This window comes from Thalassospira xiamenensis M-5 = DSM 17429 (assembly GCF_000300235.2).
GTDB lineage: Bacteria > Pseudomonadota > Alphaproteobacteria > Rhodospirillales > Thalassospiraceae > Thalassospira > Thalassospira xiamenensis.
Genome location: NZ_CP004388.1, coordinates 2683187 through 2872500 on the forward strand (window position 1 = coordinate 2683187; position 189314 = coordinate 2872500).

At 54.9% G+C, this 189314-nt stretch carries 160 protein-coding genes, 3 tRNA genes, 2 rRNA genes and 1 pseudogene (2 of these 166 running past the window's edge); 98 read left to right on the plus strand and 68 right to left on the minus strand.

What is annotated here, in order from left to right:
- The 5 genes from rfbA to glmU all read right to left on the minus strand — a co-directional run.
- A protein-coding gene (gene rfbA / locus TH3_RS12630) for a glucose-1-phosphate thymidylyltransferase RfbA (protein ID WP_007090386.1) crosses the window boundary here: on the minus strand, positions 1–437 show its 5' portion. The gene continues 445 nt to the left of window position 1, outside the view; 437 of the gene's 882 nt are visible here — the first part of the coding sequence; it begins with the start codon at positions 435–437; its stop codon lies off the left edge, out of view.
- Between the two features lie 3 nt (positions 438–440).
- On the minus strand, positions 441–1343 hold the full coding sequence (gene rfbD / locus TH3_RS12635) for a dTDP-4-dehydrorhamnose reductase (protein ID WP_007090387.1): 903 nt from the start codon (positions 1341–1343) through the stop codon (positions 441–443).
- A 2-nt stretch (positions 1344–1345) separates the two neighbouring features.
- Positions 1346–2401, minus strand: a complete 1056-nt coding sequence (gene rfbB / locus TH3_RS12640) for a dTDP-glucose 4,6-dehydratase (RefSeq protein WP_007090388.1) — start codon at positions 2399–2401, stop codon at positions 1346–1348.
- A 44-nt stretch (positions 2402–2445) separates the two neighbouring features.
- Positions 2446–4269, minus strand: a complete 1824-nt coding sequence (gene glmS / locus TH3_RS12645; RefSeq protein ID WP_007090389.1) for a glutamine--fructose-6-phosphate transaminase (isomerizing) — start codon at positions 4267–4269, stop codon at positions 2446–2448.
- Positions 4270–4333: 64 nt separating this feature from the next.
- Entirely contained in the window at positions 4334–5677 is a 1344-nt protein-coding gene (gene glmU, locus TH3_RS12650; RefSeq protein WP_007090390.1) for a bifunctional UDP-N-acetylglucosamine diphosphorylase/glucosamine-1-phosphate N-acetyltransferase GlmU, read from the minus strand.
- Positions 5678–5922: 245 nt separating this feature from the next.
- Here glmU and TH3_RS12655 point away from each other — a divergent pair, with 245 nt between their 5' ends.
- Entirely contained in the window at positions 5923–6606 is a 684-nt protein-coding gene (locus TH3_RS12655) for an HAD-IA family hydrolase (RefSeq protein WP_007090391.1), read from the plus strand.
- A 79-nt stretch (positions 6607–6685) separates the two neighbouring features.
- Positions 6686–6762, plus strand: a tRNA-Val gene (locus tag TH3_RS12660).
- A gap of 154 nt (positions 6763–6916) precedes the next feature.
- Here the strand turns inward: TH3_RS12660 and araD are convergent.
- The 4 genes from araD to chvE all read right to left on the minus strand — a co-directional run bounded on the left by araD (position 6917) and on the right by chvE (position 12769).
- The gene (gene araD, locus TH3_RS12665) at positions 6917–8665 is read right to left on the minus strand and encodes an L-arabinonate dehydratase (RefSeq protein ID WP_007090392.1); all 1749 of its coding nucleotides are present in this window, start codon (positions 8663–8665) and stop codon (positions 6917–6919) included.
- 153 nt (positions 8666–8818) lie between these two features.
- Positions 8819–10006: a multiple monosaccharide ABC transporter permease gene (gene mmsB, locus TH3_RS12670; RefSeq protein ID WP_007090393.1), complete on the minus strand. Its 1188-nt coding sequence runs from the start codon at positions 10004–10006 to the stop codon at positions 8819–8821.
- 11 nt (positions 10007–10017) lie between these two features.
- Positions 10018–11541 carry a multiple monosaccharide ABC transporter ATP-binding protein gene (gene mmsA / locus TH3_RS12675; protein ID WP_007090394.1) on the minus strand — a complete coding sequence of 508 codons (1524 nt, stop codon included), beginning with the start codon at positions 11539–11541 and terminating at the stop codon, positions 10018–10020.
- Between the two features lie 148 nt (positions 11542–11689).
- Positions 11690–12769, minus strand: a complete 1080-nt coding sequence (gene chvE, locus TH3_RS12680; RefSeq protein WP_007090395.1) for a multiple monosaccharide ABC transporter substrate-binding protein — start codon at positions 12767–12769, stop codon at positions 11690–11692.
- Between the two features lie 223 nt (positions 12770–12992).
- Here chvE and TH3_RS12685 point away from each other — a divergent pair, with 223 nt between their 5' ends.
- The 5 genes from TH3_RS12685 (at position 12993) to msrB (ending at position 16881) form a co-directional block, all read left to right on the plus strand.
- Positions 12993–13979, plus strand: coding sequence for a LysR family transcriptional regulator (locus tag TH3_RS12685; RefSeq protein ID WP_007090396.1), 987 nt, complete (start codon positions 12993–12995; stop codon positions 13977–13979).
- Between the two features lie 122 nt (positions 13980–14101).
- Entirely contained in the window at positions 14102–15139 is a 1038-nt protein-coding gene (locus TH3_RS12690) for an amidohydrolase family protein (protein ID WP_007090397.1), read from the plus strand.
- 148 nt (positions 15140–15287) lie between these two features.
- Positions 15288–15842 carry an AAA family ATPase gene (locus TH3_RS12695; protein ID WP_007090398.1) on the plus strand — a complete coding sequence of 185 codons (555 nt, stop codon included), beginning with the start codon at positions 15288–15290 and terminating at the stop codon, positions 15840–15842.
- Between the two features lie 31 nt (positions 15843–15873).
- The gene (locus TH3_RS12700; protein WP_007090399.1) at positions 15874–16338 is read left to right on the plus strand and encodes a thermonuclease family protein; all 465 of its coding nucleotides are present in this window, start codon (positions 15874–15876) and stop codon (positions 16336–16338) included.
- Between the two features lie 102 nt (positions 16339–16440).
- On the plus strand, positions 16441–16881 hold the full coding sequence (gene msrB / locus TH3_RS12705) for a peptide-methionine (R)-S-oxide reductase MsrB (protein WP_007090400.1): 441 nt from the start codon (positions 16441–16443) through the stop codon (positions 16879–16881).
- Between the two features lie 45 nt (positions 16882–16926).
- On the opposite strand, the gene TH3_RS12710 is transcribed toward msrB, so the two are convergent.
- Genes TH3_RS12710 through TH3_RS12735 form a run of 6 tightly spaced genes read right to left on the minus strand, consistent with a single transcriptional unit; the run spans position 16927 to position 22894 of the window.
- Positions 16927–17418 carry a phosphatase domain-containing protein gene (locus tag TH3_RS12710; RefSeq protein ID WP_007090401.1) on the minus strand — a complete coding sequence of 164 codons (492 nt, stop codon included), beginning with the start codon at positions 17416–17418 and terminating at the stop codon, positions 16927–16929.
- Positions 17415–18005, minus strand: a complete 591-nt coding sequence (locus TH3_RS12715; RefSeq protein WP_007090402.1) for a histidine phosphatase family protein — start codon at positions 18003–18005, stop codon at positions 17415–17417. Before TH3_RS12715 ends, TH3_RS12710 begins: the two co-directional genes overlap by 4 nt.
- Positions 18006–18022: 17 nt before the next feature.
- Positions 18023–19111 carry an MBL fold metallo-hydrolase gene (locus TH3_RS12720; protein WP_007090403.1) on the minus strand — a complete coding sequence of 363 codons (1089 nt, stop codon included), beginning with the start codon at positions 19109–19111 and terminating at the stop codon, positions 18023–18025.
- Positions 19111–20187 carry an ABC transporter ATP-binding protein gene (locus TH3_RS12725; RefSeq protein ID WP_007090404.1) on the minus strand — a complete coding sequence of 359 codons (1077 nt, stop codon included), beginning with the start codon at positions 20185–20187 and terminating at the stop codon, positions 19111–19113. The genes TH3_RS12720 and TH3_RS12725 overlap by 1 nt, the downstream gene beginning before the upstream one ends.
- A complete protein-coding gene (locus TH3_RS12730) occupies positions 20175–21911 on the minus strand; it encodes an ABC transporter permease (protein WP_007090405.1) in 1737 nt (578 codons plus the stop codon). The genes TH3_RS12725 and TH3_RS12730 overlap by 13 nt, the downstream gene beginning before the upstream one ends.
- Positions 21911–22894, minus strand: a complete 984-nt coding sequence (locus tag TH3_RS12735) for an ABC transporter substrate-binding protein (RefSeq protein ID WP_040060939.1) — start codon at positions 22892–22894, stop codon at positions 21911–21913. The genes TH3_RS12730 and TH3_RS12735 overlap by 1 nt, the downstream gene beginning before the upstream one ends.
- 228 nt (positions 22895–23122) lie before the next feature.
- On the opposite strand from TH3_RS12735, the gene TH3_RS12740 reads away from it, so the two are divergent.
- Positions 23123–23896 (plus strand): DeoR/GlpR family DNA-binding transcription regulator, encoded by a 774-nt coding sequence (locus TH3_RS12740; RefSeq protein WP_007090407.1) that lies wholly within the window; start codon positions 23123–23125, stop codon positions 23894–23896.
- A gap of 2 nt (positions 23897–23898) precedes the next feature.
- Here TH3_RS12740 and TH3_RS12745 read toward each other — a convergent pair whose 3' ends face one another.
- Positions 23899–24693, minus strand: a complete 795-nt coding sequence (locus tag TH3_RS12745) for a class II glutamine amidotransferase (protein ID WP_007090408.1) — start codon at positions 24691–24693, stop codon at positions 23899–23901.
- A gap of 220 nt (positions 24694–24913) precedes the next feature.
- Here TH3_RS12745 and TH3_RS12750 point away from each other — a divergent pair.
- From TH3_RS12750 to TH3_RS12810, 12 genes are all read left to right on the plus strand, one after another.
- Positions 24914–24989: transfer RNA gene (locus TH3_RS12750), tRNA-Thr, on the plus strand.
- 197 nt (positions 24990–25186) lie between these two features.
- Entirely contained in the window at positions 25187–26953 is a 1767-nt protein-coding gene (locus tag TH3_RS12755; RefSeq protein WP_007090409.1) for a hypothetical protein, read from the plus strand.
- The gene (locus tag TH3_RS12760; RefSeq protein ID WP_007090410.1) at positions 26953–27594 is read left to right on the plus strand and encodes a RodZ family helix-turn-helix domain-containing protein; all 642 of its coding nucleotides are present in this window, start codon (positions 26953–26955) and stop codon (positions 27592–27594) included. Before TH3_RS12755 ends, TH3_RS12760 begins: the two co-directional genes overlap by 1 nt.
- 259 nt (positions 27595–27853) lie before the next feature.
- Positions 27854–29068: an RNA polymerase sigma factor gene (locus tag TH3_RS22425; protein WP_007090411.1), complete on the plus strand. Its 1215-nt coding sequence runs from the start codon at positions 27854–27856 to the stop codon at positions 29066–29068.
- A 231-nt stretch (positions 29069–29299) separates the two neighbouring features.
- On the plus strand, positions 29300–29623 hold the full coding sequence (locus TH3_RS12770) for a RebB family R body protein (protein WP_007090412.1): 324 nt from the start codon (positions 29300–29302) through the stop codon (positions 29621–29623).
- Between the two features lie 202 nt (positions 29624–29825).
- Positions 29826–30161, plus strand: a complete 336-nt coding sequence (locus tag TH3_RS12775; RefSeq protein WP_007090413.1) for a RebB family R body protein — start codon at positions 29826–29828, stop codon at positions 30159–30161.
- A 126-nt stretch (positions 30162–30287) separates the two neighbouring features.
- Positions 30288–30587 carry a RebB family R body protein gene (locus TH3_RS12780; RefSeq protein ID WP_007090414.1) on the plus strand — a complete coding sequence of 100 codons (300 nt, stop codon included), beginning with the start codon at positions 30288–30290 and terminating at the stop codon, positions 30585–30587.
- A gap of 11 nt (positions 30588–30598) precedes the next feature.
- Positions 30599–30844 (plus strand): RebB family R body protein, encoded by a 246-nt coding sequence (locus TH3_RS12785; RefSeq protein ID WP_007090415.1) that lies wholly within the window; start codon positions 30599–30601, stop codon positions 30842–30844.
- Between the two features lie 235 nt (positions 30845–31079).
- Positions 31080–31304 (plus strand): RebB family R body protein, encoded by a 225-nt coding sequence (locus tag TH3_RS12795; RefSeq protein ID WP_007090416.1) that lies wholly within the window; start codon positions 31080–31082, stop codon positions 31302–31304.
- A 93-nt stretch (positions 31305–31397) separates the two neighbouring features.
- Entirely contained in the window at positions 31398–31721 is a 324-nt protein-coding gene (locus tag TH3_RS12800; protein WP_037990938.1) for a RebB family R body protein, read from the plus strand.
- 59 nt (positions 31722–31780) lie between these two features.
- On the plus strand, positions 31781–32038 hold the full coding sequence (locus tag TH3_RS12805; RefSeq protein ID WP_007090418.1) for a RebB family R body protein: 258 nt from the start codon (positions 31781–31783) through the stop codon (positions 32036–32038).
- A gap of 89 nt (positions 32039–32127) precedes the next feature.
- Positions 32128–32694 carry a hypothetical protein gene (locus TH3_RS12810; RefSeq protein WP_007090419.1) on the plus strand — a complete coding sequence of 189 codons (567 nt, stop codon included), beginning with the start codon at positions 32128–32130 and terminating at the stop codon, positions 32692–32694.
- Between the two features lie 24 nt (positions 32695–32718).
- On the opposite strand, the gene TH3_RS12815 is transcribed toward TH3_RS12810, so the two are convergent.
- The 3 genes from TH3_RS12815 to TH3_RS12825 all read right to left on the minus strand — a co-directional run bounded on the left by TH3_RS12815 (position 32719) and on the right by TH3_RS12825 (position 36456).
- Positions 32719–34023: an adenylate/guanylate cyclase domain-containing protein gene (locus TH3_RS12815; protein WP_007090420.1), complete on the minus strand. Its 1305-nt coding sequence runs from the start codon at positions 34021–34023 to the stop codon at positions 32719–32721.
- A gap of 166 nt (positions 34024–34189) precedes the next feature.
- Positions 34190–35734 carry an ATP-binding protein gene (locus TH3_RS12820; RefSeq protein WP_007090421.1) on the minus strand — a complete coding sequence of 515 codons (1545 nt, stop codon included), beginning with the start codon at positions 35732–35734 and terminating at the stop codon, positions 34190–34192.
- Positions 35731–36456: a response regulator gene (locus TH3_RS12825; RefSeq protein WP_007090422.1), complete on the minus strand. Its 726-nt coding sequence runs from the start codon at positions 36454–36456 to the stop codon at positions 35731–35733. The genes TH3_RS12820 and TH3_RS12825 overlap by 4 nt, the downstream gene beginning before the upstream one ends.
- A gap of 210 nt (positions 36457–36666) precedes the next feature.
- Between TH3_RS12825 and TH3_RS12830 the strand changes: the two genes are divergently transcribed.
- Together TH3_RS12830 and TH3_RS12835 are read left to right on the plus strand one after the other, a co-directional pair.
- Positions 36667–37317, plus strand: coding sequence for a hypothetical protein (locus TH3_RS12830; protein WP_007090423.1), 651 nt, complete (start codon positions 36667–36669; stop codon positions 37315–37317).
- A 197-nt stretch (positions 37318–37514) separates the two neighbouring features.
- The gene (locus TH3_RS12835) at positions 37515–37967 is read left to right on the plus strand and encodes a GNAT family acetyltransferase (protein WP_007090424.1); all 453 of its coding nucleotides are present in this window, start codon (positions 37515–37517) and stop codon (positions 37965–37967) included.
- Between the two features lie 14 nt (positions 37968–37981).
- Here the strand turns inward: TH3_RS12835 and TH3_RS12840 are convergent, their stop codons facing one another.
- Complete coding sequence (locus TH3_RS12840; protein WP_233421769.1) at positions 37982–39793, minus strand: Na/Pi cotransporter family protein; 1812 nt, start codon at positions 39791–39793, stop codon at positions 37982–37984.
- Positions 39794–39878: 85 nt separating this feature from the next.
- On the opposite strand from TH3_RS12840, the gene TH3_RS12845 reads away from it, so the two are divergent.
- Positions 39879–40169: a TfoX/Sxy family DNA transformation protein gene (locus TH3_RS12845; RefSeq protein WP_007090426.1), complete on the plus strand. Its 291-nt coding sequence runs from the start codon at positions 39879–39881 to the stop codon at positions 40167–40169.
- A gap of 10 nt (positions 40170–40179) precedes the next feature.
- Here TH3_RS12845 and glpD read toward each other — a convergent pair whose 3' ends face one another.
- The 3 genes from glpD to asnB form a co-directional block, all read right to left on the minus strand.
- Positions 40180–41718, minus strand: coding sequence for a glycerol-3-phosphate dehydrogenase (gene glpD, locus TH3_RS12850; protein WP_007090427.1), 1539 nt, complete (start codon positions 41716–41718; stop codon positions 40180–40182).
- Between the two features lie 306 nt (positions 41719–42024).
- Positions 42025–43392 carry an IS1182 family transposase gene (locus tag TH3_RS12855; protein ID WP_040059871.1) on the minus strand — a complete coding sequence of 456 codons (1368 nt, stop codon included), beginning with the start codon at positions 43390–43392 and terminating at the stop codon, positions 42025–42027.
- Positions 43393–43499: 107 nt separating this feature from the next.
- The gene (asnB, locus tag TH3_RS12860; protein ID WP_007091415.1) at positions 43500–45443 is read right to left on the minus strand and encodes an asparagine synthase (glutamine-hydrolyzing); all 1944 of its coding nucleotides are present in this window, start codon (positions 45441–45443) and stop codon (positions 43500–43502) included.
- A gap of 169 nt (positions 45444–45612) precedes the next feature.
- On the opposite strand from asnB, the gene TH3_RS12865 reads away from it, so the two are divergent.
- Complete coding sequence (locus TH3_RS12865) at positions 45613–46119, plus strand: Lrp/AsnC family transcriptional regulator (protein ID WP_007091414.1); 507 nt, start codon at positions 45613–45615, stop codon at positions 46117–46119.
- Here TH3_RS12865 and TH3_RS12870 read toward each other — a convergent pair.
- Positions 46116–48038 carry a sigma-54-dependent Fis family transcriptional regulator gene (locus TH3_RS12870; RefSeq protein ID WP_007091413.1) on the minus strand — a complete coding sequence of 641 codons (1923 nt, stop codon included), beginning with the start codon at positions 48036–48038 and terminating at the stop codon, positions 46116–46118. The genes TH3_RS12865 and TH3_RS12870 overlap by 4 nt on opposite strands.
- Before the next feature lie 385 nt (positions 48039–48423).
- On the opposite strand from TH3_RS12870, the gene adh reads away from it, so the two are divergent.
- On the plus strand, positions 48424–49944 hold the full coding sequence (gene adh / locus TH3_RS12875) for an aldehyde dehydrogenase (RefSeq protein WP_007091412.1): 1521 nt from the start codon (positions 48424–48426) through the stop codon (positions 49942–49944).
- Positions 49945–50004: 60 nt separating this feature from the next.
- Entirely contained in the window at positions 50005–50418 is a 414-nt protein-coding gene (locus TH3_RS12880) for a DUF779 domain-containing protein (protein WP_007091411.1), read from the plus strand.
- A gap of 150 nt (positions 50419–50568) precedes the next feature.
- On the opposite strand, the gene TH3_RS12885 is transcribed toward TH3_RS12880, so the two are convergent.
- Entirely contained in the window at positions 50569–51573 is a 1005-nt protein-coding gene (locus TH3_RS12885) for a YeiH family protein (RefSeq protein WP_007091410.1), read from the minus strand.
- A 112-nt stretch (positions 51574–51685) separates the two neighbouring features.
- Here TH3_RS12885 and TH3_RS12890 point away from each other — a divergent pair, with 112 nt between their 5' ends.
- Positions 51686–52576, plus strand: a complete 891-nt coding sequence (locus TH3_RS12890; RefSeq protein WP_007091409.1) for a LysR family transcriptional regulator — start codon at positions 51686–51688, stop codon at positions 52574–52576.
- Between the two features lie 30 nt (positions 52577–52606).
- Here TH3_RS12890 and TH3_RS12895 read toward each other — a convergent pair whose 3' ends face one another.
- Positions 52607–53503, minus strand: coding sequence for a hypothetical protein (locus TH3_RS12895; protein ID WP_007091408.1), 897 nt, complete (start codon positions 53501–53503; stop codon positions 52607–52609).
- Positions 53504–53800: 297 nt separating this feature from the next.
- On the opposite strand from TH3_RS12895, the gene TH3_RS12900 reads away from it, so the two are divergent.
- The 3 genes from TH3_RS12900 to TH3_RS22670 are packed head-to-tail and all read left to right on the plus strand — an operon-like array spanning position 53801 to position 56309.
- The gene (locus TH3_RS12900; protein WP_007091407.1) at positions 53801–55186 is read left to right on the plus strand and encodes a cytochrome ubiquinol oxidase subunit I; all 1386 of its coding nucleotides are present in this window, start codon (positions 53801–53803) and stop codon (positions 55184–55186) included.
- A 2-nt stretch (positions 55187–55188) separates the two neighbouring features.
- Complete coding sequence (cydB, locus tag TH3_RS12905; protein ID WP_476718195.1) at positions 55189–56181, plus strand: cytochrome d ubiquinol oxidase subunit II; 993 nt, start codon at positions 55189–55191, stop codon at positions 56179–56181.
- Complete coding sequence (locus TH3_RS22670; RefSeq protein WP_040059893.1) at positions 56181–56309, plus strand: DUF2474 family protein; 129 nt, start codon at positions 56181–56183, stop codon at positions 56307–56309. The genes cydB and TH3_RS22670 overlap by 1 nt, the downstream gene beginning before the upstream one ends.
- A gap of 113 nt (positions 56310–56422) precedes the next feature.
- Here TH3_RS22670 and TH3_RS12915 read toward each other — a convergent pair whose 3' ends face one another.
- From TH3_RS12915 to TH3_RS12925, 3 genes are all read right to left on the minus strand, one after another.
- On the minus strand, positions 56423–56821 hold the full coding sequence (locus tag TH3_RS12915) for a (R)-mandelonitrile lyase (protein WP_007091405.1): 399 nt from the start codon (positions 56819–56821) through the stop codon (positions 56423–56425).
- A gap of 64 nt (positions 56822–56885) precedes the next feature.
- The gene (locus tag TH3_RS12920; RefSeq protein ID WP_007091404.1) at positions 56886–57680 is read right to left on the minus strand and encodes a hypothetical protein; all 795 of its coding nucleotides are present in this window, start codon (positions 57678–57680) and stop codon (positions 56886–56888) included.
- Positions 57681–57829: 149 nt separating this feature from the next.
- Entirely contained in the window at positions 57830–59047 is a 1218-nt protein-coding gene (locus TH3_RS12925; protein WP_007091403.1) for an aminotransferase-like domain-containing protein, read from the minus strand.
- A 231-nt stretch (positions 59048–59278) separates the two neighbouring features.
- Between TH3_RS12925 and TH3_RS12930 the strand changes: the two genes are divergently transcribed.
- The 8 genes from TH3_RS12930 (at position 59279) to cysN (ending at position 69531) form a co-directional block, all read left to right on the plus strand.
- Entirely contained in the window at positions 59279–60520 is a 1242-nt protein-coding gene (locus TH3_RS12930; RefSeq protein ID WP_007091402.1) for a hydrolase, read from the plus strand.
- Positions 60521–60524: 4 nt separating this feature from the next.
- Complete coding sequence (locus tag TH3_RS12935; RefSeq protein WP_007091401.1) at positions 60525–61544, plus strand: arginine N-succinyltransferase; 1020 nt, start codon at positions 60525–60527, stop codon at positions 61542–61544.
- Positions 61545–61562: 18 nt separating this feature from the next.
- Positions 61563–63044 carry a succinylglutamate-semialdehyde dehydrogenase gene (gene astD / locus TH3_RS12940; RefSeq protein WP_007091400.1) on the plus strand — a complete coding sequence of 494 codons (1482 nt, stop codon included), beginning with the start codon at positions 61563–61565 and terminating at the stop codon, positions 63042–63044.
- Positions 63041–64402 (plus strand): N-succinylarginine dihydrolase, encoded by a 1362-nt coding sequence (gene astB / locus TH3_RS12945; protein WP_007091399.1) that lies wholly within the window; start codon positions 63041–63043, stop codon positions 64400–64402. The genes astD and astB overlap by 4 nt, the downstream gene beginning before the upstream one ends.
- A 119-nt stretch (positions 64403–64521) precedes the next feature.
- Positions 64522–65934 carry an aminotransferase gene (locus TH3_RS12950; protein ID WP_007091398.1) on the plus strand — a complete coding sequence of 471 codons (1413 nt, stop codon included), beginning with the start codon at positions 64522–64524 and terminating at the stop codon, positions 65932–65934.
- A gap of 100 nt (positions 65935–66034) precedes the next feature.
- On the plus strand, positions 66035–66496 hold the full coding sequence (locus TH3_RS12955) for an Lrp/AsnC family transcriptional regulator (RefSeq protein ID WP_007091397.1): 462 nt from the start codon (positions 66035–66037) through the stop codon (positions 66494–66496).
- A gap of 222 nt (positions 66497–66718) precedes the next feature.
- Entirely contained in the window at positions 66719–67612 is an 894-nt protein-coding gene (cysD, locus tag TH3_RS12960) for a sulfate adenylyltransferase subunit CysD (RefSeq protein WP_254843760.1), read from the plus strand.
- Complete coding sequence (gene cysN / locus TH3_RS12965) at positions 67612–69531, plus strand: sulfate adenylyltransferase subunit CysN (RefSeq protein WP_007091395.1); 1920 nt, start codon at positions 67612–67614, stop codon at positions 69529–69531. Before cysD ends, cysN begins: the two co-directional genes overlap by 1 nt.
- 111 nt (positions 69532–69642) lie before the next feature.
- On the opposite strand, the gene TH3_RS12970 is transcribed toward cysN, so the two are convergent.
- Complete coding sequence (locus tag TH3_RS12970; RefSeq protein ID WP_202965939.1) at positions 69643–70563, minus strand: GIY-YIG nuclease family protein; 921 nt, start codon at positions 70561–70563, stop codon at positions 69643–69645.
- Positions 70564–70795: 232 nt separating this feature from the next.
- On the opposite strand from TH3_RS12970, the gene TH3_RS12975 reads away from it, so the two are divergent.
- The 3 genes from TH3_RS12975 to TH3_RS12985 are packed head-to-tail and all read left to right on the plus strand — an operon-like array spanning position 70796 to position 76422.
- Positions 70796–71539, plus strand: coding sequence for an ImuA family protein (locus tag TH3_RS12975; RefSeq protein WP_007091393.1), 744 nt, complete (start codon positions 70796–70798; stop codon positions 71537–71539).
- Complete coding sequence (locus TH3_RS12980; protein ID WP_233421770.1) at positions 71469–73079, plus strand: Y-family DNA polymerase; 1611 nt, start codon at positions 71469–71471, stop codon at positions 73077–73079. The genes TH3_RS12975 and TH3_RS12980 overlap by 71 nt, the downstream gene beginning before the upstream one ends.
- Position 73080: 1 nt before the next feature.
- Complete coding sequence (locus tag TH3_RS12985; RefSeq protein ID WP_040059901.1) at positions 73081–76422, plus strand: error-prone DNA polymerase; 3342 nt, start codon at positions 73081–73083, stop codon at positions 76420–76422.
- Between the two features lie 63 nt (positions 76423–76485).
- Here the strand turns inward: TH3_RS12985 and TH3_RS12990 are convergent, their stop codons facing one another.
- From TH3_RS12990 to TH3_RS13010, 5 genes are all read right to left on the minus strand, one after another.
- A complete protein-coding gene (locus TH3_RS12990; RefSeq protein WP_007091390.1) occupies positions 76486–78237 on the minus strand; it encodes a M14 family metallopeptidase in 1752 nt (583 codons plus the stop codon).
- Positions 78234–79088 carry an ABC transporter permease gene (locus tag TH3_RS12995; RefSeq protein ID WP_007091389.1) on the minus strand — a complete coding sequence of 285 codons (855 nt, stop codon included), beginning with the start codon at positions 79086–79088 and terminating at the stop codon, positions 78234–78236. Before TH3_RS12995 ends, TH3_RS12990 begins: the two co-directional genes overlap by 4 nt.
- A gap of 4 nt (positions 79089–79092) precedes the next feature.
- Entirely contained in the window at positions 79093–80016 is a 924-nt protein-coding gene (locus TH3_RS13000) for an ABC transporter permease (RefSeq protein WP_007091388.1), read from the minus strand.
- Positions 80017–80085: 69 nt separating this feature from the next.
- Positions 80086–81618 carry an ABC transporter substrate-binding protein gene (locus tag TH3_RS13005; protein WP_007091387.1) on the minus strand — a complete coding sequence of 511 codons (1533 nt, stop codon included), beginning with the start codon at positions 81616–81618 and terminating at the stop codon, positions 80086–80088.
- A 66-nt stretch (positions 81619–81684) separates the two neighbouring features.
- Positions 81685–83517: an ABC transporter ATP-binding protein gene (locus TH3_RS13010; protein WP_007091386.1), complete on the minus strand. Its 1833-nt coding sequence runs from the start codon at positions 83515–83517 to the stop codon at positions 81685–81687.
- 627 nt (positions 83518–84144) lie between these two features.
- On the opposite strand from TH3_RS13010, the gene TH3_RS13015 reads away from it, so the two are divergent.
- Positions 84145–84858 carry a GNAT family N-acetyltransferase gene (locus tag TH3_RS13015; RefSeq protein WP_007091385.1) on the plus strand — a complete coding sequence of 238 codons (714 nt, stop codon included), beginning with the start codon at positions 84145–84147 and terminating at the stop codon, positions 84856–84858.
- 51 nt (positions 84859–84909) lie between these two features.
- On the opposite strand, the gene TH3_RS13020 is transcribed toward TH3_RS13015, so the two are convergent.
- From TH3_RS13020 to TH3_RS13030, 3 genes are all read right to left on the minus strand, one after another.
- Entirely contained in the window at positions 84910–86106 is a 1197-nt protein-coding gene (locus tag TH3_RS13020) for a CmpA/NrtA family ABC transporter substrate-binding protein (RefSeq protein WP_007091384.1), read from the minus strand.
- 3 nt (positions 86107–86109) lie between these two features.
- Entirely contained in the window at positions 86110–86697 is a 588-nt protein-coding gene (locus tag TH3_RS13025) for an ANTAR domain-containing response regulator (RefSeq protein WP_007091383.1), read from the minus strand.
- Between the two features lie 119 nt (positions 86698–86816).
- Positions 86817–88124 carry an MFS transporter gene (locus TH3_RS13030; RefSeq protein ID WP_233421771.1) on the minus strand — a complete coding sequence of 436 codons (1308 nt, stop codon included), beginning with the start codon at positions 88122–88124 and terminating at the stop codon, positions 86817–86819.
- A 776-nt stretch (positions 88125–88900) separates the two neighbouring features.
- Between TH3_RS13030 and nirB the strand changes: the two genes are divergently transcribed.
- The 4 genes from nirB to TH3_RS13055 are packed head-to-tail and all read left to right on the plus strand — an operon-like array spanning position 88901 to position 95426.
- Positions 88901–91369 (plus strand): nitrite reductase large subunit NirB, encoded by a 2469-nt coding sequence (nirB, locus tag TH3_RS13040; RefSeq protein WP_007091380.1) that lies wholly within the window; start codon positions 88901–88903, stop codon positions 91367–91369.
- Positions 91370–91374: 5 nt separating this feature from the next.
- Complete coding sequence (gene nirD, locus TH3_RS13045; RefSeq protein WP_007091379.1) at positions 91375–91725, plus strand: nitrite reductase small subunit NirD; 351 nt, start codon at positions 91375–91377, stop codon at positions 91723–91725.
- On the plus strand, positions 91715–94450 hold the full coding sequence (locus tag TH3_RS13050; RefSeq protein WP_007091378.1) for a nitrate reductase: 2736 nt from the start codon (positions 91715–91717) through the stop codon (positions 94448–94450). Before nirD ends, TH3_RS13050 begins: the two co-directional genes overlap by 11 nt.
- Complete coding sequence (locus TH3_RS13055; protein ID WP_007091377.1) at positions 94422–95426, plus strand: precorrin-2 dehydrogenase/sirohydrochlorin ferrochelatase family protein; 1005 nt, start codon at positions 94422–94424, stop codon at positions 95424–95426. Before TH3_RS13050 ends, TH3_RS13055 begins: the two co-directional genes overlap by 29 nt.
- Here TH3_RS13055 and TH3_RS13060 read toward each other — a convergent pair.
- Entirely contained in the window at positions 95423–96370 is a 948-nt protein-coding gene (locus TH3_RS13060; RefSeq protein ID WP_007091376.1) for a LysR substrate-binding domain-containing protein, read from the minus strand. The two genes, TH3_RS13055 and TH3_RS13060, sit on opposite strands and share 4 nt — an antisense overlap.
- Before the next feature lie 117 nt (positions 96371–96487).
- Here TH3_RS13060 and TH3_RS13065 point away from each other — a divergent pair, with 117 nt between their 5' ends.
- The 3 genes from TH3_RS13065 to TH3_RS13075 are packed head-to-tail and all read left to right on the plus strand — an operon-like array spanning position 96488 to position 97930.
- Entirely contained in the window at positions 96488–96880 is a 393-nt protein-coding gene (locus TH3_RS13065) for a tautomerase family protein (protein ID WP_007091375.1), read from the plus strand.
- A 40-nt stretch (positions 96881–96920) separates the two neighbouring features.
- Positions 96921–97364, plus strand: a complete 444-nt coding sequence (locus tag TH3_RS13070) for a cupin domain-containing protein (protein ID WP_007091374.1) — start codon at positions 96921–96923, stop codon at positions 97362–97364.
- Entirely contained in the window at positions 97361–97930 is a 570-nt protein-coding gene (locus TH3_RS13075) for a DUF4865 family protein (RefSeq protein WP_007091373.1), read from the plus strand. The genes TH3_RS13070 and TH3_RS13075 overlap by 4 nt, the downstream gene beginning before the upstream one ends.
- On the opposite strand, the gene TH3_RS13080 is transcribed toward TH3_RS13075, so the two are convergent.
- A complete protein-coding gene (locus TH3_RS13080; protein WP_007091372.1) occupies positions 97921–99123 on the minus strand; it encodes a pyridoxal phosphate-dependent aminotransferase in 1203 nt (400 codons plus the stop codon). The two genes, TH3_RS13075 and TH3_RS13080, sit on opposite strands and share 10 nt — an antisense overlap.
- A 167-nt stretch (positions 99124–99290) precedes the next feature.
- Here TH3_RS13080 and TH3_RS13085 point away from each other — a divergent pair, with 167 nt between their 5' ends.
- Together TH3_RS13085 and TH3_RS13090 are read left to right on the plus strand one after the other, a co-directional pair.
- Positions 99291–99926, plus strand: coding sequence for a CDP-alcohol phosphatidyltransferase family protein (locus tag TH3_RS13085; RefSeq protein WP_007091371.1), 636 nt, complete (start codon positions 99291–99293; stop codon positions 99924–99926).
- 106 nt (positions 99927–100032) lie between these two features.
- On the plus strand, positions 100033–101187 hold the full coding sequence (locus TH3_RS13090; RefSeq protein ID WP_007091370.1) for an ABC transporter substrate-binding protein: 1155 nt from the start codon (positions 100033–100035) through the stop codon (positions 101185–101187).
- A gap of 46 nt (positions 101188–101233) precedes the next feature.
- Here the strand turns inward: TH3_RS13090 and TH3_RS13095 are convergent, their stop codons facing one another.
- From TH3_RS13095 to TH3_RS13105, 3 genes are all read right to left on the minus strand, one after another.
- Positions 101234–101581 (minus strand): hypothetical protein, encoded by a 348-nt coding sequence (locus TH3_RS13095; protein ID WP_007091369.1) that lies wholly within the window; start codon positions 101579–101581, stop codon positions 101234–101236.
- A gap of 78 nt (positions 101582–101659) precedes the next feature.
- Complete coding sequence (locus TH3_RS13100; RefSeq protein ID WP_007091368.1) at positions 101660–101914, minus strand: GIY-YIG nuclease family protein; 255 nt, start codon at positions 101912–101914, stop codon at positions 101660–101662.
- Between the two features lie 80 nt (positions 101915–101994).
- Positions 101995–102777: an SDR family oxidoreductase gene (locus tag TH3_RS13105; RefSeq protein ID WP_007091367.1), complete on the minus strand. Its 783-nt coding sequence runs from the start codon at positions 102775–102777 to the stop codon at positions 101995–101997.
- Between the two features lie 356 nt (positions 102778–103133).
- Between TH3_RS13105 and TH3_RS22430 the strand changes: the two genes are divergently transcribed.
- Entirely contained in the window at positions 103134–104069 is a 936-nt protein-coding gene (locus tag TH3_RS22430) for an AraC family transcriptional regulator (protein WP_167710571.1), read from the plus strand.
- Positions 103990–105876 carry an inverse autotransporter beta domain-containing protein gene (locus tag TH3_RS13115; RefSeq protein ID WP_149029989.1) on the plus strand — a complete coding sequence of 629 codons (1887 nt, stop codon included), beginning with the start codon at positions 103990–103992 and terminating at the stop codon, positions 105874–105876. Before TH3_RS22430 ends, TH3_RS13115 begins: the two co-directional genes overlap by 80 nt.
- Positions 105877–105904: 28 nt before the next feature.
- On the opposite strand, the gene TH3_RS13120 is transcribed toward TH3_RS13115, so the two are convergent.
- The 3 genes from TH3_RS13120 to TH3_RS13130 all read right to left on the minus strand — a co-directional run bounded on the left by TH3_RS13120 (position 105905) and on the right by TH3_RS13130 (position 108659).
- Positions 105905–106564: a 2-dehydro-3-deoxy-6-phosphogalactonate aldolase gene (locus TH3_RS13120; protein ID WP_007091364.1), complete on the minus strand. Its 660-nt coding sequence runs from the start codon at positions 106562–106564 to the stop codon at positions 105905–105907.
- Between the two features lie 35 nt (positions 106565–106599).
- A complete protein-coding gene (locus TH3_RS13125; RefSeq protein ID WP_007091363.1) occupies positions 106600–107547 on the minus strand; it encodes a 2-dehydro-3-deoxygalactonokinase in 948 nt (315 codons plus the stop codon).
- A gap of 143 nt (positions 107548–107690) precedes the next feature.
- Positions 107691–108659: a cation diffusion facilitator family transporter gene (locus TH3_RS13130; protein WP_007091362.1), complete on the minus strand. Its 969-nt coding sequence runs from the start codon at positions 108657–108659 to the stop codon at positions 107691–107693.
- A gap of 823 nt (positions 108660–109482) precedes the next feature.
- Here TH3_RS13130 and TH3_RS13135 point away from each other — a divergent pair.
- From TH3_RS13135 to TH3_RS13145, 3 genes are all read left to right on the plus strand, one after another.
- Positions 109483–110757: an aromatic ring-hydroxylating oxygenase subunit alpha gene (locus TH3_RS13135; protein WP_007091361.1), complete on the plus strand. Its 1275-nt coding sequence runs from the start codon at positions 109483–109485 to the stop codon at positions 110755–110757.
- Positions 110754–111887, plus strand: a complete 1134-nt coding sequence (locus TH3_RS13140) for an FAD-binding oxidoreductase (protein WP_007091360.1) — start codon at positions 110754–110756, stop codon at positions 111885–111887. Before TH3_RS13135 ends, TH3_RS13140 begins: the two co-directional genes overlap by 4 nt.
- 160 nt (positions 111888–112047) lie before the next feature.
- Entirely contained in the window at positions 112048–113676 is a 1629-nt protein-coding gene (locus tag TH3_RS13145) for a BCCT family transporter (protein ID WP_007091359.1), read from the plus strand.
- Between the two features lie 88 nt (positions 113677–113764).
- On the opposite strand, the gene TH3_RS13150 is transcribed toward TH3_RS13145, so the two are convergent.
- Positions 113765–114838 (minus strand): GlxA family transcriptional regulator, encoded by a 1074-nt coding sequence (locus TH3_RS13150; protein WP_007091358.1) that lies wholly within the window; start codon positions 114836–114838, stop codon positions 113765–113767.
- Positions 114839–115022: 184 nt separating this feature from the next.
- Between TH3_RS13150 and TH3_RS13155 the strand changes: the two genes are divergently transcribed.
- From TH3_RS13155 to TH3_RS13170, 4 genes are all read left to right on the plus strand, one after another.
- Positions 115023–115772 carry an electron transfer flavoprotein subunit beta/FixA family protein gene (locus TH3_RS13155; protein ID WP_007091357.1) on the plus strand — a complete coding sequence of 250 codons (750 nt, stop codon included), beginning with the start codon at positions 115023–115025 and terminating at the stop codon, positions 115770–115772.
- A 17-nt stretch (positions 115773–115789) separates the two neighbouring features.
- Positions 115790–116725 carry an electron transfer flavoprotein subunit alpha/FixB family protein gene (locus TH3_RS13160; RefSeq protein WP_007091356.1) on the plus strand — a complete coding sequence of 312 codons (936 nt, stop codon included), beginning with the start codon at positions 115790–115792 and terminating at the stop codon, positions 116723–116725.
- Between the two features lie 36 nt (positions 116726–116761).
- Positions 116762–117619: a formyltetrahydrofolate deformylase gene (purU, locus tag TH3_RS13165; RefSeq protein ID WP_007091355.1), complete on the plus strand. Its 858-nt coding sequence runs from the start codon at positions 116762–116764 to the stop codon at positions 117617–117619.
- A gap of 81 nt (positions 117620–117700) precedes the next feature.
- A complete protein-coding gene (locus TH3_RS13170; RefSeq protein WP_007091354.1) occupies positions 117701–120262 on the plus strand; it encodes a GcvT family protein in 2562 nt (853 codons plus the stop codon).
- An 83-nt stretch (positions 120263–120345) separates the two neighbouring features.
- On the opposite strand, the gene fdhA is transcribed toward TH3_RS13170, so the two are convergent.
- Positions 120346–121536: a formaldehyde dehydrogenase, glutathione-independent gene (fdhA, locus tag TH3_RS13175; RefSeq protein ID WP_007091353.1), complete on the minus strand. Its 1191-nt coding sequence runs from the start codon at positions 121534–121536 to the stop codon at positions 120346–120348.
- 295 nt (positions 121537–121831) lie between these two features.
- On the minus strand, positions 121832–122488 hold the full coding sequence (locus TH3_RS13180) for a TetR/AcrR family transcriptional regulator (RefSeq protein WP_007091352.1): 657 nt from the start codon (positions 122486–122488) through the stop codon (positions 121832–121834).
- Positions 122489–122784: 296 nt separating this feature from the next.
- Between TH3_RS13180 and TH3_RS13185 the strand changes: the two genes are divergently transcribed.
- From TH3_RS13185 to TH3_RS13240, 11 genes are all read left to right on the plus strand, one after another.
- Positions 122785–124947: a TonB-dependent siderophore receptor gene (locus TH3_RS13185; RefSeq protein ID WP_007091351.1), complete on the plus strand. Its 2163-nt coding sequence runs from the start codon at positions 122785–122787 to the stop codon at positions 124945–124947.
- A 16-nt stretch (positions 124948–124963) separates the two neighbouring features.
- On the plus strand, positions 124964–126115 hold the full coding sequence (locus tag TH3_RS13190) for an ABC transporter substrate-binding protein (RefSeq protein WP_007091350.1): 1152 nt from the start codon (positions 124964–124966) through the stop codon (positions 126113–126115).
- A gap of 46 nt (positions 126116–126161) precedes the next feature.
- A complete protein-coding gene (locus TH3_RS13195) occupies positions 126162–127265 on the plus strand; it encodes a siderophore-interacting protein (RefSeq protein ID WP_007091349.1) in 1104 nt (367 codons plus the stop codon).
- 1360 nt (positions 127266–128625) lie between these two features.
- Positions 128626–129141: an RNA polymerase sigma factor gene (locus TH3_RS13205; protein ID WP_007092393.1), complete on the plus strand. Its 516-nt coding sequence runs from the start codon at positions 128626–128628 to the stop codon at positions 129139–129141.
- 94 nt (positions 129142–129235) lie between these two features.
- The gene (locus TH3_RS13210) at positions 129236–130279 is read left to right on the plus strand and encodes a FecR family protein (protein ID WP_007092392.1); all 1044 of its coding nucleotides are present in this window, start codon (positions 129236–129238) and stop codon (positions 130277–130279) included.
- 182 nt (positions 130280–130461) lie between these two features.
- The gene (locus tag TH3_RS13215) at positions 130462–132921 is read left to right on the plus strand and encodes a TonB-dependent siderophore receptor (protein WP_007092391.1); all 2460 of its coding nucleotides are present in this window, start codon (positions 130462–130464) and stop codon (positions 132919–132921) included.
- 98 nt (positions 132922–133019) lie between these two features.
- The gene (locus TH3_RS13220; protein WP_007092390.1) at positions 133020–133817 is read left to right on the plus strand and encodes an ABC transporter ATP-binding protein; all 798 of its coding nucleotides are present in this window, start codon (positions 133020–133022) and stop codon (positions 133815–133817) included.
- A gap of 14 nt (positions 133818–133831) precedes the next feature.
- Positions 133832–134773, plus strand: coding sequence for an ABC transporter substrate-binding protein (locus TH3_RS13225; RefSeq protein ID WP_007092389.1), 942 nt, complete (start codon positions 133832–133834; stop codon positions 134771–134773).
- Positions 134770–136779 carry a Fe(3+)-hydroxamate ABC transporter permease FhuB gene (gene fhuB / locus TH3_RS13230; RefSeq protein ID WP_007092388.1) on the plus strand — a complete coding sequence of 670 codons (2010 nt, stop codon included), beginning with the start codon at positions 134770–134772 and terminating at the stop codon, positions 136777–136779. Before TH3_RS13225 ends, fhuB begins: the two co-directional genes overlap by 4 nt.
- A complete protein-coding gene (fhuF, locus tag TH3_RS13235) occupies positions 136743–137561 on the plus strand; it encodes a siderophore-iron reductase FhuF (RefSeq protein ID WP_149029990.1) in 819 nt (272 codons plus the stop codon). Before fhuB ends, fhuF begins: the two co-directional genes overlap by 37 nt.
- A gap of 158 nt (positions 137562–137719) precedes the next feature.
- The gene (locus TH3_RS13240) at positions 137720–138358 is read left to right on the plus strand and encodes a sigma-70 family RNA polymerase sigma factor (protein ID WP_139328294.1); all 639 of its coding nucleotides are present in this window, start codon (positions 137720–137722) and stop codon (positions 138356–138358) included.
- A gap of 73 nt (positions 138359–138431) precedes the next feature.
- Here the strand turns inward: TH3_RS13240 and TH3_RS13245 are convergent, their stop codons facing one another.
- From TH3_RS13245 to TH3_RS23580, 3 genes and pseudogenes are all read right to left on the minus strand, one after another.
- Positions 138432–139742 carry a lysine N(6)-hydroxylase/L-ornithine N(5)-oxygenase family protein gene (locus TH3_RS13245; protein ID WP_007092385.1) on the minus strand — a complete coding sequence of 437 codons (1311 nt, stop codon included), beginning with the start codon at positions 139740–139742 and terminating at the stop codon, positions 138432–138434.
- 13 nt (positions 139743–139755) lie between these two features.
- Positions 139756–141150 carry a phosphopantetheine-binding protein gene (locus TH3_RS23575; RefSeq protein ID WP_420855227.1) on the minus strand — a complete coding sequence of 465 codons (1395 nt, stop codon included), beginning with the start codon at positions 141148–141150 and terminating at the stop codon, positions 139756–139758.
- Positions 141133–142494 (minus strand): annotated as a pseudogene (locus TH3_RS23580) (amino acid adenylation domain-containing protein); the annotation flags it as partial. The pseudogene TH3_RS23580 and the gene TH3_RS23575, both read right to left, overlap by 18 nt.
- A 177-nt stretch (positions 142495–142671) precedes the next feature.
- On the opposite strand from TH3_RS23580, the gene TH3_RS13255 reads away from it, so the two are divergent.
- From TH3_RS13255 to TH3_RS13265, 3 genes are read left to right on the plus strand one after another with little or no spacing between them, the layout of a single operon-like run.
- Complete coding sequence (locus TH3_RS13255) at positions 142672–143754, plus strand: GNAT family N-acetyltransferase (protein ID WP_007092383.1); 1083 nt, start codon at positions 142672–142674, stop codon at positions 143752–143754.
- A complete protein-coding gene (locus TH3_RS13260) occupies positions 143754–145112 on the plus strand; it encodes an MATE family efflux transporter (RefSeq protein WP_007092382.1) in 1359 nt (452 codons plus the stop codon). Before TH3_RS13255 ends, TH3_RS13260 begins: the two co-directional genes overlap by 1 nt.
- On the plus strand, positions 145109–146305 hold the full coding sequence (locus tag TH3_RS13265) for an aminotransferase class I/II-fold pyridoxal phosphate-dependent enzyme (protein ID WP_007092381.1): 1197 nt from the start codon (positions 145109–145111) through the stop codon (positions 146303–146305). The genes TH3_RS13260 and TH3_RS13265 overlap by 4 nt, the downstream gene beginning before the upstream one ends.
- A gap of 136 nt (positions 146306–146441) precedes the next feature.
- Here the strand turns inward: TH3_RS13265 and TH3_RS13270 are convergent, their stop codons facing one another.
- Both TH3_RS13270 and TH3_RS13275 read right to left on the minus strand, forming a co-directional pair.
- The gene (locus tag TH3_RS13270; RefSeq protein ID WP_040059915.1) at positions 146442–147809 is read right to left on the minus strand and encodes an IS1182 family transposase; all 1368 of its coding nucleotides are present in this window, start codon (positions 147807–147809) and stop codon (positions 146442–146444) included.
- Positions 147810–147910: 101 nt separating this feature from the next.
- Complete coding sequence (locus tag TH3_RS13275) at positions 147911–149077, minus strand: DUF418 domain-containing protein (protein WP_007092559.1); 1167 nt, start codon at positions 149075–149077, stop codon at positions 147911–147913.
- A 445-nt stretch (positions 149078–149522) separates the two neighbouring features.
- On the opposite strand from TH3_RS13275, the gene TH3_RS13280 reads away from it, so the two are divergent.
- Genes TH3_RS13280 through TH3_RS13320 form a run of 9 tightly spaced genes read left to right on the plus strand, consistent with a single transcriptional unit; the run spans position 149523 to position 155331 of the window.
- Positions 149523–149900, plus strand: a complete 378-nt coding sequence (locus tag TH3_RS13280) for a hypothetical protein (RefSeq protein ID WP_007092560.1) — start codon at positions 149523–149525, stop codon at positions 149898–149900.
- Entirely contained in the window at positions 149897–150133 is a 237-nt protein-coding gene (locus TH3_RS13285; protein WP_007092561.1) for a helix-turn-helix transcriptional regulator, read from the plus strand. Before TH3_RS13280 ends, TH3_RS13285 begins: the two co-directional genes overlap by 4 nt.
- The gene (locus TH3_RS13290; RefSeq protein WP_040059919.1) at positions 150120–150863 is read left to right on the plus strand and encodes a P-loop NTPase family protein; all 744 of its coding nucleotides are present in this window, start codon (positions 150120–150122) and stop codon (positions 150861–150863) included. Before TH3_RS13285 ends, TH3_RS13290 begins: the two co-directional genes overlap by 14 nt.
- The gene (locus TH3_RS13295; RefSeq protein WP_040059921.1) at positions 150863–151303 is read left to right on the plus strand and encodes a hypothetical protein; all 441 of its coding nucleotides are present in this window, start codon (positions 150863–150865) and stop codon (positions 151301–151303) included. The genes TH3_RS13290 and TH3_RS13295 overlap by 1 nt, the downstream gene beginning before the upstream one ends.
- 18 nt (positions 151304–151321) lie before the next feature.
- Positions 151322–151636 (plus strand): TrbC/VirB2 family protein, encoded by a 315-nt coding sequence (locus TH3_RS13300; protein WP_007092580.1) that lies wholly within the window; start codon positions 151322–151324, stop codon positions 151634–151636.
- Positions 151633–151932: a hypothetical protein gene (locus tag TH3_RS13305; RefSeq protein WP_040059924.1), complete on the plus strand. Its 300-nt coding sequence runs from the start codon at positions 151633–151635 to the stop codon at positions 151930–151932. The genes TH3_RS13300 and TH3_RS13305 overlap by 4 nt, the downstream gene beginning before the upstream one ends.
- On the plus strand, positions 151929–154319 hold the full coding sequence (locus tag TH3_RS13310) for a VirB4 family type IV secretion system protein (protein WP_040059931.1): 2391 nt from the start codon (positions 151929–151931) through the stop codon (positions 154317–154319). The genes TH3_RS13305 and TH3_RS13310 overlap by 4 nt, the downstream gene beginning before the upstream one ends.
- Entirely contained in the window at positions 154301–154483 is a 183-nt protein-coding gene (locus tag TH3_RS13315; RefSeq protein ID WP_007092546.1) for a hypothetical protein, read from the plus strand. The genes TH3_RS13310 and TH3_RS13315 overlap by 19 nt, the downstream gene beginning before the upstream one ends.
- Positions 154480–155331, plus strand: coding sequence for a hypothetical protein (locus TH3_RS13320; protein WP_007092547.1), 852 nt, complete (start codon positions 154480–154482; stop codon positions 155329–155331). The genes TH3_RS13315 and TH3_RS13320 overlap by 4 nt, the downstream gene beginning before the upstream one ends.
- Before the next feature lie 5 nt (positions 155332–155336).
- On the opposite strand, the gene TH3_RS13325 is transcribed toward TH3_RS13320, so the two are convergent.
- Positions 155337–155795, minus strand: coding sequence for a hypothetical protein (locus TH3_RS13325; protein ID WP_040059932.1), 459 nt, complete (start codon positions 155793–155795; stop codon positions 155337–155339).
- A 16-nt stretch (positions 155796–155811) separates the two neighbouring features.
- On the opposite strand from TH3_RS13325, the gene TH3_RS13330 reads away from it, so the two are divergent.
- The 13 genes from TH3_RS13330 to traI all read left to right on the plus strand — a co-directional run bounded on the left by TH3_RS13330 (position 155812) and on the right by traI (position 169174).
- Entirely contained in the window at positions 155812–156948 is a 1137-nt protein-coding gene (locus tag TH3_RS13330) for a hypothetical protein (protein WP_233421772.1), read from the plus strand.
- Positions 156945–157238: a hypothetical protein gene (locus TH3_RS13335; protein ID WP_007092543.1), complete on the plus strand. Its 294-nt coding sequence runs from the start codon at positions 156945–156947 to the stop codon at positions 157236–157238. The genes TH3_RS13330 and TH3_RS13335 overlap by 4 nt, the downstream gene beginning before the upstream one ends.
- On the plus strand, positions 157229–157414 hold the full coding sequence (locus TH3_RS13340) for a hypothetical protein (RefSeq protein ID WP_007092542.1): 186 nt from the start codon (positions 157229–157231) through the stop codon (positions 157412–157414). The genes TH3_RS13335 and TH3_RS13340 overlap by 10 nt, the downstream gene beginning before the upstream one ends.
- Positions 157415–157449: 35 nt before the next feature.
- The gene (locus TH3_RS13345) at positions 157450–158130 is read left to right on the plus strand and encodes a VirB8 family type IV secretion system protein (protein WP_233421773.1); all 681 of its coding nucleotides are present in this window, start codon (positions 157450–157452) and stop codon (positions 158128–158130) included.
- A complete protein-coding gene (locus TH3_RS13350) occupies positions 158127–159197 on the plus strand; it encodes a TrbG/VirB9 family P-type conjugative transfer protein (RefSeq protein ID WP_007092540.1) in 1071 nt (356 codons plus the stop codon). Before TH3_RS13345 ends, TH3_RS13350 begins: the two co-directional genes overlap by 4 nt.
- A complete protein-coding gene (locus tag TH3_RS13355; RefSeq protein ID WP_040059934.1) occupies positions 159194–160285 on the plus strand; it encodes a TraB/TrbI/VirB10 family type IV secretion system protein in 1092 nt (363 codons plus the stop codon). Before TH3_RS13350 ends, TH3_RS13355 begins: the two co-directional genes overlap by 4 nt.
- A gap of 4 nt (positions 160286–160289) precedes the next feature.
- Entirely contained in the window at positions 160290–162497 is a 2208-nt protein-coding gene (locus TH3_RS13360) for a hypothetical protein (RefSeq protein WP_068518349.1), read from the plus strand.
- Positions 162494–163447: an ATPase, T2SS/T4P/T4SS family gene (locus tag TH3_RS13365; RefSeq protein ID WP_007092379.1), complete on the plus strand. Its 954-nt coding sequence runs from the start codon at positions 162494–162496 to the stop codon at positions 163445–163447. The genes TH3_RS13360 and TH3_RS13365 overlap by 4 nt, the downstream gene beginning before the upstream one ends.
- Positions 163447–165240 carry a type IV secretory system conjugative DNA transfer family protein gene (locus TH3_RS13370; RefSeq protein WP_007092378.1) on the plus strand — a complete coding sequence of 598 codons (1794 nt, stop codon included), beginning with the start codon at positions 163447–163449 and terminating at the stop codon, positions 165238–165240. The genes TH3_RS13365 and TH3_RS13370 overlap by 1 nt, the downstream gene beginning before the upstream one ends.
- The gene (locus tag TH3_RS22675; RefSeq protein WP_007092377.1) at positions 165237–165488 is read left to right on the plus strand and encodes a hypothetical protein; all 252 of its coding nucleotides are present in this window, start codon (positions 165237–165239) and stop codon (positions 165486–165488) included. Before TH3_RS13370 ends, TH3_RS22675 begins: the two co-directional genes overlap by 4 nt.
- Positions 165481–167637, plus strand: coding sequence for a zincin-like metallopeptidase domain-containing protein (locus TH3_RS13375; RefSeq protein ID WP_007092376.1), 2157 nt, complete (start codon positions 165481–165483; stop codon positions 167635–167637). The genes TH3_RS22675 and TH3_RS13375 overlap by 8 nt, the downstream gene beginning before the upstream one ends.
- Positions 167638–167699: 62 nt before the next feature.
- Positions 167700–168080: a plasmid mobilization protein gene (locus TH3_RS22435; protein ID WP_052268371.1), complete on the plus strand. Its 381-nt coding sequence runs from the start codon at positions 167700–167702 to the stop codon at positions 168078–168080.
- The gene (gene traI / locus TH3_RS13385) at positions 168077–169174 is read left to right on the plus strand and encodes a TraI/MobA(P) family conjugative relaxase (protein ID WP_007092374.1); all 1098 of its coding nucleotides are present in this window, start codon (positions 168077–168079) and stop codon (positions 169172–169174) included. Before TH3_RS22435 ends, traI begins: the two co-directional genes overlap by 4 nt.
- A 249-nt stretch (positions 169175–169423) precedes the next feature.
- Here the strand turns inward: traI and TH3_RS13390 are convergent, their stop codons facing one another.
- The 6 genes from TH3_RS13390 to TH3_RS13415 are packed head-to-tail and all read right to left on the minus strand — an operon-like array spanning position 169424 to position 178161.
- Positions 169424–169861: a hypothetical protein gene (locus TH3_RS13390; RefSeq protein ID WP_007092373.1), complete on the minus strand. Its 438-nt coding sequence runs from the start codon at positions 169859–169861 to the stop codon at positions 169424–169426.
- A 39-nt stretch (positions 169862–169900) separates the two neighbouring features.
- A complete protein-coding gene (locus tag TH3_RS13395) occupies positions 169901–170617 on the minus strand; it encodes a M48 family metallopeptidase (protein ID WP_007092372.1) in 717 nt (238 codons plus the stop codon).
- Positions 170617–173670: a type I restriction endonuclease subunit R gene (locus tag TH3_RS13400; RefSeq protein ID WP_007092371.1), complete on the minus strand. Its 3054-nt coding sequence runs from the start codon at positions 173668–173670 to the stop codon at positions 170617–170619. Before TH3_RS13400 ends, TH3_RS13395 begins: the two co-directional genes overlap by 1 nt.
- Positions 173670–174608 carry an endonuclease NucS domain-containing protein gene (locus TH3_RS13405; protein ID WP_007092370.1) on the minus strand — a complete coding sequence of 313 codons (939 nt, stop codon included), beginning with the start codon at positions 174606–174608 and terminating at the stop codon, positions 173670–173672. The genes TH3_RS13400 and TH3_RS13405 overlap by 1 nt, the downstream gene beginning before the upstream one ends.
- Positions 174605–175756 carry a restriction endonuclease subunit S gene (locus TH3_RS13410; protein WP_007092369.1) on the minus strand — a complete coding sequence of 384 codons (1152 nt, stop codon included), beginning with the start codon at positions 175754–175756 and terminating at the stop codon, positions 174605–174607. The genes TH3_RS13405 and TH3_RS13410 overlap by 4 nt, the downstream gene beginning before the upstream one ends.
- Positions 175756–178161 carry a type I restriction-modification system subunit M gene (locus tag TH3_RS13415; protein ID WP_040059938.1) on the minus strand — a complete coding sequence of 802 codons (2406 nt, stop codon included), beginning with the start codon at positions 178159–178161 and terminating at the stop codon, positions 175756–175758. Before TH3_RS13415 ends, TH3_RS13410 begins: the two co-directional genes overlap by 1 nt.
- Before the next feature lie 424 nt (positions 178162–178585).
- On the opposite strand from TH3_RS13415, the gene TH3_RS22440 reads away from it, so the two are divergent.
- Together TH3_RS22440 and TH3_RS22445 are read left to right on the plus strand one after the other, a co-directional pair.
- On the plus strand, positions 178586–179215 hold the full coding sequence (locus TH3_RS22440) for a BRO-N domain-containing protein (protein WP_052268372.1): 630 nt from the start codon (positions 178586–178588) through the stop codon (positions 179213–179215).
- 76 nt (positions 179216–179291) lie between these two features.
- Positions 179292–180917, plus strand: coding sequence for a recombinase family protein (locus TH3_RS22445; protein WP_082242498.1), 1626 nt, complete (start codon positions 179292–179294; stop codon positions 180915–180917).
- Between the two features lie 170 nt (positions 180918–181087).
- Here TH3_RS22445 and TH3_RS13430 read toward each other — a convergent pair whose 3' ends face one another.
- The 7 genes from TH3_RS13430 to TH3_RS13460 form a co-directional block, all read right to left on the minus strand.
- Positions 181088–184237 (minus strand): DEAD/DEAH box helicase, encoded by a 3150-nt coding sequence (locus tag TH3_RS13430; RefSeq protein WP_174441860.1) that lies wholly within the window; start codon positions 184235–184237, stop codon positions 181088–181090.
- On the minus strand, positions 184212–185027 hold the full coding sequence (locus tag TH3_RS13435; RefSeq protein WP_202965940.1) for a Hachiman antiphage defense system protein HamA: 816 nt from the start codon (positions 185025–185027) through the stop codon (positions 184212–184214). The genes TH3_RS13430 and TH3_RS13435 overlap by 26 nt, the downstream gene beginning before the upstream one ends.
- A gap of 94 nt (positions 185028–185121) precedes the next feature.
- Positions 185122–185418 (minus strand): hypothetical protein, encoded by a 297-nt coding sequence (locus TH3_RS13440; protein WP_007092530.1) that lies wholly within the window; start codon positions 185416–185418, stop codon positions 185122–185124.
- The gene (locus tag TH3_RS13445; protein WP_007092531.1) at positions 185406–186416 is read right to left on the minus strand and encodes a helix-turn-helix domain-containing protein; all 1011 of its coding nucleotides are present in this window, start codon (positions 186414–186416) and stop codon (positions 185406–185408) included. The genes TH3_RS13440 and TH3_RS13445 overlap by 13 nt, the downstream gene beginning before the upstream one ends.
- 279 nt (positions 186417–186695) lie before the next feature.
- Positions 186696–186772: transfer RNA gene (locus TH3_RS13450), tRNA-Met, on the minus strand.
- 105 nt (positions 186773–186877) lie between these two features.
- Positions 186878–186992: ribosomal RNA gene (gene rrf / locus TH3_RS13455) — 5S ribosomal RNA — on the minus strand.
- Between the two features lie 113 nt (positions 186993–187105).
- A 23S ribosomal RNA gene (locus TH3_RS13460) occupies positions 187106–189314 on the minus strand; it runs 542 nt beyond the window's last position.

Genomic DNA, 189314 nt, shown 5'->3' on the forward strand with positions numbered 1-189314 from the left:
ACACCGTAACGTTTAGGGTCCTGCACATAATAGGCAAAAACCGTTGCGCCGGTGGTCTGCTTCATCGCGTTGACCAGAAGCTCGGTCAGGCCATGCCCGAAAAATATGTTATCCCCCAGAACCAGACAGCACGGGTCATCGCCGATAAACGCAGCCCCGACCCGAAACGCATCGGCAAGACCGCGGGGCTCTTCCTGAACTGCATATTCGATCTGAAGCCCCCACCTCTGACCATCACCCAACAGCTCACGAAATAACGGTAAATCGCGCGGCGTACTGATCAAAAGGATTTCCCTGATCCCGGCCAACATCAATGTCGTCAGCGGGTAATAGACCATTGGCTTGTCGTAAACCGGCAACAACTGCTTTGACACAACCATTGTTGACGGATGCAACCGCGATCCGGTTCCGCCCGCAAGAATGATGCCTTTACGCATTTTCTATCTGCCCGCTTCAAGGTTGTTCAAACATGTCGGAAGGCTTTCCGAAATATCGGGCAGCCCATAATCGAAAGTATCGGTAAATTTCTGTGTCGACATTATGGAATAGGCTGGACGCTTGGCAATCGTTGGAAAGGCATCCGAATTTACCGGATCAATCCAGCAATTTTTCCCAGTCCAATTTGCCCCAAACTTCGCAATCGCAGCATCCTGAATACGTTTGGCGAAATCAAACCACGTCATCTGATTATCGGAAACAAGATGGTATGTCCCAAACCCGTTAAAGTTCAGATCAAGTATCACCGGTAATAATCGCAAGGTCGCATTCGCCAGATCAATTGCCGATGTCGGACATCCATGCTGATCATTCACAATCGTCAGAACATCACGTTGGGTCATCAATCCCAGCATCGTTTTGACGAAATTCTTGCCAAACGGGCTGTAAACCCAGGCAGTACGGAAAATAAGGTGGCGTTTAGTCGCAGCCCTGACCGCGCCTTCGCCTGCCAGCTTGCTGGCACCGTAAACGCCAAGTGGCGCGACCGAATCATCTTCGCAGTATGGTCGCTGTGACGCGCCATCAAAAACATAATCGGTTGAAAAATGGATCAGCGGAATATCAAGATCGTCGGCAGCCCGGGCCATCATATCAACAGCATCGCAGTTGATATGATAGGCGTTCTCACGATCATTTTCGGCAAGATCAACAGCCGTATAAGCAGCAGCATTGATGATCACATGCGGTTGATTGTCCCGAATGGCCGAAGCAATTGTCGACAGATCAGATAAATCACACTTGCTTCGATCCAAGAGTGTCAAACGGACTTTCGGAAAAGCCGCGCCACATAGCGCCAGACTTCTTCCCAATTGGCCGTTTGCGCCAAAGACAAGTGCATTAATCATCACTATTTCACCGTTCCGAGCCGCTCACCTGCATATTTATCTTTCAGGATGGGCTCCCACCACGCCCGATTTGCCAGATACCATTTCACTGTCTGCTCCAGACCGCTTTCAAAGCTGTGTTTTGGTTCCCAGCCAAGCTCGTCGCGTATCTTCGATGGATCAATCGCATACCGCCAGTCATGCCCCGGGCGGTCGGTCACGAACCGAATCTGCGCCTCAAAGTCACCTGTCACAGCATCGGGCTGAAACCGCGACACAACATCAAAGATGCTGCGCACGACATCAATATTTGCAACTTCGTTGCAACCACCGACATTGTATTTCTCGCCAATTCGTCCCTCGGTCAAAATGGTAAAAAGCGCGTCTGCATGGTCTTGAACATGAAGCCAGTCCCGCGTGTTTTTGCCATCGCCATAAACCGGCAACGCCTTGCCATGCAAGACATTCAGGATCATCAGGGGGATCAGCTTCTCGGGGAATTGATAGGGCCCGTAATTGTTCGAACAATTGCTGATAATCACCGGCAACCCATACGTATGATGCCAGGCGCGCACCAGGTAATCCGATCCCGCCTTGCTTGCAGAATATGGCGAATTGGGCGCATAGGGGGTTTCTTCTGTAAAAAGCCCCTCGTCCCCAAGCGAACCATACACCTCGTCAGTCGAAATATGATGAAACCGGAAAGTCGACCGTCGTTCAGCAGATAAGCTGTTGAAATAATCCCGTGCTGCTTCCAGCAGGGTGAATGTACCAACAAGATTCGTCTGAATAAATTCAGCCGGCCCGTCAATCGAACGGTCTACATGGCTTTCTGCCGCCAGATGCATCACAGCATCGGGTTGAAAACCTTCAAAGACCCGGTCAAGTTCCGCCCGGTTGCAGATATCCTGTTTTACGAAACAGTAGTTGGGTAGCGAAGAAACACTTTCAACAGTGCGCAAATCGGCCGCATATGTCAGCTTATCAAGGTTGAGAACCTCGATCTTTTTCTGCCCGGCCAAAAGCCGGCAGACCGCCGCCCCGATAAACCCTGCACCACCTGTCACAATGACTTTCATAGGCCCCGCCCGTTTATCCAACTTTGTCGCCAGAAATATCGACTTTATTCCACCGTAACCGACTTGGCGAGGTTACGGGGCTGATCGACATCCGTGCCCTTGTGAACCGCCACATGATAGGCCAGCATCTGAACCGGAATCGTATAAAGGATCGGTGCGACGAAGTCCGCAACCTTTGGCAGCTCGACCGTGGCGGATGCCATATCGCCAAGCTTCGCAAGTCCCTCTGCATCAGACAGGAAAATTACCCGTCCGCCGCGTGCGGCCGCTTCCTGCATGTTCGATGCAGTTTTTTCAAAAAGTTCGTCGGAAGGTGCAATCACGATGATCGGAACCGACTGATCAATCAGGGCAATCGGGCCGTGCTTCATCTCGCCCGCCGCATAGCCTTCGGCGTGGATATAGGAAATTTCCTTGAGCTTCAGCGCCCCTTCCATCGCAATCGGATAGCCAAGGCCGCGGCCGATATAAAGCACATCGCGCGCATCAGCGATATTGATCGCAAGTTCACGGATTTCATCGTCATGATGAAGGACTTCGGCCGCATGTTTTGGCACTTCGGTCAGCGCGTTGACGATGGCGGCTTCCTCGTCCTTGTCCAGCGTCCCGTTATCGCGCCCGATCGTCACGGCAAGGCAGGCCAGAACAGTCAATTGCGTGGTAAAGGCCTTGGTCGATGCGACACCGATTTCCGGCCCGGCATAGGTCAGCAAGACCACATCGCTTTCGCGTGCAATCGTGCTTTCGGCCACATTGACGATGGAAACAATTTTCTGCCCCTTGGACTTCGCATAACGAAGGGCAGCCAAGGTATCAAGCGTCTCGCCGGATTGCGAAAGAAACAGCGCAACGCCCCCTTTTGGAAGCGGCGGGCACCGATAGCGGAATTCAGACGCGATATCGACATCAACGCCAAGCCCGGCATAGCGTTCGATCCAGTGCTTTGCCACCATTCCGGCATAGAAGGACGTGCCGCACGCCACAATCGTCAACCGGCTGACATCGTTAAACGAAAACGGCATATCGGGCAGCTTGATCGTCCGCGTCGCCGGATTGATGAAGGCATGCAACGTGTCGCCAATCACGGCTGGCTGTTCGAAAATTTCCTTCTGCATGAAATGGTTATAGTTACCCTTGCCCATCATGGCACCGGAAACAGCCGAAAGCTTTGTTTCACGGGTAACGTCATTGTCATGCTCGTCACGGACCTGAACACCATCGCGGGTCACTTCGACCCAATCACCTTCCTCAAGGTAAATCAGCCTGTTGGTCAGATGCGACAGTGCCATCGCGTCCGAGCCAAGATACATCTCGCCCTCACCCAAACCAACCGCAAGCGGCGTGCCACGGCGCGCGCCAAAAATCACGTCATGCTGCCCGGCAATCATGATTACCAGCGCAAAGGCCCCCTCAATCCGATGTAATGTGGCGGCGACTGCGTCACGCGGGGTTTTGCCCTGATCAAGGAAGTCGGAAACCAGATGCACAATCACTTCAGTGTCGGTATCAGTGGCAAAAACCCGGCCCTTGCCGGAGAGCTCAGCCTTGATTTCCTGATAATTTTCGATGATGCCGTTATGCACCACGGCAACCTTGCCATCGGTGTGCGGATGGGCGTTGTTTTCGGTCGGAACCCCATGCGTCGCCCAGCGGGTGTGACCAATGCCGACATCCCCCGCCAGCGGCATTTCCGCAAGACGGTTGGCAAGATTTATCAGCTTGCCTTCGGCCCGGCGGCGATCAATATGACCGTTAACAAGGGTCGCAATCCCGGCACTGTCATAGCCCCGATATTCAAGCCGTTTAAGCCCCTCAAGAATACGGTCGCTGACGCTGTCCTTGCCAATAATGCCGATAATCCCGCACATAGTTATTATCTTCCCCGTCGAAATTTTGCCCGTCGCGCACGCAAATGCCGCGCGTTAATTGCCGTTACTTACCCAAAAGGGCCTTCATCTTCTCGCGAAATACCCGCGCCCAGCCCGGTTTATCAAGCCGTTGCGCACGCTCTATCACCAAGGCATCGGCTTCGACCGTTCCGGTAATCGTGCTGCCCGCACCAATAATGGCACCGTCGCCGATGGATACGGGGGCGACCAGTGCCGAATTGGAACCGATAAATGCACCGGCCCCGATATCGGTATGTTGTTTGCGGTATCCGTCGTAATTGCATGTGATGGTTCCGGCCCCGATATTGGCCTTTGCCCCGACACGGGCATCACCGATATAGCTGAGGTGATTGACCTTCGCCCCGTCTTCAACAACAGCCTTTTTGATCTCGACAAAATTTCCAACCCTGGCACCGGCACCAATTTCCGCGCCCGGTCGCAAACGGGCATAGGGCCCGATATCGGCTTTGTCCCCCACCACACAGCTTTCAAGATGGCTGAAGGCCTTGATCGTTACCTCATCGCCAACCGTAACACCGGGACCGAAAAACACATTCGGCTCGATAACAACATCCCGGCCCAATCTGGTGTCGCTGGCCAGATAGACCGAACCCGGATCAATCAAGGTCGCGCCATTCACCATTGCCACCTCGCGCAGGCGTGACTGCATAATCGCTTCGGCCACGGCAAGCTGGCTTCTGGAATTCACACCAAGCGTTTCTTCCTCAGCGACCTCAACAGCAACGCAACTATTGCCGTTGGCACGCGCCACCTCGACCGCATCGGTCAGGTAATATTCGCCCTTTGCATTGGCATTTCCAATCGCTTCAAGGGTTTCAATCATGCTTTCAGCACGGAAGCACATCACACCGGAATTGCAAAAATTGATCGCACGTTGCGTTTCGTCACATTCCTTGTCTTCAACAATCGCCAGCAACTCACCATTTGCCGGATCGGTCACAAGGCGGCCATAGCCGGTCGGGTCTTCGGGGCGGAACCCCAGAACCGCAACCGCGTGATCGCCATGCTCGCGTGCCGCGACAAGGCGTGAGAGGGTTTCGGTAGTAAAAAGCGGACTGTCGGCATAAAGCACAAGCACATTGCCCGTAAGGCCACGAAGGGCCTCTTTGGCGGCAAGAACCGCATGTGCGGTTCCAAGTCGATCCGTTTGTTCGAATGTCGAATGCGGGGAGACGGCCTCAATCAGCTTGGGCATATCCGGCCCGACAACAACCATGGTTTTGGTTGCGTTCAGATGGGCCGCCGTATCAATCACATGATTGACCATCGGTTTGCCTGCTATCTTGTGCATGACCTTGGGGATCGCGCTTTTCATTCGCGTTCCCATACCCGCAGCCAGAACCACCACACTTAATTCACGCGACATGCTTTAACCCTGTTGTGCCATGCGTTACACGGCGTCCCCTTTGTTTTCGATCCGGTCACGATATGCCGGTCCGAACCTTTCACAGCCGATTTGAAGCAACTCCTAACCTATAATCCCCAAAGGCAAAAGCCCCGAAAGAATCACGTTTTGTTACTTCGTGTTAGCAGATGTTACCGTTTGTTAATGACACCATTTCGGTTAAGGTCCGATAAATCGATATTCGTTTTCAAAGGCAGCATCGCAAAATGGCAAAATTCATCCTGTTCGATCTTGACGGCACCCTGATTGACGGGGTGGATGATCTGCTGTTTGCGATGAACGAAACCCTCGCCGCTCACGACCTTACGCCACTTGCTCGTCCCGAACTGGAAGCCATGCTGGGCGATGGCACCAAAATGCTGACCAAACGGGCGTTTGATGCACGCGGTGTCACGATTGATGGTCAACAGCTCGATGACTGCGAAGGCGATTTCACCACACGTTATATCGACACCGACTATGGCAATACCCGCCTGTTTGAAAATGCCGAAGCAACCCTTCGAGATCTGGCATCAGATGGCTGGATCATTGGTCTGGCATCAAACAAACCGACCGCACCCTGCAAACGCATCCTTGAACGGCTGGGTGTCTCCGACCTGTTTGCCGTGATTGCCGGCGGCGATGCAACGCACGTTAAAAAGCCCGACGGCGCTCATTTGGCATTCGCCCTTGATCAAGCCGGATATGACCGGGCACGCGGCGATATCGCGATCATGGTTGGCGATCATGCCAATGATGTGAATGCCGCACGCGATTTCGGCATTCCGGCCATTGCGGTGGCCTTTGAAGTCGACGATACACGTGCAAAAAATCTCGCCGCAGATGGGGTTGTCACTGCATTTGAAAACCTGCCCGACGAGATCGGAAAAATCGTCAAACAGGCTGCTTGACACCCCCTGATCACCCCCTTATAACCCCGCGCTACCGATGGAAAGCAAGCTGCCCAACCGGGCCGCGATTTCCGTTTTCGGGCGTATAGCTCAGTTGGTTAGAGCGTTCCCTTCACACGGGAGAGGTCACAAGTTCGAATCTTGTTACGCCCACCATTTTTTCCATAAAACTTAAATCGTCATACCGTTCCCTGAACAGGGAAGCAGGCTGCATTTTCCTCTCTGGAGAATAAAAAAACCGGTCAGCAATTTCCTGCCGACCGGTCGGGAGTGCGCAATCAACGCTATCGCGTCTTGCGGGAGCTTTGGCCTAATGGCTGTCTTTCGGGATCGCCTTGCCGCGATGACCGACGAGGAAGTCGAAATCGGCCCCCTTGTCCGCGCCAATGACGCTTTTGTAATACAGCGATGCATAACCGCTTTCCGGTACCGGCACCGTCGATTTCCAATTATCAAGGCGCTTCTTAAGCTCCTCGTCACTGATATCGAGATGCAGTTTGCGGTTTGGCACATCCAGTTCAATCATGTCGCCATTCTGCACCACCGCCAACGGGCCGCCAGCAGCCGCTTCGGGGGAGGTATGCAGAACCACCGTGCCATATGCCGTGCCGCTCATACGGGCATCGGAAATACGCACCATGTCGGTAATGCCCTTGCGTAACACCTTGGGCGGCAAGCCCATATTGCCGACTTCGGCCATGCCCGGATAGCCTTTCGGCCCGCAGTTTTTCAGAACCATGATGCAGTTTTCATCGATATCAAGGCTTTCGTCATAGATCTTGGCCTTGTAATCATCAATGTCCTCAAACACCACGGCACGACCACGATGGGTGAGCAAGGAAGCTGTTGCCGCCGACGGCTTCAACACCGCACCATTGGGCGCAAGGTTGCCTTTGACAACCGCGATGCCACCGCTTTGGGTCAGGGCCTTTTCGAACGGGCGAATGACATCGTCATTCCAGTTCTGAACATCCTTGACCTGATCCCACATGGTGTCGCCTGAAACGGTCAAAGCATCATTATGCAGCTTGCCCGCCTCGCCCAGTGCCTTGATGACCACCGGTAAACCACCGGCATAGAAGAATTCCTCCATCAGGTATTTGCCCGATGGCTGCAGATTCACAATCGTCGGAATATCACGACCCAGACGGTCCCAATCATCAAGTGTCAGGTCGATGCCAACACGACCGGCAATGGCGAGCAAATGGATCACAGCATTGGTCGAACCACCAATCGCCCCATTGACCCGGATCGCATTTTCAAACGCTTCCTTGGTCATAACATCGGATGGTTTCAGGTCGTCCTTGACCATCTGCACGATCCGGCGGCCGGTCACATGCGCCATCACGCGGCGACGGCTATCCACGGCCGGAATCGCGGCATTGCCCGAAAGCGCCATGCCCAGTGCTTCGGCCATGCTGGCCATGGTGGATGCGGTGCCCATCGTATTGCATGAACCGGGCGAACGCGACATGGCGATTTCGGCTTCAAGGAAATCCTCGGTGCTGATCTTGCCGGCCTTGCGGTCTTCGGAAAGCTGCCAAAGCGACGTGCCCGAACCGATATCCTGACCGCGCCATTTACCGTTCAGCATCGGCCCGCCGGTGACCACAATCGCCGGGATATCAACACTTGCAGCCCCCATCAAAAGGGCTGGGGTGGTTTTATCGCAGCCCACCATCAGAACCACACCGTCAAGCGGCGTTCCGCGCAGCGCTTCCTCGACATCCATCGCGCACAAATTACGGAACATCATGGCGGTCGGGCGCAATGTGCTCTCGCCCGGCGAGAAAACCGGGAATTCAAGCGGTAAACCACCAGCTTCGTAAATACCGTGTTTGACGCGTTCCGCCAGATCGCGCAAATGCGCGTTGCAGGGCGTCAACTGCGACCAGGTATTGCAAATCCCGATCACCGGACGACCGTCAAACAGGTCCGATGGCAGGCCCTGGTTCTTCATCCAGCTGCGGTGATAGATATTGTCCTTGCTGGTTCCGCCGAACCAGCCTTCCTGCGAACGCAGGACGCGGGGCCATGCTGCCGGTTTGAACTTCGTCATGCCCGTTCTCCTTTATGAGTTTTTATCGAGACGGGTCCGATTCCATATGGATGTGGCATTCCATATGGGGGACTTTGAACGGCATGGCTTTGCAATTGCTTTATCCAAGCAACTGATCCTGTCAGAACCGTGCCGTTCCTCGTCTGCATGTTGTTACGCTTTGTTCTTGTTATAGACGTCAAAGATCACAGCCGCGAGCAGCACCAGACCCTTGATGACCTGCTGCCAGTCGATACCGACGCCAATGATCGACATGCCGTTATTCATGACACCCATGATCAACGCGCCAACCACCGCACCGATCACCTTGCCAACCCCGCCCGACATCGATGCGCCACCGATAAACACGGCTGCAATCACATCAAGCTCGAACGCAAGACCGGCTTTCGGGGTTGCCGTATTCAAACGCGCGGCAAACACAAGACCGGCGAGCGCGGCCAGCATGCCCATATTGGCAAAGGTCAGGAAGGTCAGGCGTTTCGTATTGATGCCCGAAAGCTTGGCGGCTTTTTCATTCCCGCCCAGCGCATAGATACGGCGACCAAGCGTTGTGCTGTTGGTGATGAAGGTGAATATCGCAATCAGAAGCGCCATCACGATCAAAACGTTCGGCAACCCGCGATAGGTTGACAAAAGATAGGTGACATAAAGTATCGCGATACCGGCAATCGCATGTTTGGCGGCAAAGAACGCGATCGGCTCTTCGACTTCGGCGAACTTCGCCTGCTTGGCGCGTGCCCGCAGACCAAGAACCGGCAGGATCACCGCAATTGCAACGCCCAGAACCATCGAAAAGATGTTAAACCGGCCTTCGATCAAACCGGCAAAGAAATCGGGAAGAAAACCCGAAGACATCGCCTGGAAGCTGTCAGGGAACGGACCAACCGATGCCCCGCCCAGAAGCGCCAGCGTCAAACCTTTAAACACCAGCATACCGGCCAGCGTCACGATAAAGGACGGAATGCGCCAATAGGCAACCCAGTATCCTTGGGCGGCACCGATAATCGCACCGACGATCAGACAGGCCGGGATCACAATAATCGTCGGCAAATCCCAATGGACAATCATCACCGCAGCAAGCGCACCGATAAAGCCGACGACCGATCCAACCGAAAGATCGATATGGCCGCCGACAATCACCAGCAGCATGCCCACTGCCATGATGATAATATAGCTGTTCTGAAGGAACAGGTTGGTCAGGTTGACCGGTTTAAGCATCACGCCATCGGTCATCACCTGGAAGAAGGCCAGAATCGCGATCAGCGCGACCACCATGCCATATTCGCGCATATGCGTGCGCAGGTAATAACCCATCGATTTGCTGCTAGAAGTATCCGTCATTGTCTGCTTCCTTACGCTTTCAGGATCATGCGCATGATTTTTTCCTGATCGGCATCATTTGCCGCCAGTTGCCCTTTGATCTCACCCTCGTTCATCACATAGATGCGATCGCACATGCCCAGAAGCTCCGGCATCTCCGACGAGATCATGATGACCCCCTTACCATCGGCTGCCAGCTGGTTGATAATCGTATAAATCTCGTATTTCGCACCAACATCAATTCCGCGCGTCGGTTCGTCCAGAATAAGGACCTCCGGCCCGGCAAACAGCCATTTCGCCAAAACGACTTTCTGCTGGTTACCCCCCGAAAGATTGACAGCCTTCTGTCCGACATTCGGGGTGCGGATATTGATTTTGTTGCGATATTCTTCGGCCACCTGACGTTCGGCCCCTTCATTGATGACGCCGTGTTCGGCAACACCGTCAAGATTGGCCAATGTGATATTGGTCGTGATGCTTTCTTCAAGCACCAGCCCCATTTCCTTGCGATCCTCTGTCACATAGGCAAGACCCGATGCAATCGCCTTTTCAACGGTCGACACATCGGCAGGTTTGCCATTGATCAGGAGCTCGCCGCTGATATCCGCGCCATAGGCACGGCCAAAGATGCTCATGGCAAGTTCAGTACGCCCGGCCCCCATCAGACCGGCAATCCCGACAACCTCGCCTGCCGCCACATCGATACTGACATTTTTGACGACCTTGCGTTCGGGATGGAGCGGATGGGTCACATTCCAGTTGCGCACTTCCATCAGCTTGGTCGTGCCGATATTGGGTGTGCGATCCGGATAACGATGCGCCATATCGCGCCCCACCATATCCTTGACGATATCGTCTTCGGTAATTTTGCCGCCACGCGCATCAAGTGTCGAAATCGCCTTGCCATCGCGAATAACCGTGATGCGGTCAGCCACGCGATTGATTTCGTTCAGCTTGTGCGAAATCAGGATCGATGTGATCCCCTGCGCCTTGAATTCAAGCAACAGGTCCAGAAGTTTCTGGCTGTCATTTTCCTGCAAACTTGCCGTCGGCTCGTCAAGGATCAGAAGCTTGACCTTTTTCGAAAGCGCCTTGGCAATTTCAACAAGCTGCTGCTTGCCGACACCGATATTGGTGATCAGTTCGCTGGGTGTTTCGCGAAGCCCGACTTTTTTCAAAAGCTCGCTCGTGCGTGCAAAGGTCGCGGGCCAGTTAATCACACCGTTTTCGCAAATCTCGTTGCCCAGAAAGATGTTCTCGGCAATCGACAGCAACGGCACAAGAGCCAGTTCCTGATGAATGATGATAATGCCGCGTTCTTCGCTGTCGCGGATATCCTTGAATTCCTGCACATCCCCGTCATAAAGGATGTCACCTTCATAGGTGCCAATCGGGTAAACGCCGCTCAATACTTTCATCAGGGTCGATTTACCGGCCCCGTTTTCGCCGCAAAGGGCGTGGATTTCACCACGTTCCACTTTCAGGCTGACATCGTCCAGCGCCTTCACCCCCGGAAAGGTTTTGGTGATATTGCGCATTTCCAGGATGGTATCCATCCGGTCCTCCCACTGCCGATGTTTTCACAACGGCGCTATTCTCGCTCGCAGTCTTGTTTGACTGTTACCGTCAGTTTCAGACAGCACAGAAAAAGGCGGGCCAGCATTTCAGAGCGAGCCCGCCCTCTGTCACATTCAGATCAACGGATTACTGGACTTCGTCCTTGGTGTAGTAACCCGAACCCACCAGGATTTCTTCCCAGTTGGATTTATCAACCATAACCGGCTCCAGCAGGTAGGAAGGAACAACCTTCACACCGTTGTCATAGGTTTTGGTATCGTTGATGGTCGGCTTTTTACCGGCAAGAACACTGTCGACCATCGAAACGGTGACGCGTGCAAGTTCACGGGTATCCTTGAAGATCGTGGAATACTGTTCACCAGCAAGGATCGATTTGACCGACGGCAGTTCGGCGTCCTGACCGCTAACAACCGGCATTTTCATGTCGCCGGAACCATAGCCAACGCCTTTAAGCGACGACAGTATGCCGATCGAAAGACCATCATAGGGTGACAGAACGCCATCAACCTGATCGTCGGTGTAATAAGCCGACAGCAGGTTATCCATACGTGCCTGTGCAACCGCGCCATCCCAGCGAAGGGTACCGACCTTGTCCATGCCCATCTGGCCAGATTTGACAACAACCGTGCCTTCATCAATCAGCGGCTGCAGAACGGACATCGCACCGTTATAGAAGAAATAGGCGTTGTTATCATCCGGCGAACCACCGAACAGTTCAACATTATAGGGCGGCTCACCAGCCGCGGTCAGACCTTCAACCAGCGAGGTTGCCTGCTGAACGCCGACTTTGAAGTTATCGAAGGTCGAATAGTAATCAACATTGGCGGTGTCACGGATCAGGCGGTCATAGGCGAACACCTGAATACCGGCTGCCTTGGCATTTTCCAGCGCGTTCGAAAGCGTGGTGCCGTCGATTGCCGCGATCACAAGAACATCAACGCCTTTGACGATCATGTTTTCAATCTGGGAAAGCTGATTGGGAATATCGTCTTCTGCATATTGCAGATCGGTTTTGTAACCGGCGTCTTCGAACTGCTTGACCATGGACTCGCCGTCCGAAATCCAGCGTGCCGAGGATTTGGTGGGCATCGCGATCCCGACATATCCTTTTTCATCGGCATGTGCATAGCTGCCGGAAATCATCGGGCTCATCATTGCGGCCGCGCCAAAGGCGACCCCTGCCATTACGGCACTGAGACGTTTCATATCTTTCCTCCCTAAAAGACACGGCCTTTACAGCCTTTTGCCCGACTTTCCAGGCAAAGCTGCCTGTATGTGCCGCGTCTTTGTTTTCGCTTGATAATGCATCCCGTTTTCCCGCGAGATGCGGCGCCATTATTCCGGGGCCAGACATAACAATCAAATAAGTATTTTCGAAACTTGCATATCAAAAATGATATATTAAACTTGCCCGGCAAGGAGAATTATCATGACCGAACCCGCCAAGACGCTGCCGCTCAGTTCCGCGAAATCCCTGCTGTTTCGATCCGGCAATCTGTTTCAGCGCGGCCTGAAGCTTAGCCATCTGCGCATGATTGTCGCGATGGAAGAAACCGGGCAGATCAGCCAGGCCGCCGCCATGCTGCAAACATCGCAGCCCGCAGCATCACGTCTGTTATCAGAAATGGAAACCATTCTTGAAGCCCGGCTTTGTGTGCGCGGATCGCGCGGCATTGAAATGACCAATGCTGGACGCGCACTGGCAAGGCGCGCGCGCAGCATGCTGATTGAAATCCGCGAAGCCGAACGCGAGATCGAGGATATCAAGCATGGCGGCGGCACGGTTTTCATCGGCGCTGTGACCGCAGCAGCAGTTGATCTTGTCGTGCCGGCCATCCGCACGGTGCAGTCGATCAACGCCCTGCTTGAAGCACATGTGTCGGTCGGACCATCGCATCTGCTGATCAAGGATCTGCTGGCGGGGGATCATGATTTTGTCATCGGCCGCGTCCCCGAAGATATGGACCCTCGCCAATTCAACATCCGCGAAATCCGAAGCGAGAAAATCCGCCTGATGGTTCGCGCCGGGCATCCTTTGCTTGCGGAAAACAAGCCTGTTTCACTGGCCCGTCTTGCCAAATTCGAATGGCTATTGCCGCCACCAGGCAACCTGATGCGCCGCACCATCGAAGACGTGTTTATCTCGCGCCATCTGCCGCTGCCGCATTCCAGCCTGAATTCCGCGTCACTGCTGGTTACCCTTGCCACCCTGTCGGGCACGGATGCCATCGCACCGATGGCGGAGGAGGTCACATCGCTTTTAAGCATCGGGGGCATGATTGCCGAACTGCCGTTTGACGGAACGATTGAAATCAAACCCTACAGCCTGATTACCGCGCGCGGACACCGCCTGTCACCATCCGCGCAACTGGTTTCTGACCATATTCTTGCCCGTATCGAAAAGCCCGATGCCTGATTTCATGCCGGGGCCTGTCCTCTACCAAAAGCGAGTGGCGCGATGGCATGTCTTTCGCATAAAGTTCCGCACAAGATTTCAACACAAAGACCAAACATTCCGCCGGACAGATAATGCAATTAATGCAATCAGCAACACTTGCCGTTTTGACACTGGGCTTGACCCATTTTGCCTTTGCCAGCACGGCACAGGAAAATCCTGTCGCGATACCGGAAACCGATCCCTATGTTCTGTTTGATCTGCGCGATAATTTCGTCTGGAACCTGACGCATTATCAGATCCTTGATCCCGACGAGACAATGGTGGAAACCCTGATCACAGAAGCAGATCAGGGTCAGATGGTTTTTGACATGGTCCTGCGCGATACGGTCCCGCCCTATTGCGAATTGCGGTTTGATCCGACGATTTGCGATGATCGTGGCTCCCCGGTCAACTGGTTCAGCGACCTGCCCCAGACCATCTGTATGGATATCCCGGCCAACGTTTCATTCAATCATGCAAAACAGCTCAAGGGCGCAAAGTTCCTGTGCCTTGAACCACGCGAAAAGCTGTTGCTGCCCGAAAGCTGGCAAAGCCAGCAGACCGGTGCTCAGACCTATTTATCGCAACGCATCGAACCTGGTGCGGTCACTGTACGCGATGATATCGCCACCATTGATATCCTTGTACTTGATGCCATAAACACCCCGCTTGCGACCCTGTCGCCCGAAGGATATGGCGATGCCAAAATCGGCATGACCGAGGATCAGGTCCGTACAGCCATGATCGAGCCCATGACATCAACCCGCGAGGGAACCGATGACGCCGAATGCTATCACTTGCAATCAGCAGGCGGCCCGACCGGGCTTGGCTTTATGATGGTCGATGGCAAACTTGCCCGCGTTTCGGTCTATGCCGATGAATATGACATCGCTACCAGCCTGATCCGGACCGGCCGCGCCATTCAGGTCGGCGATACCATCGATGATGTACGCGCCGCCTATGGTGATGGCGTGATTGAGGAAGAACACGAACATAACGGTCCGGAAGGCCGTTATCTGACATGGTGGGCGAACGATGCCCAAACATCGGGCATCCGCTTTGAAACCGGGCGGGACGGCACGGTAACCGCCATCCATGCCGGGACCGGCTCTATCGCCCGGTCCGAAAGCTGCTACTAGGCGTCCATCTCTGTATTGACAGCCTGTGGCCAGCGGATTAATGCCATGCCTTTCGGGCGTCCTGCCCCAAAGGCCCAAACAATCATTTTTACGCCATCAGCTTGCCGCAAAGCGCTTTCATATCGTGCGCCTTGTGCAGGGAATACGAATGCAATCGCCTTATCCATCCAATCTTGTTGTTATCACCGGCGGGCCCGGTGCCGGCAAAACCACATTGATCAATTATCTTCATGAACGCGGCTATGAAATAAGCCGCGAAGTCGCGCGCGCCGTGATCGAAGAACAGCAGGAACGCGGCGGCAATGCCCTGCCCTGGGGCGATAATGAAGCCTATGCCGGGTTGATGACGCGCGGCTCGATCCGCGCATGGCAACACGGCATGGGGCAGGACCCGCAAACCGTGTTCTTTGATCGTGGCCTTCCCGATACGCTGGCCCATCGGGAACTTTCCGGTCTACCCGATGACCCCGGCCTTAAACGCGCCATTGAAACCTATCGCTATCGCAAAACGGTTTTCATCCTGCCGCCATGGTCGGAAATCTACAAAACCGACAGCGCGCGAACACAAAGTTTCGCGGACGCCGTCAGAACATATGTCGTTCTGTATCGCACCTATCTGCAATGCGGTTATGAACCGATTGAAATCCGCAAAGGCCCGGTCGAACAGCGCGCCGCCCAGATCCTTGCCCGCCTGAAACTTTAATCCGCCTTAGACAAGTCAAAAGAACACGCCCATGCCCCGCCGGTCCGTCCATCACACGATCATGACTTCGCTCCTCGTTACTCTCCTCTCGCCAGTCGCCCCTATCGCTGCCAACGCCGCCTGCTATGACTGGCCGCTTCGTGAACGTCAGGGCGAATATGCCTATGATGGCGACACCATCTATGTGAATATCCCCGGCCTTCCCGGCGAAATTGCCGAAATGTCGGTGCGTGTGCGTGGGGTGGATACGCCCGAAATCCGAGGCAAATGCGAAACCGAAAAATCCCTTGCCGGCAAGGCCCGCGATTTCGCGCGTCAAAGCCTGAAATCGGCCAAACGCGTTGAATTCTGCGAACCTGAATGGGGGCGTTATGGTGGGCGTGTCGTTGCATCGGTGCGCATTGACGGCAAGGCACTTGATCAGGAACTGATCAATCAGGGTTTCGCCCGCCCTTATGACGGCAAAACAAAGCGCCAGCCGTGGTGCCAAGGGTGAACAAGCCACCAAAATCCATAACTTTGCCGTGAAGGCACTGGACATTGCGCCCAATCCGACCATCTTCGGAAGCATGACCAAATCACGCCTCCCGGAGAAACCATGACGAAATACACCAAGAACCCGGACGCCATCAAAGCCCTTGACGCCAACCAGTATCACGTAACGCAAAACAGCGGCACCGAACCACCGTTTCGCAATGAATTCTGGGATCACAAGGAAGACGGGCTTTATGTCGATATCGTCTCGGGTGAGCCGTTATTCACATCCCGCGACAAGTTTGATTCCGGCTGTGGCTGGCCAAGCTTCACCCGCCCTGTCGAAACAGATCATGTCGTCGCACGCGAAGACAATACCCACGGCATGCGCCGGATCGAAGTCCGCTCCAAACATGGTGACAGTCATCTGGGCCATGTCTTCCCCGATGGCCCCAAAGAAGCCGGTGGCCTGCGCTATTGCATCAATTCCGCATCGCTGCGTTTTATCCCCGTCCGCGATCTAGAGGCCGAAGGATACGGCGAATACAAACCGCTTTTTGATTAAAACAGCAAAGACCGGCACACGCGCCGGTCTTTCTCTATCAAGGCCTTAAAAATCCCCCGGCGCACATTGCAGGCAGGTCAACCCCATATCGCGCCATTTGTCCACCACGCGCTTGCGGTCATCGACTACCAGCCACGGGTTGAAGCCGTCGGCACGGATTTGTGCCAGAAGGTCTTCTTTGACTTCCTCGTCCGTGCGGTGATCGGCATCTTCCGGGCGCAGATACATGCCATCAAACGGAATGCCATGTGCCCGAAGCCATGCTTCGGACCGGTGCTGCCACCCGGCCGGGCGGCCCGAACAAATCACAATCGCCTGCCCGGATTGGTGCAAAACGCGCAAAAGCCGTTCGATATCGGCAATCGGGGCGGCTTTATCCATTGCATCGAAAAACGCATCCCAATGCTTTTCCACCCCATGCACCAGATGCCCCAATTCGTCGGCATCGAAATAGGCCAGCGTGCCATCCATATCGAACACCACCGCATCACGCGGGTTACTGATCGAACCGGATATTATGGTTTCTGGATGGCTCACGCGGAAATCTCCCTGATCAGATCTTCGGTCAAATTTTTATATTCCCATCCCGTTCCGACCGGGCGGAACAGAATCGGCGTTGCATTGGCAATACGCGGACCTTCGGCATCAAAACCGGTCATATAAAGAATGCAACGCCCGACACCGGAATGGGCAACCACCACGGTCAAACGGTCGCTTACCTCGGCCAGGGCGGTTTGCATGGCAAACGATACCCGCTGACACATCGCATCGAACCCTTCGCCATTGGGCGGGGTATCGAACCGTGATCCAGCCTCGGCAATCGGGCGGCCTTCAAGGTCACCCCAATGGCGTTCGCGCAACCCGTCAAGAATATGCAAATCATAATCGGGCAAAACCAGCTCGGCTGTTTTGCGGGCCCTGTCCTGCGGGCTGACATAAACCGCCTGCCATTTGCCCATCGCCATCAATGGCGCAATCGCACGCGCCTGTTCGCGACCGGCATTGTTCAATGGCGGCTCGCTTGACCCGGCGATGATTTCGGCCTTGTTGGCATCGGTTTCCCCGTGCCGGATAAACACAAACGGCACTTTCGGAAAATCGAACGTCTTTGCAGGATAAATCATGTCTGGTCATTGCCCATTTACAGATAAAACCGATCCGAAAGCTGTAACCGCCCGTCAAAGCCATCGACAAGGCTAAAGTCCTCGGGACGGCCATTAAACAGCGGCACGATCTGCATCGCGTGGCAATCATTGGCCATCGCGACCACATCATCAAACAACGGATGCACGTTCCAGCGCCGGAAATGCGCATGCCCCTTTTCGACCATGCGGCGCGCCTCGGCTGGCATGAAACCGGTAAAGATTACATGCGCATCGCGGCCCAGCCGTCCGTTCTGCCCCCATTTTTCAATCAGTTCGCCCGCCATGCCATATGTGCCGCACGGCGCGTGACACAAAAGCAATCTGGCATCCGGATTGAAATCACGCGCCTTGTCCTTAAGCCCGCGCAGCTTTTTTATCGCATCAAACGATACATAATCCGATCCGCCATCCCCCAGGACCTGTTTGACCCGGCCATAGCACCGCGCATCCATCGACCAATCGGTCATGCCGTGCTTTTCAAACAGCAATGCCATTTCAGCTGCCCGTCCGCTCGGCGGTACGGGGAACAGGATTTGGCCGTCAAGTTTGGACATCTTGGTCAAAAGCCCGTCGATCCGCACCTGTTGTGTCAGGCGTTCCATACCATAGGACGCATCCATCAAAACCGTCGCAGCATCCGGTGGTGTGTCATAAAGGAAGTAATGAGACTCCTTGCAGAAATCACCGGTGTAAAGAACCCCGCCGCCCAGTTCGAAATGCAGCCACACCCCACCAAAGGCATGCCCGGTCCGCCCGGTGGTGACGGTCACACCGTCAACCTGGATTTCCCCATAGGGCGGCAGGATGATCACATTCGCCCCTGCAGGCAGGGATCGCGCCGTGACCTCGGTACAGTAAATCGGTAAACCGGCTGCTATCACCTCCGCCGCGGCACCGATATGATCGACATGGTCGTGGGTAATGAAAACGGCGTTAACTTTGTTCAACCATGCCGGATCAAAACCGCTGTCATTTTCCGGGCCGACCCCGCAATCCAGCAACCAGCGCCGATTAAAGAATTCCAACCGCAAACAGGCCGGGCCTTTTTCACCAAGGCCTGATAAAACACGCATCCGGGCAGACATCAGGCGGCCTCACCTTCTGATCGGTTAAACACCCAGCCATCGGAAATCACCAATCCGACGGTTTCGCCGATCCGTGCGCGTTTCGTCGCATAAACCGGTAAAACCTGGTCGGCACCGACCCGCACCTGAAGACGGAACCGACCGCCCAGATAAACGCAATCCTCAACCGAACCGCGCAATGTTCCGGCCTCGTCGACCCAGACATCCTCTGGCCGCAAACACAAACCAAGTTCGTTCATATTGCTGGCCGCCTTCTGGCAAATCCGCGCATGGATCGCCGCATCGCCCAACCGAACAGAACACCGCCCGGCACCCCGCATGGATACGTCACCAATCGGCAACACCGCCCCGGCCCCGACAAAGCCCGCGACCATATGATCGGCCGGTTCACGGTAAAGGGTTTCCGGGGCCGCCATCTGACGAATGTGGCCCTTGTCCATCACCGCAATCCGGTCGGCCATGGCCATGGCTTCGGCCTGATCGTGGGTGACGTAAATCATTGTCGCCCCGGTCCGGCGATGGAAATCCAGAAACGCCTGCTGCATGGTTTCGCGCAGATGCACATCAAGGTTTGCAAGCGGTTCGTCCAGCAACACCGCCCGCGGCTCCATCACCAGACATCGCGCCAGTGCCACCCGCTGGCGCTGCCCACCCGAAAGTTCCGTCGGGCTGCGGTCGGCATAAGGTTCAAGGGCGACAATCGACAATGCCTCGGCAATTTTCGCCTCACATTCCGCCCGGCCAAGCCCGCGCACCTTCAACGGATAACCGACATTGCGCGCCACCGACATATGCGGCCAAAGCGCATAGGACTGAAACACGATGCCAAGGTTGCGTGCCTCTGGATTGATCATCACCCCGTTGACCGGATCGGCAACTGCCTGCCCGCCCAAGGCTATGACGCCCTGATCGGGTTCCTCGAAACCGGCCAGAAGACGCAGCAACGTCGTCTTGCCACAACCCGACGGCCCCAAAAGGGCAACAAATTCGCCATCATGGATATCAAGCGATACCTGATTGACCGCGCGGTAATCGCCAAAAGATTTGGTAATCCGCGAAAGATTTATGTCTGCCATGGTACAACTCCCTTGGGCAAACGACGTGATGCCAGTTGGAAACCGGTCATCAACGCAATAACAACCAGCACAACCAATACCGCCACGGCCGAGGCCAGAACGGTATCGCCACTGTCATCCAGATTGAAAATCAAAACGCCCAGCGTCTCGTTTCCGGCCGACCACAGAAGGGCCGAAACCGTCAATTCGTTAAACGCCGTCAAAAACACCAGCAACGCCCCAGCCGCTGCCGACGGTGCCGCCAATGGCAGCAGAATATCGCGTAACCGGCGACCAAGTCCTGCACCGCACGCCTGTGCCGCCTCTTCCAATGCCGGATCAAGCTGGGAAAAACTGTTCATCACCGGGCGCAGCGCAATCACCAGAAACCGTGCCAGATAGGCAACAAAAATGATCGCAAGCGTGCCATACAAACTGACATCGATTACCGGAATGCGGATGAACAGAAGAATGCAGGCAATCGCCAGAACCACACCGGGCAAGGCATAGGGCACCTCGACCAGAAGATTGACCATATGGGTCAACCGGGTCGGCCGCCTTACAATCACATAGGCCAGCGGCAAACAGATCGCGACCAGCGTCACCGCCGCCCCGACCGACAACATGAAACTGTTATGGAACGCCCGGATGGTCGATGGCTGAACAAACAGGACTTCGTAAAACGCATCAAAACTGTAATTGGCAAGGCTCAGCTTAACACCAAATGCCGGGACCAGTGCGGTCGCAACCAACGCCATCAACGGGATCACCAGAATGGCCATCAAAACCGCCCAAAGCACCGCTTCAACCAATGTCCTGCGTGCGCCCAACCGGATATCAAGTGGCCGCCCCACCATCCCCATAAGACGATAGTCACGCTTGCCCAGTAACCGGTGATGCACCGCCACACCCAAAATCGCAATCATCCCGATCAGCATCGCCAGCACCGAAACCTCGCCCAGAACCGACGGGCCAAATCCGGCCAGCTTCTGATAAATCAGGGTCGGTAATGTCGAATAATTGGCCGGTATCCCCAGCATTGCCGGTATCCCGAAATTGCCAAGGGCCGTGACAAACGCCATCGCCGTCCCGGCGATCAGACCGGGACTGGTCAGTGGCAAAATGATCTGCCACCACAAACGACCGCCACGCGCACCCGCCAAACGGGCGGCTTCGATCTGTTCGCGCGGCAGCATGCGCAAATTGGCCCGAAGGGTCAAAAACACGATTGATGCATGCTGAATACCCAGCAAAAGTGCAATCCCCTCGGCCGAATAAAACGGCTGGGGCGATCCCATCGGGGGTGCCATACCCAGCGCATTCAAAAGCGCACTGCTCGGCCCGGTCAGTTGTACCCACGCCAACGCCGTGATCTGCGGCGGGATCATCATCGGGATCATGAAACAGAAAACCAGAACCGCCTTGGCGCGGATATCGGTCAGGGCGACCAGAAAGGCAAACGCCCCCCCGATCAAAAGCGAGATAATCGTGCCAAGCCCTGCGGTATAAAGACTGTTGGCGGCCGCCCGCCACGTCGTCGAACTGCCCAGAACATCGCGGATATAATCCGTACTGGGCACACCACCGACAAACACGCCCTCAATCGCAAGGCGCGCAATCGGTAAAATCGAAATCACGAACACCGGCACCAAAAGCCACGGCAGCAACCGGTCCGAAGACCGGTTGCCAACCGTCGGGCTTGCAAAGCCGGGCATGAAGCCGCGAAGGCGACTTGCAGCCTGCATTATTCAGCCCCGAAAATGTCCGCGAACTTTTTCTTGTTCGCTTCTGCCTGTTCCAGTGCCACTGCCGGATTGAAATCCATCAGTTTGATGTCACTGCGTGCCGGGAAACCTTCCGGAAGTGCCATGTCGCCGCGTGCCGGGACATACCCCATATCCAGAACCAGTTCCTGGCCCTTGTTCGACAGAACGAAATCAACAAACTTGTGCGCCGCATCGACGTTTTTGGCGTCTTTCATGATCGCAACCGGCTCGGTCACATAGGTGACACCTTCGGTCGGGAAGACGAAATCAACCGGCGAACCTTCGGCCTTGCCACGGATCGCAAGGAAGTCAACAACCACGCCATACGGCTTTTCGCCCGATGCAACGGCCTTGAACACGCCGCCATTACCACCCTGTGCGCGCGCTTCGTTCGCGGCCAGTGCCTGATAGTAATCCCAGCCCAGTTCCTTGTTCTCGGTCAGGGTCGACAGGTGAATAAGGGCCGCACCGGAATAAAGCGGGCTTGGCATCACGACCTGATTTTTCATCGCCGGATCAGAAAGGTCTTTCCAGCTTTTCGGGGCTTTCTCAACACCGGTATTGTAAACAATGCCGGTCGTGATCAGCTTGGTCGAGTAGTAATAGCCGTCTGCATCATAAAGGGCGGCTTCATAGGCCGATGCTTCGGGCGATTTATACGCCTGCAACAGGCCTTCGCCTTTCATGCCTTCCAGTGTCACGGTATCGGCAATCAGCAAAACATCCGGGCGCGGATCGCCAGCGGCGATCTCGGCACGCAGCTTTGCCATCAGCTTGGTGGTGCCATCACGCACCCATTCGACTTCGATATCGGGGTATGCCGCCTTAAAGGCATCAACGGTGGTCTGGGCATCCTGATTTGGCTGGCTGGTATAAAGAACCAGTTTTTCGGCGGCCTGACCAACAACCGGCAGCATCATCGCAGCAGAAGCCACGGCAGCAAGAAGAACGTTACGCATCATCCACATCCCTTGATTGCGTGGGGCGTACCTTTGCGGCCACCCCGAAGGTTTCGTTCGAAAACAATCCGACGGGGACGCTATATGGATTTCGATTTCAGTTGTGTGACAAAGCAAAGAATTAAATGTTTCAACAAGCGTACCGGGCTTTTCAGACACAACCAAGCCTGTCTATACTCCGTGACATCGCGAAACACATGCTTTCGAACGAAAGAATATCAAAGGAAACCAATGTCCGATCCCGTGCCACTTGACCGCCGCCGCGACCGGATTGTCGCCCTTGTCAAATCCTGCGGCTTCATGGCGGTCGAAGAACTGGCACGCCGCTTTAACGTCTCGGTCCAGACAATCCGGACCGATCTGCGCGATTTACAGGAACAGGGGCGCATCTTCCGCCGCCATGGCCTTGCCGGTCCGGCGCCCGATCCGGATAACTCGGCCTATGAAAAACGCGAAGTCTGGAACCGCAGCGGCAAACGCGCCCTTGCCGCCAAACTCGCCGATATCATCCCCGAAGGCTGCACCATCGCGATTGGCACCGGCACCACCGCCGAACTGGCCGCCCAAAGCCTGGCCTCACACCGCAATCTGACGGTGCTGACCAACAATATCCATGTGGTACTGACATTACAAAACGCGCCCAGTGTCACGTTACGCCTTGCGGGCGGGACCATCCGCACCCGCGATCTTGATATCATCGGGGCTGACAGTGCGGAATTCTTTGGCTCTTACCGCGCCGATTTCGGGATTGTCAGTGTCGGGGGGATGTCGGAAACCGGGGACCTGATGGATTTCAACATGGACGAAGTCCGCGCACGTCGCGCCCTTGTCGCCTGCTGCGATCACGCGATCCTATTGGTCGATGAAAAAAAGGTCGGTCGCAAGGCCCTGTGCCGCGATGGTCATGCATCGGATTTCAAAACCGTAATGCTTAACACCGCACCGGGCGATATTTTGCAACAGCAACTGGTTCGGGGCCGATCACAGGTGATCGTCGCGAACTAGGATTACGCTGCGCCCTTGCACCCGGTCGCCGAAAGTGTCGGTTCTTCGCAGATATTCAAATCACGGCAAACATGCAGGGTATGGTTGGGTGCCACCGCGATCCAGCTATCGCTTTCGGCATCCAGCGGTTCGGACACGACAATCACATGATCCCCACGCTTGCGCCAGTAAAGTGATGGCGGCTTGTCATCGCTGGCATGGCGGATGGCACAAACGCTTTCGCCATTTGACAGGCAGGCGGTGAAACGGAAGGGCGCAGTTGCGCCGCGTTCGTTCATTTCACGTTCGACAACTTCGATGGTTTTGCGGATCGCGCGATGCGGATCGGTGCGCAAACCAAATGTCAGCATCAGACAGAAAATAAGCTCACTATCGGTCGTACCATGGCGGGTGGCGTAAAATTCATCATCGATCATCGCTTCCAGCACGCGCCGCACCAACGGATAATCCCCGATCTGGCCGTTATGCATGAACAGGTAATTGTCATGGGCAAACGGATGGCAGTTGGTGCGGCTGGTTTCGGTCCCCGTCGATGCCCGAACATGGGCGAAAAACATGCCTGATCGGATATGATGGGCAAGCGACCGCAGGTTTGGATCATTCCAAGCCGGAAGGATTTCACGATAAAGACCGGGCGTCTTGCGCTCGTCATACCAGCCGATGCCAAACCCGTCGCCATTGGTCGGCGTTTTGGCCTGTTCGGCATGCAGGCTTTGTTCAACAAGGGAATGGCGCGGCTCGAACACCAGTTTTTCAAGATAAACCGGATCTCCGATATAGCTCAGCCAGCGGCACATATGACTTCCCTTGATTGACGTTACGGCATGAAGCGGCGCGACGCGTTATCTATGCCGGGGAACTACATAACGGTCAATGTGATATTTATGGTTTTGGTCGATCTTCCGGCGGCCTTGCGCAATCTGTCCGATACAGTTGGGGATGGATAATAAAAAGAAGAATAAAGCACTTGCCAACCGGGGGGATTATCCGTATTTTCCGCGCCACAAAATGAATCGTGCTGATGTAGCTCAGCTGGTAGAGCGGCGCATTCGTAATGCGTAGGTCGTAGGTTCAAATCCTATCATCAGCACCACTATAACCCCGTCGGGCGAACAGCCCTGCGGGGTTTTTTGTTGCCTTTCCACGGACGCGATTTGACGTTTTTTGTCACAACCTCCGGTGCTCCCCGTCCTTTTGACATGTGAACCGTCGCAATCCTTGTGAAATCCGGTTCGGCGCAGGCGTGCACCCTCCGCAGCGTTTCGCAAGTGCAACCAGGGGATTGTCAGCATGACCGACAAAGACCAACAGCCCAACAGCACCGAAAATGGCGGAAGCAATCCCGCCGCCACCAACGGCCCCAAAAGCCCGACCATCGATAACTGGCCGTGGGCCCATGTGCTGGGTTTCGACACGGCAAAGGAATGGGGTCTTGACGCCGTCATTCCCCGCCCGTCATCGGCCTCCCCGATCCCCGATCCGTCCAGTGGCGCGACCGGCGGCAACAATCCGGGGCCGCTCGATGGGCTATCGGGCCATACACCACTGCAAGGCCAGAATCTGATCGAATATGCCATGCAGAAAATCGAACAAGCCCTTGGCCAGCCGATACAGGCGGTCCCGCCACTGTCATCTTACAGCTACGACGAATACGGCAACCTGACCACAACGGCGGGCGCGACCGTACCGGCTCCGGCTCAGGCTCAGGCCCCGCAAAACGCGGCACCGGAAACATCATCTACCGGCTCCCCCCCTACCGCTGCCGACACCCCCGACAGCGGAGACGACCGGGACGACGATCTCACCGACGAAGAAGTCCCCCCCCGCTTTCAGGATCACGACGATACCGTAACCACGCCAAGCCGCCCGACATCCGGCATGTCCGGTCCCACAGGCCCGCAATCCTATCGCGTTGACCTGATCCGTGATGACGGCCGTGTGACACGGCTCGAAGGCAGCGTGACGTATGGCGATCTTTATCGCCCGCTTCTGCCCGAGCTATCCGGCAATGCCCAAAATGCCCAGACGCCGGACTGGTCGATCACACTTGATCAATTGCCCAACCCCGGCCCTACCGGCAGCGACACGGATGCCATTGTCACCGCACGGCTTGATGCCGCCGAAACCCCGGCTGATATCCAGCAATGGGCGCTATCGGTAGGACCACAAGATATCAACACCGCCCGGCTGGCACTTGATATCCCGGCAACCCTGCCGTCTCTGACACGGGCCAGCATCATCGGTGGATTACCGTCCAGCGAATGGCACATGGCCGCGGCAACACTGGCAGCGGGCGGCGTCAGTACGGACAACTCCGGCACTTCGATCCCGGACGCTGCCGAACCCGTTGCTCCGGCAAGCCTTGGCATGGATCAGCAACTCGGTACGATTGACAGCACGCAGGATCCGTTCATCGCCACCCTGCGCATCACATCGGCCATCACCAGCATCCCGACCTCGATCCCGGTTCAACTGCAATATACAGGTGCTTTGCCCAGCCCGATCTTGCAGGGTGACGTCCCCCTCACGACCGAAACCAGCCTATCGCTTCGCATGCAGGTCATCGCCCCCAACGACGGTAAATCGGGCGCAACCCTTGTCGCGCTGATCCTGCGCGGGGCTGCGTCGGGCTTTTCGGTCACCGCACAACTGCGCGGCGATCACAAAATCTCGACCCCGACCGCGATGCTCGGCTGCATCGATCCGGGCCAGGATACCGAATGCCGCGCCGAAAGCATGATCGCCAATGCAACATCCAGCCTGCAAACCAGCCTGATCAGCATCACCGATACCCCGGACGATGACGAGCTTGCCGCCTATGGGTTTGTGCTGCCCGCACCGTCCGGTAACGACAGCACCACCGACGCAACCCAGACCGACAAACCGGACAAAGGCACAAATATCGCCAAATCAGCCCCGGCGAAGCCAGCATCGGTAAAAGGCAAAGCCGCCATCACTGACAACACCAACAGCCCCCCCGATGCTGACAGCAATAACGGCGATACCGGCACTACCGCCGCCAACAGTCCCGGAAAACCGGACAAGGGAGCCTCCTGATGACAAGCGGCCCGAACTTTCCCGGCGTCGAAACGGCAAGCAGTAAAAAGGATGCGGTAAAAAAGGCCTTCAATCAGGAATATCAGGCCACCATGAAAGCCATGGCGAATGCCGCGGACCGTGCGCGTGCGCAAGTTTTGAACCAGAAACTCGCCGCGGGAAGCCACGCACAATCAAGCCAAAGCACAAAAGCCGTCGCAACCGCCCCGAATGCACCGGGCACCAACAACGCGCCATCAACCCCGATCGAGCCGGGCGCAATGGTCATGATCGAAATCGCCAATGAATTGCGCCGCATCATCGTCGCGGAAATTGACATGCGCATGAACCATCTGGCGGGACAGGTCGAACAGGCAATCGCACAGTCAATTCCGCCTGTGGCATCAAATGCACCTTCCGATGCAAAACCCGCGGCCGCCCAGCCTGCCGGAAGCGAAACCGGCATTGCCCCACAAACGTCTCAACCAAATATTCCCGCCACGCCGCAAAGCAACGCGCAAAACCCAAACGCCGCAGCACCTCCCCAACCTACACCTTCTCCGGAAACCGCCCCTTCGGAAAACACCCGGCCCACAGCACCACAAACTGCCAATGCCGGTTCCGAAAATCCACCAAACGCCGCCCCACCGGCGGATGGATGATTCGGCTTTTGCCAAAGGTTGCAAGTCCAACCTGCAACTCGATCCCGCAGGACGTGGGCCACGACCTAGGCGAGAAATCTGGAAAATATCTTTTAAAACAGAAGGTTAAAGGGTGTCATCTGCGACTTTCCCAGCCAAGAATTGCGCAACCTTAAATGGTATTTTTCTTTTTCTTCACAATTAAGACTGCGCGCCGTCATAATAGTCGCGAGAGACCTAAACAGCCTTTGGTTGTAATCTTTCTGAGGAGGGGTCCGAAGTGCAGTACGAAAAGAATACCGAACAGGGACAGACAGAACTATCGGAAAACGAAATCACGTTTGCCCAATCCCTAGACGATGCCTTGGAAAAGGCATTGGGGACAGGCGACAATGTCACATCAATCTGGTCGCACCTCAAAGATGAACAGCGCGCCAGACTGGCTGCGGACTACCTTGCCGCATTGAATACTGATTCTCGTAAAAGTAGTAACTTTGAAAACAATTCGTCAGCCTCACCCACCACGCCAGAGGCACCGCCAGAAGCACAGCAAGGAACAGCAGCAGCCCACACAGCCCCCCCGCAAACCGGGCCAGAAACCTCTGCCGTGCCGCGTGGTTATCCGGCGAATTTCAATCCATTGGCCGGATTTCCGGGACTGGAACCATCGTCAAACGGCCCAAGCCCAACCGATATCATCGCCGGTAGTCTTGGCAATCCTGGCAGTCTTGCCGGGCTGGCCGGGTTGCAGGGAATGCCGGGAATGCCCGGCTCGCGAGGATCGGGCAACACCGGCAATCAGATCGACCAGATGCAACGATCCCTGCAGGATGCGATGTCGCTGCTGGGCAATCTCGGTTTCGAACAACCGGCTCCTTGCCAGCCCCTTGGCACCCCGCCAACACACGCCCCCCATCCACGAGCATGGCAATCCGATCCCCTCGATGATTCCGACCTTCCCGGTATGGAACCGGCCGCGCCAAATTTCTGGCCGCTCTGGATGGATCAACAGGACAGCCTTCTCAAGCAATGCCTGAAACTGATGTCTGGCAATATGGATGACGCGCAGGATGCACTGTCCGAAGCCATGCTAAAGGCATCGGTAAAGTTCGAGGATTCAATGGACGAAATCCGTAATCACCGCGCCTGGCTGTCACGGATCGTGCACAATGCCTGCATTGATCTGCATCGGCAAAACCGCCGAAAGGCGGAATACAAGGAAGAAAACCACGGCACCGCGGATGCCGCCCTGCCGCCGATTTCCGGTCGCAACGAACCCAGCCCCGAGGAATCCTTCCTTGCGACCGAAATGTTCGACCATCTTGAACGCGCCTTACGCGCCCTTCCTGAAAAACTGCGCAAGCCGCTTCTGATGCGATGCGTAGAAGACCGCAGCTACGACGATATCGCTGTCAATCTCGGACTAAGCAATTGTGCCGTGCGTAAACGCGTTCAGCTTGCCCGCGATCATCTGCGTGGCGCAGGCATCCAGTAACCGCACGTGAAACCTGTTTAACGGGCAGAATGACAAATGCCATTCTGCCCGTCTCAACGCCGGGCTTGAAAAAGATCCGGCCCGCAAAAGACTTACAGAAATCCCCTTGCTGGCAAAAAAAAATCATCCGTCCTGTCACAACCCCGAATTGCCAGCGTCGATAGGGTGAATTCGGGACGGAGAAACCCCGTCAGGATTTCCACCGCAAGCAGCATACGAAGGAGTTTTGAAATGGCGATTCCGACCCCGGTAAACGGTCAAATCACCGATGCCGTCACCCAGGCAAACGTCAAGGTGCTCGGTGATGCCCCGGCCATGGCTATGGGCTCGATCTTCCAGTCACTGGCCCATTCCACGGGCATTCTCTATGAAAATGCCGTCAGCGCCCAGCAGCAGCTTGGCATTTCTTCTCAGGCGGCAACCAACCAGGGTGTCATCCAGATCTATTCGATCGACACCATGGCCGATGCCGTCGCGACCTCGAAAATTGCCCAGAGCGACGTCCCCGACAACATGCTTTCGCTTCTGACCACCCTTCAGGCCGTCAAAAGCTAAGCCCCGTCCTCCAAGACCTCCCCGATTGGGCGGCCCGTTTTCCGACCGGCCGCCCAATATCGTTTCCCGGCAATTCCGCCCGCAGTTTTTGACGGTTTGACGTCACAAAGGCATATCCTCACCGTCAAATGACTGATCGCCGCGCACCACGCGGAACGGGCCGGTTTCCGGCATATTTATCCAGGCAACCAGGAGACAGATTATGGCTGATAATACCCCGGTCAATGGCATGATTACCGATGCAGTGACCCAGGCCAATGTCAAAGTACTGGGCGATGCACCGGCCATGGCCATGGGCTCGCTGTTTCAGTCGCTGGCACATTCCCACGGCATTCTTTACGAAAACGCCGTCAGCAACCAGCAGCAGGTCGGCATCTCGTCGCAGGCTGCAACCAACCAGGGCGTCATTCAGGTCTATTCCGTCGACACCATGGCAGGCGCCGTGGCAACGCAGAAAATCGCAACCAGCGACGTTCCGGACAACATGCTTGCATTGCTGTCCGCCCTGAAGGCAACCACCGGCACCGCAGTGTCGTAAACCTTCATTGGTTTCGCCGCCCGAACCGGCCCGGCATGCAAAAGCTTGCCGGGCTTTTTTTGTGTCACAAATTCCGATCCTCACCGTCATTGCGATGTAGTTCACGCGCCAGCCAAGGAGACCTCGATGGCACCGGCAAATACCGACCCGTCCGACAACAATTCCGACGCAACCTCCGTCGCAGACGCGGTGGAAAATTTGCAGGATCAGGTATCCCATCAGATCAGTGACGCTGTCAGTCTGGTAAATGTTGGCACCCTTGGTGTCGGCCCGGCCTATGCCACCCTGCAATCCATACTGGCTCAATCACAGGCACAGGGTGTTTTGATGGCCAACATGGTTTCCGGTCAGCGGCAACTATCCATGACCGGCATGGCCACCCTGACCAAAAGCATCGAACAGATGATGTCGCGTCCTAACCGATAAGGATCAAAACGATGAGCAACCCGCGCGAAGTCGACGAACAGATCACCGATGGCGTGACACAGACCAATACCACCGTCATCGGCTCCGCACCCGCCATGGGAACCATGCAGACTTACCTGTCGCAGGCCCAGGCACAGGGTGTGCTGTTTGCAAACATGGTCAATGAACAGCAACAGCTTGCCGTCGCCAGTCTGGCGACCACCATGGAATGCGCCCGCAATACGCTGGCGATCGGGGACAAAGGCCCAAAGTCCTAAGGGGGGATAATAATGGGACAGCAAAGCGCCCCCCCGACATCAAGAGCGCACCGCCTCCCGCCCCCAAAATACCGGAAGACCCGAACAGCAATATCGAACTGACCGACGACGAACTTAAACGCCAGCAGGACGAATACGAAAGACAGAGACAGGCCGGACAATAACGGCACTTTAACCGGCTCCGTCGGTTCTGACCCGACCTGCAGACAAACCTTCAAGACAAAGGCATGACGTCATGAGCGATATCGTCAATCCGCAAATCACCGATGCCGTGACTCAGACCAACGTCAAGGTGCTGGGCGAAAGCCCGGCACAGGCGGTATCGATCGCCCTGCAATCGCATTCCCATTCAACAGGCCTGGCCATGGAAAACGCCACCCTGACGCAGGGAAACATGCAACAGGTCGCCAATACCGCAACCTCAAAACTGGTGGCCATGATCACAGCCCAGGCGGGTTGATAAAAAGGTCATCATTCAGGATTTTTGTCACAAAGATCAATCATCTGCGTCAAAACGGGTACGGTCATCGTGACCGCCAAATCGGAGGAAGAAATGGCTATTCCAACCCCAGTGAACGGTCAGATCACAGATGCGGTGACCCAGACATCGGTCAGCGTTCTCGGCTCGGCCCCGGCGAATGCCATGGGCATGATCTATCAAAGTGCCGCGCATTCGACATCCATCCTGTTCCAGAACGCTATCCAGGCCCAGCAACAGGCCTCGATGTGCTCGCAGGCCGCGACCAATATGGGTGTGATGCAGCTTTACTCGGTCAATACAATGGCCGGCGCGCAGGCAACAACCAAGCTGTCGCGATCCGACAACAGCAACACACTTCTGACCCTTTTGGTCATTTTGGCAGCAACTCGCCGGTAGGCAGCATTCGGATGTCACGCGCCGTGCGTGTTATCCGGAAATTTCAGTGAGGGCGTGACATGGCAGACAACACCCCGGTAAATTCCCAGATTACGGACGCGGTCACGCAGACCAACGTCAAGGTTCTGGGCGAGGCTCCGGCACAGGCAATGGGGCTCGTGTATCAGACGATGGCACATTCCATCAGTCTATCGATGCAGAACGCCATGCAAACCCAGGGCGGACTGCAACAGATCGGCAATGCCGTAACCTCCAGTGCGTGCAAAATGATTCTCGACAGCTCCGGTGGCGGCATGGGTGGCGGCGGCAAATCCTGACGCCGCCAACATGATTTCCCACGCCTTAAACGTCCGGCAACTTTGCGCCAAGCTCCTGAAACCGACCTGTTAACGCGATGAGGCCCGTCATGGCTGACGAAAACGAAAATCCCCCAAAGGACACCCCGCCCGCTGGTGGAAATCCCGCCGATGAACAGGGTGCCGCCGATCCCGAAAAAGCCGGAGACAAAACCTCCCCTGCGGCCGATGCCCAGGGTGGCGCTGGTGGCGGCAAAGCTGCCAGCGGCGACACTCCGCCCGCGAATGGTGGCGCTGCTGGCGGAGGAGGAGGAGGCGCAAACAACACACCGCTCAGCACCGCCCTTAACCCGCAAATCGTTCAGGCCGTCGGCACCACCAATCACGCCGTACTGAACGGGGCCGGTCCGGGCGCCAACGGGATCGCCTATCAGAAGGTCGCGCAGGCCGCCGCCTACGCCGTACAGGACAGCACCGATTACATGCGCAACATCATGTCGATGGCGTCTGCCACAACCGGTGTCGCGCTGCAAAAGATGCTGGTGGAAAAAACAACCGATCCCTATGCCGATATCATCAAGGCGGCAACACAGGCCGTCACCGATGCCCAGCAAACATTTACCAATGTCGGCACGGCATCAAGCGGTGTGGTCAAGGATTTCGACAGTATGGCCTAATGGCCTGATGATCGCCAGGCGGGATCACCCCGCCTGCATCAACTGGATACGCTCGCACGCTTCGGTAAAGTCCGGCGCAAACAGTTTCAGGCTCAGACCCGTGCCATGAAGCTCGAAGGCACCCATTTCTTCCGTCGGACAGGAAATGAACTTCGCCACCTGATGACTGACCAGAACCCGTTTGCCAAGCTGCTTGGTCAACTGTTCGATCCGGGCGGCTTCGTTGGCCGCCTGCCCGATCACGGTAAAATCGACCCGGTCAGGCACGCCGACATTGCCGTAAATCACATCACCAACATGCATGCCAAGCCCGTAATCAAAGGCCGGCAATCCGGTTTCTTCGCGCTGGCGGTTAAGCTGATCGATATTAAGCTGCGCCTCGGCTGCTGCGTAAACCGCAGCCGTACAGGCCTGTTCCAGATCCTGCTCATCCTCGCGGATCGGGAAAATCGCCAATGTCGCATCCCCGATATAGCGCAAGACCTGCCCGCCATGCTTCAGGACCGCACCGGCCGTCGCGGCAAAGAAATCATTCATTTCACCTAGAAAAGCATCATCCCCGACACTGGCGGCAACCGATGTCGAATTGCGCATATCGGAAAACCAGATCACTGCCCGCGTCTTGGTACTGTCGCCCAGCTTGATCTGCCCGTCGCGCACCCGATGCCCGGCATCCGAACCCAGATAGGTTTCAAGGATCGTCTTGGTTTCTTCGTGCATGATGCGCATTTTGCACGACACGGCAAAACGGCGCTGGATCGATGACAGGATTGCCAGATCCTCGTCGGTAAAACCGCTGGGCCGACGCGTCATATAGGTCATGAAGATACGGTTCGTACCCAGCGTGCTGTCGCGGTCCGTGGTAAAGGGCGTCATCAGCGCCAGATAATCCGTGCCGCCGGATTTGCGGAAAGTCTGCAAAACATTGAAATCAAGGATCGCCCCCGGCCCGATCAGATGGCGACGCATGAAGGTGACATCGTTATCGGACATCCACTTCATCGGGCTATCAAGCCAGTCGGGGTTCTTTTCGCGTACATCAAGATGCAGCGACCGTTCAACCCGGCCCTCATCCTTGGACCAGATATAGGAAACGCCTTCATAAAGCGGATGCAGGGTCTTGAAACCAACCATGACACGTTCGATCGGAATGCCCGCGGCAACAAGCCGCGACACCATGCCTTCGACAATCGCATCAATATCGGTATCGTCGAGTGCGCGCTCCATCAGCCAGTCATTGACCGCCCGCACAAAGCCACCGCCAGACAGGGCACTGTTCGTACCCGGCAGCGACGTGACATTGTTGTTGGACTTCGTGTTTTCCGGCATGATGGGCTCCGTCCGATTCTTAAGCGACTATGACATGAATATGACATCGCATAAATGGGACAGGCTTGTGATTTCGCAATCGCAAAATCACAAAAACTGCACTTACCGATATTATTCCTGACAAATTTCGGTCAATCTAGCGAAACCTTTTGCCCAAGACCCCGGATCACTGCGCAATCGGCGGAAGGTAAATCCGCGCCAGAAGCCCGCCAGACGGCGCATCTTCCAGATAAATCTCGCCGCCATGCGCCCGGATCGCGGTGCGGGCAATCGCCAGACCAAGGCCAATTCCACCCGTTTCACGATTGCGCGAGGATTCAAGCCGGAAGAACGGCTCGAACACCTGATCGCGCTGATCGGGTGGAATTCCCGGCCCGTCATCACTGACTTCGATCCACATGCCACCATCATCGGCGGGCTTCAACGATACGTCGACATGATCGCCGAATGTCAGGGCATTTGACATCAGATTGCCCATCGCCCGCTTGATCGAAAGCGGACGGCATGGATAAACCCGTGGTTCGCCATCACCCACGAACCGGATCGGTCGCCCGGTTTCGGCAAGGTCTTCGACCGCGGCCTCGATCAGGGCGGCAATATCGATCTTGCGGGTCGCCTCGTTCGCGGTTTCTTCGCGCGCAAAGGTCATGGCCGCTTCGACCATCTGTTCCATTTCATTCAATGTCTCGATGATCCGAGACCGGTTTTCCGCATCCTCGACAAATTCCGCCCGCAGCCGAAGAGACGTGATCGGAGTGCGCAAATCGTGCGAAATCGCGGCCAGCATCCGGGTGCGATCCTCGACAAAACGTTTCAGCCTTGCGGTCATGCGGTTGAACGCCTTGGCTGCACGGCGGATTTCAAGCGGGCCATCTTCGGGCACCGGTTCGGGATAATCACCACGCCCCACCCGGTCGGCGGCCTGTGCCAGAACCGCCCAGGACCGTGTCATGCGACGCGCCAGGAAAAACGCGATGATCCCGATCAGGACCGCCGAAATAACAATACGCAGGATATTTTGCAAAACCGCACGCGGCGGCGGTGCAACACCATTGATCCGCGCTTCCAGCCAGACAACAGGCTGTAGACTTTCAGCCCCCGCCGATCCGGCAGCGTTTACCGTCGCCCCCACCGGGAAGATCGGCACACTGATCTGCATTAATGGTGCGGCAACACAGTCAAGGTGATCAAAGAAACGCGGCCCGTGATGTCCGTCGCGAACAAAGTCATCCTTGCGCCATTTCTTGTCGCGATCATCATCATCGTCATCGTCACCATGCTTTTCGTGTTTCTTTTTCTCGCGCTCCTCAACCGCCTCACAATCATCCTCCGACAGGATATGCACTCGCGCGGGCACCGCGGGACCGTCAAGCGCCTGATTAAGCCGCTCGCTCAGCGTGTAACTGATATCAGACATCGGCAGGCTGTTATCGGGCTTGTCCGCCAGACGCATGATGCTTTGCGGCGACTGGCCGACCTTCAGGACATCACGCCAGTTTTCCGATGGGGTTGCCGCCAGAATGCGCGAAATGGCCGCAACGCGCGCCAATGCACCGCCACGCCGCTCGCTTAACAACGCATCGCGCCGTTCTTCGGCCAAAAGCAATCCTAACACCACATGGGTCAGAACCACGGCACCAAGGATCAGCAACACCAACTGCCCGACAAGGGTTTCTGGCCATAAACGGGAAATGAAACCGCGCAGTTTCATTTTTTCACCACGTCGCAGGTAAACATATATCCCCCGCCCCAAACGGTTTTGATCAGGGTCGGGTTCTTCGGGTCGGGCTCGATCTTTTTGCGCAGGCGGCTAACCTGATTATCAATACTGCGATCAAACGGAATGGCTTCGCGCCCCTTGGTCAGGTCAAGCAACTGGTCGCGGTTCAGCACCATATTGTGGTGATCGACAAAGGCGCATAACAGGGCAAATTCACCAGCACTCAGCGACACGACAACATCGTTTTCGTCACGCAATTCATGACGCGTGCGATCCAGTATCCAGCGATCAAAGGCAATTTCACCCCCGGTCTTCTGGCCGCGCCGCCCGCTTGGCAAACTTTGCGCCCGACGAAGCACCGCCTTGATACGGGCCAGCAACTCACGCGGATTGAAAGGCTTTGCCAGATAATCATCTGCCCCCATTTCAAGGCCGATGATCCGGTCGGTTTCCTCGCCAAGCGCGGTCAGCATCACAACCGGCACATCATAATTCTCGCGCAGCCACCGGCAAAGACTCAACCCGTCTTCGCCAGGCATCATCAGATCGAGCACGATCAGATCGGGCAGAACATTCTCAGCCATCAGCTTGCGCAATTCGCGCCCGTCAGACGCCAGCGTCACGCGGTATTCATGCTGGCGCAGATACCGCCCCAGCAGATCACGAATATCGCGGTGGTCATCAACGACGAGAATATGGGCCGGATCACTCATCAAGCTGTGCCTGTCTTTCCAAAGATTATCTGATCCCAGCTTATCGCGCCCGGTGGCCCATCAAAAACAGCAATTTGTATCAGATTGTCGCAAAAGCCGGTTTTGGTAGACATTGCGACCATTTCCCCGGTTTACCGGGATCATTTCGCGACAAATCAGCTTCATAAAGGCCTCAGCCAAACAAAAGTCCCCCAACGAAAAGAGGCCCACATGACCCGTAACAGCAAACTTAAAATCGCATCCCTCCTGATCGCGACCAGCATTGTCGCCCCCCCCATCGCCACCGCGCTTGCATCGGGCGGCGATCATCGACCCTGGCAGATGAGCGATGATGACCGTGGCGATGGCCCGAAATTCCGCGATCATGACCGCGACCACCACAAAGGCATGTATGGCAAACATGGCATGCGCCGCAGCACTCCGCTAACGGTCGAGGAAGCCAAAATTCTGGTCGATGCAATGCTTCTGCGTCGCGGCACGACGGAGCTTAAAACCGGCGATGTCAAATCGGTCGATGACGGCGAGGAAATCGAAGTCACCCTGCTGAATGCCAACGGCGATGTTGTCGATACCGTGAGTTTCGATGCCAAATCGGGCCGCCCGGATCGCGACGAAATGCGTGATATGCACCGCATGATGCCCAAACCGGACGCGGAGGACCGCTTTGACCGTCGCTTTACCACTGAACAGATGACCCTTCTGGCCAATGCCATGGTGATCCGGTTTGGTGGCGGTGAACTGACGCTGGGCGAAATCAAGGAAACACCACGCGGCACCTATATCGCGACCATCACCAACAAGGCCGGCGACATCGTTCGCGAAATGGAGCTTAGCCGCGTGACCGGTCGCCCGGTCAGCTAACCGGCTTTGTCAGAACACGCACTTCCCTTCTACCCAACTCCCATTGTCCGGGTCCTTCCCCCACCCAACCGATAGCCCGGACAACACTGGCGCCCCCTCTCCCCGGGGGCGCCACTTTTTATATTTGCATGACTTTTGGTTTGACGCGCCTTCGATCCCTGATCATTCTGCGTTTTTAGGAACCAAAAAGCTGCATCATGACTGCAACCCACCTTTCCCCCGCCCCACGTACCGCCCTTGAAACCGACATTCCCGCAATCACCAAACTCTGGCAGGAAACCGGGCTTTACCGCCCGTACAATCCGCCGGAATGGGATGTGCGATTTGCGCTCTCGGATCGCAATTCGACGCTGATGGTATGGGAAGATATCAACGGTGTTATCATTGCCACCGTGATGGTCGGCCATGACGGGCATCGCGGCTGGATTTATTATCTGTCGGTTGCACCAAGCCATCAGAAAACCGGGCTTGGCAAAAAGCTGGTTGCCATCGGCGAAGACTGGCTGCGTGAACACGGCGTCTGGCGTATGCAATTAATGGTGCGGTCGGAAAACAGCGCGATGCAGGATTTCTATCGCCATCTTGGCTATCGGGCCCTTGATGTCACGGTCATGCAAAAAGATATAGATACCCCTCCCGCTGACCGCTGAGAAAAAAACAGCTGTTAAGGTGCAACCGGATGCCCGTGCGGCGTTCGTTCCGGGCTGTTGCTGTTGTCATCCCGATCATCGCGCGTAATCGCCAGTGACGCCCGCGCAATGCGGCGTGCGCGTTCATATAAGCGGTTGATACGCTCGACCAGCGCAACTTCTGTGCGGTAACGGCGGATATCCGCATCTCTTGGCCCGATCTCGTCGCTGATCCGGCGCAGGGTGACGTCCATTTTTTCGATGAACTCTGCCTTACGAGCCAATACACGATTGGCGGCCTCAACATCGTCACTGGCAAAGGCCGTTAGTGCCTGCTTGAGGCATTCTTCAGAAAAAGTGAACAATTCGGACATTTTTTCACGGCTATCTAATAATGGCAGATTGCGTTCGGCTAACAATCTGCCAACCAGCTCGGTCATTTCCTCGCTGATAATATCGCCGATGGCCTCCAGATGATTGCTGATCGCAAGCTTGTTCAAAAGCCGGTTCTGATCCGATGGCAGCAACTCCGAATGGCGCAGTTTTCCAGCAAACCGCGCAATCGCATCCTGAAGGCTGTCAACCCCGTCATCAAGCTCGGCAATCTTTTCAAGTTTCTCAAGTGTCGGGTTTTGCATGGTTTCGCGCCCACGCCTTACAACATCGCACACGATATCGCCCATATGCATGACTTCTTTGCGCAAAAGCATCAGAGCGGCAGATGGGGTATTGGCAATTTCATTGACCAGAAATTTTGGTGCCGGGTCAAGCGGCGGTTCGAACACATCACGCACCGGCACACATTTTTCGATCAGACGCGCAATCCACGGCACGAAACCGATCATGATCGCGACATTGGCGATGTTGAAAATGCTGTGCGCATTGGCGATTTCACGCGCGATGTCGACCTGACCACCCTCCTCGCCCAGCGACACGGCATGGACGAAACCGGCCAGTTGCGGGATAAAAGGCAGCCAGATCAGCACCCCGACAACGTTAAAGAACACATGACCAAGGGCGGTGCGCATCGCATCGCGATTCTTGCCAATCGTCACCAGAAGGGCCGTGATACAGGTGCCGATATTCGCCCCGAAGATCAGGGCAATCCCCCCTTCGAGCGGCACAAGCCCCTGCCCGGCAAGGGCAATCACAATGCCGGTCGTTGCCGAACTTGATTGCACAAGGGCGGTAAAGGCCGCGGCAATCGCAATCGACAAAAACGGGTTTGTCATCTGCGCCATCAGATTGATGAAGGGGTCATAGGTGCGAAGCGGTTCCATCGCCTCGCTCATCATGCCCATACCGAAAAACAACAGCCCAAGCCCCAGCAGGGCACGCCCGCCAAGTGACCAGCTTCGATCACGCCAAAACGCCATGACGCCAAAGCCGACCGCAATCATCAACGGCGCGACGGCATCAATCCGGAAGGCGATAATCTGCGCCGTCAGGGTCGTTCCGATATTGGCCCCCATGATCACAGCAATGGATTGGGCGAAGCTCATCAATCCGGCAGAAACAAAGCCGACCACAAGAACAGTTGTCACACTCGACGATTGCACCAGCCCGGTGATCGCCACCCCGGAAAGGACGGCCATAAAACGGTTGCGGGTCATTTTGGCAAGGATCACACGCAACCTTGCCCCGGCCAGCGTTTTAAGCGCCGTTGCAAGATGATCCATGCCATACAGGAAAAGGGCAAGGCCGCCCAAAAGGCCAATCGCCATCCAGCCCAACTGCAAATCCGGCACCGAAGGATCATTGGTTGCCGCAAGGATGCCGCGCATCGGCAGGACAGTCAAAACAGCCGTCAGGGCAGATAAAGAGGCGGATAAGCGAAGGGATGACATCGGCATGGAACCTGCCATAAACTATTGATATGCCATCATAGCACACAGAAATCCCGCGTATAGATCAGACTGGATTCCCGCCATAATGCCTGCCCCGAACCCGCACGGAAAAATGCGCAATATCGGCCCGACATCGTCGCGCGAACTGGCCGAGATCGGCATTGAAAACCGATCCGACCTGATCAAGGAAGGGTTGGAGGAAACGGCAAGACGGCTATTGTTCCGGTTTGGCGGGGAAAAACAGATCAGCGTGAATTATCTTTATGCACTTGAAGGTGCCATTCACGACCATGACTGGCGCGATATTACCCCATCGCGCAAACAGGAACTCCGCGATTTGCTGGTGCGGTTACGCAGCGAAATCGCGGCGCATTAAGGCCAGCCGATTACTGGGCCGCGATCTGGTCCGATGACACGGATGCCAGACGTTTGCGAAGTCCCGCAATCTGATCTTCTGACAGGCGCAAACCAAGTTTGGAGCGACGCCAGACAAGGTCTTCGACGCCACGCACCCATTCCTGATCAATCAGATAACGCACTTCGGCTTCATACAGGTCATAACCATAACAAACACCAAGGTCGGCCACGCTGTTGCAGCCATCAAGCAGTTTTTCGATCCTGCTGCCATAGGCACGCAGAAGACGTTTCAGGGTTGCTTCCGGTAACCAGTCATATCGGGCACCATAGGATTGCAGAGCCTTTTCAAAGGATGCATCGGGCAGATCACCACCGGGCAGTACTTCGCCCGCCGTCCAGGGACGATTAGTCACCCCAAGCTGTTTTGAAATCAGTTGCAAGGCATGCTCGGCCAGTTTGCGATAGGTGGTGATTTTGCCACCAAACACATGCAGCGCCGGGGCTTTGCCCTGCCCGGCTTCGAGTTTGAGCGTGTAATCACGCGAGACTTTGGATGCGTTGGCAACTTCGCCCTCGCCCGCATATAGCGGACGCACCCCGGAATAGGACCAGACGACATCCATCACCGAAATCGGTGTTTCGAAATAATCACCAGCCAGCTTGCACAGATAATCGACTTCGTCAGCGCCGATTTCAACCTTGGCCGGATCGCCGTTAAAATCGACATCGGTGGTGCCGATCAAGGTGAAATCATCCTGATAGGGAATGGCAAAAACGATGCGGCCATCCGGGTTCTGGAAAATATAGCAATGATCATGATCGAAAAGTTTCGGAACCACGATATGGCTACCCTTGACCAGACGGATATTTGCCTTGGTTTCGGCATCGACCACACCATTCTCAGGATCAATCAGCGAGGCACACCACGGACCGGCGGCATTGATCAGCATCTTGCCACTAACGATGCGTTCGGCATCGCTGTCGCGATCACTCAGGGTGACCTGCCATTTGCCATCCTGTTGGGTTGCACCGACACAGCGGGTACGCGTCAGGATTTCGGCACCGCATTCGCGGGCATCCATGGCATTCAGAACCACAAGCCGTGCATCATCGACCCAGCAATCGGAATAGACGAATGCCTTGTCCATTCCGGTATTGAGCGGCTGCCCCGCAACGTGCTTGCGCAGTGAAATTCCCTCGCTGCCCGGCAGTTTTTTGCGTCCGCCAAGATGATCGTAAAGGAACAGGCCAAGGCGGATCATCCATGCCGGTCGCAGGCCAGGAACATGGGGCAGAACAAACCGCAGCGGCCAGATGATATGCGGCGCGTTGCCCAGAAGGACTTCTCGTTCGTTCAATGCCTCACGGACCAGACGGAATTCATAATGTTCAAGATAACGCAGACCACCATGGATCAGTTTGGTGCTGGCCGAAGATGTGGCACTTGCCAGATCGTTCATTTCGCACAGCAGGACCCTGAGCCCGCGCCCGGCTGCATCACGGGCGATCCCCGCCCCGTTGATCCCGCCGCCGACAATGATCAGGTCATATTCCGAATGGTTCTGCATGGCATGACTTCCGCGCTTTAGTTTCGATATTGACCATAAAATATTTCATTTTCGAAAATTTTCAAGCGATGAATTGTGACAATTTATAGCCAATAGCAATCAATACCCTTATTTACCGAAGCCAAAACCTCAACACTCGATAAAAATTTCGATTTTGAAAATTGACAACTCTGGGATCAAATCCCATGAGCCGAAACGAAAAACCCCGCCAAACGGCGGGGCCAGACCGCTGACAAACCCCGTCATATTTTGGCGGGGTTTTGCTTTTAGAGGTTTTTGAAAGCCGGCTTGAGTGTGCCGAGGGGATTATCCCTCGGCGATTTGCCCCTTGGGGCCCAAAGCCAGGGCTATTTTCTTGATATTTTGGGCGGCGGCGGCCAGCAGACATTGGCATTTGACATTGATCAGTCCCCGGAACCTTGCATATCGATGACCGTGAAGCTGTTTGGCATCTGCAAAGGAGCGTTCGACCGTCTCTTTTCGGCGCTTGTAAACCCGCTTGCCCCACTCTGTCAGACGATAGGCGTCAGCCCGGTCTCTGGCGTCTTGCCAGACATGGCGCGTGACAGTTTTTCGGTGGTGGGCATTGGCGGTACAGGAAGCCAGCACAGGACAGGTGCGGCATTTTTCCGGGTCGCTGTGATAATGGCGGTATCCATTTCGGTCGGTTGTCGCATAAGACAGAAGCTGACCTTCGGGGCAGCGATAAGCATCACGTTCAGGGTCATAAACGTATTTGCGTTTGGGGATGTAGCCTTCCCGAAGGTTCGGGCGGCGATAGCCCGTCACGCCAAGGATGTCACGATCTTCAAGGCCTTTGGCAATCGCGGCGGTCGCATAGCCCGCATCCAGTCCGACGGCGATAACATCAAGGTCAAAACGCTGCCTTTGTCGGTCAAGACGGTCGAGATAGGGAATGCTGTCATGCAGATTGGCCGGGGTGGCGTAACTGTCGGTAATGATCCCAAGCTTGCCATCGACCGTGCGGTGATCGAGATAGAAAAAGCCCTTGGGCTTGCCGTCGCGCACCATATATCCGCTGTCGGGATCGGTTCGGCTGATCTTGGTTTCTTTCTCAACCGGCTGGCGTTCCTTGGCTTTGAGCGGCTTTTTCGCATGAGCCGCCCGGTCTTCCTCAATCGCCAGATCCAGATCATCCCAATAGGCCGCGCGCGATTTGGCAACCACTTCGCGGTCCCATTTGTTCTTGTTGGCATCGGCCTTCAAATGCGTGCTGTCGGTATAGAGAACCTTACCATCCACCAGCCCGTGCCTGATCGCCTGCTCGACGATCTCGTCAAAAATATCCTGCGCAACACTGGCATCATGATATCGACGCCGCCGGTTCTGCGACAGGGTCGAGGCATCAAAGACCTTGTCGGTCAGCTTGAGTTGCAAAAACCAGCGATAGGCGACATTGACCTCAATCTCGCGCACAAGCTGGCGCTCCGAGCGCACGCCAAACAGATAGCCAATGAACAGCGCCTTAAACATCATCACCGGATCAAGGGCGGGACGGCCATTGTTCGCGCAGTACAAATCGGCCACGCGCGCATGGATAAAACTGAAATCGATCACGGCATCGATCTTACGAAGCAAATGATCGCTGGGGACCAAACTGTCGAGTGTCACCATCTCAAGTTCGGTTTGATGTGGGCTGGGTTTCTTAAGCATTCCCCATTGAATCAAAAATCCCCGCCAATGGCGAGGACTTTGTCAGCAGTCTGCCCCCGCCAAACGGCGGGGCTTTCAAAGTTAGATTTTTTTGCAATCAGCTTAGCTTAACCAAGCCAGCGACGCTGCCAATCCGACAGCATGGCAATCGTCCAAAGCTGGTGCGGCCAGTTGCGGTGACCTGAAAGATGCTCGGTAAACCGCTTATTAACTTCCTCTCGGTTAAGCCCGAAATCAGAATAAAGCGCATCGCGTGCCAGCAAGTCGCCTACCCATTCCTTAAGCGGTCCACGCAGCCATTCTGCCAACGGCACACCAAAACCGGTTTTGGGACGATCAATCAGCTCACGAGGGACATACTTATAAAGAATACGCCGAAGGGCAACCTTTCCCACCGAACCATCCAATTTAAGATGCGCGGGCATCCGCCAGCCAAATTCAATGACGCGATGATCAATCAACGGCACACGCACTTCAAGCGAACTAGCCATTGACGCCCGATCAACCTTGGTCAGGATATCATCGACCATATACATCATCGTATCCATGACCTGCATCGCGGACACATGATCAAGATTTCGATTCCGGCAGAATTTTTCGCCCGGAATGCGGAATTTCTTGCGCTGTTTATCCGGCTCATCCGCCATCAGGACATCCGGATTCCAAAGCGAAAGCAACGCCTGATAGCGATCCAGATCATCACGTATTTCCAAAAGCGGCGCGACCTTGTGAATCTTGTCACCCAATGCCGCTGTCCCGCGCTTGCCGGGCAAAAGACCGATCAGGGCATCCCATTGCGCAGGCGAAAGCGCCGTCAGCCCCTTGGACACCAACGACGCCCCAAAAAACGGAATGTTTTTGGCAATATTGCTGATCTGGCGCGCCCAAAGGTAACGATTGTAGCCGCCAAAGGTTTCATCCCCGCCGTCGCCCGAAAGAGCAACCGTCACCTCCTTGCGGGTCAGGGTCGAAATCAGGCTGGTCGGGATGGATGAACTATCAAAGAACGGCTCATCATAGATTTCAGAAAGGCGCGGCACCAGATCAAGCGCATCCTGTGCGGTGACATAAAGCTCAGTATGGTCGGTGCCAAGATGTTTAGCGACTTTACCGGCAAAGGCCGCCTCGTTATAGGCATCATGGTCAAAGCCGATGGAATAGGTTTTCACCGGCCGGTCGGAAATCGATTGCATCAGGGCAACCACGGTCGAGGAATCAATACCACCCGAAAGAAACGCGCCGAGTGGCACATCGGCAATCATCCGCCGTTCGACGGCATCGCGCAGCAAATCTTCAAGCGCATCAATCGCACTTTGATCATCACCACTCCAATGATGGTTCTGACCACTTAGAACGGCATCTTCGACCGACCAGTATGCAAATTCGGATACATGGCCTTCCCCCGTGATTTCAAGAATATGGCCCGGCTGCAACATTTTGGCATGGGCATAGATCGAATGCCCTGATGGCACATAGCCAAACCGCAAATAGGCATCAAGCGCGGTACGATTGACTTCGCGCGAAATGACATTGCCACCAATCAAGGCCTTTAGCTCGGACGCAAAGGCAATATTTCCGTCAAAACGTGACCAGTAAAGCGGCTTGACACCCAAACGGTCACGCACCAGGGTCAGCCTGCCGGTCTTTTTATCCCAAAGGGCGATGGCGAACATGCCGATCAGGCGTTTAACCGTATCACGCACGCCCCAGCGCGCCATGCACTCAAGGATAACCTCACTGTCGGAATGGCCGCGCCACGCGACATTTTCACCGGCCAGTTTGGCACGCAGGTCTTCGGCGTTATAGACCTCGCCATTATAAACCATGACGTATCTGCCATCGGCCGAATGCATCGGTTGTTTACCGGCATCGGAAAGATCGATGATGGCAAGGCGACGCTGCCCCAGCGCCAGTCCGGCATCGCTATCGCACCAGACATCGCCGCCATCCGGCCCGCGATGCAGCAACGCATCGGTCATGCGCGTGATGGTGTTGCGCAATTTATCGCCGTCGCTATTGCGACCAAGCCACAGACCAGTGATGCCGCACATGAAAAATATCCCTTTATCATTTGCCCTACTTAAAAACGATCCGGGCGCGTTCGACAATCAAAATCATGGGCTTGCCGACAAGGATTTGCAGTTTGTTTCGGGGATTTTGGTCGCGTGTAATGACAAGCGGTGATAAACAGGCAGCATTGCCCATCAAGCTGGAAAGACCATGCTGAAACTGGATCGACTGTTCATCAAAATCCTGCAGGTTTTGCAAACCAATGGCCGGATTTCGAACCTTGATCTTTCAGAAGAGGTCAATCTGTCGCCCTCGCCCTGTCTGGAACGGGTGCGCAAGCTTGAGGAAGCCGGGCTGATCACGCAATATCTGGCGGAAATCGACCTTGATAAAATAGGTGCTAACCTGCACATCATGGCCGAAATCACGCTGGGCAATCATCTGGTCGATGATTTCAAACGGTTCGAAGCCGCAATCACCAACGTCCCCGAAGTCATTTCCTGCTATAAAATCGCCGGGCCGTTCGATTACACGATGGATATGATCTGCCGCGATATCGCGCATTTCAACCAGCTCAAAGAAAAGCTTCTGGCCGCCAATATCGGGATCGAGAATTTCCGTGGCCATGTGGTGATGGAACGCACCAAAACCTTTTCGGGCTATCCGCTCGAAAGCCTCACCGCACCCTCACCGCTTGACGGCGTGCTCAAGGGCTAGGCTTCACGCCTTATATCGAACCGATCCATCTTGCGATAAAGCGTATTGCGGCTGATGCCAAGCGCCTTGGCGGTTTTGCTGATATGCCAGCGGTGATCATCAAGCACCTGACGCAAAGCATCGGCTTCGGCCCGTTTCAGGATCGATCCGGCGTGATTTGGATCGCACGTAATGGCTTCGTGGAAATCGTCGGGCAGGTGCGACCGCAGGATCAAACCACCTTCGGCAAAAACGCAGGCATATTGTAATACATTGACCAGTTCGCGGATATTGCCCGGCCAGTCATGGCGTGACAGCAGCTCCAGAACGTCGTCCGAACAACGAACATCCCCCGCCATATCCCTGGAAATACCGCGAAGAAGCCGGGCGATGAGATCCGGCAGATCGGACCGTTCGCGAAGTGCTGGCAGGGAAAGGCGCGCACCTTTGATCCGGTAAAGCAGATCTTCGCGGAATTTGCCATCCGCCACCGCACGGGTCAGATCGACATTGCTGGCACAGATCAGACGGAAATTGACCGGCACGGATTTGGTACTGCCAAGCGGCTCGACCGTGCGTTGTTCAAGCACACGCAAAAGCCGCCCCTGTGCTGAAAGCGGCATATCACCGATTTCATCCAGGAACAAAGTCCCGCCATCGGCCTGCTTGATCCGCCCGCCAAAGCCATCGCGTGCCGCACCGGTAAAGGCACCACCGGCATGACCGAAAAGCTCGCTTTCAATCAGGCTTTCGGGAAGGGCCGCGCAATTGATCGCAACGAACGGTTTGCGCGCACCGACCGCAGCGGCATGAATGGCGCGCGCCATATGTTCCTTGCCGCTGCCGGTTTCGCCCGACATCAGAACATTGATACGATTGGTCAGAAGTTTGCTACCGACCTTGTAAAGACGACGGATTACCGGGTCCTGATCGGGGATGTCACCGGTTTCATTCGCCGCCGAACGCGCGGACGGACGCGACAATGGTGCCGGCCGCATCGAGATAAACTTGCGCCGCTGCTTTTCAGGCAAAGTCACCCGCCCGAACAAAAGCCCCCCCCCATTGACGGGCAGGGCCTTGGCCGATACAGAAGTTGATGCCCCCTCGCCCACGCCAAGCGTCGCGATCAGGCCATCCAGATCAAAACCGAACATCGATTGCACATCGCGCGCGTTGTCCGCCGCCGCCAGCAAACGGCGCGCGGTCGAGGTCGCGCCACGGATATTGCCATCCGGACCAATGGAAATCAGGGCATCGCGGGTCGATCCGACATGCTGTGCGTCGGGATGAAGATGCAGGATCAGATCAGACGCGCATTCATCAAAGAAAAGGATACGTTCAAGCGCATCGGCGTAATCGGCAATCAGGCTTCGGACCCGCAAACAATCCGTACGTTTGATGTCATCGCGCACCGCCGACACATCAAGCACGGAGCAAACCTGCCCTTCCGGGTCAAACACCGGGGCGGCCGTGCAGGTCAGAACCGCATGTTGTACCAGAAAATGTTCGTCCTTGTGGATGGTGATCGGTCGGCCTTCAACGATGCAGGTGCCGATACCGTTGGTGCCTTCGCGTTCCTCGCTCCAGACGGCACCGGGCAAAAGGCCGTTGGTGCGAAACGACGGCAGCAACGTGTGGGCCGCGACACTGTCAAGGATCACACCGTCATTATCGGTCAGGAAAACCGCATAGCCCGACGCATCAATCTTGCGATAAAGAGTGCGCACCAGATCATGGGCATGATGATAAAGCCGCCCGCTGCGATCACGGCGCTGGCGGGTTTGGCTTTCGGGCATGACTTCGGGACGGCGCAAAGTGTCATGCGCCAGACCAAAGCGCTGTTCGCAACGTTGCCAGCTTTCGAGAACGGCGCGATTTTGGGCGACGCCACTTAACTGCAACGCAGCTTCGATCCGTCCACCGTAATGGTTTCCAGACATAAGACGTTATCTCCCTTGCGTCGGTATTTTGTCGGGAATGCGTTCTGGCATGGCCCGGCTTGCGGCTTTGTCCGCATCCGATCACAGCAGGGATCGTAACACATCACAGCCCCAAAACACCAAATGGTTTCCGTGCAAACAGACGGCATAATTGGTTGTGTCACGAATATGGGACAGTTTGTACCACCTGTGCCACGACACGGAACGGCATGACACAATCGCCCCCAATCAGCGCCATCTTCCAACCGATTGTAAAAAGGCAAAAAAATCGGTCACCGGGTCCTCTGGCACAGAATTTTGCGAACTGGCACGTACTTTGCGGAACTGTCAGGGCCAAAACCAAAAACAGGTGGCAAAGCCGCCTTCCGATCATGGAGGATCCAAGATGATTTACAAGAATCCGGGCGACGCGGGCAGCGTCGTTGCATTCAAATCCCGTTATGACAACTATATCGGCGGCGAATGGACCGCGCCCACCAAGGGGCAGTATTTCGAAAATATCTCGCCGGTGAATGGCAAGCCATTCTGCGAAATCGCACGATCCAGTTCGGAAGATATCGAAAAGGCACTTGATGCCGCCCACGGCGCAGCCGAAGCGTGGGGCAAAACATCGGTGACCGAACGGGCCAATATCCTCAATAAAATCGCCGACCGCATGGAACAGAACCTTGAAATGCTGGCGGTTGCCGAAACATGGGATAACGGCAAGGCGGTGCGTGAAACGCTCGCCGCAGACATTCCGCTGGCGATTGATCATTTCAGGTATTTTGCCGGTGCGATCCGCGCCCAGGAAGGATCGCTTGGCGAGATTGACGACAATACCGTCGCCTATCACTTCCACGAACCGCTTGGCGTTGTCGGACAGATCATTCCGTGGAACTTCCCGATCCTGATGGCAGTCTGGAAACTGGCCCCGGCGCTGGCGGCGGGCAACTGCGTTATCCTGAAACCGGCCGAACAGACCCCGGCATCGATTTGCGTACTTCTGGAACTGGTTGGTGATCTTCTTCCGGCCGGTGTGCTGAACGTTGTACAGGGCTTCGGGGTTGAAGCAGGCAAGCCATTGGCACAAAGCAACCGGATCGCCAAGGTCGCCTTTACCGGTGAAACCACCACCGGCCGCCTGATCATGCAATATGCCAGCGAAAACATCATTCCGGTCACCCTCGAACTGGGCGGCAAATCGCCCAACATCTTCTTTGATGATGTGATGGCACAGGATGATGATTTCCGTCAGAAAGCCGCCGAAGGCATGACCATGTTCGCGCTGAACCAGGGCGAGGTCTGCACCTGCCCATCGCGTGCGCTTATTCAGGAAAACATCTATGACAAGTTCATGGATAGCGTCCTGTCACGCGTGGCCAATATCAAGCAGGGCAACCCGCTGGATAGTGAAACCATGATCGGCGCGCAGGCATCGACCGAACAGATGGAAAAAATCCTGTCCTACCTTGATATCGGCAAGCAGGAAGGTGCCGAAGTCCTTTGCGGCGGCGGCAGGGCGGAACTGGGCGGCGATCTTTCGACCGGGTTCTATGTCCAGCCGACCATCTTCAAGGGGCATAACCGGATGCGGATTTTCCAAGAGGAAATCTTTGGCCCGGTGGTTTCAGCAACAACCTTCAAGGACGAGGCAGAGGCGCTTAAAATCGCCAACGATACGCTTTACGGTCTTGGTGCCGGTGTCTGGACCCGCGATGGCACGCGCGCCTATCGGTTTGGCCGCAATATCAAGGCCGGTCGCGTCTGGACCAATTGCTATCACCTCTATCCGGCGCATGCGGCCTTTGGCGGGTACAAGCAATCGGGTATCGGGCGTGAAAACCACAAGATGATGCTCAACCATTATCAGCAGACCAAGAACCTGCTGGTTTCCTATGATCCGAAACCGATGGGATTCTTCTGATCGGAATGTTCTGGCCGGGTGCCCGTTCGCACCCGGCCCTTCCCGATACAGGAGGCGAGGATGACAACAGATCAAATTCCGGCACGGGTCACGGCCACCGACGCGGCCACCGCCCTGATCCGGAAGCTCAAGGACATTCACGGCCCCCTGATGTTTCATCAATCCGGCGGGTGTTGCGATGGCAGTGCGCCAATGTGCTTTCCGGATGGGGAATTCAAAACCGGCGATCAGGATGTGTTACTGGGCGAAATTGAAGGCAGCCCGTTTTATATCGGACGCGCCCAATTCGAATATTGGCGTCACACACAGCTGATCATTGACGTCGTGGATGGACGCGGGGGCATGTTTTCGCTTGAGGGACCCGAAGGCAAACGCTTTCTAACCCGATCACGCATCTTCACCGATGACGAATGGAATGCACTGAAATACGCCGAACAAGGAAACGAGCAATCTAAAACAGAAGCAAGAACGTAAAGAAGGTTACCAACGCAGATCTACCCGTGACATTGCGCGATCCCTGCCTCCCACAGTGCCTGCTCGCCAATGTCTGAAGATGCCGGACGCATCTTCCCCTTGCCCGTCGCCATTCCCCCCGAACAGGCGGCGGGCTTTTTTTATCTGCGATCAGGCCAAAATCACCAGCACCATAAGCCCTAGTGCACACAGCACCAGAAGCGACAGAAGGGCTGCGGCAATCACCCGCCCGCCGACATGCATGACGCTTCGGATATCGACACTTAACCCCAATGCTGCCATGGCAAGGATGGTCAGGAAGGATGAAATTGTGCGCATCGGCTCCAGCGCGATTTCGGGGATCAGGCCAAATGAACGGGCTGCCATCATCGCAACGAACCCGACAATGAACCACGGCACCATCTGGGTCACAGGCAGGCGAACCTCGCGTTTGCGCCCCCCCATAAGGGCAAGCGCAAAGATCACCGGGCCAAGCATCAGAACGCGGATCAGTTTTACCAGCGTTCCGACCTGCACCGCCAGGGGGCCCGCCGGGGCCGTCGCGGCCAGAACCTGCGGGACTGCATAAACCGTCAAGCCGGAAAAAATACCATATTGCGCGGCACTCAGGCCCAGCCCGGCATGCACCAGCGGCAGGGCAAAAACAAACAGAACCCCCAGAACAGCGGTAAAGGCGATGGAGGCCGCAACATCATCGGATTTTGCCGAAATCACCGGGGCGGTGGCGGCAATCGCCGAATTGCCACAGATCGAATTGCCGCAGGCCACCAGCATCGCTAAATGCTTCGACAGTCCAAGTAACCGCCCGATATGGAAGCTTAAAAACAGACTGGTGCAAACCACCAGAACAATGGCCGCAATCAGGCCAAAGCCCGCCTGCCCCAAGGCCTGCGCACTGATTGACGCGCCCAGCAAAACAATCGCGATTTCAAGCACGGTCTTCCCACAAAACCGCACACCATCATGAAACGGCTTGGCAAGGCCAAACACGGATCGCACCACCACACCAAGCAGGATGGCAAAAACCAGACTTTCGATCCAGCCATGCCCCAAAAGGCTACGCTCCGCCTGCTCAACCAGTTTGGCGATCAGGGCAATCGCCGTGGTCAGGAACAGACCGGGCAAAAGGGATTTGAGGTGGGCTTTAAAAAACATGATCTGCCTGTAAAATGTGACAGGCGAAAAATCACACGAACAATCATTTACTTCCATCGAATAAAAATGGATATTTCATTCGATTATTTCGAATGATTTTTGGATAAATGCCATGATGACGCTTGAACAGCTTGCCATCTTTGTTGCCGTGGCCGAACGCGAACATCTCACAAAGGCCGCCGATGCGATTGGCCTCACCCCCTCGGCAGTCAGTTCGGCAATCAAGAACCTCGAAGGGTTTTATGGCGTTGCGCTGTTCCACCGGGTCGGACGACGGATCGAGCTTAGCGAAACCGGGCGGCTGTTTTTAAACGAGGCCAAGGCGACCCTGGCGCGCGCACGCGCCGCCGAACTGACACTGGCCGAACTTGGCGGATTACAGCGCGGCGAGCTTAACGTTTATGCCAGCCAGACAATCGCCAGTTACTGGCTGCCACCGTTTTTGATGCAGTTTCATGATCAGTATCCCGGCATTGCCATCAATCTGACGATTGGCAATACAAAAACCGTGGCCGATGCCGTCCGTGGTGGTGCCGCCGATATCGGCTTTATTGAGGGCGAAGTTGATGAACCGGCACTTGCCATGCGCGAAGTCGCCGAAGATGCATTGGTGGTGGTGGTCGGCCCCAAACATCCCTGGGCCGATGGCAGGCCCTTAAGCGCGCAGGACCTGACAACTCAAAGCAGTTGGGTCCTTCGCGAAGCCGGATCTGGCACACGTTCCGAGTTTGAGAATGCGGTACACCAGTCGGGCATTGATCCGCAAAAACTCAAAATCGCCCTGACATTACCGGCGAACGAGGCGGTGATTACCGCGGTTGAAACCGGCATCAGCGCAACCGCCGTTTCAAGCTTCGCCGTCAGTTCCCTGATCGCGCAGGGGCGGCTTTTCCGTGCAGCATTTCACATCCGCCCACGCAAATTCATGATGCTGCGCCACAAGGAACGCCGCCAGACGCAAAGTTCGCTGGCGTTGGAAAAGCTTTGCCTGTCCGGCACATAAGCAGCGCCAGCACGAGAAACCCGGCGCGCCTTAAGTTCCCGATTGAGAGTTACGTAGCCGCCAATCACCAATTTGCAGTGCGCGCGAAATGATCACGGAAAGCAAAACAAACCAAACCACAGCCAATAGGCTATTCAAAGCACTTATCGAAAAAGCAAATCCCGGTGAAAAGAACTTCAATGCGACATCGGTCTTATCCTTCGCACCAAGAACCGTTGTTACAATGGGTAAAAAGATTACGGCAATCAAAAGCTGCAATGCCATCATGGCAGGCAGTAGCATCACGTTTCGGCCCAATACATACCAGAAAACCTTTTTACCACGATAGTATGCCTGCCTGAGTGTCGCGTAATTGGACCAGATGACCGAGGCGGGCCAAGTGATCAGCAATATCAGCGATACACCAGATAAAACGACAAAAATGGCGAACCCGACAAATACGATCACACCTAATCCGCCATGGATGCGATCCCCCGCCTTAAACCCCATCAGGGCCGTAAGCCCCTGAAGTAAAAGGGCTACTAAAAGCGGCACCATCAAAGCCATAAAAATCCGAAGCGCCAGCTTTTTCAGCTTTGTTTTTCCATCGCCAGCAAAGACAGCCCAGCCGCTAGCACCATCAAGAACCGTAGAATGCACGGCATACATCAATATCGCCAAAGCAATACTGGTTATCGCCACCTGAGCACCCCAGAAAATCATCATGACCAACGGGCCGAAAGTTGCGGTTTCTTCATTTGCGACCGCCAAAGCATTATGCGTCGAAACATAAAGCTCAAAGGTTCCCGTCATGGTAAAAATCAAGCCCGCGACAAGAACAATATAAATGTTCTTCCATGCGACAATGCAGCTTTCCCACAACACCCAATGACTGAAGAGTATTTCTTTGTGGCCGTCATCTGCGCCTTCGGTCACCGCATCGTTCATTCTTATCCCCTTGCCAACGACACACCCATTCGGATACGCAACATTACACCGCAGAAACCTCATACACTGTGATGGCTCTCACGCCACCTTTCTACAAACGCATAATCGAATTTTTCCAGATCAAAATTGCGAATACGCAATGCACAATTCGGACGGGCCCTTTATCACTTTGTCCTTATGAACACGGCCCCTGATCCGCTGTTTTCAGTGGATCAGGTCATGCAATGAGCGATTTCGCGTTGCAACGAAAAACGCGGCCCGACAGGAAGGCTTTGCCTGATAAAAGGACCAACGCCAATGTTTGATCCCGACATATTGGCCCGCGTGCAATTCGCGTTCACCATCTCGTTTCACATCATTTTTCCGTCCTTTACCATTGGACTGGCCAGTTATCTTTTCGTGCTCGAAGCGCTTTGGCTGCGCACACGCGATGATACCTATCTGGCGCTATATAAATTCTGGCTGAAAATCTTTGCGCTGGCCTTTGGCATGGGTGTCGTTTCGGGCATTGTCATGTCCTATCAGTTCGGCACGAACTGGGGACCTTTTTCCGAATTTACCGGCAGCGTGCTGGGCCCGCTTCTGGCCTACGAGGTACTCAGCGCCTTTTTCCTCGAGGCCGGGTTCCTTGGCATCATGCTGTTTGGCCTTAACCGTGTCGGGCCGAAGCTGCATTTCACCGCGACCACGATGGTTGCAATCGGCACATTATTTTCCGCCTTCTGGATTTTGTCGGCCAATAGCTGGATGCAGACACCCACCGGCCATATTATCGAAAATGGTCGGGCTGTTGTGCAAAGCTGGTGGGATGTGATCTTTAATCCAAGCTTCCCCTATCGACTTGTTCACATGGTTCTGGCGGCATTTCTGACCACCGCCCTTGTGGTTGGTGCGGTGGGGGCGTGGCATTTGTTGCGTGATCGGGAAAACCGCGCCGCACGGATCATGTTTTCCATGGCAATGTGGATGGCCGCCATCGTCGCCCCGATCCAGATCGTGGCCGGTGATATGCACGGGCTTAATACCCTTGAACATCAACCAGCCAAGGTCGCGGCGATGGAGGGCCATTTTGAAACGCAAAATGGCGCGCCGCTGATCCTGTTTGGCTGGCCCGACATGGCCGCCGAGGAAACGAAATACGCCGTTGAAATCCCGAAACTGGGATCAATGATCCTGACCCATGACTGGGAGGGCAGGATCACCGGATTAAAGGATTTTGCCCCCGAAGACCGCCCGAATGCGACCATCGTATTCTGGACATTCCGCATCATGGTCGGACTTGGCATTTTGATGGCGTTACTTGGTATCGTCAGCCTGTTCGCCCGGTGGCGCAAATCGCTTTATAGCTGCACGTGGCTGCATCGCTTTGCCCTGATCATGGGGCCAAGCGGCTTTATCGCCATTCTGGCCGGATGGTTCACCACCGAAATCGGGCGTCAGCCCTGGGTGGTTTACGGGTTGATGCGTACATCCGAAGCCGGATCGCCCGTCGCCCCGACCGCAATTGCCGGATCGCTTGCCGCATTCGTCATTGTCTATGCCATCGTGTTCGGGGTTGGCACCGCCTATATCATCCGCGCGATGAACAAGGACCCGCGTTTTGCTCATTCGCCGAAGGGCGAAGTCCTGCGCGCCGGAAGCCGCCCGATTTCTGATCCCACCATCCCGACGGCAGGAGAATGATCATGGATTATCAACTGATCTGGGTACTGCTGATTGCGGTTGCCGTTTTCGCCTATGTCACGCTTGATGGTTTTGATCTTGGCATTGGCATTCTGTTTCCGTTCATCAAGGACCCGGCCAAACGCGGCAAGATGATGAATACGGTTGCCCCTGTGTGGGATGGCAATGAAACCTGGCTGGTTCTGGGCGGTGGCGGGCTTTATGCCGCCTTCCCGCTGGCCTATTCATTGCTGATGACCGCGTTTTATATCCCGGTTTTCACCATGTTGCTGGCATTGGTGTTTCGCGGGGTAGCGTTCGAATTCCGGTTCAAAAGCCGCGATCATCAAAAACACTGGGACTTTGCCTTTTCCGCCGGGTCGATCATTGCGGCCGCGATGCAGGGTGCAATGCTGGGTGCGTTTATCGAAGGCATTGCCGTTGAAAATGCCAAATTCGTTGGCGGCCCGTTTGACTGGCTAAGCCCGTTTTCGGTGTTCTGCGCGTCTGCCGTCGTGGTTGGCTATGCCCTGCTTGGCACCGGCTGGCTGATCATGAAGATGGAAGGCAATTTTCAGGGGCGTTTGCGCGCCCTTGCCAAACCTGCGGTGATCTGGATGGCTGCCAATCTTGGCGTGGTGTCATTGATGACAAGCTATATCCACCCCGCTTATGCCGCGCGCTGGTTTGATATGCCAAACCTGTTTTTCCTGGCCCCGATCCCGATTGTCACGACCGGTCTGCTTTTCTGGCTTTGGCATGCGGTCAAGCACCGGGAAAAGACGGTATTTGGCATTACACTTGGTATTTTCTTCCTGTGCTATGCCGGGTTTGGCATCACGCTTTATCCCAATATCGTCCCACCGATGATTGATTTCAGAACGGCCGCCGCCCCCGACAACAGCCTGTCCTTCATGCTGGTCGGTGCTTCCATTCTGATCCCGATCATTCTGGCCTATACCGCCTATGCCTATTGGGTATTCCGGGGCAAGGTCGGGGATGAAGGATATCACTGATGACGGCATTTTCACCCAAACCCAAAACCCGGCGTGTGCTTTGGTTTATCGGGCTTTATGCCGGGGGCATCCTTGTGATCGGGGCTGTGTCGCTTTTGCTGCGCAGCCTGATCACCGGAATTTCATGAAAATATCCGATCACAAATATCGGATTACTCCGTCTACCTGCTGACACTTGTCAGCAACTCCGGCCCGGCAGCAAGGTCCCCCACCCCTGCCGGGCCTTTTCATTCGGGGTCAGTCATTGGCCCAGATAATCGCTATCCGCCACTTTTTCCAGCCAGTCGACCGCCGATCCGTTGACGGATTCCGCAATCGCGATATGGGTCATCGCGGTTTTGTCGGTAGCTCCGTGCCAGTGCTTTTCACCCGGTTCGAACCAGACGATATCGCCGGGGCGGATTTCCTCGCGCGGTCCGCCTTCGCGCTGCGCCCAGCCAAGGCCACTTGTGATGATCACGGTCTGGCCCAGCGGATGGGTATGCCATGCGGTGCGCGCGCCCGGTTCAAACGTCACAATGGCCCCGCCGACACGGGCGGGATCGGCGGTCTGAAACGGGCTATCGATCCTGACCGCACCCGTGAAGTAATCCGGCGATCCTTTGGCCGATGGTTTTGATGCGTTGCGCAGGATGTTCATGGTGATCCTCGCTCTTTGGTATCATGATAAAATGATTGCGCCGTTGCTGAAGTATCTCAGACAGTCATTCAAGGTTAATATCCTGGCGCGCAATTATGTAAGCCCGTGCCGCAACAATCCCGACCATCATCGCCCACCACAACTTAAAGACCACACCAAACATCGCAAATAAGGCTGAAACTGAAATCAACCTGTACATTCCGTCGCCAACACCTCCCGAAGCGACCAGAGCTTCAATCGCAACATCTGCGAAAATGACGCCGCAAAGCTCTTTAACAACAATCAAGACCGTTGGGCCAATCAGAAATTGCACGACAACATAGCCAATGGTTTTCCATCCGCGCTGCAATGCGTGCAAAATTCCAGTGTCATCATCAAGCCGAAGGGCCGCAGGCAGCCATGTTATCAGCAACGCCCCAACCAACCAGATCGACGACCATCGGATCAAAGCAGAGGCGATTGCCCGCGAGTTATCAGCCAGTAAAGGGTAAGACCAATCGAAGCTGCCTGTATAGAGCAACAGAAAGAACTGATTTGGCATCGCCGCCAGAGAATAGAGGATAACAACCCTGACGCAAAAATCACGACGCTGGATATATCCGACGCCCGACACATCCGGTTTCCCCGACACGCCCGAAAGCACCCATCCGCATCCGACATATATGATCGCAACTTCTGCCAGCCATTGGAGCACTTTGCCGACCAAATCGACTGTCAAAAAAGTGGTCGCAACATTGACGCAGGCAACCCCTCCCCCCAGAACGAGCACTAAACGCCAGTTTTTATAAAGCGCAAGAATGCTTTCTTTCCATATACCGTTTGGCGTTTTGGCAACTTCCGAGGTGATTTCATCAAGCATGTCGCCGCCCTTGCTGTCTCGCAATCAGTCACCCTGCCTCATGATCTTAAAGTCAGGGAACCGCAACCAAAGATTTTAAAGATCACATGCATCTCTAATTTTATAGAGAAGTTTTACCAATTGCGTGACGCAAAAATGAAGCCGATTTTTTACTGATTGTGCACACGCCGGATCAGCAATGCCAAGCGTTCGATCCCGTCGCGAATGCGATCCGCCTTCTCGGTCGCGAAGCTGAGGCGCGCGGTATTACGACCAGTATGGTCACAGAAAAAGGCCTGACCGGGAACGAAGGCGACCTTGGCCTCGTGCAGGGCCTGTTCCAGCAATTGGCGGCTGTCTATATTTTCCGGCAGGGTCAGCCAGATGAACATGCCGCCTTCGGGTCTTGTATAGGACACGGTTTCGGGCATGAATTCATCCAATGCCGCCAGCATCGTGTCGCGTTTGGCGCGATAGGCATCGCGGATAGTATCCAGATGCCCCGGAAACAGTTTGCGCGCCGCACGAAGGGCGATTTCCTGATTGATGGTCGATACATGCAGATCACCGGCCTGCTTCATCAGAACCAGCCGTTCAATCACCGGACGTGGCGCACAGACCCACCCGATCCGAAGGGCAGGCACCAGCGTTTTGGAAAATGTGCCAAGCTGGATGACGGTTCCGGCCTGCGGATCTCCGTTTGTTTCATCAAGGGCAAGCAACGATGGCAAAACGTCGCCCTCGTAGGACAGCTTGCAATAGGCCGCATCTTCAAGGATGACCGCACCATATTTACGCGCAACTTCAAGCACCGCAAGACGCCGATCAAGACTATAAGACCGCCCGGTCGGGTTCTGGAAATCCGGCGCCAGATAGGCAATCCGTACGCCACGTTCAAAGGCTGCTTCGAGTTCGGCAATCACCGGGCCATCATCATCCATATTCACCCCGACATAGGTCGGACGGCGCATGGAAAAGGCCTGCATCGCACCAAGGTAACTTGGCTTTTCCACGACGATTTCGCGGCCCGGCTCCAGCAACAAACGGGCGAGCATATCAAGTCCCTGCTGCGCGCCACAGGTAATCAGGATGTTATCAATCCCGCGCACTGCCCCGCTGGTGGCAAGATCATCGACAATCCATTGGCGCAGGGCCGGCAGGCCTTCGCTAATGGAATATTGAAGGCTTTTGCGACCCGCGGCCTCGTCGGTCGTCAGACCACCATAGATGGCATTGAAATCGGCCAGCGGGAAGAGCGACGGGTCGGGTACGCCCCCGGCAAAGGAAATAATTTCCGGCCGGTCGGCCACTTTAAGCAGATCTCGGATTTCGGAGGCGGTAAGCGCACGGGCATCACGAACGATCAGGTCATTCCATTGGACAGTCATGGGGCTTCTCTTTAGGTCAGTGTTGTTGCCATTATTTGGCAAGGAAGACTGACCTAAATCAAGTTTATTTTTCTATTGTCGTTAATTTTGAAATAAAATTACTTTTTAACCTTTCATCCACCCGCATGTAATTCCGTTTCCATCCCCCTATCCCGCACCACCTGCCGGGCGTTTTTTGGCATTCTATATTCAATAAACAATCAACAATGCCAAACCATTCCACAGGTTATCATGACCGAATATGCAAAGTTTCAGCCTTGGCTCGACTGGCTTGATCAGCGTTACGATGAAACGCTTGATCGCCTGAAATCATGGTCGGCAATCAATAGTGGCACAGGCAATATCGACGGGCTTGACCGGATGCGTGACGCCATTCTGGATGCCTTTGCCGAACTTGATGCCAAAACAGCCATCATCGACCTGCCCGATAGCGAAGCGGTCGCCGCCGATGGCAGCATCGCACCCGTGCGCTATGGCAAGCTTTTGCATTTTTCCAAACGGCCACAGGCCCCGGTTCGGGTTTTGCTGTGCATTCATTATGACACGGTCTTTGCCATCGACAGCCCGTTTCAAACCCCGCGCCTGATTGATGAAAATACATTAAACGGGCCGGGTGTTGCCGATGCCAAGGGCGGCATTCTGACGATCCTCAATGCCCTGAGCGCACTGGAACGAAGCCCCTTTGCCAATGGCATCGGCTGGGAAGTCATCCTGAACCCTGATGAAGAAACCGGCTCCATCGGATCGGCCCCGTTTCTGGCCGAACACGCCCGCGCCGCCGATTTCGGGATGCTCTATGAACCGGCCTTGGAAGACGGCACCCTTGCCGGGGCACGCAAGGGATCAGGCAATTTTTCCGTCCGGATCAAGGGGCGTGCTGCCCATGCGGGGCGTGAATTTCATGCCGGGCGCAGTGCGATGGTCGCGGCCAGTGATTGCGTGATGCGCCTTGATCAGCTTAACGGCAAGGTTGGCGAAGCCACATTCAATATCGGCAAGATCGATGGCGGCGGGCCAGTCAATGTCGTGCCTGATAATGCCGTCGTGCGCTTTAACGTTCGGGTTTCAAACCATTTCGAACGCCATCAGGCAGAAAATGAAATTGCCGATGTCATTGCTGCGATCAATCAGCGTGACGGCATCATGGCCGAATTGCATGGCCAGTTTGGCCGCGCGCCCAAACCGATGGCAGGCAGGACCAAGGCCCTTTTCGAATGGGTCCGCGAACTGGGTCATGACCTTGATCTTGATATCGCATGGAAACCCACTGGGGGCTGTTGCGATGGCAACAATCTGGCCGAGGCCGGATTACCCAATATCGATACCCTTGGGGTGCGCGGCGGCCTGATCCATTCCGATCAGGAATTTGTGAAGCTCGACAGTCTGATCGAACGGGCAAAGCTTTCGGCCCTGATCCTGATGAAAGCCGGTTCAGGTGATTTACCCGACGCATTGAAAAAGACGGAGATATAAAAACATGATGCGTGTCCGCCCCGCCCGTATGAGCGACCTTGACCGGCTGGTTGATCTGGCATCCTCAGCCAGCAAGGGGTTAACCACCCTTCCGGCCAATCGTGACGTGCTCGAAGCCCGCATTGTCGAAAGTATCGAGGCCTTCGGGGCCGATATCGACGGCCCCGGTGGTGAAAGCTATTTCATGGTTCTGGAAGATACCGCCAATGGCAAGGTCGCAGGCACCTGCGCGATCTATGCCGGGGTCGGGTTATCGAAGGCATTCTATAACTATAAAATCCTGAAACTGACGCAATATTCGCATGAACTGAATGTCACCGTGACATCGCGCCTGCTGACCCTTGTGAACGATTATCAGGGTGCTACCGAGGTGGGCACACTTTACCTTGATCCCGATTATCGCAAGGACGGCAACGGGCAGCTTCTGGCGCGGTCGCGATATCTGTTGATGGGGTGCTTCAAGGAACGGTTTTCGGAAATGGTCATGGCCGAAATGCGCGGCTGGCAGGATGAAAACGGTAAATCACCACTTTGGGAAGCCCTGGGATCGCATTTCTTCAATATCCCGTTCCCCGATGCCGATTATATTTCCGGGATCGGCAATAACCAGTTCATTGCCGATCTGATGCCGAAATATCCGATCTACATCGAAATGCTGCCCAAGGCCGCCCAGGATGTGATCGGCAAAACCCACGATGAAACGCGACCGGCACTGAACCTTTTGAAAAAGGAAGGTTTCCGGTTTTCAAATGCGGTCGATATTTTTGACGGCGGGCCATGCGTTGATGTCCGGCTTGATGACATCCGCACCATTCGCCATTCCAAAATCGCCACCATCCGCAAAATCGTTGATCGAAGCCCCGCCATGGAACGCCACCTTGCCTGCACACTGGAACTTTCCGGGTATCAGGCAAGCTGGCTTTACATGAATGTTGTGAATGGCACGCATGTCGATCTGGACCGCGATCAGGCCGAAATCCTTGGTCTGCGTGCTGGCGATCAGATCCGTTTTGTCACCGATTAACACGCAGGAGCAGGCATCATGACCCAGAAATCAAATCCCGCCCTGTTCATCAATGGCACATGGCAAACCGGCAATGGCAAAGCATTTCACGCCGAAAACCCGGCCAATGGCGATATCGTCTGGCAGGGGAATTCCGCCAGCAGTGATGATGTTAACGCTGCGATCATGGCGGCACGAAATGCCTTTCCGGCATGGGCAAAACGCGACCTCAGTGAACGGATCGAAATCCTTGAACGGTTTGCCGGGCTTCTCAATGATCACAAGGACGCACTGGCACGCACCATCAGCCGTGATACCGGAAAACCGCATTGGGAGGCCTTGACCGAAGTCGGCGCAATGGCCGGGAAAATCGCGATTTCGATCAAGGCCTATCATGAACGCACCGGCACGCGCCAAGGTGACGCACCGGGCGGCGGACAGGCGATTTTGCGCCACAAACCCCACGGGGTTGTTGCGGTCTTTGGTCCCTATAACTTCCCCGGCCATCTGCCCAACGGCCATATCGTCCCGGCCCTTCTGGCGGGCAATTGCGTGGTGTTCAAGCCATCCGAACTGACCCCGCTTGTCGCCGGGGAAACCGTAAAGCTCTGGCAACGGGCCGGATTGCCGGGCGGGGTTCTGAACCTTGTGCAGGGCGAACGCGATACCGGCATTGCCGTGGCGCAGCATCCCGGTATCGACGGGCTGTTCTTTACCGGCAGTGTCCCGACCGGACGCCATTTGCACCATGCCTTTGCCGGGCAGATGGACAAAATCCTGGCGCTGGAACTTGGCGGGAATAATCCGCTTGTCGTCTGGGACGCCGCCGATCTCGATGCCGTCGCCCACCATACCGTCATGTCGGCCTTTATCACCGCAGGGCAACGTTGCACCTGCGCGCGCCGCCTGATCGTGCCATCCGGCGCAAAGGGCGATGCGATGGTCGTTGCCATCAATGACTATTGCGACAGGCTGATTATCGGTGCGCCCGATGATGATCCCGCCCCCTTCATGGGCCCGGTGATTTCCAACCGGGCGGCGGATGCATTGATCGCGGCGCAGGAAAAACTTGTTGCCAATGGCGCCAAAATCATCCGCGAAATGACGCGTCCCGATCCTGCCCGCCCGTTCCTGACACCGGGTCTGATTGACGTGACCGATGTAAAGGACCGCGCGGACGAGGAACTGTTTGGTCCGATCCTGCAAATCATCCGGGTCGATCACTTTGACGACGCGATCCGTGAAGCCAACAATACCCGTTTTGGCCTTGCCGCCGGGTTGCTGTGCGATGATGCCGAACTTTGGCAACGCTTCATCCATGAAAGCCGGGCCGGGATCGTCAACTGGAACAAGCAACTGACCGGCGCATCCAGTAGCGCCCCGTTTGGCGGCATCGGCGAAAGCGGCAACCACCGCCCGTCGGCCTATTACGCCGCCGATTATTGCGCATGGCCGGTCACAACCCTTCAGATCGACAAACTGATCGCCCCCGATGCCGTCCCCAAAGGAGTACGTCCATGACCCGCTACGCCATCGAAGCCAATTTTGACGGTCTGGTCGGCCCGACGCACAATTATGCCGGGTTAAGCTTTGGCAATGTCGCATCAACCAGCAACGCCAGCACCCATTCCAATCCGAAATCCGCCGCCCTTCAGGGCCTGACCAAGATGAAGGCGCTGCATGACATGGGCTTTGTGCAGGGTGTGTTGCCACCCCATGAACGCCCGCATGTCAAAACCCTCCGCGATGTTTTCGGCTTTCGTGGATCGGATGGTGATGTTCTGGCCTCGGCCTGGAAAACCAACCCGAACCTTGTTCTGGCGGTATCATCGGCATCCCCGATGTGGACGGCCAATGCCGCAACCGTTTCGCCTAGCGGTGATACTGCCGATGGCAAGGTGCATTTCACCCCGGCCAATCTGTGCGCCATGTTCCACCGGTCGATCGAACATCCGGTGACGGGGCGCGCACTTGCCGCGATATTCGCCGATCCCGATCATTTCACCCATCATGCCGCCCTGCCCGGCACGGACCATATGGGCGACGAAGGGGCTGCCAACCATACCCGTTTTTGCGGTGATTACGGCGCGCGCGGGGTCGAATTTTTCGTCTATGGCCGTCATGCTTTTGATCCGGGCAAAACCCGGCCAAACCGTTATCCCGCACGCCAGACGTTCGAAGCCAGCAGCGCGATTGCCCGCCATCATGGCTTATCCGAAAATGGTGTCGTCTATGCGCAGCAAAACCCGGACCTGATTGATGCCGGGGTGTTTCATAATGACGTGATTTCGGTCGGCAATGCCAATGTGCTGTTCCATTACGAGGACGCCTTTGTTAACACGTCCGCCGTGATTGACGACATCCGGCGCAAGATGGATGGCATCGCCGATTTCACCAGTATCGAGGTGCCCCAAAGTACCGTGCCACTTTCCGACGTCATCAAAAGCTACCTGTTCAATTCACAGCTTTTGCGCCTGCCGGAAAATGATCAGATGATGCTGATCCTGCCGACCGAGGCCGAAGAAACCATATCGGTCCGCGATTACCTTTATGACCTGATCGGCAAGGGCAACACGCCAATCAGACAGATCAAGTTTTTCGACCTGCGCCAAAGCATGCGCAATGGGGGCGGGCCGGCCTGTTTGCGGCTGCGCGTCGCCCTGACAGGGGATGAACTTGCCGCCACCAACCCGCAAAGCCTGATCGACGATCAACGCTTTGCCGAACTGACAGGCTGGGTCGAAAAACACTATCGTGACCGCCTAAGTGCGGATGATTTCCGCGATCCAACGCTTCTGAACGAAGTCCGAACGGCCCTTGATGAACTCACCCAATTGCTTGAGCTTGGCCCGATTTACGATTTTCAACGGGAAGGATGAACCGTTCCGCATTCCCTGCCGTGCTGCCCGGTTGCTTCGAAATTTAATACCGGACTAATCGTGGCAGAATACCGGGAACAACAAGCTTTACGCCCCACACAAAGCCCCGGAGACCCGCCATGTCGACCCTCTATGATACCGAACATCTCAAAAGATCGGATGCGGCCAATATCCTGCATCCGGCATCCGTGGTTGCCGATGTGTCAAACAACGGCCCAGCCCGCATTTTTGTTAAGGGCAAGGGCGCGTTCATTACCGATACCGACGGCAATAGAATGCTGGACGGGGTTGGCGGGCTTTGGTGCATGAACATCGGCTATGGCCGGACCGAGATCGGCGATGCGATGAAGGCCGCATCCGATCAGATGGGCTATTTCCACACCTTTGCCGGGGCATCCAACCCTGCCCAGATCGAACTGGCCGAAAAGCTGGTGGCAAAAATGCCCGCTCACATCACCAAGGTGTTTTTTGGCAGTTCCGGGTCGGATGCCAACGACACGCTGATGAAAATCGTCTGGTATTATAACGGGCTTCGCGGCAAACCGGAAAAACGCAAGATCATCGCCCGCAAACAGGCCTATCACGGCACCACCATTGCCACCGCCAGCCTGACCGGGCTTGCATCGTTTCATCGCAATTTCGGCCTGCCGATCCCCGAAGTCAAACACACCTCGCTACCGCATTATTACCGCGAAGCCAAACCCGGCGAGACCGAGGAACAGTTTTCCTCCCGGCTGGCAAACGAGCTTGAATCCCTGATCATCGCCGAAGGTCCGGAAACGGTCGGTGCCTTCATTGCAGAGCCGATCATGGGGGCCGGTGGCGTCATCACCCCGCCCAAGGGCTATTTCAAGGCCGTTCAGTCGGTTCTGAAAAAGCACGACATCCTGTTCATCTGTGACGAGGTTGTTTGTGGTTACGGCCGCACCGGCCACTGGTTCGGTCATCAGCTTTATGACATTCGCCCCGATATGATCGCCACCGCCAAGGGCCTGACCAGCGGCTATTTCCCGATGTCAGCAGCCTTCATCAGCGATGATATCTGGAAAGTCCTGCGCGACGGGTCCGCAACCCTTGGCGCATTTGCCCATGGCTTTACCTATTCCGGCCATCCGGTGGGATCGGCTGTCGCACTGGCGAACCTTGCGATCATCGAAGGCGAAAATCTGGTCGCGAACTCGGCGGAAACCGGTGCCTATCTGCATGCGCAGCTTAACGATACCTTTGGCCATCACGCTCATATCGGCGAAGTCCGCGGTGTCGGCCTTCTGGGTGCCTTGCAACTGATGGCGGACCGGGACACAAAAACCGGGTTCGATCTGAAACACAAGATCGCCGCGCGCTGTGCGGCGGCAATTGGAAACCACGGCGTAATTGTCCGCCCGCTTCCAACCGCCGACAGCCTGGCATTTTCCCCGCCCCTGACGCTTGACCGGCGCGAAGCCGACCAGATGGTCGATGCCATCCAAAAGGGCATTGATCAGGTGATGGGCGAACTGAGCACCGAGGAACGCAAGGGCATGGCTGCCTGATTTTCGAAACGTCCCAAATCCTGCCCACTTGCCCGACCGGAATACTGGTCGGGCCGTTTTTTTATGTGTAAGGTGGCGCAAACAAGATAACGGCGACCCGATGATCAAGATCGACGAGATCAACCTTAAAATCCTGCGCGCCCTTCAGGCCAATGCAAAGCTGACCAATCTCGCCCTGTCAAAGCTGGTGGGACTAAGCCCGAGCCCCTGCCTTGACCGGGTCAAAAAGCTTGAAAAAGAAGCCGTGGTCAAACGCTATCGCGCGGTGCTTGATATCGAAAAAATCTGCCCGCATGTCCGGGTCTTTGCCGAGGTCACACTGACCGGCAAGACCGCCGCCGATTACAAACGGTTTGCCGACACGGCCAAAACCATCCCCGAAGTCGTTGCCGCCTACCGGATTTCAGGACCGTATGATTATATGCTGTGCCTCGTCTGTCGCGATGTGCAGCATTATCATTCCCTGTCCGAGGAAATGATCCACGGCAACCTTGGCATTACCAAATTCATCGGCCATGTCGCACTTGCCCAGACCAAGGCATTCAGGGGCTATCCGGTTTGATGCCGGACTTCATCAATCACAAAGAAAACACCCAAAGAACATATTTCCTTTGTACTAGAAAATATCTGGTTATCTTTTTTGTGTGATTTGGATAGATCGCGCTTGCATCAAAGCCGTTTCCATATTACCCATCAAAGCAACGTGAAATACATTTATAAACACAAATTTTGTGTTATTTGCCACAGTTTTGATTGATCGGCAGGAACGAGAATGCAGCCTAATCTGACCCATCTCCGCCAGCTTGAGGCCGAGAGTATTCACATTATCCGCGAAGTTGCGGCCTCGTTCGAACGGCCGGTGATGCTTTATTCCATCGGCAAGGATTCGTCGGTTTTGCTGCATCTGGCGCGCAAGGCATTTTATCCGGCCCCGCCGCCCTTTCCGCTCATGCATGTCGATACCACGTGGAAATTCCGCGAAATGATCGAATTTCGCGACAAGGTGGCGGCGGAATACGGGTTTGAGCTGATTGTTCATATCAATCAGGACGGCGTTGATCAGGGCATCGGCCCCTTCACCCACGGATCAAGCCTGCATACCGACGTCATGAAAACCCAATCGCTGAAACAGGCGCTGAACAAATACAAGTTCGATGCAGCCTTTGGCGGGGCGCGGCGTGACGAGGAAAAGGCACGCGCCAAGGAACGCGTGTTTTCGTTCCGCACCGAAACCCATCGCTGGGACCCGAAAAACCAGCGTCCGGAACTTTGGGATATATACAACGCACGGATCAACAAGGGCGAAAGCATTCGCGCATTCCCGATCTCAAACTGGACCGAGCTTGATATCTGGCAATATATCTATCTCGAACAGATCCCGATTGTGCCGCTGTATTATTCGGCCAAACGCCCGGTTGTTGAACGTGACGGTATGCTGATCATGGTTGATGACGACCGCATGCCGCTTCATCCGGGTGAAAAGCCGGAAATGAAATCGGTACGGTTCCGCACCTTGGGCTGCTACCCACTCACCGGTGCTGTTGAGTCCGAAGCAACCACCCTGCCCGATATCATTCAGGAAATGCTGCTGACCCGTTCAAGCGAGCGTCAGGGTCGTATGATTGACCACGACGAAGCCGGGTCGATGGAAAAGAAGAAGCAGGAAGGATACTTCTAATGGCGCATCAATCCGACCTGATTGCCGATGACATTCTCGGCTACCTGAAATCCCAGGAAGAAAAAAGCCTGCTGCGCTTCATCACGTGCGGCAGTGTCGATGATGGCAAATCAACCCTGATTGGCCGTCTGCTTTGGGATTCCAAAATGATCTTTGAAGATCAGTTGGCAGCCCTTGAATCCGATAGCCGCAAGGTCGGCACCCAAGGCGGCGAAATTGATTTCGCCCTGCTGCTGGACGGGCTTCAGGCCGAACGCGAACAGGGCATCACGATTGATGTCGCCTATCGGTTCTTTTCGACCGACAAGCGCAAATTCATCGTCGCCGATACCCCCGGCCACGAACAATATACCCGCAACATGGCAACCGGCGCCTCGACCGCCGATGTCGCCGTGATCCTGATTGATGCGCGCAAAGGCATTCTGACACAGACACGCCGCCACAGCTTCATCACCTCGCTTTTGGGCATCAAGCATGTGGTGCTCGCCGTGAACAAGATGGACCTGATCGACTATGATCAGGACAAATTCGACACCATTGTTGCCGACTACAAGGAATTCGCCAAAGACCTTGGCTATAGTTCGATCACACCGATCCCGTTATCAGCCCTTCGCGGCGATAACATGATCGAAGCCAGCCCGAACACGCCTTGGTACGAAGGCCCGACGCTGCTCGCGCATCTTGAAACCGTTCAGGTCGAACAGGATGCGATTGAAAAGCCGTTCCGTCTTCCGGTGCAGTGGGTCAACCGCCCGAACCTTGATTTCCGGGGTTTTTCCGGCACCATCGCATCGGGCATCATCAAGCCGGGCGATGCGATTGCCGTCACCGCCTCGGGTCAGACCAGCAAGGTCAGGGAAATCGTCACCTTTGACGGCAACCTTGATCAGGCATTCGCCGGTCAGGCCGTGACCATCACGCTTGAAGATGAAATCGACATTTCGCGCGGCGATGTTCTGGCACGCCCAGATGAACGCCCGGAATTTGCCGGCCAGTTCGAAGCCCGCATCATCTGGATGCACGAAGATCATCTTCTGCCCGGCCGGCCCTATATCATCAAAATGGGCGCACAGGTCACCAACGCACAGATCAGCGACCTGAAATACAAGGTCAATGTCAACACGCTAGAACATATTGCCGGCAAGACGCTGGAACTGAACGAAGTCGGGATTGCCAATATCGCAACCGACAAGGCACTGGCCTTTGATCCCTATGATGACAACCGCCATTCGGGACGGTTCATCATCATCGACCGTTATTCCAACGCCACCGTTGGCGCAGGCATGGTCAACCATTCGCTTCGCCGTGCGACCAACGTCAAATGGCAGGAAATGGACATCAACAAACAGGCGCGTGCCTATCAGAAAGGTCAGAAATCAGCCGTTCTGTGGTTCACGGGTCTTTCGGGTGCCGGTAAATCGACCATCGCCAACCTGGTCGAGAAAAGGCTCCACGCCATGGGCAAGCACACCTACACCCTTGATGGTGACAATGTCCGTCACGGATTGAACAAGGACCTTGGCTTTACCGATGCCGACCGGGTGGAAAACATCCGGCGTGTCGGTGAAACCGCCAAGCTGTTTGTCGATGCCGGGATCATCACGCTGGTATCCTTCATCTCGCCGTTCAAAAGCGAACGCCAGTTTGCGCGTAGCCTTGTCGAAGATGGCGAGTTCATCGAGGTCTTTATCGACACCCCGATTGAAGTCTGCGAACAGCGCGACGTGAAAGGCCTTTATAAAAAGGCCCGCGAAGGCAAAATCGCCAACTTCACCGGGATCGACAGCCCCTATGAAGCACCGGAAAACGCCGAGATCACGGTCAACACATCTGATCAAACTGCCGAACAGGCAGCAGAGATCATCGTTGCCAAGCTCGAAGAATTCGGCGTTCTGGGTGCGTGGTATCCGGAAATTTAAGGTGAATGGCAAGATTAGAGAACAAGACTGGTCACCTTCCAAAACCCCGGCTAGACGCCGGGGTTTTCTTTACTTTTTAGTGATCATATTCAGAACCAACTCCCCAACCGATCATTCATCATCGCTATTTTCTATGGAAGCATCTGAAACGATTTGTTCGTTTTGCCAATCCGCATAAGTCTTATTTGTCCCTTTAACCCGCCAAGTTATGCGCCCATTGTCAGGACGACCGAAAATGGTCGCAGAGGCTGCGCTGGGACTATTGAATGTCGTATCTTCTTTAAACTTCAGCAGCCCATCACGATCAGGAACCAATCTTCCTTCGCGAACCAGCTGTTCATGAAGATTTCGATATCCACCTGCGCTACTCTCCCAAGAAGATCTTGCGTGAGAGTTAGCCAAAACAATAAAATCACCACCAATTTGTTGCGCTTGAGCAAACAACCCATATTTGGGACTTTTTATAATGAAAACAGGTGATTTATTTTCCCAAAACTCGGTTGATGCTGAGGAACTTTTTTGCATGACACCAGAGTCATCAACTCTTGGTTTTTCTCTAAGGAAATCCATCCCCAAAACAGGAAGCGTGATTCGTATTTGCTCAATAAAAAATTCCATATCAGCAAGATCAGCTTCAGGTAGAAAGCCATATTCTGGCGAAGTGCTATTTACAAGGCTAGCTCGGCCTGCAGCCGAGACAATTGATATCAATCGACTTTCCAGATAACGAGCATGCGCTTTCGTTAAATTCTGGTCCTTACTTGTTACAACGCAAACCTTATCCCAAAACTCTTTCGTCTCATCTTTATTGTGAGAGACGAGCCGTTTAGCGACATTATCGCTTTCTCCGACATAAACAAAGGTTTGCGTCGGTTCTTCCGGATTAACACCAGTTAAGAAATAGACCCCTGTTCGCGCTATCTCTGACCGCTTTATCAAATCAGGCAAGCGCGTACGCGGTGCGGTCATGACATGACCAGTCCAGTTCATTATCTCGGCTGTAATGATTCCGCTTGGTGTGCCATCGACCAAGAAGAGCCTAATACTCCTGCCCTTAAGCAAAGCAATTCCCCATATTGATAGCATTATGTTTAGTTGTATCATCCCCACGATAGCTCTGTCATTGCGAGAAACTCATACTATTTCGTTTTCACCCAAAGGCTTGGCAGGTATTCAACACAACATCTGACATTTTCCCGGTCTTTGCTGCTTGACTCCTGTTCCGTCCTGACCACATAAAAAGAACAAATCAGGAACTTACATCATGTCGGACAGACGTCTTCATCTTGCCCGTGCTGCGTTGCAACGGGCCGAAAAACAATGGAAAGGACAGGTTGCCTGCCTGCCCGGCGGGACGGATCGGATCATGCGCCGTGCCTTTGGCGGGGTCGATTTTGCACATCATATCAGCATCGGGGGCATTGCCCCGGTGGGTCTGCATGAAATCATCTGCGGTCATGATGATGCCGCCGCCTCCATTCTGGCATGGTATCTGGCACGACTTTCCATCGGGGATCAAACAGGCAAAAGCCTGTTTTGGATTAGACAACGGCGCGCGATTGACCAAGGCGGGCTTTATCCGCTTGCGCTGCCAGCGACGGATATGCCGGTCATGATGGTGGTTGATCGGCAGGCCACCGCCCTTTGGACCAGCGAGGAATCAGCAAAATCCGGCCAGATCGCCAGCATCATTGTCGAAACCACGGATTATGACCTGACTGCGGCACGCCGCCTGCAACTAGCCTGCGAAGCCGGACATACGCGCCTGATTGCAATCCGGCATATGCGGTCCGATGGCAAAACCACCGCATCAAGCGCGCATACGCGGTGGCGGATAACGCCGGAAGCAGCGAAACATTCAACAACAGGCAACCGACACATACTCAGCCTGATCGGGGGACGCGGGGTTCGACCGGGCAGCTGGAGAATGCAAATTGATGCAACAACGTTTTCTTTATCTGTGGCTGACGCACTGGAAAACAGATTGCCACCGGATCGATATGCCTGAAACCGGGGATGATACCCCGCAAACCGCACCATCCCCGCAACGGGAACCGGTCGTGATCACGCGAGCTGATCACAAGGGCGTGCTTGTCTGCGGCAGCAACAAGGCAGCACAATCACGCGGGCTGGCACCGGGCATGCGCCTTGCCGAAGCACGCAGCATATACCCGGCTTTGCGCGACCTTCCCGAACAGCCCGATCTTTATGAACGCCATCTGGCGCGTTTGATCCGCGCGATGGACCGATACAGCCCGTGGGTTGCCCGCGACCGGTTCTTGCAGGAAGCCGATCATAACCATACAGGTGATGCCGGATTGTGGCTTGAAATTACCGGCGGCAGTCACCTTTTTGGTGGCGAAAGTGCGCTTCTGGCGCTGGTTCTGCGCGATGTCAAATCACGTGGTTATGCTGGCCGTGCCGCCATTGCCGATACGGCAGGTGCGGCATGGGGGGCGGCACGATGCCACCCTGCTGCCTTGGCTGATCAACGGATTTTAAGCCTGCCGCGCGATCATGATATTGCCGCCGGTTTTCCGATATCCGCCCTGCGTCTGGCCGAACAGACACGTGTCACCCTGTTTCGGCTGGGGCTGAAACATCTGGGCGACATCACCCCGATGCCGCGTGCCAATATCACCACGCGCTTGGGGCCCGAAGTTTTGCAACGGCTTGATCAGTTTTATGGACGTCTGCCCGAACATCTGAATTTCAATTTGCCAGATCGGCCATGGCTGATCCGGCGCAGCTTTGGCGAACCGCTGGGCGATGCGGCCAATCTGGCGATTACGGTTGAAAGCATGGTAACGGAACTCTGCAACAATCTGGCGCAGGAAAATCTGGGTCTGCGCCGCATTATCCTGCGCTGTGTACGGGTTGACGGGCATACCCATACCATCACACTTGGTACCGGAAGCCCGTGCCAGTCCGCCCCGCATGTGTTGCGATTGCTGTCTGAAAAAATGCCCGGTGTCGATACTGGTTTTGGCATCGAACAGGTGATTGTCTACGCCCCGTGGGTCGAACATGTGGCCTTTCGCCAGTCGCGCCTTGATCAGCAACAGGAAGAAACCACCGACCAGATTGCCCTTGCCCAGTTGATCGACCGGATTTCCCACCACCTCGGCCCGCGCGACATGCTGTTTCACCCCGGCCACCACGCCAGCCACTTGCCTGAACAGGCTTCTGTGCGACAGGCCGTTAACGCCCGGACATATCCGGCCAGACGCACCGACATGACATTGCCCAAACGCCCGGCACGCCTGATCGACCCGCCCGAACCGGTCGAAATCCTTGCGCGCGACACCAATGGCACGCCAAGCCGCCTGCGCTGGCGCAAAATGGCGGTCGACATCATCCATGCCGAAGGACCAGAACGGATTTGCCCGGAATGGTGGCAATGCCTTGATCAGGATGAATATGCCCTATCCCCCAAGACGCGGGATTATTTCCGCATCCGCGATCAGGCAGGCCGATTGTTATGGGCCTTTCGCACCGGCCCAACCGGGCAGGATATCTGGTCCATCCATGGATTGTTCGGGGACTGACATGACCGATTTCCCCCTTCAGCAATCGGCACCTGCCTATGCCGAATTACAGGTCAGCAGCAATTTTTCCTTCCTGCGCGGGGCCTCCCACGCCGAGGAACTGGTTCTTATGGCCGCAACCAAGGGACTGCATGCTATTGCGATAACCGACTGCAACACCTTGGCCGGGGTCGTGCGTGGCCACACCGCACATCAGCCCCACAGGGACCGGCTGAATTATATTGTCGGCTGTCGGCTTGATCCCGTCGATGGTCCGTCGCTGTTATGTTATCCGACGGACCGCATGGCCTATGCCCGGTTATGCCGGTTACTGACCCTTGGTAAACGCCGCGCGCCAAAGGGCGAATGCGAAATTTATCTGGCCGATATCATAAGTCATGCCGACGGATTGCTCTTCATCGCGGTCCCGCCACAAGTCCCCGATGACATCTTTCGCACGCAGCTGATCGACCTTAAACGCCATTTATCGGGCCAGCTTTGGCTTGCCATCGGTCGGTTCATGGACGGGTTTGATAGCGAACGGCTGGCCTTTACCGAGGCGGTCGAGGCAGAACTTGCCATCCCCGCAGTTGTCACCAATGACGTGCACATGCATGTCCGCTCGCGCAAACCGTTGCAGGATGTCCTGACCTGTATTCGCCATCATTGCCGGATCGAGGATGCCGGATATCGGTTGTTTCCCAATGGCGAACGCCATATCAAAAGCCCGCAGGACATGGCGAAACTTTTCCCGACCCATCCCGAATGGCTGGCTCGCACGATTGAAATCGCCGATCAATGTCGGTTTTCCTTATCCGAATTACGCTATGAATATCCCGATGAAAATGACGGATCGGGCGAAGGCACGCAGGAACGCCTGACCCGCCTGACATGGGAAGGCGCGCATAAACGCTATCCCGACGGCATTCCCGACAAGGTCCGGGGATTGATTGAGGCCGAACTCAAACTGATCGACGAACTCGGCTATGCCCCCTATTTCCTGACGGTGCACAACATTGTCGCCTTTGCCAGATCGCAAAACATTCTGTGTCAGGGACGCGGATCGGCCGCCAATTCATCGGTCTGTTTCTGTCTGCATGTCACATCGGTCGACCCGGCCAAGGTGGAACTTCTGTTTTCGCGCTTCATCAGCAACGCGCGGAACGAGCCACCCGACATTGATGTCGATTTCGAACATGAACGCCGCGAAGAGGTGATCCAGCATATCTATCAACGTTATGGCCGGGAACGGGCCGGATTGACGGCAACCGTGATTTCATACCGGTCGCGAAGCGCCATCCGCGATGTCGGCAAGGTGTTCGGCCTGCCCGAAGACACCATTATCAAACTGACCAAAACCATCTGGGGATCGGGCAGCAAGGGCGCGCATGATGAAATGATGCGCCAGTCGGGCATTCATCCAGATGAACCGCGTCTGAAAGCCGTTCTTGATCTGGCAGGCGAACTGACCGGGTTCCCCCGCCATCTGTCCCAGCATGTCGGTGGCTTTGTCATCACTCGTGGCCCATTATGCGAACTGTCCCCGATTGCCAATGCCGCGATGGAGGACCGCACCACCATCGAATGGGACAAGGACGATATCGATGCGCTGGGCATCCTCAAGGTCGATGTGCTTGCCCTTGGAATGCTAAGCTGTATTCGCAAGGCATTCGATGAATTGAGAAACCACAAGAATATCGATCATGATCTGGCAACCCTTCCCAAGGAAGACGGGCGGGTTTACGACATGCTGGAAAAAGCCGACAGCATCGGCACGTTTCAGGTCGAATCTCGCGCGCAAATGAGCATGCTTCCACGATTAAAACCGCGCAGCATCTATGACCTGACCATTCAGGTTGCCATTGTCCGCCCCGGCCCGATCCAGGGCGGCATGGTTCACCCCTTCCTCCAACGGCGCATGGGCCGCGAAAAGGTCGATTACCCGTCAAAGGAACTCGAAGCCGTTTTAAAGCGCACCTGTGGCGTGCCCTTGTTTCAGGAACAGGCCATGCAGATTGCCATCGTGGCTGCCGGCTATACTGGCGGTGAGGCCGATGAATTGCGCCGTGCCATGGCAACCTTTCGCCGCACCGGCACGATTGGCGCGCATCGCGACAAATTCATCAATGGCATGCAAAAAAATGGATATGACATCGACTTTGCCGAACGGTGCTTCAAACAGATCGAAGGCTTCGCCGATTACGGCTTTCCCGAAAGCCACGCGGCCAGTTTTGCCATCCTTGCCTATGCGTCATCATGGCTTAAATGCCATCATCCCGATGTGTTTTTATGCGCGCTTCTGAACGCGCAACCGATGGGGTTTTATGCCCCGGCGCAACTGGTTGCGGATGCCAAAAATCATGGTGTCCGGGTGCTTGAAATCGATATCAATCACAGTTTCTGGGACAATCATCTGGAACGGGAACTGGGCCGCGCCAGCGGTCATCTTTCCGTCCGGCTGGGCTTCCGCCAGATCAAGGGGTTCGGGCAGTTCGATGCCCTGTCCCTGATCGCAAACCGCCCGACCGGCGGATTTCAGGATATCTTTCTGATGGCGCGCCAGACCGGGCTGTCACCCGCCGCCCTTGAAAAACTGGCCGAAGCCGATGCGTTTGGCTCCCTTGGCCTGTCCCGGCGCGAAGCGTTATGGGCCGTCCGCCGGTTTGGCAAGGGGCGCAAGGCCCCGGCGGCCCTTCCCCTGTTTGAAGCCGCCCAGAATTTCAACCACAATATGGGCGTTTCCGCCGAATTCGGGCCCGAAGCCCCGGTCAACTTGCCAATCATGGGACCGGGCGAAGAAATCATCGAAGATTACGCCAGCCTGCGACTATCGCTTAAGGGGCACCCTGTATCGATGCTGCGCGATGCCCTGTCCGCAGCCGGGGTGTGCAAATCGACCGATCTGGCCAATTTCAAGAATAACGAACGGATCAACCATGCCGGTCTTGCCATTGTTCGCCAGCGCCCCGGCACCTCGTCCGGCGTGGTTTTCATAACGCTTGAGGATGAAACAGGCATCACCAATCTGGTCGTCTGGAGCAAGGTGATGGAACAGTTCCGCCGCGAGGTCATGACCGCAACCGTCCTTGGCGTATCAGGCAAGCTTCAGCGCGAAGACGGTGTCACCCACATCATTGCCGATAAACTGGTTGACCTGTCAGGGATGCTGCAAAGCCTGACGGATAACACCCGCATTGCGCGCGCCAATAACACCCATCCCCGCAATCTGCGCTGGGCCACGCCCACCGCAGGACCATCCGATCAGACCGGCCCCGCGGCCCAGAACCTTGATCAGCTTGAACAACGCCACGGCAAACAGCAAAACACATCACGCCTTAAGGTCGACAGCCACGATTTCCACTAATCCCCAAACGAAAACACCCCGGCATTTGCACCGGGGTGTTTTGCAAAAGACCGACATGATCGATCAATCTTTATCAAGGTTCTGCCACGCATCATAGGCGGCAACAACCGTTGCCATCTGCGCGGTATGGGCCGCGATGAAGGCATCGCCATAGATCGTTTCATCGGGATATTCGGTAATCAGGGTCAGCGGCACGTCATGACGATCATCAATGGAAATCATACACGGGAAACCATTGATGATCCGAAAACCGGTTTCACCGGCATGAATGCGATAAAGATCGATCTGTGCCGCATTGAATGCCAGAAGCCCCGGAATGGCGGCAAGTTTTCGGGTGACCTGATCGACAAAGTTTTCCGCCCGTTCCGACCATTCATCATGATGACGCATGATCAGGAAGAACCCCTTTGGCAGGGTCCACATGCCAAACCCGCGCGGAACATATCCCGAAAGCGGCCGGGTCCATTCATGGCAGGGATAGCCATGCAGATTGACATGCAGGCTTGCCCCGCTGATGGCACGCGCCCGTACCCGGATTTCCTTTTCATAAAGGCCATCACCGCTGCGATATTCCATGTCATCGCCAAGCGCTGTATAGCGCGCCGCGTGATGCATATGGAACGGGTTATCAACAATCAGGCGCTGATGAAGGGCATAACCATCCGGATTTTCCAGCGGTGAAATCGTGAAATGTGCCCCATCACGTTTCGCCAGCTCCAACGCCCCGCGAAGCGCGCCCGCAACACCGGAAATCTCGTTGGGATGCTGCCCGCCACTGATCATGACCGGCAAATCCGTCCCCTTGTGATAGCGCGCATTCAAAACACGCCCGGACCGCGACGTCGCATGGAATTCTTCGCCGCTGATCCCGTCAAGCTCTGCGCGGATTTGCGCAACCGTCAATGGGCGGGTGGCGTGATCAATCTGTTGCATCTCACCCGCTGTCTCGTCTTTTGACAGGGGGCGTAACTCAACCGTGACCCGGGCGTCACCATCACCGGATACCTGACGGATTTCCGGGACGATCTGCCCCGGCTGCAATCCGCGATCACCCAGCGGGCGGCCCGATTTGACCTGAAAATATTCCAGCAGCGAGAAATAGAAATCCTCGTGCAGGGCTTCATGCAGGCTCAGAACCTCGTGACCATGGGCGATCTTCTGATCATGCCCCGGCAGATCAACCGAGATATTCAGTTCTTCGAAATAAGGTTCCTGATCGCCCCAGTCATAATCGGCAATGGCCGCCATGGTTTGGGCAAAAAGCGCCTCATATTCGGTTTCAGTCCGTTCATCGCGGACAATCTGACCATCGGCATCGATAATCCGCACCCAGCCGGTCGGCGACAGGTGGGTTTCATCAACCACATCCTGATGCACCCGGTTTGGCGCAAAAACTTCGTGACGGGTTTCAACCCCATCTGATCCGCGCAGGATCACATCATAGGTACAATCGCAACGATCCGATGCTTCAAACGTGATCAAGGCTGGCGTAACCAGGGCCGCCAAGGGATAGGTTTCAAGCAGGAAGCGATTATCCGCCGCATTTTGATGGCGCGGATAACGCACCGTGATATTGGCAATGCCTGATTTTGCCAGATCAATATCTTCAAGGAAGAAATGCAAAAGCGGCTTATAGGCACTGCGAATGCGGGCCTTGATCCCCTGCTGGACCAACTTTGCCTCGGCCGCGGCACGGGTTTGGGCATCGTTAAACAACCATGCCTCAATAAGCTGCTCGGGGCGGGCGGTCTTGACGATTTCATCAATCAGGTTTGGGAGGGTCGGCGCAAAGGTGGTGGCGAAAATCTGTGTCATTTGGACGTCCTGCCTGTGGGGTCAAGGCTATCGCGCAGCCAGTCGCCCAGAAGGTTCAGGCCAAGCACGGTCAGAAGAATGGCAAGCCCGGGGAAAACCGATACCCACCAGGCATTCTGCAAATAGGTCCGCCCATCCGCGAGCATCCCGCCCCAGCTTGGGATCAGGGGGTCAACCCCCAGCCCAAGGAAGGTCAGGCTGCTTTCAAGCAGGATGTTGGTCGCAACATTAAGCGTCATCAGAACAATCACCGGCCCGATCAGGTTGGGCAGAAGGTGACGGAACAGGATATGAATATCGCGCACGCCAATCGCCTTGGCCGACTGGATGAATTCCCGATCCCTTAGCGACAGAACCGATCCCCGCACCAGACGGGCATATTGCACCCATTGCGCAATGATCAGCAGAATGATCATGTTGGTCAGTCCACCGCCGATAATCGCGATAAAGGTGATCGCCAGCAAAATGAACGGCAATGCAAGCTGCACATCGGCAAAGCGCATCACGATCATGTCCCAGAAACCGCGATAATATCCCGATATCAGGCCCATGATCACACCAATGACGACGGCACCGGCAACGGAAAGCAACCCAACCTGAAGCGATATTTTGCCGCCTGAAACCACACGTGCCAACACATCACGCCCGAGCGGATCGGTGCCAAAAATATGATCGGCATTGGTAAACGGCGCGATCAGGCGGGCCGAAAGATCAATCTTGTCCGCGCCGCCGGGAAACAGCAGATCGGAAAACACGACCAGAAAACAGATGCCACCGGTCAGAACAGCACCCAGAACGAATTCAAGATTTTTAAAACGCGCAAACCGCGCCTTGGTTGCAGTGGTCGCCATGGGGTTACTCCGTCCGGATACGTGGATCAATCAGGCCATAGGCAATGTCGACAAGCAGGTTCACCCCGACAATCATGATCGACAGAACCGTAATCACAGCCTGTAAAACCGGATAATCACGTGCACCAACGGCCTCAAAGGCCAGCGTGCCCATTCCCGGCCAGTTAAACACCAGCTCAACGACAACAATCCCGCCCAGAAGGTTGCCAAACTGCAAACCGAAATAGGTAACAAGCGGGATCGCACAGTTGCGAAGCGCGTGTTTATACAGCACGACATTCTCGCTAAGCCCCTTGGCGCGCGCGACCATGATGTATTGCGACTGAAGGGTTTCCAGCATCGAGGTCCGCACAAGCCGCACATTGGTCGCGGTCAGGATCACCCCCATGGTGATGGCTGGCATGATGAAGTTCTCAATACCCGTCATGCCACTTGGCGGCAGAAGCCGGAAAGTAATCGACAGCAACAGCACCAGCATGATCGCCAGCCAGAAATTCGGGAATGACAACCCGACCAGCGACAGGATGCGAATGACCTGATCGGGCCATTTGCCACGCGAAATGGCCGCCTTGATCCCCAGAGGGATCGAAATCACGATGGATACGAACATCGATGCAAACGCCAGCATCAGGGTAGCGGGCAATGCATTGCCAATCAGGGTGGAAACCTGCGTTCCACCAAGGAAGGATCTACCGAAATCAAGGCTGAAAAGCCCCAGCATGAAATCGGCATACTGAACAAAAAATGGCTGGTTCAAACCAAGGGATTCACGAATACGTGCAAGGTCTTCCTCGGTGATGCTGCCGGCCCCCTGGCTTAGCATCAGCGCCGGGTCACCCGTCAAACGGATGGCAAACGAGACAATCAATGTCACCGCGACGACCACGAAAATCGCCTGCAAAAGGCGTTTGATCAGAAAACCAGCCAAAACACTTGTCCTTTAAAGAAATAGGCATGAAAGCCGCCCGGCATCTGTCCGGGCGGCTTTCGTTTCACATCAGTCGACAGTCACTTCCGTCAGGCGCAGACGGCTGTCGGGAACCGGGGTGAAATTCTTGACGCGCTTGGAAACCCCAAAGATCGCATTGAGGTTATAAAGCGGCATTTCCAGCGCGCGATCAGCGGTGTAATGCGCAATCGACTGCAGGATTTCTTCACGTTTGGCACGGTCGGTAATCGCACGCTGGGATTCCAGCAGCTTGTCGAGTTCCGGATCGCTGTCATACGGGTTCCACTTTTCGCCCGTGTGATACATGAAGTAAGCGGTGTTATCATAATCAAGCGTCCAGCCGCCCCACGACTGCTGGAACATCGCACCGGTTTTACCCGCCGGAATGATGTCATTAAGCAGAACGTTGGTTTCATAAGGCTTGATCGTAGCGTTCAGGCCAATCACCTGAAGGTAGCTGGCAACGGCCTGGGCAACTTCGTTAAAGGTTGCGTCATTGCCGCGAATGTCGATCTGGATTTTCGTACCCGGTGCAACACCGGCTTCTTTCAGAAGCGCCTGTGCCTTGGCCGGATCATACGGCAACGGTTTCATCGACGGATCGTTACCAAACGACAATTCACCCTGGAAACTTGCAATCGGCGCTGCCTGACCACCAAGGATCGAGTCAATGATCGCCTGACGATCCACACCGTAAATCATCGCCTTACGGACTTTTTCATCCGCCGTGATGCCATTGCCGGTATTAAAGCGAAGCGCATAAACCGTAGGGCTTACGGTGGTGACGATATCGATATTTTCGTCTTCCTGAATGGTCGGGATCATGCCAATCGGAATGGTCGGCGGAATGACAAGGTCAACGTTCCCGGCCTGAAGTTCCGCAACCGCGGTCGACGGTTCACTGATGAAGCGATACTTGATGGTTGAAAGTTTCGGCGCACCGCCCCAATGATCAGCATAGGCTTCAAGTGTCAGACCAACTTTCGGCTCATAGGAAACCATTTTGAACGGACCGGTGCCGATCGGATGGGCGTTGAAATAATCTTCGCCTTTTTCCGCGATATATTTCGGCGGAACAATCATCGCACCATAACCGGCAAGCTTGGTCAGAAGCACCGGATCCGGCTGGGTCAGATGCATGTCGACGGTGTTTTCGTCAATAACTTCGACCGATTTGATCGCAGCATAGTTTGACCGCTGTGGCCCTTTTTTGCCTTCATCACCCATCAGGCGATCAAAGGTGAATTTGACCGCTTCGGCATTGAACGGTTCGCCATTCTGGAAGGTCACGCCTTCACGCAGATGGAAACGGATGCGCGTGCCGCCATCAAATTCTTCCCATGATGACGCAAGCCCCGGAACCAGTTTGGCATCCGGTCCGCGATAGGTCAGACCGTCATAAATATTGGTCGCAACCGACGACCAGTTGACCAGAAACGTATCGACCGGGTCCCAGCTACCGGGGTCCTGTGGTGATGAAATGGTCAAGGTGCCTTCGGCATATGCCGGCGCAGTTGCCATCAGACCGCCCGCAAAGGCAAGAGCCATCAGCGCACTGCGCATTCCCTGTTTTTTCGTCATGTTATTTTTTCTCCGTTGTTGGTGGCTTGGCGCGAGGGGAGACAAGGCTTGCGACCCAAGGGCCGCTTAACGTGCGTCGGCCACAAAGTGACCGGGCGCAATTTCGCGATGGGCAAGAATGGCCGGCTCATCACCGACCCGACGGATCGGGCTTGGAATTTCACCATCCATCAGGATGCGGTCGCGCACGATTGTGGGGTCGGCGACCGGCACGGCACTCAGAAGCCGCTGGGTATAGGGATGGGTTGGCGTTTCAAGAACCTGCTGACGCGATCCAAGTTCGGCAACCTGACCAAGATAAAGCACGGCGACCCGATGGCTCATTTTTTCAACCACCGCCATGTCATGGCTGATGAACAGATACGCAAGCCCATGTTCTTCCTGAAGTTCCATGAACAGATTGATGATCTGCGCCTGGATCGACACATCAAGGGCCGAAAGGGCTTCGTCGGCGATGATCAGCTTGGGATTGGATGCCAACGCGCGCGCAATGCAGATACGCTGGCGCTGACCACCGGAAAATTCATGCGGGTAACGGTTAGCATGGGCCGATGTCAGGCCGACCCGCTCCAGCAACTGGTCAACCCGCGCAGCAATCTGTTTTTCACCGTCAATCAGTCGGTGCGTGCGGATCGGCTCGGCAATCGAAAATCCGATTTTCTTGCGCGGATCAAGGGACGCAAACGGATCCTGAAAGATATACTGGATCTCCTGACGCAGGCGCTGCTGTTCGCCTTTGCCCATGTCACTGAATGCGCGACCTTCGAAACTGATATTGCCCGCCGTTGCCTTTTGCAATTGCTGGATCGTGCGGCCAATGGTCGATTTGCCCGATCCGGACTCCCCGACAAGCGCCAGCGTTTCACCGCGATAAATATCAAAACTGACATTCTCGACCGCGTGAACCCGGTGGGAAACCCCGCCAAACAGGCCCTTTTTGATATCAAAGCGCGTTACCAGATCACGCACCGACAATAACGGGGCCTCGTCGTAACGTGCGGTATTCTGGATATGCTCCGTCCCGACCAGACGCGGCGTATCGCCATCCATCATCGTCACCGGGAACCGTTTGGGGAATGCTTCGCCCGTCATGCTGCCCAGTTTCGGAACTGCGGATAGCAATGTCTGTGTATAGGGATGGGCCGGATTGGCAAAAATATCGGCAACCGTGCCTTCTTCGACCTTCTTGCCCTTCCACATGACGACAACATCATCGGCAACCTCGGCAACAACCCCCATGTCATGGGTGATGAAAATCACCGCCATGCCAAGTTCCTGTTGCAGATCACGGATGATGGTCAAAATTTGCGCCTGAATGGTCACATCAAGGGCCGTGGTCGGTTCATCCGCAATCAGGACCTTGGGCCGACAGGCAAGCGCCATGGCAATCATGACGCGCTGGCGCATCCCGCCCGAAAGCTGATGGGGATACCGCCCCAAAAGTTCCTGCGCATCGGGCAGCCGCACCATATCAAGCAGCCGTTTGCTTTCAACAAGCGCATCGGGCTTGGACATGCCTTCATGCAGCATCAGGGATTCCGCAATCTGATCGCCGATGGTGAAAACCGGATTCAGCGACGTCATCGGTTCCTGAAAGATCATCGCGATGTCTTTGCCGCGAATGCGGCGCATCTGTTTTTGCGACAGTGCCAGCAAATCTTCATCGCGATCTTTTGACGTAAACCGGATACGCCCCGATGCATAGGATGCGCCCATCATATCAGCCAGACGCATGATCGACATCGATGTCACCGACTTGCCCGATCCGGACTCTCCGACAATTGCCAATGTCCTTCCGGGTTTCACGGCAAAACTCAGATTTTCGATAACCCGGCTGTCGCCGAACTCAACGGACAAATCTTCGACGGACAGGATCGGAACAGAAACAGCATCAGTCACGCAAACATCCTCGGCAATGTAAGGCGGATGCGCGGGTGGCGCGCACCGGTCAAACCGGTGTCAGTGCTGCAAGAAACGATGGCCGCAAAGAAGGAATTTTCTTCAGGCACGGTGGGGGCCGTGACCTTCTGATCATGCGTAACGGAAAGTTGTAACGCGGTCCCTCTTAACGACGATTGCCAACAACCCTGATACCGAATTCATGGTTTTTTATTTTGTATACAAACCTCATCATTTATTCGACAAATTGTCAACGAATTGAATTTCACTAAATTCAATTCGGTTTAAATGCCCTGCTGCCGCATAATCCACTGCACAGCCCGAACGTATTAAAGGTTTGTTTCAAAACCACAATTTTGCATCGCAACATTTCACCATGTTTCTGGTGTATGCCAACGCACTTCACAATCAAAAGACGAACCCATCACATCGCTTTCGGAACCCACCCCGAAGACTCCTCATGCACCGGCACCAACCATCCTTCCCTTTGCCAAACCATGGCCGGTTTTGGGATACCCCTTTCCGGTCAGAAAATTGGCACCATTAATTTTACCAAAACGGCTCTTTATGGCGCACCACTAATATCCCAGACTGCATGCTCCCTCGCCCCGCAACAAAGGTCATCAGATGCCATCCGAACATAAAAACGAATTTGGCCAACCGGTCGGTCGCCCGGTTGAAAACTGGAAAGAATGCCAGATGCCACCACGCAGCGACATGGCTGGCCGCCATGTCATTGTCAGTCCGACCGATGTGAAACGCGACGCCAGACAACTATTTGACGCCAACCGCACAGCCATGGATGGATCGCGCTTTACCTATCTTTTCACCGATGCGTTCGAGGATTTTGATGCTTATCAGGCGTGGCTTGAAAGCATGGCCGCCACCCGCGACCCGATGCTTCATACCATCATCGACAAGGCATCAAATAAGGCCGTCGGCATTGCCGCCTTCATGCGGATCGATACCAAATTTGGCGGCATTGAAATCGGCAATATCAACTATTCCCCGGCGCTTTCGAAAACCATCGGCGGGACAGAGGCGATGTATCTGATGATGAAGCGCGCCTTTGACGAACTGGGTTACCGCCGGTACGAATGGAAATGCGACGATCAGAACGCCCCATCACGTGCCGCCGCCCTGCGATATGGCTTCACCTACGAAGGCACCTTCCGCAACCACATGGTCTATAAGGACCGCAACCGCGATACCGCATGGTTTTCGATTACCGATCTTGAATGGCCGATGGTCAGGGCCGCTTTCGAAGCATGGCTTGCCCCCGGCAACTTTGATGAAACCGGCAAACAACGCAACAGCCTGCAAAGCTTCCGCAGGGCATAATCGCGCCCATAATAGCGCCCCATGAAACACGCCTCTGGTCCGGTGCCGGTTTTATTCCCCGACACCGGCAAAGCTGCGCATGTCGAATATGCTGTTATCCAGAAACGCATCCGGGCCGACAAACGCCCGGTCGGCGGCATCATTCGCGCCCTCGACCCGCCAGTCATCATGCGGAAGCGCAACATCAAGCCCCTTGACCGCACGACGATAAAGATCAGGACGATAAATGTCGGAAATAAGCGTACCGAAATCAACGGAGGCATCAACCTGCCCCCAACGCTGCATCTGTGTGCCAACCCACGCCCCCTGCGACAGCCACGGGAACGTGGCGGTATAGCGATAAAACACATGACGATCAGGCGCCTCAATCGGATTGTCACCGGGTTTAAGCACCGGCCGGCCAAGTAACGAGGCCCGCAGAATATCAAACGATGCCCCGACGTGATTTTCACCAGACAGCAATTGCGCCAGTTCGGTGCGGTTTTCCGGCTGATCGGCCCATTCCGCTGAACGGACAAGCGCACGCACCAGCGCATCCACCGTATCGGGATTGGATTGCACCCAGTCTTCGCGCACGCCAAGAACCTTTTCCGGGCTACGCGCCCAGATATCTTCCTTAAGCGCGACAATCACCCCGTCCCCGTGGAATACCGCCCGCTGGTTCCACGGTTCCCCCACGCAATACCCATCGACCCAGCCATTGCGCAGACTGTCAAACATGCGCGGCGGTGCGATGACGCCGATATTGACGTCCTTGTCCGGGTCAATACCGCCCGCCGCCATCCAGTAACGCAGTTCGTAATTATGGCTCGAATACGGGAATACGGTCGCAAAGGACATGATCGGGCGACCATCCGCCCGGTCCTCGTCGATCACCTTTTTAAGCGCCCGCGCCGAAAGCCCGCGCGGCCCATGCATCGCCGCCGGATCTGCTTCAAGCATCCGCTGATAAAGCCGGGTTGAAACCGTAATCGCATTCCCGCCGCGCCCCAGCGCCATAGGAACCGCAATGCGTTGCGAGGGCATCCCGCCAAGCCCTAGCCGCGCTGCCAGCGGAATACCCGCAAGCAGATGCGCCGCATCATAAACCCCATAAGACAGCTTGTCGCGAATGGCCGCCCAGGACATTTCCCGGATCAGGGTCAGGTCGATATTTTCTTCCTCGGCAAAGCCCTTGGCACGCGCCACGACAGGCAGGGCACAATCCACAAGCGGTACAAAGCCAAGTCGAACCTGTTTAAGGGACATGCGTTAGAACTCCAACTGAAAGGCCGTGATCACGCTTTGCGCGATTTCAGAAATTTTGCGGTTCTGTTTCATGGCGTTTTTGCGCAGCAGGTTATAGGCCTCATCCTCACTCAGCCCCTTTTCCTGCATCAACAATCCTTTGGCCCGGTCGATCAGCTTGCGATCATTCAGCTTGGCCTTGGCCTCGTCGCGTTCGCGGCGCAATTGATCGAACGCGTTAAAACGCGAAATGGCCATTTCGACGATGGGCCGAATACGATCCTGGCGCAAGCCATCAACGACATAGGCACTGACCCCGGCCTCGACCGCCTCGCGGATCGTATTGCTGTCGCTTTGATCGACAAACATCGCAATCGGGCGTGCAATAACACGCGATACCTGAAACATCTGTTCAAGCGTATCACGGTCCGGGTTTTCAAGATCAATGATGATGATGTCGGGGGCCAACGCCTGAATGCGTTCGACCAGATTGTATGACGTGCCGATGCGGCTGACACGGGTATAGCCACTTTCGACAAGGCCGCGCTCGACAATCGCGGCACGGTCCGGGTTTTCGTCGATCACCAGAATGCTGAAGTCTTCAAGCTTCATTTAGAACCTTTTCCCTGACGATCAAGGCCTCTCTCCTGTCTGTTCTTTTTCGCCCCGGACCTTGATGGCCCGGTGGAAACCGGGATGCGGCACATGCCGCATCCCGGAAAGATCGTATGTTATTCCGCCGGAACCGCCTGCGCACCGGATGGCAGCGCATCGCGTTCCTGCATGGCTTTTTCGAAACGTTCCTTTTCCTCGGCCACGGTCTTTTCCGAGAAACGAACCGCAAGGGCTGCAAAGGAACAGACAATCACGGCAATACCAAGATACATCAGTCCCTGCTGATAGGTCAGTGCTTCGGATTTGAACAGGAAGCCCGCGGCAACCGCCCCGGCATTCCCGCCCGCACCAACAATACCGGCAACCGAACCAAGCGCCTTGCGGTTAACAAACGGAACAATCCCGAATGTCGCTCCTTCGGACATCTGCACGAAAAGCGAGAAGACCACCATCATCGACACCGCGATGACCAGCGCATCCATCATCGAAAACGCAACAAGCGCAACACCTTCAATGAACAGCGCCAGAAACAGGAATTTGACCCGCCCCGAAAGCCCGCCCTTGGCGGCAAACTTGTCGGAAAACACCCCGCCCAGCGTGCGGGCAAAGATGTTCATCAAACCAAACAGACCGGCAATCAGACCGGCGGTCTGAAGGCTAAGTTCAAACCGGTCAAAGAAATAGATCGCGGCGATGTTGTTGATCGTAAGCTCGACACCGAAACACGCCCCGTATACCAGAAACAGCGCCCAGACCCGGTAATCCTTGGCCGCGGCCAGCATGCCCTTGGTCGCACCGGCATGATCATCTTCCGGCGACAGAGCACCGCTTTTGCGCATATCGGCATAATTGCCATCCGGCGCATCGGTGGTAAAGAACCAGTAAAGCACGGCAACCACCAGCATGATCACACCCGGGAAGACCATCGCCAGACGCCAGCCCATGGTTTCCGAAACACCAAAGCCAAGCACCATGGCAAGGATCAGCGGCATGGCCATCTGTGTCACACCACCGCCAAGGTTACCCCAGCCCGCCGTGGTCGCGTTTGCCGTCCCAACGACGTTCGGCGCAAACATGGTCGAGGTATGATACTGCGTGATCACGAACGATGCCCCGATCGAGCCGATGGCAAGACGCGCCAGCAGGAATGTTTCATAGCTGTCGGCAAGCCCGATCAGCATGACCGGCAGGGAACCGATAACTAGCAACGCCGTATAGGTCTTGCGCGGGCCGATTTTATCGCAAAGCGGCCCGATCAGAAGACGGACCAGAACCGTGATCGCGACAGACGCGATGATGGTATTGCCGATTTCACCCTTGGTCAGGCCAAGATCGTCACGCACAAGCGGCATCAGCGGCGCAATACCGAACCAGCCAAAGAAACACAGGAAGAAGGCAAGCCAGGTCAGGTGGAAAGTCCGCATCTGAACAGTCCTAAGACTGAAGAGATTGATGCGCGGAGCCTTGTTTTTGATTTCCATAACAATGAAGCCCTTCGTTTGGGTCACTCCGAACCGGTTTCCCGGTTGTCGCGACCGACGGTTATTTCCCCAAGGGCCGCACGCTTCATCAGATGGATTCCGCTGGCGGCCCGTCATTCGTTTCGACTGCGGCTGCGCCATCGTTGCGCGCCAAAATCGAACGTCTGATCGCCCGCCATTGGACGAAGAACTGTGAGTCACCCGTCATTGGGCCTGCTTCCATCGAAGCGGCTCACACGAAACAAGTTGTGCAAACCGCGCGCCAATTTTTTCGCGTTGCGGAAATTTTCAAATAATCACCTGAAATCCAAAGCATTTTAACCACCGCAACCACACAAACAGAAAACCCACCCCATCAACGAGCCTTGTATTTGCACATTTTTTAATCTCATCATTTTGCGTGTGGTTATTTTTTAAACAATCACAGGTTTCGCGCAATTTTTGCTTATCCCGCAGGCATCAGAAATCTGTTTTAAAATCATTGCGTTGCAAGTTTTTCGGCGCAATCTGCAGTTCTGGCACGCAACTTGTATAGTAAGGGGCAAGAGCGCGGGCAAGGTCGCCTGCTGCCACGGCAGAAATGCCGCACCCATATATAGAATCCAATGGCGGGTTCACCCGGATAACGACGTCCGTTGCGAGATTGCCTTTTTGACAGGCAGTGCGCACCGGGCGTTTTTTTTGCCAATTCGCTTCCCGCGATCAGGAGCCAGAGACAAATGAACCACGTCCCTGCATCACTTACCAAGAAACCCCGCCTTGTCGTCATCGGCAACGGCATGGCCGGCATGCGCACCGTCGAGGAAATCCTCGGTCGCGCCCCTGACAAATACGAAATCACCGTTTTCGGGGCCGAGCCACGCGTGAACTATAACCGCATCATGCTCTCCCCGCTTCTGTCGGGCGAAAAGGAATTCGACGATATCGTCATCAATACCGCCGAATGGTATCAGGAAAACCGCATCCATCTGTTTTCCGGCGATCCGGTGGTTGAAATCGACCGCGCCCGCAAGGTCGTCATTTCCAAAAGCGGCACCGAAACCGCCTATGACCAGCTTCTGCTGGCCACCGGTTCCGACCCGATCATGATCCCGGTCCCCGGTCACAAGCTTTCGGGCGTTGTCACCTTCCGCGATGTCGATGATGTCGATACCATGCTGAAAACCGCCGCAAATGGCGGCCCCGCCGTCGTGATCGGTGGTGGCCTTCTGGGCCTTGAGGCCGCCGTTGGCCTTCAGGCACGCGGCATGTCGGTCACGGTCCTGCATCTGGCCGGTCACGTGATGGAACGCCAGCTTGATCCGTCGGCGGGTTACCTTCTCGCACAGGAACTTGGCCGTCGGGGCATCAATGTCATTACCGAGGCCGACACCGCCGAAATCGTCGGCACCGATTGCGTAACTGGCGTCCGGCTTAAAGATGGGCGCATGATCCCGGCTGATCTGGTGGTCATGGCTGTTGGCATCCGCCCCAACGGGCGCCTTGCCGCAGACGCGGGACTAAACGTCGAACGCGGCATTGTCGTTGACGATGTCATGACCACCAGTGATCCGGATATCTTTGCCGTTGGCGAATGCGTGCAGCATCGCGGCCAGTGCTACGGCCTTGTTGCGCCGCTGTTTGAAATGGCAAAATCCTGTGCCGATCATCTGGCCGAAATCGCAACCGATGGCTATGCCGGTTCGGTCACCTCGACCAAGCTGAAAGTCACCGGGGTTGATGTTTTTTCCGCCGGTGATTTTTCCGGCGGCGGCGAAACCGAGGAAATCGTCTTCCGCGATGCCGGACGCGGCGTTTACAAACGCATCGTTCTTGAAGACGGCAGGATCAAGGGTGCCGTCCTTTATGGCGATACATCCGATGGCGGCTGGTATTTCCAGCTGATGAAGGATGGTCAGGACGTGACCGAGCTTCGCGATACCCTCGCCTTTGGTCAGGCCTTCGCCGGGGGATCCGCCGGAAACCCTCTTGATGCCGTTGCCGCCCTGCCAGACGACGCAGAGATTTGTGGCTGCAACGGCATTTGCAAGGGAACCATCGTTTCGGCCATCACCGAAAAGGGCCTGACAACGCTTGACGAAGTCAAAGGCCATACCAAGGCATCCGCATCCTGTGGTTCATGCAGCGGCCTTGTCGAAAACCTTCTGGCGGCAACCCTTGGCGGTGATTATCAGGCGGCTGCGGTCAAACCGATCTGCACCTGTACCGATCATGACCATGACAATGTCCGCCGCCTGATCAAGGCCAAGGAACTGAAATCCATGCCTGCCGTCATGCAGGAACTGGAATGGAAATCATCGGACGGCTGCCATGTCTGCCGTCCGGCGCTCAACTATTACCTGCTCGCCGCATGGCCGGGCGAATATGTTGATCACGGGGCGTCGCGCTTTATCAATGAACGCGTTCATGCCAACATTCAGAAAGACGGCACCTATTCGGTGGTGCCGCGCATGTGGGGTGGCCTGACCAACCCGCGCGAATTGCGCGCCATTGCCGATGTCGCCGACAAATTCGATATCCCGACGGTCAAGGTCACCGGCGGGCAGCGCATTGACCTTCTGGGTGTGAAAAAGGAAGACCTGCCCGCCGTCTGGGCCGATCTGAATGCGGCCGGGATGGTTTCGGGTCATGCCTATGGCAAGTCCCTTCGCACGGTCAAAAGCTGTGTCGGCCAGGAATGGTGTCGCTTTGGCACCCAGATGTCGATGAGCATGGCCGTCGACCTTGAAAAAATGACCTGGGGCTCCTGGATGCCCCACAAATTCAAGATGGCGGTATCGGGTTGCCCGCGTAACTGTGCCGAAGCCACGATCAAGGATTTCGGCGTTGTCGCAACCGATGGCGGCTGGGACCTGCATGTGGGTGGCAATGGCGGCATCCATGTCCGCGCGACCGAACTTCTGTGCAAGGTCACAACCGATCAGGAGGTCCGGGAATATTGCGGTGCCTTCATCCAGCTTTACCGCGAAGAAGCCCGCTATCTGGAACGCACCGCACCGTGGATCGAACGTGTTGGCCTGAAACACGTTCAGGAACGCGTTGTCGATGACGCCAAAAATCGCGCCGCCCTGTTTGAACGTTTCATGGAAAGCCAGAAAACGGCACAGGTTGATCCGTGGGCTGAACGCGCCAGCCAGGGCGTGGATGCGCACGAATTCAAATCCCTTTCCCTGATCGCAGCGGAGTAACGGCAATGACGGATATCGTAAACTGGGTAAATGTCGGACCGGTCGCCAATATCCCGCTTCAGGGGGCCCGTACCTTTCAGACCGAAACCGATCGCATCGCGATTTTCAGAACCCTTGATGATCAGGTCTATGCCCTTCTGGATCGCTGCCCGCACAAGGACGGGCCGCTGGCACAGGGGATCGTGCATGGCCATTTCGTCACCTGCCCGCTGCATAACATGGTCTTTTCGCTTGAAACCGGCGAGGCAAAGGGCCCCGATGACGGCTGTGCTGCCAAGGTGAAGCTGCGCGTCATTGACGGCACGGTGCATATCGGCCTGACGGCGGAACAAATCGGTCTGCGCCATGCGGGGTGAGGTTAAAACCACCTGTCCTTATTGCGGCGTTGGCTGCGGCCTGATCGTCTCCCCCACCCGGGACGGCTGGGCGGTCGGGGGCGACCCCGATCACCCGGCCAACCGGGGCCGGTTGTGCTCAAAGGGTGCCGCCCTGATCGAGACGATCACCGCCGAGATGAAGCGCGATTTCCGCCTGCTGAAACCCGAAATCGATGGCAAAACCGTCGACTGGCCAACGGCAACACAGGAAACCGCGGATCGCCTGCGCGCGACCATCCAGAAACACGGCCCGAAATCGGTGGCGTTCTATGTTTCCGGGCAGCTTCTGACCGAGGATTATTATATCGCCAACAAGCTGATCAAGGGCTTCATCGGGTCGCCGCATATCGATACCAATTCCCGGCTTTGCATGGCATCAACCGTGGTCGGGCACAAACGTGCCTTTGGCGCCGATGTCGTGCCGGGCTGCTACGAAGACCTTGAAATTGCCGATCTGGTAGTTCTGACCGGATCGAACCTGGCATGGTGCCATCCGGTCCTGAACCAGCGTTTGCGCACAGCCAGGGAAAAGCACGGCACCAAAATCGTCGTGATCGACCCGCGCAAAACCGCAAGCTGCGACATCGCCGATCTGCACCTGCCAATCAAACCGGGCAGCGACGTTGCCCTGTTTAACGGCCTGCTGGCATGGCTTGACCAGAACGGTCATTGCGACCTTCAATATGTCGCCCGCCACGTCAGCGGCTATGAAACCGCCGTCGCCGAGGCACGCGCGGACTGCCCCGATATCGAGAGTACAGCCAAAAAATGCGGCCTCGATTATCCCTCCGAGATCAGTGAGTACGCCGATCATGACGGCTCGGGTCTGGGGAAACTGGAAACGTTCTTTAACTGGTTTGCCGCCTTTGACCGCACGGTCACCGTGTTTTCGCAAGGTGTCAACCAATCCAGCAGCGGCTCTGACAAGGTCAATGCGATCATCAATACCCATCTGGCGACCGGACGGGTCGGCAAACCGGGATCAAGCCCGTTTTCCGTCACAGGCCAGCCAAACGCCATGGGCGGGCGAGAGGTTGGCGGCCTTGCCAACCAGCTTGCCGCCCACATGGACCCGAACGATGTTAACGACGTTGATCGGGTCCGCCGCTTCTGGAAATCCGATATTCTGGAACCGGGCGAGGGATACAAGGCGGTTGATATGTTCCGCGCCATCGAACGCGGTGACATCAAGGCCGTCTGGGTCATGGCAACAAACCCCGCCGTCAGCCTGCCCGATGCGGACCGCGTCCGTCTTGCCCTGTCGCGCTGCCCGCTTGTCATCGTGTCCGACACGGTGAATGACACCGACACGCTGCGTTATGCCCACATCAAGCTACCCGCTGCCGGGTGGGGCGAAAAATCCGGCACGGTCACCAACTCCGAACGCCGCATGTCCCGCCAACGTCCGTTCCGCGAATTGCAGGGTGACGCCAAACCCGACTGGTGGATCATGACGCAGGTCGCACGCGCCATGGGATATGGCAAGGCATTCAAATACCGCGACCCTGCCGACATTTTCGCCGAACATGCCGCCCTGTCGGAATTTGAAAATGACGGCATGCGCGCCTTCGACATCGGCAAATGGCACAAGGCAAAGAAATCGACCTATGACGCCATGGAACCGTTCCAATGGCCTGCATCGCGCAAACATCAACCCGCTGGCGGCGCTGAACGCCTGTATGGCAATGGCATTTTCACCACGTCAAACGGGCGTGCCCGTATGCTGGCGGTTGCGCACAAACTGCCCATGTCGCAACCCGGCAAGGAATTCCCGCTGATCGCCAATAGCGGCCGCTACCGCGATCAATGGCATACCATGACCCGCACCGGCACCGCCGCGCGCCTTTCGGCCCATCGGCCCGAACCGTTACTCGAAGTCAATATCCTTGATGCCAGGCGTTACAAGCTGACCGACGGCGGCCTTGCCAGAATCAAAAGCAAACGCGGCACCGCCCTGATGCGCGTATCCGTATCAGATGCCCATATGCCCGGCGAAATCTTCATGCCGATGCACTGGAACGATGTTTATTCATCTGCGGGCGGTATTGGTCGTTTGCCAACCGCGCATGTTGATCCCTTTTCCGGGCAACCCGAAACCAAACATTTCCCGGTTTCCATCGAACCGTTTGAACCGCTTTGGCAGGGATTACTGTTTTCCAACACGCCGGTTGATCTTTCAAACCTGCCCTATTGGGTGGCGGCAACTGGCCCCGGCTGCATGATCTACGAAATCGCCGGCGACAGGCCCTGCCTGTTCAAATCCATGCTGCCGATGGCCGCCAACAATACCGGCGATGAAAACGCCATCGAACACATCATCGAATATAACGACGGGAAAAAAGGCGTTCATCGCTATGCCCGCCTGAATGGCGACCGCATCACGGGTGCGCTTTTTGTCGGCCCGGATCGCCCTGCCCTTGGCCGGGACTGGATATCGGCACTGCTTGGCAATGATGCGATCAGCGGCGCGGAACGCAATGCGCTTCTGGCGGGCCGCATGCCCGATGCGGGTGCCATCAATGACCGGCTGATCTGTTCGTGCTTCTCGGTCGGGCTGGCCGCCATCACGCGCGCCATCCATGATCAGAATGCGATCAGCACCGCCGATATCGGCCGCCTGTTGCAAGCCGGAACCGGATGCGGCTCCTGCCTGCCGGAACTCAAGGAGATTCTTGATGACGCATTACCGCGCGCCGCAGAATAGCACGGCTAATACCGGCAGTGCTTTGGGCCCTGAACCCAACGCACAGGAAACCTTCCCCTTCTTTCCGGCCTTCGTTCATGTCACCGGCAAAAAGGTCGTGGTGCTGGGCGGGGGCGAGGTCGCGGCGGGTAAACTCCGCCTGTTGCTGCGAAGCCAGGCCGACATTTCCGTCATCGCCCCGGAACTATGCACCGACATCGCAACGATGGTCGATACCGGCGCGATCCGCTGGGAACCCGCCCCGTTTGTCGATACCATGCTAAACGGTGCGGTGATGATCTTTGACGCCGCCGATGACATGCAATTGACCCGCCGGGTCAAGGTCGCGGCCAAACGGCGCAACATCCTTTTGAATGTCGTCGACAAGACCGAACATTGCGATTTCATCGTGCCGGCGATCCTTGACCGGGCACCGGTGATGGTCACCATTTCGACCGGCGGCTGCGCCCCGGCACTGGCGCGCATCATCCGCCAACGGCTTGAAACCACCCTGCCCGCCTCGATGTCACAACTGGCAAGCCTCGCCCGTAGCGCACGCCGTCGCGTTGCCGCCCACCTGCCCGACAATGTCGCACGACAACGGTTCTGGACGCATTTCTTCCAGAACGGATTGCAGGACACCCACCTGAGCCAAAGCACCCCGCAGGACCTTGACGCCGCCCTGACCCGCTTCGTCCCCGAAGGCAGTTCCGCCACCGTTCCGTGCGGCCAGATCCTGCATGCCGATGTTGCGGCCGACAATGCCTTCGACCTCGCCCATGGCATTGCGCGCGCGATTGAAACATCCGACATCATCTTCCACATGCCTGGCATCGCACCTGACATCCTGGGCCTCGCCCGCCGCGACGCCACCGTGATCGAACTTGAAAGCATCGGCGATGATGGAAACATCGATAACGACGCCCGCGAACGCCTGAAACACCAGGCCGCCTTTTTCGCCCGGCAAGGCAGCAATATCACCTGTCTCTATAACTAGGCTGCATTTAACCGTTCCAGATACCCCGGCATCGCATCACGCACCGATCCCATCAGGATATCGGCCAGCCGCTGCACGATATCGCTTGGCTCGCTCTCAGAACCCAAAAGGTTAAGGTCAAGCGACGGCAGCGCCGGAAGCCCCCCGTCAATGACACGAAGATTGGCGGGCAATCCGATCGGTGTCCGCACCATGACGCCAAGCCCGGCCGCGGTTGCCGCCCACAACCCGCCAAGACTGGGACTGACGAACGCCATCCGCCACGCCACCCCGGCCCGATCAAGCGCCGTTGTCGCGCAATCGCGTAACAGACAGGGCGGCTCGAACGCGACAAGTGGCAAGGGATCATCGCCCAAATTCATCTGCCGCGCCCCAACATCATCCGGGGCGAGAAACGCGCCCCCGTCCTGCCCCGCTGCCGTAATCCAGCACATCGGGACTTCAGCAATACGGGCAATATAGGGTGCGGATGCTCTATCCATCCCCGGCTGCCCCCACGTCAGCGCCAGATCAATCTGCCCCTTTTCGATCCGCTCGATCAGATCGGCATTACGGCCAACCCGTGCCTCGATCCGCACTTTGGGATGGGCGCGGGCAAACTGCCCCAAAATGGCGGGCAAAAGCGCTTCACCAAAATCTTCCTGCAAACCCAGCCTGACCCAGCCTTCAAGGTCCGCACCATGAAGGGCAGTTGCCGCCTCGTCATTCAGATCAAGCAACCGGCGGGCATAAGACAGCATGGTTTGCCCGGCATCCGTCAGCGCCAGATTACGCCCCGCTTTGCGAAAGATCGCCGTGCCAGCCTGTTCTTCAAGCTTTTTCATCTGCGCGCTGACCGCCGATGTCGAACGGCCCAGACGATCTGCTGCACGCGCATAACTGCCAAGGTCCATGCCCGTGACGAAACTGCGTAATACATCAAGATCAAAATTTACTCGCCGCATCTATTAATCCTGTTTTTCGGGACTATTAATTCAAAATAATCTGATTTTCAGGATTAAATTGCGCTGCGATAAGGAACACGTCAAGTCCTTCCGCCACATGATCCTAAGAGGCCCATCATGCCCTTCACCCGTATCTCGCTTCGCAAAGGCAAATCAGCCGAATATCTGCGCGCCGTTTCCGATGCGCTGCATCAGGCCCTGACGGAAACCTTTCACGTACCCGCAGATGACCGGTTTCAGGTCATTCATCAGCATGACGCTGCCGAACTCGACTTTGACCCGAATTACCTTTCCGGCCCGCGCAGCGACGATTTCATCCTGTTTGCCATTACCGCAGGCAAGCCGCGCGACACGGCAACAAAACGGAATTTCTACAAACGCCTGACCGACTTATTGGCGCAAAAAGCCGATGTGCGGCCCGCCGACGTCATGATCGTGATCACCACCACCGCCTACGAGGACTGGTCATTCGGGAACGGCGTAATGGCAACCGATATCGACCAATCCTGATCTTCACGGTTTGAAATCCCGAACGGAACGGAGGCCAAAAATGCCCAAAGAAAATCCGCTGGGCGGACAGCACCATCGCGTGCCCGAACATATGACAATTCGTCGCGCCAACACCGATATCGTCACTGCGCCAGACGGCATTTCGACCGGCCCGTTTAAGGTAGAGCCCCTTTTGCAAAGCTCCGTTGACGGCGAAAATACAGCCATGCGCGCAATTGTTGGCCCCGGTGTCATCACCCACTGGCACAGCCATCCGCGCGGACAACTGCTTTATGTCCTCTCGGGAAAGGGGCGCGCCTGTGTTGAGGGCGGCGAAATCGTCGATCTTCATCCCGGCGACAGCATCTGGTTCGCTCCTCATAAACGCCACTGGCACGGTGCCACCGATGACATGACTTTCAGCTATCTCAGCATTCAGGCAATCGCGGACGGCGCATCCGTCCATTGGTTTGATCCGGTTACCGTCAAGGAGTACGCATCATGATCGCCATGCAATACAGCTTCACCCTGCCTGCCGATTACGACATGACCATCATTGATCGCCGTATCGCAGAAAAAGGCCCGATGCTGGACGGTTTCGTGCATCTGAAATTCAAAGCCTACCTTTCGACACGAAAATCAGATACCGCCACAGGCAATCAGGAAAACCTGTATGCACCGTTCTACGTCTGGAACGATCCACAGGGCATCAGCAACTTTCTCTGCGGCCCCGGTTTCACCGGTCTTACCCAATCCTTTGGCCGCCCATCGGCCAAAACTTGGATCGTCTGGGATTGCGATCTGGCGGCAGGTTTCAAAAATGCCCGCTTTGCTAGCCGCATGACATCGGCAATCGCGCCCGGCACCAATCTTGAATCACTTCGCACTACCATCGGAAAATCGACGCCCCCCGTGCAAAACAATCTGGCCGGTATTGTCACGGGTTTTGATCCAACATGCTGGACACACGTTGATTTTCGCCTGTGGTTTGATCTGCCTGCCCCGGAAACAATCGGCAACGCGACGATCTATTCCATCGGCCATATGTCGCTCGGCCAAGATCAAACCTGACGCGTTAAAAACCGGGCCAGTCCGTCCATCGCCTTGTGAATGCGGTCTTCCGATACCGCGTAACAGGCACGGATATGGCATGCCCCCTCTGGCCCGAATGCCTCGCCGGGCGCAAGGCCGATGCCCTCGGACAGCAAAAGATCCTTGGCAAAGGAAAGCGTATCCTCAACCCCATCAACCCGGAAAAACGCATAAAACGCGCCGTCTGCTTCGGGCAGGTGGATGCGGTTCATATCGTGCAAACGTTCAATGATTGCCGCGCGTGCACGGCTATATCTGGCGCGCGAGCCCGCAACAAATTCCTCGCCCTGTTCAAGGGCGACAATCCCCGCCTGCTGAATGAACCCCGCCGGGCAGGACACATTGAATTCCATCAGTTTTTCAAGTGCCGGACCGACACCCTTGGGTGCAGTGATCCAGCCCAGACGCCAGCCTGTCATCGCCCAGCTTTTGGAAAAACTGTTGATCACCATGATCCGCGTATCGTCGCTGACATAGGGCACAAATGACGGTGCTACATCCCATCCGTCATAGATCAGGCGCGCATAAACCTCATCCGCGATCAGCCAGATGCCTCGTTCAGTGGCAAATTCGACCAGTCGTTTCTGATCCTCGGCGGGCATGACCCAGCCGGTCGGATTATTCGGCGAATTGATCAAGATGGCGCGCGTATCGGGCGCACAGGCGGCAATGAATTCATCAATATCAAGCTGCCAGCCGTCATTCCCGGACCGCAACGGCAAGGTTGTCACCTGCGCGCCGAGGACCTTCGGCATTGCAACAATATTGGGCCAGATCGGGGCTGTGGTCACCATCCTGTCGCCCGACTTCAGGATCGACTGCATCGCAATCATCAGGGCATTTAACCCCGATACCGTCACGGTGATGTTTTCACGGTCCAGTGCCGTGCCATAAAGACGATTGCCATAAACCGCCAGCGCATCGCGAAGCGGCGTAATACCCCGATTGGGTTGATAGAACGTGTCACCGGCTTCAAGGGCCGCAATCGCCGCCTTGCGAATGAATTCCGGGGTCGACTGATCGGGTTCGCCAAACCACAGCGGCACGATATTTCCCCGCCCCATTCCCAGATGGGCGACTTCGCGGATCAGCGACGCCCCGATATCGCGGACATCCTTGCGGATACCGTCTACCGCAAAGGAAGAAGTCGGGATAACGTTCGAAACGGACATATGGAGCGCCCCGATAAAATTGAATTGCCATACAGACAACAGCCAATCCCGTTTTCAACGCCCCGTCAATCGGACAATTTCAAACCGGTATCATCACGCGTGCATGATTTCCCCACAGACCGTGATAGGATTATGATGTGTCTGCAATGATTTAACCGGAAACCAGAATGTTTGATGCCCGTCTGCGCCCGCTGATCGACAAGCCGCTCAATGCCGTCGCCCGCCGCCTTTCAGGAAGCGGCATCACGCCCAACATGCTGACTGGCCTTGGTTTTGTCTTTGGTCTTCTTGCCGCCGCCGCACTTGCCTTCCGGCTTGATCACATCGCCCTTGGCCTGATTTTGCTCAGCCGCATCATGGATGGTCTGGACGGGGCCGTTGCCCGCCATACCCAACCCCGATCCCGTCACGCTGGATCAAAGTCGCAGGAAAGCGACCTTGGCGGCTATTACGATATTGTCGCCGATTTCCTGTTTTATTCGGGTATCATTCTGGCCTTTGCCATCGGACGGCCCGAACATGCCCTTATGGCGGCATTCCTGATTTTCTGTTTTGTCGGCACCGGATCAAGTTTTCTGGCCTATGCGATCATCGCGGCCAAAACCGGCCGCAACCATGAAAAACAGGGCAAAAAAAGCTTCTATTACCTGACCGGCATTACCGAAGGTAGCGAAACCATCTTTGTCCTTGTGCTGATATGTGTTTTCCCGCAATGGTTTAATCATATCGCGGCTATTTTTGGCGCGTTATGCATCCTGACAACAATCGGCCGGGTGATGCAGGCCCGCCGGGACTTCGGATAAGGTCAATGTCCCGCTTTCGCGAAGCTTGAAGTCGCGATCTGCGCGCGCCATATCGAAATCTCGGACGACGAAACAGAAAACACCTTTTTAACCGGTTCGGCACAACATGAAAAAGCAACAAGAACACGCTTCGAAACCGGCAAATGGCACCCGATTTTCCATCCGATTTTCCGCCCGTTTTTGCACCATCGCCGCCGCGGCCATGATGCTGTTTGGCTGCGATGACAGCGGCCCGATCAAAATCGGTTTCATCGCTGGTATTTCCGGTGACGGTGCCGATACCGGGATCGCGGCCCTTCACGCGATGGAACTTGCCGCCCAGCAGGTCAACGAAAAAGGCGGCATTCATGGGCGGTCGCTTGAAATCATTGCCCGCGATGATCAGAAAAATCCGGAAACCGCACAGGCCGCAGTCCGCGAATTCAAGGAACTTGGCGTCACCGCGATCATCGGCCCGATCATCAGCTCGATCGGCATGGCGATGCTGCCGGTGATCAACGAACTTGATATCGTAGCCATATCGCCCACCGCCTCGGCTGCAGAATTCACCGGCCTTCGCGATAACTTTTTCCGCATGAATTCAACAACCCGTGAAAATGCCGATGCCTACGCCAGACGCAATATCGACAAGGGGCGCATGCGCATTTCCCTTGCCTTGGACGGTGAAAACGAAGCCTTCACCGAAAGCTGGTATCGCGAATTCCTGCTGACCTTTGACAAGCTTGGCGGGCGGGTTGTCTCGAAAGTCTGGTTCAACACCGCCGATACCACCAAACAGGATGTCGCACGGCAATTACGCGCCGATAGTCCCGATGCGATCATCTTTATTGCCAATGGTGTCGATAGCGCCGAACTGGCAAAGGAAATCCGCAAAATTGATCGTGACATCCCGCTTTCGACCGCCGAATGGGCCGGAACGGAACAATTGATCACCTTCGGCGGGGACGCTGTCGAAGGCATGGAACTGCTGCAAACCTATGATCGCTATGCCACCAATCCGCGCTATCAGAAATTTGTCGCCGATTACCGTCAGAAATTCAATGAACAGCCCGGCTACACCAGTGTCCTGGCCTATGACGCAATGACGGTCCTGACCGCCGCCATGGAAACCCGGGCCCCCGATCAACCGCTTTCGGATGCGCTTGTGACCCTGCCACCGCAACAGGGCCTGCATCAGGAATTGATGTTTGATCAGTTCGGCGATGGAAAACGCAATGCCTATTTCGTGAAAATCAAAAACGGGCAGTTCATTCTGGAATAAAAAAGCCCCGACGGATCGGGGCTTTTCGTTGGTCCGGAGTGACAGATCAGTGATCTGACTCTTCGACAAAATTCTCGGCAAGGCCGGTATTGTATTCCATGCCCTCGCGGGTCAGGACGATGCTGGCCGGGTAACCTTCACGCACCAGCCCCTTGCGCGCCAGCGCAACCCAGACCGCCGGGTTGGCAAAGCCACTGGCGTCACGCGCGGCAACCACGAATTTCCCGACATGAACATGATCCCCATGCGCATGCGGAATACGCAAAAGGGTCGCATCACCCGTGGCTTCGTCAATCGATCCCGAATTCGGGTCCTTGGCGATAATCTGCGCCAGCACAAGCGTGCGCAGCTGCAGGTTATTGAGCTTCAGCGGATTTTTGCGTTGTACCGGCATGATGTCGTCCTGATGGTTTGAAACTGTTGGCCCAGATATCTGCGACTGCGCGCAAATATTCAAGCCCTGATTTGTTTATCACACGCCCCCTGCCAGCATTCTGCGTAATTTCCGGTCACGCTTTAAATGCCATTCGCGGCTCATCGCCTCGCCAAAGGTGCGGAACCGTTCAACATAAACAAGCTCCCATTGCCGCCCGCGTGTCGTCTTGGCTCCCTTCCCGCTATTGTGCGTGGCAAGCCGGGCCTCGACATCGGTTGACCAGCCGACATAGGTGCGCGGGCGGGGAACCTCCCGCTCGCGCAACACATAGACAAAGGTGAATGACGCCATGCTAGCACCACCCTTTGCGCCGGGCATTTGGTGATATGCTGGATTTCGTTGCAGACCGCCCTGTAGCGAAAGACGACATATCAGCCCATGGTGGAGTTGAAGGCCCCACCGTCGAGCAGAATGTTTTGACCAACCATAAACTTTGCGTGTTCGCTGCACATGAAGGCACAGGTCGCCCCGAAATCAATCGGATCACCAAAACACCCGGTCGGAAGACCCGCCTGCGTTTTGGCGCGCGCCTCTTCAAGGCTGATATCCTCGTTCTTCGCCCGATTGGTCATCAATGCATTGATACGATCAGTATCATGCTGCCCCGGCAGCAGGTTATTCATGATCACGCCATCCTTGGCCACCTGGCGTGCGGTCCCGGCCACAAAGCCGGTCAACCCGGCCCGTGCCGCATTCGAAAGCCCCAGATGCGGGATTGGCGATTTGACCGAACCCGACGTGATATTAACAATCCGGCCCCATTTGCGCGAAATCATGCCCGGCAGAACCGCCGTCGCCAGCAGGATCGGGGTCAGCATGTTGGACTGAACCGCGGCTTCCCATTCGGCCTGCCCCCAGTCGGACCAGACACCGGGCGGCGGACCACCGGCATTATTGACCAGAATATCGGGCATGCCTTCGGCCGCCAGAACCTTGTTGCGGCCCTCTTCGGTGGTGATGTCACACGCAACCGTCGTGACTTTCACGCCAAACGTATCGCGAATATATTCCGCCGTTTCGTTTAACGGCCCTTCGGAACGCGCATTCAGCGTCAGATCAACACCGGCCTCGGCCAGCTTGATCGCGCATCCACGACCAAGTCCCTTTGATGACGCGCAGACAATCGCCTTGCGGCCCTTGATTCCCAGATCCAATGGATCCTCCCATTCTGGAGTTCTTGCAATGGCAGGAATTTAGACCGCGCGCCTTCAAGGGTCAAACGCACTCCCACAATTTGGAATGATTTAAAAACCGAATATTCCAAAACACACGAGCAATGCGCACAATCATTGTGTTCTGCAGCTTGGGAAAGGAAGCATTTTGTAACGTATCGGACGTTTCCGAGCCACAAAGTGCTGTCTTCTGTTGCAGGCTATTGGTTTGTATCTTACCGTATAGGTAATAAACAGGCAGCCTGAATCAAAGGCTTAGATCGTCTCGGTTGCTTGCTAGGGACACAGCATAGCGCATGGTATTGCATTCGAAATTCACAGTAATTCGGTCAAAAGATTTGGCTGAGCTACAGGAATTCGTTTCTGATTTTTCTTCACCACTGCGACTCAGGATCAATCGAAAAGGGGACGAGATTGATGCCGATATGGCGCTTGCCATGATCGGGAACCAACCGTTTTTGCATGGAACGTTCGGGACTGCACGTGTCGACTGGCAGTCTGCCGGGGAAGGCAGCGATACAATGATGCTGTTTGTCCCGACCGATGGTTGGGGCGAAATCACCCACCTTGGCCGCACGTGGGATCTGACACCCAACCAAGGCATGATGCGCGATCTAAGTATCGAGACAACAGCCTATCAGGAACAGTTTCATTCCTATGTCCTGCCGATCTCTAAAACCCGGATCAGGGAACATGCAAGAAACCTTGGTGGGGAGCTTATGGGACTTTACCCGATAGAATTTGATCCGGTTGCCAATCTTACGACCTCTGGTGGGCAAATGATCCGGCACTATATGCAATTTCTGGCAAGTTCCCTTAATCACGGGCTGATGGATAAGCCAAATAAATTAGTGACTTCACAGGCCTGCGATCTTTTGCTGACACATATACTGACCCAACTGAAAAGCAATGTGCAGGATATCCTCACCGGTCAGGAAGTTTCGCGTGCCGTTCCTCGCCATGTCAAGCGCGCTCAGGACTATATCCATGCGAACCCGTCTGAAACTCTTGACATGGTGTCATTGTCAGAAACTGCCGAGTGCAGTTACCGCACTTTGCAACGCGGCTTCATTGATGCCTTTGGGCTGACGCCGCGACAGTATATTCGCAAGGTTCGTCTACAGCTTGTTCGCAATGATCTGATGTCAACTGACGTCACGGACCCAGTTGCGACCATCGCCCGGCGATGGGGCTTTGGCCATATGGGACGTTTCGCACAGGAATATATACAAGAATTTGGCGAACGTCCGACCAAAACAGCACGCGAAGCGTAGGCCAAAATATCCGATTTCGGACACCACTATCCACTTCACGACAAAAAGTAATCGTCGCAGAAATCCGCGATTGTTTGACGCGTGGTTGTTACCTACACCACGTGGCAACAGGCGCTGGGAAAACAGCGCAAAAACAATTCAACAGGATGTCGGACAAGCTTTGTCATTTTCTGAAAGGCTTCTGCAAGGTCACCCCATGAAGATCGCTTATATACGCCCCCGGTTTTCCGCGTGGCTGGTGCTGATGGCACTTGCCTGTCCAATGGAAGAGGCCAAGGCAGAAGAAGGCGACACCCCCAAATGGGGACCGCATCTTGACCTTGAAGGCAAGGCAGGCACAAACCGTAATCTGGGTGAAGTCGATCTTTTCATGCCGCTTCTTCAGAATGAAGATACGCTGTTCTTTACTAATTTACGTACGCGCATGGATGATAGCAGCAGTGTTGAAGGCAATTTTGGCGTTGGACTACGCCATATGCTTGGCAGTGGCTGGAATGTTGGCGGCATTGCTTATTTTGACCGGCGCAAAAGCGAATGGGATAATTATTACAATCAGATCACGCTGGGGCTTGAGGCCCTGTCCACCGATTGGGATTTTCGTAGCAACGCCTATATCCCGCAGGGAAGCCGTGTTCGCAGTGTTGACGCCTTGAACGAGGTCAGCCTGTCGGGCACAACCATCAGCTTCCGTGGCGGCGAAGAACGCAGCATGGCTGGCTTTGATGGCGAAATCGGTTGGCGTCTACCGGTCTATGAACCAGAAGAATCCCGGCAAATCAGACTGTTCGCCGGTGGATATCATTTCTTTGCCGACGAGGTCGCGGACATAACCGGTCCGCGACTGCGGGCTGAAATGGCATTCGACGAGGTCCCCTGGCTTTGGGACGGATCGCGCTTTTCCATAGGCGGCGAATGGCAACATGACAAACCGCGTGGCTCACAGGGATTTGTTACAGCACGTCTGCGCATTCCGCTGCAATTCTTTGGCGCAGGCCGCAAGCGCCTGACACCGATGGAACGGCGCATGACTGATCCGGTGGTCCGTGACATTGATATTGTCAGCCAAGCTGGCGCCTTCGGCCCGGTTGAAACCGCCACAGAAACAGCCGATGGCCAAACTTTGACGGTTATCAACGCCTCATCGGTGGTCGATACAGATGATTTCAATATTGACCTGGGCACAGCAGGGGCCAATACGGTTATCATTGACGGAACAATTGATGTAGATAAGCAGGTAAATATGGTTGCCGGTCAAACTCTTGTCGGGTCTGGCAATATCACTGTTAGATCCCCTTCCGGTCGCGAAGCGGTCCTGACCATCTCTGGCGGCAAAATCGCGGCGACGAACCAAAATAACGCCTATACACTGCTGATGAGAAATAATACCAAACTGATCGGAATGACCGTCAGCAATTCGAATAATGGGACTGGCACGTTTGCCGTTCGCGCTGACAACACAACCGGTGTCACAATCGAAAACAGCACACTTACGTCCTTTGATGGGACAACGAGTAGCGTTGCCATCGCAGCCAGTGGCTCAACCAATCTGGTCGTTCGTAACAACACGTTATCGGCATCATCCAATACCGCCACTACGAACGGAATTGTTGTTGGAAACGCCACCAATGCGACCATTGCCAACAACAGGTTTTCACTTTCAACCACCGGCACCAAAAGAGTTATTACCGGTAACGGAACAATAATTTTCAACGTCGCATCAACCGGGAACACGACCAATGATGGTAGCTGTTTCTTTGCTGCGCCACCGACACGTTCTGTAGGCTTTAGCACCATCAATTGCCCGTAGAATAAACGGCGAGTTGACAGCAAAGACCTCAGCCAAACACCGCATCATGCGCCGTAACATAGGCAATAGCGGCCTTGGACACATCGCTTGCCGTCATGCCCGGTTTATAAATGCCCGACCCAAGACCAAACCCGTCACACCCGGCCTTGGCATAGGTGGCAAAATCATCCGGCCCGACGCCGCCCACCGCATAAACCGGCATATCTTTTGGCAATACGGCCCGCATCGCCTTGATCCCCTCGGCACCGATGATGCTGGCCGGAAAGATTTTAAGCCCATCCGCCCCGGCCTTGATCGCGGCAAAGCATTCGGTGGGTGTAAGCACACCGGGCCACGATCCAAGGCCCAATTCCTTGGTTCTGGCGATCACCTCTATATCGCAATTGGGCGATACGATGAATTCGCCCTTGGCCGCCTTGACCCGTTCGGCGTCTTCGGGTGTTAAAACCGTCCCCGCCCCGATCAATGCCGCCGTGCCGACTTCATCCTTCATCGCCGCAATGCTTTTAAGCGGCTCAGGGGAATTCAGCGGCACCTCGATCATCGTGATTCCGGCATCGACAAGCGCACGCGCCATCCCGGCCGCTTCATCGGGTTTCACCCCGCGCAGGATGGCAATCAGCTTGCGATGGGAAACCGGTTCCGCCGCGTCCGTGATCTGTGAATTTACCGAAGTCGGATATGCCATGTTACACCTGCGAAACCTTGAAAAACAAAATACTGTTATGCATTGCGGATGGCCTGATGCGCCGCCGCAAGACCGGCAATCGTGATCGCCTGCCCATCAACGGCATCCGCGTCAAACCCATGCACCGCCAACGCCTTGCGATACAAACCGGCAAGCTTGCCATCCCCGATCAGGGCAATCTGCGCATTTCCGTCCAGCGCGCCAACGACATCGGCAATTTCCGAACCGATCACAGCCCCGGAAAGAACCGCGGCACCCGGTACATTTGCGGCATTCGCATTGCCGACCAGCCCACTTGCACGCACCGTAAACAGCTTGTGCAGGAAACCGGTCGGTGCATCGGATGCATCGCGTATCGCGGCCTCGAAAGTGGCATCATCCCATCGATCATCCATTGAATGGCGCAGGATCGATTGCCCGGAAAGCAGGGCAAAAACCTCGCCACTCATATAGGTTTTAAATCCAAGGATCGCTCCGCCCGAAACCCGCGCCCATTTCGAATGAGTTCCCGGCAAACAGACCCAGCCATCAAATTCCGGCTGCGAGGCCATAAACCCGACAAGCTGGGTTTCCTCGCCCCGCATCACATCGGGATCATCGACCTGCTTAAGCCCCGGCAAAATCGCAACATCAATCCTTTGATCGGAAAGGACCGGGCGTACCGCGCCGGATGCCAATTCATCCGGGCGCACCGGCACCGAACAATACGGCGCTTCAAGCCACCCCTGCTTTGCCCCGGCCATGCCGCAAATCACAACCCGCATCCGATCAGATGACCCGGATGGCAACCACCGACCAATCAGATCGATCAGAACGCCCTCAAACCCAAGTGCCGCATCCGCCGCAATCGCATTCATGCCTAGCGGGCTTGAGACCTGATCAAGGATATTGGCACGATCATCCATCGCCCATGCCCGAACGTTGGATGTTCCCCAATCCACGGCAATCCATGCGGCGGAAGATTTAAGTTCCGATTGTGACACGGCCACCCTGCCCTCAAACGTTATGATTTGTTTGAATTCCTCATACTATTTGCAACAGAGCCGGTCAATCTGCGTCTGCACGGATGATCGGCTGAATGGCGGGATCATTGCACCCGATCATTGCGCCCAATCACTGCGCCAGATCACTGAGCAAGAAGCTCCTGATGCGACCGCCAGTTTTGCGCTTCGATAAACACCTTCGCGACACCGGGAATGGTGGATCGGATATCGGCTTCGACCTGGGAAACGGTCGCCTCTATCTGGTTCGAACTGATATTGTCCTGAAAATCGACACTGATGCACACCATAAGGCTTTGCGGACCTTGATGCAGTGTAATGATTTCATTGGCGCGCTTGATCCCGGGAATGGCATTCACCATTGCAGTGATCTTTGACCGGGTTTCGGCCGTGGCACTTTCACCGATCAGCAATCCCTTGCATTCCACCGCAAGGAAGAACGCCGTAACCGCCAGAATGACGCCAATCGCAACCGATGCAATCCCGTCCAAAAGCGGCATATCAAGAACATACGCCGCCGATATCCCGAAAAAGGCAACGATCAGGCCAAGCATGGCCGCACTGTCTTCAAACAGGATGACGATCACGGTCGGATCTTTGGTATCGTGAATGGCCTTCAAAACTGGCGTATCGGGATGTTGCGTGACAAAGGCCCGGTAGGCTGTCCGGAACGCCAACCCTTCCAGCAGCATGGCAATGACAAGGATCGACAGCACGACATGATAGGTCATGACATCGAACCCGCCGATGCTGGCAACCATATGAATATCAAGCGCATGGGGATGAATGATCTTGTCCACCCCTTCCCAGATCGAAACCCCCGCCCCAAGGCCAAAAATCATCACCGCCACCAGAAACGACCAGAAATAGGTTTCCTTGCCATAACCAAGAGGATGCTGCTTGTCGGGCTGCTTGTTCGACAGCCGGATACCAAGCAGAAGCAATCCCTGATTTCCGGTATCAACCAGCGAATGGATCCCTTCTGACATCATCGCGGCAGACCCGGTAACCGCCGCCCCGCCAAACTTGGCAACGGCGATCAAAAGATTGGCGGCAGCAGCCATATAAATGGCGCCTTTGGAAGAATGAGACATGATATGGTGGCTTCCGGGTTTTGTGGTTGTCAGGGTCAGGACCAGGGACTGGAAAGATTGTTGATCGGCCGATCTTCTTTGATCAGAAAATCCAGATTGCGCAACAGTCTAACCTGTTTTCACGAAATGTCATTGCTGGCAGAAAAATCAGGCCCAGACAGATGTGGGCGATTTTAAAACGTCGGTACGATTTTGATGTTCCCGCCCTCTAACGGAACACCCGTCACAAAACCCCGCCCAGGACGCCATATTCCATAAGGAATCATTCCTGTCCCTGATACGACCGGCGAAACCAAAACGCCCTGTTTTCAACGGATAACAACCGATCATGGCGATCTGACACCCAATGTTACACTCTTGCGTCGCAATTTTACTGTGTGATTGCCTCAAGGTTCCTGCCACCTGCCGTCCAATTCGCAATAGATTTTCAAATCTTTTTAATCGCCTGTTGTTCATCAAGGGCGAATGAAGAGCAGGTTACCTGCCGCATGAAAAGAGGGAGACTTTGGGTGCAATTGACAGCACGCGCCGCATACAAGACAGGCATCCCGTTTGCGGGCGCTTGTTTTTCAAGTATCTGCCCCCCTGTTGTGACCAACCGGGCAAGGGCCGAACTGCGCCACCGGGAAGCATTTCCATGTGCTTTTGCCTTGTCTGTTCGTTGCCGTGACAAACACCTGAAACCGGCCAATGATGTCGTCCGAAGACGGAAAATCACTGCTTCCTGTTTCCTTGCACCCAAGACAGGTCCATCATTCACTCATTCCGCAAGGACCGACAAAGTCCTTCTCCCGTGACACCCTCATAAGTTGAGGTACCGATCATGCGTTTTTCTTCTGACATACAAGAACTCGTGTCGCGCCGCGAGAAAGGCAAAAGCCTCGAAGCACCATTTTACAATGCCCCGGAAATCCTTGATCTGGATATAGAGGTCATTTTCAACCGGCACTGGATTTTCGTCGCGGTAGAGCCGGAACTGCCTGAACCGGGTGACTGCATCACGGTCGAGGTAGGCCGCGCATCGATCCTGCTTTTGCGCGGCGACGATATGGAAATCCGCGCGTTTCACAATGTATGTCGCCACCGTGGGGCAAAGCTGATCGACGAACGCGCCACGACAATCGGCAATATCGTATGCCGCTATCACGGCTGGACCTATAACGAAGACGGCGATCTGATCCTGGCCGAACATATGGGGGCTGGCTTTGATAAAAGCTGTCACGGGCTTAAAGCCGTCCATATCCGTTCCATCGCCGGACTGATTTTCATCTGCCTTGCCGATGAAGCCCCCAAAGACATCGACGATATGGCCCGCGTGATGACGCCCTATATCGCACCGCACGACATCGCCAATTGCAAGGTTGCCTTCACCTCTGACCTGATCGAGGAAGGCAACTGGAAGCTGACGATGGAAAACAACCGCGAATGCTATCACTGCGAAGCCAACCATCCGCAACTGACCGTGCCGCTATCCGAATTCGGCTTTGGCTTTTCCCCCGATGAAATGGACGAACGCCGGTCCGAAGACGTCAAAAAATATACCAGCGCGATTGAAAACGAGCATAAACGCTGGGAATCCTGTGGCCTGCCATCGGCAGAAGAAGATCATCTTTCGGATATCACCGGCTTTCGCACCATGCGCCTGCCGCTGATGTGGGAAGGTGAATCTCACACCCTTGACACCAAGGTCGCCTCGAAAAAACTGCTGGGCAAATTCACCGATCCGAAGCTGGGCGGGCTCAGCTTCTGGACGCATCCGAATTCCTGGCACCATTTCATGAGCGACCATATCGTCACCTTCTCGGTCCTGCCTCTATCAGCCGACCGCACGCTGGTGCGCACCACATGGCTTGTCCATAAGGACGCCATCGAAGGCGAAGATTACAACCTCGATAACCTGACCCAGGTCTGGAAAATGACCAACCAGCAGGACGCCGATCTTGTCCGTATTGCCCAGCTTGGCAGCGAACAGCCATCCTACGAGCCCGGCCCCTATTCACGCTTTACCGAACCGCATGTCGAAGCATTCTGTGACTGGTATATCGCCCGGATGAATCAACATCTGGCCAAAGACAAATCCGGGGCGGCCACCAAATGATGACCCAGACCAATCCACCGGCACCCGGGCAAGCCGCCCCGTCCGGGGACGATGAAAACTTTACCGAGGCCACCCGCATCCCACTTTGGGACCCGGAAAATGATGACGTTCTGGTCTGTCGGCAGGTGCGTCAGGAAACCCATGATGTAAAAACATTCGTCTTTTCAGCCCGCGAACCGCGCGCATTCCGCTTCTATCCGGGCCAATACATGACGTTTGAACTGCCCGTCGAAGGCATGGTCACGCGCAGTTACACGATTTCGGGATCTGCCGCCCGCCCCTACCGGATCGAGATCACGGTCAAACGTGTGCCTGGCGGTCCCGGTTCGAACTGGCTGCATGACTATATGATGCCCGGCAAGGAAGTGAATGTTTCCGGCCCGTTCGGTGAATTCACCACCGATGCAACTGGCGAGGAAAAGCTCCTGTTCATTTCGGCTGGCAGCGGCATCACCCCGATGATGTCGATGACCCGCACCGCCTGTGATCTGTCCGAACCGTCCGATCTGTATTTCATCCACGCGGCACGAACCCCGGCCGACATCATTTTCCACAAGGAACTGTCGCTTCTTGCCACCCAGAACCCGGGCCTCAGAATTGCCTTCACCTGCAGTACCGCCGCCGCCCACCACAGCTGGACCGGCTATACCGGCCGCTTCAACATTCAGATGCTGTCGTTGATGCTGCCCGATTTCAAGGACCGCAAGGTGTTCTGTTGCGGTCCTGCCCCCTTCATGGAAGGTGTCCGCAACATGCTGCGCGATGCCGGTTTCGACATGGAGAAATATTACGAGGAAAGCTTCGACTTCGGCGCGGAAACAGCAGGAACATTTGAAGAGCCTGTCGCGGCCCCGGAAATCAGCGGCCAGACCTTCCGGGTGAGCTTCACCAAAACCGGCCACGTTGTCGAATGTGGTCCGGGCATGACCGTTCTTTCGGCGGCACGCGAGGCGGGGATATTGCCGATGTCCTCCTGCCAGCGCGGCATCTGCGGTACATGCAAGTCAAAACTGATTTCCGGTGAAGTCGATATGCAGCACGGTGGCGGTATCCGCCAGCGCGAAATAGATCAGGGCAAAGTCCTGATTTGTTGTTCGACACCTTTGTCGGACATCGAGGTCGAACTCTAGAACTCCAGACCTCTGCCTTACGCCCCGCACGTTACCAACAGCATAAATGAGCTCGCCTATTGGCGTGCGCGGCATCCTTTTATCCAAATCACAAGAAGGGTCCAATCAAAGGATCTCTCCTGACGGAATTTTTTCGCAGGTTCATAACAGGAGAAGCTTCATGAGTGACGTCAAAACACCGGCGGAAGAAACACCGCCAGAAGGCCAGATTGATACAGACTACAATATCGGTCAGGACAATATCGAAGGGCATCTCGGCCCCATCGGGTTCGATATCCATAACCCCGTCTTTGCCGTCTCCGCCCTGACCGTCATCGCGTTCGTTGCCTACACACTGTTGATGCCAGAACAGGCAAATTCGGTTTTCAGCCTGTTGTTTTCAGAAGTCACCAAAGGCTTCGACTGGTTCTTCATCGGTGCCGCCGACATTTTCGTAATCCTCTGCCTTGTCGTCGTCGTCAGCCCCTATGGCAAGGTTCGGCTTGGCGGCAAGGACGCAACACCTGATTTCAGCTATCTAAGCTGGTTCTCCATGCTGTTTGCGGCCGGCATGGGGATCGGGCTTATGTTCTATGGTGTCTCGGAACCGCTAAGCCACTTCTCGTCTTCTCTGGGCGGGACTGCCGTGGGTGCCGATGGCATTCGCACCGACTGGGCCCCGCTGGGTGCCGCCGCCACGCAGGAAGAAGCCGTTCGTCTGGGCATGGCGGCATCGATTTTCCATTGGGCCCTTCACCCTTGGGCGATCTATGCCATCGTCGCACTCAGCCTTGCGCTGTTTAGCTATAACAAGGGACTGCCGCTAACCATCCGTTCCGCCTTCTATCCGATCTTCGGTGAACGCGTCTGGGGATGGCCGGGGCATATCATTGATATTCTGGCTGTTTTCGCGACCCTTTTCGGTCTTGCCACCTCGCTTGGTCTTGGTGCGGTTCAGGCAAATTCCGGCTTTAACAAGCTGTTCGGAATGCCCATCGACACCACCTGGCAGGTGATCCTGATTGTCGGCATCACTTCCATCGCCCTGTTCTCGGTCGTTCGCGGTCTGGAATCCGGGGTGAAGCTGTTATCCGAAATCAATATGGGGATTGCCTTCCTGCTGTTCCTGTTCGTGCTTGTCGCGGGTCCGACCCTGCTTCTGGCAACCGATGTTTTTGACTTCCTGGGGGCATATCTTCAATACCTTCCGGCCCTGTCAAACCCGGTTGGCCGCGAAGATGTCAACTTCATGCAGGGATGGACATCGTTCTACTGGGCATGGTGGATTTCCTGGTCCCCGTTTGTCGGTATGTTCATCGCCCGCGTCAGTCGTGGCCGTACCGTGCGGGAATTCATCATCAGTGTCCTGCTGATCCCGTCGCTGGTCTGCGTGCTGTGGATGTCGATCTTTGGCGGTTCTGCCATCAGTCAGGTCGTTCGTGACGGCTACACCGCCGTGCAGGAAGCCGACCTTCCGGTGCAGCTCTTCACCATGCTTGATGCACTCCCGCTGACCTCAATCACGTCCTTTATCGGGATCGTGCTTGTGATTGTTTTCTTTGTCACGTCCTCGGATTCCGGGTCGCTGGTCATTGATACGATTGCAGCCGGTGGCAAGGTCGACGCACCGATGCCGCAGCGCGTCTTCTGGTGTGTGTTCGAAGGTCTGGTCGCGATTGTCCTGCTGCTCTCGGCAGGCGGTCTGAAATCATTGCAATCCATGGTGATTTCAACAGGATTGCCGTTTACGATTGTTCTGCTTGTGATGTGCGTTGCCATCTGGCGCGGACTTGCTAGTGAACCGCGCTGATCACGGTCTTTGATCACTGAAAAACGCCGCCCGGAGGGATAATCTTCCGGGCGGCGTTTGCATGTTAACTTCGATATGAAGGCGACAGTTACGACTCTTCCAGAACCGGCACCGCATCAGATACTTGATCGGATACCGGGCGGCGCAATTCCTGTGGCGTGCAGCCATATCGCCGCCGGAACATCCGGCTTAGATGCGAAGAATCACAAAATCCGCAATCCACCGCAACCTGTGCCACCGACTTCTGGCTTTTCGCCATCAGGTAATGGGCCATATCAAGCCGGATATTGAGGAACGCCACCTGCGGCGATGTATCAAGCGAAAGCCTGAAATGCCGTTCGATCTGACGTTTGCTGTTGCCCATCCGGCGCGCGATTTCCTGCACCGAAATCGGTGTGTCGATATTCTGCTGCATGATCAGCAACGCCCGCTGCACGATCGGGTCCTGCGTCTTGAGGTCAAGCGGAATACCCGGCTGCGGCTTTTCCGCCTGCAACGCATCATCAATAATCATGATATGCAGGCTTTTGCTGGCCTGTGCCCGCCCGACATGCTTGTCCACCAGATGGGCCGCCAGATGCGCCGAACTGACCCCGCCCGAACAGGTCAGCCGATCCCGGTCAACGACAAAAATCTGATCGGCAACCGGATCAAGCCCTTCGAACTGTTCGATGAAATCGGAATGATGGAACCAGCTAACGCAACAGCGATACCCGTCAAGCAACCCCGCCCGGTGCAACAGGAACGCACCCGTGCATATCCCGACAAGCGGAATACCGGCCTCCGCCGCCTCGTGCAAAAACTTGTGATAGGCCGATCCCAGATTGGGCGTTTCTTCCATAAGCCCGCCAACCACGACGATATAATTGAACCGCCTTGGGTCGCCCAGCCGTTCCTTGGGCTGAACGATAATACCGCTGCTTGACGGCACCGGGTCCATGGTGTCGGATACCACCGTCCAGTTACACAGGATCGGTCGGCTGCGATCCCCTTCATCCGCCGCCAGTCTGAGCACATCGACAAAATTGGCAAAGGCACACAGCGTAAAACGCTTCGCCAGAATGAACCCGACCGAAAGTCGCGGCTTTTCGTGGTTCGACTTTCCCGCACCAGACGCATTCGCAGGACGCCCCGCTTTGACGCTTTGAGATCCGGAATACATGGCCCTAGACCCTCCGATGCAGACAAGGTTGCTGTATCTGTCGTAGCGATAATCCCGCTTTGACGCAAACATTCTATTTTCCGGCGCAAAAATTCGCCAAGCTATTTTTCAACAATACCAATAATGCGATTTCGCGGCGAAAGGGTGAAATCCCCAAACCGCGATTTTATCAGGAAGGACGAAGATGAAGGTTCTCGTACCTGTAAAGCGGGTTGTTGATTACAACGTCAAAATCCGCGTCAAGGCAGACGGCACTGGTGTTGATCTTGCCAATGTCAAAATGTCGATGAACCCGTTTGACGAAATTGCCATCGAAGAAGCCGTGCGCCTGAAAGAATCCGGCAAGGCGAACGAAGTCGTCGCCGTTTCCATCGGCCCGGCACAGGCGCAGGAAACCCTGCGCACGGCCCTTGCCATGGGGGCGGATCGCGCCATCCTGATCACGGTCGATGGCCCCATCGAACCGCTATCTGTCGCAAAACTGCTCAAAGGCGTGGTTGCGGTCGAAAATCCAAACCTCGTCATCCTTGGCAAACAGGCGATTGACGATGACGCCAATCAGACCGGGCAAATGCTTTCCGCCCTGCTGGGCTGGTCGCAGGCAACCTTTGCCTCCGAACTTGACCTTGGCGATACCACCGCCAAGGTCACCCGCGAAGTCGATGGCGGCCTTCAGGCCATCGAAGTCACCCTGCCCGCCATTGTGACTGCCGATCTTCGCCTGAACGAACCGCGCTATGCGTCGCTTCCCAACATCATGAAGGCCAAGAAAAAGCCGCTGGAAACCAGAACGCCCGATGATTTCGGCGTCACGGTTGCCCCGCGCCTTCGCGTGATCCGGGTCGAAGAACCCGCCGGTCGCACCGCCGGGATCAAGGTGGCCGGTGTAACCGATCTGATCGAAAAGCTCAAAGCCGAAGCAGGCGTCATCTGAACCGGGCGGAGATAAAAATGGCCATTCTTCTTTTTGCAGAACACGATAATCAATCCCTGTCCGATCAGACCGCCAAGGCACTCAGCGCCGCATCCCTGATCGGTGGCGATATCGATATTCTGATCGCCGGAAAAAATGCTTCTTCCGTCGCCGATGCGGCGGCAAAACTTTCAGGTATTCGTGGCGTGCTGCTTGCCGAAAGCGACGCCCTTGAACACCGCCTTGCCGAACCGACCGCCGCCCTGATCGTCAACCTTTCAGGCGATTACGACACCATCCTCGCGCCAGCCACCACCACGGGCAAAAACGTGCTACCCCGCGTTGCCGCCCTTATTGACGTCATGCAGGTTTCCGACGTGATCGAGGTTGTTTCCCCCGATACATTCAAACGCCCGATCTATGCCGGCAATGCGATTGAAACCGTGCAGACGACCGATGCGACAAAGGTCCTCACGATCCGCACCACAAGCTTCGCCGCCGCCAATGGCGATAGCGCCCCGGCCCCGATCAAAACCATCGATGCCGGATCGGACGCAACCGGTCTTTCGACCTTCCTTGAAAACATCCTGTCGAAAAATGATCGCCCGGAACTTGGCTCCGCCAAGATCATCGTATCGGGCGGCCGTGCCCTTGGCTCCGCCGAGAAGTTCCAGCAGATCATGACACCGGTTGCCGACAAACTCGGTGCTGCCATCGGCGCCTCGCGTGCGGCCGTGGATGCCGGTTATGCGTCAAATGATTTGCAGGTCGGCCAGACCGGCAAGGTGGTCGCCCCCGATCTTTACATCGCATGTGGCATTTCAGGTGCCATTCAGCACCTTGCGGGCATGAAGGATTCCAAAATCATCGTTGCGATCAATACCGACGAAGATGCACCGATCTTTCAGGTCGCGGATTATGGCATTGTGGGTGATCTGTTCGACATTCTTCCCGAACTGGAGCGTCAGCTCTGACACGAACGTCACACCCCTTTGAAACGGAGCACTCCAGTGAGCGAACATTCCTATACCCTGCGTATCGCCTGTGACGACCAGCCGGGCATTGTCGCAACCGTCGCCTCTGCCCTTGCATCGCGCGGGGCCAATATCATTGAATCCAACCAGTTCTGGGACCGTCAGACCAACCAGTTCTTTTTGCGCATCGCCACCAGCACACCGGAAAATGTCAGCAAGGCCGAAATCGAACTGATGCTGAACCCGGCGGTTGACCGCTTCAATATGAAGCTCAAGATCGATGATCTGTCCCGCCGTCCCAAGATCATCATCATGGTGTCGAAATTCGATCACGCGATGCTGCATCTGCTTTATCAGATCAAGGTCGGCTGGCTCGATGCCGAGGTCGCCGCCATCGTCTCGAACCACGAAGATGCGCGCAAAATCGCCGATCAGGAAGGCATCCCCTTCCATTACTGGCCGGTGAACAAGGAAAACAAGATCGAACAGGAAGCCAAACTTGCCGATCTGATCAAGGAAACCAAATCCGAACTGGTCGTCCTTGCCCGCTATATGCAGGTCCTGACCAACGATCTTTCAAGCCAGTTTTATGGCATGATCATCAATATTCACCACTCGTTCCTGCCGTCCTTCAAGGGGGCCAAACCCTATCATCAGGCTTATGAACGCGGTGTGAAACTGATCGGTGCGACCGCACACTATGTCACGCCGGACCTCGACGAAGGCCCGATCATCGAACAGGAAACCGAACGCGTCAGCCACGCCATGTCGGCCGATGATTTCGTCGCCACCGGGCGCGATATCGAAGCCCGCGTTCTGGCCCGTGGTGTCAAATATCACCTCGAAGGTCGCGTGATGCTCAATAAAAACCGCACCGTAGTCTTCACTCAATAATTCTTCACCCAGCAATACCGCCAAAATTCCGCCACCGCCGCCGACACAAGATAACCATCGCAATAAGAAGGAAACAGAGAAATGGCCGCATTTCCGAACAGGGCAAAAGTCGTTATCGTCGGCGTCGGCGGTATTGTCGGTGCATCGGTATCGCACCATCTGATCGAAAATGGCTGGGACGATATTGTCGGCATCGACAAATCCGGCATCCCGACCGATATCGGCTCGACCGCGCATGCGTCCGATTTCTGCTTTGCGACAAGCCATGATCTGCTGTCCTGCTGGACAACGATGTATTCCATCGATTTCTACGAAAAGATGGGCCATTACGCCCGCATCGGCGGGATCGAAGTTGCGCGCGTTGGCGATGATGCCCGCATGGCCGAACTCAAACGCCGCGTTGATTCCGGCAAGGCGTTTGGCACCAACGTCAAAATCATAAGTGCGTCCGAGGCCAAGGAAAAATTCCCCCTTCTCGAAGAAGACCAGATTCAGGGGGCCATGTGGGACCCGGATGCCGGCCTTGTCATCCCGCGTTCGCAAACCGTGGCTGGCAAGCTGATCGATCAGGGTGTCGAAAGCAACAAGCTCAAGATTTTCGCCAACACCTCCGCCCTTGAACTGATCACCGAAAATGGCCGCATCACGGGGGTCAAAACCGAACGCGGCACGATCCATGCCGATTATGTCGTCGTCTGTGCCGGGCTTTGGGGCCGCCTGATTGCCGAAATGGCCGGCGAAGACCTGCCGGTGATGCCGGTTGACCACCCGCTGACCTTCTTCGGGCCCTATAACGAATTTGCCGGAACCGGTGTTGAAATCGGCATGCCGCTTTTGCGCGATCAGGGGAATTCCGCCTATATGCGCGATACCGGCGATCCCAAAAGTACTGAGGGCGGCCAGATCGAATGGGGCTATTACTACGAAGAAAACCCGCGTCTGGTCCATCCGCGCGAAATCCTTGAAAAGGATCAGGCACGCCTGTCCCCCTCGCAGCGCGATCTTGAACTCGAAGACGTCATCGAACCGCTTGAACGCGCCATGGAACTGACCCCGATCCTGACCGAACTTGGCTTTAACGAAAGCCATTCCTTCAATGGTCTTCTGCAAACCTCGGCCGATGGTGGCCCTTCGATGGGCGAAAGCCAGAAGCTGCGCGGCCTTTGGTACGCGGTCGGCATCTGGATCAAGGACGGACCCGGCATGGGCAAACTGATTGCCGACTGGATGACCCATGGCCGCACCCATGTCGATCACCATGCAATTGATTTCGCCCGCTTCAATGAATTCCAGCTTGACGAGAAATACATTTACGACCGCTGCTGGGAAACCGCGAAAAAGATCTATAACCCGCCCGTCCACCCGCGCGAGCCATTTTCAAAAGCCCGCGGCATTCGCCGCTCCCCCTTCTATGAACGCGAAGTCGAACTGGGCGGCTATTTCATGGAACTGGGCGGCTGGGAACGTGCGCACGGTTATGCCGCCAACGAACATCTGCTGGAAAAATACGCCGACCGGGTGCCGGTACGTGAAAATGAATGGGATACCCGCCATTTCTGGCGCGTTTCCAACGCCGAACAGCTCGCCATGAGTGACGATTGCGGCATCATCAACCTGTCGCACTTCCACATGACCGATATCGAAGGCCCGGATCATGTCGAACTCATGGAATGGCTCTGTGCGGCCAAAATCGGCGGGGATGCCAATATCGGCAAGGGCATCTATACCCACATGCTCGATGACGAGGGCATGGTCCGTGCCGACTTTACCGTTTTCCGCATGGCGGACCGCTGCCGTCTGGTCAATGGGGCGGATGCCGGCCCGCGTGACCTGATCTATATGCGCCGCATGGCACAGGACAAGGGCTGGGACGTCACCATCACCGACATCACCGAAAAATTCACCACCATCGGTATCTGGGGCCCGAACGCCCGTGAAAACCTCAAAAAGGTTGTTGCCGCCCCTGATGAACTCGATATCGAAAACTTCCCGTTTGCCGCCATCCGCCAGATCAGCATTGCGGGTAAAACCGTCACCGCATTCCGCATTTCCTATGTCGGGGAACAGGGGTGGGAGCTTCATATGCGCTACGAAGACGGCCTTGCTGTCTGGGATGCCCTGCGCGGCATTGGCGTGATGGCCGTGGGTGTTGAAACCTATGCCAACTCGCGCCGTCTGGAAAAATCACTGCGCCTGCAAAACGCCGATCTGCACACGCAATATAACCTGATCGAAGCCGCCCTTGCCCGCCCAAAGGTCAAAGAGGCCGATTTCCGTGGCAAGGCAAAGCATGTCGAATATCGCGAACGCGACCACCAACCGGCCATGCTCTGCACCCTTGTCATGACCGACAACACGGATGCCAACGGGGTGGCGCGCTACCCGGTCGGCAATCTGCCGGTCATGGACCCGGACACCGGCAAAACCCTGATTGATGAACTGGGCCGTCGTTCCTATACGACCTCCATCGCATTCGGCCCCAGCATCGGCAAAAACATCGCCCTTGCCTATCTGCCGTGGGATTATTGCCAGGAAGGCCGCAAACTGACCGTCTCCTATTTTGACGAGATTTACCCGGTCGAAGTCGTCGGCATCGGCTACAAGCCGCTTTACGACCCGGAAAACCTCAAACCGCGCAGCTAACGCCCCACACTGCGGATAAAAAGAACGGGGGCCACTGCTGGCTCCCGTTTTTCGTTTCAATCGGGTTAGTCCAAACCTCGCGACTAGCTGGCCTTCGCCAGAACATTGTGCGGATCAAGCACGAATTTCTTGGCCGCCCCCTGATCAAAGCTTTCATAGCCCTTCGCCGCATCATCAAGCGATATCACCTGCGCATTGACGATATCGGCAATCTTCAGGCGGTCATGCAGGATGGCCTGCATCAGTTGGCGGTTATATTTGATCACCGGCGTCTGCCCGGTATGGAACGACTGCGCCTTGGCCCAGCCCAACCCGAACCGCAATGACAGACTGCCCTGCCTGGCCGCATCATCGACCGCACCGGGATCTTCGGTCACATAAAGCCCCGGAATGCCGATGGAACCAGCCGCACGTGTGATTTCCATCATCTGGTTCAGGACAATGGCCGGCTGCTCACCGCCGCTATGCCCGCGGGCTTCAAACCCGACCGCATCGATGGCGCTGTCGACTTCCGGGCTTCCGGTGATCTCGGCAATCATTTCGCCCAGACGATCACTTTGCGACAGATCGACCGCTTCAAAGCCCATCTTCGATGCATGTGCCAGACGTTCCTTGTTGAAATCACCGACCATCACGACGGCGGCACCCAGGATACGTGCTGATGCGGCGGCGGCCATCCCGACCGGCCCGGCACCGGCCACATAAACGATGGACCCGACACCAACACCGGCCTGCACCGCCCCGTGGAACCCGGTCGGCAGAATGTCGGACAGCATCGTCAGGTCACGGATTTTATCCATCGCCTGATCCCGGTCGGGGAATTTCAAAAGGTTGAAATCGGCATAGGGCACCATGACATAACGCGCCTGCCCGCCGATCCAGCCGCCCATATCGACATAGCCATAGGCACCCCCGGCCCGCGCCGGGTTCACCGTCAGGCACACACCGGTATCCTGCGATTTGCAGCACCGGCACCGCCCGCAGGCAACGTTGAACGGGACCGATACGATATCCCCGATCTCAAGCTGCTCGACGTCGCTGCCTTTCTCGATGATCTCGCCGGTGATTTCATGCCCCAGAACCAGCCCCGGCTCCGCAGTCGTGCGGCCACGCACCATATGCTGGTCCGATCCGCAAATGTTGGTACTGATCACTTTCAGAATGACGGCATGGTCAAGCTTCCGGCCATTCGGCGATGCCATCACCGGATCGGCAATATTCCTGACCTCTACCTTGCCGGGCCCGACATACACCACACCTCTGTTGCTGCTCATCTGCTTCCTCCTCCGATTATGTGACGCCGGAATTACTTCCCCGGCCTTCCATTCCAATCAGCAGGCTCCTGCCCGGACAGAACGTTTCCAAGGCAGAACCCCGGAAAACGGAGGACAAAAACCATCCTATGATTGCAATTTCAGAGAATAACAAAACCCGGAGGATATGGACTGAACGAATACGACGAATGGAGAGTACCATTGCGCATATCGCTTGGTTGCAGGGGCTCCACAATCAAGTCAGCCCAAAGGAAGCCGTAACGGCCCGCAGCCAAAGCAGCTCAATCAACCAGCATTACTCGGCAACCCCGTGCAGAAACAGTCCCCATGCCTGATCGAAATAATGGTCCCGGACTGTTTCATCGTCATACCTGTTTCCGCCCAGCATGGCGTGGTTTGACGGTCCGAACACGATAGAATGGATAAGATGTTCGGCAATCGTTATCGGGTCGCCGTTGCGCAACAATCCGTCACGCTGCGCATCCCTGACAAGCCCGACAAGGCGCGCCATGATCGGATCATTATCCGTATGCCCCGCACCAGCAGCACCAGCAGCACCAAACACCACAGCCTCACTCATCGCGATGCGCTTGAAGGCAACCATCTCCGGGCGCAGGTTCACCGACAGGAACCATCTGGCCACACGGCGCAACCGCTCAAGGGCGTCGCCACTGCCTGCAACCGCACTGATTTCCTGCTCAAGATTTTCCAGAACACCGGCACGTAAACGGCTCACCACCGCCCCGAACAAATCTGCCTTTGACGGGAACCTGCGATAGATCGTGTCCTTGCCCGCGTTGCAGGCCGCGGCCACCTGCTCCATCGAGGTCGCGGCATATCCCTGGGCTGCAAACAACTGCGCTGCCGTGTCGATAATCCGGCTGGATGTTTCGGCCGAATCTTCTTTTGGCGGCCGTCCGATACGGCGCTTGGGCGCACCTGTTTTTGTCATGATCCCTCTCTCCACACCGCCAAGGCACCCGGCTGTATTTCAACCGCTGTGCCCTCGCAGGAAAAGGCGCACCTCACGGTAAATATGCCCCGTTCCTAGCAGAAGACACCGCCACCGTCCACGGCCAATCCCCAACCTCAAGAACCCATAATACATCTAGTGTCTTAAATAATATGAAAAATTAACTGGACGGAACCGTCCCGTTTGTTTTACATAAGTCGCAATTAATAATGATACGCATTACAGAACCATGATCTGCTTGCCCGCAAAGCGACGAACCAGAAAAGGCCCAACAGATGACAGTGATATCTCCGATGCATGCGCGCATGATATTGCTTGCAACCTCCACGATGCTAAGCCCCCTTGCGGCCAACGCGCAGAACGCGGCAGTAACGCTCCCGACGATCGAGATCGAGGCCGACGCCCCCGATCCGGCTTCGACACGGGATTCCTACCTTGATGAAACCCCGAAAAGTGCAACCAAGACATCAACACCGGCACTGGAAACCCCGCAATCCATCAGTACCGTCACACGCCGCCAGCTTGACGATCAAAATCCGCAAAGCGTGAAAGATGCCCTGAATTACACCGCCGGTGTCCTGTCGACCCCGGATACGACAAACCGGTATGACAGCCTGTTCATGCGCGGCTATGGCGGGTTCGGCACATCGACGCGTATTGTCGATTTTCTGGATGGTCTGCGCCTGCCCCGCGGACAGGGTTTTGCCTTGCCCTCGATTGATCCCTTCCTGCTTGATCATCTTGACGTGCTCAAGGGACCATCGGCCGTGGTGTATGGTCAGACAAGCCCGGGGGGCATGGTCAATCAGGTGTCGCGCACACCAGATGACGTGTCCTATAACGAAGCCCGCCTTGAATACGGCTCGCACAACCGTATGCAGGCAGGACTGACCAGTCAGGGGGCACTCGATGACGCAGGCGAATGGCAATACAGCCTGACCGGGATCACCCGGCGTGCCGAAACACGCTATGATGATGTTGACGAGGAACGAATTGCCATTGCCCCGGCACTGACATGGCAACCGACACAAAATACCTCGATCACGGTGCAGACCTATTATCAGGAAGATCCGGAAGGCGGTTATTTCAACTCGATCTATCCGAAGTTTCTGGCATCTGGACAATATAGCGGGGCTCTTGACCGTGACTTCAATGTCGGCGATCCCGGTTACGAAAGCTATGATCGCGAACAATATGGTATCGGCTACGACTTTGATCATCGCATCAATGATGTCGTCAGCATCAGCTCCGCAACGCGATATTCGGCAATGGATCTGGATTTTCAGGGCATCCAGATGACGGGGGCCCTCACAGCAGGCGGAAGCCTGCCCCGCCAGGCAACCAGATCAATCGAAAATGTCGATGGCATCTCGTCTGACAACAATGCCCAATTCGAATTTGCAACCGGTGCACTGGAACACACGACCCTTGTCGGTCTTGACTTCCAACGCTCCGTCAGCGAATGGGAATATCAGGTCGGAACCGCCCCATCGCTTAGTGTCACCAATCCGCAATACAGCCTCGCCTATGGTCCGTTCACCACATTTATCGATAACAGGCAGACATTGCAGCAAACCGGCCTGTACCTTCAGGATCAGCTTGCCCTTGGCGGTTGGCACGCCCTGTTGGGGGTTCGCTACGACTGGACCGATCAGAAGACCGAAAATCGCCTGACGAACTCAACCAGAAATCAATCCAGTGACTCGGAATCTTACCGTGCCGGTCTGCTCTATGAATTTGATAATGGTATCGCCCCCTATATCAGTTACTCAACATCGTTCGAGCCAACAGTGGGCGTTGATGCCGCCAGCAACCCGTTCACCCCGACCGAGGCAGAACAATGGGAAGCCGGTGTCAAGTTTGAACCCCACGGCCTTGATGCATTATTCACCGTTTCCACATTCCACATTGTTCAGGAAAACGTCCTGACAGCCGACCCGGTAAATACCAATTTCCAGGTTCAGGAAGGCGAGATCCGCTCTCGCGGGATTGAATTCGAAGCCCGTGGACAGGTGACAGAAAATCTTGAACTCATTGCCGCCACAACCCTGATTGACACCGAAGTCACCCAATCCACCACCGCCAGCAATATTGGCAAACGCCCGCAGGCTGCGCCGGAATATTACGGCTCTGCATGGGCCAATTACCGCTTTGACAACGGTATACTGGATGGATTGGCCGTTGGCGGCGGCCTGCGGTTTGTCGGCAGCAGCTTCGCCGACAGCAACAACACGACCAAGGCGGATGGCTATGTGCTTGCCGATGCAGCACTCAGCTACGCGCTGGGGGGCATCAGCCCGGCGCTGGATGGCGCCGAGGCAACGCTTAACGTCACCAACCTGTTTGACAAGGAATACTATTCAAGCTGCAGCTCAAACTTTTATTGCCAGTATGGCAATGGTGCGCAGTTCCTCCTTGGTCTTCGCTATAAATGGTAAGATTGGCGCTTTAAAAATGCTTCTGAACAGACGGAAATTTTCCCTTCTGCTCGGCGCTGCGATGGCGGCCCCCTCGGTCGCCCTCGCAAATGCCGGTGCTGACGCATCCTCGCACATTACCGATATGGCAGGGCGCACGGTAAAGCTGCCTGATCATATCAAACGTATTGTGCTGCTTGATGCCCGTGACATTCTCAGCATGGCGATCCTCCACCCCTCCCCATCCGACCTCGTGGTGGGATGGGCGGATACCGCCCGACTCGATAGCGAAATACTCCGTACCACCTATGACCGTCACGCCGATGGCAGCCTGATCGAAACTGTTGGCGGTTCATCACCGGGCACGGTGTCGCATGAAAAAATCATCGCTCTTGAGCCCGACCTTGTCGTGGCAACGGCATTTTCCGAACCCGGGCTTGGCAATGGTGAACTGACCCAACGTCTGGAACAGGTCGGCATTCCTGTCATTTTCAGCAATGTGTCATCAAACGTGCCCTCCGGCTCGAAGACGGCAACAAACCCGTTTGATGAAATGGCCGCCCTGATGCGCATGTGGGGGAAAATCCTGGACCGGCGTAACCGCGCCGAAGAATTCATCTCCTTTGTCGGCAAACATCAAAAGGCGATTGCCGACCGCCTTGCCGGGATCACCCCCACGCAGGCTTATCTCGAAATCCAGTCGACATATGATGATTGCTGCTGGGCTGCCGGCCAGCAGATATGGGGGGATCTTCTGCGACAGGCAGGCGGCCGCAATCTGTCGGTCGTCGAAGCACCATGGTACGCGCAGGTATCAATCGAACAATTGATGGCAGAATCCCCGGACGTCTATATCGCATCGGGCGGTGCATATGCCGCCGAAATCCGCCCTGCCGTTGGTCCGGGCCTTGATCCCGTGCCCGCACGCGCCGCACTCGAACGCCTCACCGGACGGACCGGCTTTTCAACCCTTCCTGCGGTCATCAATAACCGGGTGCACTGCGTCTGGACCGGGCTTCTGACCATCGCCCCTTTGCAAATTCTCTTTCTCGAAGTCGCCGCAAAATGGCTTCATCCCGACCTTTTTGCCGATCTGTCTCCTCAGCAAACGCTTGATGACATCAACCGTCTCTATCTCGGCACGCCGCTTTCCGGTCCTTGCTGGATTTCGCTTGGCGACAATGCCTGAAAATCCGCCACGAAGGCGGAAAACAGAACCGACAAGGATAAACGCCATGACCATTTACACGGCAGATGCGGCCTTCGACTTTCCCGACCTTGATGGGGAAATCCAGAACATTATCGATCTCCTCTGCGCGCATAATATGGAACATGAAGCCCGTGATGACGGATCATTGTTCACATCGCCGCTTGGCACCGCACTTCTGGTTTCCGGCAATGAAAAGCTTCATATCCATGTCGAGGCGACCGAACCGTTATCTTTTAACCGCCTCAAACATGACCTGACCATTCTGATTGATTTCATTACCCAGCCGGACGCCATTCAATTTGACTGGTCCGGCGATGCCGTCGGTACCACATTGGCCCCTGATCTCAGGATTATCGAGGTTCTCCATATCTCCCAGCCAAGTGCGAAAATGCGCAGAATCCGTTTTCGCGGGGAAAACCTCGAACGATATGCCGCTCCCGATCAGATCCATTGTCGCCTGATGTTCCCCAACACCCATACGCCGCACAGCCTGTCCGCATGGCCAAGGCTCGATGACAACGGCAAAATTGTCTGGCCCCAGACCGGTAAACTGGAATCCCGTATCTATACAATCCGCAAAATCGATACCGCGACCAACACGCTTGATATCGATTTTGTCCTTCATGATGCTCCGGGCCCCGGTATTTCCTGGGTAAACAACGCCCGGCCCGGGGATGTTGTCGGCATGTTTGGACCGGCGGGGAATGGTCCCAAACCGGCTGGTCAGTATCTCCTGATTGGGGATGAAACCGGGCTTCCGGGCATCGCCCGCATTCTCGAAGGCCTTCCGGCCAATGCTTGCGGCAATGCCTTGGTTGAAGTTTCCGATATATGCGAAAAACAGGATATTCGTCACCCCGAAGGCGTTCAAATTCACTGGCTGTATCGAAACGGCGCCGCGCCCGGGACAACAACACTGCTCCTCGACCGGCTCCGCTGGCTCGACCTTTCCGCGCAGCCGGAATCACTGTTTTGCTGGGTCGGCACCGAATATGTATCCTTTCGCGACATTCGGTCCTATCTGCGCACGGAAATCGGCATCCCCAAATCCCGTCTGGTCGCATTCGCCCATTGGCGACGCGGCATGAGCGAAGAAAACGTTATTGCTGCTGGCCCTGAACAAACCTGATCCGTTTACCCGCCCCGGCCCGGAACACAGAAAGATCACAGGCTCTCTGCCAGGCTGGTCCTGGCCTGGGACTGACGCTGCGGATGACATCTCGGTCAATGATCTTTACCGCCGGAACCATGACCAAGACATCCGGGCAACCGCCAGCCGATGACCAATGCGGCGGCAGAACACAAAACCCAAGACCGGACGTCCCGCCTCCCGGAAGTCCGGGCAGCCCCCGTGCCTCCCCCAACCTCACCGACGGACGGTCCTCGGGCTCACGGCCCGCTCCGATCACTCCCGGCCATCACGACTCTTCCGGCAACCGATGGAGCCCGGACACATCTCGGGCCTCCACCATCCTCGCCAGCAGACAACCTCGGACTCACCGCACGCTCCGGTCACTCCCGGCCACGGCGACACTTCCCGCAACCGATGGATCCCTGACACACTTCGGGCGTCTTCCATCCTCACCGACGGACGACCTTCGGGCTCACCGCCCGCTCCCATCACCTCCGGCCATCAAGGCATTTCCCGCAACCGATGAAGCCCGGACGCATCTCGGGCGTCTGCTATCCTCATTCTCCGACGGCCTTCGGGCCCACTACCCGCTCCGGTCACTTTCGGCAACGACGGCACTTTCCGCTAACCGCCGAGGTCCGGACACACTTCGGGCGCACGGCCCCCACTGGTCCACCATCGACGGGTCACAGATCGCCACTACCCGCTGCTGCCATCGCTGCCGCTCCCGGCAAATCTAACGCTCCTTTTCCAACAAGACGCACCTCTCCCGTCATGACAAATGACCGGGTTAGTCCCCTTAGTCCTTGGGCAGAATCCCGCCGTAACGGCTCCGCCATCCGCCGCCCCATATCCTGCGGGTCACCCCGCCGCACGGCCCGTGTCTCTGTCTCTGTCCGTCTCTTTGCCGCATCATCCTGATCACCTCTTTCATCCAGCCCCAAACGCAAAAACCCGCAAGGCTCAAGGCCTCGCGGGTTTCGGTCCGGGTGCATTTCTCCCGTTGACTTTTCTCTTATGCCACAAATAAAAGAACAAATCAAGAACTTTTTTCGAAAAATCTGAAAAACTTTATATATGCTCCAGGGCTGCCCCCAATTCGTACGCCTGAAATTGACAATTGAAATCTGGTTGCCCTTAGAAAAGGGAATTGTCGTATGGCACGGATTTAATGCTGCAGAATGAATAAGTTATTGCTCGTTTTCTTCTGCTTGAAGAGCGTGGATTGATCAGCAGAACAGCGATCTAACAGCATATTTCACATTCTTTAAACCGTTACGCGGCCCAATTTAATTGCGAATGAGTATTATTTTTGATAACTCAACAAGTATCGGATCATTAGAGTCAGGTTTTCGGTTTGGCAATAACCGACATCAAAACGCTATTCCTTTCCCATCAAAGGGAATTGCAGATTTATCTCACTCGCCTGTTGCGCGACGCTGATATTGCTGTGGATTTGACACAGGAAACATTCCTGCGTGTTACCGAACACGCCCGGCAGAATAAATCGAATGATGTGACGCATGTACGCTCCTACCTGTATCGGGTTGCCCACAATCTTGCCGTGGACCATGTTCGTGCACAAAAGCGTAACCCGGTGAATCGGGCTGATGACAGCAATCTGGGAACGATCCCTCACAATGCCCCCTCGCCAGAACAAATTGTCGGCGATCAGTCTGAACTTGATTTCGTGCGGCGTGCCCTTGATGAACTTCCCGAAAGGACGCGCAATATCTTCGTGCTGGTGCGCGTAGATGGGCTTACATATCATCAGGCTGCCGAGAGACTTGGTATCTCCGACAGTTCGGTCCAAAAGCATATTGCCCGTGCCATTGCCCACGTCATGGCACGGCTGGGCAAGAAAGGCGTGTGATCTGGTGCAAAATTTTTTAGCCTTTTCTTGTACTTTGAACGTCCTAAAGTTATGGACCAAATGAAACAGCGATTTTCGGGCGCGGATCAGTAACGTGAATCAAACGCAACAGACGCAGGAAAGCATTGATCTTTGTGCCGCCAACTGGGTTGCGCGGATGATTGACGGCGGCCTGAATGATGCAGAACAGAAAGCTCTTGATGCCTGGCTTGCACAATCCCGTTCCCACCAGCAAGCATTTGCCGATGCCAATCACGCACTTGCGATGATGGATGCCAGTCTGTTTTCTGACGGCGTAAATGCGGCGCAAAGCTCTATGCATGAGGCAGACAGGCAGAACGCCGAAATCCGGCCATTTCCGGTAATTACAGGCAAAGGCAAAAAACCGCCTCGCACAGGTATCGGAAAATGGGCCGCGATTGCGATGGCAGCCTGTCTGCTCATCGCACTGTTTTCCGGCAGGGTGCTGATGGGTGATCCGGCTTTGGTCTGGGGGGCAGATTATCATACTGCACCAGGCGAAATCAGGGCGATCACCCTTGACGATGGCAGCAAGATAACACTTGGCCCCGATAGCGCCATTGACGTCAAATTCAGTGAACAGGAACGACGGATCGAAATTTTTACCGGCCTCGTCGACTTTCAGGCAGTTCCGATGGAGAATGCCGGTGATCGTCCCTTCGTCGTGTCCACCGGCGACGGTATAGCACGCGCTTTAGGGACCCGTTTTGTCATCGACAAATTCGATGATTATGCGTCGGTCTCCGTATTGCAACACAACGTGAAAGTCAGCCTGACAAACGGCGCGCCCCCCACAAAATCGCTCGTTCTGAGCCCCAATGAGGCTGTCAGATACAGCCGATATTCACTTGAAGATATCTATCCCGTCAATTCAGACCGCGTTCTGAGCTGGCAAAAGGGCAAGCAGATCTTTGACCGGGTTGCCTTGCGTGAAGTGGTTGCCGAGTTTTCCCGCTATCAGCATGGAAAAATCCTGATCGCCAATGAAGCCGTTGCACGAAAGCGTGTCAGTGGTGTTTTCGACATGAGCGATCCACAAGTCGGGCTGGACCTGATTGCGACAGAGCTGTCTATCCGCAAGGTTTCCATCACACCGCTGCTGACATTCCTTTACTAAATCGGACGCCCAGTCTTCCGGAAAAGCCGCATTTCGGCCATTTCCCGACCTTCCTCCTGAAGAAAAACAAAAAAATAGAAATTTATCTTACTGAATCAGAATGCAAATCCCGTCTCACCTAGCATCAGCAAATGCAAATCATTTGCGTTATTAAGAAAATATCGAAGATGGGGGTCTGCATAATGCAGGTAAATAAAGCCGGCAAAGCCCGGTTGGCAAAAGGTTTGGCATATCAGTTGATATGTGGTGCAAGTTTGTTTGCACTTGCTGCCGGGTTGATCGTTACGGGGGTTCCAGCCACGGCGAAAGCACAACAGGACAATACGTCGGTAAGCAGTGCAACACCGATGGAATTTTCAATCCCGTCACAGGATCTTAATCAGGCGCTGTTGACTTTTGCCGATCAGGCAAATTTGCAACTGTTCTACGATCTGGACCGTATCGACGGTTTGCAAAGTTCGGAACTGGAAGGCAGTTACACGCCTTCTGATGCACTTAAAGTCCTGCTGCTGGGTAGCGGTATGACCTATCGGTTCACGAGCGAGAGCACTGTTTCCCTGTCAAAGATGGAAACTTCCGATGTTGATGCGTCGACGGTTGTTGATCCGGTCTATGTCGAAGCAAATGCACAAAGTTCAAGCGAACTGGCGCATGGTTACGTCGCAACAACCAGCAGTTCGGGAACCAAAACCAGCACTCCCCTGATCGAAACCGCCAAAAGCATTTCGGTCGTGACCGAGCAGGAAATTGAAGACCGCGCAGTTGCCAGCATTGAGGATGCGGTCGCCTATACCGCAGGTGTAGTGACCAATAATTACGGCTATGATCCACGCTTCGATCAGGTCTATGTCCGTGGCTATCCGGTTCATATCTATGGCGATTATCGTGACGGCCTGCGGCAGATGACAGGTGTTTACGCAACCTTCAGAACCGAACCTTATAGCCTTGAACAGCTTGAGATCGTGAAGGGACCGACGGCGGCACTATATGGCCAGACGACACCCGGCGGCTTGCTAAATAGCGTCACCAAACGCCCGCACAAAGATGCCAAAAACAACGTATATGGACGTTTCACCGACACAGAATCCTATGAAGGTGGTTTCGACTACAATCTGGATATCAGCAAGAATGGCGAATGGGCCTCGCGATTTGTCGGCATGGCGCGTTATGGCGAAACAAGCAATGACATCCAGGATGATCGCCAGATGTTCGCGCCAACCATTCGCTGGCAACCCAATGAGAACACGGACCTGACCGTTTATACCCTTTTACAACATGACGAGACGGACGCATCTGCGACATTGCTGAACCTGAATGGCGAAGTCCTTGACTATCGTACCAGTGACGCAGATTACGACTATCAGAAGCAAGATCAGTTTCAGGTCGGCTATGAACTCACCCACCATCTGAACTCCGTGCCGGTCACCCTGGCTCAAAACACCCGATTTGGTTATTTTGACCTCACGGCCCGCTATCTCACCGGGGGCGTTGCCGGGGCTGGCTGGAATCCTTCTGACGCCAACGAATATCGACGCGTGGCACAGGCCGTCCAGGAAACACTCTGGAGCGCACAGGTCGACAATCAGGCAATTACCAGCTTTGAAACCGGAGAGGTTTCTCATGAATTGCTGACCGGTCTGGATTTAATGTACTCGAAATCCGATTATCGATTTGGTTCAAGTGCGGTGCTGAGCGACTACAGCTTCTATCTTGATGACCCAAACAGATCAATTTCCGGCAGCACGCCTGCCTACACGACATTGGATGATGTTACTTATAACCAGACAGGCGTCTATGTTCAGGATCAGCTGGAATACGGGAACTGGCATTTCAATGGCGGCGTTCGTTTCGACTATGCAGAGCGCAAGCGCATCAGCCGCCTGACAAATACCGGCTCAACAGACTACAACACCGCAACGACTTTTAATGCCAGCGCACTTTATGCGTTCGATAACGGTGTATCGCCCTATGTCAGTTGGGGCACTTCATTCCTGCCAAGCACCAGTCAGGATATCAACGGCAAGATGCTCACCCCGACCGAAGGTGAACAATATGAAGTTGGCGTCAAATACGAACCAATCGGGTTCGATAGTTTAGTCACCGTATCTGCCTATCGACTGACCGAGGACAATGTTGCCCGCTATGCAGGCTACAGTGCCACAATTGGTTCGTATTATGAGCCTATCGGCAAACTTGAATCACGCGGGCTTGAAATCGAAGGCAAGGCAAATGTGACCGAAAGCCTGAGCCTTGTTGCAAACTTTGCCTATAACAATGCCAAGATCGTCAAAGGCTCCTATCGTGGCAACACGCCGCTCGTAACGCCGGAAAAAACCGCATCGACCTGGGTGGATTACACTTTCCAGAGCGGACCTCTGAGTGGCTTCGGACTTGGCGTTGGCGTTCGCTACATCGACTCAAGCTATGCCAACTATACCAACACCAGCAAGAACAAGTCTTACACACTGCTTGACGCCGCAATCCGATATGACTTCGGTGCGGTCAGCGACAAGCTTGAAGGCCTGACACTCGCCATCAACAGCACCAACCTCGCCGACAACAAAGCCGACATTTGCAACAACGGATACTGCTACCAGAACGAGGGGCAGACCATTGCAGCAACATTAAAATACGACTGGTAACCGCGCATCCCGGGGCGCAATACCGCGTCCCGGGTCCGTTTTCCGCAATCCGCGTCCAACGCGGATTTTCTGCATTTCCAAGAAACTGGTTCATCGCCATGGATTTGTCTGACCGCCCCGCCGTTCTTGCCATGCAGGACACCCATTTCCAAACATCGGGGGGCTCAATCCTTCTTAAGGAAGTCTCCGTTACATTTCGGGCGCGCAGCCTGACTGCAATTGTGGGCCATAACGGTTCTGGTAAATCGACGGCCCTTAAAATGCTGGCTGGGCTGAACAAACCATCGGGGGGGACCGTCACCCTTGATGGCGAAAATATTGCAAGCTTTGGCACACGCGAATTTGCAAAAAACGTTGCCTATCTGGCACAGGATCCCGGCGACGGCGCAGATTACACCGTCGAGGAACTGGTCGCTCTGGGACGGTATCCCTGGCACGGACCATTCGGGCGATTACAGGACCACGACAAACAAGCAATCGAACGTGCCATTGCTCTGACCGGGCTGGAATCATTACGTCAACGTGCTGTCCACACCCTGTCTGGTGGAGAACGGCAACGTGCATGGATCGCAGTCACGCTGGCCCAGCAGGCACCTTGCCTGCTTCTGGACGAGCCAATTTCAGCACTCGACCTTGCCCATCAATATGAAATCCTGCTTTTGCTTGCAGAACTCAGCAAGCAAGATGGCTTGTGCATCATCGCCGTTTTGCACGATATCAATCTGGCTGCGCGCTTTGCCGATCAAATCGTTGCCTTGAAAAATGGCCATCTGATTGCGGATGCATCCCCTCAAACCATTATGCAGCCCAATATTCTGCGCGATATTTTCGGCATCGACATGCTTGTCCAGCCCCATCCAACCAATGGGCATCCTGTTGCCTTGGCCAATGTGTGACGGGACGAATTTCAATGCATAAACCAATCCATTTATATTCACGCAGATCATTCCTGCGCCTTGTCACGCAGGCATCGATTATATCAGGATGCGGTTACGCTTTATCCGGCCTGATGGCAGAAACCACATCGGCGGCAGTTCCCAAACGCATCGTGATCGCAGACGGCGCAATCAGCGAAACGGCACTGGCAATGGGGATTGTTCCGTTAGCGATGGCCGATATTCCGGGGTATCAGGCATGGGTACAGCAACCGGCAGTTCCAAATAGGGTCATTAACCTTGGCGCACGTTTCCAGCCAAGCCTCGAACGTTTGGCACAGCTTAAACCTGATCTGATCCTGACCAGCAGCTTCTATGCAAATCAATATGCCAGCCTGCGTGATCTGGCACCGATTGAAAAAATCGACATTTACAGCAGCAGCAAAACCCCGTTCTTAAATGCAGTTACCGCAGCACGCAAAATTGGCGACGTCACCGGTCACCCGAACGCCGCCGATAGACTGGTTGCGGAAACTGCCGCGCGGATTGAACATGCTGCCCGACAACTTTCAACTCCCAAAGCCCGTTCGGTTTTAATTACCAGCATGCTGTCACCGCGACACATGCGCGTATTTGGCCAGAACAGTCTGATGCAGGATGTTATTGCGCAACTCCCCATCCAGAACGCCTGGACTGGTCCGACCAACCATTGGGGGTTTGCAACCGTTTCTATTGATCAGATCGCGCAATATTCCGATGCCGCGATGATTGCTATCGAACCAGTGCCAGACAATGTCGAACGCGCCATCAGTTATAGCCCGATCCTTTCCGAACTTCCTCCGATCAAGCGGTTTGGTCTGATCAAAATGCCCCCCGTTGCAACATTTGGCGGCCTGTTTGCTGCTGGCCGTTTTGCCGATCTGCTTGCAAGTTCGCTTTCGGACATCGCACCCGGGAATGACGAGGTGGCACCATGACTGCCACAGTTTTGAATAAGCGGCCCGCTTACCAGGGTGCGATTCCCACCGTACTTTTTATTGCTGCCATAGTACTTAGCACCCTTTCACTGCAGATTGAGACCGGGAGCCTCAACCCTATCGCAATTCTCGATCTTGCATTTGCATCCGGAACACAAACCCTGTTGCTAACACATGGCTGGGTGCCAAGGTTCGTTATTGCGCTGGTGGCCGGTGCGGGATTGGCAACAGCCGGTGCACTGTTTCAACACACACTTAAAAATCCGCTGGCCTCCCCGTCCACACTTGGCCTCGCCGGCGGCGCAAAACTGTTCCTGACTCTGACAACTCTTTATATGCCCGGCGCACTTGAGATCGGGCAGGATATCATTGCCCTGCTTGGTGCCCTGGCCGTCGGCGCATTGGTTTTTGCATTGGCCCGACGCAGTGGTTTCTCACCTTTGGTTGTGATTCTGACGGGAATGATCATTGCGCTTTATTGCGGGGCCGTTACCACCGCTCTTGCAATTATTCACCATGAATGGCTCAAAAGCCTGTTCATCTGGGGTAGCGGTGATCTTACACAGGATGGCTGGTATATCCTTGGTCCGCTGACCATCAAAATCGCGTTTGGGATGATCATTGCGATCATACTCGCCCGCCCGCTTGAGATGCTGAACCTGAATGATCATCAGGCAACGGCCCTTGGTGCATCACCGGCCCGACTGCGTATGCTGTGCCTCCTGATCGGCTGCTGGCTGACGGCAGTTACCATTGCCGCAGTTGGTATTGTCGGTTTTGTTGGCTTGGCCGGTCCCGCAATCACACGCATGATCGGTATAAGGCGCCTGCGCCACAAACTGATCGCATCTGCACTGTTTGGAGCTCTACTGCTTTGTGCCGCCGACCAAGGAGTACAGGTCCTTTCGGGTCATCTCGGAACTCTTGTTCCTGCAGGGGCCTTGACCGGTGTTTTCGGCGGGCCATTACTGATTATTCTCATAAGGCAACTACGTGCCAATTCCCCACCATCACGCAGCACAACAGCAATCCCGACGAAGGATAGGAGCCTTCGGCAAAGCAGAATGATCCTTGGAACTTGTGTCCTGCTGGCCATTGCGGGTGCGATATTCATAGGACGTGACGTAAATGGGTTCTGGCAACTTCAATGGACAAATGATCTGCAAACTGTCTGGCCATGGCGTGGACCGCGCATTTTGGGGGCAATCGCGGCTGGAACAATGCTGGCAATTGCCGGAACCGTCTTGCAGCGCATGACAGCAAACCCGATGGCCAGCCCCGAAAGTCTCGGTGTTAGTGCCGGGGCGGCAATTGGCATGATCGCCATCATCTTTGCGATTGATGCACCATCTACATGGCTTCAGATTTCCGGGGCCACAATTGGCGCATTCGTGACACTGGTTGCGATTTTTGTCCTGACGCGGAAATCGGGATATGCACCGGAGCGCATTCTCATTGCCGGAATTGCAATCGGAGCATTATTTGATGGTTTCATTGCATTCCTGATGGCAGGTGGCGATCCACGTGCCGCACGCCTTCTGGCCTGGAGTTCGGGGTCCACTTACGGGCTGGGCTTCGACCGTGCCACTATTCTTGCAATCGTTGCTGTTACCGCCCTGCCAATCCTGCCTGCGCTTGCACGCTGGCTTAATCTATTTCCGCTAGGCCCCATCACCACAAAGTCGATGGGTGTGGACCTGTCGGTGTCACGTGGCAGCATGTTGCTGTTCGCTGCCATTCTGACGGCCGCGGCAACATTGCTGGTAGGGCCGCTCAGCTTTGCCGGCTTGATTGCCCCACATCTTGCGCGATTAGCCGGGTTCCGCCACGCGCTTTCACATAGTATCGGAGCTGCTTTTATCGGTGCCGCCCTGATGGTGAGTGCCGACTGGCTTGGACGGATGTTGTTCTTTCCGTGGGAAATACCTGCTGGCCTGATGGCTGCGATCATTGCCGGACCGGTTCTGGTTTGGCTGCTTATGCGTATCGGACAAACCTCATCATGATGTCAGCACCACACAATCAATCGAACCTGCCGCCGCGGCAGCCCTCCATCAACGGGACAGAAAGCAAACTGCTTTCGGAAATCAAGGCTCAGGTTTTTCAGGGCCCCTATCAGGGGCTCGACGAACGTCATCACGTTACTGCCGACGCCAAGGCCGGTATTGACTGTTTTGACTTGCATGATCCCGAATGCCTTTCCCCGCTGCTGGATCACTATTGCAAGATGAAATATCCCAATGATGATCGTCGTGCCGCGGTTTCGATGTGGTCACAGTGGTATTTCGGGCTTCTTCTATCGCCTATGCTGGTCATGGGTGCCGGGGGTGAAGTAGTACTGCCGTTTCAGGCTGGCTTTGTCAGCATGAAGTCAGATGACGTCAATTGCCCGGTTGGGTTTGATTTAACCGACGGGTACGTTCGCCAAACGGTTACCGATCCTGTTGCACCTTGTCCATGGGTACATTTTGATAATTTGATATCCATGCATCTCACCCCTCTGATTATGTCGCTTTCAACCTCATCAAAGGTTTCCCCCAAAGTATTCTGGTCAAATGTTGGGGTGGTAATTGCCTATGTCGAAAAACACGTTCTCAAGGACAGCCGTATCTCGCTTGTACCGCTGATCAGTGACGCAAAACGCCCCGACGATATGCGCAACCCTCTGGCAAATCCATACAGCACCAAACAATCAGAAGATGGCAGCCTTTCCAGGCGTGTCTGTTGCCTGCGGTATTTGCTCACCAGTGTCGAAATCTGCCCCACCTGCCCGCTCGCAAAACTCTAGAAATTCCACAAGCCCCTTGCATAACTGCGTTCACTTTCCGGACACGCAGTTTTCCTTACTGAAAGCGATCAGAAATCCCGTCTCATGAATCATGAGGCGGGTTTGGAGCACCATCAGGCCCTGCTCAAAAAACAAAAGATGTATCGACCTCACGGAGAGTGCAAAGCCACGTCCTAAATTTGCAAGTGACTATTAATTTCACTTATGAGCAAACCAATGGAGACTATTGGAAAATGCACCTATCAAACCGACTTGAGCCGAAATCCTTTGAGCACAAACAGAGACACGAACTGCTGATCAAAACCCGGGACATTGAAGGAAAGTTGCGTCGCATTGCCCAATCCATCGTCAAATGCCCACATCTTGCAGATGATATTGTTCAGGACACATATGCCAAACTTCTAACTATACAGATTGACGAGGAAGTCTCCACGCCAAGTGCATTTATCACCCGCATTGTACGCAACATGGCCATTGACAAGGTGCGGCAGATGACATTTGAACGCAGCCTGTTTTCAGGCAGCGACCAAACCGAGTTATGCCCGGCAGGTACTGCCAATTGTCCGGAAGCACGACTAAGCGGATGTCAGGCCCTGCGCGTCATTGAACACACCTTGCAGGAACTGCCGCCCCATGTTCGCAATGCTTTTTATCGCCACCGTGTCGATGGGTATGCGCAAAACGTCATTGCCAGAGATATCGGCGTTTCAAAGGCATCTGTCTGCGCCTATATTCATCTGGCCGATCAAAGTTGTCGCAAGGCCCTGCAAAATGCCGAACTGGTGCGTCCCGCCTGATTGGCAAGGAGGATCGGCAGCCGGGATAAAAAATATTTGTCCCGGCCGCTTGCCGATCAATTATCACACCATACTATCCCCACGCCTGAACCACAGCGCCATCTGCCACATGCGTCCCATCTGCAACCCAATCGACAATTGGCCGGTTTTGATCGAGATCGAACACATTCTGCCCCATCAGTGCATTGACGATCTTCGCACTGCGCCATGCCATCAGGCTGAGCTGTGGTTCAAAGATTCCCAGATCAATACGCCCGGCATTTTGAACGAAGATGCTACGATCAGCCGGGCCATCCCAACAGGCACGAAAATCCGCATCAAGCCGGTAGGCACCAGACACACCTTCTTCAAGACGTGCACGCAATGGTGCCATGAATTCCGGCAAGGCCGTTTCATATCCTGTTGCAAGGATCAATGCATCGACATGGAAGAATTCAACATCCTGATTAAGGCCGTTGCGCGCCGCTATCCTGAAATCTTCCCCATCATGCTGAACCTGAAAGACCTCACGTTGCGGCAACAATCGCGCAATGACGTTACCCTCATCAAGATATCTTTGCCGATAGATCAGCTGATAGATCGACTTCAATGTCGAAAGCGAAGCCCCGTCACTTGCCAGCTTCTGGCGCGACATAAGCTCCTGCTTCCGGCTATCGTGCAATCTGGCAAAGATATCAGCATATCCGGGGGTAAAATATTCATTCACAAACGGCGTATCATCAAGTGGCTCAAAATTATCGCGCCGCGATAGCCAAAGGACTTCTTCCACATTCCCGTCATTTCCGCCAAGCAGATACTCCACAAGCTCCGCCCCGCTCTGACCACCGCCGATAACCGCGACCCGTTTGCCATGTAAATCAGGCAATCGCGATTTTGCCTGGCTTGTATGGAAACATTTCTCAACCGGCAGATGACGTGCCCAACCGGGCACAAAAGCAGGCTTTCCGATGCCAATTGCAAGATTGCGCGCCACATAGGTGCCATTGTCTGAACGCACCTGGAAGTCATTGCCGTCAAATTCGACTTCCCGCACCGCATTATTGAACACAAGCCCGCCAAGATGATCCGCAACCCATTTCAGATAGGCTGCAAACTCCCGACGCGGTACGGCTGCAAAATCGGCATTCATGAAATCAAGCATACGTTTCTGGCTGACCATATAGGACAGAAACGACCATTTGCTTGTCGGGTTGGTAAGGGTCACAAGATCCTTCAGGAAAGATGTCTGAAGTTCAACACCGGGCAGCATCATGTCGGGATGCCAGGCAAATTCAGCCTTTTGTTCCAGAAATGCATATTTCACATCGCGAACGTCATCAAGTTGTGCCGCAAGACTAAGATTGAAAGGACCAATCCCGATCCCGACCAGATCCAGCTTATCCATCTTCTGAGTCCTTCTAATTGCCTGAAAATTCGGAGCTGACTGTCTGTTCAAACGCACGTTGCAAACGTCGTCCAAACAGTCTGTGAAATGCAGGGTCACCAATGATGGTCAAATGGTCTGTGCCAGGAATGTGTTCTGGTTGCTCCGCCCGATGTGACAGGGCCTGCCAGTCAATGAGATCAAGCTTGCGACTTACGGTATCACCTGCCAGCCAGGATGCGATTGGTGCGTCATAAGGAAGAAGTTCATGGCGCCGAAAGACAAGGGCATTATCAATCAGCACCCAAAAAGTGTGCTCCCGTGTCCCAATTCCTGGACCATCTATCGGAAGGCCAAATTCGCTTTTACCGACGAAATGGACAAACTGCGCATAGGCAAGATCATCCATCAGCGCCAAAAGGCGTTCCCATTCCTCGCGCATTGCGGTTTGTTGTAGCCAGCGGCGAATGTTGCTTTCGATCTCCTCACGCTCCCCCGGTTGGAATTTTGGTCGGGCATTCAGATCAAAATCATCATCCATGTCACAAACATCGACCATACCGATCAGACGCAGATCAATATCGCGGCCCAACATCCGGGCGGCTTCATAGGCAAGCAAGCCTCCCCACGACCAGCCAAGAAATGCACAGGATCGTCCTTTGGCCTCGCGATGCACGATCTCGGCATAGCGTGCGCTAATGTCTGATACAGAAACGTCAAGTTCCTGACTGTCTGAAAGCGAATGGCACATGAACCCCACAGCCGATTGATCCGCACCAAGGCTTTTAACCAGCTTCATATATTCACGCGTGCTGACCAGAAGCCCCGGAAAACAATAAAGAACGGGCTGCTCTGGCCTGCCTTTCTGCAAATGCACAATGTCAGCACCCGGTTTGCATTCCGGTTCAAAAAGCGCCGTCAGAAAGGTTCGGACTGTCGGGAAATTGAAAAGATCCGTGATTTCAGCATTTCTATCCGGGAACTGTTCACGAATCTTTCCCAGCACCCGAAGAGCGGTGATCGAGTTTCCCCCGATTTCAAAAAAATTATCGCTAACGCCAATGTCATCCAGTCCCAGCGCCGATTTCCAGGTCGCAAGCACAGCGATCTCATCATCATTTGCAGGAAGCGTTATCGTACCTTCCCGACGTGGCAGAGGAAGCTGTGCCTTGTCGACCTTGTGATTGGCATTGAGCGGAAGCATCGTCATCTCAATGATGTAACCAGGCACCATTGAGCTTGGTAAAAGCTGCTGCAAGCGCGCACGAACTGACCGGGTATCAACCGACGCACCCGATCGCGGAACCACATAGGCAATCAGTTCAAGCCGGGATGCAACATCCGCCGCGATAACCACGCAGTTGGCAACATCATCAAACCCGCGCAGGACAGTTTCAATTTCCGCTGGTTCAATCCGATGACCACGGATTTTGACCTGATCATCGACACGTCCGGCAAACTGGATCATGCCGTCTGGCAAGAAACGCCCCAGATCACCGGTGCGATACATCCGCGCGTCATCGGCAAGCGCAAATTTGTCATAAACAAAAAGGCTGTCGGTCTTTTCCGGCAAATTGTTATAGCCGCGTGCCACACAATATCCACCAAGATGGATTTCACCGATCTCGCCATCGGCAACCGGATTGCCATCACCGTCAAGGATATAGGCCCAACGATCACCAACCGGACGCCCGATCGGGGCGGTTACTGTCTCACAAAGCTGATCCTGATTAACCCGCCATAACATTGGGGTCATCACCGTTTCGGTCGGGCCGTAACCATTGATCAGATAGCGTGAATTGATCGCACGAGCGATGCGATTGAAGGTTTCTTTTGGCATTGCCTCGCCACCAAAAGAACAAAGCGTCAGATCAAGTGTCTGTTCCTTTTCTCGTAACCAGCCGGCCAATTCATGAACGTAGCTTGTCGGAAACGATGCATGCGTAACGCCGTGATTGCGGATCGCACCGACCGTGTCTTCAGGTGTCCAGAGAAGCTGATCTGGCAACAGAATGCTGCCCCCGGCCATCAGCGGGACAATCCATCGTTCGTGGCCACCGTCCGAAGAAAAAGGAAGAAATGGCAGTTCCCGCGATGTTTCATCCATAAGATAAAGCGGACCAGTCGCGTTCAAATGATCAACGAGAGGACCGTGATCAACCATCACGCCCTTTGGCTTTCCTGTCGAACCAGATGTGTAGATGACATAGGCCAGTTGATCTGCACTCGGTGTTGTAGCTTCAAACCGGACTTCCTCTGTCCCGACATCTTCAACCAGAACGGCTTCAAGATCATGGTTGCCCAAGCTTGCCAAACCATCGCGGCTGGTTACGGCGAAGCGCGCACCGCAATCAGATAGCACATGCCGGTTGCGGGTTTCGGGATGCTGTGGGTCCACCGGAACAAACGCACCACCCGACTTCCAGACCCCCAGAATGGCGGCAATCGCCATCGCTGACTTCGGCAAAACAACAACAACAACGTCACCAACCCCAACACCCCTTGCCACAAGCGCATGTGCAATCGCGTCTGAGGTTTGCTTCAAACGTTTGCGCGACCAGTCATCGTTCGTCGCCAGAATGACTGTCCGGTCCTGATCGCTTTGGCAAAAACGGTCAATGACTTCATGTGGATACCCCGTCATGGGCCAAGGGGCCTCTGCCCAAGGTAATCCATTCGCAATCAAGTGCTGGTCTGACTTGGAAAAGGGCTTTGTAGCCAAATCAAAAGAAGCGGCAGATACCGCCTGAGAACCGTTCATGGTCGTCTCCATGCTGACAAAGCAATTATTGCATTTGCAGGGGAGACGATCCGTTCGGATGTAAATTCAGTTTTTTCTGCACGCAAACGCAAAAAAGATCACTGAACTTCCTGCCCTCTCACTCGTCCGGACTAGAGCAAGATAATCGGCCCCGATGGGCTGGTACCATGGAAACAAGGAGTCCCGGACATGAATGTCATGATACAAGAAAGCCCAACACAATCCTCGATGAAAACATTTCAGATCAAACACTTCCAGCAGGTGGGCAGGCGGCATTCCGTAGTCGAAGGTGGGCACCTGCACCTGTCTGGCGAAAACGAGAATCACGACTTTTATTTTACACTGACATCAAATCAGATCGTCCTTGATGATATCGCCAGTATGACTTTATGTGTTCTTGACCAATATGGTTTGGCTGCTTTGGCCGAGGCGCTTTTTGCCGTTCATCCGGCACGCTATGAAATCCGCCTTCCCAATCAACTTGATCCTGACTGGCTTAGCCAGATGGCCCGAAGTGGATTGATTACTCACACTGCAGGCGACAATACCATCTATTCAGGTGACCTATACCAACTGTCTCTTAACTGGCTGGAGCATCCTGAAAGGAATAGCTTTCCGCTACGCTACACCTCAACGAATGGCCGTCGCCATCCGGTTCGTCGACCAAGCGCGCACCAGACGCTCTATTCCCGCTACATTCCATGGATCAATAAAACGATCCGTTTTGAACGGGCTGATCCAACGCGCCACCTTGGGTATTTCCATAAATGGATGAATGACCCACGCGTAGATGTTTTCTGGGAAGAATCTGGCACGGAAGCGAAGCATCAGGCCTTCCTTGAAAACCGGCTGAATGATCCCCGGACAGAACCGCTTATCGGATTTTTTGATGATGCACCTTTCGGGTATTTCGAACTCTATTGGGCCCAGGAGGACCGGCTGGGCGAACACTACACGGCCGAGGATTTTGATCGTGGCTGGCATGTTGCAATCGGTGAGGAAGCTTTTCGCGGCAAGGAATACCTTACAGCATGGTTGCCATCACTGATGCACTATATGTTCCTTGATGATCCTCGCACCCAGCGGATCGTCGGCGAGCCCGACGCTGGTCATGATCAGCAAATCCGCAATCTTTTACGTTCAGGCTTTGCCGGTCTCAAACAGGTTCGCTTCCCGCACAAGACATCTCTTCTGGTGATGCTGCTGCGTGAACGGTTCTTTGATGACCGCCTTTATGTTCCGGACTTTGTTCGTAACGAGGATATATCCTGATGCGCAAACGTGAACTTCCGGACCTGAATGATCCTGCGATCATGCGTTTGATCCTGCGACTGGCCTTGCCTTCTGTGGCGGGGCTTTCGATCAATGCGATAAATCAGGTTGTCGACGCTTTTTTCGTCTCGCATTATGCGCTCAGTGCCATGGCCGGTGTAACGCTCTCGATCCCGTGCTTCATGCTTGTCGGTGCCATTGGCCATGGATTGGGTATCACGGCCTCAACCGAAATTGGTCGGGCGCTTGGTCACGGAAATGCAAATGATGCAACCCGTGCGGCTTCACTCGCATTGGCGCTGGCGATCATATTCGGGATTGTCGTTGCGGCCCTGATCTTCCTCTTTCATGTTCCGATCCTGCATATCCTTGGTGCAAGCGGCGATGTCTTTGGTGAAGCTGCTATCTATATGCGCATCCTTGGAGCCTGTGCCGTCCTTGTACTTTTGCAGATCGTATGTGATTTCATTGCAATCGGCGAAGGCAACAGCCGGTTCTCCATGTACACCCTGATCGGATCATTTGGTCTGAACATGGCCCTGGATCCGATCCTGATTTTCAGTTTTGACATGGGCGTTGCCGGTGCAGCCTGGGCAACCGTTATCTCACAGATCGCTGCCCTTGGGGCATATCTCTGTTACTTCCGGAAACGTCTGGGCCGCGTGCACCCAGCGTTATCGGCTCTTCGTCAACTGAAATGGCGGCCTGCTCTTTATCCTTTCGCAAAGCTCGGCATACCGGCAAGCTCGACGACTGTACTTGCATCCGTTTGCTTTGCCATTTTGATGCAGGCGGCAAACGTTCATGGAACCGAGGATGAACTGGCCGGACTGGCCATTTCTCTTCGCATCGTGCTGCTGGCAATCCTGCCAATCATCGGCTTTTGCCTTGGAGCACAACCGATCCTGAGTTATGCGGCCGGTGCCCATAATCAAAATCGCTTTGATGCCGTTTTCAAAGGGATCGTTCTTTATTGCACTGGTTTTTCGTTAAGCTGTGCCCTTATTGCATTTCTGTTTGGTGATCTACTGATCACGGCATTTGTTGATCGTGCAGAGCTTGTCGAATTTGGAGGGCATCTGCTTGATATTCTCGCCATTCAGATCGCCTGCATCGGGATTTACCAACCAATGGTATCGCGGTTTCAGGCCGCCAACAATGCCCGGCACGCCGCGATGGTAAGCATGGCCCCACAAGGTTACATCCAGATCCCGCTCGCCATCCTTTTACCAATGGCCGTCGGGTTTGATGGAATTGTCATGGCACCGGCACTTGCCGCTGTGCTGACGACCCTGCTTGCGGTTTTCCTTACCTTTTCGGGGATCAGATCACTTCCCATCAAGGAGCTTTCATCATGAATGAACTGCCCACAAAACCATTGAGTATACATCAGGGCGAAACACGGCATTTGGGTGCGCATGACCCAAATTATGAACGACATTTCCGTGCTGTTTCTCAACCGATTTATCAAACATCCCTTTTCGCATTCAGTGATTTTGACGACATGGCAAATGCCTATGCCGGGAATCCGGGGGGACCGATCTATGCCCGTGGCGACAACCCGACTGTCATGGCGTTCGAGCGCGAAATCGCCCGGCGGGAGAATACCGAAGCCTCCCGCGCGTTTGCCAGTGGGATGGGTGCTATCAGCGCAACGGTCATGGCTCTTGTTGCGCCAGGTGATCGAATTGTGACTGTCCATAATGTCTATTCGGATGCCTATCGCCTGTTTGAAACGATGCTCAGGCCAATGGGGGTCAAGATTGACTATGTCGATGGCAAAGATACCGATGCCGTTATTGCCGCTATTACGGATGCAAGGTTACTGTTTCTGGAAAGCCCGACATCGCTGACCTTCGAGTTACAGGACCTTGAAAAACTCGCCACTGCTGCGAAGTCAAACGATGTCATTACGGTCATTGATAATTCTTGGGCGACACCTGTTTTTCAAAAACCTGCGGATCACGGCATTGACCTTGTCATTCATGCCGCATCAAAATTCCTGTCAGGGCATAGCGATACCGTGGCAGGCGTTGTTACAGGGCGTCAATCATTGATCGACCGTATCAATGCATCGACCTTCCCCTATCTTGGTGGAAAGCTTGGCCCGTTTGAAGCATGGCTTCTTCTGCGTGGGCTTGATACCCTCGAATTGCGCATGCAAAGGCACGCCCTGAACGGAGAATATCTGGCCAGAAATCTTGCCGTGCATCCACAGGTTTCATCCGTGCTTTATTCCGGTTTCAGTGACCACCCCGGAAGTAAAACCCTGCACGGTCATTCCAGCCTGTTTTCGATCATTCTTGATGACGCAGTTGATATCCGGATTTTTAGCAACGCACTTCGAATATTTCGCCTGGGTGTCAGTTGGGGCGGCCCTGAAAGCCTTGTCGTGCCTGCAGCTGCGGTACTTCATCAGAAATACGATGTCAGCGCGTTCCGTCACTTCAAACTCAACCCCCAACTTGTCCGCATCTATGGCGGGCTTGAGAACCCCGAAGACCTGCTTGCCGACCTCAAACAGGCAATTGCCGTCGGTCTGAAACGGTAGACGCAGGTTTTCCGGAACGACCAAAAGCAAAGGGCGCCCAGACGGCGCCCTTCAGACCGCTGACAAACCCCGTCATATTTTGGCGGGGTTTTGCTTTTAGAGGTGTTTGAAAGCTGGCTTGAGTGTGCCGAGGGGATTATCCCTCGGCGATTGGCCCCTTGGGGCCCAAAGCCAGGGCTATTTTCTTGATGTTTTGGGCGGCGGCGGCCAGCAGACATTGGCATTTGACATTGATCAGTCCCCGGAACCTTGCATATCGATGACCGTGAAGCTGTTTGGCATCTGCAAAAGAGCGTTCGACCGTCTCTTTTCGGCGCTTGTAAACCCGCTTGCCCCACTCTGTCAGACGATAGGCGTCAGCCCGGTCTCTGGCGTCTTGCCAGACATGGCGCGTGACAGTTTTTCGGTGGTGGGCATTGGCGGTACAGGAAGCCAGCACAGGACAGGTGCGGCATTTTTCCGGGTCGCTGTGATAATGGCGGTATCCATTTCGGTCGGTTGTCGCATAAGACAGAAGCTGACCTTCGGGGCAGCGATAAGCATCACGTTCAGGGTCATAAACGTATTTGCGTTTGGGGATGTAGCCTTCCCGAAGGTTCGGGCAGCGATAGCCCGTCACGCCAAGGATGTCACGATCTTCAAGGCCTTTGGCAATCGCGGCGGTCGCATAGCCCGCATCCAGTCCGACGGCGATAACATCAAGGTCAAAACGCTGCCTTTGTCGGTCAAGACGGTCGAGATAGGGAATGCTGTCATGCAGATTGGCCGGGGTGGCGTAACTGTCGGTAATGATCCCAAGCTTGCCATCGACCGTGCGGTGATCGAGATAGAAAAAGCCCTTGGGCTTGCCGTCGCGCACCATATATCCGCTGTCGGGATCGGTTCGGCTGATCTTGGTTTCTTTCTCAACCGGCTGGCGTTCCTTGGCTTTGAGCGGCTTTTTCGCATGAGCCGCCCGGTCTTCCTCAATCGCCAGATCCAGATCATCCCAATAGGCCGCGCGCGATTTGGCAACCACTTCGCGGTCCCATTTGTTCTTTGTGGCATCGGCCTTCAAATGCGTGCTGTCGGTATAGAGAACCTTACCATCCACCAGCCCGTGCCTGATCGCCTGCTCGACGATCTCGTCAAAAATATCCTGCGCAACACTGGCATCATGATATCGACGCCGCCGGTTCTGCGACAGGGTCGAGGCATCAAAGACCTTGTCGGTCAGCTTGAGTTGCAAAAACCAGCGATAGGCGACATTGACCTCAATCTCGCGCACAAGCTGGCGCTCCGAGCGCACGCCAAACAGATAGCCAATGAACAGCGCCTTAAACATCATCACCGGATCAAGGGCGGGACGGCCATTGTTCGCGCAGTACAAATCGGCCACGCGCGCATGGATAAAACTGAAATCGATCACGGCATCGATCTTACGAAGCAAATGATCGCTGGGGACCAAACTGTCGAGTGTCACCATCTCAAGTTCGGTTTGATGTGGGCTGGGTTTCTTAAGCATTCCCCATTGAATCAAAAATCCCCGCCAATGGCGAGGACTTTGTCAGCAGTCTGAAGGGCGCCCAGACGGCGCCCTTTTCGTTCTTTGCCAAACAGACAGAACTAACTGCTGCTCACCGAAACCTCAATCCGTCGCGATCCGGGTCGAGTCAACAACGTCAATATCCATTCAAGCGGGCCGCGCGATGCCACCCTGAACCAGACTTGTGCAAATACAACCCATCCCAGATACATCACCAATGAAATCCACAAACAGTCGACCAAACTGACCTGATTGTGCAATCCGGCACCATATCCAAAAAATACAAACCCCATGATCAACGACATGCCAAGGTAGATGGTCAGTGACATGCGTCCTGCTGGCGCAATAAATGATGTCAAACCGTTACATGATCTCGACATGAAGCCCCACATCGCTACTGACACCAGAACAAGAGACAGCGGCACAGCGAACAACGGACGCAAAATCAGGGCCATCATAAAGAAGCGTTCTGGCTCTGCTGATGCTGGCAAGGCGGCCAACACGCCATAAACCACGCTACCCAGAATTGCCGGAATGACCGCAAACGATGCAATCAATCGCAACCTGCCAATCAGAACATCAAATCCAAGTGCATCACAATATCGCGCGGCGGCCAACCCGCCGCACATCGCTGCCGCCACCAACAGGTAATTGCTCCAAAGACAGTAAAGCTGGAACCCGCTCCAGCTATCGAGCCGGATGGCCATGACATCAACAAAACTCCCCGACGCCAGCACTTCGGAAACCGGTATGTCCGGCGCAACATAAGGTACAGGGTTTACCGTCATGTTTACACCAAACAAGGCATTGCCAATAACAGCCCAAGCCCATAGTCCGATGGCATAGGTCAGAAGAGAACGTACCGAATGATTGCGCACAAAGACCAACAACAGGCCAATGACCGCATAGGGTAAAAGAATATCTGCTTCAAACAGCAGCGTCAGGTTCACCACGCCAAACAATGCCAAGACCACGAGACGTCGAATGTAGAATGACAGACCGTAACGCTGAAACTGTTGAAAGGCAGCAAAACCAAACAGCGCAGAAAAGATCAGGATAAACTTGCTTTCAAACAGCCCCTGAATCACACCAGCAGCGATGACATTCGCCCAAAGTGGCGTTGCATCCTGCCATACCCCACCGGCAAAGCCATACGTAATGGCAAAAAATGGCAGATTGACCACGAGTATCCCAAACAGGGCAAACGCACGAAGTGCATCAATTGAAGGTTCGCGTTGCTTAAACATTTATCTTTCCTTTGATGATAACGCGTTAAAGGAAAGACGTTTGGGATATCAGTAAGTTCAGGCTAAAGACGGTCGCTATATCTCAAAGCGAGAGCGCATCTCTATCTTTACGATCAATTTCGTTACGTGAACAGTAGAGCTACCGATCAATATAGCCCCGAATTGAGGCAACCATCCCTAAAGCAAATAAAATTCGCAACTCGTAAACCGTAACCTATGAAACAAAACACCCCGCTCGACTTTCACCGAGCAGGGTGTTTTAATCTAGAGCACTGTTATATCTCGCACAGGAGCGAGTTATAACAAAAGTGGTTGCGGGGGCACTCATTGTTGCCCAATTCTGATGATCGAGAGACAGACGCTGTCTGCACCCTCGACACAGAATTGAGACCATACATTTCCGATCCTTGTCAAGTGGTTAACGCTTATGACAAGGAGCGCGCTAATGCCCGCAGAATGGGGTCAGGCCAAGATCGAAATCCTTGCTTTGCGAGATGAAATTCTCGGCAAGATTGAGCAAGGCGTTCTGGTCCGAACAATCTACGAAGAACTGAGTGCTTCGGGACGTATCACGATGTCCCGCCGGTCGTTCTATGACCGGGTTAAACAACTGCGTTCTGGGCGTACCGCAACAAAAACCGGAGTGCCTACAAAAGCACCCAGCCAATCCTCTGCCACTCCCCCCACCCTACCGCCAAGCAACACTCAAGCCGCCAGTTATTTGCCAACGCTCAAGGCGAAAGAACAGGCGGCGTTGGATCGCTTGTGGGGCGGGGATGACCCAGAAGACGATGCCTCCGACGAGACGGAGGCATCGCAATGAGCTCCTGGCAATCCGACTACCTCACCCTTCACACCCGCCTGCGGCAAGCCCGCGAGAGCCAACACCTCACCCAAGCTGGTGCAGGTGAATGCATAGGCGTGTGCGAACGCACCTATCGAGATTTTGAGGCTGGCAGGACGGATCTGTCTGCAGCCCACGTGTTCCGCCTCGCCACTGTGCTGGGCATCAAAATTATCATTTCAGATGGAGTTATCGCCGATGGCGTTGATTAATCTTACCCTTCAGGGCAAGGGCGGGGTCGGCAAGTCGTTTGTCGCAAGCCTTCTTGCGCAGCACTACCTCAAACGCGACACCCCGCTTCATTGCTACGACACCGATCCGGTTAATCAGACCTTTGCCGGATACAAAGCGTTCCCTGTCGAAACCATTCGCCTCGGCGAACGTCCTGACGAGATCAACCCGCGTTATTTCGATGCCCTGATCGAACAGATCATGACCGGCCCGGAAGACGGTGTTGTCGTGATCGATAATGGTGCTAGCACCTTCTTGCCGCTGCTTGGCTACATGGTGGAAGCACAAGCGCTGCAAATGCTTGCCGATGCTGGTCATGAGGTTCGCCTCCATACCGTGCTTACCGGTGGGCAGGCGCTGAATGACACGATGCAGGGTCTCCATCAGGTTCTGCAGAGCGTTCCCGATATTCCCGTTGTCGTTTGGCTGAATGAGTATTTCGGGCGGATCGAACGCAAGAACGGATCGGGCGAAGTCGAGAGCTTCGAGCATTCCGGGCTTTATAAAAAGAACAAGTCGCGCATTCATGCCCTGGTGCGCCTACCCGAGGTTCGCAAAGAAACCTTTGGCCATGATATCGAGCAGATGATGCGTGCCCGCCTGACCTTCGATGAAGCTGGCAAACATGCCGACTTTCCCCTGATGTCTCGCCAGCGCCTGATGATGACTTGGCGCAGCATTGGGGCCTCGATGGAACAGGCGGTGCTGTGATGACCAGCGTTCTTGACGAGGCTCCGCCGCCGCCCCTGACCATGGACAGCATCGAAGAGCTGCGCACCCATTTGTGGAAAGTTCATCGGGTCACCGTCGAAGACGGTGACCCGGTACTCATGATCTACACCATCCACAAGGTCGTGCTCGACGAGCATCGCCGCCTGATTGATCAGCATAACCGGACCCTGTCCGGGATCATCCAGGCACAGGCAGAAACCTTCACCAACGATGTCACTGCCGCCATTGAGGACTTCAAGAACGAAGCCCTGACCGATGCCGTGCGGGAACGTCTGTCTGCCATGCAGGAAGCTGCCCGCCTTGCCGACACGGCCCAGGACCGCTTTCGCAAGATGGTCAAGCTGATCTCCCTCCTCACCGCTCTCAATCTGGTCGCCGTCGTCTTCACGCTGGGCGTCCTCACCGTTTTGACGATCTGACGACAAGGAAAACAGAACATGGATAAACGCAGCCTACTCAAAATCGCAGTCATTGCAGGACTTGCCACATTGGCAATGACCGAACCGGCTTTTGCACAAGACACTGCAGGTGGCAACTGGTGGGATCCGGTTGTCTCCTTCCTCGAACTCTTGGCGGAAGGCTTTGGCAAGATCTTCGCCATCGCCCTGGGTCTTGGTTTGGTCGTCTATGGCGGTTGGGGCGCTTTCACCGGCAGGCTCGATCCGCAGCGCGGCATCATGATGGTGATTGGTGGCATTCTGGTCACTGCAGGACCGGCCATAGCTTCGGGTCTTCTGGGGGTTCTCAAATGAAAGCCGCCAGTGCTGTTCTCATTCAGGTCCAGCGCCAGATGACGCTGATCGGTCTGCCGATCCCGCTTCTGCTTGTTGCCGGTCTTGCTGGCGTTTTGGGTTTTGTCCTGCCCGTCGTGTTCGATTTTCCTGCCCTGGTCATTCCGGGCGGGATCGTGGGCTTTGTCGGTGCATGGGTCTATCTCGTCAAACATCAGCGGATCAATCCGAACTATGACCGCGACCTGCTGGTGACCCCGATGTTTTGGGGCAGCCGTAAGGGTGAGCGCCTCCTGACCACGGGAGGACGCAAATGATTTGGACCGATGTGATCACCACCGGCCTTGTGACCGGTATGGCCGGGGGGCTGGTCATTCCGGCAGGGCGTCGCCTTCTGCTTGGCGATATTGAGCAAGACTGGCTGCAGGACGAGTTGGAACTCGACGGGATTGATCCGGTCGATGGCGTCACGGTGCGCGGCAAAGACGGCTCGCTGTCGCGTATCTGGTACCTGCAAGGAACCAGCTATGACGCCCGTATCGAGAGCGAACAACAAACCTTGTTGCTCGGTCGTCAGTCTCTGCTTCAGGAACTCGGCAAACGGTCAGTCACTGTTCGGTTGTTCGCAATCAAACGCCAGCGTGAGATTGCCGCTCATGCGAAGTGGCCCAATAGCGTGCTTGATGAAATCGGCACGGCAGAAGCACGACAATATAAATCAAGCTACTTTATCGACTGGTATCTAATGGCAACGGCTCAGAACATGCAGCCCTTGCTGGATGCCGAAGAGAAAATCCCTGCTATCCTCTCGGAATATCGTCCAGAGCTTCTTGTGCGCTCTGATGACAATCAGCCTTGTCTCCTTACCGGGTTTCTCAATGGATTGGTCAGCGGCGATTATCGCCGTGACCTTCCTGCAACCAGTCACAACCTGTCTGCGAACCTTCCGGCATCTGATCTTCATTGCGACAAGGTGACCGGCACCATCACCACACATGTTCCGGCCCGCAAGTTTCACAAGGTCATCACGGTTACACTCTGGCCGGAAACAGTGTCGGGCCATCTGATCGGCGAGATCCTCGCTCTGCAGGGTGATATCGAGATCTGCCAGATCTGTGATCCGTGGGGCAGTGATCAGGCGATGCTGGTCAATAAGCGCCGCATGGCGGGTGAATCTAATTCCTGGTTTGGCAATCCAGCGGCAGCAGCAGAAGTCTCAACGCTTCTGGATCTTCTGGCCGAAGGTAAAACGGCCCTTTTCGCCACGCAGTTTCAGATCATTCCACGCGCAGAAACCGAGGAAAAACTCAACAGTCTGATCCGCGAGATCACAGAGATCCTTGGCAACAAGCGGATCGGCTATGCCGTGCAAACCAAGGGCGCACCAGTCTGCTGGTTTAACCGCTTACCTGTCGTCTCCAAACGCAAGATCAGACTGCCTGGCAGTCAGTTTATGGCCCCGCTGGATCTGCGTGATCAGAACATTGCAGCCCTTTGGGCTTTGCCGCATTCCGCAACCGGTATGTTGGCCAGCCAGTTTGGCCCGGCACCAGTGCGCTGGTTTAAAACACCTACTGGCCAGTCCTATGCATTCCAGTTTCAGGTGGTCAACAAGCCGTTCTCGCTCGGCAACTTTCTGGTCTTTGCGCCTTCCGGGGTCGGTAAATCCACCCTGATCATGCATCTGATGGGGGGGCTTGCGAAGTTTGAGAATGTGCGGTCCTACATCTTTGATTCCAAGGAAGGCACACGCTTCATGGTTGAAGCCATGGGCGGTCTTTATCAAGCCTATGACGGCCTATCGCTTAACCCGCTCGATGTCGGGGACGACACACCAAAGAACCGCGAACGTGTTTATGCGATCCTCAAATCGCTGGCCGGTATTGATCTCGAAGATGGTGACATCGATGCGCTTAATCATGCCGTCGATCTGGCATTCCAGATTGAACCACCTCATCGCACATTAAACGCCATCTATCCCTTTGCCTTTGCCCGTCGCTCCGCCCTTCGCCGCGCCTTTGCGCAGTGGGTGACGGATGACAAGGGCAATACAGGTCTTCGGAGCCACATTTTCAACGCCCCGCATGACAGCCTCGGCGGCCTTCTGAACCAGTCGCACATGGTTGGCATCAACATGAACGAGGCCCTGGCCGATCCGGCACTTGGCGGGCCGGTGGTTGGTCATATCTCTGAAGCGATCAGTAAATCGGTTGCCGGGCGTAATGGTGGCTTTGTCATCTTCATTGATGAAGCGGCCAAACTGCTTTCCAACCCCGGTTTCCGAGATCTCGGGGCTGAGATGTATCGCGAATATCGCAAGCTTGGCGGTGCGGTTGGCATGGCGTTTCAGGATCCGGCAGGTCTGGGCAAAACCGGTGCCGCTGAAGCGATCATCGAGAACACCGCCACCATGATCTTCTTCCCGAACTCCAAGGTCACGGAAGAAAGCCTCAAACCGTTCAATCTCAATGAAGAGCAAAAGCTGTTTGTCCAGGGCCGCACGCGATCACGCAAGAAGAATGATCGGCGGGTTCTGATCATCAAGCGCGATGAGGCCAGCGGCTTTGAGGAAAGCGCCATTCTTGATGTCGATCTGACACCGCTTGGCGATGCTGCGCGGTTCTACCGTTCCGGGCCGGATGCCAACAACGATCTAGCCACCATTCAACGCAAATGGGGGGAAGCATGGCCAAGCCATCTGTAAGCAACTGCGATCACCCGGACATGATCAAACAATCCATTTTAATGATGGCTGTAACCAGCCTCGTTGGTGCTGTCGGCATACTTGCGATGATGCATTGGCCGCTCGCAACCAGTGTTGTCCTGATCGTCATGCTTGTTCTTCTTCTGGCAGGAGATCGATCATGAACAGGCGTCTTCGTTCTGTCGCTCTTGCGTTCGGGATTGTTCTGGCGACCCCGGCCATTGCCTATGCGACCTATCCGGTGATCGATGTGTCTGCCATTGCGAAGTTGGGTGAACAGCTCAGCAAGATGCAAAAGCAGATTGATCAGCTCAAGCAACATACTGAATGGCTGACCAAATTGAGCGCCCAAGCTCAAGGCACGATTGATGCCATCGGGGCCATGGGGCAGATCACCCTGCCCGTGCTGAATATGCAAAAGCTCACCAACCGGATCATGCGCGACATTCAATGTCTGACGCCAGATCTGTCTGGTCTGATGCCGGGCATGAATCTCGATGATCTCGACTTCTTTAGCATCTGCGAGGGTCGCAGCATCTATCGCAAGTCGCTTTGGTTTGATCCGAACGATCCTTCGACCTGGACTTTCCCGGAAGGCAGCGAGTTTGCTGGCAGCAACAATGGCTCAGGTTCCGGCAGCGGTGTCTGGTCCAATCCCGATCATCCCGTCAACAAGGCCAAATGGCAGGCCCAGCAACAAGCCCGTGCCATGGTCGAAGCAAGACGCGAAGAACTGGCCAAAGATGCCGTCACAACCGGATTGGCCCAGAGCGATCTGACTGTTCAAAGCGCAGAAGAAATTCAACAAGCCATTGAAGAACTTGAGGCTGGAACCAACGGTGCGGCGGATATGAAGCGCCTTCTGATGGCAATTGCCAAATGGATGGCGATGTCAAACCGCCAGCAAGTTCAACAACAGCAACTCATGGCGCAGCTGGTCAAAATCCAGTCGACCATGCTGCTGCAATACCTGCCGCCCCAGCAGCGCGAAGATGCGGAGGCAGCAGAATGATCGGCTTACTTTCCGCCTCTGGCGATGAACGCATTGTGGTGCTTGATATCAGCTTCGGTACGCCAGTCAGGCATGTCATTGCAGCCACCGGTGAAGATGTTGCGCCTCTTAACATAGGTGCAGTTCCAGCCAGTAAGCTGGTTCCATGGCTGCGCCTTCGCACCTGGTGGCAGGATCGAACGGTAGGCATCTTTCCAAACGTCGTAAACCAGACGCAGGTCATGACCGCGTTTGATCAAATCACCCTGCGGGTGATTAGCAAGCTTCTGCAAAACCTCCTCGCGAGTGCCTGCGATCAGATCCTGATGGTTCTCGTAGGCTGGCATCACTTGATCCCATTCCTTGTCGAACTCGCTACCCGTCTGGAGATCGGTCCAAACGGACACCGAATAATCCCAATCCAAGTAATCGCCTTTGTTCAGCGCAACGCCAAGCGAATTTGCCTGCGCTGTCACACTTGGCAAGAAGGACAACACCCCTATGAGCGGTAGAACGAACACAAGCACTGAACTGATGTGCCTGACATGTGACGTGGTGACGGAGTATGTCGATCTGGCAAACAGTTTCACCCAGAATCTGAGCACCGTGCTGCTCGAACCCATGTGGTTCATTTATCTCTCCGTCGTTGGTCTATGGATCGTCATTCATGGCGGCAAGATGATCATGGGCAAGGGCGATCTGGTTGGATTCGCTCATGAATTCGCGTTCATCATTATAGCTGGTCTGCTGCTCGGCGGGCAAGGGCCCACTCTCGTAAATTCCATCTATCAGATGGCTTTATCAACGATGGGTAGTGCTGCTGGCGTCGTTCTGTCTGCCGGTATGGAAGGTGGCATTACAGCCGCGACGATACCGAGTGAAGCCACGTCTCTTGGTGGCATGGCTCAGTTGGTCTATGTCGCCGAACAAGGCTTGATGAGCGTACTTCGCATCGCCTTTGAGATATGGGCATCGATCTCGCTCGGCAATCTGATGGCCGGGGTCTACGGCGTCCTGCTTGCCCTGCCCTACATCATCCTGATCATTGTTTATTTCAGCCAGGTTGTTGTCAGCATCTTCCGCGTGATGATGTTCTCGGCCCTCTCTCCAATCCTGATGCTTGCCGTCGGGTTTGGTTGGGGACGCGGCATGGCAATCACCGGGGTTCGAACTGTCTTTGCCGCTTTTATGGTGCTGTTCGGCTCAACGCTTGCACTCGCACTGTGTCTCTATGGTGCAGCATCGCTTGATATCCAGAATACCGAGAATGTTCGCGAGATCACATCAATCGACAATCCGGGCCTATGGGTTGCGATTGTTCTTGGCTGGATGGGTACAGCCTTTATGGCCGAGGCAACCGGCATGGCCAACTCGATTGCCGGATCCCAACTCACCAATCAGGCCGCAGCCGTCATTACCGCTGGCATGACCGCAACCGGTCTTTCCCTTGTCAATGCTGCCAAGAAATACGCACCGGGTGGAGCCTCAGCCGCACTTGATGCTGCTCTGCTGGGTGCGGGAGCCGCCCGCAATCCGGTTGGAGCGGCAGGGGCTGCCAAAGATAGTCTCGTTGCCGCCAAGAATGCCGTCATGGAACGCCTCAAGACACCGACCTTTGATCGGGGAGGCAAGCCATGAACCGGCTCAAGAAATTCCTGCGTGATGTCACTCTGACCTTCGTAATTTTTCCGCTCGTTGCGCTCTGGCTAATGGTTCTGACCGGCATGTTTTCGCCCGAAAGCCTGATCGTCTTCGTCATGGCACTTCGCGAAGTTGATGCCGCCCAGCTCGCCGGGCTGATGCGCAGTGCCGTTCATATCTGGATCGCGCTTTCATTCGTCCTTGCCCTTGCCCGACTTGCATTCGGGCTTGGTGCCTCTTCCCCCAAAACCGCTACCAATCAGAAAGGATCGCAGCCATGCGCCTGATCCCCAAACATTTCGTCCCAATTCTTTGCCTCGTCGTTTTCCTCTCCGGCTGTGTCTCCGTTTCAAAGGACCGCGAGATCCCCAAAGACGGAACCGGAACCGATGAAATGAAACTCAGCCCGTGCGTCTGCAATCCGGTTGAGTTCAATGGCGAGGGCTTCTCATGGCTTGGCTAGGGCGTATCGGCAAACGCGATAACGGGCGCAAGTCGATGATCAAAACCACCTCAACGCACAAAGCCACAGTTGCTGCAGATCCGTTCAGCTTTCAGGCCAGCCATCGCAGGCTCGCCTGGATGCTGCGCCTGTCTGCCGGAACCAACATTGTGCTTGGTGCAGGTGTGGTCGTTCTGGTGCAAACCGTTGCGCATCTCGTACCGCTCAAGGAAACCGAGATTGCCCTGGTCCGGACCTATGGCCCCGATGATCGCACCTACGTTGTCGAACCTGTCAGCAAGAAGGTCGAAGGCTTTGAAGTCTTTCTTGAAGCCCAGGCCAAACGTTTTGTTCTCATCACCAACGAGATTGATCCGGTCACACAGCAAGAACGCCAGCGCGAAGCATCAAGACTTTCTGATGCCAGCTTCTGGGAACGCTTCAAACGCGAGCGGATCGATAGCGGCCTGATCACCGAAGCTCTTGAAAAAGGCATCGAGCGCGAAGTGCGGATCGTCTCCATCGATCCCATCGCCACCTTGTCGTCAGACCATAAATACGCGGTCGATTTCATCCAGATCGACCACCGTCGCGGCAAAGAGATCTCGCGCAAAAACTTGCGCGCCTACCTGACGCTGGCCACCCGTCCGCAAAACGTCTCCGAAGCTGACAAATACACCAATCCTTTTGGCGTCACCGTGCTCGACATGGTGCTTAGAGAAAGAGGCGCGTCATGAAACGCCTGACCAATCTTGTTTTCCATCTCGTCTTTGGCAGCCTCATTCTGGCGGTCCTCATTCTTGGCTATAAGCAGGCCAATGCGCAGACCGCCGCACGCCCACCTATGCCGGGGCAATCGCAACAACCGTTTTCTGGTGCGCAAATCACCCCGCAACAATCCGCACCAACCATGCCGGTGCCCGAGAGCGTGGTCGATCAGGCCCGCGATCAGAATGAGGGCTACTTCAACGCAATGAGCCGTCCGCGTACCAGCGGCCAGGTTCAGGATGTCTGGGATGATGCAGACCCGAGTGACGCGGTTTATGCGACCGATCTGTGTAATGATTGCACTTACAAGATCCGCACCCGCGAGTTCATGGTCACTGTGCTTGAACTGCCGCGCGGTGAGATCATCGAAGCTGTCGATCTGGGGGATGATGGCGGGTTTTCTGTCAAACCACGCGGTGAACGTCGTTTGGCGGTGCGCCCCAGCGGATACGGTTATGACACCTCACTTGTCGTCTATGGCAAATCAGGTGCTGTTTATCCGTTTTATCTAAGGGCCGAGAGCTTCAACTCGGTCAATGTGCCCGATCTGATCGTGCGGATTGAAGGATCCGTTCAAATCGAAAGCGATCCGGCGGTTGCTGGCTTTGACGACAACGGTAAAGCCAGCCTTCCGGCGATGTCTGTTCCAGGGCTTGGCAACAAGTTTGCCGCTATCGATACTGCGATTGCCGGACTGAGTGACTCCAATCCGGGCACGCCTGAAGGCGACTTTGTCGCGCAATCCCCGTTTGACCCGAACGCCCTGCATGGGTGGGGTGAGTATGATCTCTGGGGCGATGAAACACTGCGCCCGGAGACAGTATTTCGGGATGACCACTTCACCTATATCCGCTTTGGCAAGCGCTGGAAGGATATCGAACTGCCGACTGCCTATGTGGTGGTCGATGGCATAGATGAGCTGGTCAATACCCGTGTGCAGGGTGAGACCTACATCATCGAAAGCACCCGTCCGCTGATCACGCTCAAAAGCGGCAAGAGCTTCCTCTGTATTGAATATACCGGGGAAGGCGCATGAGTGCATTTTGTGATGTTGCACTGGTGCTGGGCCTGACCTTTGGGGGTGTATGTGCCGAACCGGTCGTCAATGAACCGCCAACCCTTCCAGCTGATGATCCATCAGTCTGGGCCCTTCCAGCCCCGCCACCACCAGCACCAGCTGCCCCTGCCCCAACTATGCCGCCGATCATCATCAAGGAAGCCAAACCGGAACCAGAGCCAGCCCCGGCTCCCGAGCCTCTGCCGCAACCTGAACCTGTTCCTGAACCGCCCGCGCCGGATCCCTATCGCATGGCATTGGAGGCTGCCTGGCAACATCGCGTTTCCTTGTCGTCAGACTGGGGTTCTCCAGCCTGGCAGTCTGCTGACATGGCCGAGGCTTCGGGCCATGCTGTCCTGCCTGGTATGGCAACCCCTTCTGCACTTGATCCGCTCGATCTGCCGGTCAGTGATAACGAGAAAGCCGATTATGAAGGTCCGCGCCGGACGTCCACGCTTCCGGTCGATAACAGCCGGATCATTACGGCGGACCGCTATATCACCGTGATCCTTGAAACCGGGATTAACAGTCAGGTTGGCAGTGATGCAACTGGAACCGTCATCGTCCAGTCGGCGCGTGATGTTTATGGCTATCACGGGCGCAATGTTCTGATCCCCAAAGGGTCCCGACTGATCTGCAATTATGATCCACCCAAGGACATGGGCAGCTCGCGCCTGTCGATTGCCTGTGAACGGATCCTGATTGCCGGACACCGTGCCGAAATCCGCCAGCTCGCCTCCCCCATCGGAGACATTCAAGGCCGCCAAGGGGCTGCTGGCGAAGTGGACCGCCGTTTCTGGGAACGCTATGGCACCGCCTTCATGCTGACCGGCATTTCGACGGCTGTGCGCTATGCCGCGGCCTCAACAAAATCCGAAGAAAGCGACGGCGAAGTCGCAACTGCGGCGGCTGAAAAAGCAGCCGAAGAACTCTCGACCCGCTTTGGCGAGATCAGCGCCAGCGTCCTTGAAGAGACGCTTTCACTGCAACCCATCATCACCATCCCGCAAGGCACCCGCCTTCAGATCCGTCCGGCAACGGACTGGTACATTGCAAATGTGGAGTAGAAGCATGAACAAACGAACGCTTTGGTGTTTGCTCCTGTCATCCTGTCTGGTTTCCCCAGCACTGGCTCAGTTGGCACAGCAAGAAACAACATCCTCTCAGGCCGAGCCCGGCATCGAGGAAATGGTGCGCAAGGTCAATATCGTCACCCGCACCAAAACCCGCACCGCCGTCTCGGAAAACGAACCGATGGCGATTGATCTCGGTCTGGTCGATGTGCCCGGTGCGCCGCCCAAACTGACCGAGGGCGTAACGGCCAAGGCATATGCCCGCTATGTCAATTACGAAGACAGCCTTATCGCGCAACTGGTTCTGACCGGTGTTGAAAAAGACGGCAAATCGGAACCACTCGATTCAAACGATTTTGTCGCCCAGTTCAATATGGACAGCCCCGAGCTTGATCCGGCGTCTACTGTCACCATCGAGGGTGATCAGGAAACGCTGCTTGCCGCTCTGCAGCGCTTGAATGATGTCGAGGAAGAGGACGACAAGGAAGAAAAGGAAACCGAAAGCGCTGAAGCTGATACCGGTGCCTCAAACACTGTCGGATCGAATGCTTCCAAGAATGCCGATGCTGCCGGTTATTCGACACCATCAGCCCTTGATGTGGACGAAGATACCAGCACACCGACGGTGCGTGTCACGACCGAAGGCTGCAACATCCGGGTGGATCTGGCACAGCTTGTTGCTGTCCAGCAAAGCCGGGTTGAAACCACCGAAGACGGCAATGTAAGCGCAGGGGCCTGCGAAGATGGTGCAGATCGCTATCCGCTGGACCGCAGCTATTCAGTTTGCGGCGATACCATCGACATGGAAACACGTCAGGCAACCGCACAGTATCTGCTTTTTTACACCGATGGCGGCGGCAACCGTCAGGAAGTCACGGATTGCCTGAAGGATGAAGACAACGTCTTTGACATCACAGAGAAGACCTCGGCCTGCTCGGTCTATCTTGATTATAACGAGATGATGGCTGTCCCACAGGCATCCCTTGTCTATGTCAATGCGAGCAACAATGAAGTCCAGGTCAGAAGCTGCGAACCGTCCGAAGAAATTGCGGCGGTTCCACTTGTCTCGGTAGCCGATGGCTGCTCAATCCGGCATGATTTTGCCGCTGGTCGATCCTATCAAACCGGTCGCCATATTTATGAGCTGAACGGCACCACCTGGCAGGCCGATGCCTGTTCGGATAATGGCACCGAATACCCCCACGAAACGGTTTACAAGAACCCTGCCGGTCAGGAAGTCTGCGCACCGATCATTAATCAGGCGGCAGGAACAGTCACCCGCCAAAGCCGCAAACAGATCGTGGTCAACGGGGTTGAGCAATTCATCACCGAATGCAAACCCGACAGCACCAATATTGCCATCCAATCGACGATTGATGGCTGTGACAATCCTTCACTCTGGAACCATGATCTGGCGGCTGGCACCAGTTATGGTCGCGAGCGGTTTTACTACCTGCTAGATAGCATTCCGAAATATGTCACCGAATGTCAGGATAGCGAGGTTGCCTACCCGCATCATGTCGAGACCACCGGCTGGCAAAACCATGATGACCAGTTGTTCGCCTATCGCCTGACTACGGTCTATATCGAAAGCACCCCAAGGGGACGCTTCAACATCAAGACCAGCGAAGTTCTGCCGGGCGAACCGCAGACTGTCTATGTCTATTCAGGCGAAGCGCCTGCAACAAACGGCGAGCATTTTTATGAAGGCTGCACCCGGTTTGATGCTCGGGACTTGGTGCAATCCTATGACCGCCCGGACGGCTCGGTGCACAAAGTCGTCATTGGTGAAGCCGACCCGCTCAGTCTTGGGAACAAATGCTACAATGAATTTACGTGGGCTGCTGTAACGCATGGACGGTTTGAAAACCCGGTTTCTTCGAACAAATCCAGCGGTCCATGTGGTGTGTTTGAAAACTATGCGCACGTTTATGACGCTGCTTATCACTGCACCAGTACAAGCTCAGTCGGAACACGCAAGACCATTCGTGAAGATGGTGAGGTTATCGGCACGGCCTCTAACACCTGCACGACGTACAATGCCTATTCCCCGGTCAAAGCCAAATATTACACTGGCGGATCAGATGCCGACGGAAGTTTCCAAGGCTATGTCCGCGTCGGATTTCCCTCTTCTGGCTGGTCTTACCCTTCTCACACAAATGGCGTGAAATCCGCCTGCCTTGGGAATTGGGGGTGGCTGCAATGAACGCCCTTTCCCCCAATCCGCTGTTTGAAAAGATCCTTGGGCCTCTGGCCACCTATTACGGCGATCTCTCAACCGTCGAAATCCGCATGAACCGCCCTCACCGCGTCGTGACTGAACGGCGCGGGGAAGGCAAGCGCGAGATCGAAGACCCTGCTCTTACACTGGCCGCCATAGAGCGGATCGCCATCAGCCTCGCCAACCAGCGTGGTCTCAAGTTCAATCCCGATGACAATCCAAAACTCTCCTGCGTTTTGCCGGGCAATCATCGTTGCGAGATCCTCGTCGGTGCATCGGTGCGATCACACCTCAGCCTCGCGATCCGCTGCAAACATCCTTTCACCCCGACCTGGGAACAGGCCGGGGTGACACCGGCCATCCGCGATTATCTGATCGAGAAGGTCGCGGGTGATGCCAACATGATCATCAGCGGGGCAACCAATACCGGCAAAACCACCCTGCTCAACATGTTGCTCGCCACCATCGATCCGGCCCGGCGTGTGCTGGCCATCGAGGATACGCCAGAGCTGCATATCGAACAGTTCTGGGATGGCAATGGCCTGATTGCGGCCCGTGAGGCCGGAACCGGTAGCGGCATGGTCGGCTGGCGCGAGATCTATGATCATCTGATGCGGATCACGCCTGACCATATTCTGTTTGGTGAGATCAGCACCCAGAACGCCTTTGCCGCACTGGCGGCCCTTAATTCCGGGGTCACCGGATTTATGTGCACCATCCATGCCGAAAGCCCTTGGCAAGCCATTCACCGCAAGTTCGATCAGAACATCGCCTGGGCCGGGGAGACCATGCCCCGTGTGCCGGAGTTTCTGGCCGAACTGGTTGATGTTGTCGTTCAGATCAAACGCAACGCCGATGGCTGGCGGCGGATCACCGATATCTGGGAACCGCGCAATGATCGCTATGTGCTCAAAGACGGCAAGGAGGTGGCATAATGACTGCTCTTTACCGCCTCTCTCTCCCTTTCATCCTGCTCGCCATGATCACTGCCATTCTCTGGCAATGGCATCTGGCTGTTGGCTTTGACGCGCTTGATCTGCGCTGGTGGCAATGGTCGCTTGAGGCCGCCACCCATTCGGCGGGCCTTCCCGATGAAATGCTGTATCCGGCCCTTTGGATTGGCATCACCGGATTGCTTTCCATGTTTGGTGTTCTGGCACTTGCCACACGGGCCAATAACAGCACGCTTAAAGGCAACCGCAAGGGCGATGAACTGCATGGTTCCGCCCGCTGGGCAAAGCTCAAGGACCTCAAGAAAGCACGACTGTTTCGCAAAGACGGCGTGGTTGTTGGCGGTTGGCCATCATGGTTTGGCCGGATCCGCGAATTGCGCCATGACGGGCCGGAGCATGTTCTGGTCTGGGCACCAACCCGCACGGGCAAAGGCGTGAGCCTGATCCTGCCCACCCTGCTCAGTTGGCGCGAAAGCATTCTTTGTCTTGATATCAAGGGCGAGAACTTTGCCAAGACCGGCGGCTGGCTTGCCAGCATCGGGCACAAGGTCTTGCGCTTTGAGCCCTCCGCCAGCACTGGCTCGGCCCGCTTCAACCCGCTGGCCGAAGTGCGCATTGATACCGAACAGGACATCGCCGACTGCCAGAACATCGCAGCCATGATCATCGATCCCGATGGCCAGGGCATGAAGGATTACTGGCGACAGGAAGGTTATGGCTGGCTTTCGGTCGTGTTGCTTCATGTCATCTATCGGGTGCGGCGTGATGAACACCGTACGGCCTGTTTTGATGATGTGAATACCTTTCTCTCGGGCATTACCGGCGACGGCGACGCGGAAGAAAGCGACGATAATTTCGAGCATATTCTTGCCGAAATGGCGTCCTTTGATCATGGCAAATCCCATGTGAACAAGGAAGTTCGGCGCGGGGCCAACAGTATGATGATCAAGGCCCCGCAGGAACGCTCTGGCGTGCATTCAACCGCCAAAACGCAGCTGACCGTCTTTGCCGATCCGATCATCGCACGCAATACCGCGACCAGTGACTTCCGCCTGCATGATCTGATGAATGGCGATGCGCCAATGGCATTGTTCCTTGTCGTTTCACCTGCAGACAAGGATCGCTTGCGGCCCCTGCTGCGCATCATCCTCAATCTCTTTATGCGTCGTCTGACGGAACGCATGGCGTTTGGGGCTGGCCAGACGCTCGCCGGATACAAGCACCGTCTGCTTTTGATGCTCGATGAGTTCACCTCCATCGGCAAGCTGGAGATCTTCGAGGAATCGCTCGCCTTCATGGCAGGCTATGGCCTCAAGGCGATGATCATCGTCCAGAACACCGAACAGCTCTTCAAGCATTACGGTCGTGATGAATCGATCATGGCCAACTGCAAGATCCGGGTCGCCTTCACGCCAAACAAACTCGAAACCGCCAAGCTGCTCTCGGACATGACCGGTAAGGCAACCATCGTTCAGAAACGCAGGTCACGCTCTGGACGAATGGGCGACCTCGGGTCTGTCTCGGACAATCTGGCCGAAACCTCCCGCCCGCTTCTCACCCCTGATGAATGCATGCGCCTGCAGATCATTGATACCGAGGGCCGCAAACCAGTCCCCGGCGATGCGCTGATCTTTGTCGCCGGTCTGCCGCCCATCCTTGGCCGTCAAAAGCTCTATTTCCTGGATCGCGAACTGTCTCGTCGTTCGAAAATGACGCCACCCCAAATGGCGTTCTCTTCCACGCCCTCTGCATCTCACAAAGGAACCAAATCATGAAGTCACCCAACACATCTAACAACACTAACACCCCCACTTCTGCCGGTCTTGATGACCAGGACTATCTCACCTTGGCCTCCTCGATGATCAACAGTGAAAGCCAGGTTGGCCCTGTGCCGGTCGATCCGGACATTGCCGAAGCCATGGGCGCATTCTCCGAAGACGCCCTGTCTGCCGATGACGCGTTCGACAGTCATTTTGACGGTATCGACCCGACTTCTGATGCGGAGGGTTCGAACCATGGCTGATAAGAAAAGCTATCGTGATCAGGTGGTCGAAGAACTGCTTGGCCATATCGAAGCAGGCACCGCGCCCTGGCAAAAGCCATGGGAACCGGGGAAAGTCCGCATGGCCCCGTTCAATCCGGTTTCCGGCAAAGACTATCGCGGCATCAATGCCCTTTGGCTTGAAATGCGCGGGCGCTCCGATCCGCGCTGGATGACCTACCGCCAAGCAACAGCTCAGGACGCGCAAGTCCGTAAGGGCGAAAAAGGCACCATGATCGAATATTGGAAATGGTCCGAGCGCGAGAAGGTGCTCGATGACACTGGCAAACCGGTTCTTGACGAAAAGGGTGTTGCGAAAACCCGCGATGTGCGGTTGGACCGGCCACGGGTGTTTCATGCTGTGGTCTTTAATGCCGAACAGATCGATGGCCTTGCACCCTATATCGCACCAGAGCCGACCTTCAGCCCGGTTGAACGGGCCGAGCAGATCCTCAAGCAAGGCAATGTGCCGATCTTCCATGATCAGAATGACCGGGCGTTTTATCGGTCATCAACAGATCAGATCCACATGCCTCATCAGGCCGCCTTCAAAGGCCAATACGAATATTACGCCACCGCCCTGCATGAGCTTGGTCATGCAACAGGGCATAGTTCACGCATGGCCCGCGCGTTCGGGCCGTTTGGCTCGGAAGTCTACGCCAAAGAAGAGCTCCGTGCCGAGATCGCAAGCTACATGCTGACCACCGAGCTTGGCCTTGGCCACTATCCGGAACGCCACGCCGCCTATGTCGGTTCATGGATGAAAGCCATCAAGGAAGACCGCAATGCGCTGTTCACTGCGGCGCGCGATGCAGAAAACATCCGCACCTGGATCATGGAGCCGGATCTGCGCCAAAGCTTGATCCCGGAGAAAGCCAAAGAACAAGCCAAAACCATCGCCCAAAACCCGGCTGTTGAACAACAGAAGGAAAATGCCATGAGTGATGAGATGTCACAGGCTCCCAACCAGGACACCAACATCGAGCGCAAACGCATCTATCTCAATGTGCCGTTTAGTGAGAAGGATGAAGCCAAGGCGCTGGGCGCAAAATGGGATCGCCGGGCCAAGGCTTGGTATGCACGAGATAATATGGAGCTTGCGCCCTTCAAACGCTGGCAGAAAACCAAAGCCCAAACCCCTGAGCCTAGGATCAGTCCGGAGCAGGAATTTGCGGAGGCGCTGAAGGAAAACGGCCTGATTCTCGATGGACCGCCGACCATGGATGGCAAATGGCATCGGGTTGCGGTCCAAGGAGATCGCAAAGGCCAGAAAAGTGGATCCTATCGCGGGTTCCTCGAAGGTCTCCCGGCAGGCAACATCACCAATTACAAGTCCGGGCAGGATCCGGTCAAATGGGTCGCGACCGGCACCAAGGTTGATCTGAAGGAACTGGAACAAGCCAGAGCTGAAGCCGCTGCCCGCAAGGCGGCCCTGGAACAGGAACTCCGCGCGCAGTATCGCGCCGTTGCCAAGCGGGCCTATGGGATATTCCAGAACGCAGAACCAGCACCGGGCAATCACCCCTATTTGCAAAACAAACAGGTGCCTGCTGGCGATCTGCGGATCGATCAATCGGGCAATCTTCTGATGCCGATGACCAATGAGAAAGGCTTTATCGAGAACATCCAGACCATCCATCCCGATGGCACCAAGATGTATCTCAAGGACGGCAAGAAGCGCGGCCTGATGCATGTGATAGAAGGCGACCCAAAAGGCCCAACAATCGTTACTGAGGGCTATTCCACCGGCCAAAGCCTGCATATGGCCAGCGGGCTGACCGTTGTGGTTGCGCTCGATTCAGGCAACCTCGCCCCCGTGGCTGAGGCTCTTCACAAAAGGCATCCGGATCGCGTCCTGGTAATTGCCGCCGATGACGATCACGCCAAACAGATCAATGCCGGGGTCAAGGGAGCCGAGCGGGCATCTGAGCTTACCGGCGCGAACATCCTGCGTCCGGATTTGAGTGATGACGAAAAAGCCAAAGGCCTGACCGATTTTAACGACATCCATCGGGAACGCGGGATTGAGGCGTTGAAACGCTCTGTCACCGAACAGCTCGGCATGACCAAACCGAAAGCCAAAGCCAGAACACGGGGGCGCGAGCAGCAGGCCGCCAGTTTGGCCGTCTGATCCCCGAATGCCGGTGGCGCAATGTACGCCACCGGCACCTTCGTCGATATAAACCGGAAAAAATGACCATGCCGACCAAACGTCAAAAGATCGAAACCTATCTCAACGATGAGGAAAAAGGACGCCTGGATAAACTCTGCGAACAAATGCGATTGTCTCGTTCCGAGCTGCTCAAGCGACTTCTGATGAATACCAAGCTGCCCAGTGCAAGCGACTTTGCCGCATGGCAAGGCATTCGGGGTTTGCTCAAGGTCAACGCAGACCAGGCACGGCTCGGGAACCTGTTCAAACTCGCACTTGATGAACCGCTGTCAGCGGATCTGCTCAAAAAGTTTGATGGCCTGATCCGTGATATTGAAACAACTCAAGAAGACTTGAAGGCGGCCATTGGCAATATCCGCGATCAGCTTCACCCCGGCAAACGCAAGCAGGACAAATCATGATCGCGACCAAGATCGGCAAGAAGTCTGGCGTCCCGGATAATTACACCCGCCTTGGCGAATACATCGCCGCAGCCGAAGAAAAAGGCGAGAAACTTCATCAGTTCTGGATCCGCAATTGCGATGCCGGCACAAATATCGAGGATCTCGATCTCGCCCTTCTGGAAATTGAAGCAGTTCGGCGACAAAAGCCCGATATCGCCGATAAGACCTATCATCTTGTTGTTTCGTTCCGGCCTGGTGATCAGGATAAACTGACCACAGATGATCTGATGGCTATTGAAGCCGAATATGCCAATGCACTTGGCTACGCAGATCATCAGCGTGTGGCGGGAACACACATCAATACCGATAATTTCCACATGCATATCGCCTTTAACAAGGTGCATCCGGAAACGCTCAAAGTCGTCACGCCGCATCGCGATTTTAAGATCCTCGCAAAGGTCTCGCGCGAGATGGAGAAGAAATATGGCCTCGCTATTGATCCCGGCATGACCGATGGCAAAGAGCGTGACCCAAACAAGCTGTCACCTGCAGCACGCAACTACGAATCTCATACTTGGCAGGAGTCATTCCAGCGGCATGTGTTGAAACATCGTAAGCAAATACTTGAGGGCTTAAAGAAAGCTACGAACTGGCAGGACGTGCACCAGGTTCTGGCCGAGTACGACACATCAATCAATTTGCGCGGTAATGGCATGGTTTTGATTAGCCCAGATGGTCAAGCGATGAAGGCCAGTCAGTTGGACCGATCTTGCAGTAAGAATACGCTTGAAGGACGGTTTGGGGTGTTTGAGGCACGACGAGAAAAAGCTCAGGGTAAATCGAAACGTCGTTACAAGCCCCGCCCACTCGTTCGGCACAGAAAGACCCTGACCCTTTGGCGTCGTTATCTCAACACCCGAAAAACCCTGCATCGGCAGCCTAGCCTGACGTCGCGCGCCTTACGAAGCTGGAAGATGTTTCTGCTGATTGAAACCCATCAAGATCCGCTGGCGACAGTATTAATCATAGCGCATCAGGAGTTCTTGAGAACTGCAGCATACGGCGCAAAGCAGTCTCGGCGCGGACCAAAAAATATCAATTTAATCTCTTAGAAGTCTTACTTCGTGAAGCGTGGAAGAAGGATGCAGACGCCTCATAATCCTATTTTCCAAGCCACATTGCCCTCAAACTTTAAGTATCAACATATCACTTTCAAACGTCGTATATTCGAGCCATCCGAGTACTTTAACGACATCCTCCGCCATATTTTTTGTCGGGTGCATTACAAGCGATAAATGATTGCCAAAGTCTATTGCCATTTGATTGAAAAGGTTCAGCACCAGTTGACGAAACCGTCCCTCTTAGTAATGCAATGATTGGTTTCTTGCTTGCCAGATTACTTCTTTCAATTTCGACTGACCTATCATGCGCCCATCTGGGCATGCTCCCAATCCACCATGAGCAATCGAAATTCCTTGCTTAGCGATTTGAAGCAAGGCTCCGGACAATGATTGCAGCGCCATTTGACGATTACGTATTATTGCCTTGAGAGCGCGAACCTGATCATCGATTGCATCGCGATCTTTTTTAGCCTCTGCCATATTGATAAAGGCACGTTGAACGTGCGCGTCTGTAAAATCATCATTCAGATCGCTTGTTTTGAAATCCCAATGAAAATGTTCGAACTTGGCTTCGGCACTCGATAATTGCGCAGACAAATCGGCTATCTGCGTTTTTTCTTTTCCGAGGAGTGAGATTAAGTTTTCTGTCGCGTATTTGACATCATCAATGTACGCCATTCTAACTCCAAGAATTTAGCATCCTTTGGTCGGAGGAAATCAATACGTCCAATCCACATGAGACAGCGGTGTTGCATTCAACTTTCGCCGAACCTCGACCCAGTGCGGCATATGTTGATCCATCAATTCGACAAACTTTGGCCCGTGGTTTGGTACGAAGAAATGAAGCATTTCATGAAGAATAATGTAATCAAGGCATTCCTGTGCCTTTTTAGCGAGATCCAAATTTATCCGAATATTCCGCGCAGCAGGATTGCAGCTACCCCATTTGGTTTTCATTCGTTGAATGAAAAGCTTGTTCACAGTCAGACCCAACCTTTTTTCCCAGTGTCCAACAAACTCAAGGGCCTTCGCGCGAAGTGACTCACGATAATAGTCATCCATAAGAGCACTCAATCCATCCCGCGCAAGTGGTCGCTGCGATGTAATAACTATTTTTTTATGCGTTACCGAGACCTCAGCCTTACCCTTCGCGTTATGCAATTCCAGAAGATAGCGTTTTCCCCAAAGATAATGGCTTTCTCTCTCTAAAAACTCCCTTGGCATCTCCCTTGGTTGTGCTAGCAACTTTTTTTGCTGGGACTTGATCCACTGCAGCTTTGAAATAGCAAAAACTCGGACACTATTCACCGTCATGTGCTCGGGAGCTGAAATCTTCACCCTGCCGGTGGGTGGATAAACGCTCAAATGCACGTTTTTGATATTCTTGAAGTGAATATCCACAGACACATCGCCAATATCCAAACGCGTGTGCATCAGTACTCCTGATTCGCTTTCAAAATTGCAAAAATTGTTTCTACTAGCGCCTCATCACCAAGAATTTCGAAAAGTGCGCCTTTTATCACAAGTTCCTTTGCCTGTACTCCGCGCCAATCATGCGGGCGAATCAATTTCACTTTGGCATCGACCTGGAGCGTCAGATCTTCGTTATTATCCAAGTTATTATACAGCGCCCTTTTGCCCGGCGTATCAAGATTTTCAGGTGCGTCATTCGGCTGCCCTTCTTCAACCTTGCACGCGATATCCGCTATGCGCTTCAGGTACTCCTCATACTCGATAGCCTTCGCCTTTCGGGCTGCGATGATTTCATCAAGGAGCGCCGAAATTTTCTCATAGTAAGCTGGATCATTCAGGTGTTCCTTGATGATCTTTCTGCGGACGTTGTTTTCAATTGTCTCGGCAATTGCATCCTTATTGCCCTTCAACCCGCCCAGCTGGGACGCGATGGCATCTGCAATGCCGGTTTTCACGATCAGTTCAACAAGGCTCATATTGTCAAATGGCGATATTTTCCGAGGTTCGTCAGCTTCGATGTATGTGTCGATCAGGTGCCGCATATCGGCCTCATAGGCCTTCAGGTCCAGGGTCTCACCGCTGGCCCTCTTGATGATTTCGCGCACATTGACGTAATGCTCGACCTGCCCCTTGATCCTGACTATATCCGCTGCCGAATAGCCCGCCGCTTCCATCTCGTCAGCGATATTGCCATAGGCACGCATCAACGATGCTGTTGCCTTATAGAGCGCTGAGCGTTGCGGTTCCCTCTCCTGAAGGTCTTCTGGCACTTCAGTGTTGCCACAGAAATAATGAATATGCTCCAACTCGCCCTCTGGGGGCTCAACAGGTTCACAAAGCAGCGCAAGCGCCTCAAGCGCCACGTCGAGCCGTTCTTTGCCTTTCTTTAGGCGATCTTGCAGCAGCACATTCGGATCAGACCCGCCCGCCGTGTCGTCCAGTTCATCGGATGAGTAGACAGCAATCGCGTTTTCGACCTTCTTGAACAGGTCCTTGTAATCGACGATGTAGCCGAAGTCTTTGTCGTCTCCATCCAGTCGGTTGGTCCGACAAATAGCTTGAAAGAGCCCATGATCCTGCATGGATTTATCGATATAGAGATAGGTGCAGGGCGGCGCATCAAAACCCGTCAGCAGTTTGTCCACCACAATCAGCAGCTTCATGTTCGCCGGTTCCTTGGAAAAAAGCGCCTTGGCCCATTCTTCATAGGTTTCGGTCTTGGTCATGCCTGGCTTGGCATCCACGCCCTTCAGCAGATCAGTATAAATGCTGTAAATGACCTCCTTGTCAGTTTCAGTGTTTGCTCCAGTTTCTTCCTTGGTCACGTCTTGAGCGTTCGGATTATAGGAGGTGATCAGCGCACACTTGCCCTTGAACGGCGTCTTCTGGAACAGAGCAAAATACTTGCACGCTTCCAAGATGCTAGAGGCGACGAGGATGGCGTTGCCCCGTTCGCTGGATAGGCGCGGCTTAACGCTGAAATCGAAAATGATGTCGCTGACCACACGGTCCATGCGTGAGCGGGAGCTGAGCACGTTCTGCATCGTGCCCCATTTTTTCTTCAGCTCATCGCGCTGCCAGTCGTTCAGGCCCTTGGTCTTCGCCTCGAACCACTGGTCAATTTTTTCCTCGGACCCAAGGCGCTGATCGATATCCCGCGCCTCGTAAATCAAGTCGAGCACCACCTCATCTTCAACCGCTTCGCTGAACTTGTAGGTGTGAATGTACCCGCCAAAAATCTCCATGCTCGTTTGCTTGTCTTTTTTCAGCAGCGGCGTGCCGGTAAAGCCGACAAAGATGGCATTGGGCATCATCGCCTTCATGGCCCGATGCAACTTGCCGCTTTGGGTACGGTGGCACTCATCGACAAAAACATACAGCTCCCCCACCGTCTTACTGGGCCGGGACTCTAGCTCTTTGATGAAGGCATCGAAGTCATCGACACCCTGGCGACCAAACTTGTGGACCAGCGAGCACAACAGGCGCGGCGTCGGCTGGGCAAGCTGGCTCATCAAATCCCGCCCGCTGCTTGTCCGCTTGATCGGTTCACCCGCATCGGTGAAGACACGCTCGATCTGCTTATCCAACTCATCGCGGTCGGTGATGATGGCAACACGGGCGTTAGGATTGTTCTCCAGAATCCACTTCGCCAACAGCACCATGACGATGCTTTTGCCTGACCCTTGAGTATGCCAGATGATCCCGCCTTGGCGCTGGCGGATATGCTCCTGCGCTGCCTTGATCCCGAAATACTGGTGCACACGGGGCAATTTCTTAACGCCGCCATCGAACAGCACAAAATTGTGCATCAGCTCGATCAGCCGGTCCTTGGCGCACATCTTTTTCAGGTATTTATCGAGCTTGTACCCGTCGTTATCGGCCTCATCTTCCTTCCACTTCAGGAAAAATTTTTCTTCGGTCCCGATTGCGCCGTATTGCAGCCCCTCGGAATCATTCCCAGCAAACACAAACTGGATTGTGCTGAAAAACCACTCGTTAAACTCAGGCCTTTGGTTCGACAAATTCTGCCGAATGCCGTCGCCAATGGAGACGCGGCTGTTCTTCAGCTCCAGAATGCCCACCGCGATACCATTGACGTAGAGCACGATGTCGGGGCGGCGCTCCAGCCCGCCCTTCAACGTCACTTCCTCGGCAACGGCAAAGTCGTTTTTCTCCGGATTCTGCCAATCGATCAGATGAACCTTCTCGGTCGGCTTGCCTGCCTCCACCTTCACGTCCACGCCATAGCGAAGCAGTGAGTAGACGGCCTTGTTGCGGCCATACAGACTTAGCTTCGTATCATTGGCGGCAACACGCAGCTGATATAGTGCGGCGCTAACGTGCGCCGCCGAATAGCCTCGAGATGTGAGGTATTTGGCCAGCAACCCCTCTTCGATATTACTGTTGCTGGGGCGGTCAGACCATTCACCAAGGTAGGCATAGCCAAGTTGGTCTTGGAACAGCTTGATGACTCGATTCTGCGTGACCCGTTCGGCCTGCCCCACGTTGCTCATCACATCCCCTTGAATAGCTTGAAACTGACCTGATAGCGGTAGAAGTCGATATTGCTGGTCGCCCGCAGGGCGCGCCTCAGTCGAAGATCATCTTCCAGGGCAATGATGCAGCCGCGCACGCTTTGATGCGGCTCGGCCAACTCATCAAGGACATAGCCCATATAGCGCTGTATCTGGCCGACCACAGCATCGCTGGCCCGGCCTTTCTTCAGCTCCACCACCAGCAGTTCCTTGCCGTCCTTACTGATGGCCAAAACATCAATAGGGCCGGTGTCGGACGGGTATTGCTGTCCTGCCGGTTCCCCATCTTCGGTGAAGATGTCGTACCCCTTGCCGAGTTCCGTGAAGGCCCAGTTCTGGACCAGAAAATCCTCAAGGTGCTTTTCAAGCGCAAAAACAGACGGGTCCTCGACCAACTCATCCGTCGCGATCAATTTTGGCGGCGTATTGCCCTCTAGAAAGCCATCGATTTCAACGGCGTGCTTGCTGATATTGCTAACGGTACCAATGGAGCCCGTAGAGCGTTGTAACCCTTCGCTCATTTCCGCACGCGCGATACTTTTTGGAAACCACTCCACCTTACGGCGGTGTCGCAACGTTTCGCCGGGCACATAGTAGTAATCGCTGACGACTTCGCCGATCCAGTAAGAGCCTTTGCCGTCGGGGCAAAGAACGATGTCACCCTTCTGGATGCCTTTGCAGATCGTATGCAGCATGCCGCAGGCAAGCCCCGCCGCCACCTTGGACTTGCCGGGGTTCGCCTCAAGATAGATCGAGATGAACTTGGCGTTGAAATCGCGCCAATTGTCAGTCAATTCGTGCGTCAGGTCGGGGGCAATGCCCCAGTCGCCGCCAAACCACCGGCCTTCATGACATTCCGAAGCAAAGGCGCTCTTCTGGCCTAGCATGATGCGATAATAGGATCGGTCCATATTCATACCAGCCGTATCCTTCCCGTCAGCAACTCCTGCATCATGCCTTGCTTGATTTGGCGGGCTTTGGCGAGCTTGGCTTCACAGGAAGATATCTCCGAATCCAAGTCTGAAATTATTGAAGCTATTGCGTGCTGCTCTGCAGGTTTCGGCACTGAGATTTCAATGCTTTCAATTGTTCTAGCGTTTAGACTAGGCACTCCGGATGCCTCATTAAATTTGTACCAATCTATAAGTAGAAACCGGTAAAAGAAAAACCTTGCAACATTTCCCGCTAACAGCTCTGAATAAAAAAGTGTATCGACCGTCCAGAAGGGTTCTTCGATATATTGAGGTCGATCGATAGTTCCCTTACGACCTATCAAAACGGACGACTTATCATAGAGAGGTCTTTTAGCGGTTCCTATCTGTCCACCTGTGGCCAGGATCGGATAGGGGCCATCTGCAACCGAGACCTCGTGCTGACTCTTGCCATGGCGAATGCGCAGGCATTGACCAATCGCCTTTGTCTCCCACTCCCCACTAAACCCAGGCAGGCGGCGTTTGCCGGTGAGGAGTTCCTGCATCGCGCCCTGTTTGATGAGTCGCTTCTTGGCGATCAGCTTTTCCAGCCCCTCAATCAGCGCATCCGCATCGCTCAACGCCTCGGCAATGGCGTGCTGTTCTTTAACGGGCGGCAGCAAAATTGGCATCCGAGCGATCATCTCGCGCCGGACAGAGTCGACGGACGACTTCGCCGTCATCTGCATAATGCGGTTGTAGAAATTTTCTGCGAAATAACGATAAAAATATCGTCCACATAAATCGTCGCCAAAATTATGGATTAGATAAACACGCTGATGAATGTCGCACTTTCCAGCGATATAGTGAAAAATCTTGCCTGTTCCGACTCCATCGCCCGCGGTCAGAACGCCTTCGCCATCAAAAGAGTAGCTATTGATTCTTTCGACTTTCTGGGATCGGACGAAGAAGGGGTATAAACCGTCCTCAACGCGATCTTGCGTGTTTCTCCCACCTGTCGTTATGTCGGCAACATCCTCGACACACTTGATACCCCAGTCTAACGGCACTAAACCAAGCTCAGTCTCATGGTAGCCGCTCTGACTCCGATGATTGGGTTGCGCAGCGCGTTCATCATTGGCTACAGCCTCCATCACCACGCAAACCCCATCTTTTCAAGATGCCCGTTGACCCTCGCTTCCAATGCCGCAACCTCGGCAACCAGATCGGGCATCCGGGTTTCGTAGCGTTCGGCGAGCGTGCGCACCCGCCCGGTCAGGGCCTGGCTAATGCGATCCATTTCGCCGTGGATCAATCCGTCCACCGTCGCCAGCCATTTGTCGTCCACCACCAGCGTCTTGATCTCCGCCTCGGTCAGCTTGGGGTATTGGGCATAGGCCTTGGCATCGAGGGCGACCTCGGCCTCCTTCAGCTGCTTCTTCAGGTCAGTCTCTTTTTTGGAGAGGGTAAGCCACTGATTGAGGATCGTTGCTTCCTCGGCGGCGTCCCTGTCGCCCTTAATTTCCTTTAGCCGTGCCGTCACCGCGCCCTTGTTGACCTTCTCCAATTCGGCAAGGGCACCGTCCTCCACGCCATGCTCCTCTTCCAGTTCGGTCATGGCCGCGCTGGCGGCTTCCAGCGCCGCCATCAGTTCTTCGATCTTCGCTTGTTCGGCAGCAAAGTAGCGGGCGACGATTAGCCTTTTGGGGATCAGGTCGCAGGTCCAGCCCTTGTCCTTTTCCTTGCCCTTCTTGTCCTTTTCGATGATGCGATAGGTCTCAGCCTTCCAGCCATCGGCAGCGATGAGGTAACAATCGTCCTGCATCACATCGGCCCAATAGTTCATCAGGTGCTGATAAACGTCATATTTATCGATCAGCGGTTTGCCGGTGTAATGGGCCAGCAGGTCTTCGGAGAGGTCGAAGATCACATCCTTGGGGTTACAGCCAGCAGCAAGGCTTTTTAGCGTTGCCGATGACCGGTGACGCCATTCATCAAACAGCGTGTTCATGCTGGCGATGAAGGTGGCGAATTCCGGATGATCATAAATGGTCTGCTTGATCGCAGATTTGTCGACCGTCAGATCCATGTAACCGGGGCGGTTATCGGCAAAGAGCGCCGCCTTCAGATTTGGGCACACCTGCCAATAGGCATCCAGGGCATCGATGTCAACGGCAGGGATTCCGCCCTTCAGGTGCGCCTCAATATCCTGTTTGTCCTCTGCCTTTTGGCTGTCGATGTAGCGCGGCAGGTTAAGGTTATAGTCGTTCTCCGCGATCTTCTCGTAAGGCACCATGCGGGAGAAAGCGGGGATGACAATCTGCTTGTTGAACGCATCGACGATCTTGTGAATATCCTGGCTGCGCAGGCGATTTTTGGGGCCGTCCTTCATGAAGCCTTGGGCCGCGTCGATCATGAAAATGCCCTTGCGGGCGGCGGCGTCCTTCTTGTCGATGACAACGATACAGGCCGGAATACCCGTGCCGTAAAACAGGTTCGCGGGCAGGCCGATAATGCCCTTGATGTAGCCCTTGCGGATCAGGTTGCGACGGATATCGGCCTCGGCATTGCCACGGAACAGAACGCCATGTGGCAGAATGCACGCGCCGCAGCCTGTGCTTTTGAGCGAGCGGATGATGTGAAGCAGATAGGCATAGTCGCCCTGCTTGCCAGGTGGAACACCGAAGGATTCAAAGCGGTTGTATGCATCGTTCAGCGGATCGAGCCCTGTGCTCCAGCGCTTGTCGCTGAAGGGCGGGTTAGCCACGACAAAGTCGAACTGCTTCAGGCCTTCGCCTTCCTTGTATTTCGGATCGGCGAGCGTGTTGCCCTGCTCGATCATCGCTATCGGGTTATTGTGCAGGATCATGTTCATACGGGCGAGACCGCTGGTGGCCGCATCCTTCTCCTGCCCGTAGAGCGTGAGCGCCGTCCCCGCCTCATCGCCGACTTTCAACAAAAGCGAGCCAGAGCCGCAAGTCGGGTCATAGACGGTGGTATCGGCAGAGGTGTGAGCGGCCTTGATGCCGATGACCTGCGCCATGATACGGCTCACCTCAGCCGGGGTATAGAACTGGCCCTTGCTTTTGCCGCTTTCGGTGGCGAAGTGGCGCATGAGATATTCATAGGCGTCGCCCAGGATGTCATCGCCATCGGCGCGGTTTTTGGAGAAGTCCAGCGCCGGGCGCTGGAAAATGCCGATCAGGTTGGTGAGACGATCCACCTTCTCCTTACCGTCACCAAGCTTTACCGAGTCATTGAAGTCAGGGAAGTCAGACTGTGAAAGCTGCTGGTTCGCGGCTGCCAGGGGAGCCACGATCTTCTTGTTTATCTGGTCGCCAATGTCAGACGTGCCTTTTAGCGCCACCATATCCGCGAAGCCGGACCCTTGAGGGACAGTGATAGGGGCATAGGGAACACCGGCGTATTTGTCGCTGATGTATTTGATGAACAGGAGTGAAAGGACATAGTCCTTGTACTGGCTGGCATCCATGCCGCCGCGCAACTCGTCACAGCTCGACCATAGGGAGCTATAGAGTTCAGATTTCTTGATTGCCATTCAGCTTTACTCTCGTTTCTATTTTTGCCCTGCCACGGGTCGATTCAAACCAGCCCAATCATAGGAGAAATTCACATCCAGCATTCTATAGGCAGTTCATGTGCGGTTTGCCCAGATATCAATGGAATGTTTCCAATCCGTAATTTCCGTTGAGCATGGCAAAGCCATGCGAATAAGCAGCAGCCCCTTGGGCCGTTCGGTACCGGTACCGAACCTATCCTGCCCCCGTCACGACAGGTGAAAGTTGTGCCATCTCGTGCACTATCATGCAATCTTTTGCATTTTCGTGCAATCTTGTGCACTCTCATGCATTCTTATGCAATACACTGTTATCATTCATTTTTTTGATATTCCTATTCTTACGAGAACATGCCTTTTTACCCTTGCGCAGTCGTCACCCGGTCGAGTAATCAAAAGAATCCCGATGCGTTTCTACAACCAGAACGAAATACGCATCATCGACAGGCAAGGGGCAGAAATGAGCGAAATCATTACCTTTCACTTCGATAACGTCGATTTTCGCGCCATCGAAATTGATGGTCAAATCTGGGCTGTGGGTAAAGATGTCTGTAAAGCACTTGGTTACCGGGATGCGGAAAACGGTTTGCGAAATCTCGATGAAGATGAAAAGGGTACACACATTGTGGGGACCCCTGGCGGTGATCAGAATTTGCTGATTATCAATGAAAGCGGTCTCTATTCACTGATCCTTCGAAGCAGGAAGCCGGAAGCAAAGCGCTTCAAAAAGTGGGTGACATCCGAAGTCCTGCCATCCATCCGCAACCCCGGCGCATATCATCATGCTGACACGACACTGGCAGCCCAAGGCACCGACCAGCATCAACTGATCGAAGCCCTTCGTGACAAAATCAGCCTGCTTGAAGAGAACCGTTCATTGGTTAAAGGGAAACTCACCCACGACAAGTTTAAGGGCGTTGCCCGCCTGCTTTTCGAAAAGACTGATTTCAATGACGAAACCATAGCCGAGATTCTCGCTCCCGGCATTGGCACCTACATGCCGGAATGGGTCTGCTGGCAAAGGCGATTGCATTAATTCGCCGCTACGGACCTTTGACGCTGCTCCGTGCGCTTCACCCATCACAAAAATATAACCAGAATACGAGGCTTCCTTGAGAGCTGGAATTTACGCTCGTCACTCGACTGACAAACAAGGGACGAGCTCAGAAGATCAAATCCGTCGCTGTCAGGAATTTTGCCGTTTCAAGGGATATGATGTCGTTAAGGTCTATCGGGACGAGGCCCTGTCCGGAGCACACATCGAAAATCGCCCCGGCATCAATGCCTTGCTGATCGGTGCGCTTGACGGTCGATTTGACGTTGTCATCGCAGAAGATCTAAGCCGCATCAGTCGTGATCAGGCCGATACAGCCAATTTCTTCAAGAAAATGATCTTCCTCGGTGTCCCGGTGGAAACTGTCAGCGAAGGGCTGATCAACGAGCTGCATATTGGCCTGAAAAGCACAATGAATGCTCTATATCTCAAGGATCTGGCCGAAAAAACCCATAGAGGCGTTATCGCAGCCGTCCTGCGTGGCGGCGTCCCTGGCGGCAAACTCTACGGCTATGATCTCGTGCACGCACTTGATGAAGCAGGCGAGCCTATACGCGGCAAGCGAACAATCAATCAGCAACAAGCCGCAATCGTTCGGGATATCTTCGCAGCCTATGCTTCCGGCCAGAAACTCAAGCATATCTGCGAAGACCTCAATCGACGTGGTATCGAAGCCCCAAACGGCGGCAAATGGGCTCCGACTACACTTGTCGGTTCTTTTGTCCGCCAGACCGGTCTGCTGCGACAGACGCTCTATAACGGCACCATAACGTTCAACAAGATGCAGTATCGCAAGCATCCGGAAACCGGCAAACGTCTCTCGGTGATGCGTCCGGAAAGCGAATGGGTAACAGTGCCGATCCCCGAAATGGCTATTGTCGATGAAAACCTGTTTGCCAAGGTGCAGCGGGCTCTTGATGTACGTTCGGCCAGGCAACGCGAACGCAAGCTGACTCCGAAAGTCACGACCGCCGACGAAAAGCGCGAACAGGCCATCAATCGGTCACGGGAATGGCGACGCAATCAGGCCATCACCAGCAAACGCGTGAACGCGGTCTTTGGCGGCAAGCTCTATTGCGCTAAGCATGGCGAGCCGATTGTTGCGACCTATGCCCGGCACTATTCCTGCAAATCGAAAGGCTGCCCGAACCGGAGCCTCAGTTATGACCAGATCATCGCAATGGTGATCAAATCAATCAGTAGGCTTGATCAGGACATGATCGAGGCACATTTCGACAATGCAGACATGGTAAAGAGGCGGTCCAAACTTGAAGGCGAGGTCAAGCGACTGAGAAAAGAGCTTGAGGATATACGCACAGGCCTGAACAAGGTAATTGATGCTCTGGGCCCCGATGCTAGGTCTCATGAAATCCGCGCATTCTTCGATGACAAGTCAGAACAGATCCATCGCACGAAACTCGATATTTCCCGATGCGAACGGCAACTGGCCGATACATCACTCCCGAAAAGCATCGACCGTATTCTTGCTCAACACAACAAACTGATTACCAAATTACAGGTCTGGTCCCGAGACCCTGAAGCGGTGATCCCGCTTCGCCAAATCATCGACAGACTGACCATTCATTCCACTTGGGATGAGATCGAGGAAAGCTGGGATCGAAGATGCGAGGTGACGTTTGACTTTCCCGCGATCATCGCTGCCGATAAACGGCTTTCTTCCTGACTGTAACATGATTGCGCCCAACACCAAATCAGGGCATGGATTTAACCAAAGGCTCACTTATAAGTGGAGGAAAGTTAGGGCCCAGGTCAAAATAACCTTCAAACAATGAGCCGACAATACTCCAAGAAACATCTAGGATCACAGTTTCCCCTTTATCAAAGTTTAGATAATTACGGCTCCCACCCCCCTACTTCTGCAGCGACTGCAGTAAAGTAACTTGGAAACAGAGGTAGAACATACCTAACTATTTCCTCGTTCTGACAGATTGCATGGACAGCGCCTCGGTCAACCGCATGCGGCCAAACTTGGCCGAGGAAAGTTGCAACATGGCGATCTGCAAAACCTGCCTCATGGAATGCCAACGCTGCTGCATCGGTGAGACCAGTCTTAATCTGGCGTTGTAGTAACGACGCGGCATTATGTAAAGTTTCGTCCATATCCTCTGCTAGATCGGCAATTGAGGCGACTATCATCGCCGCATCATAACCGAATCCCCCTTCACAAAGCGCCACCACATCTTCCACTTTGGGCTTAAGCCTCCTTCCACCAACCCGAGCATTTACTTCCAACAGTGTTGTAAGAATACGAGCAAAGCTATGCCCTGATACCCACTCATCAAGCACCCTGGGGATCACTGTTTGATCACTAATAGCAGCAATCTTAGATGAAGATACGAAGGCAAGCACTGTAGGAGTGATTTGTTCCAATAATCGTCCTTCTGAAGCCGCCTCCTTGAGCACCTTTAGATTCTCAACGAGCCATTCTCGCAACGCAGTTATCGTCCTAGGTGGCAGCGGTGAACGTCGGATGAGAGAACGCTCACCGGCATCTGTATTTGCCGCGATAGACTCGCCGATCACCCGAAACAACAGTAAAAGAAGAGGTTTGGTATTTTCGTCAGCGAGGTGATAGGCGAGCGTACTGGTCGCCAGCTCCGCTATCTTCTCGTCAGCATCCTCACCTTCGCCAAACGTCATATTTGCAGTTAGAAAAGCCCCAATATTCTGGACTACCCGAGCTCTTCGATTAATAAACTTGCGAAAGTTTACTGAGTTTATCTCTGGCTCAAGTTCGATTGCGCTAGCCACCACTAGCTCCACCTTTTCTGTATCGGCAAACACCAGATCCAGCCAGTCAAGCTGCATCTCCACTTCAAATTGAGCACCGCGCTCGGTGTAAGGCTCAAACAAGCCGAGGATCGCACTGCTTGATGGTTCAGAATTGGCCGGATCAAGCAACCTAACAGCTTCTCCCCAATTATGTCGACCACGACCCCAGCGGTTGCGTTGGTCGTAAGTAGCTGGGGCTGAGAAAATGACACTTCCCTCCGTATGCATTCCAGCACGCCCGGCACGTCCCATAAGGTTGTGGAAATCTCGAACAAGCATATCCTCACCACCCTGACGGGTTGAGGTAACAATTAGATACTTAAGTGGAAAATTGACGCCTTGAGCTAGGGTAGAAGTACAAACAACAAACTTCGCGCGGTCGAACTTCATTGCATGTTCAATCGAGAGCCGCAGGCCATGGGGGGTATCTGCACTATGCGAAAAGATACCGAGGCTCGCAGCCCTAGTCACAGGAGCATTCGCCCCAAGCTGGTATTCAGCAAGAGCTCGAATAGATTCGACCTCCTCTGAATCGGAGTACGCAATGGGCCACTCCATCTCAAGGTTACGTTCAGCGAGATCAACGGCACGCTTAGCAACGGTCGTCACACTATCCTTACGCCCGCAGAAAACTGCCACACTACCATTTCTGACCACGTGAAGCCCCAGAAAAAGCCCCACATCACTTCCAGTTCTCGTGGGAAACCTTCTCTCTGCTGTCTCCTTTCCACGTGCCTGAAGAACAGTTTCTTCGATGACACGTGGGACGTAGAACTCACGCTCATCTGGGTCTTGTGGGTCGACGTACTCGAGACGTCCGCGTTGGTCTTGCCAACTGGAGAAGGCGATACTTTTGGACGTTGGCAGTAGACCAACTCCATCTAGAACCGCCTCACGATCCCCGATCAACCATTCTGCGACATCACCAGCGTTCCCGATAACTGCCGAAATCAAAATGATCTGTGTCTCAGGACGAAGTGCCATGCGAAGCGATGTAAGCAATAACTCATATGTCGGTCCGCGCGCCATTCCGTCAAACTGATGGCCTTCATCGTAGATCATCAACCCTATCTGGTCGGCAAGTTCAGGTGCACGCCGAAGCATGTACAATAGCTTTTCTGGCGTTAAAACTAGGACTGACTCGGCTGCAAAAAGAGCATCAAGAGAGAGATCAAACTGATACGAGTCCGACGCTTCATCAAGACGGATGTTCTCGCCACTGAACGCTACAACAAGGTCACCCCGTATATCGTGACAAAGCGACCGATATGGGGCAACGATAACAGCTAGCCGTGCACGTTGGGACAGGAAAGCAGAACGAATGATCAGTTCAGTCGCGCGAGTCTTTCCAGCGCTAGTCGGCATCTGGATAACTACGGACCTCCCCTCTAGCACTCCAGCCTCCGCAATCCGTTTTTGTGCAGGCCACAACTCCAAAGGAAAACGCGGCTTTTCAAGTGCAGACCGCCATAACTGTATATCGAGGCGGGATGCTATAGGAAGTATCGTACGAGCTGCATTTTTGAGTTTTAGGGCGCAAACAGCCCCAATCAGATCAGCAAAGAGTAATTCACGCGGTGATCCATTTGTTTGGAAGTAGCGTCGCAATTGTTCAGTGGCGGTAGCCACCACTGCGGGGTCTCCCTGTAGATTGAAAAATTCCACCAAGGAACCAAGTAAAGTGTTTGTCTTTTCGTGATGGTTATGCTCGACATCAATTGGCTGAAACTGGTTTTGCAATATCGAATATAACAGGAAAGCTAAGCCACCCGCGATTTCCAGGCTTGGCGCTTCCATTTGTCGAACGATAACAGCAGCACTACCGACGCTGCCACTGATGTAGTAAGTTGTCGCGCATAAAAGTGACAACTCGGGAGTTAGCTCAACATCCAGTTCCGCGTTGATGTAGGAATCGAAAAATGTTGAAGCGAAACGCAGTGATACTTGCGGTTCGGCACCATCTTCCCTCCAGCCAGCGGGAGTAGGCAAGACTTCCTCGCCATGCGCAAAACCGTCACCAATTTGGTCTGCGATAGCCGACGCTATCTCGCCGAGGATAGCGATCGCAAGCCCAAAGAGGATCGCCGGATCGCGCGGCAGTTCGTTGAAGTCGCCCTCAGGTACACGGAACTCATGCATCTTTGCACGAGCTCGAGTCGTCGAAAGTACATTTTGAGCGTTTGCCTCAGGCCTCATCAGCAGCTCTCTCATAAAGCGAATGAACCATCTGCATAAGCGATGGGCCCTTAATGACAATCAGCTGTATGTTATCAGAATTGTAATGATTTGAAGCGTCAACTGCACTCAGGTCTGTTTCTGCGAACACATCGTCGTCAAGAATTGCTGCGGCACCGCTTATCCGGCGAAATGGCCTGTCGGCCATGTTCTGAAAACGTTTCACACGGGCAACTTTGTCCATCTCCTCGCGCCCCAAAAACTTTTGTTTGATGGCATTCAGACTCATTGCTTCCCGGAGTTTGTCCTTGTCACTGTCGGTAACAGCGTCTTGCAAACGGTTTTTGTCTGACTTTGACATTCCAGACTTTGCCTCAAAAATGAAGAGCTCGTCGCCCGGGCTATTCTGGCCATCAGCGACAAACCTGAATCCAATAACGTCGCAACCTTTTGTTGAATCGTTACGGTTCCAACGCTCTTGGTAGCGCAGTTCACGTGGACACCAATACCCCAGCAAATACTCAATATAGTCGGCGACAAGGATTTCACCGAAATCTCCCGAACGGAGGCTGGGACCCGGCGCCACTTTTGCGTCTGGAAATAGCACATCACGCAAATACTCCGCATTTGTCTTACCCGTACCCGCCACCATTTCCGGAAGGTCAGCATCAGAAATATAGTGCTTGCGAAAGTGAGTAGCCCATTCCGATAAAATCGCTTCCTTGTCCTTTAGATTTAGCTCCCATATCTCAATGTCCCGTCCACAAGCGCTCTTCTTGTGTTGACCAACCTTGGTTAACCGCCCCACATGTCCTGGGATCGCCAATTTGCACCCCCACTATGCTTTTTTCACCTTTAGAATATACACACTTATGGGCGATGACAGCTTATTTTTGGTTGATATTCCTCCGAACATCACATCAAATGATATTGAGTAATAATCTTGAAGCCTTTCCCATTGCTCGCCACCCGCGTCCACAATGCTTCCAAACACAAAAACGCCTGTCAAACTCCTCGATATCGTGGATCAGTGCATAACCGGCAGCCCCGGGGGAAGCCAGATCGCAAGCCTGCAAGCAGTGCGGGGCAACGGTAACATCACAGGCTCCGTTCCAACGTCGAATGCGCGACATAGCAGCCACCTGATGACGAAACACCTCAAGCCGCACTTCAAACGACATGGAAATATGATCAAAGGACATCATCAGCTCACGCATGACACATCTCCGATCAGCAATCCCCGGCTCCCGGCAACGGCTTCAATGACCGGCATCAAATGATGACGCGTTATGTCCTGAACGCACCTGTTCCGGGCTTTTAAGTCGATTGTGTTGCCATTAACAACCGCGCGGATCTGCGATAGCCAGAGACGCGGATTGCGACATCCGGGAATGTCGGCCTGTGCAACAACCTGACATATGTCGTGCCATTCCGAGGGATCAGAGGGATCACAAAGATCAGGAACAGCATCCGCCTTTTCTTCTTCGAAGCATTTGGCAACCAACCCATCAAGAATATCCAGCACACCAAGCCGTGAGGGCCTTTTTCCCCGTCGTTTAACCTCTTCCAAAGCCTGCTGAACGGCATCAAACCCGACACGGTCAATGGCCTCATTCACGCGCAAACAGGCATTGGCCAGCGTCCAGGGATCGGCACAAAGGCGCTGCCACTCTCTTGTCAGGATCAAGCATTGATCATCGACGGAAGGCAGGATGACGGCCCCCGTGCCGCTTGTGGCATGGGCGTGGGCCTGTTCCTTCTCATCCGTGTTACCCTCTTTATCCGTGTTCATATTGGAACCGGCACCACATGCCGGTTTAACACCGGAATCAGGTGCCGGTTTGAGGGAACCAGATGCCGCTTTGGCTCCCAGCCCGACCAGCTGATAGGCGTTGCGATTGCGCAGCCGTCCGGCACACCGTACCAGACGCCGGATCAGACCAAGCTGTTCAAGACGTTTAAGAGCCTGACGGACCTTGCGCTCTGATAACCCGGCTTCGCAGGCGATAGTTTCAATTCTGGGGAAGCAGTCCTGGGTTCGGTCATTGACGTGCGATGCCAGAACCACGGCAACGCAAATCTCCGAAGTGCTGAGATCCTCGTGATCGAAGATCTCGTTTTGCACCCATTGCCAGCGGGCAACGGCAGATGTTCCGGCAGGTGCAGACTGTACGGCACCTTTGCGGATTTCGGCGTATGTATGAAGGGATGTCATGTTTGGTATCGGCGGAGTTTTGCTCTCGCATTTGCACTTGACAAAGCGATCCTGTTACCTAAACTGGTACTCAGATTTTGCGACTGAGGCAGTTTAAGCCTTTTCAAAGACCCGTTGGTTGCCGCCGACGGGTTTTTTATTGCCTAAATTCTTGAAAAGTCAGGAAAAACTAAAACTCGGAACTGCCGTCTCCTCTTTTTGAGGAGTGTCCCCGAACTTTTTCTCTTGTTTCGCGAATCCGTCGAGTCTATATCTCAAAACTCGACGGATCGGAAAGAGTGGTTGCGGGGGCAGGATTTGAACCTGCGGCCTTCAGGTTATGAGCCTGACGAGCTACCGGGCTGCTCCACCCCGCGTCAGGGTGATGATTAACCGGTGGGTTAAATAGATAACGCCGCATCATGGAGTGAGGCGGCGCTGGATGTTTTGTGTGATGAGGGAATATTTGCTGTGTTTTGAAGGCCCGGCGGTGACCTACTCTCCCGTGCCTTAAGACAAAGTACCATCGGCGCAGGCAGGTTTCACTTCTGAGTTCGGGATGGGATCAGGTGGTTCCCGGCCGCTATGGCCACCGGGCCGTCGAAACACAGCGAAGAGATCGGAGATTTTGTGATGCGATATTGGTTGATTGCGTATTTGCGGGTTTTACCGCTGCGCAAGAAGTCAGAATGTTCAATTAGCAAGAGGGATCAATCAAGCCGATCGATCAATTAGTACTGGTTAGCTTCACGTGTTGCCACGCTTCCACACCCAGCCTATCAACCTGGTGGTCTTCCAGGGATCTGATAGGGATACCTAGTCTTGAAGGGGGCTTCCCGCTTAGATGCTTTCAGCGGTTATCCCTTCCGCACTTAGCTACCCGGCGATGCTCCTGGCGGAACAACCGGTACACCCAGAGGTGCGTCCATCCCGGTCCTCTCGTACTAGGGACAGCTCTTCTCAAGTATCCTACGCCCACGGCAGATAGGGACCGAACTGTCTCACGACGTTCTAAACCCAGCTCACGTACCACTTTAATTGGCGAACAGCCAAACCCTTGGGACCTGCTCCAGCCCCAGGATGTGATGAGCCGACATCGAGGTGCCAAACACTCCCGTCGATGTGGACTCTTGGGGAGTATCAGCCTGTTATCCCCGGCGTACCTTTTATCCGTTGAGCGATGGCCCTTCCACGCGGGACCACCGGATCACTATGACCGACTTTCGTCTCTGCTCGACTTGTCAGTCTCGCAGTCAGGCAGGCTTTTGCCATTGCACTCTTAAGCTGATGTCCGACCAGCCTGAGCCTACCATCGCGCGCCTCCGTTACTCTTTGGGAGGCGACCGCCCCAGTCAAACTACCCGCCATGCAGGGTCCCGGATCCGGATAACGGACCTCGGTTAGATATCAGGAAGCAAAAGGGCGGTATCTCAAAGGTGGCTCCACCGAAGCTGGCGCTTCGGGTTCATAGCCTCCCGCCTATTCTGCACATTCACATCCTGATACCACTGCAAAGCTGTAGTAAAGGTGCACGGGGTCTTTCCGTCTGACCGCGGGTACTCCGCATCTTCACGGAGAATTCAATTTCGCTGAGTCGATGTTGGAGACAGTGGGGAAGTCGTTACGCCATTCGTGCAGGTCGGAACTTACCCGACAAGGAATTTCGCTACCTTAGGACCGTTATAGTTACGGCCGCCGTTTACCGGGGCTTCAATTCAATGCTTGCACATCTCCTCTTAACCTTCCGGCACCGGGCAGGCGTCAGACCCTATACGTCGTCTTGCGACTTCGCAGAGCCCTGTGTTTTTAGTAAACAGTCGCCACCCCCTGGTCTGTGCCCCCACCGTAAAGTTGCCTTCACGGTGGGCCCCCTTCTCCCGAAGTTACGGGGGCAATTTGCCGAGTTCCTTCAACATCGTTCTCTCAAGCGCCTTGGTATATTCAACCTGCCCACCTGTGTCGGTTTCGGGTACGGTCCATATGTGAGAGTTATTTCCTGGACCTCCTTGGCAGCTTCTCCAATCCAATAAGGAAAAACTACTTCCAGAGGCCGTCACTTCTCACGGGTACAGGAATATTAACCTGTTTCCCATCGACTACGCGTTTCCGCCTCGTCTTAGGGGCCGACTCACCCTGCGCGGATTGGCCTTGCGCAGGAACCCTTGGGCTTTCGGCGAGGGAGGTTCTCACTCCCTTTGTCGCTACTCATGTCAGCATTCTCGCTTCCGATACCTCCAGCATACCTTACGGTACACCTTCACAGGCTTACGGAACGCTCCGCTACCACTTGTTCTATAAAGAACAAATCCGCAGTTTCGGTGTGTGGCTTGAGCCCCGGTACATCTTCGGCGCGGGACAGCTTATTTAGACCAGTGAGCTGTTACGCTTTCTTTAAACGATGGCTGCTTCTAAGCCAACGTCCTGGTTGTCTTGGCCGTCCTACATCCTTTCCCACTTAGCCACAACTTTGGGACCTTAACTGGCGGTCTGGGCTGTTTCCCTCTCGACCACGGACCTTAGCACCCGTAGTCTGTCTGCCAGATAGTACTCATCGGTATTCGGAGTTTGATTAGGTTTGGTAAGCCGGTAAGGCCCCCTAGCCCATTCAGTGCTCTACCCCCGATGGTATTCGTCTGACGCTCTACCTAAATAGATTTCGCGGAGAACCAGCTATCTCCAGGTTTGATTGGCCTTTCACCCCTAACCACAAGTCATCCCCGTCTTTTTCAACAGACGTGGGTTCGGTCCTCCAGTGACTGTTACATCACCTTCAACCTGCTCATGGCTAGATCACCTGGTTTCGGGTCTAATCCCACAAACTCAATCGCCCTATTCAGACTCGCTTTCGCTGCGCCTACACCTATCGGCTTAAGCTCGCTTGTAAGACTAACTCGCTGACCCATTATGCAAGAGGTACGC

Coding starts and splice junctions, on each gene's coding strand:
- rfbD (WP_007090387.1), bottom strand. CDS start 1,343: ATGATTAATGCACTTGTCTTTGGCGCAAACGGCCAATTGGGAAGAAGT.
- rfbB (WP_007090388.1), bottom strand. CDS start 2,401: ATGAAAGTCATTGTGACAGGTGGTGCAGGGTTTATCGGGGCGGCGGTC.
- glmS (WP_007090389.1), bottom strand. CDS start 4,269: ATGTGCGGGATTATCGGCATTATTGGCAAGGACAGCGTCAGCGACCGT.
- glmU (WP_007090390.1), bottom strand. CDS start 5,677: ATGTCGCGTGAATTAAGTGTGGTGGTTCTGGCTGCGGGTATGGGAACG.
- TH3_RS12655 (WP_007090391.1), top strand. CDS start 5,923: ATGGCAAAATTCATCCTGTTCGATCTTGACGGCACCCTGATTGACGGG.
- araD (WP_007090392.1), bottom strand. CDS start 8,665: ATGACGAAGTTCAAACCGGCAGCATGGCCCCGCGTCCTGCGTTCGCAG.
- mmsB (WP_007090393.1), bottom strand. CDS start 10,006: ATGACGGATACTTCTAGCAGCAAATCGATGGGTTATTACCTGCGCACG.
- mmsA (WP_007090394.1), bottom strand. CDS start 11,541: ATGGATACCATCCTGGAAATGCGCAATATCACCAAAACCTTTCCGGGG.
- chvE (WP_007090395.1), bottom strand. CDS start 12,769: ATGAAACGTCTCAGTGCCGTAATGGCAGGGGTCGCCTTTGGCGCGGCC.
- TH3_RS12685 (WP_007090396.1), top strand. CDS start 12,993: ATGACCGAACCCGCCAAGACGCTGCCGCTCAGTTCCGCGAAATCCCTG.
- TH3_RS12690 (WP_007090397.1), top strand. CDS start 14,102: ATGCAATCAGCAACACTTGCCGTTTTGACACTGGGCTTGACCCATTTT.
- TH3_RS12695 (WP_007090398.1), top strand. CDS start 15,288: ATGCAATCGCCTTATCCATCCAATCTTGTTGTTATCACCGGCGGGCCC.
- TH3_RS12700 (WP_007090399.1), top strand. CDS start 15,874: ATGCCCCGCCGGTCCGTCCATCACACGATCATGACTTCGCTCCTCGTT.
- msrB (WP_007090400.1), top strand. CDS start 16,441: ATGACGAAATACACCAAGAACCCGGACGCCATCAAAGCCCTTGACGCC.
- TH3_RS12715 (WP_007090402.1), bottom strand. CDS start 18,005: ATGATTTATCCTGCAAAGACGTTCGATTTTCCGAAAGTGCCGTTTGTG.
- TH3_RS12720 (WP_007090403.1), bottom strand. CDS start 19,111: ATGTCTGCCCGGATGCGTGTTTTATCAGGCCTTGGTGAAAAAGGCCCG.
- TH3_RS12725 (WP_007090404.1), bottom strand. CDS start 20,187: ATGGCAGACATAAATCTTTCGCGGATTACCAAATCTTTTGGCGATTAC.
- TH3_RS12730 (WP_007090405.1), bottom strand. CDS start 21,911: ATGCAGGCTGCAAGTCGCCTTCGCGGCTTCATGCCCGGCTTTGCAAGC.
- TH3_RS12735 (WP_040060939.1), bottom strand. CDS start 22,894: ATGATGCGTAACGTTCTTCTTGCTGCCGTGGCTTCTGCTGCGATGATG.
- TH3_RS12740 (WP_007090407.1), top strand. CDS start 23,123: ATGTCCGATCCCGTGCCACTTGACCGCCGCCGCGACCGGATTGTCGCC.
- TH3_RS12745 (WP_007090408.1), bottom strand. CDS start 24,693: ATGTGCCGCTGGCTGAGCTATATCGGAGATCCGGTTTATCTTGAAAAA.
- TH3_RS12755 (WP_007090409.1), top strand. CDS start 25,187: ATGACCGACAAAGACCAACAGCCCAACAGCACCGAAAATGGCGGAAGC.
- TH3_RS12760 (WP_007090410.1), top strand. CDS start 26,953: ATGACAAGCGGCCCGAACTTTCCCGGCGTCGAAACGGCAAGCAGTAAA.
- TH3_RS12770 (WP_007090412.1), top strand. CDS start 29,300: ATGGCGATTCCGACCCCGGTAAACGGTCAAATCACCGATGCCGTCACC.
- TH3_RS12775 (WP_007090413.1), top strand. CDS start 29,826: ATGGCTGATAATACCCCGGTCAATGGCATGATTACCGATGCAGTGACC.
- TH3_RS12780 (WP_007090414.1), top strand. CDS start 30,288: ATGGCACCGGCAAATACCGACCCGTCCGACAACAATTCCGACGCAACC.
- TH3_RS12785 (WP_007090415.1), top strand. CDS start 30,599: ATGAGCAACCCGCGCGAAGTCGACGAACAGATCACCGATGGCGTGACA.
- TH3_RS12795 (WP_007090416.1), top strand. CDS start 31,080: ATGAGCGATATCGTCAATCCGCAAATCACCGATGCCGTGACTCAGACC.
- TH3_RS12800 (WP_037990938.1), top strand. CDS start 31,398: ATGGCTATTCCAACCCCAGTGAACGGTCAGATCACAGATGCGGTGACC.
- TH3_RS12805 (WP_007090418.1), top strand. CDS start 31,781: ATGGCAGACAACACCCCGGTAAATTCCCAGATTACGGACGCGGTCACG.
- TH3_RS12810 (WP_007090419.1), top strand. CDS start 32,128: ATGGCTGACGAAAACGAAAATCCCCCAAAGGACACCCCGCCCGCTGGT.
- TH3_RS12815 (WP_007090420.1), bottom strand. CDS start 34,023: ATGCCGGAAAACACGAAGTCCAACAACAATGTCACGTCGCTGCCGGGT.
- TH3_RS12820 (WP_007090421.1), bottom strand. CDS start 35,734: ATGAAACTGCGCGGTTTCATTTCCCGTTTATGGCCAGAAACCCTTGTC.
- TH3_RS12825 (WP_007090422.1), bottom strand. CDS start 36,456: ATGAGTGATCCGGCCCATATTCTCGTCGTTGATGACCACCGCGATATT.
- TH3_RS12830 (WP_007090423.1), top strand. CDS start 36,667: ATGACCCGTAACAGCAAACTTAAAATCGCATCCCTCCTGATCGCGACC.
- TH3_RS12835 (WP_007090424.1), top strand. CDS start 37,515: ATGACTGCAACCCACCTTTCCCCCGCCCCACGTACCGCCCTTGAAACC.
- TH3_RS12840 (WP_233421769.1), bottom strand. CDS start 39,793: ATGTCATCCCTTCGCTTATCCGCCTCTTTATCTGCCCTGACGGCTGTT.
- TH3_RS12845 (WP_007090426.1), top strand. CDS start 39,879: ATGCCTGCCCCGAACCCGCACGGAAAAATGCGCAATATCGGCCCGACA.
- glpD (WP_007090427.1), bottom strand. CDS start 41,718: ATGCAGAACCATTCGGAATATGACCTGATCATTGTCGGCGGCGGGATC.
- TH3_RS12855 (WP_040059871.1), bottom strand. CDS start 43,392: ATGCTTAAGAAACCCAGCCCACATCAAACCGAACTTGAGATGGTGACA.
- asnB (WP_007091415.1), bottom strand. CDS start 45,443: ATGTGCGGCATCACTGGTCTGTGGCTTGGTCGCAATAGCGACGGCGAT.
- TH3_RS12865 (WP_007091414.1), top strand. CDS start 45,613: ATGCTGAAACTGGATCGACTGTTCATCAAAATCCTGCAGGTTTTGCAA.
- TH3_RS12870 (WP_007091413.1), bottom strand. CDS start 48,038: ATGTCTGGAAACCATTACGGTGGACGGATCGAAGCTGCGTTGCAGTTA.
- adh (WP_007091412.1), top strand. CDS start 48,424: ATGATTTACAAGAATCCGGGCGACGCGGGCAGCGTCGTTGCATTCAAA.
- TH3_RS12880 (WP_007091411.1), top strand. CDS start 50,005: ATGACAACAGATCAAATTCCGGCACGGGTCACGGCCACCGACGCGGCC.
- TH3_RS12885 (WP_007091410.1), bottom strand. CDS start 51,573: ATGTTTTTTAAAGCCCACCTCAAATCCCTTTTGCCCGGTCTGTTCCTG.
- TH3_RS12890 (WP_007091409.1), top strand. CDS start 51,686: ATGATGACGCTTGAACAGCTTGCCATCTTTGTTGCCGTGGCCGAACGC.
- TH3_RS12895 (WP_007091408.1), bottom strand. CDS start 53,503: ATGAACGATGCGGTGACCGAAGGCGCAGATGACGGCCACAAAGAAATA.
- TH3_RS12900 (WP_007091407.1), top strand. CDS start 53,801: ATGTTTGATCCCGACATATTGGCCCGCGTGCAATTCGCGTTCACCATC.
- cydB (WP_476718195.1), top strand. CDS start 55,189: ATGGATTATCAACTGATCTGGGTACTGCTGATTGCGGTTGCCGTTTTC.
- TH3_RS22670 (WP_040059893.1), top strand. CDS start 56,181: ATGACGGCATTTTCACCCAAACCCAAAACCCGGCGTGTGCTTTGGTTT.
- TH3_RS12915 (WP_007091405.1), bottom strand. CDS start 56,821: ATGAACATCCTGCGCAACGCATCAAAACCATCGGCCAAAGGATCGCCG.
- TH3_RS12920 (WP_007091404.1), bottom strand. CDS start 57,680: ATGCTTGATGAAATCACCTCGGAAGTTGCCAAAACGCCAAACGGTATA.
- TH3_RS12925 (WP_007091403.1), bottom strand. CDS start 59,047: ATGACTGTCCAATGGAATGACCTGATCGTTCGTGATGCCCGTGCGCTT.
- TH3_RS12930 (WP_007091402.1), top strand. CDS start 59,279: ATGACCGAATATGCAAAGTTTCAGCCTTGGCTCGACTGGCTTGATCAG.
- TH3_RS12935 (WP_007091401.1), top strand. CDS start 60,525: ATGATGCGTGTCCGCCCCGCCCGTATGAGCGACCTTGACCGGCTGGTT.
- astD (WP_007091400.1), top strand. CDS start 61,563: ATGACCCAGAAATCAAATCCCGCCCTGTTCATCAATGGCACATGGCAA.
- astB (WP_007091399.1), top strand. CDS start 63,041: ATGACCCGCTACGCCATCGAAGCCAATTTTGACGGTCTGGTCGGCCCG.
- TH3_RS12950 (WP_007091398.1), top strand. CDS start 64,522: ATGTCGACCCTCTATGATACCGAACATCTCAAAAGATCGGATGCGGCC.
- TH3_RS12955 (WP_007091397.1), top strand. CDS start 66,035: ATGATCAAGATCGACGAGATCAACCTTAAAATCCTGCGCGCCCTTCAG.
- cysN (WP_007091395.1), top strand. CDS start 67,612: ATGGCGCATCAATCCGACCTGATTGCCGATGACATTCTCGGCTACCTG.
- TH3_RS12975 (WP_007091393.1), top strand. CDS start 70,796: ATGTCGGACAGACGTCTTCATCTTGCCCGTGCTGCGTTGCAACGGGCC.
- TH3_RS12980 (WP_233421770.1), top strand. CDS start 71,469: ATGCAACAACGTTTTCTTTATCTGTGGCTGACGCACTGGAAAACAGAT.
- TH3_RS12985 (WP_040059901.1), top strand. CDS start 73,081: ATGACCGATTTCCCCCTTCAGCAATCGGCACCTGCCTATGCCGAATTA.
- TH3_RS12990 (WP_007091390.1), bottom strand. CDS start 78,237: ATGACACAGATTTTCGCCACCACCTTTGCGCCGACCCTCCCAAACCTG.
- TH3_RS12995 (WP_007091389.1), bottom strand. CDS start 79,088: ATGGCGACCACTGCAACCAAGGCGCGGTTTGCGCGTTTTAAAAATCTT.
- TH3_RS13005 (WP_007091387.1), bottom strand. CDS start 81,618: ATGACGAAAAAACAGGGAATGCGCAGTGCGCTGATGGCTCTTGCCTTT.
- TH3_RS13015 (WP_007091385.1), top strand. CDS start 84,145: ATGCCATCCGAACATAAAAACGAATTTGGCCAACCGGTCGGTCGCCCG.
- TH3_RS13020 (WP_007091384.1), bottom strand. CDS start 86,106: ATGTCCCTTAAACAGGTTCGACTTGGCTTTGTACCGCTTGTGGATTGT.
- TH3_RS13025 (WP_007091383.1), bottom strand. CDS start 86,697: ATGAAGCTTGAAGACTTCAGCATTCTGGTGATCGACGAAAACCCGGAC.
- TH3_RS13030 (WP_233421771.1), bottom strand. CDS start 88,124: ATGCGGACTTTCCACCTGACCTGGCTTGCCTTCTTCCTGTGTTTCTTT.
- nirB (WP_007091380.1), top strand. CDS start 88,901: ATGAACCACGTCCCTGCATCACTTACCAAGAAACCCCGCCTTGTCGTC.
- nirD (WP_007091379.1), top strand. CDS start 91,375: ATGACGGATATCGTAAACTGGGTAAATGTCGGACCGGTCGCCAATATC.
- TH3_RS13050 (WP_007091378.1), top strand. CDS start 91,715: ATGCGGGGTGAGGTTAAAACCACCTGTCCTTATTGCGGCGTTGGCTGC.
- TH3_RS13055 (WP_007091377.1), top strand. CDS start 94,422: ATGACGCATTACCGCGCGCCGCAGAATAGCACGGCTAATACCGGCAGT.
- TH3_RS13060 (WP_007091376.1), bottom strand. CDS start 96,370: ATGCGGCGAGTAAATTTTGATCTTGATGTATTACGCAGTTTCGTCACG.
- TH3_RS13065 (WP_007091375.1), top strand. CDS start 96,488: ATGCCCTTCACCCGTATCTCGCTTCGCAAAGGCAAATCAGCCGAATAT.
- TH3_RS13070 (WP_007091374.1), top strand. CDS start 96,921: ATGCCCAAAGAAAATCCGCTGGGCGGACAGCACCATCGCGTGCCCGAA.
- TH3_RS13075 (WP_007091373.1), top strand. CDS start 97,361: ATGATCGCCATGCAATACAGCTTCACCCTGCCTGCCGATTACGACATG.
- TH3_RS13080 (WP_007091372.1), bottom strand. CDS start 99,123: ATGTCCGTTTCGAACGTTATCCCGACTTCTTCCTTTGCGGTAGACGGT.
- TH3_RS13085 (WP_007091371.1), top strand. CDS start 99,291: ATGTTTGATGCCCGTCTGCGCCCGCTGATCGACAAGCCGCTCAATGCC.
- TH3_RS13090 (WP_007091370.1), top strand. CDS start 100,033: ATGAAAAAGCAACAAGAACACGCTTCGAAACCGGCAAATGGCACCCGA.
- TH3_RS13095 (WP_007091369.1), bottom strand. CDS start 101,581: ATGCCGGTACAACGCAAAAATCCGCTGAAGCTCAATAACCTGCAGCTG.
- TH3_RS13100 (WP_007091368.1), bottom strand. CDS start 101,914: ATGGCGTCATTCACCTTTGTCTATGTGTTGCGCGAGCGGGAGGTTCCC.
- TH3_RS13120 (WP_007091364.1), bottom strand. CDS start 106,564: ATGGCATATCCGACTTCGGTAAATTCACAGATCACGGACGCGGCGGAA.
- TH3_RS13130 (WP_007091362.1), bottom strand. CDS start 108,659: ATGTCTCATTCTTCCAAAGGCGCCATTTATATGGCTGCTGCCGCCAAT.
- TH3_RS13135 (WP_007091361.1), top strand. CDS start 109,483: ATGCGTTTTTCTTCTGACATACAAGAACTCGTGTCGCGCCGCGAGAAA.
- TH3_RS13140 (WP_007091360.1), top strand. CDS start 110,754: ATGATGACCCAGACCAATCCACCGGCACCCGGGCAAGCCGCCCCGTCC.
- TH3_RS13145 (WP_007091359.1), top strand. CDS start 112,048: ATGAGTGACGTCAAAACACCGGCGGAAGAAACACCGCCAGAAGGCCAG.
- TH3_RS13150 (WP_007091358.1), bottom strand. CDS start 114,838: ATGTATTCCGGATCTCAAAGCGTCAAAGCGGGGCGTCCTGCGAATGCG.
- TH3_RS13155 (WP_007091357.1), top strand. CDS start 115,023: ATGAAGGTTCTCGTACCTGTAAAGCGGGTTGTTGATTACAACGTCAAA.
- TH3_RS13160 (WP_007091356.1), top strand. CDS start 115,790: ATGGCCATTCTTCTTTTTGCAGAACACGATAATCAATCCCTGTCCGAT.
- TH3_RS13170 (WP_007091354.1), top strand. CDS start 117,701: ATGGCCGCATTTCCGAACAGGGCAAAAGTCGTTATCGTCGGCGTCGGC.
- fdhA (WP_007091353.1), bottom strand. CDS start 121,536: ATGAGCAGCAACAGAGGTGTGGTGTATGTCGGGCCCGGCAAGGTAGAG.
- TH3_RS13180 (WP_007091352.1), bottom strand. CDS start 122,488: ATGACAAAAACAGGTGCGCCCAAGCGCCGTATCGGACGGCCGCCAAAA.
- TH3_RS13185 (WP_007091351.1), top strand. CDS start 122,785: ATGACAGTGATATCTCCGATGCATGCGCGCATGATATTGCTTGCAACC.
- TH3_RS13190 (WP_007091350.1), top strand. CDS start 124,964: ATGCTTCTGAACAGACGGAAATTTTCCCTTCTGCTCGGCGCTGCGATG.
- TH3_RS13195 (WP_007091349.1), top strand. CDS start 126,162: ATGACCATTTACACGGCAGATGCGGCCTTCGACTTTCCCGACCTTGAT.
- TH3_RS13215 (WP_007092391.1), top strand. CDS start 130,462: ATGCAGGTAAATAAAGCCGGCAAAGCCCGGTTGGCAAAAGGTTTGGCA.
- TH3_RS13220 (WP_007092390.1), top strand. CDS start 133,020: ATGGATTTGTCTGACCGCCCCGCCGTTCTTGCCATGCAGGACACCCAT.
- TH3_RS13225 (WP_007092389.1), top strand. CDS start 133,832: ATGCATAAACCAATCCATTTATATTCACGCAGATCATTCCTGCGCCTT.
- fhuB (WP_007092388.1), top strand. CDS start 134,770: ATGACTGCCACAGTTTTGAATAAGCGGCCCGCTTACCAGGGTGCGATT.
- TH3_RS13245 (WP_007092385.1), bottom strand. CDS start 139,742: ATGGATAAGCTGGATCTGGTCGGGATCGGGATTGGTCCTTTCAATCTT.
- TH3_RS13255 (WP_007092383.1), top strand. CDS start 142,672: ATGAATGTCATGATACAAGAAAGCCCAACACAATCCTCGATGAAAACA.
- TH3_RS13260 (WP_007092382.1), top strand. CDS start 143,754: ATGCGCAAACGTGAACTTCCGGACCTGAATGATCCTGCGATCATGCGT.
- TH3_RS13265 (WP_007092381.1), top strand. CDS start 145,109: ATGAATGAACTGCCCACAAAACCATTGAGTATACATCAGGGCGAAACA.
- TH3_RS13270 (WP_040059915.1), bottom strand. CDS start 147,809: ATGCTTAAGAAACCCAGCCCACATCAAACCGAACTTGAGATGGTGACA.
- TH3_RS13275 (WP_007092559.1), bottom strand. CDS start 149,077: ATGTTTAAGCAACGCGAACCTTCAATTGATGCACTTCGTGCGTTTGCC.
- TH3_RS13280 (WP_007092560.1), top strand. CDS start 149,523: ATGCCCGCAGAATGGGGTCAGGCCAAGATCGAAATCCTTGCTTTGCGA.
- TH3_RS13285 (WP_007092561.1), top strand. CDS start 149,897: ATGAGCTCCTGGCAATCCGACTACCTCACCCTTCACACCCGCCTGCGG.
- TH3_RS13290 (WP_040059919.1), top strand. CDS start 150,120: ATGGCGTTGATTAATCTTACCCTTCAGGGCAAGGGCGGGGTCGGCAAG.
- TH3_RS13295 (WP_040059921.1), top strand. CDS start 150,863: ATGACCAGCGTTCTTGACGAGGCTCCGCCGCCGCCCCTGACCATGGAC.
- TH3_RS13300 (WP_007092580.1), top strand. CDS start 151,322: ATGGATAAACGCAGCCTACTCAAAATCGCAGTCATTGCAGGACTTGCC.
- TH3_RS13305 (WP_040059924.1), top strand. CDS start 151,633: ATGAAAGCCGCCAGTGCTGTTCTCATTCAGGTCCAGCGCCAGATGACG.
- TH3_RS13310 (WP_040059931.1), top strand. CDS start 151,929: ATGATTTGGACCGATGTGATCACCACCGGCCTTGTGACCGGTATGGCC.
- TH3_RS13315 (WP_007092546.1), top strand. CDS start 154,301: ATGGCCAAGCCATCTGTAAGCAACTGCGATCACCCGGACATGATCAAA.
- TH3_RS13320 (WP_007092547.1), top strand. CDS start 154,480: ATGAACAGGCGTCTTCGTTCTGTCGCTCTTGCGTTCGGGATTGTTCTG.
- TH3_RS13330 (WP_233421772.1), top strand. CDS start 155,812: ATGAGCGGTAGAACGAACACAAGCACTGAACTGATGTGCCTGACATGT.
- TH3_RS13335 (WP_007092543.1), top strand. CDS start 156,945: ATGAACCGGCTCAAGAAATTCCTGCGTGATGTCACTCTGACCTTCGTA.
- TH3_RS13340 (WP_007092542.1), top strand. CDS start 157,229: ATGCGCCTGATCCCCAAACATTTCGTCCCAATTCTTTGCCTCGTCGTT.
- TH3_RS13345 (WP_233421773.1), top strand. CDS start 157,450: ATGATCAAAACCACCTCAACGCACAAAGCCACAGTTGCTGCAGATCCG.
- TH3_RS13350 (WP_007092540.1), top strand. CDS start 158,127: ATGAAACGCCTGACCAATCTTGTTTTCCATCTCGTCTTTGGCAGCCTC.
- TH3_RS13355 (WP_040059934.1), top strand. CDS start 159,194: ATGAGTGCATTTTGTGATGTTGCACTGGTGCTGGGCCTGACCTTTGGG.
- TH3_RS13360 (WP_068518349.1), top strand. CDS start 160,290: ATGAACAAACGAACGCTTTGGTGTTTGCTCCTGTCATCCTGTCTGGTT.
- TH3_RS13365 (WP_007092379.1), top strand. CDS start 162,494: ATGAACGCCCTTTCCCCCAATCCGCTGTTTGAAAAGATCCTTGGGCCT.
- TH3_RS13370 (WP_007092378.1), top strand. CDS start 163,447: ATGACTGCTCTTTACCGCCTCTCTCTCCCTTTCATCCTGCTCGCCATG.
- TH3_RS22675 (WP_007092377.1), top strand. CDS start 165,237: ATGAAGTCACCCAACACATCTAACAACACTAACACCCCCACTTCTGCC.
- TH3_RS13375 (WP_007092376.1), top strand. CDS start 165,481: ATGGCTGATAAGAAAAGCTATCGTGATCAGGTGGTCGAAGAACTGCTT.
- TH3_RS22435 (WP_052268371.1), top strand. CDS start 167,700: ATGACCATGCCGACCAAACGTCAAAAGATCGAAACCTATCTCAACGAT.
- traI (WP_007092374.1), top strand. CDS start 168,077: ATGATCGCGACCAAGATCGGCAAGAAGTCTGGCGTCCCGGATAATTAC.
- TH3_RS13390 (WP_007092373.1), bottom strand. CDS start 169,861: ATGGCGTACATTGATGATGTCAAATACGCGACAGAAAACTTAATCTCA.
- TH3_RS13395 (WP_007092372.1), bottom strand. CDS start 170,617: ATGCACACGCGTTTGGATATTGGCGATGTGTCTGTGGATATTCACTTC.
- TH3_RS13400 (WP_007092371.1), bottom strand. CDS start 173,670: ATGAGCAACGTGGGGCAGGCCGAACGGGTCACGCAGAATCGAGTCATC.
- TH3_RS13405 (WP_007092370.1), bottom strand. CDS start 174,608: ATGAATATGGACCGATCCTATTATCGCATCATGCTAGGCCAGAAGAGC.
- TH3_RS13410 (WP_007092369.1), bottom strand. CDS start 175,756: ATGGAGGCTGTAGCCAATGATGAACGCGCTGCGCAACCCAATCATCGG.
- TH3_RS13415 (WP_040059938.1), bottom strand. CDS start 178,161: ATGGCAATCAAGAAATCTGAACTCTATAGCTCCCTATGGTCGAGCTGT.
- TH3_RS22440 (WP_052268372.1), top strand. CDS start 178,586: ATGCGTTTCTACAACCAGAACGAAATACGCATCATCGACAGGCAAGGG.
- TH3_RS13430 (WP_174441860.1), bottom strand. CDS start 184,237: ATGAGAGAGCTGCTGATGAGGCCTGAGGCAAACGCTCAAAATGTACTT.
- TH3_RS13440 (WP_007092530.1), bottom strand. CDS start 185,418: ATGCGTGAGCTGATGATGTCCTTTGATCATATTTCCATGTCGTTTGAA.
- TH3_RS13445 (WP_007092531.1), bottom strand. CDS start 186,416: ATGACATCCCTTCATACATACGCCGAAATCCGCAAAGGTGCCGTACAG.